200 protein-coding genes, 4 tRNA genes and 1 pseudogene (1 of these 205 cut by a window edge) are annotated in these 227,755 nt (G+C 69.6%); 113 read left to right on the top strand and 92 right to left on the bottom strand.

What is annotated here, in order from left to right; all coding sequences use genetic code 11:
• The 10 genes in view from ACBY01_RS01025 to mazG are tightly spaced (at most 50 nt apart) and all read left to right on the top strand, a layout consistent with a single transcriptional unit that may run on beyond the window.
• Positions 1 to 618, top strand: partial view of a lytic murein transglycosylase gene (locus tag ACBY01_RS01025; protein ID WP_416458889.1) — the 3' portion only. 411 nt of this gene lie to the left of the window's left edge; only the last 618 of its 1,029 coding nucleotides appear in the window; its start codon lies beyond the left edge, outside the window; the stop codon is at positions 616 to 618.
• Entirely contained in the window at positions 602 to 1,477 is an 876-nt protein-coding gene (locus ACBY01_RS01020) for an SPOR domain-containing protein (RefSeq protein WP_416458888.1), read from the top strand. The genes ACBY01_RS01025 and ACBY01_RS01020 overlap by 17 nt, the downstream gene beginning before the upstream one ends.
• A gap of 18 nt (positions 1,478 to 1,495) precedes the next feature.
• A complete protein-coding gene (locus tag ACBY01_RS01015; protein WP_416458886.1) occupies positions 1,496 to 2,665 on the top strand; it encodes a D-alanyl-D-alanine carboxypeptidase family protein in 1,170 nt (389 codons plus the stop codon).
• Entirely contained in the window at positions 2,662 to 3,285 is a 624-nt protein-coding gene (tmk, locus tag ACBY01_RS01010; RefSeq protein ID WP_416458885.1) for a dTMP kinase, read from the top strand. The genes ACBY01_RS01015 and tmk overlap by 4 nt, the downstream gene beginning before the upstream one ends.
• Positions 3,282 to 4,292, top strand: coding sequence for an AAA family ATPase (locus ACBY01_RS01005; protein WP_416458883.1), 1,011 nt, complete (start codon positions 3,282 to 3,284; stop codon positions 4,290 to 4,292). The genes tmk and ACBY01_RS01005 overlap by 4 nt, the downstream gene beginning before the upstream one ends.
• A 9-nt stretch (positions 4,293 to 4,301) precedes the next feature.
• The gene (gene metG, locus ACBY01_RS01000; protein WP_416458881.1) at positions 4,302 to 5,858 is read left to right on the top strand and encodes a methionine--tRNA ligase; all 1,557 of its coding nucleotides are present in this window, start codon (positions 4,302 to 4,304) and stop codon (positions 5,856 to 5,858) included.
• Positions 5,855 to 6,634, top strand: coding sequence for a TatD family hydrolase (locus tag ACBY01_RS00995; protein WP_416458880.1), 780 nt, complete (start codon positions 5,855 to 5,857; stop codon positions 6,632 to 6,634). The genes metG and ACBY01_RS00995 overlap by 4 nt, the downstream gene beginning before the upstream one ends.
• Entirely contained in the window at positions 6,631 to 7,395 is a 765-nt protein-coding gene (locus ACBY01_RS00990) for an MBL fold metallo-hydrolase (RefSeq protein WP_416458878.1), read from the top strand. The genes ACBY01_RS00995 and ACBY01_RS00990 overlap by 4 nt, the downstream gene beginning before the upstream one ends.
• Complete coding sequence (locus tag ACBY01_RS00985; RefSeq protein ID WP_416458877.1) at positions 7,392 to 8,003, top strand: retropepsin-like aspartic protease family protein; 612 nt, start codon at positions 7,392 to 7,394, stop codon at positions 8,001 to 8,003. Before ACBY01_RS00990 ends, ACBY01_RS00985 begins: the two co-directional genes overlap by 4 nt.
• A 50-nt stretch (positions 8,004 to 8,053) precedes the next feature.
• Positions 8,054 to 8,800 (top strand): nucleoside triphosphate pyrophosphohydrolase, encoded by a 747-nt coding sequence (mazG, locus tag ACBY01_RS00980; protein ID WP_416458876.1) that lies wholly within the window; start codon positions 8,054 to 8,056, stop codon positions 8,798 to 8,800.
• 153 nt (positions 8,801 to 8,953) lie between these two features.
• On the opposite strand, the gene hflX is transcribed toward mazG, so the two are convergent.
• From hflX to dusB, 7 genes are all read right to left on the bottom strand, one after another.
• Positions 8,954 to 10,240, bottom strand: coding sequence for a GTPase HflX (gene hflX, locus ACBY01_RS00975; RefSeq protein WP_416458875.1), 1,287 nt, complete (start codon positions 10,238 to 10,240; stop codon positions 8,954 to 8,956).
• A complete protein-coding gene (gene hfq, locus ACBY01_RS00970) occupies positions 10,237 to 10,773 on the bottom strand; it encodes an RNA chaperone Hfq (protein WP_416458874.1) in 537 nt (178 codons plus the stop codon). Before hfq ends, hflX begins: the two co-directional genes overlap by 4 nt.
• A gap of 64 nt (positions 10,774 to 10,837) precedes the next feature.
• The gene (ntrX, locus tag ACBY01_RS00965; RefSeq protein ID WP_416458873.1) at positions 10,838 to 12,220 is read right to left on the bottom strand and encodes a nitrogen assimilation response regulator NtrX; all 1,383 of its coding nucleotides are present in this window, start codon (positions 12,218 to 12,220) and stop codon (positions 10,838 to 10,840) included.
• Positions 12,217 to 14,472, bottom strand: coding sequence for a sensor histidine kinase (locus tag ACBY01_RS00960; protein ID WP_416458871.1), 2,256 nt, complete (start codon positions 14,470 to 14,472; stop codon positions 12,217 to 12,219). The genes ntrX and ACBY01_RS00960 overlap by 4 nt, the downstream gene beginning before the upstream one ends.
• Positions 14,473 to 14,542: 70 nt before the next feature.
• Positions 14,543 to 15,985: a nitrogen regulation protein NR(I) gene (gene ntrC, locus ACBY01_RS00955; protein ID WP_416458870.1), complete on the bottom strand. Its 1,443-nt coding sequence runs from the start codon at positions 15,983 to 15,985 to the stop codon at positions 14,543 to 14,545.
• Positions 15,982 to 17,091 carry a two-component system sensor histidine kinase NtrB gene (locus ACBY01_RS00950; protein ID WP_416458869.1) on the bottom strand — a complete coding sequence of 370 codons (1,110 nt, stop codon included), beginning with the start codon at positions 17,089 to 17,091 and terminating at the stop codon, positions 15,982 to 15,984. The genes ntrC and ACBY01_RS00950 overlap by 4 nt, the downstream gene beginning before the upstream one ends.
• On the bottom strand, positions 17,067 to 18,065 hold the full coding sequence (dusB, locus tag ACBY01_RS00945) for a tRNA dihydrouridine synthase DusB (protein ID WP_416458868.1): 999 nt from the start codon (positions 18,063 to 18,065) through the stop codon (positions 17,067 to 17,069). The genes ACBY01_RS00950 and dusB overlap by 25 nt, the downstream gene beginning before the upstream one ends.
• 92 nt (positions 18,066 to 18,157) lie before the next feature.
• On the opposite strand from dusB, the gene ACBY01_RS00940 reads away from it, so the two are divergent.
• The 3 genes from ACBY01_RS00940 to ACBY01_RS00930 are packed head-to-tail and all read left to right on the top strand — an operon-like array spanning position 18,158 to position 20,366.
• Positions 18,158 to 19,312, top strand: coding sequence for a bifunctional 2-C-methyl-D-erythritol 4-phosphate cytidylyltransferase/2-C-methyl-D-erythritol 2,4-cyclodiphosphate synthase (locus tag ACBY01_RS00940; protein ID WP_416458867.1), 1,155 nt, complete (start codon positions 18,158 to 18,160; stop codon positions 19,310 to 19,312).
• Positions 19,309 to 19,830 (top strand): hypothetical protein, encoded by a 522-nt coding sequence (locus ACBY01_RS00935; RefSeq protein WP_416458866.1) that lies wholly within the window; start codon positions 19,309 to 19,311, stop codon positions 19,828 to 19,830. The genes ACBY01_RS00940 and ACBY01_RS00935 overlap by 4 nt, the downstream gene beginning before the upstream one ends.
• Positions 19,830 to 20,366, top strand: a complete 537-nt coding sequence (locus ACBY01_RS00930; RefSeq protein WP_416458864.1) for a CinA family protein — start codon at positions 19,830 to 19,832, stop codon at positions 20,364 to 20,366. Before ACBY01_RS00935 ends, ACBY01_RS00930 begins: the two co-directional genes overlap by 1 nt.
• Here ACBY01_RS00930 and ACBY01_RS00925 read toward each other — a convergent pair.
• Together ACBY01_RS00925 and lipA are read right to left on the bottom strand one after the other, a co-directional pair.
• Positions 20,291 to 20,788 (bottom strand): type II toxin-antitoxin system RatA family toxin, encoded by a 498-nt coding sequence (locus ACBY01_RS00925; protein WP_416458862.1) that lies wholly within the window; start codon positions 20,786 to 20,788, stop codon positions 20,291 to 20,293. The two genes, ACBY01_RS00930 and ACBY01_RS00925, sit on opposite strands and share 76 nt — an antisense overlap.
• A gap of 4 nt (positions 20,789 to 20,792) precedes the next feature.
• A complete protein-coding gene (gene lipA, locus ACBY01_RS00920) occupies positions 20,793 to 21,719 on the bottom strand; it encodes a lipoyl synthase (RefSeq protein ID WP_416458861.1) in 927 nt (308 codons plus the stop codon).
• A gap of 125 nt (positions 21,720 to 21,844) precedes the next feature.
• Here lipA and ACBY01_RS00915 point away from each other — a divergent pair, with 125 nt between their 5' ends.
• Entirely contained in the window at positions 21,845 to 22,474 is a 630-nt protein-coding gene (locus ACBY01_RS00915; protein WP_416458860.1) for a carbonic anhydrase, read from the top strand.
• Between the two features lie 110 nt (positions 22,475 to 22,584).
• On the opposite strand, the gene ACBY01_RS00910 is transcribed toward ACBY01_RS00915, so the two are convergent.
• Positions 22,585 to 23,355, bottom strand: a complete 771-nt coding sequence (locus ACBY01_RS00910; protein ID WP_416458859.1) for a polyphosphate kinase 2 family protein — start codon at positions 23,353 to 23,355, stop codon at positions 22,585 to 22,587.
• 67 nt (positions 23,356 to 23,422) lie between these two features.
• Positions 23,423 to 25,252 (bottom strand): aspartate--tRNA ligase, encoded by a 1,830-nt coding sequence (gene aspS, locus ACBY01_RS00905; RefSeq protein WP_416458858.1) that lies wholly within the window; start codon positions 25,250 to 25,252, stop codon positions 23,423 to 23,425.
• Between the two features lie 128 nt (positions 25,253 to 25,380).
• Here aspS and rnd point away from each other — a divergent pair, with 128 nt between their 5' ends.
• Positions 25,381 to 26,556, top strand: coding sequence for a ribonuclease D (rnd, locus tag ACBY01_RS00900; protein WP_416458857.1), 1,176 nt, complete (start codon positions 25,381 to 25,383; stop codon positions 26,554 to 26,556).
• Positions 26,553 to 26,858, top strand: a complete 306-nt coding sequence (locus ACBY01_RS00895) for an I78 family peptidase inhibitor (protein ID WP_416458856.1) — start codon at positions 26,553 to 26,555, stop codon at positions 26,856 to 26,858. Before rnd ends, ACBY01_RS00895 begins: the two co-directional genes overlap by 4 nt.
• Positions 26,859 to 26,861: 3 nt before the next feature.
• On the opposite strand, the gene ACBY01_RS00890 is transcribed toward ACBY01_RS00895, so the two are convergent.
• Genes ACBY01_RS00890 through ACBY01_RS00875 form a run of 4 tightly spaced genes read right to left on the bottom strand, consistent with a single transcriptional unit; the run spans position 26,862 to position 32,399 of the window.
• Positions 26,862 to 28,364, bottom strand: coding sequence for a Ppx/GppA phosphatase family protein (locus ACBY01_RS00890; protein WP_416458855.1), 1,503 nt, complete (start codon positions 28,362 to 28,364; stop codon positions 26,862 to 26,864).
• Between the two features lie 2 nt (positions 28,365 to 28,366).
• Positions 28,367 to 30,502 (bottom strand): RNA degradosome polyphosphate kinase, encoded by a 2,136-nt coding sequence (locus ACBY01_RS00885; RefSeq protein ID WP_416458854.1) that lies wholly within the window; start codon positions 30,500 to 30,502, stop codon positions 28,367 to 28,369.
• 2 nt (positions 30,503 to 30,504) lie between these two features.
• Positions 30,505 to 31,146 (bottom strand): P-loop NTPase family protein, encoded by a 642-nt coding sequence (locus ACBY01_RS00880; protein ID WP_416458853.1) that lies wholly within the window; start codon positions 31,144 to 31,146, stop codon positions 30,505 to 30,507.
• Entirely contained in the window at positions 31,143 to 32,399 is a 1,257-nt protein-coding gene (locus tag ACBY01_RS00875) for a heavy-metal-associated domain-containing protein (RefSeq protein ID WP_416458852.1), read from the bottom strand. The genes ACBY01_RS00880 and ACBY01_RS00875 overlap by 4 nt, the downstream gene beginning before the upstream one ends.
• Positions 32,400 to 32,460: 61 nt before the next feature.
• On the opposite strand from ACBY01_RS00875, the gene purM reads away from it, so the two are divergent.
• Genes purM through ACBY01_RS00860 form a run of 3 tightly spaced genes read left to right on the top strand, consistent with a single transcriptional unit; the run spans position 32,461 to position 35,034 of the window.
• Positions 32,461 to 33,567, top strand: a complete 1,107-nt coding sequence (gene purM, locus ACBY01_RS00870; RefSeq protein ID WP_416458851.1) for a phosphoribosylformylglycinamidine cyclo-ligase — start codon at positions 32,461 to 32,463, stop codon at positions 33,565 to 33,567.
• Entirely contained in the window at positions 33,560 to 34,408 is an 849-nt protein-coding gene (purN, locus tag ACBY01_RS00865) for a phosphoribosylglycinamide formyltransferase (RefSeq protein WP_416458850.1), read from the top strand. Before purM ends, purN begins: the two co-directional genes overlap by 8 nt.
• The gene (locus ACBY01_RS00860) at positions 34,405 to 35,034 is read left to right on the top strand and encodes a hypothetical protein (protein ID WP_416458849.1); all 630 of its coding nucleotides are present in this window, start codon (positions 34,405 to 34,407) and stop codon (positions 35,032 to 35,034) included. Before purN ends, ACBY01_RS00860 begins: the two co-directional genes overlap by 4 nt.
• Positions 35,035 to 35,116: 82 nt before the next feature.
• Here ACBY01_RS00860 and ndk read toward each other — a convergent pair whose 3' ends face one another.
• The 3 genes from ndk to ACBY01_RS00845 form a co-directional block, all read right to left on the bottom strand.
• On the bottom strand, positions 35,117 to 35,539 hold the full coding sequence (gene ndk / locus ACBY01_RS00855; protein WP_416458848.1) for a nucleoside-diphosphate kinase: 423 nt from the start codon (positions 35,537 to 35,539) through the stop codon (positions 35,117 to 35,119).
• Positions 35,540 to 35,629: 90 nt separating this feature from the next.
• A complete protein-coding gene (locus ACBY01_RS00850) occupies positions 35,630 to 36,070 on the bottom strand; it encodes a DNA polymerase III subunit chi (RefSeq protein WP_416458847.1) in 441 nt (146 codons plus the stop codon).
• Positions 36,071 to 36,082: 12 nt separating this feature from the next.
• Entirely contained in the window at positions 36,083 to 37,558 is a 1,476-nt protein-coding gene (locus ACBY01_RS00845) for a leucyl aminopeptidase (RefSeq protein ID WP_416458846.1), read from the bottom strand.
• Positions 37,559 to 37,735: 177 nt separating this feature from the next.
• Between ACBY01_RS00845 and ACBY01_RS00840 the strand changes: the two genes are divergently transcribed.
• The 4 genes from ACBY01_RS00840 (at position 37,736) to rsmA (ending at position 43,290) form a co-directional block, all read left to right on the top strand.
• Entirely contained in the window at positions 37,736 to 39,976 is a 2,241-nt protein-coding gene (locus ACBY01_RS00840; RefSeq protein WP_416458845.1) for an LPS-assembly protein LptD, read from the top strand.
• 84 nt (positions 39,977 to 40,060) lie between these two features.
• Positions 40,061 to 41,422: a peptidylprolyl isomerase gene (locus ACBY01_RS00835; protein ID WP_416458844.1), complete on the top strand. Its 1,362-nt coding sequence runs from the start codon at positions 40,061 to 40,063 to the stop codon at positions 41,420 to 41,422.
• A gap of 38 nt (positions 41,423 to 41,460) precedes the next feature.
• A complete protein-coding gene (gene pdxA / locus ACBY01_RS00830) occupies positions 41,461 to 42,456 on the top strand; it encodes a 4-hydroxythreonine-4-phosphate dehydrogenase PdxA (protein WP_416458949.1) in 996 nt (331 codons plus the stop codon).
• Between the two features lie 6 nt (positions 42,457 to 42,462).
• Entirely contained in the window at positions 42,463 to 43,290 is an 828-nt protein-coding gene (gene rsmA, locus ACBY01_RS00825; RefSeq protein WP_416458843.1) for a 16S rRNA (adenine(1518)-N(6)/adenine(1519)-N(6))-dimethyltransferase RsmA, read from the top strand.
• Here rsmA and ACBY01_RS00820 read toward each other — a convergent pair.
• The 4 genes from ACBY01_RS00820 to ACBY01_RS00805 all read right to left on the bottom strand — a co-directional run bounded on the left by ACBY01_RS00820 (position 43,287) and on the right by ACBY01_RS00805 (position 47,348).
• Positions 43,287 to 43,808, bottom strand: coding sequence for a tetratricopeptide repeat protein (locus ACBY01_RS00820; RefSeq protein ID WP_416458842.1), 522 nt, complete (start codon positions 43,806 to 43,808; stop codon positions 43,287 to 43,289). The genes rsmA and ACBY01_RS00820 overlap by 4 nt on opposite strands.
• A gap of 34 nt (positions 43,809 to 43,842) precedes the next feature.
• Positions 43,843 to 45,024: an RsmB/NOP family class I SAM-dependent RNA methyltransferase gene (locus ACBY01_RS00815; RefSeq protein ID WP_416458841.1), complete on the bottom strand. Its 1,182-nt coding sequence runs from the start codon at positions 45,022 to 45,024 to the stop codon at positions 43,843 to 43,845.
• Between the two features lie 21 nt (positions 45,025 to 45,045).
• Complete coding sequence (gene guaB, locus ACBY01_RS00810) at positions 45,046 to 46,503, bottom strand: IMP dehydrogenase (protein ID WP_416458840.1); 1,458 nt, start codon at positions 46,501 to 46,503, stop codon at positions 45,046 to 45,048.
• Positions 46,504 to 46,568: 65 nt separating this feature from the next.
• The gene (locus ACBY01_RS00805) at positions 46,569 to 47,348 is read right to left on the bottom strand and encodes a hypothetical protein (protein WP_416458839.1); all 780 of its coding nucleotides are present in this window, start codon (positions 47,346 to 47,348) and stop codon (positions 46,569 to 46,571) included.
• A gap of 79 nt (positions 47,349 to 47,427) precedes the next feature.
• Here ACBY01_RS00805 and ACBY01_RS00800 point away from each other — a divergent pair, with 79 nt between their 5' ends.
• The gene (locus ACBY01_RS00800) at positions 47,428 to 49,245 is read left to right on the top strand and encodes a DUF885 domain-containing protein (protein ID WP_416458838.1); all 1,818 of its coding nucleotides are present in this window, start codon (positions 47,428 to 47,430) and stop codon (positions 49,243 to 49,245) included.
• Here ACBY01_RS00800 and ACBY01_RS00795 read toward each other — a convergent pair.
• The gene (locus tag ACBY01_RS00795) at positions 49,223 to 50,350 is read right to left on the bottom strand and encodes a mechanosensitive ion channel family protein (RefSeq protein WP_416458837.1); all 1,128 of its coding nucleotides are present in this window, start codon (positions 50,348 to 50,350) and stop codon (positions 49,223 to 49,225) included. The genes ACBY01_RS00800 and ACBY01_RS00795 overlap by 23 nt on opposite strands.
• Before the next feature lie 145 nt (positions 50,351 to 50,495).
• On the opposite strand from ACBY01_RS00795, the gene ACBY01_RS00790 reads away from it, so the two are divergent.
• From ACBY01_RS00790 to ACBY01_RS00760, 7 genes are read left to right on the top strand one after another with little or no spacing between them, the layout of a single operon-like run.
• On the top strand, positions 50,496 to 51,203 hold the full coding sequence (locus ACBY01_RS00790; RefSeq protein WP_416458836.1) for a response regulator: 708 nt from the start codon (positions 50,496 to 50,498) through the stop codon (positions 51,201 to 51,203).
• Positions 51,172 to 52,743, top strand: a complete 1,572-nt coding sequence (locus ACBY01_RS00785; protein WP_416458835.1) for a sensor histidine kinase — start codon at positions 51,172 to 51,174, stop codon at positions 52,741 to 52,743. Before ACBY01_RS00790 ends, ACBY01_RS00785 begins: the two co-directional genes overlap by 32 nt.
• Positions 52,740 to 53,168, top strand: coding sequence for an HPr kinase/phosphorylase (locus ACBY01_RS00780; protein ID WP_416458834.1), 429 nt, complete (start codon positions 52,740 to 52,742; stop codon positions 53,166 to 53,168). Before ACBY01_RS00785 ends, ACBY01_RS00780 begins: the two co-directional genes overlap by 4 nt.
• Positions 53,165 to 54,088 carry an RNase adapter RapZ gene (rapZ, locus tag ACBY01_RS00775; protein WP_416458833.1) on the top strand — a complete coding sequence of 308 codons (924 nt, stop codon included), beginning with the start codon at positions 53,165 to 53,167 and terminating at the stop codon, positions 54,086 to 54,088. The genes ACBY01_RS00780 and rapZ overlap by 4 nt, the downstream gene beginning before the upstream one ends.
• Positions 54,089 to 54,110: 22 nt before the next feature.
• A complete protein-coding gene (locus tag ACBY01_RS00770; protein ID WP_416458832.1) occupies positions 54,111 to 54,518 on the top strand; it encodes a PTS sugar transporter subunit IIA in 408 nt (135 codons plus the stop codon).
• Positions 54,515 to 54,787, top strand: a complete 273-nt coding sequence (locus ACBY01_RS00765) for an HPr family phosphocarrier protein (protein WP_416458831.1) — start codon at positions 54,515 to 54,517, stop codon at positions 54,785 to 54,787. Before ACBY01_RS00770 ends, ACBY01_RS00765 begins: the two co-directional genes overlap by 4 nt.
• Positions 54,788 to 54,806: 19 nt before the next feature.
• Positions 54,807 to 55,613 (top strand): TrmH family RNA methyltransferase, encoded by an 807-nt coding sequence (locus ACBY01_RS00760; protein ID WP_416458830.1) that lies wholly within the window; start codon positions 54,807 to 54,809, stop codon positions 55,611 to 55,613.
• Between the two features lie 112 nt (positions 55,614 to 55,725).
• Here the strand turns inward: ACBY01_RS00760 and ACBY01_RS00755 are convergent, their stop codons facing one another.
• Complete coding sequence (locus ACBY01_RS00755; RefSeq protein WP_416458829.1) at positions 55,726 to 57,123, bottom strand: DNA recombination protein RmuC; 1,398 nt, start codon at positions 57,121 to 57,123, stop codon at positions 55,726 to 55,728.
• A gap of 124 nt (positions 57,124 to 57,247) precedes the next feature.
• Here ACBY01_RS00755 and ACBY01_RS00750 point away from each other — a divergent pair, with 124 nt between their 5' ends.
• Positions 57,248 to 57,640 carry a four-helix bundle copper-binding protein gene (locus ACBY01_RS00750; protein ID WP_416458828.1) on the top strand — a complete coding sequence of 131 codons (393 nt, stop codon included), beginning with the start codon at positions 57,248 to 57,250 and terminating at the stop codon, positions 57,638 to 57,640.
• 41 nt (positions 57,641 to 57,681) lie between these two features.
• Positions 57,682 to 59,346: a formate--tetrahydrofolate ligase gene (locus ACBY01_RS00745; protein ID WP_416458827.1), complete on the top strand. Its 1,665-nt coding sequence runs from the start codon at positions 57,682 to 57,684 to the stop codon at positions 59,344 to 59,346.
• A gap of 30 nt (positions 59,347 to 59,376) precedes the next feature.
• Here the strand turns inward: ACBY01_RS00745 and def are convergent, their stop codons facing one another.
• Together def and recR are read right to left on the bottom strand one after the other, a co-directional pair.
• Positions 59,377 to 59,901 carry a peptide deformylase gene (def, locus tag ACBY01_RS00740; RefSeq protein ID WP_416458826.1) on the bottom strand — a complete coding sequence of 175 codons (525 nt, stop codon included), beginning with the start codon at positions 59,899 to 59,901 and terminating at the stop codon, positions 59,377 to 59,379.
• Positions 59,902 to 59,955: 54 nt separating this feature from the next.
• Entirely contained in the window at positions 59,956 to 60,552 is a 597-nt protein-coding gene (recR, locus tag ACBY01_RS00735) for a recombination mediator RecR (RefSeq protein WP_416458825.1), read from the bottom strand.
• 55 nt (positions 60,553 to 60,607) lie between these two features.
• Here recR and fmt point away from each other — a divergent pair, with 55 nt between their 5' ends.
• Together fmt and truA are read left to right on the top strand one after the other, a co-directional pair.
• The gene (gene fmt / locus ACBY01_RS00730; RefSeq protein ID WP_416458824.1) at positions 60,608 to 61,507 is read left to right on the top strand and encodes a methionyl-tRNA formyltransferase; all 900 of its coding nucleotides are present in this window, start codon (positions 60,608 to 60,610) and stop codon (positions 61,505 to 61,507) included.
• The gene (gene truA, locus ACBY01_RS00725) at positions 61,504 to 62,253 is read left to right on the top strand and encodes a tRNA pseudouridine(38-40) synthase TruA (protein ID WP_416458823.1); all 750 of its coding nucleotides are present in this window, start codon (positions 61,504 to 61,506) and stop codon (positions 62,251 to 62,253) included. Before fmt ends, truA begins: the two co-directional genes overlap by 4 nt.
• Here the strand turns inward: truA and ACBY01_RS00720 are convergent.
• The 7 genes from ACBY01_RS00720 to ACBY01_RS00690 form a co-directional block, all read right to left on the bottom strand.
• Entirely contained in the window at positions 62,243 to 63,439 is a 1,197-nt protein-coding gene (locus tag ACBY01_RS00720) for a class I SAM-dependent RNA methyltransferase (protein WP_416458822.1), read from the bottom strand. The two genes, truA and ACBY01_RS00720, sit on opposite strands and share 11 nt — an antisense overlap.
• The gene (locus tag ACBY01_RS00715) at positions 63,430 to 64,827 is read right to left on the bottom strand and encodes an NAD(P)H-hydrate dehydratase (protein WP_416458821.1); all 1,398 of its coding nucleotides are present in this window, start codon (positions 64,825 to 64,827) and stop codon (positions 63,430 to 63,432) included. The genes ACBY01_RS00720 and ACBY01_RS00715 overlap by 10 nt, the downstream gene beginning before the upstream one ends.
• Complete coding sequence (locus tag ACBY01_RS00710) at positions 64,824 to 65,186, bottom strand: hypothetical protein (RefSeq protein WP_416458820.1); 363 nt, start codon at positions 65,184 to 65,186, stop codon at positions 64,824 to 64,826. The genes ACBY01_RS00715 and ACBY01_RS00710 overlap by 4 nt, the downstream gene beginning before the upstream one ends.
• 34 nt (positions 65,187 to 65,220) lie before the next feature.
• Positions 65,221 to 65,967, bottom strand: a complete 747-nt coding sequence (locus ACBY01_RS00705; protein WP_416458819.1) for an N-formylglutamate amidohydrolase — start codon at positions 65,965 to 65,967, stop codon at positions 65,221 to 65,223.
• Positions 65,968 to 66,153: 186 nt separating this feature from the next.
• On the bottom strand, positions 66,154 to 66,984 hold the full coding sequence (locus ACBY01_RS00700; RefSeq protein ID WP_416458818.1) for a 4-(cytidine 5'-diphospho)-2-C-methyl-D-erythritol kinase: 831 nt from the start codon (positions 66,982 to 66,984) through the stop codon (positions 66,154 to 66,156).
• Complete coding sequence (locus ACBY01_RS00695; protein ID WP_416458817.1) at positions 66,984 to 68,585, bottom strand: tetratricopeptide repeat protein; 1,602 nt, start codon at positions 68,583 to 68,585, stop codon at positions 66,984 to 66,986. Before ACBY01_RS00695 ends, ACBY01_RS00700 begins: the two co-directional genes overlap by 1 nt.
• A gap of 4 nt (positions 68,586 to 68,589) precedes the next feature.
• Positions 68,590 to 70,251 (bottom strand): electron transfer flavoprotein-ubiquinone oxidoreductase, encoded by a 1,662-nt coding sequence (locus tag ACBY01_RS00690; RefSeq protein ID WP_416458816.1) that lies wholly within the window; start codon positions 70,249 to 70,251, stop codon positions 68,590 to 68,592.
• A gap of 115 nt (positions 70,252 to 70,366) precedes the next feature.
• Here ACBY01_RS00690 and ACBY01_RS00685 point away from each other — a divergent pair, with 115 nt between their 5' ends.
• Genes ACBY01_RS00685 through ACBY01_RS00665 form a run of 5 tightly spaced genes read left to right on the top strand, consistent with a single transcriptional unit; the run spans position 70,367 to position 76,017 of the window.
• Positions 70,367 to 71,122, top strand: coding sequence for a uracil-DNA glycosylase family protein (locus tag ACBY01_RS00685; protein WP_416458815.1), 756 nt, complete (start codon positions 70,367 to 70,369; stop codon positions 71,120 to 71,122).
• A 29-nt stretch (positions 71,123 to 71,151) separates the two neighbouring features.
• Positions 71,152 to 72,894, top strand: coding sequence for a lytic transglycosylase domain-containing protein (locus ACBY01_RS00680; RefSeq protein WP_416458948.1), 1,743 nt, complete (start codon positions 71,152 to 71,154; stop codon positions 72,892 to 72,894).
• Positions 72,884 to 73,411, top strand: coding sequence for a molybdenum cofactor biosynthesis protein B (moaB, locus tag ACBY01_RS00675; RefSeq protein WP_416458814.1), 528 nt, complete (start codon positions 72,884 to 72,886; stop codon positions 73,409 to 73,411). Before ACBY01_RS00680 ends, moaB begins: the two co-directional genes overlap by 11 nt.
• Positions 73,412 to 73,468: 57 nt before the next feature.
• Entirely contained in the window at positions 73,469 to 74,536 is a 1,068-nt protein-coding gene (locus tag ACBY01_RS00670; RefSeq protein ID WP_416458813.1) for a PA0069 family radical SAM protein, read from the top strand.
• Positions 74,537 to 74,580: 44 nt separating this feature from the next.
• A complete protein-coding gene (locus tag ACBY01_RS00665; protein ID WP_416458812.1) occupies positions 74,581 to 76,017 on the top strand; it encodes a M48 family metalloprotease in 1,437 nt (478 codons plus the stop codon).
• A 3-nt stretch (positions 76,018 to 76,020) separates the two neighbouring features.
• Here ACBY01_RS00665 and dnaE read toward each other — a convergent pair whose 3' ends face one another.
• The 3 genes from dnaE to ACBY01_RS00650 all read right to left on the bottom strand — a co-directional run bounded on the left by dnaE (position 76,021) and on the right by ACBY01_RS00650 (position 83,344).
• Entirely contained in the window at positions 76,021 to 79,548 is a 3,528-nt protein-coding gene (gene dnaE, locus ACBY01_RS00660; protein WP_416458811.1) for a DNA polymerase III subunit alpha, read from the bottom strand.
• A gap of 102 nt (positions 79,549 to 79,650) precedes the next feature.
• Positions 79,651 to 82,548, bottom strand: coding sequence for a beta-galactosidase GalA (galA, locus tag ACBY01_RS00655; protein WP_416458810.1), 2,898 nt, complete (start codon positions 82,546 to 82,548; stop codon positions 79,651 to 79,653).
• 58 nt (positions 82,549 to 82,606) lie between these two features.
• Positions 82,607 to 83,344, bottom strand: a complete 738-nt coding sequence (locus ACBY01_RS00650; RefSeq protein ID WP_416458809.1) for a GntR family transcriptional regulator — start codon at positions 83,342 to 83,344, stop codon at positions 82,607 to 82,609.
• 234 nt (positions 83,345 to 83,578) lie between these two features.
• Between ACBY01_RS00650 and ACBY01_RS00645 the strand changes: the two genes are divergently transcribed.
• The 12 genes and pseudogenes from ACBY01_RS00645 (at position 83,579) to ACBY01_RS00590 (ending at position 105,451) form a co-directional block, all read left to right on the top strand.
• Positions 83,579 to 85,903 (top strand): beta-N-acetylhexosaminidase, encoded by a 2,325-nt coding sequence (locus tag ACBY01_RS00645; RefSeq protein WP_416458808.1) that lies wholly within the window; start codon positions 83,579 to 83,581, stop codon positions 85,901 to 85,903.
• Positions 85,900 to 88,488, top strand: coding sequence for a beta-mannosidase (locus ACBY01_RS00640; protein WP_416458807.1), 2,589 nt, complete (start codon positions 85,900 to 85,902; stop codon positions 88,486 to 88,488). The genes ACBY01_RS00645 and ACBY01_RS00640 overlap by 4 nt, the downstream gene beginning before the upstream one ends.
• Positions 88,485 to 91,052: a glycoside hydrolase family 3 C-terminal domain-containing protein gene (locus ACBY01_RS00635; RefSeq protein ID WP_416458806.1), complete on the top strand. Its 2,568-nt coding sequence runs from the start codon at positions 88,485 to 88,487 to the stop codon at positions 91,050 to 91,052. The genes ACBY01_RS00640 and ACBY01_RS00635 overlap by 4 nt, the downstream gene beginning before the upstream one ends.
• Positions 91,049 to 92,473, top strand: a complete 1,425-nt coding sequence (locus ACBY01_RS00630) for a glycoside hydrolase family 125 protein (RefSeq protein WP_416458805.1) — start codon at positions 91,049 to 91,051, stop codon at positions 92,471 to 92,473. The genes ACBY01_RS00635 and ACBY01_RS00630 overlap by 4 nt, the downstream gene beginning before the upstream one ends.
• Positions 92,473 to 94,794 carry a GH92 family glycosyl hydrolase gene (locus tag ACBY01_RS00625; RefSeq protein WP_416458804.1) on the top strand — a complete coding sequence of 774 codons (2,322 nt, stop codon included), beginning with the start codon at positions 92,473 to 92,475 and terminating at the stop codon, positions 94,792 to 94,794. The genes ACBY01_RS00630 and ACBY01_RS00625 overlap by 1 nt, the downstream gene beginning before the upstream one ends.
• A 17-nt stretch (positions 94,795 to 94,811) precedes the next feature.
• Positions 94,812 to 96,734 carry an alpha-L-fucosidase gene (locus tag ACBY01_RS00620; protein WP_416458803.1) on the top strand — a complete coding sequence of 641 codons (1,923 nt, stop codon included), beginning with the start codon at positions 94,812 to 94,814 and terminating at the stop codon, positions 96,732 to 96,734.
• A 257-nt stretch (positions 96,735 to 96,991) separates the two neighbouring features.
• Positions 96,992 to 97,996 (top strand): glycosylasparaginase, encoded by a 1,005-nt coding sequence (locus ACBY01_RS00615; RefSeq protein ID WP_416458802.1) that lies wholly within the window; start codon positions 96,992 to 96,994, stop codon positions 97,994 to 97,996.
• 21 nt (positions 97,997 to 98,017) lie between these two features.
• Positions 98,018 to 101,068: a TonB-dependent receptor domain-containing protein gene (locus tag ACBY01_RS00610; RefSeq protein WP_416458801.1), complete on the top strand. Its 3,051-nt coding sequence runs from the start codon at positions 98,018 to 98,020 to the stop codon at positions 101,066 to 101,068.
• A gap of 150 nt (positions 101,069 to 101,218) precedes the next feature.
• A pseudogene (locus ACBY01_RS00605) lies at positions 101,219 to 102,060 on the top strand (oxidoreductase).
• A 13-nt stretch (positions 102,061 to 102,073) separates the two neighbouring features.
• Positions 102,074 to 103,189: an NADH:flavin oxidoreductase/NADH oxidase gene (locus ACBY01_RS00600; protein WP_416458800.1), complete on the top strand. Its 1,116-nt coding sequence runs from the start codon at positions 102,074 to 102,076 to the stop codon at positions 103,187 to 103,189.
• Positions 103,186 to 103,410, top strand: coding sequence for a hypothetical protein (locus ACBY01_RS00595; protein ID WP_416458799.1), 225 nt, complete (start codon positions 103,186 to 103,188; stop codon positions 103,408 to 103,410). The genes ACBY01_RS00600 and ACBY01_RS00595 overlap by 4 nt, the downstream gene beginning before the upstream one ends.
• Before the next feature lie 85 nt (positions 103,411 to 103,495).
• Complete coding sequence (locus tag ACBY01_RS00590; protein WP_416458798.1) at positions 103,496 to 105,451, top strand: glycoside hydrolase family 84 protein; 1,956 nt, start codon at positions 103,496 to 103,498, stop codon at positions 105,449 to 105,451.
• Here the strand turns inward: ACBY01_RS00590 and ACBY01_RS00585 are convergent.
• Positions 105,448 to 106,668 carry an ROK family transcriptional regulator gene (locus tag ACBY01_RS00585; protein WP_416458797.1) on the bottom strand — a complete coding sequence of 407 codons (1,221 nt, stop codon included), beginning with the start codon at positions 106,666 to 106,668 and terminating at the stop codon, positions 105,448 to 105,450. The two genes, ACBY01_RS00590 and ACBY01_RS00585, sit on opposite strands and share 4 nt — an antisense overlap.
• Before the next feature lie 381 nt (positions 106,669 to 107,049).
• Here ACBY01_RS00585 and ACBY01_RS00580 point away from each other — a divergent pair, with 381 nt between their 5' ends.
• Together ACBY01_RS00580 and ACBY01_RS00575 are read left to right on the top strand one after the other, a co-directional pair.
• Complete coding sequence (locus ACBY01_RS00580) at positions 107,050 to 107,964, top strand: ROK family protein (RefSeq protein ID WP_416458796.1); 915 nt, start codon at positions 107,050 to 107,052, stop codon at positions 107,962 to 107,964.
• A 66-nt stretch (positions 107,965 to 108,030) separates the two neighbouring features.
• Positions 108,031 to 109,275 (top strand): NAD(P)/FAD-dependent oxidoreductase, encoded by a 1,245-nt coding sequence (locus ACBY01_RS00575; RefSeq protein WP_416458795.1) that lies wholly within the window; start codon positions 108,031 to 108,033, stop codon positions 109,273 to 109,275.
• A 21-nt stretch (positions 109,276 to 109,296) separates the two neighbouring features.
• Here ACBY01_RS00575 and ACBY01_RS00570 read toward each other — a convergent pair whose 3' ends face one another.
• Both ACBY01_RS00570 and ACBY01_RS00565 read right to left on the bottom strand, forming a co-directional pair.
• On the bottom strand, positions 109,297 to 109,914 hold the full coding sequence (locus ACBY01_RS00570) for a trimeric intracellular cation channel family protein (RefSeq protein ID WP_416458794.1): 618 nt from the start codon (positions 109,912 to 109,914) through the stop codon (positions 109,297 to 109,299).
• Positions 109,915 to 109,978: 64 nt separating this feature from the next.
• Positions 109,979 to 110,392: a winged helix-turn-helix transcriptional regulator gene (locus ACBY01_RS00565; protein ID WP_416458793.1), complete on the bottom strand. Its 414-nt coding sequence runs from the start codon at positions 110,390 to 110,392 to the stop codon at positions 109,979 to 109,981.
• 55 nt (positions 110,393 to 110,447) lie between these two features.
• On the opposite strand from ACBY01_RS00565, the gene ACBY01_RS00560 reads away from it, so the two are divergent.
• Positions 110,448 to 111,056: an NAD(P)-dependent oxidoreductase gene (locus ACBY01_RS00560; RefSeq protein ID WP_416458792.1), complete on the top strand. Its 609-nt coding sequence runs from the start codon at positions 110,448 to 110,450 to the stop codon at positions 111,054 to 111,056.
• Positions 111,057 to 111,136: 80 nt separating this feature from the next.
• Here the strand turns inward: ACBY01_RS00560 and ACBY01_RS00555 are convergent, their stop codons facing one another.
• On the bottom strand, positions 111,137 to 112,003 hold the full coding sequence (locus ACBY01_RS00555; protein WP_416458791.1) for an alpha/beta fold hydrolase: 867 nt from the start codon (positions 112,001 to 112,003) through the stop codon (positions 111,137 to 111,139).
• A 200-nt stretch (positions 112,004 to 112,203) separates the two neighbouring features.
• On the opposite strand from ACBY01_RS00555, the gene ACBY01_RS00550 reads away from it, so the two are divergent.
• Positions 112,204 to 113,115: a LysR family transcriptional regulator gene (locus ACBY01_RS00550; protein ID WP_416458790.1), complete on the top strand. Its 912-nt coding sequence runs from the start codon at positions 112,204 to 112,206 to the stop codon at positions 113,113 to 113,115.
• A 289-nt stretch (positions 113,116 to 113,404) separates the two neighbouring features.
• Here the strand turns inward: ACBY01_RS00550 and ACBY01_RS00545 are convergent.
• Positions 113,405 to 113,481 (bottom strand) — tRNA-Arg (locus ACBY01_RS00545).
• Positions 113,482 to 113,563: 82 nt separating this feature from the next.
• Here ACBY01_RS00545 and ACBY01_RS00540 point away from each other — a divergent pair.
• A complete protein-coding gene (locus ACBY01_RS00540; RefSeq protein ID WP_416458789.1) occupies positions 113,564 to 114,055 on the top strand; it encodes a hypothetical protein in 492 nt (163 codons plus the stop codon).
• A gap of 7 nt (positions 114,056 to 114,062) precedes the next feature.
• Here the strand turns inward: ACBY01_RS00540 and ACBY01_RS00535 are convergent, their stop codons facing one another.
• Together ACBY01_RS00535 and hemB are read right to left on the bottom strand one after the other, a co-directional pair.
• On the bottom strand, positions 114,063 to 116,288 hold the full coding sequence (locus ACBY01_RS00535; protein WP_416458947.1) for a spermidine synthase: 2,226 nt from the start codon (positions 116,286 to 116,288) through the stop codon (positions 114,063 to 114,065).
• A gap of 34 nt (positions 116,289 to 116,322) precedes the next feature.
• Complete coding sequence (hemB, locus tag ACBY01_RS00530; RefSeq protein WP_416458788.1) at positions 116,323 to 117,315, bottom strand: porphobilinogen synthase; 993 nt, start codon at positions 117,313 to 117,315, stop codon at positions 116,323 to 116,325.
• Between the two features lie 93 nt (positions 117,316 to 117,408).
• Between hemB and ACBY01_RS00525 the strand changes: the two genes are divergently transcribed.
• A complete protein-coding gene (locus ACBY01_RS00525) occupies positions 117,409 to 118,320 on the top strand; it encodes a diacylglycerol/lipid kinase family protein (protein WP_416458787.1) in 912 nt (303 codons plus the stop codon).
• Here ACBY01_RS00525 and ACBY01_RS00520 read toward each other — a convergent pair.
• Positions 118,284 to 119,852 carry a carboxylesterase/lipase family protein gene (locus ACBY01_RS00520; RefSeq protein WP_416458786.1) on the bottom strand — a complete coding sequence of 523 codons (1,569 nt, stop codon included), beginning with the start codon at positions 119,850 to 119,852 and terminating at the stop codon, positions 118,284 to 118,286. The two genes, ACBY01_RS00525 and ACBY01_RS00520, sit on opposite strands and share 37 nt — an antisense overlap.
• Positions 119,853 to 119,950: 98 nt before the next feature.
• On the opposite strand from ACBY01_RS00520, the gene ACBY01_RS00515 reads away from it, so the two are divergent.
• From ACBY01_RS00515 to ACBY01_RS00505, 3 genes are read left to right on the top strand one after another with little or no spacing between them, the layout of a single operon-like run.
• The gene (locus ACBY01_RS00515; protein ID WP_416458785.1) at positions 119,951 to 121,102 is read left to right on the top strand and encodes a fumarylacetoacetate hydrolase family protein; all 1,152 of its coding nucleotides are present in this window, start codon (positions 119,951 to 119,953) and stop codon (positions 121,100 to 121,102) included.
• 28 nt (positions 121,103 to 121,130) lie between these two features.
• Positions 121,131 to 121,916: a D-xylose 1-dehydrogenase gene (gene xylB, locus ACBY01_RS00510; protein WP_416458784.1), complete on the top strand. Its 786-nt coding sequence runs from the start codon at positions 121,131 to 121,133 to the stop codon at positions 121,914 to 121,916.
• A gap of 49 nt (positions 121,917 to 121,965) precedes the next feature.
• A complete protein-coding gene (locus tag ACBY01_RS00505) occupies positions 121,966 to 123,369 on the top strand; it encodes a sugar porter family MFS transporter (protein ID WP_416458783.1) in 1,404 nt (467 codons plus the stop codon).
• A gap of 13 nt (positions 123,370 to 123,382) precedes the next feature.
• Here ACBY01_RS00505 and ACBY01_RS00500 read toward each other — a convergent pair whose 3' ends face one another.
• Entirely contained in the window at positions 123,383 to 124,480 is a 1,098-nt protein-coding gene (locus ACBY01_RS00500; protein WP_416458782.1) for a LacI family DNA-binding transcriptional regulator, read from the bottom strand.
• Between the two features lie 111 nt (positions 124,481 to 124,591).
• On the opposite strand from ACBY01_RS00500, the gene ACBY01_RS00495 reads away from it, so the two are divergent.
• Positions 124,592 to 125,386 carry an SGNH/GDSL hydrolase family protein gene (locus ACBY01_RS00495; protein WP_416458781.1) on the top strand — a complete coding sequence of 265 codons (795 nt, stop codon included), beginning with the start codon at positions 124,592 to 124,594 and terminating at the stop codon, positions 125,384 to 125,386.
• Here ACBY01_RS00495 and ACBY01_RS00490 read toward each other — a convergent pair.
• Positions 125,383 to 126,498, bottom strand: coding sequence for a PLP-dependent cysteine synthase family protein (locus tag ACBY01_RS00490; RefSeq protein ID WP_416458780.1), 1,116 nt, complete (start codon positions 126,496 to 126,498; stop codon positions 125,383 to 125,385). The genes ACBY01_RS00495 and ACBY01_RS00490 overlap by 4 nt on opposite strands.
• A gap of 131 nt (positions 126,499 to 126,629) precedes the next feature.
• Between ACBY01_RS00490 and ACBY01_RS00485 the strand changes: the two genes are divergently transcribed.
• The 9 genes from ACBY01_RS00485 to ACBY01_RS00445 all read left to right on the top strand — a co-directional run bounded on the left by ACBY01_RS00485 (position 126,630) and on the right by ACBY01_RS00445 (position 135,952).
• Positions 126,630 to 127,046, top strand: coding sequence for a DUF2946 family protein (locus ACBY01_RS00485; RefSeq protein ID WP_416458779.1), 417 nt, complete (start codon positions 126,630 to 126,632; stop codon positions 127,044 to 127,046).
• Between the two features lie 54 nt (positions 127,047 to 127,100).
• Complete coding sequence (locus ACBY01_RS00480; protein ID WP_416458778.1) at positions 127,101 to 129,143, top strand: TonB-dependent receptor; 2,043 nt, start codon at positions 127,101 to 127,103, stop codon at positions 129,141 to 129,143.
• A gap of 2 nt (positions 129,144 to 129,145) precedes the next feature.
• On the top strand, positions 129,146 to 130,477 hold the full coding sequence (locus ACBY01_RS00475; protein ID WP_416458777.1) for a PepSY-associated TM helix domain-containing protein: 1,332 nt from the start codon (positions 129,146 to 129,148) through the stop codon (positions 130,475 to 130,477).
• Positions 130,478 to 130,718: 241 nt separating this feature from the next.
• The gene (locus tag ACBY01_RS00470; protein WP_416458776.1) at positions 130,719 to 131,036 is read left to right on the top strand and encodes a hypothetical protein; all 318 of its coding nucleotides are present in this window, start codon (positions 130,719 to 130,721) and stop codon (positions 131,034 to 131,036) included.
• Entirely contained in the window at positions 131,033 to 132,622 is a 1,590-nt protein-coding gene (locus ACBY01_RS00465; RefSeq protein ID WP_416458775.1) for a PepSY-associated TM helix domain-containing protein, read from the top strand. The genes ACBY01_RS00470 and ACBY01_RS00465 overlap by 4 nt, the downstream gene beginning before the upstream one ends.
• Complete coding sequence (locus tag ACBY01_RS00460) at positions 132,619 to 132,906, top strand: DUF3325 domain-containing protein (RefSeq protein WP_416458774.1); 288 nt, start codon at positions 132,619 to 132,621, stop codon at positions 132,904 to 132,906. Before ACBY01_RS00465 ends, ACBY01_RS00460 begins: the two co-directional genes overlap by 4 nt.
• A gap of 133 nt (positions 132,907 to 133,039) precedes the next feature.
• Positions 133,040 to 133,903 (top strand): UDP-2,3-diacylglucosamine diphosphatase, encoded by an 864-nt coding sequence (locus ACBY01_RS00455; RefSeq protein ID WP_416458773.1) that lies wholly within the window; start codon positions 133,040 to 133,042, stop codon positions 133,901 to 133,903.
• Positions 133,900 to 134,937 (top strand): glycosyltransferase family 4 protein, encoded by a 1,038-nt coding sequence (locus ACBY01_RS00450; RefSeq protein WP_416458772.1) that lies wholly within the window; start codon positions 133,900 to 133,902, stop codon positions 134,935 to 134,937. Before ACBY01_RS00455 ends, ACBY01_RS00450 begins: the two co-directional genes overlap by 4 nt.
• An 85-nt stretch (positions 134,938 to 135,022) precedes the next feature.
• Positions 135,023 to 135,952, top strand: a complete 930-nt coding sequence (locus tag ACBY01_RS00445) for a family 43 glycosylhydrolase (protein ID WP_416458771.1) — start codon at positions 135,023 to 135,025, stop codon at positions 135,950 to 135,952.
• A gap of 611 nt (positions 135,953 to 136,563) precedes the next feature.
• Here ACBY01_RS00445 and recA read toward each other — a convergent pair.
• From recA to smpB, 6 genes are all read right to left on the bottom strand, one after another.
• A complete protein-coding gene (recA, locus tag ACBY01_RS00440; protein ID WP_416458770.1) occupies positions 136,564 to 137,658 on the bottom strand; it encodes a recombinase RecA in 1,095 nt (364 codons plus the stop codon).
• Between the two features lie 164 nt (positions 137,659 to 137,822).
• Complete coding sequence (locus ACBY01_RS00435) at positions 137,823 to 138,176, bottom strand: response regulator (protein WP_416458769.1); 354 nt, start codon at positions 138,174 to 138,176, stop codon at positions 137,823 to 137,825.
• A 40-nt stretch (positions 138,177 to 138,216) separates the two neighbouring features.
• On the bottom strand, positions 138,217 to 140,610 hold the full coding sequence (locus ACBY01_RS00430) for a hybrid sensor histidine kinase/response regulator (RefSeq protein ID WP_416458768.1): 2,394 nt from the start codon (positions 140,608 to 140,610) through the stop codon (positions 138,217 to 138,219).
• A 106-nt stretch (positions 140,611 to 140,716) separates the two neighbouring features.
• On the bottom strand, positions 140,717 to 142,810 hold the full coding sequence (locus tag ACBY01_RS00425; RefSeq protein ID WP_416458767.1) for a M13 family metallopeptidase: 2,094 nt from the start codon (positions 142,808 to 142,810) through the stop codon (positions 140,717 to 140,719).
• 57 nt (positions 142,811 to 142,867) lie between these two features.
• Positions 142,868 to 143,398 (bottom strand): DUF2062 domain-containing protein, encoded by a 531-nt coding sequence (locus ACBY01_RS00420; protein ID WP_416458946.1) that lies wholly within the window; start codon positions 143,396 to 143,398, stop codon positions 142,868 to 142,870.
• 55 nt (positions 143,399 to 143,453) lie between these two features.
• Positions 143,454 to 143,936 carry an SsrA-binding protein SmpB gene (gene smpB, locus ACBY01_RS00415; RefSeq protein WP_416458766.1) on the bottom strand — a complete coding sequence of 161 codons (483 nt, stop codon included), beginning with the start codon at positions 143,934 to 143,936 and terminating at the stop codon, positions 143,454 to 143,456.
• A 105-nt stretch (positions 143,937 to 144,041) separates the two neighbouring features.
• On the opposite strand from smpB, the gene pip reads away from it, so the two are divergent.
• Together pip and ACBY01_RS00405 are read left to right on the top strand one after the other, a co-directional pair.
• Positions 144,042 to 144,998, top strand: coding sequence for a prolyl aminopeptidase (gene pip, locus ACBY01_RS00410; RefSeq protein ID WP_416458765.1), 957 nt, complete (start codon positions 144,042 to 144,044; stop codon positions 144,996 to 144,998).
• Between the two features lie 69 nt (positions 144,999 to 145,067).
• On the top strand, positions 145,068 to 147,083 hold the full coding sequence (locus ACBY01_RS00405; protein WP_416458764.1) for a beta-L-arabinofuranosidase domain-containing protein: 2,016 nt from the start codon (positions 145,068 to 145,070) through the stop codon (positions 147,081 to 147,083).
• A gap of 1 nt (position 147,084) precedes the next feature.
• Here ACBY01_RS00405 and ACBY01_RS00400 read toward each other — a convergent pair whose 3' ends face one another.
• The 8 genes from ACBY01_RS00400 to ACBY01_RS00365 form a co-directional block, all read right to left on the bottom strand.
• Complete coding sequence (locus ACBY01_RS00400; protein ID WP_416458763.1) at positions 147,085 to 147,285, bottom strand: hypothetical protein; 201 nt, start codon at positions 147,283 to 147,285, stop codon at positions 147,085 to 147,087.
• Positions 147,286 to 147,333: 48 nt separating this feature from the next.
• Positions 147,334 to 148,155, bottom strand: coding sequence for a glycoside hydrolase family 16 protein (locus ACBY01_RS00395; protein ID WP_416458762.1), 822 nt, complete (start codon positions 148,153 to 148,155; stop codon positions 147,334 to 147,336).
• A complete protein-coding gene (locus tag ACBY01_RS00390) occupies positions 148,152 to 149,918 on the bottom strand; it encodes an adenylyl cyclase (RefSeq protein WP_416458761.1) in 1,767 nt (588 codons plus the stop codon). Before ACBY01_RS00390 ends, ACBY01_RS00395 begins: the two co-directional genes overlap by 4 nt.
• 80 nt (positions 149,919 to 149,998) lie before the next feature.
• Positions 149,999 to 152,209 carry an aldehyde oxidoreductase molybdenum-binding subunit PaoC gene (gene paoC / locus ACBY01_RS00385; protein WP_416458760.1) on the bottom strand — a complete coding sequence of 737 codons (2,211 nt, stop codon included), beginning with the start codon at positions 152,207 to 152,209 and terminating at the stop codon, positions 149,999 to 150,001.
• Between the two features lie 4 nt (positions 152,210 to 152,213).
• Positions 152,214 to 153,164, bottom strand: a complete 951-nt coding sequence (locus ACBY01_RS00380) for an FAD binding domain-containing protein (protein ID WP_416458759.1) — start codon at positions 153,162 to 153,164, stop codon at positions 152,214 to 152,216.
• Positions 153,161 to 153,802, bottom strand: coding sequence for an aldehyde dehydrogenase iron-sulfur subunit PaoA (gene paoA, locus ACBY01_RS00375; protein ID WP_416458758.1), 642 nt, complete (start codon positions 153,800 to 153,802; stop codon positions 153,161 to 153,163). The genes ACBY01_RS00380 and paoA overlap by 4 nt, the downstream gene beginning before the upstream one ends.
• 120 nt (positions 153,803 to 153,922) lie before the next feature.
• A complete protein-coding gene (locus ACBY01_RS00370) occupies positions 153,923 to 154,366 on the bottom strand; it encodes a MarR family transcriptional regulator (RefSeq protein WP_416458757.1) in 444 nt (147 codons plus the stop codon).
• Between the two features lie 60 nt (positions 154,367 to 154,426).
• Positions 154,427 to 154,585 carry a hypothetical protein gene (locus ACBY01_RS00365; protein WP_416458756.1) on the bottom strand — a complete coding sequence of 53 codons (159 nt, stop codon included), beginning with the start codon at positions 154,583 to 154,585 and terminating at the stop codon, positions 154,427 to 154,429.
• A 258-nt stretch (positions 154,586 to 154,843) separates the two neighbouring features.
• On the opposite strand from ACBY01_RS00365, the gene ACBY01_RS00360 reads away from it, so the two are divergent.
• From ACBY01_RS00360 to ACBY01_RS00340, 5 genes are all read left to right on the top strand, one after another.
• Entirely contained in the window at positions 154,844 to 155,296 is a 453-nt protein-coding gene (locus tag ACBY01_RS00360) for a winged helix DNA-binding protein (RefSeq protein ID WP_416458755.1), read from the top strand.
• A 263-nt stretch (positions 155,297 to 155,559) separates the two neighbouring features.
• Positions 155,560 to 156,486 (top strand): hypothetical protein, encoded by a 927-nt coding sequence (locus ACBY01_RS00355; RefSeq protein ID WP_416458754.1) that lies wholly within the window; start codon positions 155,560 to 155,562, stop codon positions 156,484 to 156,486.
• An 11-nt stretch (positions 156,487 to 156,497) separates the two neighbouring features.
• Positions 156,498 to 156,968: a hypothetical protein gene (locus ACBY01_RS00350; RefSeq protein WP_416458753.1), complete on the top strand. Its 471-nt coding sequence runs from the start codon at positions 156,498 to 156,500 to the stop codon at positions 156,966 to 156,968.
• 23 nt (positions 156,969 to 156,991) lie between these two features.
• Positions 156,992 to 158,125, top strand: a complete 1,134-nt coding sequence (locus ACBY01_RS00345; protein ID WP_416458752.1) for a DUF11 domain-containing protein — start codon at positions 156,992 to 156,994, stop codon at positions 158,123 to 158,125.
• Positions 158,126 to 158,189: 64 nt separating this feature from the next.
• On the top strand, positions 158,190 to 163,190 hold the full coding sequence (locus ACBY01_RS00340) for a DUF11 domain-containing protein (protein ID WP_416458751.1): 5,001 nt from the start codon (positions 158,190 to 158,192) through the stop codon (positions 163,188 to 163,190).
• 14 nt (positions 163,191 to 163,204) lie between these two features.
• Here ACBY01_RS00340 and ACBY01_RS00335 read toward each other — a convergent pair whose 3' ends face one another.
• The 5 genes from ACBY01_RS00335 to ACBY01_RS00315 all read right to left on the bottom strand — a co-directional run bounded on the left by ACBY01_RS00335 (position 163,205) and on the right by ACBY01_RS00315 (position 167,776).
• Positions 163,205 to 163,792 (bottom strand): alpha/beta hydrolase, encoded by a 588-nt coding sequence (locus tag ACBY01_RS00335; RefSeq protein WP_416458750.1) that lies wholly within the window; start codon positions 163,790 to 163,792, stop codon positions 163,205 to 163,207.
• Positions 163,789 to 164,571 carry an alpha/beta hydrolase family protein gene (locus ACBY01_RS00330; RefSeq protein WP_416458749.1) on the bottom strand — a complete coding sequence of 261 codons (783 nt, stop codon included), beginning with the start codon at positions 164,569 to 164,571 and terminating at the stop codon, positions 163,789 to 163,791. Before ACBY01_RS00330 ends, ACBY01_RS00335 begins: the two co-directional genes overlap by 4 nt.
• Positions 164,568 to 165,641, bottom strand: coding sequence for a DUF3182 family protein (locus tag ACBY01_RS00325; RefSeq protein ID WP_416458748.1), 1,074 nt, complete (start codon positions 165,639 to 165,641; stop codon positions 164,568 to 164,570). Before ACBY01_RS00325 ends, ACBY01_RS00330 begins: the two co-directional genes overlap by 4 nt.
• Positions 165,638 to 166,303 carry an RBBP9/YdeN family alpha/beta hydrolase gene (locus ACBY01_RS00320; protein ID WP_416458747.1) on the bottom strand — a complete coding sequence of 222 codons (666 nt, stop codon included), beginning with the start codon at positions 166,301 to 166,303 and terminating at the stop codon, positions 165,638 to 165,640. Before ACBY01_RS00320 ends, ACBY01_RS00325 begins: the two co-directional genes overlap by 4 nt.
• 132 nt (positions 166,304 to 166,435) lie before the next feature.
• The gene (locus ACBY01_RS00315) at positions 166,436 to 167,776 is read right to left on the bottom strand and encodes a dicarboxylate/amino acid:cation symporter (RefSeq protein ID WP_416458746.1); all 1,341 of its coding nucleotides are present in this window, start codon (positions 167,774 to 167,776) and stop codon (positions 166,436 to 166,438) included.
• Between the two features lie 193 nt (positions 167,777 to 167,969).
• Here ACBY01_RS00315 and ACBY01_RS00310 point away from each other — a divergent pair, with 193 nt between their 5' ends.
• The 4 genes from ACBY01_RS00310 to epsC all read left to right on the top strand — a co-directional run bounded on the left by ACBY01_RS00310 (position 167,970) and on the right by epsC (position 175,586).
• Positions 167,970 to 170,372 carry a GH92 family glycosyl hydrolase gene (locus tag ACBY01_RS00310; RefSeq protein WP_416458745.1) on the top strand — a complete coding sequence of 801 codons (2,403 nt, stop codon included), beginning with the start codon at positions 167,970 to 167,972 and terminating at the stop codon, positions 170,370 to 170,372.
• Positions 170,373 to 170,451: 79 nt separating this feature from the next.
• Complete coding sequence (locus ACBY01_RS00305; RefSeq protein ID WP_416458744.1) at positions 170,452 to 172,644, top strand: putative bifunctional diguanylate cyclase/phosphodiesterase; 2,193 nt, start codon at positions 170,452 to 170,454, stop codon at positions 172,642 to 172,644.
• Positions 172,641 to 174,488 carry a sensor domain-containing diguanylate cyclase gene (locus ACBY01_RS00300; RefSeq protein ID WP_416458743.1) on the top strand — a complete coding sequence of 616 codons (1,848 nt, stop codon included), beginning with the start codon at positions 172,641 to 172,643 and terminating at the stop codon, positions 174,486 to 174,488. The genes ACBY01_RS00305 and ACBY01_RS00300 overlap by 4 nt, the downstream gene beginning before the upstream one ends.
• A gap of 120 nt (positions 174,489 to 174,608) precedes the next feature.
• Positions 174,609 to 175,586 carry a serine O-acetyltransferase EpsC gene (epsC, locus tag ACBY01_RS00295; RefSeq protein WP_416458742.1) on the top strand — a complete coding sequence of 326 codons (978 nt, stop codon included), beginning with the start codon at positions 174,609 to 174,611 and terminating at the stop codon, positions 175,584 to 175,586.
• A 111-nt stretch (positions 175,587 to 175,697) separates the two neighbouring features.
• Here the strand turns inward: epsC and ACBY01_RS00290 are convergent, their stop codons facing one another.
• Both ACBY01_RS00290 and dapA read right to left on the bottom strand, forming a co-directional pair.
• On the bottom strand, positions 175,698 to 176,150 hold the full coding sequence (locus ACBY01_RS00290; protein ID WP_416458741.1) for a PAS domain-containing protein: 453 nt from the start codon (positions 176,148 to 176,150) through the stop codon (positions 175,698 to 175,700).
• A 93-nt stretch (positions 176,151 to 176,243) separates the two neighbouring features.
• Positions 176,244 to 177,128, bottom strand: a complete 885-nt coding sequence (gene dapA, locus ACBY01_RS00285; protein ID WP_416458740.1) for a 4-hydroxy-tetrahydrodipicolinate synthase — start codon at positions 177,126 to 177,128, stop codon at positions 176,244 to 176,246.
• A gap of 66 nt (positions 177,129 to 177,194) precedes the next feature.
• On the opposite strand from dapA, the gene ACBY01_RS00280 reads away from it, so the two are divergent.
• The 5 genes from ACBY01_RS00280 (at position 177,195) to ACBY01_RS00260 (ending at position 182,235) form a co-directional block, all read left to right on the top strand.
• Positions 177,195 to 179,264 carry a lytic transglycosylase domain-containing protein gene (locus ACBY01_RS00280; protein WP_416458739.1) on the top strand — a complete coding sequence of 690 codons (2,070 nt, stop codon included), beginning with the start codon at positions 177,195 to 177,197 and terminating at the stop codon, positions 179,262 to 179,264.
• Between the two features lie 4 nt (positions 179,265 to 179,268).
• Positions 179,269 to 179,751 carry a GreA/GreB family elongation factor gene (locus ACBY01_RS00275; RefSeq protein ID WP_416458738.1) on the top strand — a complete coding sequence of 161 codons (483 nt, stop codon included), beginning with the start codon at positions 179,269 to 179,271 and terminating at the stop codon, positions 179,749 to 179,751.
• A gap of 51 nt (positions 179,752 to 179,802) precedes the next feature.
• The gene (locus ACBY01_RS00270; RefSeq protein WP_416458737.1) at positions 179,803 to 180,036 is read left to right on the top strand and encodes a hypothetical protein; all 234 of its coding nucleotides are present in this window, start codon (positions 179,803 to 179,805) and stop codon (positions 180,034 to 180,036) included.
• A gap of 116 nt (positions 180,037 to 180,152) precedes the next feature.
• Positions 180,153 to 180,989: an NYN domain-containing protein gene (locus tag ACBY01_RS00265; RefSeq protein WP_416458736.1), complete on the top strand. Its 837-nt coding sequence runs from the start codon at positions 180,153 to 180,155 to the stop codon at positions 180,987 to 180,989.
• A gap of 37 nt (positions 180,990 to 181,026) precedes the next feature.
• Entirely contained in the window at positions 181,027 to 182,235 is a 1,209-nt protein-coding gene (locus tag ACBY01_RS00260; protein WP_416458735.1) for a cytochrome P450, read from the top strand.
• 17 nt (positions 182,236 to 182,252) lie between these two features.
• On the opposite strand, the gene ACBY01_RS00255 is transcribed toward ACBY01_RS00260, so the two are convergent.
• Complete coding sequence (locus tag ACBY01_RS00255; protein ID WP_416458734.1) at positions 182,253 to 182,906, bottom strand: peptidylprolyl isomerase; 654 nt, start codon at positions 182,904 to 182,906, stop codon at positions 182,253 to 182,255.
• A gap of 178 nt (positions 182,907 to 183,084) precedes the next feature.
• A complete protein-coding gene (gene ettA, locus ACBY01_RS00250; RefSeq protein ID WP_416458733.1) occupies positions 183,085 to 184,764 on the bottom strand; it encodes an energy-dependent translational throttle protein EttA in 1,680 nt (559 codons plus the stop codon).
• A gap of 166 nt (positions 184,765 to 184,930) precedes the next feature.
• Between ettA and ACBY01_RS00245 the strand changes: the two genes are divergently transcribed.
• From ACBY01_RS00245 to ACBY01_RS00230, 4 genes are all read left to right on the top strand, one after another.
• The gene (locus ACBY01_RS00245) at positions 184,931 to 186,316 is read left to right on the top strand and encodes a M20/M25/M40 family metallo-hydrolase (protein WP_416458732.1); all 1,386 of its coding nucleotides are present in this window, start codon (positions 184,931 to 184,933) and stop codon (positions 186,314 to 186,316) included.
• A 133-nt stretch (positions 186,317 to 186,449) separates the two neighbouring features.
• On the top strand, positions 186,450 to 186,698 hold the full coding sequence (locus ACBY01_RS00240; RefSeq protein ID WP_416458731.1) for a hypothetical protein: 249 nt from the start codon (positions 186,450 to 186,452) through the stop codon (positions 186,696 to 186,698).
• A gap of 144 nt (positions 186,699 to 186,842) precedes the next feature.
• Positions 186,843 to 186,919 (top strand) — tRNA-Pro (locus ACBY01_RS00235).
• 117 nt (positions 186,920 to 187,036) lie between these two features.
• Entirely contained in the window at positions 187,037 to 187,627 is a 591-nt protein-coding gene (locus ACBY01_RS00230) for a hypothetical protein (protein WP_416458730.1), read from the top strand.
• A 45-nt stretch (positions 187,628 to 187,672) separates the two neighbouring features.
• On the opposite strand, the gene ACBY01_RS00225 is transcribed toward ACBY01_RS00230, so the two are convergent.
• Positions 187,673 to 189,628 carry an energy transducer TonB gene (locus ACBY01_RS00225; RefSeq protein ID WP_416458729.1) on the bottom strand — a complete coding sequence of 652 codons (1,956 nt, stop codon included), beginning with the start codon at positions 189,626 to 189,628 and terminating at the stop codon, positions 187,673 to 187,675.
• Here ACBY01_RS00225 and ACBY01_RS00220 point away from each other — a divergent pair.
• A complete protein-coding gene (locus tag ACBY01_RS00220; protein WP_416458728.1) occupies positions 189,615 to 190,124 on the top strand; it encodes a TlpA family protein disulfide reductase in 510 nt (169 codons plus the stop codon). The two genes, ACBY01_RS00225 and ACBY01_RS00220, sit on opposite strands and share 14 nt — an antisense overlap.
• Before the next feature lie 15 nt (positions 190,125 to 190,139).
• Here ACBY01_RS00220 and ACBY01_RS00215 read toward each other — a convergent pair.
• The 3 genes from ACBY01_RS00215 to ACBY01_RS00205 all read right to left on the bottom strand — a co-directional run bounded on the left by ACBY01_RS00215 (position 190,140) and on the right by ACBY01_RS00205 (position 193,037).
• Positions 190,140 to 190,215: transfer RNA gene (locus ACBY01_RS00215), tRNA-Ile, on the bottom strand.
• A gap of 48 nt (positions 190,216 to 190,263) precedes the next feature.
• A complete protein-coding gene (locus tag ACBY01_RS00210) occupies positions 190,264 to 191,259 on the bottom strand; it encodes a polysaccharide deacetylase family protein (RefSeq protein WP_416458727.1) in 996 nt (331 codons plus the stop codon).
• A 2-nt stretch (positions 191,260 to 191,261) separates the two neighbouring features.
• Positions 191,262 to 193,037 (bottom strand): histidine kinase dimerization/phospho-acceptor domain-containing protein, encoded by a 1,776-nt coding sequence (locus tag ACBY01_RS00205; RefSeq protein ID WP_416458726.1) that lies wholly within the window; start codon positions 193,035 to 193,037, stop codon positions 191,262 to 191,264.
• Positions 193,038 to 193,184: 147 nt separating this feature from the next.
• Between ACBY01_RS00205 and ACBY01_RS00200 the strand changes: the two genes are divergently transcribed.
• On the top strand, positions 193,185 to 193,652 hold the full coding sequence (locus ACBY01_RS00200) for an Lrp/AsnC family transcriptional regulator (protein WP_416458725.1): 468 nt from the start codon (positions 193,185 to 193,187) through the stop codon (positions 193,650 to 193,652).
• An 80-nt stretch (positions 193,653 to 193,732) separates the two neighbouring features.
• Here ACBY01_RS00200 and ACBY01_RS00195 read toward each other — a convergent pair whose 3' ends face one another.
• Positions 193,733 to 194,992, bottom strand: a complete 1,260-nt coding sequence (locus ACBY01_RS00195) for a tetratricopeptide repeat protein (RefSeq protein ID WP_416458724.1) — start codon at positions 194,990 to 194,992, stop codon at positions 193,733 to 193,735.
• Between the two features lie 198 nt (positions 194,993 to 195,190).
• Between ACBY01_RS00195 and yaaA the strand changes: the two genes are divergently transcribed.
• From yaaA to ACBY01_RS00175, 4 genes are all read left to right on the top strand, one after another.
• Positions 195,191 to 195,952, top strand: a complete 762-nt coding sequence (gene yaaA / locus ACBY01_RS00190; RefSeq protein ID WP_416458723.1) for a peroxide stress protein YaaA — start codon at positions 195,191 to 195,193, stop codon at positions 195,950 to 195,952.
• The gene (locus ACBY01_RS00185; protein WP_416458722.1) at positions 195,949 to 196,647 is read left to right on the top strand and encodes an SDR family NAD(P)-dependent oxidoreductase; all 699 of its coding nucleotides are present in this window, start codon (positions 195,949 to 195,951) and stop codon (positions 196,645 to 196,647) included. Before yaaA ends, ACBY01_RS00185 begins: the two co-directional genes overlap by 4 nt.
• 102 nt (positions 196,648 to 196,749) lie before the next feature.
• Complete coding sequence (gene gyrA, locus ACBY01_RS00180) at positions 196,750 to 199,566, top strand: DNA gyrase subunit A (protein WP_416458721.1); 2,817 nt, start codon at positions 196,750 to 196,752, stop codon at positions 199,564 to 199,566.
• Positions 199,563 to 199,910 (top strand): DUF952 domain-containing protein, encoded by a 348-nt coding sequence (locus tag ACBY01_RS00175; RefSeq protein ID WP_416458720.1) that lies wholly within the window; start codon positions 199,563 to 199,565, stop codon positions 199,908 to 199,910. Before gyrA ends, ACBY01_RS00175 begins: the two co-directional genes overlap by 4 nt.
• Before the next feature lie 180 nt (positions 199,911 to 200,090).
• Here ACBY01_RS00175 and ACBY01_RS00170 read toward each other — a convergent pair whose 3' ends face one another.
• Positions 200,091 to 200,306: a hypothetical protein gene (locus tag ACBY01_RS00170; RefSeq protein WP_416458719.1), complete on the bottom strand. Its 216-nt coding sequence runs from the start codon at positions 200,304 to 200,306 to the stop codon at positions 200,091 to 200,093.
• Between the two features lie 240 nt (positions 200,307 to 200,546).
• On the bottom strand, positions 200,547 to 200,993 hold the full coding sequence (locus ACBY01_RS00165) for a DUF488 domain-containing protein (protein ID WP_416458718.1): 447 nt from the start codon (positions 200,991 to 200,993) through the stop codon (positions 200,547 to 200,549).
• A gap of 106 nt (positions 200,994 to 201,099) precedes the next feature.
• On the opposite strand from ACBY01_RS00165, the gene trmFO reads away from it, so the two are divergent.
• Entirely contained in the window at positions 201,100 to 202,416 is a 1,317-nt protein-coding gene (trmFO, locus tag ACBY01_RS00160; RefSeq protein WP_416458717.1) for a methylenetetrahydrofolate--tRNA-(uracil(54)-C(5))-methyltransferase (FADH(2)-oxidizing) TrmFO, read from the top strand.
• Here the strand turns inward: trmFO and ACBY01_RS00155 are convergent.
• On the bottom strand, positions 202,413 to 202,874 hold the full coding sequence (locus ACBY01_RS00155; RefSeq protein WP_416458716.1) for an EF-hand domain-containing protein: 462 nt from the start codon (positions 202,872 to 202,874) through the stop codon (positions 202,413 to 202,415). The two genes, trmFO and ACBY01_RS00155, sit on opposite strands and share 4 nt — an antisense overlap.
• Positions 202,875 to 202,934: 60 nt before the next feature.
• The gene (locus ACBY01_RS00150; protein WP_416458715.1) at positions 202,935 to 203,609 is read right to left on the bottom strand and encodes a squalene/phytoene synthase family protein; all 675 of its coding nucleotides are present in this window, start codon (positions 203,607 to 203,609) and stop codon (positions 202,935 to 202,937) included.
• A 107-nt stretch (positions 203,610 to 203,716) separates the two neighbouring features.
• Between ACBY01_RS00150 and ACBY01_RS00145 the strand changes: the two genes are divergently transcribed.
• Genes ACBY01_RS00145 through ACBY01_RS00135 form a run of 3 tightly spaced genes read left to right on the top strand, consistent with a single transcriptional unit; the run spans position 203,717 to position 206,699 of the window.
• The gene (locus tag ACBY01_RS00145) at positions 203,717 to 205,453 is read left to right on the top strand and encodes a TadE/TadG family type IV pilus assembly protein (RefSeq protein ID WP_416458714.1); all 1,737 of its coding nucleotides are present in this window, start codon (positions 203,717 to 203,719) and stop codon (positions 205,451 to 205,453) included.
• A gap of 53 nt (positions 205,454 to 205,506) precedes the next feature.
• A complete protein-coding gene (locus ACBY01_RS00140; RefSeq protein WP_416458713.1) occupies positions 205,507 to 206,037 on the top strand; it encodes a TadE family protein in 531 nt (176 codons plus the stop codon).
• A gap of 26 nt (positions 206,038 to 206,063) precedes the next feature.
• Positions 206,064 to 206,699, top strand: a complete 636-nt coding sequence (locus ACBY01_RS00135; protein ID WP_416458712.1) for a TadE/TadG family type IV pilus assembly protein — start codon at positions 206,064 to 206,066, stop codon at positions 206,697 to 206,699.
• 39 nt (positions 206,700 to 206,738) lie between these two features.
• Here the strand turns inward: ACBY01_RS00135 and ACBY01_RS00130 are convergent, their stop codons facing one another.
• From ACBY01_RS00130 to ACBY01_RS00120, 3 genes are all read right to left on the bottom strand, one after another.
• Positions 206,739 to 208,172, bottom strand: a complete 1,434-nt coding sequence (locus ACBY01_RS00130) for a pyruvate dehydrogenase complex E1 component subunit beta (RefSeq protein WP_416458711.1) — start codon at positions 208,170 to 208,172, stop codon at positions 206,739 to 206,741.
• 1 nt (position 208,173) lies between these two features.
• The gene (pdhA, locus tag ACBY01_RS00125; RefSeq protein WP_416458710.1) at positions 208,174 to 209,223 is read right to left on the bottom strand and encodes a pyruvate dehydrogenase (acetyl-transferring) E1 component subunit alpha; all 1,050 of its coding nucleotides are present in this window, start codon (positions 209,221 to 209,223) and stop codon (positions 208,174 to 208,176) included.
• A gap of 128 nt (positions 209,224 to 209,351) precedes the next feature.
• Positions 209,352 to 209,708, bottom strand: coding sequence for an FtsB family cell division protein (locus ACBY01_RS00120; protein WP_416458709.1), 357 nt, complete (start codon positions 209,706 to 209,708; stop codon positions 209,352 to 209,354).
• A 72-nt stretch (positions 209,709 to 209,780) separates the two neighbouring features.
• Between ACBY01_RS00120 and ACBY01_RS00115 the strand changes: the two genes are divergently transcribed.
• Positions 209,781 to 210,152: a tRNA-binding protein gene (locus ACBY01_RS00115; RefSeq protein WP_416458708.1), complete on the top strand. Its 372-nt coding sequence runs from the start codon at positions 209,781 to 209,783 to the stop codon at positions 210,150 to 210,152.
• 200 nt (positions 210,153 to 210,352) lie between these two features.
• Here the strand turns inward: ACBY01_RS00115 and eno are convergent, their stop codons facing one another.
• Positions 210,353 to 211,630: a phosphopyruvate hydratase gene (eno, locus tag ACBY01_RS00110; RefSeq protein WP_416458707.1), complete on the bottom strand. Its 1,278-nt coding sequence runs from the start codon at positions 211,628 to 211,630 to the stop codon at positions 210,353 to 210,355.
• 148 nt (positions 211,631 to 211,778) lie between these two features.
• On the opposite strand from eno, the gene ACBY01_RS00105 reads away from it, so the two are divergent.
• From ACBY01_RS00105 to ACBY01_RS00085, 5 genes are all read left to right on the top strand, one after another.
• The gene (locus ACBY01_RS00105; RefSeq protein ID WP_416458706.1) at positions 211,779 to 212,336 is read left to right on the top strand and encodes a hypothetical protein; all 558 of its coding nucleotides are present in this window, start codon (positions 211,779 to 211,781) and stop codon (positions 212,334 to 212,336) included.
• 19 nt (positions 212,337 to 212,355) lie between these two features.
• The gene (locus ACBY01_RS00100; protein WP_416458705.1) at positions 212,356 to 212,697 is read left to right on the top strand and encodes a phage holin family protein; all 342 of its coding nucleotides are present in this window, start codon (positions 212,356 to 212,358) and stop codon (positions 212,695 to 212,697) included.
• Complete coding sequence (locus tag ACBY01_RS00095) at positions 212,694 to 213,047, top strand: DUF3618 domain-containing protein (protein WP_416458704.1); 354 nt, start codon at positions 212,694 to 212,696, stop codon at positions 213,045 to 213,047. Before ACBY01_RS00100 ends, ACBY01_RS00095 begins: the two co-directional genes overlap by 4 nt.
• A gap of 43 nt (positions 213,048 to 213,090) precedes the next feature.
• Complete coding sequence (locus ACBY01_RS00090; RefSeq protein WP_416458703.1) at positions 213,091 to 213,543, top strand: hypothetical protein; 453 nt, start codon at positions 213,091 to 213,093, stop codon at positions 213,541 to 213,543.
• Positions 213,544 to 213,613: 70 nt separating this feature from the next.
• A complete protein-coding gene (locus ACBY01_RS00085) occupies positions 213,614 to 213,829 on the top strand; it encodes a DUF4170 domain-containing protein (RefSeq protein ID WP_416458702.1) in 216 nt (71 codons plus the stop codon).
• A gap of 274 nt (positions 213,830 to 214,103) precedes the next feature.
• Here ACBY01_RS00085 and ACBY01_RS00080 read toward each other — a convergent pair whose 3' ends face one another.
• The 5 genes from ACBY01_RS00080 to ACBY01_RS00060 all read right to left on the bottom strand — a co-directional run bounded on the left by ACBY01_RS00080 (position 214,104) and on the right by ACBY01_RS00060 (position 220,121).
• Complete coding sequence (locus ACBY01_RS00080; protein ID WP_416458701.1) at positions 214,104 to 216,230, bottom strand: TonB-dependent receptor domain-containing protein; 2,127 nt, start codon at positions 216,228 to 216,230, stop codon at positions 214,104 to 214,106.
• 103 nt (positions 216,231 to 216,333) lie between these two features.
• The gene (locus tag ACBY01_RS00075; RefSeq protein ID WP_416458700.1) at positions 216,334 to 217,341 is read right to left on the bottom strand and encodes a glycosyltransferase family 4 protein; all 1,008 of its coding nucleotides are present in this window, start codon (positions 217,339 to 217,341) and stop codon (positions 216,334 to 216,336) included.
• On the bottom strand, positions 217,341 to 218,942 hold the full coding sequence (locus ACBY01_RS00070) for an alpha-amylase family glycosyl hydrolase (protein WP_416458699.1): 1,602 nt from the start codon (positions 218,940 to 218,942) through the stop codon (positions 217,341 to 217,343). The genes ACBY01_RS00075 and ACBY01_RS00070 overlap by 1 nt, the downstream gene beginning before the upstream one ends.
• Before the next feature lie 72 nt (positions 218,943 to 219,014).
• On the bottom strand, positions 219,015 to 219,245 hold the full coding sequence (locus ACBY01_RS00065; protein WP_416458698.1) for a hypothetical protein: 231 nt from the start codon (positions 219,243 to 219,245) through the stop codon (positions 219,015 to 219,017).
• Between the two features lie 78 nt (positions 219,246 to 219,323).
• Positions 219,324 to 220,121 (bottom strand): DODA-type extradiol aromatic ring-opening family dioxygenase, encoded by a 798-nt coding sequence (locus ACBY01_RS00060; protein ID WP_416458697.1) that lies wholly within the window; start codon positions 220,119 to 220,121, stop codon positions 219,324 to 219,326.
• 96 nt (positions 220,122 to 220,217) lie between these two features.
• Between ACBY01_RS00060 and ACBY01_RS00055 the strand changes: the two genes are divergently transcribed.
• The 5 genes from ACBY01_RS00055 to ACBY01_RS00035 all read left to right on the top strand — a co-directional run bounded on the left by ACBY01_RS00055 (position 220,218) and on the right by ACBY01_RS00035 (position 224,498).
• Positions 220,218 to 220,754, top strand: coding sequence for a (2Fe-2S)-binding protein (locus ACBY01_RS00055; RefSeq protein WP_416458696.1), 537 nt, complete (start codon positions 220,218 to 220,220; stop codon positions 220,752 to 220,754).
• Positions 220,755 to 220,857: 103 nt separating this feature from the next.
• Positions 220,858 to 221,769 carry an RcnB family protein gene (locus ACBY01_RS00050; protein ID WP_416458695.1) on the top strand — a complete coding sequence of 304 codons (912 nt, stop codon included), beginning with the start codon at positions 220,858 to 220,860 and terminating at the stop codon, positions 221,767 to 221,769.
• Positions 221,770 to 221,853: 84 nt separating this feature from the next.
• Positions 221,854 to 222,540 carry a prolyl hydroxylase family protein gene (locus tag ACBY01_RS00045; protein WP_416458694.1) on the top strand — a complete coding sequence of 229 codons (687 nt, stop codon included), beginning with the start codon at positions 221,854 to 221,856 and terminating at the stop codon, positions 222,538 to 222,540.
• A gap of 44 nt (positions 222,541 to 222,584) precedes the next feature.
• Positions 222,585 to 224,348, top strand: coding sequence for a single-stranded-DNA-specific exonuclease RecJ (recJ, locus tag ACBY01_RS00040; RefSeq protein ID WP_416458693.1), 1,764 nt, complete (start codon positions 222,585 to 222,587; stop codon positions 224,346 to 224,348).
• Between the two features lie 75 nt (positions 224,349 to 224,423).
• Positions 224,424 to 224,498 (top strand) — tRNA-Glu (locus ACBY01_RS00035).
• Between the two features lie 49 nt (positions 224,499 to 224,547).
• Here ACBY01_RS00035 and ACBY01_RS00030 read toward each other — a convergent pair.
• Positions 224,548 to 225,504: a tyrosine-type recombinase/integrase gene (locus ACBY01_RS00030; protein ID WP_416458692.1), complete on the bottom strand. Its 957-nt coding sequence runs from the start codon at positions 225,502 to 225,504 to the stop codon at positions 224,548 to 224,550.
• Positions 225,505 to 225,632: 128 nt separating this feature from the next.
• Here ACBY01_RS00030 and ACBY01_RS00025 point away from each other — a divergent pair, with 128 nt between their 5' ends.
• The gene (locus ACBY01_RS00025) at positions 225,633 to 226,094 is read left to right on the top strand and encodes a DNA cytosine methyltransferase (RefSeq protein WP_416458691.1); all 462 of its coding nucleotides are present in this window, start codon (positions 225,633 to 225,635) and stop codon (positions 226,092 to 226,094) included.
• Here the strand turns inward: ACBY01_RS00025 and ACBY01_RS00020 are convergent.
• The 4 genes from ACBY01_RS00020 to ACBY01_RS00005 form a co-directional block, all read right to left on the bottom strand.
• Positions 226,029 to 226,397 (bottom strand): low molecular weight protein tyrosine phosphatase family protein, encoded by a 369-nt coding sequence (locus tag ACBY01_RS00020; RefSeq protein WP_416458690.1) that lies wholly within the window; start codon positions 226,395 to 226,397, stop codon positions 226,029 to 226,031. The two genes, ACBY01_RS00025 and ACBY01_RS00020, sit on opposite strands and share 66 nt — an antisense overlap.
• Before the next feature lie 9 nt (positions 226,398 to 226,406).
• Entirely contained in the window at positions 226,407 to 226,634 is a 228-nt protein-coding gene (locus tag ACBY01_RS00015) for a phytanoyl-CoA dioxygenase family protein (RefSeq protein ID WP_416458689.1), read from the bottom strand.
• Between the two features lie 25 nt (positions 226,635 to 226,659).
• Positions 226,660 to 227,100 (bottom strand): phytanoyl-CoA dioxygenase family protein, encoded by a 441-nt coding sequence (locus tag ACBY01_RS00010; protein ID WP_416458688.1) that lies wholly within the window; start codon positions 227,098 to 227,100, stop codon positions 226,660 to 226,662.
• Between the two features lie 168 nt (positions 227,101 to 227,268).
• Positions 227,269 to 227,604 (bottom strand): hypothetical protein, encoded by a 336-nt coding sequence (locus ACBY01_RS00005; RefSeq protein WP_416458687.1) that lies wholly within the window; start codon positions 227,602 to 227,604, stop codon positions 227,269 to 227,271.
• Positions 227,605 to 227,755 lie beyond the last annotated feature (151 nt).

The raw sequence follows: 227,755 nt of genomic DNA, 5'->3' as shown, positions 1-227,755 counted from the left end.
ACCGGCAACTTCGACCTGCCGCGCTCGCTGGCGACGCTCGCCTACGAGGGGCGGCGGCGCGCGCTGTTCGAGCCGGAGCTGATCGCGACGATGAAGATGGTCGATCGCGGCGTGCCGCGCGACAGCCTCAAGGGCAGCTGGGCGGGCGCCACCGGCTATCCGCAGTTCCTGCCATCGATCTACCTGCGCCTCGCCCGCGACGGCGACGGCGACGGCCGCGCCGATATCTGGAACAATGCGGCGGATGCGCTCGCGTCGATCGGCAACTATTTCGTCAACGCCGGCTGGCGGCCGGGCCAGCCCTGGGGCGTCGCGGTGACCGTCCCCGCCGGCCTCGATCGCGGAGCGCTGACCGCGCCGACGCGGTCGCCGCGCTGCCCGCGGGTGCACGAGCGGCATAGCCGCTGGCGCTCGATGGCCGAGTGGCGCCAGCTGGGCGTGGTGCCACAGTCGGGTCGCTGGCCCGACGACAGCATCCAGGCGACGCTGCTCGAGCCCGATGGTCCGGGCAAGACCGCCTATCTGTTGACCGGCAATTACCGCGTGATCCTCGATTACAACTGCTCGAACTTCTACGCGCTGTCGGTGGGGCTGCTGGCCGATGAAGTGGCACGCTAGCGGCTTGCCGATGCTGCTGCTGGCGGTCTGCGCCAACAGCGCGCCGGCGCCGCAGGACGCCTCGCTGCAAGCTCCGCCACCGGCCGACGCCGGGGAAGCGCGGTACGATGCAGTCGGCTGGGCGGGCGCGGCGCCGTCCGAGGCGACGGGCGTGTTCGTCGTCCATCCGACGCTGCCGGTCGGCAGCTTCGTCGAACTGACCCGGCTCGACGTCGGTCGCGTCCTGATCCTCAAGGTCGGGGCGCAAGGGCCGGTCGCCCCCGGCTATCTCGTCGCGCTGTCGCCAGTTGCCGCGCAGGCGTTCGGCGTCGGCAGCGAGCCGGCCGCCGTCCGCATCCGCCAGGTCATGCCCGCGCCCGGCGAGCGCGCCGCAGCAGAGGGTGGCAGCCTCAACCGGCTGGACGCGCCGCAGGTGCTGCTCGCCGCGCTGCGCAAGCGCTTGCCCGTCGCGCCGACGGGAGCACCGCAGCCGGTCACACCGTCCTCCAATGCTGCCGCCCCGCCGCCGGTCCCCGGCCCGCAGGCGATAGAGACGGTCGAGCTGCCGCCGAGCAAGCCAACAGCGCTGCCGGGAACCCAGCCCGCTCCCGCATCGCCGCCGCCACCCCCCACAGCACTTGCCGCGCCGCCTGCTGCCACGCCGCCTGCGACGGGCGGCTGGGTGGTGCAGGTGGCGGCCCTGTCCGACGCCGACCGCGCGGAGGCGCTCGCGCGCCGGCTCGGCGGCTTCACCGTCCGCGCCGGCAGACTGGTGCGCGTGCGGATGGGCCCCTATCCGAACACCGCCGCCGCCGAACGCGGGCGTGCCCAAGCCGCCGCGAGCGGCTATGGCGACGCAACGATCCTTCGCAACGACTGACCTCAAGGCCTCCACACGATGAAGAAGCTGCTTACCGCCGTCCTGCTCTCCGCCGTTGCGATCACCCCGTCGGTCGCGGCAGCGCCGCCGTTCGACACGCCGGCGCCCGTCGCCTACCTCCAGGACCTGTCCTCGGGCGCGATCCTCTATTCGAAGGATGCCGACCGGCGGATGCCGCCGGCGTCGATGGCGAAGATGATGACCGCCTATGTGGCGTTCGACCTGATCAAGAAGGGCGATCTGAAGCTCGACCAGAAGTTCCAGGTCCGCCCGGAGACGTGGGAGCGCTGGCACGGGCCGAAGGCGGGATCGACGATGTTCCTGTCGGTCAACGAGCAGGTCAGCGTCGACGATCTGCTCAAGGGGATCATCACCCTGTCGGGCAACGACGCCTGCGTCGTGCTGGCCGAGGGCGTGGCGGGCACCGAGGAATCCTTCACCAGCCTGATGAACCAGCGCGCGAAGGAACTGGGGCTGACCAACAGCCACTTCGGTACGTCCAACGGCTGGCCGGACGAAGGCCGCACCTACGTCAGCGCGCGCGATCTGGCGAAGCTGGCCTCGGCGACGATCCAGAACTTCCCCGATCTCTACAAGCGCTTCTACTCGCTGGAGAGCTTCACCTGGGGCAAGACGCTGGGTGCCGGCAACGACATCACCCAGGCCAATCGCGATCCGCTGCTGGGCCGCGTCGCCGGCGCCGATGGTCTGAAGACCGGCCATACCGAGGAGGCCGGCTACGGCTTCACCGGATCGGCGGAGCAGAGCGGCCGCCGCCTGGTGATGGTGCTGGCGGGGCTCACCAGCTTCAACCAGCGGATCAGCGAATCGGTGCGCTTCATGGAGTGGGGCTTCCGCGCATGGCGCGCACGTCCGATCGCCAAGAAGGGCAAGCGGATCGAGACCGCCGACGTCCAGCTGGGCGACAGCAGCACCGTCGGGCTGGTCGCGCCGCGCGACCTGACCGTCACCGTGCCGGCGGGCGCCGCCACCGAGCTTGCCGGCACCGTCGTCTATCAGGGACCCATCAAGGCGCCGATCCAGGCCGGCCAGCACATCGCCGACCTGGTGATCACCTCGCCCGGCATGGAGCCGCAGCGGCTGCCGCTGGTCGCCGAGAAGGCCGTCGACGAGGCAGGGTTCTTCGGCCGCGCCTGGGCGGGGCTGATGGCGCTGTTCGGCGCTTGAGCGGCCGGTTCGTCTCGCTGGAGGGCGGGGAGGGCGTCGGCAAGTCGACCCAGACCGCCCGCCTCGCCGAAGCGCTGGAGGCGCGCGGGTTGCACGTCGTGGTGACGCGCGAGCCCGGCGGCAGCGAGGGCGCGGAGGCGATCCGCGGGCTGCTGATGCAGGGCGAGGTGACGCGCTGGAGCCCGCATGCCGAGGCGCTGCTGTTCGCAGCGGCGCGCGCGGACCATGTCGAGAAGCGCATCCGCCCGGCGATCGAGGCGGGGCACTGGGTGCTGTGCGATCGCTACATCGACAGCACCCGCGCCTATCAGGGCGGGCAGGGGATCGATGACGCCGCGATCCTGGCGCTGCACGGCTTCGGATCGAAGGGGCTGCTGCCCGACCGCACGCTGTTGCTGACGCTGCCGGAGGGGGCGGGGGCGGACCGGGCACTGGAACGCGATGGCGGCGTCGCCGATCGCTTCGGCGCGCGCGGGCCCGAGTTCCACGCCGAGGTCGCCGCCGCCTTCGCGCGCATCGCCGATGCGGAGGGCGACCGGGTCCGCCGCGTCGATGCGCGCGGCACGCCCGAGGACGTGACCCAGCGGCTGATCGACGCGCTGGCCGACCTGCTGCCGTGAGCGAGCCGGTCGGCAACGCCGCCGCGCACGACGCCTTCTTCGCCGCCGCCGAGCGCGGCGGGCTGCACCACGCCTGGCTGCTCGCGGGACCCGAGGGCGTCGGCAAGGCCAGCTTCGCGCGGATCGCGGCGATGCGGCTGCTCGCCCACGCCGCCGACCCGCGCGTGCCGGTGCGCGGCGGCAGCTTGCCGGCAGAAGACCGCACACACGCGCTGATCGCGGCGGGATCGCATCCCGACTATCGCGAGATGGCACGTCAGCCCAAGGATCCGGCCAAGCCCGATGAGAACCTCGCGCGTAGCATCCCGATCGCACAGGTCCGCGGCCTGCAGCCGCTGTTCGCGACCAAGCCGTCGCTGTCCGAGCGGCGGGTGGTGCTGATCGATGCGATCGACGATCTGGAGACCGCGGCGGCCAACGCGCTGCTCAAGAACCTCGAAGAACCGCCCGCCGGCACGATCTTCCTGCTCGTGAGCCACGCGCCCGGCCGGCTGTTGCCGACGATCCGCTCGCGCTGCCGGCTGCTGCGCTTCGAGCGGCTGCCGGATGCCGAGGTCGCCGCGGTGATCCGCCAGACGACGCCGGAGGTCAGCGACACCGAATGCGATGCGCTGGTGCGCGGCGGCGAAGGCTCGCCCGGGCGGGCGCTCGCCTTCGCCGGGCTCGACATCGCCGCGCTGGAGCGCGCGATGGCGGCGATCGCGCGCGAGGGCGATCCCGGCAACGCGCAGCGCAGCCGGCTCGCCAAGGCGCTCGGCAGCAAGGCTGCGCAACCGCGCTACGAGGCGTTCCTGCAACGCGCCCCAAGCTTCATCGCTGCCACCGCGCGCGATCGCCGCGGTGCCGAGCTGCGCACCGCACTCGACGCCTATCAGGCCGCGCGCGCGCTCGCCTCGGCCGCCCCGGCACTGTCGCTCGACGCGCAGGCGACGGTGTTCGAGATGGCCGGCATTCTCGCACGGCTCGCACTGCAGGACGGGCTTCAATCGCGCGGGGCGATGCACTAGGGACACGGCATGGCCGAGCCCTATTACATCACCACCGCGATCCATTATCCCAACGGCAAGCCGCACATCGGCCACGCCTATGAGATGATCGCCGCCGACGCGATCGCGCGTTTCCACCGTCAGGCGGGCCGCGACGTCCGCTTCCAGACCGGCACCGACGAGCATGGGCTCAAGATGGTGCAGACTGCGCGCACGCGGGGCATGGAAGTGCGCGCGCTCTCCGATGAAATGTCGGGCCATTTCCACGAGATGGCCGACAAGCTTGATATTGCGTATGATCGCTTCATCCGCACGGTCGAGCCGACGCACTATGCCGCCAGCCAGGCGATCTGGCAGGCGATGGCCGATGCCGGCGACCTGTATCTCTCGCGCTACGAGGGCTGGTACTCCGTCCGGGACGAGGCCTTCTACGAAGAGAAGGAACTGACCGACGGGGAAGGGGGCGTCCGCCTCTCGCCGCAGGGTACGCCGGTGGAATGGACCGCGGAGGAGACCTGGTTCTTCCGCCTGTCGAAGTACCAGCAGCCGCTGCTCGATTTCTATGCGGCCAACCCCGAGTTCATCCAGCCCGAAAGCCGCCGCAACGAGGTGCTGCGCTTCGTCGAGGGCGGGCTTGCCGACCTCTCGGTGTCGCGCACCAGCTTCGACTGGGGCGTGCCGGTGCCGGGCAGCCCCGGCCATGTGATGTACGTGTGGGTCGATGCGCTCACCAACTATCTGACCGGTGCGGGCTATCCGGACGGCGGCGATACCGCGCGCTTCTGGCCGGCCGATCTGCACCTGATCGGCAAGGACATCGTCCGCTTCCACGCGGTCTACTGGCCGGCGTTCCTGATGTCGGCGAAGCTCGCGCTCCCGAAGCGCGTGTTCGGCCACGGCTTCCTGCTCAACCGCGGCGAGAAGATGTCGAAATCGACCGGCAACGTCGTCGATCCGATGGCGCTCGCCGGTCTCTACGGCGTCGACGCACTGCGCTATTTCCTGCTGCGCGACATCAGCTTCGGCCAGGACGGCACCTTTTCCGACGAGGCGATCGTCACCCGCGCCAACGCCGATCTCGCCAACAGCTTCGGCAATCTGGCGCAGCGTACGCTGTCGTTCATCGCCAAGAACCTGGACGGCGCGCTGCCATCGCCGGGCCGCAGCGATCCCGCCGACGCCGCGCTGCTGACGCAGGTTGCCGAGGCGAGCGCTGCCTTCCGCGCCGAGTTCGCCGAGCTGTCGCTCAGCCAGGCGCTGGAAAGCTGGATGCGCGGCGTCTTTGCCTGCAACCAGTACATCGACGTGCAGGCTCCCTGGGCGCTGCGCAAGACCGATCCGGAGCGGATGCACGCCGTGCTCGGCACGCTGGTGCGCGCGATCCGCGACCTGGCGATCACGATCTGGCCGGTGATCCCGACCTCCGCGGGGCGCGTGCTCGACCAGCTGGGGCAGGAGGCGCGCGACCATGCCGCGCTTGCCGACGCCGGGTGGTACGATCGCGCGGCCGCGGCGGACTTCCGGATCGCGCCGCCGACCCCCATCTTTCCCAGACTGATGCTCGAACCGGTCGCGGAACCCGCATGAAGCTCGCCGACAGCCACTGCCACCTCAACTACAAGGGGCTGATCGAGCAGCAGCAGGAGGTGCTGGCGCGCGCGCGCAGCACCGGCGTCGTGGCGATGCTCAACATCGCGACGCGCGAGAACGAGTGGGATGCGGTGATCGCCACCGCCGAGCGCGAGCCCGACGTGTGGGCGACCGTCGGCATCCACCCGAACGAGGCGGACCGCTATCCGGACGTCGACACCCGGCGGCTGGTCGAGCGGGCGGCGCATCCGCGGGTGGCCGGGATTGGCGAGACAGGTCTCGACTATTATTACGAGCACTCCGACCGTGAACGCCAGCAGACGAGCTTTCGCGCGCATCTCGCCGCCTGTCGCGAGACCGGACTGCCGGTGGTGGTGCATACCCGCGATGCGGAAGACGACACGCTGGCGATCCTGCGAGACGAGCTGGGGAAGGGGGCCTTTCCCGGCGTGATCCACTGCTTCACCGGCACCGCCGACTTCGCGCGCCAGGCGCTCGCCCTCGGCTTCTACATCTCCATCTCGGGCATCGTGACCTTCAAGAACGCGCGCGATCTGCAGGATACCGCGCGCTGGCTGCCGCGCGAGCGGCTGCTAGTCGAGACGGACGCGCCGTTCCTGGCGCCCGTGCCGCATCGCGGAAAGCTGGGCGAGCCGGCCTATGTCGCCGACACCTGCCGGTTCCTGGCCGAACTGCGTGGCGAGGATGGCGACGCGCTCGCCGAAGCTACCCGCGCCAATTTCCACGCGCTGTTCGCGAAAACCGCCGCGTGAAGATCCGCATTCTCGGCTCGGGCACGTCCTCGGGCGTGCCGCGGATCGGCGGCGACTGGGGTGCCTGCGATCCGGGCGATCCGCGCAACCGCCGCACGCGGGTGTCGGCGCTGGTCGAGACGGCCACCACGCGTATCCTGATCGATACCGGCCCGGACATGCGCCAGCAGCTGCTCGACGCCGACGTCCGCGACGTCGATGCGGTGCTGTGGACGCATGACCATGCCGACCATTGCCACGGCATCGACGATCTCCGTCAGCTGTTCCACCTGCGCGGGCAGCCGGTACGGGGCTATGCCCGGCCGGAAACACTGGCGGTGCTGCGCGAGCGCTTTGGGTACGCCTTTTTCGGCCGCAACGGCTATCGTGCTACGGTGCAGGCGGAGGAATTGCCCGATCGCCTGCGCATCGGCGACATCGACGTATCCGCGACCGATCAGCCGCATGGTCATATCCATTCGGCCGGGCTGCGCTTCGACAGCGGCGGCCGTTCGATCGTCTATGCCACCGACTTCAACGTCGTTACCGACGCAATGGTCGCGCTCTACCGCGGCTGCGACCTGATGGTCGTCGATGCGCTGCGCGAGGCGCCGCACCCGACGCATCCGACCGTCTCGGAAGCGCTGGCGCTGGTGTCGGCATGCGGGGATCCGCGTTCGGTGCTGATCCATATGGACCACAGCATGGACTATGCGACGGTGAAGGCGCGGCTGCCCGAGCATGTCGAGCCCGGCTACGACGGATTGGAACTGGTCGCGTGAACTTCGACGACTCCGCGCAGCTGCTCTGGGGCGTCGGCGCGTTGGTGCTCGCGCTGTCGGCGCTCACCGCGCGACGGCCGAGCTTCGGCGCGATCCTGCGGTCGCTGCTCAGTTGGATTATGATCGGCGCGCTGGCTTATCTGGTGGTGACCCATCGCCACGAACTCGGCGCGCTCTTCGACGGAATCAAGAACGATCTGGGTCTTCAGGAACAGACTGTGGAGGGCGACACCGTGCGTATCCGCCAGTCGCCGGACGGGCATTTCTGGGCGCGCGTCGATCTCAACGGCTATCAACGGCGGATGCTGATCGACAGCGGCGCGACGATGACCGCCTTGTCGAAGCAGACTGCCGCACGCGCCGGGGTCGAGACCGGCGGGCTGCCGGTGCTGCTGACCACCGCCAACGGAACGATCCCGGCAGCGCGCGGTCGCGTGCAGCGGCTGACGGTCGACGGCCTGGATGCGCACGATCTGCCGGTGGTCGTATCGTCGAGCTTCGGCGACTTCGACGTGCTGGGGATGAACTTCCTGTCGCGGCTCGGATCGTGGCGGGTCGAGGGGAATACGCTGATCCTCGAACCTCCCCGCAATGATACCCGCGATTAACATAATGCATATTACCGGACTAACACAGTGTATTCGAAGGGGGCCCTGCCATGATCGGACGGCTGGTTGCGATCATGGCGCGGCTGCGCGACCCCGAACACGGTTGCGAATGGGATCGTGCGCAGAGCTTCGCGACCATCGCGCCGTACACGATCGAGGAAGCCTATGAGGTTGCCGACGCGATCGAACGCGACGACATCGCCGATCTTAAGGACGAACTCGGCGACCTGCTGCTCCAGGTCGTCTTCCATAGCCGCATCGCCGAGGAAGCCGGAAAGTTTGCGCTTCCCGACGTAGTCGCGTCGATCAGCGACAAGATGGAGCGTCGCCACCCGCACATCTTCGGCGGCGCGGACGCGAGCCCCGGCTGGGAGACGATCAAGGCGGCCGAGCGCAGCGCGAAGACGTCGGACGCGCCGACCGGCGCACTCGCCGGCGTCGCGCTTGGGCTGCCAGCCCTCGCGCGCGCCGAAAAGCTGCAGAAACGCGCCGCACGCGTCGGCTTCGACTGGCCCGATGCGAGCGGACCGCGTGCGAAGATCGATGAGGAACTCGTTGAAATCGCGGAGGCAAGCGATGCCGAGCGTGCTGGCGAGATCGGCGACCTGCTGTTCGCAGTCGTCAACTGGGCGCGCCACCTGGGCGTCGATCCCGAAGCGGCGCTGCGCACCACCAACGCCAAGTTCGAGCGTCGGTTCGCGGCGATGGAAGCGGAGGCCGGCGACACCTTCGTGGGGCTGTCGCTGGAGCAGAAGGAAGGCTTGTGGAGCGACGCAAAGGCGGCGGAGCGAGGGTGAGGAACGCCCGCGCGGACCGATCCACATCTCTCTTCGCAACCGTTCCGCCACCCCAGCGAAGGCTGGGGTCTCCCGCGGCTCCTGCCCGGGCCGATCGCCTGAGATCCCAGCTTTCGCTGGGATGACGGGATCGGCCGGTGCAGCACCCGCCCCTCAGCGTGTCAGGAAGCGATCGTAATCCGCCGGTGCCATGCGCACGTCGTACAGCGCGCGGTCGTCCTGCATCCAGTGATCGACCACTTCGCCGTGCGCGTGCAGCCAAGCCGCGCTGGCGCCGTCTTCGGGTCCGAGCGCGATCCGATAGCGGCGATGGCCCATCGTCAGACGGTCGGCGATCGTCCGCAACAGCGTGTCGACCCCTTCCCCGCTCAGCGCTGAGAGCGCGACCACATCCTCGCGGTGCGCGGCCTCGCCTTCCAATTCGGTGCGATCGTCGCCGTCGAGCAGGTCGAGCTTGTTCCAAGCCTCGATCCGCACCGTCGTCTCGTCGACGCCGATCTCCGCCAGCACCGCCTCGACGTCGTCGGCCTGTGCCTCGGTATCGGGATGCGCGATGTCGCGCACGTGGACGAGCAGGTCGGCCGAGACCACCTCCTCCAGCGTCGCCTTGAACGCCGCCACCAACTGCGTCGGCAGATCCGAGACGAAGCCTACCGTGTCGGAGAGGATCGCCTTGTCGATCCCGGGCAGCGAAATCTGGCGCAGCGTCGGGTCGAGCGTCGCGAAAAGCAGGTTCTCGGCCATGACGTCGGCGCCGGTCAGCCGGTTGAACAGCGTCGACTTGCCCGCGTTGGTGTAGCCGACGAGCGCCACCACCGGCCACGGCGCCCGCTGGCGCCGATCGCGATGCAGGCCGCGCGTCCGCGACACGCTTTCGAGTTCGCGCCGCAGCCGGGCCATCCGGTCGCGGATCAGCCGGCGGTCGGCCTCGATCTGGGTTTCGCCCGGGCCGCCGAGGAAGCCGAAGCCACCGCGCTGTCGCTCCAGGTGAGTCCAGCTGCGCACCAGGCGGCCCGCCTGATAGTCGAGGTGGGCGAGTTCGACCTGCAGCCGTCCCTCGGCGGTACGCGCACGCTCGCCGAAGATCTCCAGGATCAGACCGGTGCGGTCGATGACCTTGCAGCCGAGCGCCTTTTCCAGGTTCCGCTGCTGGATGGGCGTCAGCGCGGCGTCGAACACCGCAAGCTGGAGTTCGGCGTCTCTTACGGTCTCCGCAAGCGTCTCGACCTGGCCGCTGCCGAGCAGCGTCGCGGGCTTGGGCTGGCGGACGCGGAACGCGATGCGCTCGTGCACCTCCACCCCGATCGCGAGGGCAAGCCCGGCTGTCTCGGCAAGCCGCGCGTCGGCATCGCGGGCGGAGCCGCCCATGTCGGGCAGCACCACCACCGCGCGGGCACCGCGGGCAAACTCTTCGGCGTCGCGTTCGAACCCGGTGCTCAATCCGCGTCCGTCCCGGCCTGTTCCTCAGCCAGGTTCAGCGGATGCGCCGGCTGGATCGTCGACACCGCGTGCTTGTAGACCAGCTGCGACACGCCGTCGCGCTGGAGCAGCATGCAGAACAGGTCGAACGCGGCGATCTGCCCCTGCAGCATCACGCCGTTGACCAGGAACATGGTGACGCTTTCCTGGTTCTTGCGCACCGCGTTGAGGAAGATCTCCTGCAGCAGCGCGTTGCGCGAACTCTGTTCGGCGGCGGCCGCGACGATCGGGTCGAGATCGACCTGTCCGGCGGGCATGATCGTCGAGATCGCGTGCTTGTAGATCAGCTGCGACTGTCCGTCGCGCCGCAGCAGCACCGAGAAATTGTCAAACCAGGTCACGATCCCCTGCAGCTTGACGCCCTTCACCAGGAACATCGTCACCGGGGTCTTCGATCGGCGGAGCGCGTTGAGGAAGAGGTCCTGCAGCGAGCTGTTCTTTTCGGCCATTGTCCTGCCCTTGTTTTTGGCGGCATTTCCGCTTGGCCCCGTCACCACGACGGTGCGGGGGTGATTTAAGGCGCGGATCGTGCCGCGTCCACCATGCTACTCGTCGCCGCTACTCGTCGCCACGCGTTTCGGTGATTCCGAGCAGCTTGAGCTTGCGATGGAGTGCCGAGCGCTCCATCCCAATGAAGCTCGCGGTGCGCGAGATGTTGCCCGAAAAACGCCGGATCTGCACCCGCAGATACTCGCGTTCGAACGACTCACGCGCTTCGCGCAGCGGTGCGCCCATGATCGCATTGGCGCCGATCCCCGCGCCCCCTTCCCCCGGCGTGCCGAGCACTTCGGGCGGGAGCAGGTCGACGTCGATGCGGCCGATGCGGTTGCCCGGTGCCAAGATAACGGTTCGCTCGACGACGTTGCGCAACTGGCGGACGTTGCCGGGCCATTCGTAGGATTGCAGCGCCACCATCGCGTCGGGCGCGATCTCGGGCGTCGGCACCCGGCGTTCCGAGGCGTAGTGCGCGACGAAATGCTCGACCAGCGCAGGAATGTCCTCGCGCCGGTCGGTGAGCGCGGGGATCGCGACCGGAACGACGTTGAGCCGGTAGTAGAGATCCTCGCGGAAGCGGCCCTCGGCGATTTCGTCCTGCAGATCGCGCGAGGTGGCGGAGACGACGCGCACGTCGACCTTGACCACGCGCTGCCCGCCGACGCGGGTGAAGCTCTGGTCGGTCAGCACCCGCAGGATCCGCGCCTGGGTTGCGACCGGCATGTCGGCGATCTCGTCCAGGAACAGCGTGCCGCCATGCGCCTGTTCGAGCAGGCCAGGGCGGACCAGCTCGGCCCCCTCCTCCACGCCGAACAGTTCCTCCTCGACGCGCTCCGGAGTCATGCGCGCCGCGCTGACGATCACGAACGGCGCGTTCGCGCGCTGGCTCCAGCCGTGGAGCAGCCGCGCGGCCACTTCCTTGCCCACCCCCGGTCCGCCGGTGATCAGCACCCGGCTGCCGGTCGAGGCGACGCGCTTGAGCGTCGCGCGGACGCCGTTGATCGCGGCCGAACTGCCGGTCAGATCTTCCTCGCGGCCCGCCGACACGCGCAGCGTCGCCACCTCGCGGCGCAGCCGTTCGGTTTCGGTCGCGCGCTGAACCAGGAACAGCAGCCGCTCGGCCTCGAACGGCTTCTCGATGAAGTCCACCGCCCCGCGCCGGATCGCCGCGACCGCGGTGTCGATGTTGCCGTGACCGGAGATCACGAGCACCGGCAGCGTCGGGTCGCGCTCCTTGATGACGTCGAGCAGTTCGAGCCCGTCCAGCCGCGAGCCCTGCAGCCAGACGTCGAGCAGCACCAGTGACGGCCGGCGTGCGGCGATCGCCTCCAGCGCGGCGTCGCTGTCGGCCGCGCCGCGGGTCTCGTAACCTTCGTCCTCCAGCACGCCGGAGACGAGATCGCGGATGTCGGTTTCGTCGTCGACGACGAGGATATCGAGCTTCATGGGCGAGCCGTTCCGTTCCGGGTAAGCATGGCTTGGCGCTGAGTACCTTCCGGGCCAGTGAAATCATTGTCTGCGCCCGCGCCCTCCAGGGCGGCGAGTACGTTCAGATCGAGGGTGATGGTGACGACGGTGCCTCCTCCTTCACGGTCTCCAAAGTCGATGGTGCCGAAATGTTCCTCGACGATCTTCTTGACGATCGCCAGACCCAGACCGGTACCCCGCGCGCGAGTGGTCATGTAGGGCTCGACGATGCGGTCGCGCTCGACCGGCAGGCCGATGCCGTTGTCGGCGACATGGAGCTGCAACTGATCGCCCGCGAGCCTGCGGAGCGCCACCGCGACGCGACCCTTGGGCGCATCTTCGGGCCGCGCACCGACGGCCTCGACGGCGTTCTTGACGATGTTGGTGAGTGCCTGGCCGAACTGGCGGCGATCGCACACCACCGGCGGGATGCACTCGTCCGCGTCCATCACGAAGTCGATCTCTGGATGCGCGACTTCGTGCAGGAACACGGCCTGGCGCGCGATGTCGACCATCGACTCCTCATGGAACACCGGCTTGGGCATCCGCGCGAAGGAGGAGAACTCGTCGACCATCCGCCGAAGGTCGCCGACCTGCCGCACGATCGTGTCGGTCAGCTTGGCGAAGGTGCCGTCGTCGTTCTCGATCTGCCGTCCGTAGCGGCGCTTGAGCCGTTCCGCCGCGAGTTGGATCGGCGTCAGCGGGTTCTTGATCTCATGCGCGATCCGGCGCGCCACGTCCGACCACGCGGCGCGGCGTTGATCGTGCAGCTGCTGGGTGATGTCGTCGAAGGTGAGGATCAGGCTGCCGTCGTTCCGTGTGACCTTGACCGCCAGCGTCTTGGCCTCGCCTCGCACCTGCAACTGAACGATGGCCTCCCGCGTGCCCCCGGCGACCGCCGCGTCGAGTTCGGCCGCGACGTGCGACAGCGGCTGGCCGACCGCTTCGGTCGCCTCGGTACCTAGAAGCTCGGCGGCGGAGGCGTTGACCACGCGGATCGTGCGGTCTGGTCCTATAGAGATGACGCCGGCACTCACGCCCGACATCACCGCCTCGATCAGCGCGCGGCGGCTGTCGATCTGCTCGTTCGCGGCGACCAGTTCGCTGGTCTGGGCGCTGAGCTGCTCGGTCATCATGTTGAACGCCGATGCCAGCACGCCGACCTCGTCCCGGCTGCGCGGTGCATCCACGCGCGCGGTGAGATCGCCGCTGGCCACCTTGCGGGCGGCGTCGACCAGTTGGACGATCGGTCGAACCAGCCGGTCGGCAACCGCAAGTGCCGCGAGGACTGCCAGGCCGACGATGAGCAGGGAGATGATCAACAGTGCGGCATTGAACTGGATCTGCAACGAGCGCGAGCGGCTGAGCAGCGTCTGATAGTCGCGGAGCACTGCTGCCGAACGCGTGCGCGCGAGCGTCATTTGCGGGTCGAAGACCCGCGCGGTGTAGAGATAGGCGTTGCGCTCGCCCGGAAACGGCACCAGCGCCTTGAAGCGGCCGTCGACCTCGTCGATGACCTGCGGTTCCCCGGCACGCAGCTTGCGGACCGCCGCCAGGCTGATCTGCTGCTCGATGTCCCGATCATAGGGATTCACGAGCGCGAACGTCTGTACCTGATTTCCCGTCACGCGCACTATCGCCGCTTCCGACAGCGATCGGGCGTAGGTCTGCCACGCGAAGTAGTTCTGAAAGTCGATGCTGTCGAGGGACGACGCCTTCAGGGTCGCCGCGAGATCGGTGGACATGGCAACGGTGTTGCTCGACACGCCGTCGCGCATCTGGACGTAGCTGTCCTGGGCGATCGCATTGGCGTTTTCGAGCATGCTGCGGGCGCGGTCGGAGAACCAGAACTCGACGCCGTATTGAAACAGCAGCGATGCGAAGATCGTCACCACCAGCATCGGCACGCTGGCGAGAAGCGAGAAGCTCGCCACCAGCCGGACGTGCAGCTGCCCGGTCGCGCCCAGCGACGAGCGTGCCGCGCGCCGCATCGCCGCCCGGCGCCCGAGCAGGACCAGTAGCGCCATGTTGGGGATGAGATTGGCGACGAGCAGCAGCGCCACGAGCGGCGGCGTCAGCAGTCGCTGCCGCTCGCCGTCTCCGGAAAGGATGAAGTAGCTGCCGATCCCGATCGCAACCGCTAGCGCGAGGACGGCAACCTCGATGGCAGGCACGAAGCGGGTCGGAAGCGTGAAGCTCCGTCTCTCGCCGATCCTCGTTCCACCGATCATTCCCCGATGCGTACAACGTTACTGTTGCCAAGAAAACACATAATTGGAGGAAACGGCGTGTCGAAGTGGCCTACCGACCCGGTGCGCGCACTGCTCCCGGCTCGATCGCGAGCAGATCCAAGCGCTTACGCAACGTGTTGCGGTTGATTCCCAGCGCACGCGCCGCGCGCAGCTGGTTGTTGCCGTGGCGTTCGAGCATCGCCTCGATCAGCGGCCGTTCCACCTCGGCGATCACGCGATCGTACAGCGTGCCGTCGTCGAGTGCCTGCGGCGTGTCGTTGGCAAGGCGGCGGAGGAATGCACGCACCGCGGCATCGATCGCATCCGGCGCTTCGGCGACGGCAATGGCCCGCCCCCCCTCGCCGATTGCCGCGCGCAATTCCTCGGCCCCGATCCGGTCGTCACGCCCCAGCACGGCGCACCGGCGCATCAGATTCTCCAGTTCGCGGACATTGCCGGGCCAGTCGTGCGCTTCGAGGCTGGCGATAGCCTCAGGACCTAGCGACCGGCGCGGCAGCCCTTCTTCCGCGGCGCGGTTGAGGAAATGGCGTGCGAGCAGCGCAACGTCCTGGCGTCGCTCGCGCAGCGCGGGAAGTGCCACCGGTACGACATTGAGACGATAAAATAAATCCTCGCGGAAGCCGCCTGCCTGGACGAGCGCGGCGAGATCGCGATTGGTCGCAGCCACGATGCGCACGTCGGAGCGGATGGTGCGCGCGCCGCCCACGGTGGTGAACTCGCCGGATTGCAACACGCGCAACAGCCGGGTCTGCGCCTCCATCGGCATGTCGCCGATCTCGTCGAGGAACAGCGTACCGCCGGCTGCCTGCTCGAACTTGCCTGCCACCCGTTGCGCCGCGCCGGTGAAGGCGCCGCGCTCGTGACCGAACAACTCGGCCTCGATCAGTTCGCGCGGGATCGCCGCCATGTTGAGCGCGATGAACGGCGCGGCGCGGCGCGGGCCGAGATCGTGCAGCGCACGCGCGACGAGCTCCTTGCCCGTCCCGGATTCGCCCGAGATCAGCACGGTGAGATCGCTCGACACCACCCGCGCAATAATGCGGTAGACGTCCTGCATCGCCGGCGAGCGGCCGATCAACGGCAGCGTCGCGTCGATCGCCTCGCCGGTTTCGACCGGCGCACTGCTGCGGCGAGCGAGCGCGCCGCGTACCGCCAGCGCGAGCGCGTCGAGGTCGAACGGCTTGGGCAGATATTCGAAGGCGCCCGCTTCGTTGGCGCGAACCGCGGTGGTCAGCGTGTTCTGCGCCGACAACACGATGATCGGAAGATCGGGATGCTCGGCCTGCAACGCCGCCGCGGATTCGAGGCCGTCGCCGTCCGGCAGCACCACATCCGTGACCAGCACGTCCGGCACCGCTACCGCAAGCTCCGCGCGAAGCTGCGCCAGGGTGGCCGCAGTCGAGACGCGGTGCCCCTCGCGCCGCAGCGCCTGCGACACCACCGTGCGGATGCCGGCGTCGTCGTCGACGACCAGGATGGAGGCATCGGTCATGCGTCGGGCGCTCGCGGCAGGAGGATACGGAACACGGTCGAGGGCGGGTCGCCCTCGCGGGAATAGCGGATCACGCCACCCAACTCGCCGACGAGCTTCTCCACCAGCGGTAGTCCGAGGCCCCTTCCCTCGCGCTTGCCGGAGACGAAGGGCTCGAACAGATGCTCGGCGAGCTCGGGCGGCGCGCCTGGACCGTTGTCTATGACGCACAGCTCGATCGGCAGCGGGCGGCGCGGCTGCCCGCGCCCGCCGCTCACCGAAACGCCGTGGCGATAGGCGGTTGCCAAGGTGATCCGCGGCGCCTCGACCCCGTCGAGCGCTTCGGCGGCGTTCTTGAGCAGGTTGAGCAGCATTTGGAGGAAGGCGTCGCGGTCAAGCAGCACCTCGGGAAGCGAGGGATCGAACCGCTCCTCGATCGCGATTTCCCGTGCGAAGCCGGCGCTGGCGAGCTGCCGGGCGTGGGCGAGCAGCGGGTAGATGTTGCCCGGCGACAGATCCCGCGGCCGCTGGTCGGTGAAATCCTCCATGCGGTCAATCAGCGCGGCGATGCGATCGACCTCACTGGTGATCAGCGCGGTGAGTTCCCGGCGCTCTTCCGGCTCGGCGAGGTGCGCGAGCAGTTGCGCCGCACCGCGGATCCCGGACAGCGGGTTCTTGATCTCGTGCGCCAGCATCGCCGCGGCGCCGACTGCGGCTCTCGCGCCGCCGCTGCGCTCGGCCGCGCTGGCGAGGCGCCGCGACGCGCCTTCGGGATGGATTGTGACCAGCCGCCAGCCCGGCGGCTCGGGAAGCGCACTCTCGACGTAATCGGCGCGCACCGGTCCCGTCCGGTCGAGTAGCAGGTCGACATCGTAGGCGGCGAAGCCGTGCCCGTCGCGCCGGGCGGCAGGGCCCGGCGGCAGCTGCACCAGCGAATCGAGCGGCTGCCCCTGCATGCTGCGCTCCGAATGGTTGAGCAGCGCTTCGCAGGCGCTGTTGGCGTGCGCCACCCGGCCGTCGGGCCGTACCACCAGCGCGGCGACCGGAAGCGCCGCGAACCACTCGGCGGGCCCGGGCGCCGGCGCGTCCTCCGTCGCAGGCGTCAAGCGGCCGCGCGGGTGCGCCACGGCGCGTAGAACTCGGCGAGCATCCGCCGCACCACCGCCGGGTCGGCTTCCTGGTTGACCTTGTTGCGGAACTCGGCCGATCCGTGCAACCCGCGCGTGTACCAGCCGATATGCTTGCGCATCATGTTCACGCCGACTTCGATGCCGTAATGTTCGAGCATCATCTCGTAATGCTCGGCGATCAGGGCATATTGTTCGTCGAGCGTCGGGTCGTCGCGCTCGCTGGCGCCGCACAGCGCGTCCATCACCTGGCGCAGCAGCCACGGCCGGCCATAGGCGCCGCGTCCGATCATCACCCCGTCCGCGCCCGACTGCGCCAGCGCGGTGCAGGCATCCTCGACCGAGCAGATGTCGCCATTCGCGATCACCGGGATCGATACCGCGTCCTTGACGCTGCGGATGAAGCCCCAGTCGGCTTCGCCCTTGTACATCTGGTTACGGGTGCGACCGTGGACCGTCACCATCTTCGCCCCGAGATCCTCGGCGATGCGGGCAAGTTCGGGGGCGTTGAGGCTCGCATGGTCCCAGCCCATCCGCATCTTCACCGTCACCGGCAGCGCCACCGCCTTCACCGTCGCGTCGATCAGCGCTGCGGCGAGCTTCAGGTCGCGCATCAGCGCCGAACCCGCGTCGCCGTTGGTCACCTTGCGGACGGGGCAGCCCATGTTGATGTCGATGATCGCCGCCCCGCGCTCCTCGCTGAGCTTGGCGGCTTCCGCCATCTCGACCGGGGTGCAGCCGACCAGCTGCATCGACACCGGCTCCTCCGCCGGGTCCCACGCCGCCTTCTGGATCGACTGGCGGGTCTCACGGATCGCCGCCTGGCTGGCGATCATCTCGGTGACGTTGAGGCCGGAGCCGTAGCGGCGGACGATCCGCCGAAACGGCAGATCGGTGACGCCGGTCATCGGCGCCAGGATCACCGGCGCAGATACGGTCACCGGACCGACCTGAATGGGAGCGAGCGTCTGCATGGGATGTGCCTGAAAAACGGGCAGCGTGTACCCGAGGCCGCGCTCCGAGGCAAGGCTGGCGGCGCGGACCGGGTTGCGCTAACCGGCGCGCCATGAACGGCCATCGCACGGTCGCGCTGATCGTTGCCGCCGGACGCGGCGAACGATCGGGCAGCGCGCTCCCCAAGCAATTCGCATCGGTCGCCGGTCGGCCGATGGTGGCGCACAGCCATGCCGCCTTCGTCGCGCATCCCGCGATCGATGCCGTCGTCGTCGTCACCGGCGGCGATCAGTTCGCATCGCTGGAGGCGGCGCTCGGCCCGGTGACGGCGGTCGCCGGCGGCGAGACCCGCCGCGAATCGGTGTTGGCGGGGCTGGAGGCGTTCGCCGCCGACGGCGGCGCCGCGCGCGTGCTGATCCACGACGCCGCCCGCCCCTTCCTTTCCACAGCGGTGATCGACCGGCTGCTGTCGGCACTCGACACGGCGCCCGGTGCGGTGCCGGTACTGCCGGTCGCCGACACGCTGGCAACCGCCGGCGAGACGCTCGGTGCCGTCGTCCCGCGCGATGCGTTGGTGCGGGTGCAGACTCCGCAGGCGTTCGCCTTCGTCGACATCCTCGCCGCGCACCGCAGCTGGACGGGGGCCGAGCCGACCGACGACGCCCAGATGCTGCGCGCGGCCGGCGGCGCGGTGCTGCCGGTGATGGGAGACACGATGCTCGAGAAGGTCACCTACCCCGCCGATTTCGCCACCGCCGAGGCACGGGCGGGCGGGCGCTTCCGCGTGCGCAGCGCCACCGGCTACGACGTCCACCGGCTAGAGGCCGGCGAGGAGCTGTGGCTCGGCGGCATCCATATTCCCCACGACCGCGGCCTTTCCGGCCACAGCGATGCCGACGTGGGCCTCCATGCGCTCACCGACGCGCTGCTGGGGACGATCGGCGCGGGCGACATCGGCACCCATTTCCCGCCGAGCGACGCGCAGTGGAAGGGCGCCGCCTCGGACCGGTTCCTGGTCCACGCCGCCGAGCTGATCCGCGCGCGCGGCGGCATCGTCGACTTCGTCGACCTGACGCTGATCTGTGAGGCTCCCAAGGTCGGGCCGCACCGCGCCGCAATCCGCACGCGCATCGCCGAGCTGCTGGCGATCGGCGAGGACCAGGTCAGCATCAAGGCGACCACCACCGAGCGATTGGGCTTCACCGGCCGCGGTGAAGGAATCGCGGCCCAGGCCATCGCGACCGTCCGAATTCCGGAGGCATCATGACCCGTTCCTTCTTCGCCACCGCGCTCGCCGCGTTGCTCGCCACCGGCGGTACCGCACAGGCGCAGACCGCCGCCTGCGTGACCCGAACCGAGGCCGAGGCGCTGGTGCTGTTCGTCGCCCCCGACCTCATCCGCCAGACGGGCCAGCGCTGCGCCGCCGCGCTTCCGGCGACTGCGATGCTCCGACAGCCTTCGGGTGCATTGCTCGCCAAATACGAAGCCGAATCGGAGCGGGCCTGGCCGCAGGCACGCAAGGCGCTGCTCAAGATCGCCGGCCCGGACGCCGCGCAGATGCTCGATTCGGCGTTCGCCAAGCCGATGATCGGCACGCTGGTGGCGCCGCTCGTCACCGGCAACCTGCAGGCCAAGGACTGCCCCACCGTCGAGCGCGCGCTGACGCTGGTGCAGCCGCTGCCGGCGCGCAACACCGCCGCGCTGCTGGTCCTGATCGCCCAGGCAGATGCGGCGAGCCCGCAGCCGATGATGCGGCTGCCGATCTGCCCGGCGGGGAAGGACTGATGGACACGATACTCCCGCCCGAGCTGGTCGAGCGCGCGCGCCGCGTCGTCGAGGAAAACCGCGCCGCCGGCCGGCGCATCGCGGTGGCGGAAAGCTGCACCGGCGGGCTGGTGTCCGCCGCCATCACCGCGATCCCCGGATCGTCGGAAGTGTTCGAAGGCGGCCTGGTCACCTATTCGAACGGGCTGAAGGCGCGGATCCTCAACGTCAGCACGGACGTGCTCGAAACGTTCGGCGCGGTGTCGATCGCGACGGCGTGGAGCATGGCGCAGGGCGCGATCGAGGCGACCGACGCCGACGTGGCGGTGGCGATCACCGGCGTCGCGGGTCCGGGCGGCGGGACCGACAAGAAACCGGTGGGAACCGTGGTTTTCGCGCGGGCAGAGCGCGGCGCCGATCCGCAGCACGTCGTGGCCGACTCTCGGCACTTCGCCGTGGAAGGCCGCGGCGGCGTCCGGCTTCAGGCGGCGTTGTGTGCGCTCGAACTGCTGCTACCGGGGGCGTCCGGGCTGGAGGAGGCGCCGGTCGCGCCGTAGAGCGCGGCCGCACGTGCCTCGAACGCGCCGATCATCTTGCGCAGCGCACGGTCGAACACCTGGCCGGCGAGCATCTCGAACACGCGGTTTTTGAACGCGAAATCGACGCAGAACTCAACCAGCGTGCCGCCCTGCCCGTCCGACCGGAAGGTCCAGTCGTTGTTGAGGTACTTGAGCGGCCCGTCAAGATAGTCGACGCGAATATGCTCGGGGCGCCGCTTGGCGACCTTCGAGGTGAAGGTCTCGCGCAGCCCCTTGAAGCCGACGATCATGTCGGCGACCATCTCGCTGTCGCTGTCCGACCGGATGCGGGTGGCGGTCACCCAGGGCAGGAACTCGCCGTAGCGGCCGACGTCGGCCACCAGCGCGAACATCTGTTCGGGCGTGTAGGGAAGGTGGCGGGTCTCGGAGTGACGCGGCACGCGGTCAGCCTCGCGCCGCGCCCAGCTTCGCCTCGCGCGCCGCCCGCATCTTCTCGAAGTCGTCGCCGGCGTGATAGCTCGACCGGGTGAGCGGCGACGAAGCGACCAGCAGGAAGCCCTTGGCGCGCGCGATCGCGGCATAGGCGTCGAACGCCTTGGGCGTCACGAACTCGGCCACCTTGGCATGGCGCGGGGTGGGCTGGAGATACTGGCCCATCGTCAGGAAATCGATGTCGGCCGAGCGCATGTCGTCCATCACCTGATGGACCTCCAGCCGCTCTTCGCCCAGGCCCAGCATCACGCCCGACTTGGTGAAGATCGACGGATCGAGCTTCTTCACGCTCTCCAGCAGCCGCAGCGACGCATAATAGCGCGCGCCAGGGCGGATCGTCGGGTAGAGCCGGGGCACCGTCTCGAGGTTGTGGTTGTAGACGTCGGGGCGCGCCGCCACGATCGCCTCGACCGCCGCCTCGTGCTTGTTGCGGAAATCGGGCGTCAGAATCTCGATCGTGGTGGTCGGGCTGGCACGGCGCACCGCCTCGATCACCTTGACGAACTGCTTGGCGCCGCCGTCCGGCAGATCGTCGCGATCGACCGAGGTGATGACGATGTGCTGCAGGCCCATCTGCACCGCGGCGTCGGCGACATTCTCCGGCTCCATCGGATCGACGGCGCGCGGCATGCCGGTCTTGACGTTGCAGAAGGCGCAGGCCCGCGTGCAGGTGTCGCCCAGGATCATCACGGTCGCGTGCTTCTTGGACCAGCACTCGCCGATGTTCGGGCAGGCCGCTTCCTCGCACACGGTCGTCAGGCTCTTCGACCGCATCAGCGCGCGCGTCGCCGCGAAGCCCGTCGAGGTCGGCGCTTTCACGCGAATCCAGTCGGGCTTGCGTTCGCGGGGCGGACGGGCGAGCGGCGTCATCTCGTTCATGCGCGCCAGATAGCGCTCGCCGGGCGCTCCCACAACCACCGAGCACCTACGGGACAACCCGGATAGGCGCCGAGGGACACGCTTTGTTACTCGCCTCCGACGGCCGCCTTTGATACCTCGACATCATGACACGCATGACCGATCTCATCGAAGGCTATTACCGCTTCCGCGGCGGCGAATGGCAGGAAGAACGCGAGCGCTGGGCGGAGCTCAAGACCGGGCAGTCCCCGCGGGTGATGATCATCGCCTGCTCCGACAGCCGCGTCGATCCCGCGACCATCTTCGGCACCCGCCCGGGCGAGGTGTTCGTGGTGCGCAACGTCGCCAACCTCGTCCCCCCGTTCGAGACCGGCGGCGGCCGCCACGGCGTCTCGGCGGCGCTGGAGTTCGCGGTGACCAAGCTGGAGGTCGAGGAAGTCCTCGTGCTCGGCCACGGTGCCTGCGGCGGCGTCCATGCCTCGCTGACCCGCAGCCTCGAGAACGCGGCCCCAGGCGAAGGCGGTTTCGTCGCCCACTGGATCGACCTGCTCGACGAAGCGCGCGATCGCGTGGTCGCCGAACATGGCGACGGCCCCGAGGGTCAGGCCGCGCTGGAGCAGGAAGGCGTCCGCGTCTCGATGGCGAACCTGCTCAGCTTCCCGTTCGTCAAGGAGCGGGTCGAAGACGGTCGCCTCTCCATCCACGGTGCGGTGTTCGCGATCGCGGACGGCAAGCTGCGCGTCCGCGACGAGAGCGACAGCTTCTCCCTCGCGTGATCGAGGTCAGGCTGGTTCCGCCGCGGCGGAGCCGGCCCGCCTATCCTCCTGGTGCCGCTAACTGGCATCGACTGGTGCCTTGCGGCGGCACCCCCGGCCCGCCAGACTCGTCAGTCTTCCAGCTGCGTCCGCAACTTGGCGAGGTCGTCGGTCATTGGCGGCGGCTGCATCGAGACGGCCGCTTCCAGCCGCTCGGCAATGGCGGTGAGCGCGGCGATGCGCGCCGCCTTCTTGTTGTTGCCGTCGATCGCGATCCACGACGCTTCGGCGGTGTCGGTCCGCGCGAACATCTCCGCCATCGCGTGGAGATAGTCGGCACGACGGCTGCGGTTGTGGAAATCGTCTGCCCCGGTCTTCCATCGCTTCCACGGATGGTCGATCCGCGCGCGCAGCCGCTGGTCCTGTTCCTCCTGCGTCACATGGACGAACAGCTTCACCAGCGTCGTCCCCGCCGCGACCTGCTGCGCCTCGAACGCGTTGATCTCGTCGTAGCCGCGCCGCCATTCGCATTCGCTGGCGAAGCCCTCGACCCGTTCGACCAGCACCCGTCCGTACCAGCTGCGATCGAACAGCGCGATCGAACCGGTCGGCGGAAGATCCCGCCAGAACCGCCAGAGGAAATGCCGCGCGCGCTCCTCGTCGCTGGGCGCGGCCACCGCGTGGAGACGGAAGTGACGCGGGTCCCAGCGCGCGGTCAGCCGCTGGAGGATACCGCCCTTGCCGGCAGCATCCCAGCCTTCGAGCATCACGATCGCACGGGCACCGTGGACGATGTGCGCGACCTGGATGCGCTGCAGCCGCTTCTGAAGAGCGGCGAGGTCGGCCTTGTAGTCGCCGTCGTACTTGGCGCCGGCTTCGTAGTCGCTGAGGCGGATCGTCATGCCGGGATAGCGCGCGAGCCCGCCGGCCGTTCCGCCGCCCGCGGGACCGCGGGCGGCGGAATGCGGATCAGGCCGCCGCGTCGGGCGCGACCACCTCGGCCACGTCCTTCTTGGCCGTGTCCGCGGTCACGCGAATGTTGAGCTCGCGCAGCTGCTTGGTCGACACGAAGCTGGGCGCGCCCATCATCAGGTCCTCGGCCTTCTGCGTCATCGGGAAGGTGATGACCTCGCGGATGTTCGGCTCGTCGGCCAGCAGCATGACGATGCGGTCGACGCCCGGTGCCGAGCCGCCGTGCGGCGGCGCGCCGTACTTGAACGCGTTGATCATGCCCGCGAAGTTCGCGTCGACATCGGCCTGCGAATAGCCGGCGATCTCGAACGCCTTGTACATGATCTCCGGACGATGGTTCCGGATCGCACCCGACGACAGCTCGATGCCGTTGCAGACGATGTCGTACTGATAGGCGAGGATGTCGAGCGGGTCCTTGGTCTCCAGCGCCTCCAGCTCGCCCTGCGGCATCGAGAAAGGATTGTGGCTGAAGTCGACCTTCTTCGCGTCCTCGTCATACTCGAACATCGGGAAATCGACGATCCAGCAGAACTCGAAGCGGCTGTCGTCGATCAGGCCGAGCTGTTCGGCGACGCGGGTGCGGGCGAGGCCGGCGAGCTTGGCGGCCTGCGCGGCCTTGCCGGCGGCGAAGAACACGCCGTCGTCCGGGCCGAGCCCAAGCGCCTCGGCGATCTTTGCCATGCCTTCCTCGCCGTGGTTCTTGGCGATCGGGCCACCCCACTCGCCGCCCTTGCGCGTGGCATAGCCCAGACCCGCGAAGCCTTCCGACTGCGCCCAGGCGTTCATGTCGTCGAAGAACTTGCGGCTCTTCTCGGCCGTGGCCGGTGCCGGAACCGCGCGCACCACGTCGCCGGCCTCGACGATCGAGGCGAAGCGGCCGAAGCCCGAACCCTGGAACAACTCCGACACGTCGGTGATGATCAGCGGATTGCGCAGGTCCGGCTTGTCGTTGCCGTACTTCAGCATCGACTCGCGATACGGGATGCGCTGGAACGGCAGCGCGCTGACGGTGCGGCCCTTGCCCTGCCAGTCGGCGAACTCCTCGAACACGCCGTGCAGCACCGGCTCGATCGCGGCGAACACGTCGTCCTGCGTGACGTAGCTCATCTCGAAGTCGAGCTGGTAGAACTCACCCGGCGAACGGTCGGCGCGCGCGTCCTCGTCGCGGAAGCAGGGTGCGATCTGGAAATAGCGGTCGAAGCCGGCGACCATCAGCAGCTGCTTGAACATCTGCGGCGCCTGCGGGAGCGCGTAGAACTTTCCCGGATGGACGCGGCTCGGCACCAGATAGTCGCGCGCACCCTCCGGCGACGAGGCGGTGAGGATCGGCGTCTGGAACTCGGTGAAGCCCTGCTCGATCATCCGCTGGCGCAGAGACGCGATCACCTTCGCGCGCAGCACGATGTTGGCGTGAACCTTTTCGCGGCGCAGGTCGAGGAAGCGATAGCGCAGGCGGATGTCCTCGGGGTACTCGGCGTCGCCGGCCACCGGCATCGGCAGCTCCTGCGCCATCGACTGGACCGTCACCGCGCGGGCGAACACCTCGATCTCACCGGTGGCGAGGTTCGGGTTCACCGTCGCCTCGCTGCGGCGCTTCACCACGCCGTCGATGGTCACGACCGACTCCGTGCGCAGCGATTCGAGCACCGGCAGCGCCGGCGAATCGCTGTCGGCGACGATCTGGGTGATGCCGTAATGGTCGCGCAGATCGATGAAGAGCACGCCGCCGTGATCGCGCTTGCGATGCACCCAGCCCGACAGGCGAACGTCCTGACCGTCGCTCTCGGCGTTCAGCTGGCTGCAGTTGTGCGTACGATAGGCGTGCATGATGCAATCTCTGATTGCGCCACCGCAGCGGAAGCTGGGAAGTCCCGCGGGGTGACGGTGAAAGGCAGGCCGCCGCTTCCCTTCCCATCCCTCTTTTGTCAACCCGCAGCACCGCCTATGGGCGTGCGATGCACATCCATCCGTTGATCACCGATAGCGCCGCCCTCGCCGATCTGTGCGCGCGCCTCGCCACCGCCGACTATGTCTGCGTCGACACCGAGTTCATGCGCGAGAACAGCTACTGGCCCGAGCTGTGCCTGATCCAGATCGCCGACGACCGAGAAGCCGCCGCGATCGACCCGATGGCACCGGGCATCGACCTCAAGCCGCTGCTCGACCTGCTGGTCGACAACGAGGACGTGCTCAAGGTCTTCCACGCCGGCGGCCAGGATCTGGAGATCGTCTATAACCTGACCGGCAAGACCCCCCACCCCCTGTTCGACACGCAGATCGCGGCGATGGCGCTCGGCCAGGGCGAGCAGGTCGGCTATTCCAACCTCGTCGACGCGTATCTCGGCATCACCGTCGACAAGGGCGCGCGCTTCACCGACTGGAGCCGTCGTCCGCTCGATTCGCGCCAGCTCGACTATGCCATCGCCGACGTGACGCACCTGTCCAAGATCTTCCCGAAGATGGTCGCGCGGCTGCGCAAGACCGGCCGCGGCGACTGGCTCGACGAGGAGATGGAGCGGATCGCCGATCCGGAGAACTACTTCAACGACCCCGATGCCGTGTGGCAGCGGGTGCGGATCAACAGCCGCAAGCCCGAGGTGCTCGGCCGCCTGAAGGCGCTCGCCCGGTGGCGCGAGCTGGAGGCGCAAGGCAAGGACCTGCCGCGCGGTCGCATCGTCAAGGACGAGACCATCGCCGATCTCGCCGGCAATCCGCCGAAGAAGCAGGCCGATCTCGCCAAGGTCCGCGGCCTCTCGGGCGCCTGGGCGGGCAACGACATCGGCGGACGGCTGATGGCAGCGCTGGCCGAGGCGGCGCCGCTGCCGGCCGCCGAGATGCCGAGCCGGGACGAACGCGGGCCTGCGCTCGGCAAGGAGGGCGCGCTGGTCGCCGACCTCCTGAAGCTGCTGCTCAAGATCCGCGCGCGCGACATCAACGTCGCCGCACGGCTCCTCGCGCGGTCCGACGAGCTGGAGGCGCTCGCCGCCGGCCAGCGCGACAAGCTGCCGATCCTGCGCGGCTGGCGCTACGAGCAGTTCGGCCGCGATGCGCTGGCGCTGGTCGAGGGGCGGATGGCCTTCTCGGTCGGTGGCGGCAAGCTCAAGATGACCCTGACGGAGACCGCCGAATGATCAAGAAACTGCTCCCGCTGCTGGCACTCGCCGGCTGCACCCCCGCAATGACGGCCGAAGCGCCCCAGACCGGCAGCGATGTCGACGCCGGCATGAAAGGAACGTGCCGGATCGAGCCGATCGCCGATCTGGTCGGCAAGCCCGGCAGCAGCGAACTCGCCGCCGACGCGCTCAAGCGCTCGGGCGCGAAATCGATCCGCTGGATCAATCCCGACTCGATGGTCACGATGGACTATCGCGTCGACCGGCTGAACATCGAGCTCGACGCCTCGGGCACCGTGACCCGCTTCCGCTGCGGCTGAGCCTCAGCCGCCCGCGACCGCCTTCCAGCCGAAGGCGGTCGCCAGCGCCTTGTGGCGCTTCTCGACAGCCTCGCCATAGAGCGCCGCATCTACCGGGGCGTAGCGCAGGCGAACCGCTTCGCCGTCCGCCTCCAGTCGCGTCCGCTCCAGCGGCCCTGCGACGCCGCCGCTCAGCCGCTGGCCGAGCCGCATCGCGAGCCCCCAGCGCCGCCCGACCTCCAGCATCGCACCGTCCGACAGCGTGCCCAGCGGCTCCGGCGTGCCGCTGCCGCCGAGGCAGGTGTGGAGCGCCTGCGCCACCATCGCCCGGCCCGCGGCGTCGATCCCGACCCAAGCACCGTGCAGCGCCACCTCGACGCCTCGTTCGGCCCGGAAATCGGGGTTGGCGTGCCAGCCCACATCGGCGAGCAGGCAGGCGGCGTGGCGCAGCCGGGTGCGCGCCGGCGGTTCGTCCCCGAACAGCGGCGCGATCCAGTCGTGGAGCAGGTCGCCATGCGCCTCGAACCGCGACAGCCGCCGCGCCTCCTCGCGCACCGCGGCGAGCAGCGGGTCCTGTTCGCGGGTCTTGGTATCGAGCGCCTGGTAGAGCAGCCCCTCGCGCAGGCCGAACGACGAGGTGATCGTGCGATCGCAGCCGAGCGCCCCGAGCACGCTCGTCAGCAGCGCGGTGGCGTCGGCCAAGGTCGGAATACGCCCCGACGACAGGTTGGGCACCGCTCGCAGCTCCTGCTTGCCCGCGCTCGCCAGCATCGTGGCGAGGCTGCGGATCCGCGACGCGCGCATGCAATAGCCGTTGACGATCGGCAGCGGGTATTCGGTGAGGTGCATGTCGAGCTGGGTCAGCGCGCGCCACGATCCGCCGACGAGATAGAAGGGCAGCCGTTTGCCCTCCCCCGTCCAGCCGCTCTCCTTGAGCACCTGCGCAACGTGGCGGCCGAGCGCGTCCTTGCCTTGCTCGCGGATCGCCGCGAGGCGCAGGACGCCGAGCGGGAACGAGGTCCGCTCGCGCACCAGGCCGTCGGCGATGCGGACCAGTTCCAGGCTGCCGCCGCCCAGGTCGCCGACGATGCCGTCGGCATCGGGAAACGCCGAAAGCACGCCATAGCCGGCGCCGATCGCCTCGGCCTCCCCCGGCAGGATCTCGACCTCCAGCCCCTCGGCGGCGGCGAGCGCGATCAGGTCGGCGCCGTTGCTCGCATCGCGCACCGCGGCGGTGGCGACGGTGCGCACCTCGGGCACCGCCATCTCGCGGGTGAGCCAGGCGAAGCGCGCGAGCGCGGTCGCCGCCATCGCCATCGCCTTGTGGTCGATGCTGCCCGTGCGGCTGAGCGATCCGCCGAGCCCCGCCAGCACCTTCTCGTTGAACAGCACCGACGGCAGCCGCGGCGGGCCGTTGTAGACGACCAGCCGCACGGAATTGGAGCCGATGTCGATGATCGCGGTACGGGGTGCCACGGCGGGCAGGGTCGCTGCCGCGGGGGCACGAAGACGCGAAAGCAGCGCCATGATCAGACGTCCTGTTCGGTGAGGTGCTGCCGGAGCGAAAGCTCCTGGGGCATGGTATCGTCGACGGCGGCGCCGCGCCCGGACAGCGAGGGGTTGGTCATGAAGTAGCGGTGGAGGTTGAACCCCGCACCGTCGGCCTCGACGCGACGATAGCTGCCGTCGGGTCGCAGTTCCCAGCTCTGCTCGTCGTCGATCAGGTTGGCGAGCATCACCTGGTCGAGCACCTGCTCGTGCACCGTCGGATTGGTGATCGGCAGCAGATACTCGACCCGGCGATCGAAGTTGCGGGGCATCCAGTCGGCCGAGGAGATGAACAGCAGCGCCTCCTCGTTCGGGAGCACGCCGCCGTTGCCGAACGCCCAGATGCGGCTGTGTTCCAAAAAACGACCGACGATCGACTTGACGCGGATCGTCTCCGACATGCCGGGAACGCCCGGCCGCAGGCAGCAGATGCCGCGGATGATGAGTTCGATTGGAACCCCGGCCGCGCTCGCCTCATACAGCTTCTCGATCACGGCCGAATCGACCAGCGAGTTCATCTTCGCCCAAATCGCCGCGCCACGCCCGGCCTTGGCGTGGGCGATCTCCGCATCGATCAGCTCGATCAGCCGGTTGCGCAGGTTGCGCGGCGAGAGCGACAGCCGCTCCAGATGTGCCGGCTCGACGTAGCCGGTAATGTAGTTGAACACCTGTACCGCATCGCGCCCGATCACCGGGTCCGCGGTGAAGAAGCTCAGGTCGGTGTAGATCCGTGCCGTGACGGGATGATAGTTGCCTGTGCCGAAGTGGCAGTAGGTGCGCACGCCGCCGTCCTCGCGCCGCACCACCATCGAGATCTTGGCGTGGGTCTTCCAGTCGATGAAGCCGTAGACCACCTGCACGCCGGCACGTTCGAGCGCGGACGCCCAGTAGAGGTTCTGCTCCTCGTCGAACCGCGCCTTCAGCTCGACCACGGCTGTGACCGACTTGCCCGCCTCGGCCGCGGCGACCAGCGCATTGACCACCGCCGACTGCTTGCCGGCGCGGTAGAGCGTCTGCTTGATCGCCAGCACGTCCGGGTCCGCGGCCGCCTGCTTGAGGAAGGCGAGCACGACGTCGAAGGTCTCGTACGGGTGATGGACGACGATGTCCTTGGCTCGGATCGCGGCGAAGCAATCGCCGCCAAACTCCCGGATTCGCTCGGGAAAGCGCGGGCTGAACGGCGGGAACTTCAGCTCGGGGCGGTTCTCGTCGACCAGCAGCGAGAGGTCGCCGAGACCCAGGAAACCGCTCTTCTCGATCAGCAGCGCGTCGCTGCCGCCGAGTTCCTCCTTCAGCACGCTCAGCAGATCGTCGCTGATGGCGCTCTCGGTCTCCAGCCGGATGACCCGTCCGCGGCGGCGCCGCTTGATCGCCGAGCGGAAGTAGAGGACCAAGTCCTCGGCTTCCTCCTCCAGCTCGATGTCGCTGTCGCGCAGCACGCGGAAGTCGGCGGAGGCGCGGACCTCGTAGCCGGGAAAAAGCAGCGAGGAGAAGCGCTTGATGAGCGTTTCTATCGCCACATATCGCGCCGGCAGCCCCGGCAGGCGGACGAAGCGCGGCGCGGCGGCGGGGAGCAGCACCAGCTCGCGCAGCGCGACGCCGTCGGCGATGCGGACCAGGTCGAAGATCACGCTCGATCCCTGATTGGGAATGAACGGGAACGGGTGCGCCGGATCGAGCGCCTGCGGCGTGATCATCGGGAACAGCTGTTCCTGGAAGTGGCGCTGGAGCCATTCCTCCGCCTCGCCGACGATCGCGTCGCTTTCGAGCACGAAGATGCCCGCTTCGCCGAGCGCCTCGGCAAGATCGTCCCAAATGCGCTGCTGGCTGGCGACCAGCGCCGCGGCATCCTCGACGATCGCCGCGAGCTGCTGCGCCGGGGTCAAGCCGTCGATCGACTTGAGCTCCACCCCCTGGAGCATCTGCCCCTTGAGCCCGGCCACGCGGACCATGAAGAACTCGTCGAGGTTGCTCGCGGAGATCGACAGGAAGCGCAGCCGCTCGAGCAGCGGATGCGCGGTGTTGCAGGCTTCTTCGAGGACCCGGCGGTTGAAGGCCAACCAGGAAAGCTCACGATTGAAATAGCGTCGGCTGGTCTCGTCGATCGCTTCGGCCACGTTCAGGCTCCCTTGGGGTCGAGTTCCGTCGGCGGAGCGGCAACCACGAGCCCCGCCTTGCCGAGCGCAGGGCGGGCGGTCGAGAGCGAAAGACGTCGGTTCGACCGAAGCATGGCGTCCTCCTCCAGTGCTTCGACAACGCCGAGCACGGCGATGTAGCTCCGCTCGACCCGCCGCGTCAGCCAGTCGATCAGTCCCGGACCCGCCACCAGCTCGCGGCGGTCGAACAGATAGTCGAGCAGCGAGGCGACCAGCCGGTCGTCGGGCGGACCGAGCGTGAGCACGGGCGTCGCGCCGATCCGCGAGCGCAGGTCGGGAAGCGCGATGTCCCACCCGGGCGGTGGCGCATCGGCGACGATCAGCAGCGGGCGATGCTCGGCCTGCGCGCGGTTCCAAGCGTGGAAGATGTCGACTTCGGGCTGACGCTCGGCATCGTCGATCACGGTGCCGCCGGTGCGCAGCGCGAACATCCGCGACAGCAGCGACCGCCCCGACTTGCGCGGCCCCACCAGCAGCGCCGCCATGACCGGCCAGGTGCCCCAATGCTCCAGATGCTGGACGGCGCGCGCGTTGGTGTCGCTCACCAGAAACTCGTCCGCGCGCGCGCCTACCGGCTGACCGAGCGCCAGGTCGAGCTGGATCATCCGGCAGTCGGAGCGGCCGGTGCCGCCGCACTCGGGCTGGAGGTCGGTGCGGGTGCCGCGGCCGCCCGGCGGATGCGCAGCACGCCCCCGCCCTGCGTCACCTGCCAGCCGCGTGCCTCCAGCGATGCGGCGAGCACGGCGGGGTCGCCGTCGAACACGACGCGCATGATCGACACCCCGCCGAGTGCCAGGCTGGTGGTCACCGCGCTGCGCACGCCGGCGACCGAGCGCACCGCCGCTTCGGACGACGCCACCGAACCGACGCCGGGCGTGTCGAACTGGATCGAAAGCGTGACGCGAGTCTCGGGCGTGCCCGTCTCCGTCGTCGCCGTCTCGCCCTCGGGCGTCGGCACCGTCGGCGCCGGCTGGCCCGGCGGCGGTGCGGCGAGTGCGGCGTCGGTGCGCAGCTGCCCTTGGCGCAGCGCCTGCTGATAGGCTGCGTCGATCCGCCGCACGCCTTCGTCGAGCAACGCCGGCAGCGCCTCGGTGCGGTCGACCTGGAGGATAAAGCGGGTCAGCACGTGATGGTCGGGGCCGTAGCCTGCGGAAAAGTCGCCGATCACCGGCCCGCCGGGCCACTGGCGCCGCAGCGTGACCTGCGGGATCAGCACGTCGGCCGCGCCGTATTGGTCGAGGATCGTGCGCCACCAGCCGCGGCCACGGCGGCTGACCTGGCCGGCGTTGACCAGCAGCGCGTCGGGCCCGGTTCCGGTAAGCCGGACATAGTCGACGACGCTGTTGCCGGTGCGGAAGCGGGCCCATGCCTCCTGCCACGGCGTCGCCCGCTCGAACACGCTGCTCGCGCCGCCCGATATCTGCAACGGCACGACCAGCAGCGCCGGCGAGCGCAGCGTCTCGCCCGCGACGCCCAGGATCGAGCCGGCGCGGCCGCGGTTGAACAGCACGCCCAGCCGGGCGACGTAGCGGTTGGGGCCGATCTGCTCGTTCTCGACGACGATCCCGCTCACCAGCGAATCGAGCGCCGAGTCGGACAAGGATCCCGGCCGGCCGGTCAGCCGACGCGACAGCATGTCCCAGCCCTTGCGCTGCGCCAGGCGCCAGCCGCCGGTGCGCGCGGCCTCGGCATTGGGGCCGGATACGTCGACGCGCACGCCGGAAACCTCGAAGCTGCCGGAACTTGCGATCGGGGCGACACCGCGGTCGCCGCCTTCGATCTGCGCGATCACGGTGCCGCCGGTGGCAAGGAGCGCCACCAACAGGCCGGCACGCAGGGATCGGGGAAAGCGAGACATCGGCCGCCTTTTGACGAAGCGGGCGTGGAAATCCAAGCAGGATATGGCTAGTCGCTCGCGCATGAGCACCGAAGACGCGGGCGCGACGCCCTATACCTACGCCGGAGCCGGCGTTTCGATCGCCGCAGGCAACGCGCTGGTCCGCGCCATCGCGCCGCTGGCCCGCTCCACCCGCAGGAGCGGCGCGGACGCCGATCTGGGCGGCTTCGGCGGCATCTTCGATCCCAAGGCGGCGGGGTTCAAGGACCCGCTGCTCGTCGCCGCGAACGACGGCGTCGGCACCAAGCTCAAGCTCGCGATCGAGCAGAACGCCCACGACGGGGTCGGCATCGACCTGGTGGCGATGTGCGCCAACGACCTGATCGTCCAGGGCGCCGAGCCGCTGTTCTTTCTCGACTATTACGCCAGCGGCAAGCTGGAGGCCGAGGTCGCCGAGCGCGTGATCGCCTCGATCGCCGAGGGCTGCCGCCAGGCCGGCTGCGCGCTGATCGGCGGCGAGACCGCCGAGATGCCAGGCATGTACGCGGACAGCGACTACGACCTCGCCGGCTTCTGCGTCGGTGCGGTCGAGCGCGAGCAGCTGCTGACCAAGGGCCGCGTGCAGGTCGGCGACGTGATCCTCGGCCTCGCCTCCTCGGGCGTGCACTCCAACGGCTTCTCGCTCGTCCGCCGGCTCGCCGCCGACAAGGGTTGGAAGCTCGACCGCCCGGCACTGTTCGATCAGGAGCGGCTGCTGATCGACGCGCTGATGGCGCCGACCCGGATCTACGTGAAGAGCCTGCTGCCGCTGCTGCGTGCCGAGCGCATCCACGGCCTCGCTCACATCACCGGCGGCGGGCTGCTCGAGAACATCCCACGCGTCCTGCCCGACGGCTGTCACGCCCGCGTCGACGCCGACGCTTGGGAGCAGCCGCGCCTCATGGCGTTCCTGCAGGCGCAGGGCGCGATCGAGCCCGAGGAAATGGCGCGTACCTTCAACTGCGGCATCGGCATGGCGGTGCTGGTTGCGCCCGAAGAGGCCGAGGGTGTCGCCGCCGCCCTCACCGAAGCCGGCGAGACGGTGTTGCGCATCGGCACAGTCGAGGCGGGCGACTGCGGCTGCACGGTGACCGGCAGCGCCGGCACCTGGAGCGCGCGCGCGGACTGGTCGGCGACTCACCTTGGCTGACACCGGCCGCCGCAAGCTCGGCATCCTCATTTCCGGGCGGGGCTCGAACATGGCCGCGCTGGTGGAAGCCGCCCGGGCGCCCGACTGCCCCTATGCGGTGGCGCTCGTCGCGAGCGACAAGCCGGACGCAGCAGGGCTCGCCTGGGCGGCCGAGCGGGGCGTCGCCACCTTCGCGCAGAGCCCGAAGGGCATGCCGAAAGCCGACTACGAGGCGCGCATCGATGCGGCGCTGCACGACGCCGGTGTCGAGCTGATCGCGCTCGCGGGGTACATGCGACTGCTGTCGCCGGCGTTCGTCGAACGCTGGGCGGGCCGGATCGTCAACATCCACCCCTCGCTCCTCCCCAACTACAAGGGGCTCGACACCCATGCGCGGGCGATCGCGGCCGGTGACGCCGTTGCCGGCTGCTCGGTGCACCTGGTCACCGAGGAGCTCGACGCCGGCACCGTGCTCGGCCGGGCCGAGGTGCCGGTCCACGCGGACGACACCGCCGAGACGCTTGCGGCGCGCGTGCTGGTGGAAGAACATCGCCTCTACCCTGCCATGCTTGCGGAGTTCGTACGCACCATGACCGATAGCCCCCTCTCCCGTATCCGCAGCCTCGCGCTCGCGCTTCCCGAAGCCGCAGAGAGCGAGGAGGCGGGAGCGCCGAGCTTCACCGTCGGCGATGCGACGTTCGCGCGCCTGAGCGGCGACGACGCGCTGGAGGTCCGCGCCGAAAGCGGTTGGCAGACGCTGGCGCTGACCGGCGACGTCGACTGGACGCTGGTCGGCGACGCGATCGCGCGCGGCTGGGAACTGGCGGCACCGGCGGCGCTGCTGGAGGCGGGCGGCCGGTGAGCGAGGCCCCGCGCAAGCGCTGGCGCTGGCTGACGCTGGCGGAAGTGGTCGGCGTCGCCGCGCTGGTGATCTCGGCGCTGACGCTGTGGAACAACGTCTCGCTGCGCAAGGACGGTCAGGTCCAGCGCGCCGAAGAGGACGCGCGCAAGCAGGCGGCCGCCGATGCGGAGGCGCATGCCTCCCGCCTGGTGACGCTGGTCGGCACGCCCCGCAACGGCGGACGCCGCCTGGAGCTCAGCGACGCGAACCACCGGATCGAGCGCATCGAGATCGCCTTCCCGCCGTCGCTGAAGGTGCCGGGCCGCAGCGGCGTGCTCGACACGACGATCGACGGCGACTGGATCGCCGACCCGCTGCTCAAGCTCACCGACGGCGGCCCGGACAAGATCGAGGGGCGGCTCCCGATCCGCATCGTCAGCCGCTATTGGGACGGCGACGACCAGCGCGAGGACAGCGCGATCTACGAACTCGTGTTCGCGACCGAGGGGCATATGCTGAGCGGCCGCACGCTGCGGCTGGCCGGCGTGGCGCTCAAGCAGCGCCGTGCCGGCGCCAAGAGCGATGCCACGCTCGACAGCTTGTGGGCGGCCGAGCGCCGTCGGCTCGGCGTTCCGTTCAAGAAGTAAACGATTGCAAAAAGGGCACCGCTCCGGGTGGAGCGGCGCCCTTTTTCGCACCAGGATCGCCGCCCGAAGGCGGCGGTCCGGATCAGCCGACGATCTCTTCCGGCTTGAAGAAATAGTCGATCTCGATCTTGGCGTTCTCTTCCGAGTCCGAACCGTGGACCGAGTTCGCCTCGATCGACTCGGCGAGTTCCTTGCGGATCGTGCCGGCGTCGGCGTTCGCCGGGTTGGTCGCGCCCATGATCTCGCGGTTGCGCTTCACGGCGTCCTCACCCTCGAGCACCTGCACGACCACCGGGCCGGAGATCATGAAGGAGACGAGGTCGTTGAAGAACGGACGCTCCTTGTGGACGGCGTAGAAGCCCTCGGCCTGCTCCTGGGTCATCTGGATGCGCTTGGACGCGACGACGCGCAGGCCGGCTTCCTCCAGCATCTTGGTGACGGCGCCCGTCAGGTTGCGACGGGTGGCGTCGGGCTTGATGATCGAAAACGTGCGGGTCGCGGCCATGCCGTGCGGCTCCTTGGATGATGGCGGATTGGAAAGTCGCGGCTCCCTAGGCGCCCCGCCGGTTCGATGCAAGCCGCCGGCACGGCGGGTTCAGGCCGCCTGTTCCCAGCGCCCGCCCTCGTTCTGCTTCCAGTACCGACGCGACACCTCGGGCCGGTCGCCGAGCGCGCGCCACGCTTGGCGCGCCTCGACGATCCGCTCGTCGTCGAAGAAGTGGAATGCGCGATCGAAGTCGAGCGCCTCGTCGCGCCACACGCCGTCCGCCAGCGCCACGTTGCGCGCGCCGTTCGCCGGATCGACCGCGCCCGCGATCAGAACCGGCTGGCGCGCGTCGTGCTCGCCGCCGGCCTGGGCGTGCGGCAGGAAGCTCTCGGGCGCATAGGACCACAGGCAGCGGTCGAGCGCCTGGCGGGCCTCATCCGGCTCGGCGACCACCAGCAGGCGACCGCCACCGGCCACCACCCGCTCGGCGATGCGCGGCAGCGCACGCTCGAGCGGAAGCTGGGTCAGGTGATAGAAGTCGACCTGCATGGCGGTGCGCGATCAGCCCTCGAACTGGTCGCGCACGAAGCGGTCGAGCACGCGGACGCCGAAGCCGGTCGCGCCCTTGTCCCAGGCGGTGCCGGGCTTGTCGGCCCACACCATCCCGGCGATGTCGAGGTGCGCCCAGCGAACCTCCGGCTCGATGAAGCGGCCGATGAACTGCGCAGCGGTAATCGAGCCTGCGCCGCGGCCGCCGATGTTCTTCATGTCGGCGATCGGGGAGTCGATCAGCTTGTCGTAGGCCGGCGACAGCGGGAAGCGCCACAGCTTGTCGCCCGAGGCCTTGCCCGCGGCGAGCAGCTGGTCGGCGAGCGTGTCGTCGTTGGCGAACAGGCCGCCGTGCTCGTTGCCGAGCGCGATGATCATCGCGCCGGTCAGCGTGGCGAGGTCGACGATCGTCTTGGGCTTGTGCGTGCGCTGAACCCAGGTCACCGCGTCACACAGCACCAGACGCCCTTCCGCGTCGGTGTTGAGCACCTCGATCGTCTGGCCCGACATGGAAGTGACGATGTCGCCCGGACGCTGGGCGTTGCCGTCGGGCATGTTCTCGACCAGGCCGCACACGCCGAGGACGTTCGCCTTGGCCTTGCGGCTCGCGAGCGCCTTCATCGCGCCGGCAACGGCACCGGCGCCACCCATGTCCCACTTCATGTCTTCCATGCCGGGCCCGGGCTTCAAGGAAATGCCGCCCGTGTCGAAGGTCACACCCTTGCCGACGAACGCCACATCGAGATCGTCGCCGCCCTTGCCGTTCCAGCGCATCGCCAGCAGCTGCGCCTCGCGCACCGAGCCCTGGCTGACGCCGAGCAGCGCGCCCATGCCGAGCTCGCGCATCGCGGCCTCGTCTAGCACGGTGATCTCGACGCCCAGCTCCTCGAGGTGCCGGCAACGCTCGACGAAGCTCTCGGGATAGAGGATGTTCGCCGGCTCGCTCACCAGCGTGCGGGTGAGTGCAAGGCCGCCGGTCAGGGCCTTGGCATCGGTCCAGGCGGCGTCGATGCCCTCGGGGGCGCCAACCACCTCGATCTTCTCCAGCGTCGGCTTCGATGCCTCGGGCAGGCGCGTGCGATAGATGTCGTGGCGCCAGCCGCGCTGTTCGGCGGCGGCGAGCAGCCGGGCGACACCGGCGGCGGTCGCGGTCTTGCCGAGCGTGGAGACGTCGATCACCAGCGTGGCGATCCCGGCGGTCAGAAAGCGCGCGGTCAACGCGCCGCCGGCGCGCTCGAAGTCCGCCTCCTCGCCGCTGCCGGTGCCGAGCAGGATCACCCGTCCGGCGCCGTCGCCCTGCGGCACGAAGATCTCGGCAATGGTGCCCGGCTCCCCGTCGAAGCGCGCGCTCTCGGCCGCGCCGCGGACCAGCGCCGCGGTGCCGCTTTCGAGGCCGGCGTCGCCTAGCGCGGCCACGCCACCCTTGCCCACCGGCAGCACCAGCGCGGCAGCGTCGGCCGGACGCGAGGAGAGGAAACTGATTTGCATCGATACTATCCCTGTGGTGAATCGGCGCGCCGGACGGCGGGGCCGCTTCCTTAAGCCAGGCGTGGCATGCAAGCAAAGCGGCCGGAGGGCGATTGCGGTTCCCCCGGTCCGATGCGATAGGGCGCTTTTTGGGGGCAGTCGCGCGGGCCCGGGCCGCGGCAGGGAGTATCGGTCTAGGTGAAGCGTAGCGTCCTCCTCCTGTCGGGTGCGGTGCAGTTCTGGCTCGCGTCCGGCGGCACCGCCCTGGCGCAGGATCTGCAGGATCGCGCCGTCCCTCCCCCGCCCGCCGAAGCGGCAGCCGCGCCTGCGGCGGAAGACGAGATCCGCTTCACCGCCGACCAGCTCGGCTACGATAGCAATGCCGACGTGGTGACCGCCACCGGCGACGTGCGGATGTTCCGCGAGGGAGACCGGCTGCGGGCGGACCGCGTGACCTGGAACCGCACCAGCGGCCAGGTGGTGGCGGAGGGCAACATCGCCGTCACCAACCCGGAAGGCGACGTCGCCTACGGCGACCGCATCGAGTTGACCGACTCGCTGAAGGACGGCGTGATCGAGAACATGCTCGTCGTCCTCGACGAGGGCAGCCGCATCGCCGCCAAGCGTGGGAGCCGGACCGAGACCGGCGTGATCAACGTCGAGCAGGCGGCGTACAGCCCCTGTTCGGTCACCACCTCCGACGGCTGTCCCAAGCAGCCGTCGTGGCAGATCACCGCCGTACGCGTCAGCTACGATCCGGCCGACCAGCGCATCCGCTATTCGGGGGCGCAGCTCAAGCTGTTCAACCTGCCGGGCATCCCGCTGCCGGCGTTCAGCCATTCGGTGGGCGGCGGCAGCGCCGGGGGCGTGCTGACGCCGTCGCTGCGGCTCGATCGGGTGAACGGCGTCGAGGTGGTGGCCCCCTATCACTTCGCGCTGGCGCCCAACCGCGACTTGACGATCAGCCCGCACGTCTTCACGTCGGTGCTGCCGATGCTGGAGGCCGAGTACCGCCAGCTGACCGACACCGGCGCCTTCCGGGTGATCGGTTACGGCACCTACGGCCGGCGCCGCGACGCGGTGTTCGACGGCGAAGGCGTCCCCGACAGCGAGCGCTCGTTCCGCGGCTATATCGACGCGGTCGGCCGCTTCCAGCTCGATCCGAACTGGAGCGCCAGCGGCTCGCTGCGCCTCCAGACCGACGACACCTTCCTGCGCCGCTACGACATCTCGCGCGAGGATCGGCTGCGCAACAACATCAAGGTCGAGCGCATCGACGCCAACAGCTATCTGTCGATCGACGGCTGGGCGGTGCAGACGATGCGCGTCGGCGACAGCCAGAAGATGCAGCCGATCGCGCTGCCGGCGATCGATTACCGCCGCCGGTTCGAGAACCTCGCCGGCGGCGTGCTCCAGCTGCAGGCCAATTCGCTCGCGCTGTTCCGCCAGGAGGGGCAGGATACCCAGCGCGCCTTCGCCGCCGCGCAGTGGGATCTGCGGCGCGTGACCGACTGGGGCCAGCAGGTCACGCTCACCGCCTATGCGCGCGGAGACGTCTACAACGCCAACGATACGCTGGAGACCGCCATCGCCAGCTATCGCGGCAACGAGGGGGTGAGCACGCGTGCGATCGGCGCCCTCGCGCTGGACGTGCAATGGCCGTTCATCGGCGAGGCGTTCGGCGGCACCCAGCGGATCACCCCGCGCTTCCAGACGGTGGTGTCGCCGCACATCGCCAATCTCTCCCTGCCGAACGAGGACGCTCGCGCCGTCGACCTGGAGGATTCGAACCTCTTCGCCCTCAACCGCTTCGCCGGCTACGACCGGTTCGAGGATTCGACGCGCTTCACCTACGGCCTGGATTATGCGCTGAGCGTGCCGGGGATCGAGGTGAACGCGACGATCGGGCAGAGCTATCGCCTCGACAAGCGCGAGACGATCCTGCCGAGCGGCACCGGTCTGGACGATCGACTGTCGGATATCGTCGGTCGTACCGAGGTGCGCTTCCGCGACTTCGTCCAGTTCACCCACCGCTACCGGCTCGACAAGGACGGGCTGGCGGTCCGCCGCAACGAGGTCGACGCCACGATCGGCTCGCGCAAGACGTACCTGCTGCTCGGCTATCTGCGGCTGAACCGCGACATCGACGCGGTCGAAGATTTGCAGGACCGCGAGGAGGCACGGGTCGGCGGACGGGTGCAGTTCGCGCGCTTCTGGTCGCTGTTCGGCTCCGCCACCATCGACCTCACCGATCGCCGCGAGGACGTGCTCTCGTCGTCGGACGGCTTCGATCCGATCCGCCACCGCGTCGGTGTCGCCTACGAGGACGACTGCCTGCGGCTGGGGGCGACGTGGAAGCGCGACTATCAGGACAATGGCGACGCCCGCAGCGGCAGCAGCTATCTGCTGACGCTGGCGTTCAAGAACCTGGGTCGCTAAGCCGCTGTTCAGGGACGCGTGGGTAGAGCGGGGCGCCAAGGCGTGTTGCCACCGCGCCGGATGGTTGATGAGGTTGAACACTTGGTGATCAAGAATTTCGTGAACGGGCGCCGGGTCCGCAACGCCGCCGCGCTGCTGCTGCTCGCCGGTGTGGCCACCGCCTCGCTGTCGGCGCAGACCGTGCCGGACGAGCAGGCGAGCCCCGCGGCCAACCTCAACCTGCCGCAGAACCCGACGATCTTCGGAAAGCAGGATCCCAACATCCGCAAGGCGACGGCGATCGTCAACAACACGGTGCTCACCGGAACCGACGTCGACCAGCGTATGGCGCTGGTGGTCGCACTCAACGGCATCAAGCTGAACGACGAGGACCGCGACCAGCTGCGCCTCCAGATCGTGCGCCAGCTGATCGACGAGACGCTGCAGATCCAGGAAGCCAAGGCGAAGGACATCACCGTCACGCCGAGCGAGATCGACCAGGGCTTCGCGCGCGTGTCGCGCAACTTCAAGCGCACGCCGGAACAGATGCGCGACTATCTGCGCCAGGTCGGCGCGTCCGAGAAGTCGATGAAGCGCCAGATCGAGGGCGAGCTCGCCTGGAGCCGCCTGCTGCGCAACAGTGTCGAGCCGTTCATCAACGTCGGCGAGGAAGAGGTGCAGGCGATCCTCGACCGGCTTGAAGCCGCGAAGGGCACCGAGGAATACCACCTCAAGGAGATCTATCTCTCCGCAACTCCCGACCGGGACGCCGAGGTCGTCGACGCGAGCCGCAAGATCATCGAGCAGATCCGCAAGGGCGCTCCGTTCGAGTACTTCGCCAGCAACTTCTCCGAAGCGTCGACCCGCGCGGTGCAGGGCGATCTCGGCTGGATCCGCCTGCCCACCCTGCCCGCGCCGCTCGCGCAGGCCGCGCAGGAGATGCAGGTCGGCCAGATCGCCGGACCGATCCAGACGCCCGGCGGCTATTCGATCCTGTTCCTGGCCGACAAGCGCCAGGTGCTGATGGCCGACCCGCGCGACGCGCGGCTCAGCCTGCGCCAGCTCACCAAGACCTTCCCGGCCGGCACGAGCCAGGCGCAGGCGACCAAGCTCGCCGCGCAGTTCGCCGAGGCGACGGGCAAGATCCGCGGTTGCGGCGAGGTGTCCAAGGTGGCGAGTGACCTGGGCGTCGAGGTGGTCGACAATGATTCGGTGCGCATCCGCGACCTGCCGCCCGCGCTGCAGGAGCTGATGCTCAAGCTTCAGGTCGGCGAGGCGACGCAGCCGTTCGGCAGCCCCTCCGAGGGCGTGCGCGTGCTGGTGCTGTGCGGCCGCGACGACAGCCGCGTCGCCAGCCTGCCCTCCGCCGAGGCGGTGCAGCAGCAGGTCGAGCAGGAGCGCGTCAACCTGCGCGCCCAGCGCATGCTGCGCGACCTGCGCCGCGATGCGATCGTGGAGTATCGCTGATCGCCAGCGCCACGCCTCCGGGCCAGCGGACGCCCGACATCCCGCCGCTGGCCGTCTCGATGGGCGACCCGGCGGGGATCGGACCGGAAATCATCGCCAAGGCATGGGCCGCGCGCGCGCCGCACATGCTGTCACCCTTCTTCGCGGTCGGCGATCCGCAGGCCGTGTCGCGCGTCTGGGACGGGCCGATCCGGACGATCGGCGATCCCCATGAAGCGCCCGCCGCGTTCGAACACGGGCTGCCGGTGATTTCCGCCGGCGCTGCCGGCACGATCACTCCGGGCGAGCCCGACGTCGATGGCGCGCATTGCGCGCTCCAGTCGCTCGAACTGGCCGCCGGGCTCGCGCGGTCCGGGGCGGCCGGTGCTGTGGTGACGGGGCCGGTTTCCAAGAAGCAGCTCTACGACATCGGCTTCACCTATCCGGGCCAGACCGAGTTCGTCGCCGAGCGCTGCGGCGTCGCGCGCGAGAATGCGGTGATGATGCTCGCAGGGCCGACGCTGCGTGTGGTGCCGATCACCACCCACATCCCTCTGCGCAACGTCGCCGAGACGATGAGCGTCGAGCTGATCGTCGCAAAGGCGCGCGCCACCGCGCGCGGGCTGCAGCGCAACTTCGGCATCGCCGCGCCGCGACTGGCATTCGCCGGGTTCAACCCCCACGCCGGCGAGGCGGGGGCGATCGGCAGCGAGGAAATCGACTGCCTGATCCCCGCGATCGAACTGCTGAAGGAAGAGGGCATCGACGCGGTCGGGCCGTTCGCGGCGGACACGATGTTCCATCCACGCGCGCGCGCGCTCTACGACGTCGCGCTCTGCCTCTACCACGATCAGGCGCTCATCCCGATCAAGACGCTGCACTTTGACGAGGGCGTCAACATGACGCTGGGCCTGCCGATCGTGCGCACCTCGCCCGATCACGGTACCGCCTTCGGCATCGCCGGACGGAACGAGGCCGAACCCGGCGCGATGATCGCCGCGATCCGCATGGCGGCGAACGCCGCGGCCACGCGTCGCACCAGCGCTTTCCACTAAGCCGCGATGGATCCGCTGCCCCCGCTCCGGGAGGTCATCCGCCGCCACGGACTGAGCGCGAGCAAGGCACTCGGCCAGAACTTCCTGTTCGACGGCCAGCTGCTCGCGCGGATCGCGCGGGTGCCGGGTGACCTTGCCGGCCAGGAGGTGCTCGAGGTTGGACCCGGGCCGGGCGGGCTCACCCGTGCATTGCTCGCAGCCGGCGCGCGCGTCACCGCGATCGAGCGCGACCATCGCTGCATCCCCGCACTTGAAGAACTGTCCGCCGCCTATCCCGGTCAGCTGCGGCTGATCGAGGGCGATGCGCTGGAGATCGACGCGCCCGCGCTGTTCGAGGGGCGGCCGCACATCGCCTCCAACCTGCCCTACAACGTCGGCACCGCGCTGCTGATCGGCTGGCTTTCGGCCGGCTGGGAGCCGTGGTGGCAGAGCCTGACGCTGATGTTCCAGAAGGAAGTCGCCGACCGGATCGTCGCCGAAGCCAAGGACGACGCCTATGGTCGGCTCGCGGTGCTGGCGCAGTGGCGTTCGGCGGCGCGGATCGCGATGCCGGTCCACCGCTCCGCCTTCACGCCGCCACCCAAGGTGATGTCGGCCGTCGTGCATATCATCCCGGCGGCGATGCCCGAGGGAGTGAAGCTCGCAACGCTCGAACGTCTCACCGCTGCCGCCTTCGGCCAACGTCGCAAGATGCTGCGCCAGAGCCTGAAGCCGGTCGCCGGCGCGTTGGACGCTGCGGAAGCGGTCGGCATCGACCCGACCCGGCGGGCCGAGACGGTCCGCGTCGCCGAGTTCGTCGCGATGGCGCGCGCGTTGGACGCGGCGCGCGCTTAGGGCTTGGCGGGGGTCGGCGTCGTCGGCTGCGCCGGGGTGACCGACTGCTGCGCGGTAGCGGTGACCGGCGGGCCCTTGGCGATCGCGGCGGCGAGTGCGGTGGCGTCGGTGCACTGGGTGCGGCACAGCTTGCGGATCTTGGCGAGGTTCTCCTGCGCCCGGGTCACCGCTCCCTTCGACACCAGCGCCTCGCCCTGCCCGCGCAGCGCGCGCAGGTCGGTCGGCTCCAGCGCCAGCGCCTCGCGATAGAGGCGGATCGACTGGCCCGGCAGGCCCCGCGCGCGGGCGATCTCGGCCAGCGCGATGAAGCCCTGACGGTTGCGCGGATCGACGGTGAGCGCGGTTTCGATCAGGCCAATCGCGCGATCGAGCTGCCCGGCGGCGCGTGCCGCCTCCCCCTGCTGGACGAGGTCGACCGAGCGCGGGTTGATCTGGTCGTCGGGACGCTGACCGCTCAGCGACGTGGAGATGCTGACAAGCGCCAGTGCGGCCGCCGCCGTCAGGGTGGTGAGGCGCATGATCTTCTCCGTAAGCGTCACAGCCGCACGGCTATCACGGCCGCACGAGGCGTGCGACAAAAAAGCCGTCGGTGCCGTCGTGCGCCGGCGTCAGCCGCAGCCCGCCGCCGTGGGCACGTCCCGCCGCCGCCACGATCGGCAGCACCGCCCAGTCGGAATGCCGCGCGCGGAAGCCCGCGATCTGATCGGCGCCCTCGGCGTCCAGCAGCGAGCAGACGACGTAGGTGAGGCTGCCGCCAGGCCGTACCAGCGCCGCCGCGACGTCGAGCAGCCGCGCCTGTACCGCCGCGAACCGGTCGAGCCGCTCGGGGCTCAGCCGCCAGCGCGCCTCGGGGTTGCGGCGCCACGTGCCGGTCGCCGAGCAGGGCGCATCAACCAGCACGAGGTCCGCCTGCCCCGCCAGACCGGAGAGACCTTCGGGCTCGCGATTGGGGTCGAGCAGCCGGGTCTCGGCGATCGTCACCCCGGCGCGGTGGGCGCGCTCGGGCAGCCGCGACAGCCGTCCGCGATCGGTGTCGCTCGCGACGATGCGGCCACGATTGTCCATCGCCGCGGCGAGCGACAGCGTCTTGCCGCCGCCGCCCGCGCACAGGTCGACTACGAGCATGTCCGCTTCGGCGCCGGCAATGCTGCTGACCAGCTGGCTGCCGGCGTCCTGAACCTCGATCCGACCCTCTCGCCAGGCGGCAAGCGGCTCGACCGGCGCATCGGTACCGAGCCGCAACGCGTCCAACGCGAAGCCGAGCGACTCGCCGCCGATCTCCGCCTGCACGCTCGCGCGATCGGCCTTGAGCCGGTTGACGCGCACGTCGACGGGCGCGCGGTCGAGCAGCGCTGCGACTTCGTCCCCACCGAGCCCGGAGGCAGCGAGCGCGTCCATCAGCCAGCGCGGCGCGAGGCCCGCTTCGGCGGCCGGTTCGGCCGGGTCCACCGGGGCAGGTCCGTAGGGCGATCCGTCGAACGTCTCCGCCAGTTCGGGCCGGCTCCGCGCGAGCCCGACCAGCGCCGCGCGGCCGTTCGCCGGCCGCTCGCCGAAGCTGCGGATCGCATCGTACGCCAGCGCGCGGATCGCCCGCCGGTCCTTCGACCCGGCATAGCGCCGCGCCGCGAAGAAGCGCTGGGCGATCGTGTCCGCCGCCGCGCCGCCGCTGCGTGCGGCCTCGATCACTTGGTCGAGCAGTTCGATCGCCGCCTGCGCGCGTGCCGCCGGGGTCATGGCCGTGGTCCGCCCGTGCGGTCAGCGCGTCGGATAATTGGGCGCCTCGCGCGTGATCGTCACGTCGTGGACGTGGCTTTCGCGCAGGCCCGCGCCGGTGATGCGGACGAAGCGGGCGCGCTCGCGCAGCTCGGGCAGCGTGCGCGATCCGGTATAGCCCATCGCCGCCTTCACGCCGCCGACCAGCTGGTGGATCACATCGCGCGCCGGACCCTTGTACGGCACCTGCCCCTCGATCCCCTCGGGAACGAGCTTGAGCTGATCCTTGATGTCCTGCTGGAAATAGCGGTCGGCCGACCCCTTCGCCATCGCGCCGACCGATCCCATGCCGCGATACGATTTGTAGGCGCGGCCCTGGTAGAGAAAGGTCTCGCCCGGCGCTTCCTCGGTGCCCGCGAGCAGCGAGCCGATCATCACTGCCGACGCGCCGGCGGCGAGCGCCTTGGCGACGTCGCCCGAGGTGCGGATGCCGCCGTCGGCGATCACCGGCACGCCCGACTTCTTGGCCTCGGCGGCCGACTCCATCACCGCGGTGAGCTGCGGCACGCCGATGCCGGCGACGACGCGGGTGGTGCAGATCGAGCCCGGGCCGATGCCGACCTTGATGCCGTCGGCGCCCGCGTCGATCAGCGCGCGGGTCGCCTCGGCGGTGGCGACGTTGCCGGCGATCACCTGGACCGAGTTGGAGAGCTTCTTCACCCGCTCGACGGCGCGTGCGACTTCACGATTGTGGCCGTGCGCGGTGTCGATGACGATCAGGTCGCACTCGGCGTCGACCAGCGCGGCGGTACGCTCGTACCCCTTGTCGCCGACGGTGGTCGCGGCGGCGACGCACAGCCGGCCGGCGGCGTCTTTGGTCGCCGACGGGTAGGTCACCGCCTTCTCGATGTCCTTGACGGTGATGAGGCCGACGCAGCGATAGGCGTCGTCGACCACCAGCAGCTTCTCGATGCGGCGCTGGTGGAGCAGCCGGCGCGCGTCCTCCTGGCTGACGCCGGCGGGCACCGTCGCCAGGTTCTCGCGCGTCATCAGCTCGGCGACCGGCTGCGCCGGGTTCTCGGCGAAGCGGACGTCGCGATGCGTGAGGATGCCGACAAGCTTGCCCGCGGCGTCGGTGACGGGAATGCCGCTGATGCGATGGCGCTCCATCAGCGCCTGCGCCTCCGACAGCGGTGCGTTCGCCACGATCGTGATCGGGTTGACCACCATGCCCGACTCGAACCGCTTGACCGCGCGCACGGCGGCGACCTGCTGCTCGATGTCGAGGTTGCGGTGGAGCACGCCGATGCCGCCGAGCTGCGCCATGACGATCGCCATGTCGGCCTCGGTCACCGTGTCCATCGCCGAGGAAAGCACGGGGATGTTGAGGGCGAGGCCGCGGGTCACCTGCGTTCGCGTGTCCGCCTGGCTGGGCAGAACGTCGGATTCCGCCGGGTACAGGAGAACGTCGTCGAAGGTGAGACCGAGAGGGATGTCCATGAGGGCGCCAGATCCTGCGGGAGTCGAAGGTTGGCGGCCCATGTAACCAAGGTGCCGCCGACGCGCTAGGGGGCGATTGGTTCCATCGCGTCGAGATGCGCCTGCACATAGGCGCTGACCTCCCCGACCAGCGATCCGCCGAAGCGCGGGTTGATCTCGAGCAGCTGGGGCTGCCCGTCCTCCAGCTTGTAGTTGAAGCAGCAGGTACCCTCGTAGCCCATTGCCTCCAGGATCGCGGTGCACAGCGGCAGCGCAACGCCCGGTTCGGCCGGGGTGGTGCTGCGCGCCGGCTCGCCGCTGCCGCGCACCGCCAGCGACGTGCCCATGTCGTAGCGGTAGCAGAGCGTGAACCGGATCGCGCCGTCGATACGCAGCAGGTGGAGGACATATTCGTCCGCCCCCGGCACCGCGCGCTGGTGGAAGGAGCCGGCATCGATCGGCCCCAGCGCGGCGGCGGCCGCGGCATCGCGCACCATCGCGCACCCCGCTCCGAAGTCTCCGTGCCGCGCCTTGCGGATATAGGGAAAGCGATCGGGCTCGGGCCCGAGCAGCGCGGGGACGTGATCGGCAAAGCCGTTGGCGATCAGCCACTGGTTGCACGCGAGCTTGTCATCGCACAGCGCCACCAGCTCCGGCCGCGGCAGCACCGCGCGGCGGCGGCCGGCGGCGTTGGCGCCCCGCGCCGCCTCGATCTGCGGCACGCTGAGCGGTACCACCAGGTCGAAGCGCATCATGTCCGGTCCGCTGAGCTCGGCGAAGCTCGGGTCAAAGCGATCGCGGTCGATGTAGCGGGCGATCGCCGGCGCCTGGGTCGAATGCTCGCCGAACAGAATGGCTTTCCTCATGCGCCTGCCATGCTAGCAAAGCGCCACGATTCCAAGCCGGACGGCCCCGCCGCCCGCGCTTCTTCCCCGAGGAGCCCCGATGACCGTCACCCGCCGCGAACTCCTGGCTGCCGGCGCCGCCGCCGCCGCGATCCAGGCGCTTCCCGCCGCCGCCCGCGCCGCGCAGGGCAAGGACGCCGCCGCCGAAGCGCTGCTGAACCAGATCGCGGAGTCGCTGCTCGCCGACATGCCCGAAAGCGCCTCGTCGCTCGGCATCGACACGGGGAAGCGCGCGGCGCTGAAGGCGCGGCTGACCGATCGCTCGCCCGCCGGCCAGGCACGGATCCGCCGCCACCTCACCGAGCATGTCGCCAAGCTGCGGGCTCTCGACACTGCGTCGCTGTCGCCGGCGACGCGGACTGACGTCGACGTGGTGCGCACCGCCTTTGAAACCGCGCTCGACGGCTTGGCGCTGCCCTACGGCGACGTCGCGGTCGGCGGGTGGCGCAACACGCCGTATGTCGTGGTGCAGAACGTCGGCGCCTATCTCGATACGCCCCGCTTCCTCGACAGCGACCACAAGATCGAGACCCGCGCCGACGCCGACGCGTTCGTCGCCCGGCTCGAAGCCTATCCCGCGCAGCTGGACGGCGAGACCGAGCGGCTGCGCGCCGCGACAGCGATGGGCGTGATCCCGCCCGACTTCCTGCTCGACAAGACGCTCACCCAGATCGGCCAGAGCCACAGCGGCGAGGTCACCGACTGGGACGTGTACAAGAGCTACGCCACCCGCACCGCAAAGATCCCCGGCAGCGATGCCCGGCAGGTCGCCCGCATCCTCGACCAGAAGGTCCGCCCCGCCCTGCTGCGGCAGGAAGCGGCGCTCAAGGAACAGCGTGCGAAGGCAACCGGCGAGGCCGGCGTCTGGAAGCTGCCGCAGGGCGATGCCTATTACGCCTGGGCGCTGCGCGCCTCCACCACCACCCGGATGAGCCCCGACGAGGTCCATGCGATGGGCCGCGACGAGCTCGCGCGGCTCCAAGCGGAGATGGACACGATCCTGAAGCCGCTGGGCTATACCAATGGCACCGTCGGCGAGCGGATGACGGCGCTGGGCAAGGACCCGCGCTTCCTCTTCCCGGACGACGACACGGGTCGCGAGCAGATCGTCGCGCTGCTCACCGATCGGATCAACGACATGCGGTCGCGCATGCCGCGCGCGTTCCACACGCTCGTTCCGGGCCGCGCCGAGGTGCGCCGCATTCCGCTGGTCGAGGAAGCCGGTGCCCCGGGCGCCTATGGCGGTCCCGGCTCCATCGACGGCAGCGTCCCGGGCAAGCTGTGGATCAACCTGCGCACCACCGAAATCTGGCCGCGCTACGCGCTGCCGACGCTCGCCTATCACGAGGCGATCCCCGGCCACATCTGGCAGGGCGAATATACCTTTCGCCTGCCGCTCATCCGCTCGATGCTCGGCTTCAACGCCTTCTCGGAAGGCTGGGCGCTGTATGGCGAGCAGCTCGGCGACGAGCTCGGCGTGTACGAGAACGATCCCGTCGGGCGGCTCGGCTATCTCCAGTCGATCGCGTTCCGCGCGTGCCGCCTGGTGGTCGACAGCGGCCTCCACGCCAAGCGCTGGACGCGCGAGCAGGCGATCCAGTGGTTCGCGACCACCAACGGCTCGACGGTGGAGGAAGTCAGCGGCGAGGTCGACCGCTACTGTTCGTGGCCGGGCCAGGCGTGCGGCTACAAGGTCGGCCATTCGGAGATCAACCGGCTGCGCACCAAGGCGCAGACCGCGCTTGGCGACGGCTACGACTTCCGCGGGTTCAACGACGCGGTGGTGACCGGTGGCGGCGTCCCGATGACGGTGCTGGAGCGCAACGTCGACGCCTTCATCGCGAAGGCGAAGGGCTGAGTTCGGGCGCCTCGTCCCCGCCCGCGGCGTCGCGCCATTCCAGCCGGCGCCGCGGCAGGGCGTCGGGCATCGCCTCGCGGATGTAGGCGAGCATCGCCTCGCGGATGTCGCAGCGCAGGTCGAAGGTCAGGCCGGCGTTGGCCGCGGTGGCGAGCACGCGCACCTCGATCGCGTCCGGCTTGGTATCCGTCACCTGCAGCGCCCAGGCACGCCCGTCCCACTTCGGATTGGCGCGCACGATCTCCTCGAACTTCGTGCGGAGCCGCAGGATGTCGGCGGTGGGATCGAGCCAGAAGAAGGCGGAGCCGAGCAGTTGGCTGGAGTTGCGCGTCCAGTTCTGGAAGCTGTCCTCCAGGAACTTCGACACCGGTACCACCAGCCGCCGTTCGTCCCAGATCGCGACCACCACATAGGTCAGGCGGATCTCCTCGATCCGGCCCCATTCGCCCTCGACGATCACCACGTCGTCGATGCGGATCGGCTCGGTGAACGCCATCTGCACGCCGGCGATGATGTTCTTGAGCGCCGGTTGCGCCGCAGCGCCGACCGCCAGGCCGGCAAGCCCCGCCGACGCCATCAGCGTTACGCCGATCGACCGCACGCTGGGGATGCTCAGCAGCATCAGGCAGATGGTGAGGAAGCCGACGCCGAGGATGGAGATGCGCCCCAGAATGGCGCTGCGCGTCCGCCGCCTGCGGGCACGGAGATTGTCGGCGACGCTGATGTCGGCGCCGATCTCCACCGCCCGGCCGCTCGCGCGGATCATCGCGATCGCGAACCAGCCGAGCAGCGCGGGGATGAGGAAGCCGGCGAACTGGGTCCACAGTCCGTCGGCACGCTCGGAGAGGTCGATCCCGCGGCGAACGAACGCCAGCGCCACCGCGACGGTGATCCAGCGTGCCGGTCGGCGGCCATGCTCGACGAACACGTCGTCGGCGGTACCCGGCGTCCGTGCGGCGAACCGGCGCAGCAGCCGGAACGCCACCAAGTGGAGCACCAGCGCGGCCAGCACCGCCGTTGCGACGACGGCGAGGTCGAGGAAAGGATCGGGGACGTCGCGCACCATCGCGGCGACCCTACGTTCGAAATCGGACATGCTGTCCATAACAGAGGTTTCGACGGAGTCGTTCCGTCCATGCAACGACACAGATGCACGATCCGCCGAACGCAAGCCTCTCACTGCGCACGGTTGAGCCGCCCCGCTCTTTGCGATACCGCCAGGGGATGGCAGCGGAACGAAGGGTCCGGCGATGACGGCGACCATCGCGCTCGTCGACGACGACCGCAACATCCTGACCTCGGTATCGATCGCGCTTCAGGCCGACGGTTTCGCGACGCGCGTCTATTCGGACGGTGAGGCGGCGTTGAAGGCGCTGGTCGACAACCCACCCGACCTGGCGGTGCTCGACATCAAGATGCCGAAGATGGACGGCCTAGAGCTGCTGCGCCGGCTGCGCGAGAAGAGCCAGGTGCCGGTGATCTTCCTCACCTCGAAGGACGACGAACTCGACGAGGCGCTCGGCCTGGCGATGGGCGCCGACGACTATATCGCCAAGCCGTTCTCCCAGCGGCTCCTGATCGCCCGCATCCGCGCCATCCTGCGCCGCGCCGAAGCGGTGTCGCCGACTGCGGAAAACGAGGCGGAAGCGCCGCAGCCGGTGCTGGAACGCGGCCGGCTGGCGATGGACCCGGCCCGGCATCGGGTCACCTGGGCCGGCGGTCTGGTGACGCTCACCGTCACCGAGTTCCTGATCCTCGAGACGCTGGCGCAGCGGCCCGGCATCGTGAAGACGCGCAACCAGCTGATGGACGCGGCCTATCAGGACGACATCTACGTCGACGACCGCACGATCGACAGCCACATCAAACGCATCCGCCGCAAGTTCCGGCAGGTCGACAAGGAGTTCGATGCGATCGAGACGCTCTATGGCGCCGGCTACCGCTTCTCGGAGGAGTGACGAGGCGGCGCTGAGCCCGCGCTGGTCGGGCCGCGTCTCGCTCACCCCGCGCATCCTGTTCGTCAACATCTTCGCCGTGGCGCTGGTCGCGGGCGGCTTCTTCTATCTCGACACGTTCCGCGCGCGCATCCTCGACGAGCGCGTGACGCAGGCGGAGCGCGAGATCGCGCTGACGGGCGAGGCGCTGCGCGCGGTGGTGCCGGCGGCACGCACGCCGCTGCTGTTGCGCATGGCGCGGGCGCAGGGTGCGCGGCTGCGCGTCTACGACCGTGCAGGGGTGGAACGCTTCGACAGCCGCGCCGCGGGCGTCGAGAACTTCCGCCTGCGCGATCCCGACAAGGACCCGTGGCAGCAGGACGCCGCACGGTGGCTCGACGCGCTGATCGATACGGTGGTGGGGACACCGCGCGCGCCGCTCTACCGCGAGCGCGGCAATGCCGAGGGACTGAAATGGCCCGAGACGCGCAGCGCGATCACCAGCGGCCTCGCCGTCTCCAGCGTGTGGCGTGCGCCGGACCGGACCCCGATCATCACCGCCGCGGCGCCGCTCACCGCCGACACCACGCTCCATTCGACCATCGACGCGCGCGGAATCGTCCAGACCGTGCGCGCCGAGCGCTTCCGGCTGAGCGTCGTGCTGCTGGTGGTCGCACTCGTCTCGATCCTCCTCTCGCTGTTCCTCGCCCGCACCATCGTCCAGCCGCTGCGCCTGCTCGCGCGCGCTGCGGTTCGCGTCCGGCTCGGTCGCGCGCGCGAGGTGGTGGTGCCGCGGCTTCCGGATCGCCGCGACGAGATCGGCATGCTCGCGCGCTCGCTCTCCGACATGAGCGGCGCCCTGCGCGCGCGGATCGACGCGACCGAGGCGTTCGCCGCCGACGTCACCCACGAGCTCAAGAACCCGCTCGCCTCGCTGCGGTCGGCGATGGAGAGCCTGGATCACGTCAAGGACCCGGAACTGCAGGCCCAGCTGTTCGCGATCATGCGCGACGACGTCCATCGGCTCGACCGTCTGATCGGCGACATTTCCGACGCCTCGCGGCTCGACGCCCAGCTCAGTCGCGCCAAGTTCGAACCGATCGACGTGGCGGCGCTGCTCGACGCTTTGGTCGGACTGCGCGACGCGCGCACGCCGACGCGCAACATCCGCATCCGCTTCGACCGGCTGAGCGACGGCCCGCTGCTCGTCTCCGGCGAGGGCGCGCGGCTGGAACGCGTGTTCGAGAACCTGATCGACAACGCCGTGTCCTTCTCGCCCGACGACGCGCTGGTCGGCGTCTCCGCGGTCGCCGAGGACGGCTGGATCGTCGTCCGCGTCGAGGACGAGGGGCCGGGCGTGCCGGAGGAGGCGCGCGACGCGATCTTCCGCCGCTTCCATTCGGTGCGGCCCGCGGGCGAGGCGTTCGGCACCCATTCGGGGCTGGGCCTTGCCATCGCGCGGACCATTGTCGAAGGACATGCGGGCATGATTGACGTCGAATCACGGGAAGATCGCCTGAGCGGCGCACGCTTCGTCGTCCGCCTGCCGCAGGTGGCGGCGTGAGCGAGCCTTCTTCCGAAACGCTCCATGCCTGCTGCGTCGCGATCGGCGGGCGAGGCGTGCTGATCGAGGGCGACTCGGGTGCCGGAAAATCCGACCTGACGTTGCGGCTGGTCGATCGTGGCGCCGAGCTCGTCGCGGACGACTATACCGTGCTGACCGCGCAGGGCGGCCGGCTAGTCGGCCGCGCGCCCGATCGCATCGCGGGTCGGATCGAGGTCCGCGGCATCGGCATCGTCTCCCTTCCCTACCGAAACGAGGTTCCCGTCGCGATGCTGGTCCGGATCGAGCCCACGCCCGAACGCCTGCCCGAGCGGCCGGAGCGACGCCGCATCGCCGGTCTGGAACTGCCGGTGGTCGCGCTGCCCGCGCTGGAGCCGTCGGCGCCGATCAAGGTCGAGCTTGCGCTGCGGGCGCTGGCGGCATGATCCATGCCGCCGACCCGCAGCGAATCCTGCTCGTCACCGGCATGTCCGGCGCCGGCAAGTCGACCGTGCTCAAGACGCTCGAGGATCTCGGCTGGGAGGTGGTCGACAACCTGCCGCTGCTCCTGCTCAACCGCCTGCTCGCCACCGAACAGCCGCTCACCCATCGCGACGGCAGCCGCCCGCTCGCGCTCGGCATCGGCCCGGGTACGCGCGGCTTCGACGCCGAGCAGATCGTGGGGCGCATCAAGCTGCTCAGTGAAGAGCGCGACCGCGACGTGGGCACCTTGTTCCTCGATTGTGCCGGCGTCGAACTCGAACGCCGCTATGCCGAGACGCGGCGGCGACACCCGCTCGCCGCGGACCGGCCGGCGAGCGACGGCATCGCGCGCGAACGCGAGCTGCTCGCGCCGCTGCGGCGCTGGGCCAGCCAGCTGATCGACACCACGCGGCTTTCGGCGAACGACCTCGCCCAGCAGATCCGCGCGACCTACGACGTTCCCGGACAGAGCGGCCCGACGCTGTCGGTGCTGTCCTTCGGCTTTGCGCGCGGGGTACCGCGCAACGCCGACCTCGTCCTCGACATGCGCTTCCTGCGCAACCCCCACTGGGTGCCCGAACTGCGCCCCGGCACCGGCCGCGACGCGGACGTTTCCGCCTATGTCGCCGCCGATCCCGCCTATCCCGAAGCGATGGCGGCGATCGAGACGCTGCTGGGCACGCTGGTGCCCCGCTACGGCGCGGTTGGAAAAGCCTATGTTACTGTCGCGTTCGGGTGTACCGGGGGGCGACACCGTTCGGTCCATGTCGCGGAGCGGATGGCGGCATGGTTACGCGACGCAGGATTTTCGCCTACGGTGACCCATCGCGATCTGGGGAGCTTCCCGCAGAACGCGCTGGAGGATGCACCGCAGGCACCATGATTCGCTCGGGGGCGAGAGAGAAATGATCGGCTTGGTACTCGTGACGCACGGGCGGCTCGCACAAGAGTTCGTCGTCGCGATGGAGCATGTCGTCGGCCGGCAGGAACGGATCGCCACCGTCTGCATCGGCCCCGAGGACGACATGGAAGAACGCCGCGCGGAAATCGCGCAAGGCATCGACGCCGTCGACGACGGAGCCGGCGTGATCGTCCTCACCGACCTGTTCGGCGGCACGCCCTCCAACCTCGCCATTTCGCTGATGGAGACCGGGCGGATCGAAGTCATCGCCGGAATCAACCTGCCGATGCTGATCCGGCTGGGCGGCGCGCGCAAGACGATGAAGGTCGTCGAGGCGGTCGCCGCCGCGCGCGACGCCGGGCGCAAATATATCTCGGTCGCATCCGAAGTGCTCGGGGAAGCCGCCGCATGAGCGAAGTGCGCCGCGAGGTCCGCATCACCAACCGCCGCGGCCTCCACGCGCGCGCCAGCGCCAAGTTCGTGACGCTCGCCGCCACCCAGCCGACCGCACTGACGGTGGAGAAGGACGGGTCGCAGGTCACCGCCACCTCGATCATGGGGCTGATGATGCTCGGCGCGGCGATGGGCGACACCATCGTCATCCGTGCCGAAGGGCCCGATGCCAATCGCGCCGTGGGCGAACTGGTCGCGCTGGTCGAGGACCGCTTCGGCGAGGATTGATCCTCCGCCTGCCATCGTCATGCCCAGGGAAATCACCGCCTTTTCGAACCCGCTGGTCAAGCGGGTCCGCACGCTTCGCGACAAGAAGCACCGCCGCGACGAGGGCCTGTTCCTCGCCGAAGGGCTCCGCATCCTCACCGAGGCGCGCGAGGCCGGCCACCTGCCCCGCTACCTGTTCTACACGCGGGCGAGCGCCGACCATGCGCTGGTGCGGCCGCTGGTCGCGGCATGCGAGGCGGCGGGCGGCGAGGCGATCGAGACCAACGCCGACATCCTGTCGAAGCTGTCGGGCAAGGACAATCCCGGCGCGGTGCTCGGCGTCTACGACGAACTGCCGACCGCGCTCGACCGGCTCGACCGCGCCACCGCGCCGCTGTGGCTCGTCGCCGAGCGGTTGCGCGATCCGGGCAATCTCGGCACCATCCTGCGCACCGCGGACGCGACCGGCGCCGGCGGGGTGATCCTGCTCGACGACTGCGTCGATCCGTTCTCGGTCGAGGCGGTGCGGGCGAGCATGGGCGCGATCTTCACCGTTCCGTTCGCCCGCGCGCGCTGGGACGAGTTCCGCAGCTGGTTGCGCTCCGGGCCGGGACAACTCGTCGGGCTGAGCCTCGACACCGAGCATCACTATCGCGCCCCGGCCTACGCGGCGCCGACCTTTCTGCTGACCGGCAACGAGGCGCAGGGCATGCCCGACTTGATGGCCGCCGAATGCGACCTGCTGGTCAAGATCCCGATGCTCGGCAAGGCCGACAGCCTCAACGCCGCGGTCGCCACCGCGGTGATGGCGTACACGGTGCTCGATCGGCAGGAACCGGCGGGCTGAAGCCATTCGTGTCCCCGCGCAGGCGGGGACACAGGGCCACGCAGAACGACGGAAGCGTCCGGTACCCTGGGCTCCCGCCTGCGCGGGAGCACGGCAGAGGGTTGTCGGAGGCTTACTCCGCCGCTTCGTGCTCCGGTTGCTCCAGCGCCGGCGTCGCCAGTTTGGTCAGCGGCCGCGTCGTCTGTTCCACCACCGGCAGTGGATCGAGCGTCTTGCCGCCGGTATCCACGTTAAGCGTCTCAAACCGCTTGGCCGAGGTCAGCACCTGCGATTCCAGGCTGCCAACGAAGGCGTTGTAGGCGCCGGTGGCGGTCTCCAGGTTCTTGCCGAGCCTGGCGACGTGCGAGCCCATCGTGCACAACCGGCTGTGGAGCTCCTTTCCGAGCTCGGCGATCTGGCGCGCTTCGCCCGCCAGCTTCTCCTGCCGCCACACCGCCGCCACCGTACGGGCGATCGCGATCAGGTTGGTCGGCGTCGCGATCAGCACGCGGCGGTCGAAGGCGAAGTCCCACAGGTCGGGGGCATGCTCCAGCGCGGCGGAGAGGAAATGCTCGCCCGGCACGAACATGATGACGTAATCGGGCGTGTCGTCGAACTGCGCCTGATAGGATTTAGCGCCGAGCTGGTTGATGTGCGTCTTCATCGACGTCACGTGCGCCTGCATGTGGGCCGCCCGCTCGCGCTCGTCGATCGCGCCGTGCGCGTCCTGATAGGCATTGAGTGAGACCTTCGCGTCGATCACCAGGCTCTTGCCGCCGGGGACCTTGACGATCGCGTCGGGCCGCAGCCGCCCGCCCTCGCTCTCGACGCTGACCTCCATCGCGAAGTCGGTGTGCTCAGCCAGGCCGCAGGTCTCGAGCACGTTGCGCAGCTGCTGCTCGCCCCAGCGGCCCCGCGCCTTGGGCGCCGAGCGCAGCGCGTTGACCAGCTTGGCCGCCTCGCTCTTCACCGACTCCTGGCCGAGACGCATCGCCTCCATCAGCCCGGCGAGGTTGCCATAGGCTTCCTTGCGCTCGCCCTCGACCTTGCTGACGTTCTGCTCGTAGCGCTGGAGCGTCTGCTCGACGGGCGCGAGCAGCGCCTTGAGCTTCATCTCGTTCGTCTCGCCCGCCTGGTGGAAGCGCGCGTCGGCGCGTTCGAGGAAGGTCCGTTGCGCGCCGTCGAGCATCACCTGCGCGGTCTCGCGGAACTGCGCGGTCATCGCCTCGCGCGCATCCTTGAACTCGGCGAGCCGCTCCTCGAACGCCGCCGCGGTCGCCTTCAGCCGCGCATGCTCCAACCGCTCGCCTTCCAGTTCGCGCCGGAGCGTGTCGACCTCTTCGCGCAACGGGCCCACGTCCTTGGCGCGCTCGCTGGCGAGCGCCAGGTCGGAAATCGCCGCCTTGAAGTCGCTCTCGCGCCGGTCGCGCTCGGTACGCGCCTCGGCGATCCCGCGTTGCCCGAGGAACCAGCCGAGCGCGAGCCCGGCGACCAGCGCCAGCACGACCACCAGCAGAACCACAGCATCCATTGCAACCACCTCGAAACGCGAACGAACCCGGAACTTACCCGCCGCCGGGAAGCCGGACAAGCGGAACATCGGCCGTCGGCGATCCGTTGGTCGTCCAATCCTGCAACAACCCGAAGGAACGCCCATGTCGATCGCCGAGATGATCAAGTCGCACCCGGACGTCGCCGGCAGCCTCAACGAGCCGCTGGCACTCGCCGTCCGGCACGCCATGTTCTGCTCGGCGATCTGCACCAGCTGCGCCGACGCATGTCTGGCGGAAGAGAGCGTCGCCGACCGGCGCGAGTGCATCCGCCGCTGCCTCGACTGCGCCGACATCTGCGACGCGACGTTCAAGGTCGCGACCCGCCGCACCGGCAGCAACGAGGCGATCCTGCAGGCGATGCTGCGCACCTGCATCGAGGCATGCGAGGAATGCGCCAAGCATTGCGAAATGCACGACGACGACCATTGCCGCCGCTGCGCCACGATGTGCCGCGAGTGTGCGGACGATTGCCGCAAGGCGCTCGCGACCTTCTGATCGCCCTTCCAGCCTCGCCGCCGCTCGCCTAAGCGGCGGCGATGCTGACCGATATCGAAATCTCCCGCGCCGCGCCGCTGCTGCCGATCGGCGAGGTCGCTGCCAAGCTCGACATTCCGGCGCAGGCGATCGAACCCTATGGCCACTACAAGGCCAAGCTGACCCTTGACGCGCTGCCGAAGCGCAGCACCACCGGCAAGCTGATCCTGGTCACCGCGATCAACCCGACGCCCGCGGGCGAAGGCAAGACCACCACCTCGGTCGGGCTCGCCGACGCGCTGTCGCGCAGCGGCCGCCGCACCGCGCTGGCGCTGCGCGAGCCGTCGCTCGGGCCCTGTTTCGGGACCAAGGGCGGCGCGGCGGGCGGCGGCCATGCGCAGATCGTGCCGATGGAGGAGATCAACCTCCATTTCACCGGCGACTTCTACGCGATCACCAGCGCGCACAATCTGCTCGCCGCGATGGTCGACAACCATGTCTACTGGGGCAATGCGCTCGGTCTCGACGTGCGGCGGATCAGCTGGCGGCGGGTGATGGACATGAACGATCGCGCGCTGCGCGGTTTGGTCCAGTCGCTCGGCGGCGCGAGCAACGGCTATCCGCGCGAGTCCGGCTTCGACATCACCGTCGCCTCGGAAGTGATGGCGATCCTGTGTCTCGCGAGCGACCTCGCCGATCTGGAGGCGCGGCTTGGCCGGATCATCGTCGGCTACACCGCCGACCGCCGCGCCGTCACTGCGCGCGACCTCAACGCTGCCGGCGCGATGGCAGCGCTGCTCGCGCACGCGATCAAGCCCAATCTGGTACAGACGCTGGAGGGCACCCCCGCCCTGCTCCACGGCGGCCCCTTCGCCAACATCGCCCACGGCTGCAACTCGGTGATCGCAACGCGGGCCGCGCTGGGCCTCGCCGACTATGTCGTCACCGAAGCCGGCTTCGGCGCAGATCTGGGCGCGGAGAAGTTCTTCGACATCAAGTGCCGCAAGGCGGGGCTCGCGCCCGACGCCGCGGTGGTGGTGGCGACGGTGCGCGCGCTCAAGATGAACGGCGGCGTCGCCAAGGCGGATCTCGCCCAACCCGACGTCGCGGCGGTCGAGCGCGGCGGCGTCAACCTCGCGCGGCATCTGGAGAACGTCCGCCAGTTCGGCGTTCCGGCGGTGGTGGCGATCAACCGCTTCGCCTCCGACACCGAGCAGGAAATCGCGGCGGTCCAGGCGATCGCCGCCGCGCAGGGTTGCGAGGCGATCGTCTGCACGCACTTCGCCGACGGCAGCGCCGGCGCGGCCGACCTCGCCGAAGCGGTGGCGGCCTTGGCGGATTCGGGCACCGCGCGCTTCGTGCCGCTCTACGACGATCGGCTGAGCCTGTTCGAAAAGATCAACTCGGTCGCCACCCGCATCTACCGCGCCGAGGAGGCGGTGGCGGACGCCAGCGTGCTCGCGCAGTTGCGCCGTTGGGAAGCCGACGGCTTCGGCGACCTGCCGGTGTGCATGGCCAAGACGCAGTACAGCTTCTCGACCGATCCGACGCTGCTCGGCGCGCCGACCGGCCATGTCGTCCACGTTCGCGAGGTGCGACTGGCGGCGGGCGCGGGCTTCGTGGTGGCGATCTGCGGCGAGATCATGACCATGCCCGGGCTGCCGCGCGTACCGGCAGCCGAGGGCATCCGCGTCAATGCTGCGGGGCAGATCGACGGGCTGTCGTAAGGAGGCGGCGCCTGAGCGCCGCCGCCGGGGTCAGGCGGCCTTGCGCAGCTTGTTGAGCCGCTTGATCACCATGTCGCGCTTGAGCCGCGAGAGATGGTCGATGAACAGCACGCCGTTGAGATGGTCCATCTCGTGCTGCAGGCAGGTCGCGAGCAGCCCGTCAAGCCACTCGTCATGCTCCTTGCCCTGTTCGTCCAGCCAGCGGACGCGGCAGCGCGCGGGGCGCTCGACGTCGGCGAACTGCTCGGGGATCGACAGGCAGCCCTCCTTGTAGAGCGAGCACTCGTCGGAGGTCTCGACGATCTCCGGATTGACGAAGGCGCGCGGCTCCTTGACCGGCTTTCCCTCCTCGTCCTCCTGCTCCTGCAGGTCGATCACCAGCACCCGCTTGGGCACCGCGACCTGGATCGCGGCGAGGCCGATGCCGGGGGCGTCGTACATCGTCTCGAACATGTCGGCGACGAGCGTGCGGACGTCGTCGTCCACCGCGTCGACGGGCGTGGAAATCAGCCGCAGGCGCGGATCGGGGATCTCGATGATGGGCAGGATGGCCATGCCCGCTAGCTAGGTAAGCGCCCCCCGCCCGTCAAGCGAGCGCGACGCGCGCCGCTACGCCACCGGACGCCGTGCCCGCAGCGCCTGGGCGAGCGTGCCCTCATCAAGGTAATCGAGCTCGCCGCCGACCGGCAGCCCGTGCGCAAGCTGGGTGACGCGCACCGGATAGCCCTCGATCCGCTCGGCAAGATAGTGGGCGGTGGTCTGCCCCTCCAGCGTCGCGTTCATCGCCAGCACGACCTCGTCGACGCCGCCCTCGGCGATGCGGGCGAGCAGGCGGTCGATCGCGAGATCCTCAGGCCGAACACCTTCGAGTGCCGACAACCGGCCGCCGAGCACGTGGAAGCGGCCGGGGAACAGCCGCGAGCGCTCCAGCGCCCACAGGTCCGCGACCTCCTCGACCACGCACAGCGCGCGCCCGTCGCGGCGCGGATCGGCGCACACCGAGCAGGGGTCGCTCGTGTCGACGTTGCCGCAGGTCGAGCAGGTCGACAGCCGTTCGCTCACCCGTTCCAGCGCACCGAGCAGCGGCACCAGCGCGGTCTCGCGCTTCTTGATGAGGTGGAGCACCGCCCGGCGCGCGGACCGCGGGCCCAGGCCCGGCAGGCGGGAAAGCGCCTGCGTCAGCGCGTCGATCTCGGGGGAAGCCATCGCCGGAACAGATAGGGGGTTGCGCGCCGCGCCGCCAGCGTGTCGAGAGCCTTGCATGCGGATCATCTTCATGGGCACCCCCGACTTCGCGGTCGCGATCCTCGACGCGCTGGTCGCCGCCGGACACACCATCGTCGCCGCCTACACCCAGCCGCCGCGTGCCGGCGGCCGGCGCGGCAAGGCCGCCACGCCGACCCCCATCCACGCGCGCGCGGAAGCGCTCGGCATTCCGGTGCGGCACCCGACGAGCCTGCGCACCGCAGACGCGCAGCAGGATTTCGCCGCGCTCGACGCCGATGTGGCGGTGGTCGCCGCCTACGGCCTGATCCTGCCGCAGCCGGTGCTCGATGCGCCGCGGCTCGGCTGCCTCAACGTCCATGCCTCGCTGCTGCCGCGCTGGCGCGGCGCCGCGCCGGTGCAGCGCGCAATCCTGGCCGGCGATGCGGAGACCGGCGTCGGCATCATGCAGATGGAGGCGGGGCTCGACACGGGGCCGGTGCGCCTCGAACGCCGCATCGCGATCGGCAGCGCCACCGCCGGCGCGCTGACCGGGCAGCTGGCGGCGCTGGGCGGCGAAGCGATGGTCGAAGTGCTTGGCAACTTCGACCGCTATCCCCCTGTTCCGCAACCGGAAGAAGGCGTCACCTATGCCGCCAAGCTCGGCAAGGCGGAGGCGCGCCTGCGCTTCGATCAGCCTGCCGAAGCGGTCGAGCGGCAGGTCCGCGCCTTCCACCCGACCGGCTTCTTCGAACTCGGTGGCGAGCGCTTCCGCGTGTTCGCCGCAGAGGTCGTGAGCGATACGGGCGCTGCCGGAACCGTGCTCGACGATTGGCTCACCATCGCCTGTGCGAGCGGCGCGATCCGCCCGACGCTGGTGCAGCGCGCCGGGCGCGGGGCGATGCCCGCGGCGGACCTGCTTCGCGGCTATCCAATTGCGGCAGGCACGCAGCTGTGACGCGCTTCGCGCTGACGGTGGAATATGACGGCCGGCCGTTCATGGGCTGGCAGCGGCAGGCGCACGGGCCGAGCGTCCAGCAGGCGATCGAGGATGCTGCTTATCGCATCACCGGCGAGGACGCCGCGGTTCATGCCGCCGGGCGTACCGACGCGGGCGTGCACGGGCTGGCGATGCGCGCACACGTGGACCTCGCCAAGGACATCGCCCCCTTCCGGCTGATGGAAGCGCTCAACGCGCACCTCCGCCCCGACCCGGTCGCGATCCTCGCCTGCGCGGTCGTGCCCGACGACTGGCACGCGCGCTTTTCCTGCGTCGGTCGCGCCTATGAATATCGGATCGTCAACCGGCGCGCGCCGCTGACCTGGGAGAGCGGGCTCGCTTGGCAGGTGCCGCAGCCGCTCGATAGCGCGGCGATGCATGCCGCGGCGCAGGCGCTGGTCGGGCGGCACGACTTCACCACCTTCCGCTCGGCGCATTGCCAGGCCGACAGCCCGGTGCGCACGCTCGACCGGCTCGACGTCGAGCGCGACGACGACCGGGTGCTGGTCCACGCCGCCGCGCGATCCTTCCTCCACCATCAGGTGCGCTCGATGGTCGGCTGCCTGGCGCTGGTCGGGCAAGGCCGCTGGCCGGTGGCGCGGGTCGCCGAGGTGCTGGCGGCGCGCGACCGCGCACAACTCGGCCTCAACGCACCGCCAGACGGGCTCTACTTCACCGACGCAGTGTACCCGGTCAGCGGCTGAGGCGCGCGACCAGCTCGACGTGGGTGGACCAGCGGAACTGACCCACCGGCTGCACCCAGTCGAGGCAATAGCCGCCCTCGCACATCGTCTTCACGTCGCGCGCGAAGCTGCTGGGATTGCAAGAAACATAGGCAACGACCGGCGCCTTGCTCGCCGCCAAGGCGGCCGCCTGCTCGCGTGCACCAGCGCGGGGCGGGTCGAGCACCACCGCAGCGAAGCGGTCGAGCTCTGCGGTGCTCAGCGGGCGCCGGTAGAGATCGCGGTGGTCGGCGAACACCGGCCGGCCGGCACGTGCCGCGGCGGCCTTGAGCGCGAGGATCGGCTCGCGCGCCGCTTCCCCCGCATAGACCTTTGCGCGCTCGGCGAGGGCGAGCGAGAAGGTGCCGAGCCCGGCGAACAGGTCGGCGACGGTCGGCGCCGCGCCTACCGCCTCGCCGACGCCGGCGACCAGCGCCGCCTCGCCCTCACGCGTTGCCTGAAGGAAGGCGCCGGGCTGCAACGCGACGGGCACGCCGGCGAAGGTGACGGTGGCGGGCTCGGGCTCCCAGCGCGTTTCCGGGCCGTAGCCGTCGTCGACCGATAGTCGCGCCAAACCGTGGCGCTCGGCGAAGGCGGTCAGCGCCTCCACCTCGGCGAGTTTGTCGCCGAGCGCGCCGGCGATGAGCACGTCGACGCCCCGGTCGGTCGCGGCGAGATGCACGTCGGCGCGGCGCTCGCCGAGCATCGCCGCGAGCAGGCCCCGCAGCGGCGCCACCAGCGCGAACAACTCAGGCAGCAGCACATGGCACTCGGCCATGTCGACGATACGGTGGCTGCCGGTTTCGGTGAAGCCGAGCAGCACCTGCTTCCCGCGCCGCTCGGCGTGAAGCGTCGCGCGGCGGCGGGTGCGTGGTGGCGAGACGAGCGCCGGGCGCACCTCCGCACGCAACCCTTGCCCCGCCAGCGCGCCGGTCACGCGATCACGGACGAACTCGGCATAGCTGGCATCGTCGAGGTGCTGGAGCTGACAGCCGCCGCATGCTGGGAAGTGGCGACACGGCGGCTGCTGGTGGTGCGGACCGGGCAGGATGCGGTAGTCGTCGAGCAGCCGGTCGCCGGGTGCGGCGAGCGGCACGTGGCGGCCGTCGCCGGACACCCCCTCGCCACGCGCGGCGACGCGGACGATGACGTCGCCGCTCACAGGCATTCTCCGATCGCGATCGGAAGCCGCGCGATCAGATCGTCGGCGGCGAAAGCGGGACCGGCGAGCCGGGCGGCACGGGCGTGGAGCCATACCGCTTCGTCGGCGCTCCCCCCGGCGGCATGGCGCGCCGCGACCAGGCCGGCGAGCACGTCGCCGGTGCCCGCGGTCGACAGCCAGGAGGCGGCGGCCGACGCGACGACGACCTTCCCCTCGGGCGCGGCGATGACCGTGTCGGCGCCCTTGTGCACCACCGTCGCCTGCGCCGCCTCCGCGGCGGCAAGCGTGTCGGCGATCTTGTCGGTCCCGCCGTCGAACATGCGTGCGAACTCGCCGGCGTGGGGGGTGAGCAACGTCGTCGCCTTACGCGCGGCGATCCGCCCAACGCCATCCTTGCCGAGCAGGCTCAGCGCATCGCCGTCGATCACCAGGTCGCGATCGGAGGCGAGTGCCACATCGAGCAGGTCGCGGGCCGCGTCGTCGCGGCCGAGACCCGGGCCGATCACTACCGCGCCGATCCGCGCGTCGATGAGCAATTCGGCCAGTGCCGCGCCGCCGTGCACCGGGCGGTGGACGATCGCATCCGGTCCACCCGGCGCTGTTTCACTAGCTGCAAGAATGACATAGCCGGCACCGCCGTGAAGCGCCGCGCGCGCCGCCAGTCGCGACGCGCCGGCCATGCTGCCGGCGACCACCACAACGAGCCCACGGTCGTACTTGTGCGAATCGATGGCGGGGGCGCGGAGCCGCGGCCGCGCGATGCTGTTCCAGTCGGTTGCCGCGCCCACGCCGATGTCGGCGAGCAGGACATGGCCGCACTTGGCCACGCCCGTGCCGAGCAGATGCGCCGACTTGAGCGCGCCCAGCGCTACCGTCGCGGTGATCCCATCGGGCGCGCCGAGATCGGCGCCGCTGTCGGTGGCAAGGCCGGACGGCAGGTCAATCGCGACCGCCACGCTTGCCCCGGCCACGAGCCGCGCAAGCTGCGCCGCTACTCCCGCGTCGAGCGGACGCGTCATGCCGGTGCCGAACAGTCCATCGACCAGCACCGGCCGCGGCACCGCCGCCTCCAGCGTCTGCACCTCTCCCGGCCACGCCGCCGCGTTGTCGGCCGCGGCACCGCCGCTCGGCTGCCCGAGCGCCGCCACCGCGACGTCATGCCCCCAATCGGCGAGCAGCCGCGCCACGCCATAGGCATCGCCGCCGTTGTTGCCCGGCCCGGCGAGCACGAGCACCGGCTGCCCGGCACCCAGCCGCGCGACTTCGCGCGCCACCGCGAGTGAGGCCCGCGCCATCAATTCCGCCTGGCTGGTGCCCGCGTCGAAGCAGCGCTGCTCGGCGTCCCGCATCGCCTGGCCGCGCAGGATCGGCGCGCCGGCGGGAACGATCCTCAAGCCCCCTTCCCCAACTCCGCCGGCAGGCGATAGCGCACGCCAGCGATCGCCACCTCGATCTCCTGCGGCGAACGCGAGGTGACGGTGACCGGTTCGGCGCCGTCGGCCGCGACCGGGCCTTCCGGGGTGAGCCGCAGCCGGCGGAAGCCGCCGTCGGGCTGCCGCACGGTAAGCACGGTTCCCTCCGCCGTGTCGCTCCGCTCGACGAAACAGCGTTCGGCGAAGCGGTCGCTGCCGATCGCGCAGGCGATGCGCGTGCTGCCTGGGGTGGGCTCCAGCGGCCCGGTGTCGGCGTCGCCGCAGCCGGCGAGGAGGAGCAGCGTGGCGAGGGCGCCGGCGGTCGCTAGGTTCGGTGTCATCGCGTGCCTTGTACGCCGGCAGCGCGGGCTTCGGCTAGCGCTGGCGTGACAGCGCCGTCCGCACCGTCGCGATCGTCTCGGCGAGGATTTCCGTCCAGCGCACTACGCCGGCATCGTCTGCGATCAGGTCGTTGCGGACCTCGACCGACATGCTCGGGATGCCGTGCGCCTCGGCGTGGCGGTTGAGCGTCGCGTTGAGCTCGCGCCCCGAATAGGGCTCGTTGTCGCCGGTCACCAGGCCGCGCGCCCGCAGCGCCGCGATCGCCGGTTCGGCGGCGCGCGCATCCTGGTTGTAGAGGATACCGACCTGCCACGGCCGTTCGTCCCCGCCGCTCGCCAGCCGCTGGGTGAAGCTGTGGATCGCCACCACCAGGTCCGGACGATCGTGCCGCACCGCCTGCTCGATCGCGGCATGATAGGGGATGTGGAAGCGTGTGACGCGGGCGTCGCGGTCGGCGGCGGCGTTGCCGGGAATGGCGTGGCCGTCGCTCAGCGCGGGGACGAGCCCCACATGATGCGGCTCGCGATGCAGGTCGATCACCAGCCGCGAGATCGTGCCGAGCACCGCCGGCGCACCGAGGCGCGCGGCCAGGCCGCGGGTCAGCGCCGCCGCGCCGATGTCGTAGCCGATGTGGAGGTCGAGCAGCGCCGGCAGCACGCCGAGGGCGATGTCGGCGGGAACATGATTGGAGGCGTGGTCGCACAGCAGCAGCACGCCGCCGGCGGGTCCTTCGATGCGTTCTGCCGGCGCGTGGTCTGTCGGGATCGTGGGATCGGCCATGACATGGACCTGCCCCAGCGCGACCGTGCTGTCACCCCCGGCGGGAGAGGATGGCGCCTGCACGAGACAGGGGCCATCCACGGACGTCCCGCAACGGCGTCTGATCCGCACGTCGGTTAGGCGCCATGCCACGCGCGGCCGCAACCGCGGAGTCACGTGCACTTCGTCTCGCCCCGGGACGAACTGTCACACGAGTGCCGTTTCGAGACACCACCAGTCCGCATGCGCCTGCCGGATCGCCGCGGCCGCCGTTGTGCAGGCAGCGGCATCCTCGAACAGCGCGAAGCAGGTCGCGCCCGATCCCGACATCCGCACCAGCCGCGTTCCCGCCTGCTCCGCCAGCACGGCGAGCACCCGGTCGATTGCCGGCGCTAGGCTCCGCGCCGGCGCCTCGAGGTCGTTGCGTCCGGCAAGCGCGATCCCGAGCGGATCGCCGGTCCCGATCGGCCCCCGATCCTCGCCGTCCCAGCGGCCGAACACCGTCGCTGTCGACACCTCGACACCCGGGTTGACCAGCAGCGCCGGAACCCCCGCAAGCCCCTCGATCGGTGCCAGCGTCTCGCCACGCCCGCTTCCGATCGCGGAGCGGCTGAGCAGGCAGGCGGGAACGTCGGAACCCAGCGCCTGGGCGGAGGCCTTCAACTGCGGGTGGTCGAGCGATACGTTGTCGCGGCGGGCGAGCGCACGGAGCGTCGCCGCCGCGTCGGCCGAACCGCCACCGATGCCGGAGGCGACCGGCAGGCGCTTGTCGAGCAGGATGGCGCAGGGACCGAAGGTGCCGAACGCCGCCCGATACACATCCCGCGCGCGGGTGACGAGATTGTCGCCTTCGGCCTGCAGGGTGGCGGCGAACGGGCCTGTGATGCCGATGCGGTCGGCCTCGGCCGATTCGACAGTCAGTCCGTCGCCATCGCGAACGAAGGCAAAAAGCGTTTCCAGCTCGTGGTATCCGTCCGAGCGACGATGGCGGACATGAAGCGCGAGGTTGAGCTTCGCGCGCGCGACTTCGTGGATCATCACTGGGCCGTTCCCGTGAGCCCGCGGGCAAGCTTGTCGGAAAGCCGCACCTGCATCGCGTCGTCGGCATCGAGCGTCGCCGCCGACCAGGCATAGCGTGCCTCGTACCGGCGCCCGATCCGCCACAGCAGATCGCCGAGATGCTCCTGCACCGTCCCGCTCGCCTCCTCCGCCTGGGCAGCCTCTTCGAGCAACGGCAGCGCCCGCGCGAACGCGCCCTGCCGGAAATACCCCCAGCCGAGCGAGTCCGCGATGTTGGGATCCTGCGGCGCGAGGCGGTGCGCCTGCTCGAGCATCGCGACCGCGGGGCCCAGGTTCTCGCCGCGCTCGACCTGCGCATAGCCGAGATAGTTGAGCGCCAGCGGCTGCTCGGGGGCGAGCCGGACTGCCTCGCGCAGGATCGGCAATGCCGCATCCCACCGTCCCGCCTGTTCGAGCGCGGCACCGTGCTGGAGCACCAGCGTCCAGTCGGCGGCCTCGCCTTCCCGCTGGCGCGCGAGGGCATAGGCCGCGGCGGCATCGTCGAACCGCGAACTTTCGGTGAGCAGATCGCCGAGCTGCCGCGCGTCGGCGGCACTGCCACCGGGGGCAGCCGAAAGCGCCTGGGCGGCCGTCACCGCCGCCTCGTCCTGATCGGCGCGCGCGAGCACGGCCACCTCGGCGCTGCGCGCCTCGCGCGCGAACGGGCTGTCGGCAGGGACGGCGGCGAGGGCCCGGCGCGCTTCGCCGTCGGCGCCTTCGCGGGACAGCGCGTCCGCGAGCGGGAGATAGGCGCGCGCGTAGTCGGGATCGAGGATCAGCGCCGCGCGGGTGAGCGTGATCGCGAGCGGTTCGGTATCGTCGGCGATCAGATCGCTCGCCACGCGCACGAAGAAGCGCGCGACGCCGAAGCGCGCGCCGCCCTTCGCCCCGCGGCCCAGCCGCTCCCGGTACGGCGCCAGCACCGGATCGTCGCCCGCGAGCAGCGCCTGCGCCGCATCGCGCCGGCCACGCCCCGCGAGCAGCGATGCCGCCGACCAGCGCAGCTGCGGATCCTCGCGGACGCTCCCCAGCTGTGCCTGCACCGCGGCAAGCCCCTCTGCGGTGCGCCCGCTGGCGAGCAGGATCAGTGCATGGTTTTCGGCGGCGTAGCGCCGGTCGAGCGCGTCGCCCCCCAGCGTACCCAGTTGCAGCGCGGCATCCCGGTCCCGCGCGTCGAACGCCAGCCATGCCTCCAGCACCGGGCGCAGAAAGTCGAGAGGCCCGTCCGCAAGTTCCTGCAGCGCCGCCTGGGCGCGGTCGCGCCGCTTGCCGGCCACCGCATCGGCGAAGGCGAACAGCGCGGCGTCGGGCGGGGCCACGCCGGCACGGTCCAGCACCGCCGCCGACTGGCGCGCGAGCGTCAGGTCGCCGCTCGCCAGCCCCTCGCGATAGGCGCGGATCGCGACCACTTCGCTTCCGGGCTGCGCGGCGAGCGCCAGCGCGTAGTTGCGCGCAGCGACATCGACCGCGCCGTCGGCATCGGCGGCACGCGCGCGAACATAGGCGGGCAGGTTCTCCCCGGCCGCCGCCGCCGGCAGCGTGGCGAGCACGCCTGCCGCCGCGGCCGCGCCGAGCAGCACGCGCTTACATGTTCGGATAGTTCGGTCCTCCCCCGCCCTCGGGCACCACCCAGTTGATGTTCTGGGTCGGGTCCTTGATGTCGCAGGTCTTGCAGTGGACGCAGTTCTGCGCGTTGATCACGAAGCGCGGCAGCGCACCCTCGGTCTCGACCACCTCGTACACGCCGGCCGGGCAATAGCGCTGCGCCGGCTCGTCGAACATCGGCAGATCGTAGTCGATCGGCACGTCCGGATCGCGCAGCGTGAGGTGGACCGGCTGATCCTCCTCGTGGTTGGTGTTCGACAGGAACACCGAGGACAGGCGATCGAAGGTCAGCGTGCCGTCGGGCTTGGGATAGGCGATCGGCGATACCTGATCCTTGCGCCACAGGCTCTCGTGGTCGGGATGGTGGCGCATCGTGAAGGGCATGCGCAGGCCCCAATGCTCCGCCCACATCGTCACGCCGGCCAGCCCCGAGCCGACGAAGTCGCCGAACTTCTTGACCAGCGGCACGGCGTTGCGGACCTTGCGCAGCTCTTCGTACACCCAGCTCGCCTCATAGGCGCGAGTGTAGGCGTCGAGCGTGTCGCCGGCGCGACCGGCGGCGATCGCCTCGAACGCCGCCTCGGCCGCCATCATCGCGCTCTTCATCGCGGTGTGGGTGCCCTTGATCCGCGGCACGTTCACGAAGCCGGCCGAGCAGCCGATCAGGGCGCCGCCCGGGAACACCAGCTTAGGTACCGACTGGAAGCCGCCATCGTTGATCGCGCGCGCGCCATAGGAGACGCGCTTGCCGCCCTCCAGGATCGCCGCGATCTCCGGGTGGGTCTTCCACCGCTGCATTTCGTGGAACGGCGAGAGATACGGGTTGGAATAGTTCAGCCAGGTGACGAAGCCGAGCGCCACCTGCCCGTTCGCCTGGTGATAGAGGAAGCCGCCCCCGTTCGACCCGCGCGTTTCCGACAGCGGCCAGCCCTGGGTGTGGATCACCCGTCCCGGCACGTGCTTGTCGGGGGCGATGTCCCACAGTTCCTTGATGCCCAGCCCGTAGACCTGCGGCTGCGCGTCCTTCGCGAGGTCGAAGCTGCGGATGAGCTGCTTGGTGAGGTGCCCGCGCACCCCTTCGGCGAGGAAGGTGTATTTCGCGTGGAGTTCGAGCCCCGGCTGCCAGTCGGGCTTGCGGGTGCCGTCGCGCGCCACGCCCATGTCGCCGGTCGCGACGCCCTTCACCGATCCGTCCTCGTGGAACAGCACCTCGGCGGCGGCGAAGCCGGGGAAGATCTCGACGCCCAGACCCTCGGCCTGCTCCGCCAGCCAGCGGCACAGGCTGCCGAGCGATCCGGTGTAGGTGCCCTCGTTGGACATGAACGGCGGCAGCGCGAAATGCGGCATCTCCGTCTTGCCCTTGGTGTTGAGGATCCAGTGGTGGTTCTCGGTCACCGGCACCTCGGCGAGCGGGCACCCCTGCTCGCGCCATTCGGGCAGCAGCTCGTCGAGCGCGCGCGGGTCGATCACCGCGCCCGACAGGATATGAGCGCCGACTTCCGAGCCCTTTTCGAGCACGCAGACCGCAAGCTCCTGCTCCGCCTCGCTCGCCAGCTGCTTCAACCGGATCGCCGCGGACAGGCCTGCGGGGCCCGCGCCGACGATCACGACGTCATAGGGCATCGATTCCCGCTCGCTCATCCACTCCACTCCTGTCTCGCTGCGGTACCGCGTCGTCGCGAACTCGCAACGTCTTGTCGGCCGCGGGATTCCTGCAGATTGACGGCGGCGTCAACCCGGTGGCCTATATAGCGCGATGGGGGCGGATCAGCATCTGGATTGGCAGGGCACTGCGGCAAGCGTGCTCGATTGGTGGATCGAGGCGGGGGTCGACACGCTCGTCGACGACCTGCCGCGTGACTGGCTGGTCGCCGAGGAGCGGCCGGCGATCGCGCTCGCGAGCGCAGCCGCGGCCGCCGCGGGGCCTGCTCCCGCAGCGCCGGAGCCCGCAGCCGGCTACCCCGACAGCTACGACGCCTTCGTCGCCTATCGGCTGGGCGACGGCGTGCCCGACGCCAGCTGGGCGCCGGTGCGGGTCGGACCGACGGGCGCCCCCGCCACCGCGACGCTGATGGTGCTCACCGACGTGCCCGAGGATGGCGACGCCGCCGCCGGCACGCTGCTGTCGGGGCCGGAAGGCCGGCTGCTCGACCGGATGCTCGCGGCGATCGGCACCGGCCGCGACCAGGTGCTGCTCGCCTCCCTTTGCGCCGCACGGCCGCTGGCGGGCCGGATCCCCCACGCCAGCGTCGTCGAACTGGAGTCGCTGGCGCGGCATCTGGTTGGAATCGTTCGGCCTTCGCGCCTGCTGCTGCTCGGGCAAGCGGCGAGCCGTGCGGTGCTCGGGGCGAACGGAGCACTGCATGGGGATTGTTCACCCGCGCTTAGCCATGGCACCCTAGCGTCGCGGACGATCGCCACCTACCACCCGCGGGTGTTGCTGGAGCGGCCGATGTGCAAGGCGGAAGCCTGGCGCGACCTGCAGTTGCTGATCGAGGAAAACGACGCGTGAAGATCGCCCTTGCGGTTGGTACCTTGCTGATGGCGATGCCGGTCGCCGCCCATGCCGAGGAGCTCGACGAGGGGCGGATCCCCGGTCGCTCGATCGCCGCGGCCAAGTCCGTCGGCATCCCCAGCCAGCTCACGCCCGACGAACGCGCCGGCTATCGCGCGGTGTTCGACGCGATCCGCAGCGAGCGCTGGGCCGATGCCCAGCTTCAGCTCGACTCGCTTCGGCCGGGCCCGCTGCACGCGATCGCCCGCGCCGAGATCTACACCGCCCATACCTCTCCCAAGACCGCGCTGGAGCCGCTGCTCGCGCTGCTGGGCGAGGCGCCCGAGCTTCCCCAGGCGCCGCAGCTCGCCCGCCTCGCGCAGCTGCGCGGCGCGTCGTCGCTGCCGCCGCTCCCGGTCGAGCAGCGGATGACGTGGTTCGACGGCGCGCCGACCCGGGTGCGCACGCGGGCGGTCCGCAGCGATCAGGTCTCGGCCGAACTGGCGGTGGCGATGAAGCCCTTCGTCAAGGCGGACGACGGCCGCTCCGCCGAGGCGCTGCTCGACCAGCGGGGCGGCGCGCTGACGCCGGAAGCGCGCACCGAATGGCAGCAGCGCGTCGCCTGGATCTATTTCGTCGCCGGCGACGACGCCGACGCCCGCCGCGTCGCCCGCCTCGCCCAGACCGGCCAGGGCGAATGGGCCGCGCAGGCCGACTGGACGCAGGGCATCGCCGCCTGGCGGCAGAAGGACTGCGCCGCCGCGCAGGTCGCGTTCGGCAGCGTCGCCCAGCGGGCGACCGATACCGAGCTGCGCTCCGCCGGCCTCTACTGGGCGACCCGTGCCGACATCGCCTGCGGCCGGCCGGACCTGGTGCAGGCGCGGCTGCAGAGCGCGTCGCAATATGGCGAGACCTATTACGGGCTCCTCGCGCGACAGGCGCTGGGGATGGTCGACACCAAGTCGGCACCCCAGCGGGTCACCGCCGACTGGCAGATGCTTGAGCGGCGCCCGAACGTCCGCGTCGCCGCCGCGCTCGCCGAGATCGGCGAGACCGCGCTGGCCGATCAGGTGCTGCGATATCAGGCGAAGATCGGCGGGATGGCCGATTACGCGGCGCTCACGCGCCTCTCCGGCAGCATGAACCTGCCGGGCACCCAGCTGTGGCTGTCGCACAACGGCCCCGCCGGCGCCAAGCCGGTGCTAGAGGCGCGCTATCCTGCGCCGGACTGGACGCCCGACGGCGGCTGGCGCGTCGACAAGGCGCTGGTCTACGCCCATGCACTGCAGGAATCGAAGTTCAATACCCGGGTGGTGAGCCCGGCAGGCGCTTACGGCCTGATGCAGATCATGCCCGCCGCCGCCAGCGACATCGGCCGCGCCCGCGGCATGACGATCGACCGCTCGGCGCTGTCGCGTCCGTCGACCAATATCGAGGTCGGGCAGAGCTACCTCGAAAAGCTGCGCGACATGCAGGCGACCGGCGGGCTGCTGCCCAAAGTGATCGCCGCCTACAACGCCGGCCCCAGCCCGGTGCAGGCGTGGGACCTGCAGGCGCACGATGGCGGCGACCCGCTGCTCTACATCGAGTCGATCCCCTATTGGGAGACGCGCGGCTACGTCATGTCGGTGCTGCGCAACTACTGGATGTACGAGAAGCAGGAGGGCAAGGCGTCGGCGAGCCGGGCCGCGCTCGCCCAGGGCATGTGGCCGAAGTTCCCCGGCAAGCAGGGCGGCGGCGCCGTGCGGATCAGCAGCGCAGGACGCTCGCCGGTCGCCCGTGCCAATTGATCCGGCGAGGACGTTCGTCCCCGTCCGGATCGCCGTCCTCACCGTTTCCGACACCCGCGGTCTCGCCGAGGACCGATCCGGCGACACGCTGGTCGCGCTGCTGACCGAGGCAGGTCACATCCTAGCAGACCGCGCTTTGCTGCGCGACGATGCCGACGCGATCGTCGCCCGGCTGCACGGCTGGATCGACGACCCGGCGATCGACTGCATCGTCACCACCGGAGGGACCGGCGTTACCGGCCGAGACGTCACCCCCGAAGCGGTCGAGCGCGTCGCCGACAAGATGATCCCCGGATTCGGCGAGCTGTTCCGCTGGCTGAGCTACGCCAAGATCGGCACCTCGACCGTCCAGTCGCGTGCCTGCGCCTGCGTCGCACGCGGTACCTACGTCTTCGCGCTGCCCGGCTCGACGGGGGCGGTGCGGGATGGCTGGGAAGGCATTCTCTCCACCCAGCTCGACAGCCGGCATCGCCCCTGCAACTTCGTCGAGCTGATGCCGCGGCTGAAAGAGCGCTGATCGCAGCGCCGCATCGGCACGCTTGATTTTGCGTTCCGTGTATGTTCTTCTCGACACATGGCTCGGAACGGCCGTGGCGCCACGCTCAACACTGCCAGCACCCGCTTCAACTTGCCCCAGCGCGAGGCGGACGGCGACTGGCTCGATGAACGCGAGGCGATCGACGGCGCGCCGCCGCCGGTGCGGACCAGCGTCGGAGTTCTGACCCCCCGCACGATCCTCAGCTACAATCGTTCGCCCGACATCGGCTTCGATCGCTCGATCAATCCGTACAACGGCTGCGAACACGGCTGCATCTACTGCTTCGCGCGGCCGAGCCATGCCTATCACGACCTGTCGCCCGGCCTCGACTTCGAGACCAGGCTGTTCGCCAAGCCCGATGCGCCCGCGGTGCTGCGCGCCGAGCTCGCCAAGCCGGGCTATCGGCCGCGGCCGATCGCGTTCGGGACCAACACCGATCCGTATCAGCCGATCGAGGCGGAGTGGCGGATCGCGCGGGCGTGCATCGAGGTGCTTGCCGAATGCCGCCACCCCCTGACGATCACCACCAAGTCCGATCGCGTGACCCGCGACCTCGATCTGCTCGCGCCGATGGCGGCCGAGGGACTGGCGTCGGTCGCGATCTCGGTGACCTCGCTCGACCCGGCGGTCGCGCGCACGCTGGAGCCACGCGCACCACATCCGCGCAAGCGGCTCGCCGCGATCTCCGCGTTGACGGCGGCGGGGGTGCCCTGCTTCGTCTCGATCGCACCGGTGATCCCGGCGATCACCGACGGCGAGATCGAATACATCCTGGAGCAGGCCGCCGCGGCCGGCGCGTGCGGTGCCTTCTTCCTGCCGGTGCGGCTGCCGTGGGAGGTGGCGCCGCTGTTCCGCGCCTGGCTCGACACGCACTTCCCGGATCGCGCCGAAAAGGTAATGGCGATCATCCGGTCGCTGCGCGGCGGCCGCGTCAACGACCACGACTTCTTCACCCGCATGCAGGGCTCGGGACCCTGGGCCGAGCTCCTGCGCACCCGCTTCCGCATCGCCGTGCGTCGGTTTGGCCTCGATCAGCGACGGCCGCCGCTCCGCTGCGACCGCTTCCGGCCACCGCGTGGACCGCAGGGCGAGCTGTTCGACTAGGGAACCGGATGGCGACACAAGCGCTCAGACGGGCGGGAGGAACCATGAACCGCACCTGCATCACTGCCGCCGCCGCGGCTGCCCTACTCGTTGCGCCGACGCTGCCGGCATCTGCCCAGTCCGCGCGGACCATTTCGCGCTCCGACAAGGCGCAGGGTGCGCAAGCGCATCCGCAGTTGCTCAACGAGTTCGGCGGCGCCTATGCCGGGCCGCAGGCGGCGTTCGTGGAGCGGGTCGGCAAGCGCGTGGCGGTGCAGTCCGGGCTGTCGAACGCGCAGGGCGACTTCACCGTGACGCTGCTCGACTCCTCGGTCGAGAACGCCTTCGCCATCCCCGGCGGCTATGTCTATGTGACGCGGCAGCTGCTCGCGCTGATGAACAGCGAGGCGGAACTCGCCGCGGTGCTGGGGCATGAGGTCGGCCACGTCGCCGCGCGCCATTCCAACAAGCGCAACACGCGCGCGACGCTCGGCGGTCTGCTGTCGGCAGGGCTCGGCTGGGTGACGGGGAGCGATCTCGTCGGCCGGCTCGCCAACACCGGCAGCCAGCTCTACACCCTCGGGTTCAGCCGTTCGCAGGAATATGAGGCCGACGGACTGGGCGTGCGCTACGCCAGCGCGGCGGGCTACGACCCGTACGGCATGTCGGCGATGCTGAGCCAGCTCAACAACGACCAGAACCTGACGGCGCGGATCGAGGGGCGGCAGGCCGATGCGGTGCCGACCTGGGCGAGCACCCACCCCAACGGCGCCGACCGCGTCGCGCGGGCGCGGCAGCTGGCGCAGGGCGCGCGCGGAACCGCGGCGAGCGGCGTGCAGGACGTCGCCTTCCTGCGCATGCTCGACGGTCTGACCTATGACGACAATCCCGCCCAGGGCGTGATCGACGGCCAGACCTTCCGCCACCCGCAGCTGCGGCTCCAGTTCACGGCCCCGGCGGGGTACAAGATCGCCAACAGCGCCGATGCGGTGACGGTGGCGGGCGACGGCGGCCAGGCGCAGTTCCGCGCCGCCGCCGCCACCAGCGACCTCCCCGGCTTCGTCCGCGCGCGGCTGGCCGAGCTCGGCGCGCGCAGCACCAACGCCGTCGAGCTCCGCGCGGCACAGGTCAACGGGCTGGAGATGGTGCAGGGCACCGTGTCGGCGACCAGCAACGGCCGTGCCGTCGACGCGACGGTCGCCGCCTATCGCTTCCCGTCGGCGACCTATTACTTCCTGATCGTGACGCCGCAGGGAAGCCGCCTCGGCGCCTTCGCCAGCCTGACATCGAGCGTCGCGCAGCTGAGCCCGCAGGCGGCTGCGGCGATCAAGGGCAAGCGCATCCGCATCGTCACGGTCAAGGCCGGCGACACGATCGACAGCCTGTCGCGGCAGATGGCCTATCCCGATTATCAGCGCGAACGGTTCGTCACGCTCAACGCGCTGGAGAACACGTCGACGCTGACGCCCGGCCGGCTCGTCAAGCTGGTCGTCGCCGGCTGAGGCTCAGGCGACGGCGGACAGGCGCTTGGGATCGGCGGCGCGCAGGCTCGCCGATCCCACCCCCGGCAGGCGTTCCACCCGGCTGGTGAGTTCGCCGTCGAGCAGATAGTCGCGGCCGAGCAGCACGTGCGCGGTGACGCCGTCCGCTGCCTCGACCTCGGCCCACACCTCGCCGCGCGCACCGCGATGATCGGCGAGCAGCGTCGCCAGCGCGGGGAGCGCCACCGCGTCCTCCAGCACCAGCTCCAGCATCAGCCGGACGCTGTTCGCCAGCGCCTGGAACGGCTTGACCGCCTTCACCGTCACCCGCGCGCTCTCGTCGCCGGGACGCCGATCCAACTCCAGCGTCATCAGCCCGCAGCCGCCGATCTTGCCCGCTTCCTCCAGCGCGGCCGCCGCGTCGTCCTCGAAGCAGGTGGCGATGCACTGGCCGCTCGCGTCGGACAGCGTCGCCATCATGTAGCGCTTGCCGCGCGCGGAGGTGCGCCAGCGCGCGTCCTCGACCAGCGCGGCGACGGTCGCGCCCGACCGGCCGCCCTCGGGCACTGGCGTGTCGGCGAGCGCCGCGATGCTGCGCGCGCCGTGCACCTTGGCGAGGTGCGCGTAGCGGTCGAGCGGGTGTGCCGAGAAGTAGAAGCCGAATGCTTCGCGCTCGGCGGCGATCGCCTCGGTCATCGACCAATGCGCCTGCGGCAGGCGGATCGCCGGCTCGGCCGCACCGCCGCCGATGCCGAACAGCCCGCCCTGCCCGCTCAGCTTGTTCTCCTGCGTGCGCGCCGCGACGCCGAGCACGGTTTCCGCCGCGGCCGCGACCGCAGGACGATCGGCGACGATGCTGTCGAAGGCGCCGGCTGAGGCGAGCGTCTCCAGCTGACGCTTGTTGAGCAGCCGCGGGTCGGCGCGGTGGGCGAAATCGTCGAGCGTCTCGAACGGCCCGTTGGTGCGGCGTTCCTCGACCAGCAGCTCCATCGCGCGTTCGCCCACGCCCTTGAGCGCCGCGAGCGCATAACGCACCGCCAGCCCGCCCCCCTCGCCTTCGCCCTCCGGCTGCACGTCGAACTCGGCTTCGCTCGCGTTGAGGTCGGGGCCGCGGCACGGGATGCCCAGCCGCTTCATGTCGTCGACGAAGATCGCCAGCTTGTCGGTCTGCGCCATGTCGAAGCACATCGACGCGGCGAAGAACTCGTGCGGGTGGTGCGCCTTCAGCCACGCGGTCTGATAGGCGAGCAGCGCATAAGCGGCGGCGTGCGACTTGTTGAAGCCGTAGCCGGCGAATTTGTCGATCAAGTCGAACAGCTCGTTGGCCTTGGCCTCGGGGATGGCGTTCACCTTGGCACAGCCCTCGACGAAGATCGAGCGCTGGGCGTCCATCTCCGCCTGCACCTTCTTGCCCATCGCACGGCGCAGCATGTCCGCGCCGCCTAGCGAATAGCCGGCCAGGATCTGCGCGGCCTGCATCACCTGTTCCTGATAGACGAAGATCCCGTAGGTCTCCTTCAGGATCGGCTCGAGCAGGTCGTGCGGGTAGACGATCTCCTCACGCCCGGCCTTGCGCGCGCCGAAGGTCGGGATGTTGTCCATCGGGCCCGGGCGATAGAGCGACACGAGCGCGATGATGTCGCCGAAGTTGGTCGGCCGCACCGCGGTCAGCGTGCGGCGCATGCCTTCCGATTCCAGCTGGAACACGCCGACGGTGTCGCCGCGCTGGAGGAGTGCGTACACGCCCTCGTCGTCCCAGCCCAGGCTGTCGAGGTCGACCGTCACGCCACGCTTGGCGAGCAGCTGCACCGCCTTCTTGAGCACCGACAAGGTCTTGAGGCCCAGGAAGTCGAACTTCACCAGTCCCGCGCCCTCGACGTACTTCATGTCGAACTGGGTGACCGGCATGTCGGAGCGCGGATCGCGATAGAGCGGCACCAGCTCGGCGAGGGGGCGGTCGCCGATCACCACGCCGGCGGCGTGGGTCGAGCTGTGGCGCGGCAGGCCTTCCAACTTCATCGCCAGGTCGAGCAGGCGGCGGACGTCGTCCTCGCGCTCATACTGGTGCGCCAGTTCGCTGACGCCGTTGATCGCGCGGTCGAGCGTCCACGGGTCGGTCGGGTGGTTCGGCACCAGCTTGGCGAGCCGGTCGACCTGGCCGTAGCTCATCTGCAGCACGCGCCCGGTGTCCTTGAGCACCGCGCGCGCCTTGAGCTTTCCGAAGGTGATGATCTGCGCCACCTGGTCGCGGCCGTACTTGCCCTGGACGTAGCGGATGACCTCGCCACGCCGGGTTTCGCAAAAGTCGATGTCGAAATCGGGCATCGACACGCGTTCCGGGTTGAGGAAGCGTTCGAACAGCAGCCCCAATTTGATCGGATCGAGATCGGTAATGGTGAGCGCCCAGGCGACCGCCGACCCCGCGCCCGAACCACGCCCCGGACCCACGGGGATGTCGTGGTCCTTGGCCCATTTGATGAAGTCGGCGACGATCAGGAAGTAGCCGGGGAAGCCCATCTGGATGATGATGCCGACCTCGAACGCCAGCCGCTCGAAATACTCCGGGAAGCGCGCCTGCAGCGCCGCTTCGTCAAGCTCCGACCCTTCGCCGTCCTCCAGCGCGACGATCTTTCGCAGCCGGTCGATCATGCCGGCAAAGGCGTCCTCGCGCAGCCGCGTCGCCTCGCCCTCGCGATCGCCGGCGAGGCTGGGGAGGATCGGCTTGCGCTTGGGTGCCGCGACCGCACAGCGCTGCGCCACCACCAGCGTGTTCGCGATCGCCTCCGGCAGGTCGTCGAACATTGCCCGCATCGTGTCGGCGGGTTTCATCCACAGATCGGGCGAGCTGCGCTGGCGATCCTCGCTCGCGACATAGCTGGAGCTGGCGATGCAGAGCATCGCATCGTGCGCCTGGTGGAAATCGGCGTCGGCGAAGCAGCAGGGGTTGGTGGCGACCAGCGGCAGGTTGCGATCGTAGGCGAGGTCGAGCAGCGCCGCCTCGGCCCGTTGCTCGACGTCCTCGTTGCGGCGGCACAGCTCGACGTAGAGCCGGCCGGGGAACAGCGCCTCCAGCCGATCGGCATAGGCCAGCGCGGCGGCGTCCTGCCCCTCGGCGAACAGCCGGGCAAGCGCGCCCTCGCCGCCCGCGGTCAGCGCGAGCAGTCCCTCGTTATGCGCCTCCAGCGCGGCGAGCGGCACGTGCGCGGGGATCTCCACCGGCCGGTCGAGGTGTGCCTTGGACACCAGCGCGCATAGGTTCTCGTAGCCGCGCATGTCCTGCGCATAGAGCGCGATCCAGTCGAGCGGCGCCTCGACGCCTTCGGGCACCGGGCGGGCGACGCTCAGCAGCGTGCCGATGATCGGCTGCACGCCCTCGTTCCGGCACGCGTCCGAAAACGCCATCGCCGCATAGAGGCCGTTGCGGTCGGTCAGCGCAATCGCGGGGAAGCCGAGCTTCGCCGCCTTCTTGGCGAGCGCCTTGGGATCGATCGCGCCCTCGAGCATGGTGAAGGAGGAGAAGGTGCGAAGCGGTACGAACCCGGAATGCGGCATCGGGGGAGCCTAGCGGATCGAGCATGATTCGACCAGCACGGCCGCCGACACAATGCGGCCGGCGGAGCACCGATCGCGTGCTCCGCCGTTCTGTGCCCTCGCTCAGCGCGTGGCCACGACGACCCTGCCGAGGATACCCGACGGTGCGTTTGCCGGCGCCTGGACGAGCAGCGCGACGCGGCGCGGATCGGCACCCGCGGGGATCGCCGCTTCGAGCGGACCCGCTGCCGCACCGCCTTTGGTCGCCAGCTTCTCGCCGTCGACCCACAGCTCGGCGCTGCCGGCGATCCGGTCGAAGCGGAGCGTGCCGCCTTCCGCCGCCACGCGCTTCCACGGGCGGAAACTCGCGCGATAGACGCGCCAGCCGGCGGTCGCTTCGGCCGCGGTCGGCGTGCCGCTGCGCACGAACGCCCAGCTGTTGTTGTCGCCATCCGCGGGGGCGAGCGACGGGTCGGGACGCTCGGCCAGCGACGGCGAGCGCCGCCAGTCGGCGACCGTCATCGTCGGTGGCGTCACCGCGACCTGTGCGGGCGGAGTGGCGGCCGCGCGGTCGATCGTCAGCCGCGCCGGCTTCATGCCCTCGGCCTCGGCGCGCAGCACGATGCGTCCCTTGCCGGGATCGGCGCGCAGGATCACCTGCGCCAGCCCGTTGAACAGCGAGCGGCGATCGCCCTGCTCGGGCTCGTGGCTATTCGGATCGCCGTTGCCGACACCGATGATCGACGCGCCTTCCACCGCGAACCGGCCTGGCAGATTGACCGTCGGCACGTGCCGGCCGCGCGCGTCGATCGCGTCGAGCGTCACCGGCTGCACGTCCTCGCCATCGCCCGCCATCACGGTGCGCGCGGGCGTCAGGCGCAGCGCGACCGGTGGCCCGGCGGTTTCGTGCACCGAGGTCGCCACTACCTTGCCGCCGCGCATCGCCAGCGCCTCGATCCGGCCGGGGGCATAGGGCACCTGCCACTCGTTGCCCATCACCCGATCGACCTTCTGCACGCCCAGATCGCGCCCGTTGACGCGAAGCTGCACCGTTTCGGCATTGCTGCTGACGAACACGGGGATCGTCCGCCCTTCCTTGCCCGGCCAGGTCCAATGCGGCGCGATGCCGACCACCGCCGCATCGTCGATCCAGTGCGCACGGTGGATGTCGAACGCTGTCTTGGGAAAGCCGCACAGGTCGAGGATGCCGAAGAAGCTCGCGATCGTCGGCCAGTCGTAGGGCGTCGGCTCGCCGTGATAGTCGAAGCCGGTCCACACGAACGTTCCCGCGACATACGGCCGGGCCACGATCTCCTTCCACGTCGCGCGATGGGTCGCGCCCCAGCTCGTCGCCTCGGTGTCGTAGGAGGTGAGGACGTGCTCCGACGGCACGCTCTCGAACGCGCCGCGCGTCTCGTAGGCGCTGGTGTCTTCCGAGCTGGTGATCGGCTTGGTGGGGTTGAGTTGGTGGAAGCGGTCGTAGTCGGCCTGATAATAGTTGAACCCGACGACATCGACCACGCTCGACACGTTGATCGGATCGTAGAAGGCGCCGTTCATCGCGGCGGTGACCGGGCGAGAGTCGTCCAGGCGGTGCACCACCGCCGTCATCCGCCGCAGCATCTCGACGCCCGCCTCGGTGCCCTGCATCGGCTCTTCGTTGAAGATCGACCAAAGGATCACGCTGGGATGATTGCGGTCGCGCCGCACCATCCAGTCGAGCTGCGCCATATAGTCGGGCGCCGGATTGAAGTGGCGGTTCTCGCCCATGATGACGAAGCCCATGCGGTCGCACAGGTCGAGCAGTTCGGCATTGGGCGCATTGTGGGTCGGGCGGATCGCGTTGCAGCCCATCGCCTTCAGCCGCTCGAGCCGCCACGCGATGAGCGCGTCCGGCACGCCGACGCCGACGCCGGCGTGATCCTGGTGGATGCACACGCCCTTGAGCTTCACCGGCCGGTCGTTGAGGAAGAAGCCGCGGTCGGCATCGAAGCGGATCGTGCGGAAGCCGATCGGCGTGCGGCGCTCGTCCACCGCCGCCCCGCCCTGCACCACCCGCGTCACCAGCGTGTAGAGCGTCGGCGTCTCGATCGACCACAGCCGCGGCGTTCCGGCGTCGAGCGACAGCGTCGCCTCCGCCCGATCGAGCACCGGCACCGCGGCGTCGACGCGACCGCTCGCCACCGTCTTACCGTCGGGGTCGAGCAGCTCCGCCTCAAGCGTCACGGCGGCCGCCTCTCGGCCAGTGTTGCCGAGGGTGGCGACGACCGGCACCCGCCAGCGGCCGTCTTCGCCGCGTCGCGGATCGCAGTGGACGCCGTCGGTGACGATCGCCACCGGCGCACGGCGCACCAGCCAGGCGTGGCGGTAGAGCCCGGCGCCCTCGTACCACCATCCCTCCATCGCATTGGCGTCGACGCGGATTGCGATAACGTTGGTCTCGTCGCCGAAACGGGCGAACGGCGTCAGGTCGACATGGACGCTGTTGTACCCGGACCAGTTGTGCGCGACCGTGCTGCCGTTGATCCAGATGGTCGCGTTGGTGGCGATGCCGTCGAAGTGGAGCTCGATCGTCTTGCCGCGGTCGGCGGGATCGAGCCGGAGCGTCCGGCGGTACCAGCCGATGCCGCGCGGGCGGTAGCCCTGCGAGACGTTGGCGCTCTCGACGAACGGCTGTTCCGCCGCCCAGTCATGCGGCAGCCGGACCTCCCGCCAGTCGGAATCGTCATAGGCCATCGCCGCCGCGCCGAGCGCGTTGCCGGCCTTGACGCTCAGATAGGTGGCGTTGTGCGTGTCCGGCATCGGCGCGACGATGTCGCCTTCGTGGAAGCGCCAGCCGCGCTCCATCAGCGTGCGGGACGGGTCCTTGACCGGGAGCGGCTGCGGCAGCGTGCGCGTGGGCTGCGGCATCGGGAAGCCGTCGTGCGCGGCACCGCGACGTGCCGCCAGGGCGAGCTGCGGGTTGGCGGCGAGCAGGGCGCCGAGCCCTGCGCCCCCCGCCAGTATCTGGCGTCGGTCCATCGACGATCCTCCGGATGGCGACGCGCCCGCGCCGCATGGGGTGAAAGGCGGGCGACCGTCAGAGGTCGGTCAGCTCCGCCACGAAATCATAGGCATCGCCACGGTAGTAGGAGCGCGTGAACTCGACCGCGCGACCGTCGCGCAAAAAGCCGTGGCGCTCGATCAGCAGCCCCGGCGCGCCCGCGTCGACGCCCAGCATCTTCGCCTGCTCAGGCCCGAACGGCACCGCGCGCAGCCGCTGAAGCGCACGCGCGGGCCGGTTGCCGGCGGCGTCGAGCGCTTCGTAGAGCGAGTCTCCGACCGCCTCCACCGACGCCAGGCAGTATCCGGCGACCGTCGAATATTCCAACGCCATCGGCACGTCGTCGGCGGAGCGGATGCGGTGGAAACGCAGCACCGGCGCGCCCGGGGACAGGCCCAGCGCCATCGACTCTTCGGGATCCACGGTGCCCGCAGCGCGCGAGATCCAGCGGCTGCTGGCGACGCGGCCCCGCGCGGCCATGTCCTCGGTGAAGGACGAGAGTTTGGAAAAGCTCTTCTCGACGCGGCCGGCGACGAAGGTCCCGGCGCCGCGGCGGCGGGTGAGCAGGCCGTCCTCGACCAGCCCGCCGATCGCCTTGCGTACGGTGATGCGCGACACGTCATATTCGATCGCCAGGTCGCGCTCGGGCGGGATCGCCTCGCCCTGAGCCAGCAGCTGGTTGGTGATGGCGTCGCGGATCAATTGCTGGAGCTGGAGGTAGAGCGGCGCGGGATTGTCGGTGCGAAACCGCCCAACCTGGTCAGAAAAGGACATCCATGCTCCCCCTTGGCCGCGCGATCCGCGCCGATCCGCGAATGAGAGCTATCGCAAGCATCCGCGGGGAGCAACCGGGAGGAGGCAATGGATTGGTATCGGTTTGCCCGCCGGCGCCAGATTGCAAACCGTTGCTGGCGTGGTCGACGATCAACAGGCGGTTGCGCCAGCGGACTTATATTGGTTACACCGTAACAAGATCGGGGCGAATACGCCCGGCAGCGGGGGAGTACCATGACAGCAGCCGTTTCCGCCCGCGCAGGGCGATCGCTTCTTCCGCTCCTGCTGCTCGGCACCGCCGCTCCGGCGCTGGCCGGTCCGCTGCCGCTGGTGCCGCTGCCGGCCTCGGTCGTTCCCGACAACGCCAGCTTCACCGTCCGCGACGGCATGGCGATCGCAGCCCCGGCCGGCGACGCCGCAGCGGACGCCGCGGCGCGCGTGCTCGTCGCCCACGTCCGCACCGAACGCGGGCTGACGCTGACGCAGGGCAGCGGCACGGCACCGATCACGCTGGTGCGCGACGCGGCGGTCGCGGGCGACGAAGGCTATCGCCTGACCGTCGCCGCCGGCGGCATCCGCATCGCCGCGTCCGGCGATCGCGGGCTGCTCTATGGCGCGATGACGCTCGCCCAGCTGCTCAGCCCCGATCGGGCGTTCGGCAAGCCGGTGAAGGTTGCTGCCGTCACGATCGAGGACGCGCCGCGCTTCGCCTGGCGCGGGCTGATGCTCGACACCGCGCGCCACTTCCTGCCGCTCGAGAACATCCGCGGCATCATCGACCAGATGGCGTCGGTGAAGCTCAACACGCTGCATCTCCACCTGACGGACGATCAGGGCTGGCGCTTCGAGGTGAAGCGCTACCCCCGCCTCACCGAAGTCGGCGCCTGGCGCACGCCGCCGTCATCGGGCGGCGAACCGGGGCCGCGGGTCGGCGGCTTCTACACGCAGGACGAGCTTCGCGCGCTCGTCGCCTATGCCGCCGAGCGCGGCGTGACGATCGTGCCGGAGATCGACCTGCCCGGCCACGCGCAGGCGCTGGTCGCCGCCTACCCCGAGCTGGGCGTGCTCGGCGACACGCCGGCGGTGGGCCACGACTGGGGCGTGAACCCCTATCTGCTCAACCCCGGCCCCAAGGGCGTCGAGTTCGTCAAGAACGTACTCGACGAGCTGATCGCGGTCTTCCCCGGCACCTATATCCACCTCGGCGGCGACGAGGCGGTCAAGGACCAGTGGGAGCGCTCGCCCGAGGTGCAGGCGCAGATCCAGGCGCTCGGCCTCAAGAGCGAGAACCAGCTGCAGAGCTGGCTGATTGACGAGTTCGGCAATTATCTCGCCACCAAGAACCGCCGCCTCATCGGCTGGGACGAGATTCTGGAGGGCGGGCTGCCCGCCTCCGCTTCCGTCATGTCGTGGCGTGGCGAGCAGGGCGCGATCGACGCCGCCAACCAGGGACACGACGTGGTGCTGTCGCCCGGGCCGACGCTCTATTTCGACAATCTCCAGAGCGACCGCGGCGACGAGCCGCCGGGTCGCGGCTCGGTCCAGTCGCTCGAGACCGTCTACGCCTACGAGCCGATGCCGGCGGAGATCGCACCGGACAAGGCGAAGCACGTCCTCGGCGCGCAGGCGAACGCCTGGAGCGAGTACATCGTCACTCCCTATCAGCTGCAGCACAAGCTGTTCCCCCGCGCCGCGGCGCTGGCGGAGATCAGCTGGTCGCCGAAGGACAAGCGCAACTTCGGCGGCTTCCTCACCCGCCTCGACCCGCAGATCCAGCGCTGGCGCCGCTCCGGACTGGAGGTGGCGGACAGCGCCTTCGCCGTCGGGTTCGACGTCCAGAACGGCCGCGGCGAGGCGCTGCGACGGAACAAGGCGGTGGTCGCGCTCAAGACGCAGGCGCCCTACGGCACGATCCGCTACACGCTCGACGGCAAGGCGCCGACCGCGCGCTCCAAAGCCTATAGCGGCCCGCTTAGCCTGACGCCGGGCGTGACGATCCGTGCCGCCGCGTTCGACCCTGCCGGCAACGCCACCGCCACCGCGCGCAGCTTCGATACCGGGCGGGCCGCGCTTCTCACCCGCACCACCTCCGAGATGGTCGGCTGCCCCGGCGGCTCGCTTTGGCTGCGCGTGCCGCTCACCGCCGACGCGACCACCAACGGCCCGGCGTACAACCTCAACATCTACGATCCGTGCAGCGTCTATCCGGCCGCGCCGATGGACGTCGCGACCGGATTCACCCTCGACGTGGCGCGCATCCCGCGGCCCTATGGCCTCGCGCACGACATCGTGAAGCTGCGCCACCACTATAACGTCACCCCCTTTGGCGAGCTGATGGTGACCGCCGGCTGCCCGGTGAAGGACGACAAGGCGTCCAAGTCGGTGACGGTCGCCACCTTCCCCCTGCCCGATCCCGCAACGGCGCCCGCGCGCTTCCGCTTCACGGGGACGCTGCCCAAGCTCGCCGGGGATCACGACCTCTGCTTCCAATTCACCTCCCCCGCCTCCGACCCGCTGTATGCGGTCGAACGGGCGACGCTGACGGAGACCGCACGATGAAACGCTGGATCGCCCTTCCCCTGCTGTTCGCGGCGCTTCCGGCGTGGAGCGCCCCGCGCACCAGCGTGTCGCTCGACGGCGACTGGCAGGTTCGCATCGATCCCGCCGACACGCCCGCCGCCGGCCAGCACCCGCGCGAGGCCAAGTGGTTTCGCGCCACCGTGCCGGGCAGCGTCCAGCAGGACCTGATCGCCGCCAAGCGCGTGCCCGACCCGTTCAAGGGCGTGAACGAAGCGCCGATCCAATGGGCGGGCCTCACCAACTGGCAGTTCCGCCGCACGATCACCGTCACGCCCGAGATGCTGGCGCGCGATCATCTGGAGCTGGTGTTCGACGGGCTCGACACGTTCGCGACCGTGTCGGTCAATGGCAAGGAGCTGCTCGTCACCGCCAACGCGCACCGGCAGTGGCGCGTCGATGCGAAGTCCGCGCTGAAGGCCGGTCGCAACGAGCTGCTGGTGTCGATCGCCTCGCCGATCCGCACGCTCCAGCCGATGGTGCTCAAGGAAGCGAACCCGCTGCCCGGCGAATATGATTCCGCGTTCGGCGACGAGCCCAAGGGCAAGCAGACCTCCCCCTACATCCGCAAGCCCAAGTACCATTACAGCTGGGACTGGGGCCCGCGGCTGGTGAACATCGGCGTGTGGCGCCCGGTGCGGCTGGAGGCGTGGGACGACGCGCGCATCGAGACGCTGCAGGTCGACCAGGAAGCGCTCAACGATGCCGAGGCGCGGCTGACCGCGCGCTACACGCTGGTCGCGGACGCCGCCGGCAGCGTGACGCTGCGCACCGGCATCACCGGTCCGGACGGGCAGCGCCAGAGCGTCGAGCGCACCGTGCAGGTCGCGGCCGGCGAGAACCAGGTGACGGTGCCGCTGACGGTCACCAACCCGCAGCGCTGGCAGCCGGTCGGCTATGGCGCGCAGCCGCTCTACCGCGTGCAGGCCGCGTTGGTGGAGGCGAACGGCGTCACCGACCAGACGGAGCGCCGCATCGGCCTGCGCACCGTCGAGCTGATCCGCAAGGACGGCAGCTTCGGCTTCAAGGTCAACGGCATCCCGATCTTCGCCAAGGGCGCGAACGTGATCCCGTTCGACAGCTTCCCGACCCGCGTGACGACCGCGCAGATGCGCCAGCTGCTCGAAAGCTCGCGCGTGGCCAACATGAACATGCTGCGCATTTGGGGCGGCGGCTATTATCTCGACGACGCCTTCTACGCGATGGCGGACGAGATGGGTCTGATGATCTGGCAGGACTTCATGTTCGGCGGATCGGTGACGCCGCCGGATGCCGCGTTCCGCGAGAACGTCCGCATCGAGGCCGAGCAGCAGGTCGCGCGACTCCAGTCGCACCCCTCGATCGTCGGCTGGACGGGTGGCAACGAGGTGCTGTCGGGCTGGGAAAACTGGTCCGATCGCAAGGCGTTCAAGAAGCGCGTCGGCGCCGACGAGCAGGAGCGCATCGGCACCGGCATGGCGGTGCTGTTCGACCGCGTGCTGCGGGACGTGGTGCGCACCCGGTCGCCGGGGACGCCCTATTGGCCGGGCTCGCCCTCGACCGACTATGAAGGCCCCGTCGACACCGACGCCGATGGCGACCGGCACTTCTGGGACGTGTGGTCGGGCTCCAAGCCGGTGGAGAACTATCTCGACAGCTGCACCCGCTTCATGTCCGAATATGGCTTCCAGGGGATGCCGGACCTGTCGACGATCCGCGAGTTCGCCGGCAACGGCCCGCTCGCGCTCGACAGTCCGGTGCTCAAGGCGCACCAGAAGTTTCTGGCCGGCGAAGGCAACGAGCGGCTTAAACTGTACCTGGACCAGCGGCTGCGTCCGGCAAAGGACTTCGCCGACACGGTGTACCTGACGCAGGTCAACCAGGCGCAGGCGATCGACATGGCCGCGCGCCACCATCGCGCGTGCCGGCCGACCAACATGGGCTCGCTCTACTGGCAGCTCAACGACACCTGGCCGGCGATCTCCTGGGCGAGCATCGACTATCACGGCCGCTGGAAGCTGCTGCACTACGCCGCGCGCCGCTTTTTCGCGCCGCAGGCGATCGTGGCGGAGAACCGCGGCGGCAAGACGCGCATCGCGCTGGTTTCTGACGCCACGCAACCGATCGCGGCCGAGTGGCGCGTCCGCAGCTTCGACATGGCCGGGCAGCCGCTGGGCGATAAGGGTGGCACGACCACCCTCGCGCCGCTCTCCGCCACCGACATCGCCAGCTTCGCCGACGCCGAGCTGTTCGGCAGCGCCGCGCCCAACGCCAGCTATGCGGTCGCCGAACTGGTGATCGACGGCAAGACGGCGTCGCGTCAGGTCTTCGAGCGGATGCTGCCCAAGGACATGGCCTATCCCGCGCCCGGCCTTAGCGCCCGCTGGGACGGCAAGCGCGTGACGATCACCGCCAAGGCACTCGCCCGCGCGGTGATGCTCGACTTCGGCGCGGTCGCCGCCCAGCCGAGCGACGACGGCTTCGATCTGCTGCCGGGCGAAAGCGTCACCATCGCGGTCGAATCCGACGCCTCCGCGCGCACCCTCGCTCGTGCCCTCACCCTCCGTACGCTGAGTTCGCAGCCATGATCTTCCTTCCCCTGCTCCTGGCCGGCGCCGAGGCGCCCACCGATCCGGTCGTGGCGACCGTGTCCCGCATGTCGATCGAGGAGAAGGCGGCGCAGCTCCAGAGCAGCGCGCCGGCCGATCCCAAGGCCGAGCTGCCGGCGTACGACTGGTGGAACGAGGGGCTGCACGGCCTCGCGCGCAACGGAGTGGCAACCGTATTCCCGCAGGCGATCGGCATGGCCGCAACCTGGGACGTGCAGCTGCTGCACGACGTCGGCGATGTGGTCGCGACCGAGGCGCGGGCGATGTACAATCGCAAGCCGGCAAGCGCGGACCGGCTGATCTACGAGGGGCTGACGATCTGGTCGCCCAACATCAACATCTTCCGCGACCCGCGCTGGGGCCGGGGCCAAGAGACCTATGGCGAGGACCCGCATCTGACGGGTAAGCTCGGTGTTGCCTTCATCCAGGGGTTGCAGGGCCCCGATGCCGCGCATCCCAAGGTGATCGGCACGCCCAAGCACTTCGCGGTGCACAGCGGGCCGGAGGCCGGGCGCGACAGCTTCGACGTGGACGTGAGCCCGCAGGACCTGGAGTCCACCTATCTGCCTGCGTTTCGCATGGCGGTGACGGAGGGCAAAGCGCAGTCGCTGATGTGCGCCTACAACTCGATCCACGGCACGCCGGCGTGCGCGATGCCGTCGCTGATGATCGACCGCCTGCGCACCGACTGGGGCTTCACCGGCTTCACCGTCACCGATTGCGACGCGGTCGCGAACATCCACCTGTTCCACCACTATCGCCTCGACTCGGCGGCCGCGTCGGCGGCGGCGATCAAGGGCGGCACCGACCTCAACTGCGGCACGACCTTCGCAGCCCTGCCAGAGGCGGTCGAGCGCGGGCTGGTGACCGAGGCGGAGGTCGACACCGCGCTCGTGCGGTCGCTCAACGCTCGCCGCGCCCTCGGCATCGCGTTCGGGGCGAGCAGCCCGTGGAGCCGGATCAAGCCGAACCAGCTCGGCGCGCCCGCGCATGGCAAGCTCGCGCTGGAGGCGGCGCGCAAGGCGATCGTGCTGCTGAAGAACGACGCCGATCGCCTGCCGCTGAAGGCCGGAAGCCGCATCGCGGTGGTGGGGACCAACGCCGACGACTTGGGTGTGCTCCAAGCGAACTATCACGGCACGGCGGGTGAACCGGTGACGCCGCTCGACGGCATCCGTGCGCAGTTCGGCGCGGCCAACGTCCGCTATTCGCAGGGTTCGGTCCTCGCCGACGGCGCGCCGGTGGTGGTGCCGGAGACGGCGCTGCGTGCCGACGGCAAGCCGGGGCTGCGAGCTGAGTATTTCGCCAGCACGACCGTGACCGGCACGCCGGTAGCGGTACGGCAGGACCGCCGGGTCGATTTCGACTACAACCGTGCCGCCCCCCTGCCCCAGCTTTCGCCGCAGGGCTTCGCGGTGCGCTGGACGGGGCAGCTCGTGCCGCCGGGTGCGGGCAAGTACCGGCTGGCGATCGATACGCCGGTCTGCTGGAAATACTGCAAGTCGCATGACTCGGTGCGGCTGTGGGTCGACGGCAAGCCGTTGATGGCGGGCGAGATCACCAAGGGCCGCGTCGAGGTGCCGTTCGCCAGCGATGGCCGCCCCGTCGACATCCGCCTGGAGCTCGACCATAAGGGCGAGGACGAGGGCATCCGCCTGCTGTGGCTGCCGCCAGCCGAGCCGCTGCTCGCGCAAGCCGTCGAGGCGGCCAAGGACGCGGACGTCGTCGTCGCCGTGCTCGGCCTCTCCGCCGATCTGGAGGGCGAGGCGCTGCAGGTGAGCGTTCCCGGCTTCGTCGGCGGCGACCGTACCGACATCGCGTTGCCGCTCGCGCAGCAAAAGCTCCTCGAAGCGCTGCGCGAGACCGGCAAGCCCGTCGTGGTGGTGCTGACCAGCGGCAGCGCGGTGGCGGTCGATCCCGACATGGCCGACGCGATCCTGGCGGCCTGGTACCCCGGCCAGTCCGGCGGCACCGCGATCGCCGAGACGCTGGCGGGGCTCAACAACCCGTCGGGCCGCCTGCCGGTGACCTTCTATCGCCAGACCAGCGACCTGCCGGCGTTCACCGACTATGGCATGAAGGAGCGGACCTACCGCTACTTCACCGGCGAGCCGCTGTGGGGCTTCGGCCACGGCCTCAGCTACACCCGCTTCGGCTATGGGGCACCGGTGGCGAAGGCGGGCGACACCGCCGGCACCGTCTCCGTCAGCGTACAGGTGCGCAACGAGGGCAAGCGTGCGGGCGACGAGGTGGTGCAAGCCTATCTGGTGCCGCCCGCCGCCGGCAAGGGCAGCGGCCTCACCACGCCGGTGCTCCAGCGCCAGCTGGTTGCGTTCCGCCGCGTGTCGCTGAAGCCGGGCCGGACCGAGACGGTGCGCTTCGACATCGATCCGCGCAGCCTCAGCACCGTCGCGCGCGACGGGACGCGCACCGTCCAGCCGGGCGCCTATCGCCTCTATGTCGGCGGCGGCCAGCCGGACGACGGCGCGGGCGCCTGGACCGACTTCACCGTGACAGGCGACGCCCGGGAGCTTGCCAAGTGATCGATCGTCGTACCGTCCTCGGCGCAAGCCTCGCGCTCGCCGCCACGCCCGCTTTCGCGCGAGCCGCTCCGAAGCTCGCCAGCAACCGGCCGGCGCTGGCCGAGCGCCGCTTCACCAGCAAGGCGGTCGAGCGTGAGATCGCACGCGTCTCCGCCAGGATTGGCGATCCGAAGCTGCGATGGATGTTCGGCAACTGCTATCCCAACACGCTCGACACCACCGTGAAGATGGGCACCGTCGACGGCAAGCCGGACAGCTTCGTCATCACCGGCGACATCGACGCGCTGTGGCTGCGCGACTCCGCCGCGCAGGTGAAGCCGTACCTGCATCTCGCCAAGCAGGATGCGAAGCTGCGCACGCTCTTCCAGGGGCTGATCCACCGCCAGTCGCGCTGCATCCTGATCGACCCGTACGCCAACGCGTTCCTGGAAGATCCGAACGGCAAGACCGAGCTCAGCTGGGCGCTGTCCGACCAGACCGAGATGAAGCCGGGCGTCGCCGAGCGGAAGTGGGAGATCGACTCGCTGTGCTACGCGATGCGGCTCGCGCACGGCTATTGGCAGGCGGTGCGCGATCCGGCGCCGTTCGACGCGCAATGGGCCGAGGCGGCACGCGCGAGCATCCGCACCTTCCGCGAGCAGCAGCGTAAGGACGATCGCGGCCCCTATCGCTTCCAGCGGGTGAGCAACCGCACCACCGAGACGATGATGCTCGACGGATGGGGGCCGCCGTCGAAGTCGGTCGGGCTGATCCATTGCGGCTTCCGCCCCTCCGACGACGCGTGCGTCTACCCGTTCCTGATACCGGCCAACTGGTTCGCGGTCACCGCGCTGCGCGAGCTGGCGGTCGTCGCGAGCGAAGCGCGCCGCGACACCGCGCTTGCCCAGGATGCGACCGCGCTTGCCGCCGAGGTCGAGGCGGCGCTCCACGAATACGGCAAGATGCGGCTGCGCGACGGCCGCGAGGTGTGGGCCTTCGAGGTCGACGGCTATGGCAACGCGATCTTCATGGACGATGCCAACGTACCGTCGCTCTCCAGCCTCGCCTATCTCGGCTGCTTCCCCAAGACCGATCCGCTGTGGCGCCGCACCGCCGACGCCGCGTGGAGCGACGCCAACCCCTATTGGTCGCGCGGCCGCGCTGCCGAGGGGATCGGCGGGCCGCACGTGGGCCTCGGCCAGATCTGGCCGATGTCGCTGATCCAGCGTGCGTTCGTGGCCGAGGACGACGCGACGATCCGCCAGTGCCTCAGGACGCTGCGCGACACCGATGCCGGCACCGGCTTCATTCATGAGGCGTTCGACCAGGACGATCCAAAGAAGTTCACCCGCGACTGGTTCGCCTGGGCCAACGGCCTGTTCGGCGAGCTGCTCGTGACGGTCGCCGACACGCGGCCGCGGCTGCTGGCGGAGACGCTCTGATGACCCACCTCACCCGCCGCGCGCTGCTCGGCACCTCCGGCATGGCCGTCGCGGCGCTTGGGCTTCCCGCGCCGGCGCTCGCCCGCGGCGTCGAGCGGACGCCGCCCGACCTGTTCATCGGCACCGGCGGCGACGGCCACACCTATCCCGGCCCGACTATGCCGTTCGGCATGGTCCAGGTCGGCCCGGACACCGACAACGTCCGCTGGGAGGCGTGCTCGGGCTATCACCGCACCGACACGTCGATCATGGGGTTCAGCCACACCCATCTGTCGGGCGCCGGCATCGGCGACCTGATGGACGTGCTGGTGGTGCCGACCCGCGGGCCCGTCCAGCTCGTCCCCGGTCCCCGCGACGATCCCGACAAGGGCTATCGCCAGCGCTTCTCCGACGAACATGCTCAGCCCGGCTATTACCGCGTCCGGCTCGAAAGCGGCGTGCTGTCGGAACTCACCGCCGCCGAGCGCACCGGCTGGCAGCGGCATCGCTTTCCGCAGGGCCCCGGCCATGTCCTGATCGACTTCTGGCACATGCCGCCGGTGCAGCCGCCGAGCTACCGACTGGTGCGCGACGCCAGTCTCGCGATCGCCGCCGACGGCACGATCACCGGCAGCCGCCACGTGTATCGCTGGGCGAAGGGGCGGCAGATCCACTTCGCGCTGCGGCTGTCGCGTACGCCCGATCGCGTCACCTTCTACGTCGACGACAAGCCGCAGCCCGAGGGTACGCGCAGCGTTTCCGGCGACAAGCTCAAGCTCGCGCTCCACTATGACGATGCCGGCGCGGCGCCGATCCTCACCCGCTGCGGCCTATCCGGAGTCGACGTGGCCGGCGCGCTCGCCAATCTGGACGCGGAGGGCCGCGACTGGAACTTCGACGCGCGGCGGCGGACGGCATCGAAGGCGTGGGACAAGGCGCTCGGCAGCATCCGCGTCGCCGGCGGCACGCCCGAGCAGCGCACCATCCTGTCGAGCGCGGTCTATCACGCGCAGCTGGCGCCGACGCTGTTCTCCGACGTCGATGGGCGCTATCGCGGCCTCGACCAGCAGATCCACCAGCTAGCCGGCAAGGATCGCGCCTACAGCACCTATTCGCTGTGGGACACCTATCGCACGCTGCACCCGCTGCTCACGCTGATCGCACCGGACCGTGCCGCCGAGTTCGCCCGCGACCTGCTGCGCCAAAGCGTCGAGAGCCGCTTCGGCCCGCCGGTGTGGCCGCTTCAGGGGATCGAGACCGGCACGATGATCGGCTGGCATGCGGTGGCGGTGCTTGCGGAGGCGCGCGCCAAGGGGATCGAGGCGGACTATGCCGCCGCGTGGCCGGCGATCCGCAAGCGCGCGTTCGATCCGTCGACGCCCGACGTCGCGAGCACGCGCGGACGCGGCGACTATGGCAAGCTGGGCTATCTGCCCGCCGACCGTGTCGACGAGTCCGTCAGCCGCACCCAGGAATATGCCTATGACGACTGGGCGATGGCGCATCTGGCCGAGGCGGCTGGCGCGAAAGACGATGCGGCGCGCCTACGCCGTCGCAGCCTCAACTACCGCAACGTGCTCGACCCGAAGATTCGCTTCGCCCGTCCGCGTCACGCCGACGGATCGTGGATCGAGCCGTACGACCCAATCCAGATCGGCCACAAGGTCTCGGAATATCGCGACTATACCGAGGCCAACGGCTGGCAGACGACCTTCCTCAACCAGCACGACATGTACGGCCAGATCGCGCATTTCGGCGGCGATGCGGCGTTCGAGGCGAAGCTCGACGCGCTGTTCTCCGCACCCTCGACGCTGCCGGACAATGCGCCGCCCGACATTTCGGGGCTCGTCGGCCAGTATGCGCACGGCAACGAGCCCGACCAGCATGTCGCCTATCTCTATGCCTATGTCGGCGCGCCGTGGAAGACGCAGGCGATGGTGCGCCGCCTGCTGACCGAGATGTACAAGGCCGACCCGGACGGCGTGATCGGCAACGACGACTGCGGGCAGATGAGCGCGTGGTTCGTGATGAGCGCGCTGGGCTTCTATCCGGTCGATCCGATCGAGGCGGCCTATGTGTTCGGATCGCCGCTGTTCGAGCGGGCCGAGGTCAAGCTGGGCGGCGGCCGCAAGCTGGTGGTCGAGGCGCCGGGCAACCGCGCCGACACGCCCTATGTCGCGGCGGTGACCTGGAACGGTCGGCCGTGGACGCGCAGCTGGATATCGCACCGCGAGTTCGCCAAGGGCGGCACGCTGCGCTTCACGATGAGCGCCACGCCCAACCGCAGATTCGGCCAGGCGCTCGCCGACCGTCCGCCCTCCTTCGGCAGCACGCCTGCCTGACCTGCTTCGGAGTTCCCATGACCGATCTCACCCGGCGCACGCTGATCGCCACCGGCCTGGTGGCAGGCGCCCTCCCCGCCGGCACCGCCAACGCCGCCACGCCCTCGCGCGCGCCCAAGCCCTGGGGCGCCACGCCCTCGCCGCGCCAGTGGCGCTGGCACGGCCGCGAGGCGTACGCCTTCGTCCACTTCTCGATCAACACCTATACCGACAAGGAATGGGGGTTTGGCGACGAGAGCCCCAAGCTGTTCGACCCGACCGACTTCGACCCCGACCAGATCGTTGCGGCGGCCAAGGCCGGGGGTCTGCGCGGGTTGATCCTGACGGCCAAGCACCACGACGGCTTCTGCCTGTGGCCGACGATGCTCACCGAGCATTGCATCCGCAACAGCCCCTACAAGAACGGCAAGGGCGACATCGTCCGCGAGATGGCCGATGCCTGCCGCCGCGCGAACCTGCCGTTCGGCCTGTACCTGTCGCCGTGGGATCGCAACCACGCCGAATACGGCCGCCCGGCGTACATCACCTATTATCGCGCGCAGCTGACCGAGCTGTGCACCCGCTACGGCGACCTGTTCGAGGTGTGGTTCGACGGCGCGAACGGCGGCGACGGCTATTACGGCGGCGCGCGCGAGGCGCGGAAGATCGATGCGCCGCGCTACTACAACTGGCCCTCGATTATCGCGCTGGTGCACAAGCTGCAGCCCAACGCCTGCACCTTCGATCCGCTCGGCGCCGACATCCGCTGGGTCGGCAACGAGGACGGCGTCGCTGGCGATCCGTGCTGGCCGACCATGCCCAACGAGCCCTACGACCAGGAGAACGGCAACAGCGGCGTCCGCGGGGCCGAGCTGTGGTGGCCGGCGGAGACCGACGTGTCGATCCGCCCGGGCTGGTTCTACCACGCCGACGAGGATTCCAAGGTCAAGAGCCCCGCGCGGCTGATCCGCCTCTACGACGAGTCCGTCGGGCGTGGCACCAACCTCAACCTTAACATCCCGCCCGATCGCCGCGGTCGCATTGCCGACCAAGACGTGAAGATCCTGAAATCGTTCGGCGATGCGATCCGCGCGACCTTCGCGACCGACCTGGCGCAGGGGGCGGTGGCGACCGCCAGCCACAGCCGCGGCCGCGGGTTCGAGCCGGCACGCGTGCTCGACGGCGACCGGGAAAGCTACTGGTCGGCGCCCGATGGCGTCACCACCCCGAGCCTGACGCTCGACCTGCCGCCGGGTCGCAGCTTCGACGTGATCCGGATGCGCGAATATCTGCCGCTCGGCGTACGCGTCACCCGTTTCGCGATCGACGCGGAGGTCGATGGCCGCTGGCAGCAGCTGGCGGAGCACGAATGCATCTCGGCGCAGCGCATCGTCCGCCTTCCCAAGCTGATCACCGCCCGTCGCGTGCGGCTGCGCATCCTCGAGGCGCCCGCCTGCCCCGCGATCAGCGAACTGGCGCTGTTCCGCTCGGTGGCTGCGGTCGACGTGCCGGCGATCGTCTCGTCCGATCCGACCGTGCTCGGCACCTCCGGCTGGAATATCGTCGAGGCGAGCGCGCCGGGCGCCGAGAAGCTGCTCGACAACGACGCTGCGACGATCTGGGCGCAGCCGGCACCGACCGCTGCTAAGCCGGCGAGCGTCACCGTTGCCCTGCCCGAGCCGGTGCTGCTCGCCGGCTTCAGCCTGACGCCCTCGCGGCAAGTTATGACCAATGCCGTACCGCCGAAGGGCTATGTCGCCGAGACGAGCGTCGACGGGAAGACGTGGCAGCCAGGCGCAAGCGGCGAGTTCAGCAACATCGCCTATGCGCTCTCCACCCAGCGCATCGCCTTCGATCGCCCGCGCACCGCGCGCTATCTCCGCCTGCGCTTCGCCGAACCGGCACTCCCGCGCGAGCGGCTGGCGATCGCCGGGATCGGCGGCTTCACCGCCCGCCGCTGAGCCGAGTCCGCGTTCCTGAAGCGGCCGCGCGCACCTCGCCCGCGGCCGCTTCTTGTCGTGTCCTCGACGACACACCCGATCAAGAAGAGCAAAGGTCTTCCCTTGCACTGAGGCTCGACATCACCATTAAGCGTTTTTGGTATTGAATTGATCGCGTCCGCGTGACAGGTTTGTTGCAAGGTCGCGGATCCAAAAATGTTAGCGCGACCATCCAGCCGGGGACCAACCGTTCCCGGGCGCATCGGGGAGGCCGTGCCGTGGGAATTTCGCGCAGAGACACGCTCGCAATCGGCATCGGCGGCCTGGCGTCCGCGTCGATCGGACGCGCGGCAGCCGCCGCACCCGCCGGTCGCGCCCTCATCGTTTCCACTTGGGATTTCGGCGCCGCGGCCAACGCCGCCGCCTATGCGCGCTTCAAGGCCACCGGCAGCCTGATCGACGCGGTCGAAGCCGGCGCACAGGTGCCCGAAGCCGACGCCAGCAACCACTCCGTCGGCTACGGCGGCTACCCGGACCGCGACGGCCACGTCACGCTCGACGCGATCATCATGGACGACCGCGGCCATGTCGGCGCGGTCGCCGCACTGGAAGACGTACTCCACCCGATCTCGGTCGCGCGCCGCGTCATGGAGAAGACCCCGCACACGATGCTGGTCGGCGAAGGTGCCCGCCAGTTCGCGATCGCCGAGGGGTTCGACCGCACCAAGCTGCTGACGCCCGAAGCGGAAGCGGGGTGGCGCGAGTGGCTCAAGACCGCCAAGTATCAGCCGGTCGCCAACAGCGAAAACCAGCGCGGCTCCGCGCTCGACCACGACACCATCGGCATCGTCGCCTGCGGCCCCGACGGCCGGCTGGCAGGGGCGTGCACCACCTCCGGCATGGCGTTCAAGCTGCGCGGCCGCGTCGGCGACTCGCCGCAGGCCGGTTGCGGGCTGATGGTCGAGCCCGGCGTCGGCGCGGCGACGGCGACGGGCGTGGGCGAAGAGGTCACCCGCATCGTCGGCACCGCCCGCATCACCAATTCGATGCGCATGGGGCTGACGCCCGGCGCCGCCTGCCGCGAGGCGGTCGAGCATATCGCCAAGCTTCGCGGCAATGCGGTCAAGGACGCGCAGGTCGGCTTCCTCGCGATCGACCGCAACGGCCGGGTCGGTGCCTTCGCGCACCTGCCGGGCTTCACCTACGCCGTTACCGACACCGAAGGACGGACCACCATCCACGCCGCCCAGAGCCTCAAAGGGCCGAGCGGCGCGAAGAACTAAAGGGGACGATTAGTGAAGACGATGACGCGTTTGTTGCTTGCCTCCACCTGCATCGTCGGCGTCGCCGCGATGCCGGCGATGGCTCAGGAAGCCAATGTGACCGGCGGCCCGGTCGAGACCGACTCCGCGCTGGAGCCCGTTCAGGACGCGCCAGCGGACGACGCCGGTTCGATCGTCGTTACCGGATCGCGCATCAACCGCCCGAACGTGACCGCGGCGGCACCGATCACCTCGGTCACCTCGGAATCGATCCGCGCCCAGGCGGCGGTGAACGTCGAGGAAGTGCTCAACCGAATCCCGCAGGTCGCACCCGACAGCCAGCAGAACTACGCCGATTCCGACGGCCGCCAGCGCATCAAGCTGCGCAACCTGGGCTTCGAGCGCACGCTCGTCCTGGTTGACGGCAAGCGCCTGGGCACCGTCAACGGCCTCGACGCGAACATGATCCCGACGTCGCTGATCAAGCGCGTCGACGTGCTGACCGGCGGCGCCTCGGCCGTCTATGGTTCGGACGCGATCGCCGGCGTCGTCAACTTCATCCTCGATAACGATTTCGAGGGCGTGCAGATCAACGGCAACTACAACTTCTACGCGCACGACAACAAGCCGGGCCTCGCGACCGACGTCGCCAATGGCTACAACTTCGGGCAGCCGGCACGCGGCAACGCGTTCGACGGCGGCCGTACCGACATCTCGCTGACCGCCGGCAAGAAGCTGTTCGACGACCGCTTCCACATCTCCGGCTACGTCAACTACCGCGAGGCGGCACTCGTGCCGTTCAGCGCGCGCGAGATCGCTGCTTGCGAACTCACCCAGCCGGTGAAGGACGGCCCGCTCGGCTGCACCACCTCCACCTACTCGCCGTTTGGCTATATCTCCCCGCGCGCCGGCGCGAACAGCGGCAACGAATATGTGAACAATCCGGACGGGTCGGGCACGCTGCTGCCCTATTCGGACGCCTATGCTGCCAACCCTTATGACGGCACCGCATTCCAGCGCGCGAACAAGCGCTGGAACGCCGGCGGCTTCGCCTCCTTCGAGATTGCGCCCGAGGCGGAAGTCTACGCCAACGGAATGTGGTTCCGCGACAAGTCGACCAACCCGTTCCCGGCCCGTGTACTCAGCTCGACGGCCTATGGTGACGGCACCACGGCCTATACCGTACGCTGCAACAACCCCTACCTGTCGGCGCAGCAGGCCCAGGTTCTGTGCGGCACGGACGCAGGCACCGATACTACCACGCCGGTGGAACTGCGCTACCGCGCGAACGGCGTGAACCCGATCGAGGACACCTACCTCAACAAGGGGCTTCGCCTAACCGGCGGCGTGCGCGGCGAGTTCGCACAGGGCTGGAGCTATGACGTCGGAGGCGTCTATTCCCGCAACCAGATGAACATCACCTGGGGCATGCCCGACTTCGACCGCGTCAACAACGCGCTCGACGTGGTGAGCAGCAACGGCACCATCACCTGCCAGGACGCCAGCGACGGCTGCGTGCCGTTCAATCCGTTCAGCCCGAACTCGTCGGTCAACGATCAGGCGTTGTTCGATTATCTGATGGAAGGCGGCTACGGCACCCAGAAGACGGTCAACACGCTCTACAACGCAATCGCGACCGTTCAGGGCGACCTGGGCCAGCATGGCATCACCAGCCCCTGGGCCGAGCAGGGCGTCGCGATCGCGATCGGTGCGGAATATCGCGAAGACCAGCTCGACTCGACCGCGAACGCCGTTTGGCGCGAGCAGAACGGCGGCACCGACCAGCATCTTGCGCAGCATGTCTGGGAGGGCAACGTCGAGGTCCAGGTTCCGATCGCCGAGCACAAGCCGTTTGCGGACCTGCTGCAGTTCAACGGTGCGTTCCGCGTGTCGAAGTACAGCACCAACCCCAAGGCGTTCACCACTTGGAAGGCGGAAGCGATCTGGGCGCCGATCCCCGACATCACTTTCCGCGGCTCGATCAATCGGGCCCAGCGTGCGCCCACAGTGGTCGAGGCGTTCCAGGCGAGCAACAGCGACTACGACCGCATCGATCCCCAGGCGTTCAACGACTTCTGCGCACCGACGATCACCGGCTACACGACCGATCCCGATACTGGGCAGCGGCAGCCGATCTTCGGCGCCCCGCAGGCGTCGCGTGAAGTCTGCGCTGCAACCGGTCTGGCGGACAACCTCTATGGTAGCGCGACCCTGCTCTGCCCGACCGACGTTGGCTGCACGACGCGCAGCGGCGGCTTCACGGTCGCCCCGGAAACGGCGTACACCAAGACGTTCGGTGTTGTGCTGAAGCCGCGGTTCCTGCCGGGCCTGACGATCTCGGTCGATCGCTACCTGATCGATCTCGACGATTCGATCGGCTACAACAACTACGACTTCTTCCGGGATGGCTGTCTGTCGAGCGGCAACGACTTCTTCTGCTCGATGTTCGTCCGCAACGCCGACGGCACGCTGTACAGCCCCACGACGACGAACGCTCAGAGCGGCTATGTTCGCCGCGGCACGACCAACTACTACCAGAGCAAGTCGTACGGCTGGGACTTCCAGGGTCAGTACGCCCTGCGCATGGGGTCGGCCGGCAAGCTCGACTTCGACTTCTCCGGGTCGCTGACCACGTTGCTGGGCGCTCAGGACGCGCCGACGCTCAACAAGCGCAATTGCGTGGGCTATTACGGCGGCGCCGGCTGCGGCCAGTTCATCCCGAAGTGGACGCACAACCTGCGCGGCACCTACACCACGGACGACGGCTTCTTCAGCGCGTCGGTGAACTGGCGCTACCTGGGCCCGCTGACGAACGTGTCGAACTCGGGCGACACCAACCTCGGCTGGACGCCGGACTCGACCCGCACGACCTTCTACAAGGTCGACGCGATCAGCTACTTCGACTTGGCGCTGGGCTTCCGCGTCAACGAGGCGTTCTCGTTCCGCATCGCGGCGAACAACATCCTCGACAAGTCGCCGCCGGTCTTCCCGAACTCGCGCGACGTGACGGGCCTGTTCCGCAACAACACGATCTCTTCGCGCTACGACATTCTGGGTCGCCAGATCGCGATCGGCACCACGATCAACTTCTGATCGACGTCCTGAACACCTTCCCATGAACTGGGCCCGCACTCCTTCGGGAGTGCGGGCCCTTTTTTTTGGCCATGGAGCCGGCGGGGTGCAGGGTTGCGGGCACGCGGCGGCAGCCTACCTAACGGGCCCCTTCCCTTCCCGGAGCCCGCCATGTCCGATACCCCCGTCTGGTTCATCACTGGCTGCTCCAGCGGCTTCGGCCGCGAACTCGCCACGCGCGTGCTCGAACGCGGCTGGCGGGCAGTGGTGACCGCGCGCGAGCCGGAGCGGGTCGCCGATCTGGTCGCGGCCCATCCCGACCGCGCGCTCGCGGTGGCGCTCGACGTCACCGACCAGGCGCAGATCGCCGCCGCCGTCGCGGATACCCGGGATCGGTTCGGCCGCATCGACGTGCTCGTGAACAACGCCGGCTACGGCTATCAGAGCAGCGTCGAGGAAGGCGAGGACGCCGAAATCCGCGCCAGTTCGACGCCAACGTCTTCGGCCTGTTCGCGGTCACCCGCGCGGTGCTGCCGGCGATGCGCGCGCAAGGCCGCGGCCACATCCTCAACATCACCTCGGTTGCCGGGCTCGTCGGCTTCGCGAGTTCGGGCTATTACGCCGCCTCCAAGCATGCGGTCGAAGGCTGGTCCGACGCCCTCGCCGCCGAGGTCGCGCCGCTCGGCATCCGCGTCACCTGCGTCGAACCCGGGCCGTTCCGCACCGACTGGGCAGGCCGGTCGCTCCGGCAGACGCCCAACCGCATCGCCGACTATGCCGATACCGCGGGCAAGCGCCTGGAGAGCACCCGCCGGAGCAGCGGCACGCAGGCCGGCGACCCGGTGCGGGCGGCCGGCGCCATGATCGCCCTAACCCACCAAAGCGATCCGCCGCGCCACCTGGTGCTCGGCAAATGGGGGCATGACGCCGTCGTCGAGCGGCTGAAGGCACGGCTGGCCGAGATCGAGAGCACGCGCGACGCCAGCTACGCCACCGATTACCCCGACGCCTGAACGGAGTGCACCCATGACCACCCCCGCGCTGTTCGCCCCCGCCCGCCTGGGCTCGCTGACGATGGACAACCGCATCGTCATCGCGCCGATGTGCCAATATTCGGCCGTCGACGGCTGCATGACCGACTGGCACCAGATCCACCTCGGCCAGCTGGCGCTGTCAGGCGCCGGTCTGCTGACGATCGAGGCGACCGCGGTCGTGCCGGAGGGGCGGATCAGCTACGGCGACGTCGGCCTGTGGGACGATGCGACCGAGGCGGCGATGGCGAAGGTGCTCGAAAGCGTCCGCCGCCATTCGCCGATACCGATCGCGATCCAGCTGGCGCACGCCGGCCGCAAGGCGTCGACCGACCTACCGTGGAAGGGTGGCGCGCAGCTGCCGCCCGACGACGCCGATGGCTGGCAGACGGTCGCCCCCTCCCCGATGCCGTTCGAGGCGGGCGAGAACGCGCCGCAGGCGCTCGACCGCGCGGAAATGGTCCGGATACGCGACGCCTTCGCCGATGCGGCGCGCCGCGCGCATCGGCTGGGGATCGACGCGGTTCAGATCCATGCCGCGCACGGGTATCTGCTCCACCAGTTCCTCTCGCCGCTCTCCAACCGCCGCGACGATGATTACGGCGGCAGCCTGGAGAACCGCATGCGCTTCCCGCTCGAGGTGTTCGACGCGGTGCAGACGGCATTCCCCGGCAAGCCGGTGACGGTGCGCGTCTCGGGCACCGACTGGGTCGAGGGCGGCTGGGACGTCGAGCAGACCATCGCCTTCGCCCAGGCGCTGGAGGCCCGCGGCTGCGGGTTGATCCACGTGTCGAGCGGCGGGCTCGATCCGCGCCAGCAGATCCCGGTCGGCCCCAGCTATCAGGTGCCGCTCGCGCGCGCGGTGAAACAGGCGACGGGCATGCAGGTCGTCGCGGTGGGGCTGATCACCGACTATGACCAGGCCGAGGCGATCGTCGGCACCGGCGACGCCGACTATGTCGCACTCGCCCGCACCATCCTCTACGATCCGCGCTGGCCGTGGCACGCCGCCGCGCACCTCAGCGCCCGCGTCCGCGCCGCCAACCAATATCTCCGCTCGCAGCCGCGCCAGCACCGCACGCTGTTCGATTTCGAGGAGGGCGCGGCATGAGCCGGGAGGTGCCGAGCGCGCCGCAAGCGCTGCTGCCGGCGGATGGGCGGCAACGCGCCGCGGTGAGCGTACGCCTGGGCAAGCGGCAACGCCTGCAGGCGTCGGTCGAGGTGACGCCGGCCGGATTGCTGGCGATCGGCGGCCTCGTCTCGGCGATCCTGTTGTCGACGGCGGTACTGGTACGCAGCGCCACGCCACGCGATCGCAAGTCGCGGTCGTAAGCTCTCACCGCTGGAGGACATTGTCGGTTCCGCTGGACACGGCGGCAATGATCTGAGACCTTTTGGTTACCTATCGGAGACCAAAGTGCCGCAGACCTTCGCTCGCCCGACCTTCCTGCTCGCTACCGCAGCGGCTGCACTGCTTGTCGGGAGCGCGCATGCGACGCCGCTCGCGACCTTGCCGGCGGTGTTCCCCCAGCCGGTGTCGATGGCGCTCACCGGCCCGGTGCTGGACCTCGGCCGTGAGGCGACGTTGGTCGACGCGGGCGCGGACGCAGCGACGGTCGCGCTGGTGCGCGACGCGCTCGCCGCCGCCGGGGTCGAGACGATCCGCACCGCACGCAGCCTGCCCGGCAAGCCGCGGGGCACGGTGGTGGTGCTCGGCACCGCGGACGCCGGCTCGGTGCGCGCCGCCGTCACCCAGCTCGGCGGCACGCTTCCCGACCAGCGCGAAGGCTATGCGCTGCTGAGCGGAACGCGCGGGAACGCCCCGCTCGTCGTGCTCGCCGGTCACGACGGCGACGGGCTCTACTATGCCGCACACACGCTGCGCCAGCTGACCGCGCGGGGAACCATGCCCTCCGTGCGCATCGCCGACGCGCCCAGCATGGCGATCCGCGGTACGATCGAGGGGTTCTACGGCGCCCCCTGGTCGATGCAGGACCGCGCGGCGCACCTCGACTTCCTCGGCAGCGTCAAGGCGAACACCTACATCTACAGCCCCAAGGACGATCCCTTCGCGCGCGACAAGTGGCGCGAGGCCTATCCGCAGGCGACGCTCGACGCGCTCAAGCAGCTGGTCGACCAGGCGCGGCGGCACCACGTCCGCTTCACCTATGCGATCTCCCCCGGCCCCTCGATCTGCTATTCGGATCCGGCCGACGTGCAGGCGCTCCAGCGCAAGTTCGACGCGTTCCGCGCCATGGGCGTCCGCTCCTTCTACATCGCGTTCGACGACATCGAGTATAAGAAGTGGAACTGCGACGCCGATCGTGCGGCGCTGGGCGAGCCGGGCGAGCGCGCCGCCGGTCTGGCACAGGCGCAGCTGTCGAACAGCATCTACCACTGGCTGAAGGGCAAGGACGGCGCCGACGCCGAACTGATGATCGTGCCGACCGAGTATTACAACACCACCGAATCGCCGTACAAGGCGGCGCTGCGGCAGGTCGACCCGGCCGTCTACGTGCAGTGGACCGGCACCGATGTCGTGCCGCCCGCGATCTCTATCGGTGATGCCAAGGCCGCGACCAAGGCGTTCGGCCGCAAGACGCTGCTGTGGGACAATTATCCGGTCAACGACTACGGCGAGTCCTCCGGACGGCTGCTGATGGCGCCCTACGCCAAGCGTCAGGCCGGGCTTTCGGACGAGCTCAGCGGCATCCTCGCCAATCCGATGAACCAGGAGGCGCCGAGCCGCGTCGCGGTGTTCGGCAGCGCCGCCTTCGCGTGGAACGATCGCGGCTACGACGCCGATCGCGCGTGGAAGGCGGCGGCGCGGATGCTGGCGTCCGACGACGCGGCGACCACCGCCGCGCTGATGACCTTCTTCGACGTCGAGCATCTCGCCCCGACCTTCGGCAGCCAGCCGTGGCAGCCGGCGGCCCCGCGGCTGAAGGCGACGCTCGACGGCGTCGCGGAGGCGCTGGCGAACGGCACCGCCGAAGAGCGGGAGCAGGCGCTCGCACGGCTGAAGACCACCGCCGACGATCTCGCCACCGCGCCCGATACGATCCGCGCCGGCGTCGCCGATGCCGGCTTCGTCGCGCAAAGTAAACCGTGGCTCGACGCGCTCCAGCTGTGGGGCCGGTCGCTCCAAGCGACGGCGAACGGGCTCTCGGCAGCGGAACGCGGCAACTCCCGGGCGCGCGGCTTCTTCGCGCAGGCGCAAGCGCTCGCCGCCCAGGCGGAGGCCATTCAGACCATCCCCAACACGACGCGACCCCAGGGGTCGATCAAGATCGCCGACGGCGTGCTCGACCGCTTCGTCCGCGAGGCGCCGTCGCTGATCTACGTGCCGACCGCGGCGGCCGGCGGCGACTAAGCCGCCGCCGCTTCGGCGACCACCGCCGCCGGCGTCTTCCACAAGGCGCCGGGTTTCGGCAGGAGGAAGTGGCTGAACGGCAGCACGGCCGCGCCGACGGCGGGCGCATCCTCCGACAACGCCGCGCGCGCGACGGGGGCGATCGACGGGATGATGCCCGCCTGATCCTGCATCAGCGCGTTGACGCGATCCGCCAGCGTCTCGACCAACGCACGCGGCAGCCGCCCGCCGATCAGCACCGTCGCCGGGTTGATCAGGCAGCAGATCGCCGCAACCGGCGTGCACAGCCGCTGTGCCGCCGTCTCGATCCACGCGTCGACGCACTCGGCGACTTCCGCCGAGAGCACGTCGCGATGGACGACGTCGCCGAGGCCAAAGCCGCTCGCCTCGAGATGGCGCGCAAGCCCGGAGAGCGAGACCAGCGTCTGCACCGGTTCGCGTCCGCCGTTGCCGTCCGGCGCGAGCATGAAGCCGAGTTCGCCGCTGCGCCCGTCGGCGCCGCGCACATAGGCACCCTCGACCACGAATCCGCCGCCGAGCCCCGACGACAGCAGAACGTAGAAGAAGCTGCCGTGCTTCTGCCCGAGCCCGAACTGCATTTCGCCGGTGGCGGCCGCGGCGGCGTCGTTCTCGACGAACACCGGCAGATCGAACGGCTCGGTGAACAGCGTCGCCATGTCGATGCCGTTCCACGCGGCATAGGCCGCCGGCCGTCCAGGCAGATCGACGCTCCCCAGGTCGTCTGGCGCCGCGACGCCGATCCCCACCAGCTTGGCGGGGTCCACCTCGGCCTCGGCGAGCATGCGCTCGATCGAGCGTTCGTACAGCGAGCGGACGTGATCCGGCAGCGCGAAGGCGACCTCCTCCGATACGCGCGCGAGAGTGCGGCCGGAGAAATCGACCACCACGATCGTGATGTGATCGCGGTCGATGTTGACCCCGATCGCGTAGCAGGCGTTGCGCCGCACGACGAGCTTGGTCGGGGGCTGCCCGCGCCCACCACGGCGCTGGCCCGCTTCCTCGATCAGCCCGTCCTGCAGCAGACGCCGGGTGATGTTCGCAATCGCCGGCGGCGTCAGGCCGGTGATGCCGGCCAGTTCGACGCGGGTCAGCGAGCCGCACACGCGGATCGCGTGCAGCGTCACGCGCTGGTTATGATCGGCGGCACGTTCGAGATTGGTGCCGGACAGCCGGGCACCGGAAGACGCGGCGATCATGCAGGGCGCGATCCACGATCCGACTCGTGCCTGCCCGGCTGTCGATCTCGCGTGCTTGCTCGCCGCATATGCCTCTCCTGCGCGCCGGTGCTCCGGCGGTGAACGGTGTCAGCGCTCACTAATGCAGCACCCGCCCGCGGATACAAGCGCCTGTGTCATCTCGGGATGGGCAACGACCCTTCTTCGAAGAAGCCGCGCTTGGCCGTTGAGTTAGAAAAGTTGGTGTATTAATTCGGTCGTTCGCCGTGTCTACGCTGCTCCGCAGCGGCGACCGGCGCGAAGGAAAGGGAGAGATCACCTGATGTTTCGGCTGAACCCGATGGCTGCGTCGTGCCGCCAGCCATCCCGCCGTACGGCGACGCTTGGTCGGAACGTCCCGGCATGAACGCGGCAGCTACCCAGGCAGCAGGTTCCCGCTCGCTTCCGTTCGCCGGGATCGAACTCGGCGGCACGAAATGCGTGTGCACGCTGGCGTACGGCCCCGGCGAGATCCTCGACCAGCGTACCGTTCCCACGACGCAGCCGTCCGAGACCCTGCCGGCGATCGTCGCGATCCTTACCGAATGGCATGCGGCGCACGGCTTTCGCGCGATCGGCATCGCCTCCTTCGGGCCGATCGACATCGACCCGCGCTCGCCGCGCTACGGTCAGGTGCTCGAAACCAACAAGTCCGGCTGGCCGGGTGCCGACATCCGCGGCACGCTGTCCGCGCCGTTCGACGTTCCCGTCGGCTTCGACACCGACGTCAACGGCGCCGCCCTCGCCGAGATCCGCTGGGGATGCGCGCAGGGCCTCGACGACTTCGCCTATGTCACCGTCGGGACCGGCGTCGGCGTCGGGCTGGTCGTGCACGGCAAGCCGACGCGCGGGATCAGCCACAGCGAGATCGGCCATCTGCGCGTGCCGCGGCTCGCCTCCGACACGCTGACCAGCGTCTGCCGCTACCATCCCGACTGCATCGAGGGGCTCGCCTCGGGCACGGCGCTCGTCGCGCGGCTCGGCGGACGCTCGGTCGACGCGGTCTCCGAGGACGATCCGGTGTGGGAGCCGGTCGTCTCCGCGCTCGCGATCATGTGCCACGACCTGGTGTGCACTACCGGACCGCGGCGCATCGCGATCGGCGGCGGCGTTCCCTCCGGCCAGCCACACCTGCTGCCGCGGATCGAGGCGGCGCTGCGCGACAGCCTCGGCGGCTACATGCCGCTGCCGGCGGACGGACCCTACATCGTCGCCCCCGCACTGGGTGCACTGGCGGGTCCGCTCGGGGCGATCGCGGTGGCGGCGAGCGCCGTCTGACGCACGCCCCCTCGCCACGCGCCACGGCTCCGCTATAGCGCGGGCGCAGCCAGCCGGAGGAACCGCGTGACCGACCGCTTCGACATCCTGATCGTGGGCGCCGGCCACGGCGGCGCGCAGGCGGCCATCGCGCTGCGCCAGCGCAAGTTCGCCGGCAGCATCGCGATCGTCGGCGAGGAACCCGAACTCCCCTACGAGCGCCCGCCGCTGTCGAAGGAGTATCTCGCCGGCGACAAGCCGTTCGAGCGGCTCCTCGTCCGCCCGCCCGCCTTCTGGGAAGAGCGCGACGTGACGATGCTCGCCGGGCGGCGGGTGGTTGCGGTCGATCCCGACGCGCGCACGGTTGCCTGCGCGGACGGGAGTACCCTTGGCTACGGCACGCTGATCTGGGCGGCCGGCGCCCATGCCCGCGGGCTGCCCTGCGCCGGCAACGACGCGACGGGCATCCATTCGATCCGGACCCGTGCCGACGTCGACCGGCTCGTCACCGAGCTTTCCACGACCGACCGGGTCGTGGTGGTTGGCGGCGGCTATATCGGGCTGGAGGCGGCGGCGGTGCTGACCAAGCTCGGCAAGCAGGTGACGGTAGTCGAGGCGCTCGACCGGGTGCTCGCACGCGTCGCCGGCGAACCGCTGTCACGCTTCTACGAAGCGGAGCACCGCGCCCGCGGCGTCGCGCTGCGGCTCGCCTCTAGCGTCGAGGGCATCGACCAGGCCGACGGCCGCGTCACCGGGGTGCGCCTTGCCGACGGCGAACGCCTGCCCGCCCAAATGGTGATCGTGGGCATCGGCATCGTCCCCGCGGTCGAGCCGCTGCTCGCCGCCGGCGCGCGCGGCGGCAACGGCGTGGCGGTCGACGCGCATTGCCGCACCTCGCTGCCCCATGTCTTCGCGATCGGTGACTGCGCCCTCCACGCCAACCCGTTCGCCGACGGGCTGCCGATCCGTCTCGAATCGGTCCAGAACGCGCACGACATGGCCGCGACCGCCGTCCGGACGATCCTGGGCGACCCCGCTCCCTACCACGCGGTGCCGTGGTTCTGGTCGAACCAGTACGATCTGAAGCTCCAGACCGTCGGGCTCTCCGCCGGACACGATCAGGTCGTGACCCGCGGCGATCCCGCCACCCGCAGCTTTTCGCTGATCTATCTGCGCGAAGGCCGGGTGGTGGCGCTCGACTGCGTCAACGCGACCCGCGACTATGTCAAGGGACGCGCGCTGGTGACAGCCGGCGCGACGATCGACCCGGCACGGCTTGCTGATACGACGACGCCGCTCAAGGCGCTGCTGACGACTGCCGGCAGCGAGTGACGTCCGAGACGGCGCTCCCTGTTACTCGCCCTTGTGAGAAGGTAGCGTGAGCCGCCAGCGGATCGCGCCACCGCGCAGGACGAAGCCGAGGCTGGCGGAGACAAAGGCGGGCCACGGCGCCGCCAGCCCGAGGTTCGAAAGCAGCACGAAGGCTGCCGCCGCCGCCAAGGCCGCGGTGACGTAGAGCTCGTGCCGCAGGAGCACGGAGGGCACGCCCGCGGTCATGTCCCGGATCACGCCCCCTACACAGGCGGTGACCGCCCCCGCCGCGACCGCAGGCACTGGCGCGATGCCGAACGACAGCGCCTTCGCGGCGCCGTATACCGCGTAAGCGGCGAGGCCCGCGGCATCGAGCCACTCCAGCGCCCGTTCGGGCCACCATCGCAGGGGGACGACCCAAGCAGCCGCCGCGATCGCGACGCACAGCAGGACCGGCGCGGCGGTATGCATCCAGAAGATCGGCGCACCGATCAGCAGATCGCGCAGCGTCCCGCCTCCGGTCGCGGTGATCAGGGCGAAGAAGCAGGCGCCGACGAAATCGAGCCGCTGCCGTGCCGCCGCCAGTGCGCCCGATGCGGCGAACACGGACAGCCCCAGCAGGTCGAGCCATGGCAGGATCGTCTGGAGAGGCCAGATCATACGCGTTGCTCAATCCGTCCCATGAACCGGAGGCTGCTCCGTAGCGACGATGCAAGCGGCCGCGTCAATGGGCGAGCGCCGCACGCCCGTCGAAGCTGCGTTGCGCCTCGACGACATCCGGCATGCGGGTCTCGGCCCAGTCGATCATCAGTCGCAGGGCCGCGAGAAGCTCCCGGCCAAGCGCCGTGATACCATAACTGACGGTCACCGGCACGGTCGCGAAAGCATGGCGCGTCACCAGCCCGTCGCGTTCGAGCGAGCGGAGCGTCTGGCTCAGCATCTTCTGCGATATGCCGTCGATCCGCTTCTTCAGCCGGCTGAACCGCATCTCCTCCTCGCCCAGCAGCAGCAGGATCAGGACGCTCCACTTGTCGCCGATGCGGTCGAGCAGCTGCCGGGTCGGACAGTCACGGGCGTAAGCGTCGCCACGAGGGGTTTCCTGCGGGTGACCAACGGAGATGAAGGTGCCGTCTTGCATGGGATCGCCTCCTAACCGACGTGGTATCCGTTAGAAACCAAAAAGGAGATCGTCGATGGATGTTGCGGTTCTAGGCGCGAGCGGTCGTGCGGGTTCGGAAATCGCGAAGGAACTCGCCGCGCGCGGGCATCACGTCCGTGCCATTGCACGCCGGCCCGGGGCGATCCCGACGGCGGCAACGATCGAACCGATCGCCGGCGACGCGTCCGATCGCACGGCCTTGGCGGACCTGATCCGAGGGGGCGACGCGGTGATCAGCGCGCTGCATTTCGACGTGCCGGTCGAGCTTCTGGTCGGTGCGCTCAAGGAAGCAGGTGTCGGACGCTTGCTGGTGACCGGCGGCGCGGCCAGTCTGGAGGTCGCGCCGGGCAAGCGGCTGTTCGACACGCCCCACTTCCCTGCCGAATGGAAGGAAGCTGCGGGTCAGGGGATCGCCTTTCTCGAGGCGCTGCGTCGGGAGACCGACGTCGATTGGACCTTCTTCTCGCCAGCAGCCTTCATCTTCGAAGGTCCGCGGACGCAGTCGTTCCGCACCGGCGGCGATCAGCTGATCGTCGATGACGCCGGCGACAGCAAGATCAGCTTCGCCGACTACGCCATCGCAATGGTCGATGAACTCGAGCATCCCCGCCACAGCCGCGGGCGGTTCACCGCGGCCTACTGAGGAGGGGATCGGCAGCGCCCGTGTGACGGGTGCTGCCGCCCGGGGTGAGAGCGCCGGCATCCTGGGGCAGAGGTCAGGGTTCAGCCTTCCAGCATGCGAGCGAGGAAATCGCGGACGTACTCGGCGATTTTGCGGTGATGCGTCTCCAGCGCGAAATGCCCGGCATCGATGAGGTGGACCTCGGCGTCCGGAAGATCCCGGCGGTAGGCGATTGCTCCTGCCGGAACGAACGCGGGATCGTGCCGGCCCCACACCGCCAGAAGCGGCGGACGATGCTCGCGGAAATAGGCCTGGAATGCGGGATAGAGCGCGACGTTGCTCCTGTAGTCCAGGATCAGGTCGAGCTGGATCTCCTCCGCACCCGGCCGTGCCATATAGGCGATGTCGAGCTCGTAGCCGTCGGGCGACAGCCGGGCCGGATCGGCGCCGGTGCCATATTGCCAGTCGCGGATCGTCTCCGCCGACAGCGAGGCACGGCACGCCTCGCGATTGGCGTCGTTCGGCTCGCGCCAGTAGCGCTGCCACGCCTCCCATTCGTCACTGAAGCCTTCGAGATAGGCGTTGCCGTTCTGCGAGACGATCGCCGTCACCCGCTCGGGATGCCGCATCGCCAGGCGGAACCCGGTGGGGGCACCATAGTCGAAGACGTACAGCGCGTAGCGGCGGAGGCCGATCGCGTCGACGAACCCGCCGAGCACCTCGGCCAGCGATTCGAAGCTGTAGGTGAACGCACCCCGAGGCGGCGCCTCGGTCTGTCCGAACCCCGGCAGATCGGGGGCGATCACGCGGTACCGGTCGGCCAATTCCGGGATCAGATCGCGGAACATGTGGCTGGCGGAGGGGAAGCCGTGCAGCAGGAGGAGAACGGGCGCGTCGACCGGCCCGGCTTCGCGGTAGAAGACCTCCACCTCTCCTACTTTCTGCTTCTTGTAGCGAACGACGGACATGGACTTCTCCTGCATTTTCGAGCGTATCGCGGTAGCGGCACGTCGCCGATGCGCCGGGCACGAACAGCCCGAAGCAGAATCGACGACGGCAAAGGGTTGAGGACGGCGCATGGCTATTCGTTTGCCCCCGAGCAGAATGTAATCGTCCCACGATCGGGAATAAGCCTTGTTCTCCGCTCGACTACATTGCAGATCCTGAAATGATGGACCGGCTCGATGCGATGGAACTCTTCGTGACGGCAGTGGAGGAGGGTTCGCTTGCCGCAGCCGCCCGGCGCCACGCCCGCTCTCCCGCGTCCGTCACGCGGGCGGTGGCACTGCTGGAACATCACGCCGGCGAGGCCCTGCTGCTGCGGTCCACCCGCACGCTCAGCCTGACCGCAGCCGGCGAACGGCACCTTCAGGCATGGCGGGACGTGATCGCGCGCTTGCGCGAGATCGAACCGGTTCGTGCCGCGACGCTGCTGCAGGGCACGGTCGTGGTTACTGCACCCGAACTCTTCGGCCGCTTCAACGTGATGCCGCTGCTGGAAGACTTCCTCGCCCGCCATCCACGGGTCGGCGTTCGCGTTCTGCTGGTGAACCGGCTCGTGAACCTTACCGGCGAAGGCGTCGACGTGGCGGTCCGCCTGGCACCGCTTCCCGACTCCACGCTGACGGCGGTGAGGATCGGCGAAGTCGGCACGCGTCTCTGCGCTTCGCCCGAATATCTGGCACGCGCCGGAACGCCGGCCGAGGTGGGCGATCTCCAGCGCCACGCCTGTATCGGACTGAACGCCGAAGGCGACGGCGAACTCTGGTCCTTCCGCACCTCCGGCGGGAGCCGCCGCACACGCGCCGTGCGCATTGCCACGCGACTGAGCGTCAACAACGCGATGGCCGCGATCGATGCTGCGCTACGCGGTTCCGGGATCATCCAGGCGCGATCGTATCAGGTGGCGGAACACCTCCGCACCGGCCGGCTCGTCCGCCTGCTCCCCCATTGCGAGGTTGCCCCAGCCCCCGCCCATGTCGTGTTCCCGCACGACCGCGGAACGAACCGAGCGGTGCGCGCCTTGATCGACCATCTTGTCCCGAACCTGAGACGCGTTTTGGACGACGACGGCGGGTGACGAAGCGTCGTCGTTGGCTACTTCGAAGCGATCTCACCCGAAGTTGCTGCGACCTCCATACGACGAGCGTGTGGGACGAGTCCTGAACAATGGCGCTCCTGCGCGGTTGCCGCAGATCTCGATCAACCATCGTCACAACAATGGAGCGGCTGAAAGGATAGCGGCGCTATCCTCGCAGGGGCCGCGTCCGGAACGATGAGACCGTTGCGCGCAGAGCTGCTCGGATACGCCTCAAACGACTACCCCCTCCGCCTCTTGCGAGACGAAGGGGGTAAGTCGTTGAAACCACTGGCGCGCCCGGAACGATTCGAACGTCCGACCCTCAGATTCGTAGTCTGATGCTCTATCCAGCTGAGCTACGGGCGCGCGGTGGAGGTGGCCTGATAGTCGCGGCTTTCAGGGGACGCAACCCCGTTGCGCGGTTTTTCTGCGCACCCTAGATCGGGGCATGCGCAGCCCGATCTTTCCGCTCGTCGTCGCCCTGCTCGCCTCCGGCTGCGCCCAGCAGCGCGGCGACTTTCCGTCGCTGCTGCCGCGCGCGATCGAACAGCGCAGCGATGCCGAGCCGGAGCGCCCGGTGCCGGTGGCCACGCCCGACCCGGCGCTCGATGCGCAGCTCAAGACGCTCACCGCCGCGGTCGCATCGGCCGATGTCGCGTTCGGTCAGGCAGCGGATCGCGCGGAGCAGCGGGCGCGCGCCGCCAAGGGCGCGAGCGAAGGCAGCGAGCGCTGGCTCGACGCGCAGACCGCGCTCGCCGAAGTCGACGTGGCGCGCGGAGCGATCCAGCAGCCGGTTGCCGAGCTCGAGCGGCTGGCGATCGACCGCGCCGCCGCCGGGGAGCCCGCCTACCCCGCGCTCGATGCCGCGCTGGAGGCGGCGCGTACGCGCGCTGCGGCGCAGGTGGAACGGGTCCGCTCGATCGAGGCGATGCTCGCCTGACGCGGCCTCAGTCTGCGTCGATGGTGATCCCGCGCAGCACCGGTACGATCGAGGCATAGTCGTCGGTCCAGGCCGGCAGTTCCGGGTCGACGTGGAGCGACCGCCAGCCGGCTTCGCTTGCGATCAGGCGGTCGAAGCTCGACCCTCTCCCCAGCACCAGCCATTCGGAGGCGGCCGCGGCTTCCTCCCGATCGCTCGGCACATAGTCGAACGCCGCCGCACGCCAGCCGGTGCCGGTGACGGTCGCGGCCACCACCTGCTCCATCGCCAGATAGCGGTTCGAGGTATGGAGCAGCAGCAGGCCGTCGCCGGCGAGCACCCGTGCATAGGTGACGAACGCCTCGCGCGTCATCAGGTGCAGCGGCACCGCATCGGAGGTGAAGGCGTCGAGCACCAGCAGGTCGAACTCGTCGGCCGGCTCTTCGCTCAACGACAGGCGCGCGTCGCCGACGGTGATCGCTGCGTGCGGCAGGCAGCGCGACAGGAAGCTGAAGCGCTGCGGGTCGCGTGCGATCCGTACCACCGCCGGATCGATCTCGTAGAAGCGCCAGTGCTGCCCCGGGCGCGCGTAGCAGGCGAGCGTGCCGGTGCCGAGCCCGACCACGCCGACGCGTGCGCCCTCCCCGTACAGCGCCGGCAGCGCCCGCATCGCCTGGCCGACGCCGGAGCCCGGCACGTAATAGGTCGTGGGCTGCCGCAGCCGCGCCTCGCTGCCGCGCAGTTGCACGCCATGCAGCGTGGTGCCGTGCGCCAGGTCGCGCGCGCCCGGCCGGTCGGTGATGGTATAGACGCCGAAATAGCTGCGGGTCCGCGCGCCGGGCTTGGCCGACAGCTTGAGCGCATCATAGCCGCCGAACAGGAACAGCGCGCCGGCGACGACGCCGGCGAACACCGGGCGCACCCCGATCGAGAGCACGCCGAGCAATCCCAGCACGACGAGCGCGATCCCCTGCCGTGGCCCGCCGCTGCGCGCCGATCCGTCCGACAGGCCCAGCCACACCGCGGCAGCCGTGCCGGCCAGCACGGCGACGGCCAGGATCCAACGCCGGCGGGCGTCGCCGTGCCACAGCTTCGCGAAGACCGGCAGCAGGAATCCCTGCGGCGCCAGCACGCCCGCGGCAAGGATCAGCAGCGGAAATTCGTAGGTCCAGTCGAACACCACCGGCGCGACCAGACCGGCGAACACCCCGCCCAGCGCCCCGCCGACCGACATGGCGAGATAGAAGCCGGTCAGCCGCTCGGGCGCGGGACGGTTCTCGTACAGGCAGCAGTGGAGCGCAACCGAGGTCACGAACAACAGGATCAGCGCCATCGCGACGTTGAGCGCCGGATAGGCATGATGGGCGGAGATCACCAGGCTGCCGAACATCAGGACGGTGAGCGGCGCGAAGCGGGTGATGAAGTTGGCGAGCCCGCGCCTTGCCGCGAAGGCGACGGTGAAGCTCAGCAGATAGAGGCCGAGCGGCAGCACCCACAGCAGCGGCACCGCGACGATGTCGGTGGTGAGGAAGCTCGACGTCTCGATCATCAGCCCGGAGGGGACGAACGCGAGCGCGATCCACCACCACAGCCGCCGCACGCCGGGCGCGGCGCTGCTGTGGACCACCCGCTGCGCCGCGGGTCCGTGGCGGGGCAGCAGCAGCGCGCAGCCGAAGACCAGCAGCACGAGCAGCCCATAGCCGCCGGTCCACAGCCAGCTCTGTCCGGCGAGCGCGAGCCGCGGCTCGACCAGCAGCGGATAGGCGAGCAGCCCCGCGAAGCTGCCGGCGTTGGATGCGGCGTAGAGCGCGTACGGGTCGCGGCCGCAGGTCGCCACGGAATACCAGCGCTGCATCAGCGGCGCCTGCGCGGACACCGCGAAGAACAAGGGGCCGATCGACGCGCCGAGCAGCCAGGGCACCCACAGCGCCGGTTCGGCCCCGGCGGGCAGGCGCATCGCCGACAGGCCGATCGGCAGCCACAGCGCCGCCACCGCCAGCAGACCGAGATGGGTCAGCGCCTGCGTGCGCGGGCGGCGCCGGGCGAGCCAGTGCGCATAGGCGTAGCCGCCGAGCAGCAGCGCCTGGTAGACCAGCATCGCCGAGTTCCACACGGCCGGCGCGCCGCCCAGCCGCGGCAGCGCCATGCGCGCGACCATCGGCTGGACCAGGAACAGCAGGAACGACCCCGTCAGGATCGTGCCCGCGAACAGCACGCGCGCCGTCCGCAGGGAAACAGGCGTCGACGGCGCCATCATCCGCCCGACAACGCGCCCGACCGCGTGACCGTCACGCGCCGAGCAGGCGAGCGGCGTGCGCCGCATGATAGGTCAGCACGCCCGTGCAGCCCGCGCGCTTGAACGCCGTCAGCGTCTCCAACACCAGCGCGTCGCGGTCGCCCGCGCCGACCGCGGCCGCCGCCTCGATCATGGCGTATTCGCCCGACACTTGGTACGCGAATACAGGCACTTCGAACGCGGTCTTCACCCGCAGGATGATGTCGAGGTAGGGCAGCCCCGGCTTGACCATCACGCTGTCAGCACCCTCGGAAAGGTCGAGCGCGACCTCGCGCAACGCTTCCTCGGCATTGGCCGGGTTCATCTGGTAGGTCTTCTTGTCGCCCTTGAGCAGCCCGCGCGAGCCGACCGCATCGCGGAACGGGCCGTAGAAGCCGCTCGCATATTTGGCGGCGTAGGCCATGATCTGGACGTTGTGGTGGCCGTCCTGCTCCAGCGCCTCGCGGATCTGGCCGATGCGGCCGTCCATCATGTCGGAGGGCGCGATCACGTCGGCCCCAGCCCGCGCCTGCGCCAGCGCCTGACGGACCAGCTGCTCGGACGTGGCGTCGTTCATCACATAGCCGCGCTCGTCGACCAGCCCGTCGTGGCCGTGGGTCGTGTAGGGGTCGAGCGCCACGTCGGTGAGCAGCCCAACCTCCGGCACCGCATCCTTGATCGTCGCGATCGCCCGGCACATCAGGTTGTCCGGATTGTACGATTCCTCGCCCAGGTCGCTGCGCAGGTGCGGCGGAGTGTTCGGGAACAGCGCCAGACACGGGATGCCCAGGTCGCGCGCCTCGCGCGCGCGCTCGACCAGCCCCGCGATCGACCAGCGCGATACGCCCGGAAGCGAGGCGACGGGCTCCTCGCCCTCCCCCTCGGTGATGAACAGCGGCCAGATCAGGTCGGCAGGCGTCAGCACCGTCTCTGCATGGAGCCGGCGGCTCCATTCGGCGGCGCGGGTGCGACGAAGACGAAGCGCGGGATAGGCTGCGATAGACATGCCGCATCCTCTGGGCCAAGCTCCGGCGGTGCGCAAGCGCAGGCCACGCATCCCCGCGTGCATCCCGCGACGCTTCCGCGCGTTGGGGTGCGCATGGACAGGATCCGCTCGGCCGCGCTGGTCGTCAACACGCAGTCCCGCACCGGGCAGGACCAGTTCGAACAGGCATGCGCCGCCATGTCCGGCCTGCCCTTCGACGTGGCGCCCAACCCGGTCGACGATCCGGCCAAGCTCCAGGAGACGATGAAGCGGGTCATGGCAGAAAAGCCCGACCTGCTGATCCTGGGCGGCGGCGACGGCACGATCAGCAGCCTGATCGACCATCTGGTGGGCACCGACACGATCCTGGGCGTGCTGCCGCTCGGCACCGCCAACAGCTTCGCGCGCACGCTCGGCATTCCGCTGGAGATCGAAGGCGCGGTGGACGTGCTGCGCACCGGCACGCCCCGCCGCATCGATCTCGGCATGGTGGACGACGACTATTTCGCCAACTGCGCGGCGATCGGCATTTCGCCGCAGATCGCCAGCACCGTGCCGCACAAGCTCAAGCGCTGGTTCGGCCGTGCCGGCTACCTCGGCTGGGCGACGCTGCAATTCGCGCGCTTCCGCCCGTTCGAGCTGATCGTCGGAGAGGGAGCAGACGCGAAGCGCATGCCGGCGACCGAGGTTCGCATCTCCAACGGCCGCTTCCACGGCGGCGTCGAGCTGGTCGAGGAGGCGCAGCTCGACAGCGGCGAGATCATCGTCCAGGTGGTGTCGCGCAACGGCCGCCGCGGCCTGATCCGCAACTGGGGCGCGAGCGTGCTGGGGCTGGAGTCGCGGCGCGACGACACCGTGACCTTCCACGCCCGCGAGCTGCGGATCGCGACCAACCCGCCGCTGCCGATCTCCATAGACGGGGAGGTGCTCGCCGAAACGCCGATCACCGCACGCATCGCCGCCGGGGTGATCCGGGTGATGGCACCCCCTCAGCCTGAGCGCGCGTCCCAGAAGGCGCAGCCGTAGCGCTCGGCGAAGTCGGCCTCGACGCGATCGCCGTTGGGAGAAAGCACCTTCACCGCAGGTTCGGCCGCAGTGAAGCGCGGCCAGTCGCCAAGTTTCTCCCCGCGCGCGAACGCGCCCCAGGCGTCGCGGATACGCCGCGCCAGCGCGGCCTGAGCGGGCGCGAACCGCGCCGGATTGGCGAGTACCCAGCGGGTGCCGAACACATAGGCGAGTTCGCCCGCATGATAGGCGCGCGTCGCCATCGGTGCCCAGGGATGCGGCAGCGCGAACGGGGCGTTGTCATCGTCGAAGCGATAACCGTAGACCGGCACCTGGCCGGCGAGCAGCCGTCGCATCCGGTCGGCGGGATGGGCGAAGCGCGCGTCGGTGATGACGTCGGCGAACGCCTGTTGCGCCTCGGCCCGCGTCTCCGCCGGATAGCGCGCGAGCACCGCATCGGCGTCGGCGCCCCAGTCGGCGCGAACGCGTGCGACGAAGTCGCCGTGGCTGCGGATGCCCAGGCCGAACAGCCGCCCCTCGTCGCTGTTGGTGCCGACGATCACCGGCATCCGCTGGAACGCACTCTCGGCAAAGGCGCGAGCGGGTTCGGTCGGGATCACCCCCTCGCCCCACACCGGCCCCCAGCTGCCCGGCCCCATGATGCCGCGGCGGATCGCCGGCGCCCGTGCGATCTGCGTAGCGGGCAGCGCGCGCAGTTCTTCGATGCCGCTCGCCCCCAGCCCTTCAGCAAAGGTCGCGCCGGCACGCTCGGCTTCGAATACAGGGACGATCGACAGCGGGTCGACCGCGGTGCCGCTCTGGAGGATCGCGCGGTGGACCAGCCCGGCGGCGCCTGGGGACAGCATCTGGTACGAGGTGCTCCACGCCCCCGCCGATTCGCCGAACAGCGTCACCTGGCTCGGGTCGCCGCCGAACGCGGCGACATTGTCGCGCACCCAGCGCAGTGCCGCCTGTTGATCGAGCAGCCCGAAGTTGCCCGAGCCGCCATCCGGCTGCTCTGCCGCCATGTCGGGATGCGCGAGGAAGCCGAACGCGCCCATGCGGTAGTTGGGCGCGACCACCATCACGCGCTGCTCGGCGGCGAGCAGGCTCGGGTCGTAGTTGTCCGCCGCTCCGAGCGCGAAGGCGCCGCCGTGCAGGAACACCATCACCGGCCAACCACCCGCCGGCGCATCGTTCCGCCCGGGCGGCGTATAGACGTTGAGATAGAGGCAATCCTCGCTGCCGGACACCGGCGCGAACCGCCCCTGCCCGATCGTCTGGACGGCCGGCGATCCGGTGCGCGTCGCCTCGCATTCGCCCTGCCACCCGGCCACCGGCTGCGGGGCGCGCCAGCGCAGCGGTCCGATCGGCGGCGCGGCATAGGGGATGCCCAGGAAGGCGCGGCCGCGCGGCGTCGACACTCCGGCCAGCAGGCCGGCCTCGACCCGCACGACCTCGCGCACTGCGTCCGGCGCGCCGACCAGATGCGATACGCGTCCGGGGTAGACCAGTTCGCCGCGGAGCAGCGGCAGCAGATGTGAAATCCTCATCCCGCCAAAGCTGGAGCGCTTCGGACTCCAGGGCAAGGCCAAGCCGCTTGACGGCGGGCGGGTAGCCGTCCGATACCGCTAACAAAGGGAGAGGCTCCATGAACGATTTCGACGCGTCGATCGCGCACGCGCTGCCGGCCGACTGGCGCAACGCCACCTTGCTAGGCCGCATCGACCGCGGCGAAGGCCCCTCCCCGATACTGGTTCGGCAGGGCACCGCCTACGACATGGCACGCGTCGCGCCGACGGTGTCGGAACTCGTCGCGCACGGCATCCCCGATGCGGCGAGCGGCGAGGTGCTGGGCGATCTGGAGACGCTCGGCCTGTCGGCCGCGGCCGACGCCAAGGTCCGCCTGCTCAGCCCGATCGACCTGCAATGCGTCAAGGCCGCGGGCGTGACCTTCGCGGTCTCGGCGCTCGAGCGCGTGATCGAGGAAGGCGCGCGCGGCGACCACGAACGCGCCGCCGAAGTCCGCGCGCGGCTCGAGGGCGCGCTCGGCGGCAATATCCGGTCGGTGGTGCCGGGCACGCCCGAGGCCGCCGCGCTCAAGGACGCGCTGATCGCCGACGGGCTCTGGTCGCAATATCTGGAGGTCGCGATCGGCCCGGATGCGGAGATCTTCACCAAGGCGCCGGTGCTCGCCACCGTCGGCTGGGGCGCGGAGGTCGGCGTCCGCTCCGATTCGACCTGGAACAATCCCGAGCCCGAAGTGGTGCTGCTCGCCGACGCGAACGGTCGCGCGGTCGGCGCGACGCTCGGCAACGACGTCAACCTGCGCGATTTCGAGGGTCGCTCGGCGCTGCTGCTCGGCAAGGCCAAGGACAACAACGCGTCCTGCTCGATCGGGCCGTTCGTGCGGCTGTTCGACGAGAACTTCGGCATGGACGACGTGCGCGCCGCCGAAGTGACGCTGCGCATCGAGGGGACCGACGGCTATGCGCTCGACGGCTACAGCACGATGCGCGAGATCAGCCGCGATCCCGAGACGCTGCTCGCCCAGGCGATGAGCGAGCACCAGTATCCGGACGGCTTCGTGCTGTTCCTGGGGACGCTGTTCGCACCGACGCAGGACCGCGATGCGCCGGGCCGCGGCTTCACCCACAAGGTCGGCGATCGCGTGACGATCGCGAGCGCGCGGCTGGGAACGCTGGTCAACACCGTCGTCACCTGCAAGGACGCCGCACCCTGGGAAACCGGGGTGGGCGCGCTGATGCGCAATCTTGCCGCGCGCGGCCTGCTCGCGGGCTGAGACGAGAAGAACTGGGAGAAGGAGGGGCATGTTGCAGCAGACGAGGACGGACGAACGACGGGCGGTCTACCCTAGCCTGAAGGACAAGAGGGTGATCGTCACCGGCGGCGGCTCGGGGATCGGCGAGGCGTTGACCGAAGCGTTCGTGGCGCAGGGTGCGCGCGTCGCCTTCGTCGATATCGTGCAGGAGGCGAGCGAGCAGCTGGTCGCCCGGCTGTCGGCCGGGGCGGCCCACGCGCCGCGCTTCTTCGCCTGCGATCTCACCGACCTCGACGCGCTGCGCGACTGCTTCGCCGACATCGAGGCGACGCTGGGCGGCGTCGACATCCTCGTCAACAACGCCGGCAACGACGATCGCCACACGATCGAGCAGGTCACGCCCGAATACTGGGACCAGCGGCTGGCGGTGAACCTGCGCCACCAGTTTTTCGCCGCGCAGGCGGTGGTGCCGGCGATGAAGCGCGCCGGCGGCGGCGCGGTCCTCAACTTCGGGTCGATCAGCTGGCACCTTGGGCTGCCCGAGCTGGTGCTCTACCAGACGTGCAAGGCCGCGATCGAAGGGCTGACCCGCAGCCTGGCGCGCGACCTGGGTCGCGACGGCATCCGCGTCAACACGATCGTGCCCGGCAACGTCCAGACGCCGCGCCAGGAGCGCTGGTACACGCCCGAGGGCGAGGCCGAGATCGTCGCCGGCCAATGCCTGGACGGGCGCATCCAGCCGTTCGATGTGGCGGCACTGGTGCTGTTCCTCGCATCGGACGACGCGCGGATGTGCACGGGCCACGACTATTTCATCGACGCCGGTTGGCGCTAGAAGCACACGACCAACGCGCCGGGAAGAGCGCGGACACGGGGAGACGGCAATGGAACGCACATCGGTAAACGGCGCCTTGATCGCGCTGGTCGTCGCGGTCGCGACGATCGGCGGGTTCATGTTCGGCTATGACTCGGGCGTCATCAACGGCACGCAGAAGGGACTTGAGGCGGCATTCGACCTCGGCCGGCTCGGCATCGGCATCAACGTCGGCGCCATCCTGGTCGGCTCGTCGATCGGCGCGTTCGGCGCGGGGCGGCTGTCGGACCTGATCGGCCGCCGCAGCACGATGATGGTCTCGGCGGTGCTGTTCCTGGTGAGCGCGCTGCTCGCCGGCGCGGCCGACAGCTCGGCGGTGTTCATCTTCGCCCGCATCCTGGGCGGCTTGGGCGTCGGCGCGGCGAGCGTCACCTCGCCGGTCTATATCTCCGAAGTGACGCCGGCGAACATCCGCGGGCGGCTGTCGAGCGTGCAGCAGGTGATGATCATCGCCGGCCTGACCGGCGCGTTCGTCGCCAACTTCCTGCTCGCGCGCTTCGCCGGCGGCTCCACGGCGGAGCTGTGGGGCGGCTATGCGGCATGGCGCTGGATGTTCTGGCTGCAGGTGGTGCCCGCCACGATCTATCTGCTCGCGCTGTTCTTCATCCCGGAAAGCCCGCGCTATCTGGTCGCCAAGGGGCGCGTCGACGAGGCGAGCAAGGTGCTCTCCCGCCTGCTCGGCCCGGCCGAGGCGAACCGCAAGGTCGCCGAGATCACGGCCTCGCTTTCGGCGGACCATCATCGCCCACGGCTGTCGGACCTGATCGACCGCGGCACCGGCCGCATCCGTCCGATCCTGTGGGTGGGAATCGGCCTGGCGGTGTTCCAGCAGCTCGTCGGCATCAACGTCGTCTTCTACTATGGCGCGACGCTGTGGGAGGCGGTGGGTTTCACCGAGGATTACGCGCTTCAGATCAACATCTTGTCGGGCGTGCTGTCGATCGGCGCATGCCTGCTCACCATCGCGGTGATCGATCGGATCGGGCGCAAGCCGCTGCTGCTGATCGGATCGGCCGGCATGACGGTGACGCTGGCCACGGTCGCCTGGGCGTTCTCCAGCGCCGTGCCGAACGCCGGCGGTGGCGTCACCCTCCCCGGCAACACCGGGCTGATCGCGCTGGTCGCCGCCAACCTCTACGTCGTGTTCTTCAACGTCAGCTGGGGCCCGGTGATGTGGGTGATGCTGGGCGAGATGTTCCCCAACCAGATTCGCGGCTCCGCGCTGGCGGTGTCGGGTTTCGCGCAGTGGATCGCCAATGCCGCGATCAGCGTCAGCTTCCCGACGCTGGCGGTGAAGCCCGGACTGGCGGTCACCTACGGTTTCTACACCGCGGCGGCACTCATCTCGTTCTTCTTCGTGCGCGCGATGGTGCACGAGACCCGCGGCCGCGAGCTGGAGGACATGCAGGGCTGAGGCAGCCCCGGCTTTAGCGCTCGACCCGCAGCGCGGCACGCGGCCGCCTGCGGGGCGAGGCGTCCGACTGGCGCCGGATGAGCGTATAGTCGAGCACCACGCGCTGGATCGGTTCGCGCGCGTCCGAGCGGCGCGCGCGGATCCGCTCGGCGAGCAGATCCACGGCGCGACGCGACATGTCGGCGATCGGCTGGTGGATGGTGGTGAGCTCGGGCCACACCGTCGTGGCGAGCGCGCTGTCGTCGAACCCGCACACGGTCAGGTCGCCGGGCACGTCGAACCCACGGCGATGCGCGACCGCCACGCTGGCGGCGGCCATGTCGTCGTTGCTGGCGAAGATCGCGGTCGGCGGCGGATCGAGGTCGAGCAACGCCTCGGCCGCATCGAGGCCGGAGCGATAGGTGAACAGCCCGTCCACCACCAGCGCCGGATCGTCGGCGATGCCGGCGTCGGCAAGCGCGGCGCGGAAGCCGGCGAGCCGCTGCTCGCTGGCGGTCTGGTTCGGGTTGCCGACGATGAAGCCGATGCGCGTGTGGCCGAGCGCGATCAGGTGGCGGGTCATTGCCTGCGCCGCGGCGCGGTCGTCGATGCTCACCGCGGTCGCGCCGTCGGCGGGTTTTCCGGTCGCGACCACCACCATCGGCACGCCGACCTGGGTGAGATAGTCGAGGATCGCACGGGAATCGCACAGCGGCGGCGGCAGGATGATGCCGTCGATTCCGCTGTCGATCAGCCGCTGCGCGACGCGACGCTCGTCGCCGTCGCCCTCGCACTTCTCCACCACCAACTGGATGTCGCCGCGCCCGGCCTGGTCGAGGCTGCCGACGAGGAACTCGCTCAGATAGGCGGCGCTCGGGTTGCTGTAGAGGAGCGCCATGCGCAGCTGCGCGGCGCCGGCCAGGCTGCGCGCGGCGCGGTTGGGCGCATAGTTCAGCCGCTCGATCGCCGCGAGCACCGTGTCGCGCGTCGTCTCGCGCACGCTGCCTTCCTTGTTGATGACCCGCGAGACGGTCATCGTCGAGACGCCGGCGAGCGCGGCCACGTCCGAGATCGTCGGCGCACCGCTCTGGCGGCCGCGGCGTACCCGCGGCTTCGTGATTGCTTCTCCCATCGTTCGATTGTGGCGCATTTGGGGGGGCGACGCCAACCCGGCGTTTGGTCGTGGCGCGATGCGACCTCGCGGCTATGATGCGGACGCCGTCCCGAGCCACGGAGACCTACGATGCGTGCATCCCGCCTGTTGCTGCCGACCCTGCTGGTGGCGGCCCTCCCGGCCTCGGCACAGGTCATGCTGCCGGGCGATCCGCACGCCGACGATCCGGGCGGGATCGTCGCCGACCCCTGCCCCACCCACCCGAAGGCCGCCGACGGATCGTCCCGTGACCTGACGAAGCTGCGGATGTTCACCCGCGATTTCGGCCAGCTCTGCCGCTACCGCGCAGAGAACGAGGCGGCGCGGGCGCAGCCGGTGCGGGTCGTGTTCCTGGGCGACTCGATCACCGACGGCTGGATCGGCGCCGATCCCGACCTCTTCACCGGCGGCGTGGTCGACCGCGGCATCGGCGGCCAGACGACGCCGCAGATGCTCGTCCGCTTCCGCCAAGACGTGGTCGCGCTGAACCCGAAGGCGGTGCACATCATGGCCGGGACCAACGACATCGCCGGCAATACCGGCGCATCGACGATGGCGACCGTGCAGGGCAACATCCAGAGCATGGCCGAACTGGCCCGCGCGCACGGTATCAAGGTGATCCTCGCGTCGATCCCGCCCGCCGCCGCCTTCCCCTGGAGCCCCGGCAAGGACCCGGCCCCGCAGATCGCCGAGATGAACGCCTGGCTCGCGCGCTATGCCGCCGCGGAGGGCTTCACCTATGTCGACTATCACCGCGTGCTCGCCACGCCGGACGGCGCGATGAAGCCGGGGCTCGCGCGCGACGGCGTGCATCCGACGCCCGCGGGCTATGCGGCGATGCGCCCGCTCGCGCTCGCGGCGATCCGCCGGACGCTCGGCCGCTAGCGCGAGCGGGCGCCGAGCAGCCGTTCGACCCGCGCGCCCTGTTCGGGGCAGACCAGTCCGCGGCTCGCCATCCAGTCGTCGGAAAAGCAGGTCGAGGCATAGCGCTCGCCCGGATCGCACAACAGCGTCACGATCGAACCGCGCTCGCCGCGCGCCGCCATCTCCTCGATCAGCGTCAGGCAGCCGAACAGGTTGGTGCCGGTCGACGGACCGCAGCGACGGCCGAGCACCGCCGACAGCAGCCGCGCGCCGCTGAAGCTCGCCGTGTCGGGCACCGCGATCATGCGGTCGATGACGTTGGGAACGAACGACGGCTCGACGCGCGGGCGGCCGATCCCTTCGACCAGCGTCATCGGCCCGTCCCACGCGGTGATCCCGCGATCGGCGAAATAGCGGTGGAACACCGATCCTTCCGGGTCGGCGACGCACAGCCGGGTGGCGTGGCCGCGGTAGCGCAGATAGCGGCCGATGGTGGCGGAGGTGCCGCCGGTGCCCGCGCCGCAGACGATCCAGCGCGGGATCGGATGATCCTCCATCGCCATCTGCGCGAAGATCGATTCGGCGATGTTGTTGTTGCCGCGCCAGTCGGTGGCACGCTCGGCATAGGTGAACTGGTCGAGATAATGCCCGCCAGTCTCTGCCGCGATGCGCTCGGCTTCGGCGTAGACGGTGCGCGGATCGTCCACCTTGTGGCAGCGCCCGCCGAGGTGTTCGATCGCGGCGATCTTCTCGGGCGAGGTCGAGCGCGGCAGCACCGCGACGAACGGCAGCCCCAGCAGCCGGGCGAAATAGGCTTCCGACACCGCGGTCGATCCCGAGGACGCCTCGACCACCGTGGTCCCGGCATCGATCCAGCCGTTGCACAGCGCGTGGAGGAACAGCGAGCGCGCCAGCCGGTGCTTGAGGCTGCCGGTCGGGTGGCTCGACTCGTCCTTGAGGTAGAGCCGCACGCCGCCGGCCGCAGCCGACAGCGGCACCTCGATCAGGTGGGTGTCGGCCGATCGCCGCTGCTCCGCCGTCAGCCGCGCGATCGCCTCGGTCACCCAGCCGCGGTCGGTGGGCCTCGGGGCGGGCGAGCGGGGTCCGCCTGCGTCGGCGGCGTTGCGAAGCACGGGAGCGTTCCTTTCGTGGCTGCGGCGGCCGGTTGGTCGCGCAACAAGTGCGGCAGGTCAATGCCGGGGCTCGGGCGAGCGGCTAGCTGCATCCGCGTGACTTGGCCCCCTCCCCTCTCTAGAGCGACCGCGTGACCGCGCTGCGCCGCCATCTCCTGGCCCATCGCCGACTGGCCGCCTGGCTGGTCGCGGCGGCGCTGTTGATGCGGATGCTGATCCCGACCGGCTACATGCTCGCCGCCACGCCCGGCGGCGGCGTCACCATCCAGCTCTGCTCGGGCTACGTCCCCGCGGCACCGATGGCGATGCATGCCGGCGACCACGGCGCGAGCCACGACGGCAACGACAAGCAGGGTCACGACTCCAAGGAAATCCCCTGCGCCTTCGCCGGCGTGGCGACGGCGGCCCTCGCGGCGACCGACGCGCTGCTGCTGGCGGCGGCGCTGTTCTTCATCCTGGCGGCGGCGTTCCGGCTGCCGATCCGCCTTCCCGCCGCCACGCCATCCTTCCTGCGCCCGCCGCTCAGGGGACCGCCCGCCACCGCCTGATCCCCCATCGAAAACTACGGCGCGCACCCGCCGCGCCAGGATCAGGATATCGACATGACCGTTTTCCATACCACCGCAGTCGCGGCGCTGGTCGCTGCCGGCTGTCCGGCCGCCGCGCAATCGATCGACCCCGCTCCGGCCGAGCCCGTGGCCGAACGTACCAACGACACCAGCCTCACTGTCGGCGAGATCGTCGTCACCGGCACCCGCATCCCGCGTTCCGCAGGAAGCGTGCTCAGCTCGATCGACGTGCTGGGCGGCGACCTCGCCCAGCGCCAGAGCGTCGACAACACCTGGGAGCTGTTCGCACGCCTGCCCGGGGTGACGCTCACCGACTTCAACCAGGGCAACACCTCCGGCCGCTTCTCGATCCGCGGCTTCAACGGCGAGGGCGAGATCAACGCCGTCAAGCTGCTGATCGACGGCATTCCCAGCAACGCCAACGACGGCGGCATGGTGTTCATCGATTCGGTGATGCCGCTCGACATCGCCGCGGTCGAACTGGTGCGCGGCACCACCGATCCGCGCTACGGCCTCAACAACATCGCCGGCAACGCCAACATCCTGACGCGGATCGGCGGCAGCTACCTCGACGCGCGGGCGCTCGGAGGCGCGTTCGGCACCTATGAGGGGCAGGTCTCGGCCGGGCTCGAGCGCGGCGGCTTCACCCAGAATTATTTCGTCGGCGTCCGCCATACCGATGGCTTCCGCGACCATGCCGACCTCACCCGCCGCAACCTCGCCGGCAAATGGTTCTACGACTTCGGCTCGACCCGCATCGGTGCGATCGCCCGCTATTCCAGCGCCCATGCGCAGGAGCCGGGCTATCTGACCGCCGCCGACATCGACGACCATCGATCGGCCTCCTACGCGATCTCCGAGACCGACGGCGGCAAGCGGCGGCTCGGCCAGTACAGCCTGCACCTCGACAGCGACCTCGCCGAGGGGCTGTCGCTGGGCGCGAGGGGCTATGTCACCACCCAGTTCGACGACCGCTACGTCCGCTATTCGGCGAAGGTGGCGCAGCAGCGCCGGCTCACCGAGGAGACCCAGTACGGCGCGCTGTTGGCGCTCCACTATCGTCCGGAGGTCGCCTTCCTCCACCAGCTGCGGATCGAGGCCGGCGGCGACGTCCAGATCCAGGACAACAAGAGCCGCCGCTGGCTGACCGATCGCCGCGTGCTGACCAGCCAGACGCGCGATCACGCCTTCGACCTCACCGTCTACGGCGGCTATGTCCAGGCGGTGATCGAGCCCACGCCGTGGCTCAAGATCACCCCGGCATGGCGGGTCGATCGGGTGTCGGGCGACTTCACCGACCGGCTGTCGGGCGCGTCCTATGAGGTCAACGACTATGGCACGATCAGCCAGCCCAAGCTCAGCGTGGCGGTGACGCCGACCGGCGGCCTGACCGCCTATGCCAACTATGGGCGCACCTTCCAGATCGGCGCCGGCGCGGGCGCGTACAAGGTGCCGCCGCGCACCAGCGACCTCGACCCGTCGATCAACACCGGCTGGGAAGCCGGCGTCAAATATGTCGAGGGCAACTGGTTCGAGGGTCGCGTCGCGCTGTGGCGGCAGACCGCGACGGGCGAGATCAAGCGCCGGCTCAACGATCCGAACGGCGATTTCGACAACCTCGGCCGCACCCGCCGCCAGGGGATCGACGTGGAGCTCAACCTGCGGCCGCTGCCCGGCGTCAACCTGTGGGGCGCCTATTCCTACCAGCACGCGCGGATCGCCACGCCCGATCCCGCGACGCCGGCGCAGGCGGGCAACCGGATCGACCATGTCCCGCAGACGCTGTTCTCGGGCGGGCTCGACGTCACGCCCGCCGAGCGCTGGCGGGTCTCGCTGTGGGGCAACGGCCAGTCTTCTTACGAACTCACCGCCAACAACGACCGCGGCCGCTTCGGCGACTATGTCGTGCTGACCGGCGAAGTGGCGTTCGCGCTTACCCCGCAGGTCGAGCTGTCGGCACAGGTCAAGAACCTGGCGAACGAGCGCTACGCCTATGTCTGGTGGGACGGCACCGAGACGCTCCACGCCCCGGCGGACCCGCGCGCGCTGTACGGCGCGGTGCGGCTGCGGTTCTGACGATGCCTCGGCTCATCCCCGTCCCGCCGCGTGGCGGGCTGTATCGCGCGGTGTGGCGCTGGCACTTCTATGCCGGGCTGCTGGTGCTTCCGTTCCTCGCCTGGCTGGCGATCACCGGCGGGCTGTACCTCTACAAGCCCGAACTGGAGCGGCTGATCTACCCCAGCCTCGTCGCCGTGGAGCCGACCGGCACGCCGCTCGCGCTGGAGGCGATCGTCGATCGTGTGCGGCAACAGACCGGCGACACCGTTGTCGAGGTCGACCGCCCCGCCCGCGCCGACCGAAGCTGGCGGCTGCTCGTCGCGCGGGCCGACCGCACGATGCGCACCGCCTGGGTCGATCCCTATCGCGGCACGCTGCTGGGCGTCACCCGCAAGGGCGGCGTCCTGCAGACGGTCCGCGACCTCCACAGCCTGATCCTCACCGGTCCGATCGGCAACGCGCTGATCGAGGCGGTGGCTGGCTGGGCCATCCTGCTGGTGGCGACCGGAGTCTATCTGTGGTGGCCGCGCGGCGGCAGCCCGGCGATCGGCGTGCGCGGCAAGCCTCGCGCGCGCCTGTTCTGGCGAGATCTTCACGCGTCAGTCGGGATCGTCGCCGGCGCGGTGGTGCTGTTCCTCGCGCTCACCGGCTTGCCGTGGACCGGCGTTTGGGGCAGCACCGTGCGCGGCGCGATCGCCAGCCACGGCCTCGGGCGTCCGGAACCGCCACAGGCGGCGGCGGTCGCCATGCCCGGACACGGCGACCACAGCGGCCACGACGTGGCCGAGACGCTGCCCTGGTCGCTGCAGGAGATGCCGATGCCGCACGGCAGCCGCGGCGACATCGGCCTCGACCGTGCCGCCGCACTCGCCGAGCGCCACGGCATGACCGCTCCGTGGGTGCTCAGCCTGCCCGCAGCCCCCGGCGAGCCGTATCTCTTCTCCAAGACGATCCGCAGTGCCGGGGACGGTCGCGCGCTGTATCTCGACGCGGGCAGCGGCGCAGTGCTGCAGGACGCCCGCTTTCCGCAGTTCGGCCCCGGCGCGCAGTGGGTCGAGTGGGGCATCGCCACGCACAAGGGCGAGCAATATGGCGAGCCGAACCGGCTGTTGATGTTGTTCGGCTGCATCGCGATCCTGCTGCTGTCGGGCAGTGCCGCGGTGATGTGGTGGAAACGCCGCCCGCCCGGCACCCTTGCCGCACCGCCCCGCCACTCGGACCGGCGCTCGGCACGGGTGCTGCTGGCGATGATGCTTGCCGGCGGGGTGCTCTTCCCCCTGACCGGACTCACCATGCTCGTCGCGCTGGCAGCAGAGCGGCTGGCGATCCTGGCGAGAAAGCAGCGTGCGTAACGCACGCGTCGCGACTCGCTCGCAGGAGTTTACAACCTCGCCCACCCCGCTATTGAGAACCACATTCAATAGCGGGGTGGGTTTTCATGGTGACGTGCAGCCGTCGGGAGCGGCTATCGATCGATCAGTGCCGGACCGGCGAGCATCACGTCCTCGGTCCGCGTCCATCCGCGGTTCGGCCGACCCACTCGTCCTGCGCCGCGCCAGACGATGGCCGCTCTGCGCATCGGGTTCTGATCGGATGACTGCCTCCCTCGCCAAGCCCCTCGCCGGCCGCACCCGGGTCCGGATCGACCTCACTGCCCGCGTCCTGACAGCGAGCCTCGGCAACTATGCCGTGACCTCCCTCTTCACCGCGCTGGTGGCGCGGCTGTGGCCGACGGGTCCGGCGGAGGCGAGCATGGCGGCGACCCTGCTGTCGTTCGTGCTGTTTCCCGTTCTGGCAATGACGGCGTTCGCGGTGCGGTCGCCGTGGCGGCTGTGGCTGTGGCTCGCGGGATGCGGGGCGGTGCTGGGCGGCGGATTGTGGCTGTCGCTGGCTTCGGGAGGGCGGCTGTGAAGGACGGATTCCGCCAGTGCATGGCGTGGCTGCACACCTGGACCGGGCTGCTGCTCGGATGGCTGCTGTTCGCGGTGTTCGCGACCGGGACCATCGCCTATTTCCAGGACGAGGTCACCCGCTGGATGCGCCCGGAGGTGACCGGCCATCCCACCACGCTTCAATCGGCCGAGGGCGCCACCCGCTGGCTGACCGAGCATGCCGGGGACGCGACGAGCTGGTACATCACCCTTCCCAGCACCCGCGGTGCCGAGACCAGCGTCTACTGGGTTCCAGGCGAGAAGGCGGAGGGTCCGCGCAAACGCGGCGGGCGCGGACGGCGCGGGCGTGGCGACACCTCGGCGGTGCTCGACGGCAACGGCCACAAGGTGGAGGCGCGCGACACCCGCGGCGGCTTCTTCCTCTACCGCTTCCATTTCGACCTGCACTACATGCCGGTCTACTGGGCACGCTATCTCGTCGGCCTCGCCGCGATGTTCATGCTCATCGCGATCCTGTCGGGCGTCGTCACCCACAAGAAGATCTTCGTCGACTTCTTCCTGCTTCGCTTCGGCAAGGGACAGCGCAGCTGGCTCGACGCGCATAACGTGACCGCGGTGACGGCGCTGCCGTTCCATCTGATGATCACCTACACCGGGCTGATCACCCTCGCGACGATGTACATGCCCTGGGGTATCGCCGCCAACTACGCGCAGCCGACCACCTATTTCCAGCAGCTGCGCGGCGAGGCACCGCCGGTCGAACGCTCCGGCGTCGCCGCACCGCTGGCGCCGATCGCGCCGATGATGGCGGAGGCGGAGCGCCGCTGGAACGGCGCGCACGTCGGCGTGGTGACCGTCGCCAACCCCGGCGACCGCACCGCCACGGTCACGCTGATCCGGGCGATGGGAAGCGGCATCGGCACGCGCGGCCCGTCGGTCACCTTCTCCGGCGCGACCGGCAGGCTCGTTTCCGCCAGTCCGCCCCAGGGCGGCGCGGCCGCGACCGAGAGCGTGATGGTCGGGCTCCACGCCGGCCGCTTCGCCGAGATCGGGTTGCGCTGGTTCTACTTCCTGTCGGGTGCCGGCGGCACGATCATGGTCGCGAGCGGGTTGGTGCTGTGGACCGTCAAACGCCGCGCCAAGCTGCCCGATCCGGCGCGCCCGCATCTCGGCTTCCGGCTGGTCGAGCGGCTCAACATCGCTACGATCGCCGGGCTGATGGCCGGGATCGCCGCCTATTTCCTAGCCAACCGGCTGCTGCCGCTGCAGATGGCCGAGCGCGCGGAGTGGGAAATCCACGCCATGTTCCTGGTGTGGGGCGGATCGCTGCTGTGGGCGGTCGCCCGCCCGGTGCGGCGCGCCTGGGTCGAGATGCTGTCGCTGGGCGCGGCGCTGTATGCGGCGATCCCGCTGGTCAATGCGCTCACCACCCCGCGCAATCCGATCGCCAGCATCGCTGCGGGCGACTGGCTGTTCGTCGCCTTCGATCTGGTCATGCTGGCGACCGCGGCGGCGCTGGGTTGGAGCGCCCGCAAGGTCCACCGGTACGCGCCCAAGGTGCGGGTGCAGCGTGCCCCCCGTGCAAAGGAGCTCGCGCTCGCATGATCCACCTTTTGCTGCTCCTCGCCGCGCTGCTGGGCTTCGGCGCGCTGCTCTACGGGCTGCCGCGCCACCAGGGGCCGCTGCTCCACCGCACGCTGCCCATGGCGACCAACCGGCGGCTCCGCGTCGCGGGATGGATCGCGCTCGCCGTCGGCTACGGCGTCGCCATCCTCGCCTTCGGCTGGGGCTATGGCAGCGTCGTATGGCTCGGCGCCTGCACGCTGGCCGCCATAGCGGTCGTGCTGCACCTCGCCTTCCGATCGCAGGCGCGCCGCCACGTCCGCTGATGGCGGTGCGTGCGGCGAGCACGCGAGCGGATCGACGGCCGGCGGACACCGTCACCGCACCGTCACCGGAGTGCAAAGCGGCTGTAGCCTGTCGCGCCTAAAGCTCGCTGCGGCCCCGATGGGAGTTCGCAGCATGAAGCGCACCGCACTCGTCCCCGTCCTCAAACGCCTGCCCGACTGGATCGCCGATCCGGAGTCCTACGCGCCGGACACGCCGCGCCGCGCCTTTCGCACCGTCTTCGTGTCCGACGTCCACCTCGGCACGCCGGGGAGCAGCGCGCGGGCCCTGGTCGACTTCCTGCACGGCATCGAATGCGAGACGCTCTATCTGGTCGGCGACATCGTCGACGGCTGGCAGATCCGCAAGGGCTGGTACTGGCCCGCCAGCCACAACGACGTGGTGCGCACTATCCTGAAGTTCGCCCGCCGTAGCACGCGCGTGGTCTACCTTCCCGGCAACCACGACGAGGCGTTCCGCGAGTACATCGGGCTGGAGTTCGGCGGGGTCGAGCTGCTCGACGAGGATATTCACACCACCGCGGACGGCCGCCGGCTGCTGGTGCTGCACGGCGACCAGTTCGACGGCGTGGTGCTCTACGCGCGCTGGCTCGCCTTCCTGGGCGACCATGCCTACACACTGCTGCTCAAGGCGAACCGGCTGTGGAACGCAGGCCGGCGGCGGATGGGGCTGCCCTATTGGTCGCTGTCCGCCTACGCCAAGCACCGCGTCAAGAATGCGGTGAGCTTCATCTCGCGCTTCGAGGAGACGGTCGCGCACGCCGCGGCCGAGCGCGGGGTCGACGGCGTCGTCTGCGGCCATATCCACACCGCCGAGATCCGCCGCATCGGCGACGTCACCTACTACAACGACGGCGACTGGGTGGAGAGCTGCACCGCGCTGGTCGAGCATGCTGACGGGCGGATGGCGCTGATCGACTGGCATCGCGACGGTGCCGACATGGGCGCACGTTCTGCCGCGGCGGTGACGGCGGCATGAGGATCGCGATCGTCTCCGACGCCTGGGCGCCGCAGGTCAACGGCGTCGTCCGCACGCTTGCCGCGACCGTCGACGAATTGCGAAGCCGGGGGCACTTGGTCGAGATGGTCACGCCCGACGGGTTCGTCACCTGGGCGTGCCCCGGCTATCGCGAAATCCGCCTCGCCTTCGGTCAGTCGCTGGCGGTCGGGCACCGGCTCGACCGTCTCCGGCCGCAGGCGGTGCACATCGCAACCGAGGGGCCGCTCGGCTGGGCGGCGCGACGCTGGTGCCTCGACCGGGCGCAGCGCTTCACCACGTCGTTCCACACCAACTTTCCCGACTACCTCGCGCTGCGCACCGGCCTGCCCGCGCGCTGCTTCTGGCCGGCGATCCGGCGCTTCCACCGGCCGGCAAGCGCGGTGCTGGCGGCGACCGCCTCGGTCGCGGACAAGCTCGCCCGGCACGGCATCCTCCACAGCCGCCCCTGGTCGCGCGGGGTGGACGGCGCGGTGTTCCGGCCGGACGGGCCGCGGCTGGCGATCGACGGCGAAGGCCCGGTGCTGCTCCACGTCGGCCGCATCGCGGTGGAGAAGAACCTGGAGGCGTTCCTCGCACTCGACGTTCCGGGCACGAAGCTCGTGGTCGGCGACGGCCCGGCGCGGGCGATGCTGGCGCAGCGCTACCCGCAGGCGCGCTTCCTCGGCACGCTGCATGGCGCGGCGCTTGCCGCAGCCTATCGCGCCGCCGACGTGCTGGTCTTCCCCAGCCGCACCGATACCTTCGGGCTGGTGATGATCGAGGCGCTCGCCTGCGGGACGCCGGTGGCCGGCTACCCGGTCGAGGGACCGGCCGACGTGCTCGGCCGGGCGGGTACCGGCATGGGCGGCATACGGATCGGCGCCGTCGACGTCGACCTCGCGCGCGCCGTCACCGCGGCACGCACCGCCGATCGCGCGGCGTGCGCGGCCGAAGGGGCGCGCTACGACTGGTCGGCATGTACCGATCAGTTCCTCGCGCATCTGGCGGCGGAGGGGCCGGCGCTCGCCAGTTGACGCCATTGATCCGATAAATGACTTGTCGTCGGCGGCGCCTTCGACCAGTTCTGGTTGAGAGAACCAACCGGATCGAGGAATGAGGATGCACCTTGGAGGAAAGGCCGCGCTTGCGGCGGCGCTGCTGCTCGCGAGCGGCGCGGGCGCGGGCGCGGCGCAGGAAGTGCGTTCGGTGTTCGCGGGGGCGGACCCCTCGGCGCTGTTCGCGGACGGAAAGATGTGGATCTACCCGACCGGCGGCGACGGGCTGCAGGCTTGGTCGTCCGCCGACCGGCGCCGCTGGACCAAGCACCCGCTGCTGCGACTGAGCGACATCCGCTGGGCGAAGGACGATGGTGCGCCGGTGCACTTCCTCTGGGCGCCCGACATGGTGGTCGATCAGGGCCGCTATTATTTCTACTATTCGATCGGTCCGCAGAACCCCACGCCGAGCCGATTGGGCGTGGCCGTGTGCAGCGGCCCGGCCGGCCCCTGCACCGACAGCGGCAAGCCGCTGCTCACCGGCGGCGATGGCTTCGAGGCGATCGACCCGGCGGTGTTCGTCGATCCTGCGTCCGGCCGCCGGCTGCTCTACGCGGGCGGCAGCGCCGGCGCCAAGCTGCGCGTGTTCGAACTCGCCCCCGACATGGTGACGATCGCGCGGGAGATCCCCGTCGATCAGCCGCCGCAGTTCACCGAAGGCGCGTTCCTGCACGAGCGCGACGGCACCTATTACCTGTCGTACAGTCACGGCCGCTGGAACCGCGCCGACTATTCGGTGCACTATGCGACCGCGCCGTCACCCACCGGCCCGTGGACCTATCGTGGAGTGATCCTGCAGGCCGACGCCAAGTACAAGGGGCCCGGGCACCACAGCTTCGTGCGCGACCCCGAGTCCGGCGAATGGCTGATCGTCTACCATCGCTGGGAAGGGCAGACCGGCGACGGCCCCTATCGCGGCGAACGCCAGGTCGCGATCCAGCCGATCCGCTACGACGCGGCCGGGCTGATCGAGCCGGTGCGGATGACGGAGTGAGGCGGGTGCCGAACCGCAGGAGTGAAGGCATGGGGCGTGGCTGGACGCACGTCCCTCAGCCCGACCACTCAGCAGAGTCCAGCCACGTGGGAAGGCAGACGTGGTGGCGCGACATGCTTTGGCATGATTGTGCGTTGCGGCCGCCGGCGAGTGGAGCGACAAGAAGGGCCTGAGTGCCTGAGTCTGGCGTAGGTGCTCGGCATTGGCTTGAGCGACGCCGCCTAGCGTAGTCTCGGCGTGACACGTCACCGGAAGCGTCACCACCGCCGCCTGCCTCACTCCGTCATGCCAGCGGAGGCTGGCATCTCGCTCCGGTTCGCGCCCCGCCCGCGTAACCCGAATGGATCCTGACTTCCGTCAGGATGACGGTGAGAAAGGAGGGTCGGCAGCATCCTGGAGGATGCTGCGCAAACCGGGCGAGAATCGGCAGCCGTGTCACCGAAGCGATGAACCCCTGCTACCGGCGGCAGCGGCTCCCGGCGGCAGCCATCCTGATCCCCGACGGGCGCCGCTCACCATCGGCTACGCTCGGCGCGCACCTCTCTCCGCCGGATCGGAAAAGGGCCCGCCGACACCAGCCGGCGAGCCCCTTTTTCTACATGATCGCGCGATCAGAGATCGTCGTCGCCGTCCTCCGCGTCCGGACCGGTCATCATCTCCTCGGCGACTTTTTCGGTGCGCGCGCGGATCGCCCGTTCGAGCCGCTCGCGCAGTTCGTCGTTTTCCTTGAGGAAGGTCTTGGCGTTCTCACGGCCCTGGCCGATGCGGACCGAGTCGTAGCTGAACCAGGCGCCGGCCTTCTCCACCAGCCCCGCCTTCACGCCCAGGTCGAGGATCTCGCCGATCTTGGAGATGCCCTCGCCGTACATGATGTCGAACTCGACCTGCTTGAACGGCGGCGCGACCTTGTTCTTGACCACCTTCACGCGGGTCGCGTTGCCGATGATGTCGTCGCGGTCCTTGATCTGGCCGGTGCGGCGGATGTCGAGGCGGACCGACGCGTAGAACTTGAGCGCATTGCCGCCCGTCGTCGTCTCCGGGTTGCCGTACATCACGCCGATCTTCATGCGCAGCTGGTTGATGAAGATCACCATGCAGCGCGAGCGGCTGATCGAGCCGGTGAGCTTGCGCAAGCTCTGCGACATCAGGCGGGCCTGAAGGCCGACGTGGCTGTCGCCCATCTCGCCCTCGATCTCGGCCCGCGGAACCAGCGCCGCGACCGAGTCGACGACCAGCACGTCGATCGCGTTGGATCGCACCAGCGTGTCGGTGATCTCCAGCGCCTGCTCGCCGGTGTCCGGCTGCGACACGATCAGCTCGTCGATGTTGACGCCCAGCTTCTTGGCGTAGACCGGGTCGAGCGCATGCTCCGCATCGACGAACGCGGCGGTGCCGCCGTTCTTCTGCGCCTCGGCAATGACGTGGAGCGCGAGCGTGGTCTTGCCCGAGCTCTCCGGACCATAAACCTCGATCACGCGACCGCGCGGCAGGCCGCCGACGCCCAGCGCGATGTCGAGGCCGAGCGATCCGGTCGAGATCGCCTCGACCTGCATCGCTTCCTTCTGGCCCAGCTTCATCGCCGAGCCCTTGCCGAACGCGCGGTCGATCTGGGCGAGCGCTGCGTCGAGCGCCTTCTGCCGATCGCCTGCCGCCTTGTCGTTGGTCGCTGCCATCTTGCTGTCGATCACCTTGAGGTTTGCCGCCATTCGTGGCCTCCATCGCTAGAGCAACCGCGCGAGCCGTTCAACGCGTTCCTCGCCATGTATCCCATCTGTTCCTGGAGAACAAGTGGCGAACGTAGAGGCGCGAGACGTGCGTCTTCCTGCCCACAAACGGGCCGCAGCCGAGGCGATCGACGGTGTCGTCCGGCTCAGCCGAGCTCGGCGAGCGCCTTTTCCACGCCGTCCATCGTAAACGGCTTGGGCAGCACGGGGCGGTCGCGATGCTCTGGCGCCACGGCGTCGCCCGAGCCGCCGGTCGCGAGCACGAACGGAATCCCGGCCGCGCTCAGCGCGTCGGCGACGGGCCAGCTCTTCTCGCCCCCGCGTAGGTTGACGTCGAGGATCGCGGCGTCGATGCCGCCCTGCTCGATCCGCGCCAGCGCGTCCGCGACGCTGTCGGCGGTGCCGGCAACGGTCTTGCCGAGGATGTCGAGAAAATCCTCGAGCATCATCGCGATCAGGGGTTCGTCCTCGACCAGGAGGATATGCTGAGGCGCTGTCATGTGCGCGCGTCTAAGCAGAAGCGCGCGGCGAGGCCAAGCATCATTTCGTTGCCAAAACGTCGCGAGCGGCCTCGCCAAGCTGCTGGACCGAAAAGGGTTTGGGCAGAAAGGCAACGTTCCCCAGGTCGATCGAGCGGCGCAGCTGCTCCTCGGCATAGCCCGACATGAAGAGGATCGGCAGGTCCGGATAGATCTGCCGCACTTGGCGGGCCATTGTCGGTCCATCCATCGCCGGCATCACCACGTCCGACACCAGCAGGTCGATCTGGGGGCGATCGGCGATGAGCTCCAACGCCGCCTCGCCATGCTCGGCGGTCAGCACCTTGTACCCCTGTCGCGTCAAGGCGCGCTCGGCGACCGACCGCACCATGTCCTCGTCCTCGACCAGCAGGATCGTGCCGGTACCCCAGATGTCGCTCGGCCGCTCGCGGCGTGGTGGAGCCGGGGGCATCGGTGCGGCGAGCACGGGCGCGGCATGCACCGGCAGATAGAGGGTAAAGGCCGTCCCCTGCCCCACTACCGAGTCGGCGAAGATGTAGCCGCCCGACTGCTTGATGATGCCGTAGACGGTCGACAGCCCCAGCCCGGTGCCCTTGCCCACCTCCTTGGTGGTGAAGAAGGGCTCGAAGATCTTGGGCAGGATCTCGGGCGTGATGCCGGTGCCGTTGTCGGTCATCCGCACCGCGGTATAGTCGCCGACGGGCAGCACCTCGTTGTCCATCGCCCGCACCTCGGCGGCGCCGATCGCCAGCGTCTCGATCACCAGCCGTCCACGCCCGTTCGGATGCTTCTCAACCATCGCATCGCGCGCGTTGACCGCCAGGTTGACGACGACCTGCTCCAGCTGCCCCGGGTCGGCGCGCACGGGACCCAGATTGCGGCCGTGCTGCACCACCAGTTCGACGGTTTCGCCGAGCAACCGCTTCAAGAGGTTCGACACTTCGGAGATGACGTCGGGCAACTGCAGCACCTGCGGGCGCAGCGTCTGCTGGCGCGAGAAGGCGAGCAGCTGGCGTGTCAGGCTGGCGGCGCGATTGGAGTTCGCGCGGATCTGCTGGATGTCGTCATAGTCGCTGTCGCCGGGCGTGTGGCGCATCAGCATCAGGTCGCAATGGCCGATGATCGCGGTCAGGATGTTGTTGAAATCGTGCGCGACGCCGCCGGCGAGCTGGCCGACCGCCTGCATCTTCGTCGCCTGCGCCACCTGCCGCTTGAGGCGCGACTCCTCGCCGGTGTCCTTCAGCGTCAGCAGCACCGCGGCATCACCCAGCCCGCGCCCGCCGCCGATCGTCAGCGCGATCGGCTCGTCCGGATGGCTGAGCAACCGCACCGCCATGTCGGAGGCGTGCTGCGCGCCGCCGGCGAAGCGGCGGATCGCGTCGGCGAGCGCGCCCTTGTCCTCGCGCACCACCAGGTCGCCCGGGTAGAGCGGCGGCGTCGCGGTGTTGACGCCGGTCGCGCGGGCGAAGGCGTGGTTCATGTGGAGAAAGCGGCCGTCGCGGTCGACCAGCGCCATGCCGACCGGCAGCAGCGACACGAGCGAGCGGACATGGCCCGCGGCACCGCCGGCGATCGGCGGCGCGGTCTCGGCGGTTTCCTCGTCGAGCAGCACGACCAGCATCGGCGCGCCCTCGTCGGGCAGGAACGGCACCTGGAGCAGCCGCAGCGGGGTCCCCGCGGCACCTTCGCGCTCGAAGCGGATGCGCCCCTCGCCATCGGTCGTGAGGAAGCGCGCGAAGTCGCGACCGGCGATCGGTCCCTCGTCCTGCCCCATCGCACGGGTGCGCAGCACGCGATTGGCCGCGCGGATGCGGCCGTCGGAGCCGAGTAGCGCGGCCATGATCCCGGCGCTTCCCAGCCGGTCGCCCTGCGGACCGGCCAGCCATTGCTCGGCTTCGATCGAGGCGGCGGTGCGGCCGCCGCCGAAGAAGCGCCACACCAGCGTGCCGTCGCCGATCCGCTCGATCGCGACCTGCACGGCGGTTCCGTCGCGGCGAACCCAGGTGCTGGCCCGGCCGTCGCGCCACGCCGTCCGCCCCGCGGCGGCGAGCTGGCTCGCGCCCTCGTCCTCGATCGGCAGCGCAGGCGGCGTCGGGAAGCCGCCGAAGCGTTCGGCATAGCGGCTGTTGGCGCAGACCAGCTGCCCCCCGCGATCGGTGACCGCCAGCGCCTCCTCGCTCGCCTCGGCCAGCGCGTGGGCGAGCGCCCAGTCGGCGGGCGGCGCCTCGGCGGGCGGCGGCGCGGTGAAGCGCGACCAGGCGAACAGCACCGCCGGCGCCAGCAGCGCCGCCGCCAGGAAGCCGGCCGCGACCACGGGCTCGCCGACCATGCGCAGGACGAGCAGCGCCGCCACGAGGCCGACGCCGAGCGAGACGAGGAACGGGAGACGGTCGACCGGGGGGCGGCCGTCGGTGGCGGAGGAAACGCGTGCCATCGCCGCGTGTTGGGCGCGCCGCCCGGCACCGTCAAGCGGCCGGACGGCAACCCGCCGCGCCGCGCGTGTCACGCGGCGCGGCGCAGTCGGTTACCCGGCGCGGCGCTTACCAGATGCGGACGCGCGCGTCCGGTGCCAGGTACAGCTTGCTGCCAGGCGCCGGCTTGAAGCCCTCGTACCAGGGGTCGAGGTTGCGCACGACCCAGGCGCGCTGCTGCGACGGCGAGTGCGGATCGGTCAGCAGCCGCTGGCGCAGGTTCGCCTCGCGGTAGCTGCGGCGCCAGACCTGAGCCCAGCCCAGGTAGAAGCGCTGCTCGGGCGAGTAGCCGTCGATCGTTCCCGCCGACTTGCCGCCCAGCGAGTGCTGGTACGCGTCCCACGCGACGGTCAGGCCGGCGAGATCGGCGATGTTCTCGCCCAGCGTCAGCGCGCCCTTCACGTGCAGCCCCGGCAGCGGCTCATAGGCGTCGTACTGGCGAACCAGCGCGTTCGTCCGCTCGTCGAAGCGCTTGACGTCCTCCGCCGTCCACCAGTCGGTGAGGCTGCCGTTGACGTCGTACTTACGCCCCTGATCGTCGAAGTGGTGGCTGATCTCGTGGCCGATCACCGCGCCGATGCCGCCGTAGTTCACTGCCGGATCGGCGTTGGGATCGAAGAACGGCGGCTGCAGAATCGCGGCCGGGAACACGACCTCGTTCATGACGGGGTTCGCATAGGCGTTCACCGTCATCGGGGTCATGAACCATTCCCACTTCTGGATCGGGCGACCCAGCTTGGAGAAGTTGTCGGCATGCGCCCAGTTGGCGGCGCGGATCGCGTTGCCGAGCGCGTCGCCGGCGCGGATCTCCAGGTTGGAATAGTCCTTCCACTTGTCCGGATAGCCGATCTTCGGCGTGAAGGCGGCGAGCTTGGCGCGCGCCTTGACCTTCGTCTCCGGCGCCATCCACTCGAGCTGGTCGAGCCGGCGGCCCATCGCGTCGATGACGTTGCGGACGAGCGCGTCCGCCGCCGCCTTGGTTTCGGGCGGGAAGTATTTGGCGACGTAGACCTGGCTCACCGAGTCGGCGAGCGCATCGCTGGTGAAGTCGACCGCGCGCTCCCAGCGCTCCTGCTGCTGCGGCGTGCCCGACAGGGTGGTGCCGTAGAAGGCGAAGCTCTCCTGGTCGAACGGCGTCGGCAGCACCCCGGCATACTGATCGAGCGACCGGATCAGCAACTGGTCCTTGAGCACCGACACCGGCGCCGCGGCGATCGCCTTGGCGATGCCCGACACGGCGCTCGGCTGCGCGACGATCACGGTGTCGACGTTCGCGCCGAGCCCCTTGAAGAAGGTCGCGAAGTCGAAGCCCGGCGCGCGCTTCTGCAGCTCGGCCAACGTCATCTTGTTGTAGGTCTTGTCCGCGTTGCGGCTCTCGATCCGGGTCCAGTGCGCCTTGGCGATACCGGTCTCGTGCGCCAGGATCGCCTGGGCGCGCTTCTGCGCTTCCGGCTCGCCCGCCAGCGTGATCATGCGCGCGAGGTGCGCGACATAGGCGTTGCGGACCTCGACCATCTTGGCTTCGGTCGAGAGGTAATAGTCGCGGTCGGGCATGCCGAGCCCGGCCTGGCTGAGGTTCAGCGCATAGACGTCGGGATGCTTGTCATCGGGACCGACATAGGCGCCGAACGGCGCATCAACGCCGTTGCGCGACGCCTCCGCCACCAGCGCGGCATAGCCCTGCTTGCCCGACAGCGCCTTGATCTTGCCGAGCCACGGCTGGATCGGTGCGACGCCCTTCGCGTCGATCGCCGCCCGGTCGAGGTAGGTGGCATAGGCGACGCCGATCTTGGAATTCGCGTCGCCGCGCACGCCGTCGAGGATCTCGCGGGTGCGGGTGCGCGACAGGTCCTCCAGCACGGTGAACATGCCGTAGTTCGACTTGTCGGCCGGGATCTCGGTCGTCTTCTCCCAGGTGCCGTTGGCGAAGCCGTAGAAGTCGTCCCCCGGCGCGACGGCGCGGTCCATGCCCGCCTCGTCGAAGCCGAAGCTGCCGATCTGCGGACGATCGCTGTCGGCGGAGCGGACCGGGCCCGCCGCGGCCTCGCCGATCGTCTGGGTCTGCTCGGAAACCGCCGCCGGATCGGCAGCGCCGGTCGTGGCGCACGCGCCGAGCAGCGCGGAGCCGGCAAGCAGGGTGGATACGAGAAGCGAACGCCGCATGGGTGAGTCCTTCACACTGGGTGGAATGCGGCTGTCTTAGTGGGCGTAGAACGCCCGTCAATTCAAAGGCGTATGCGATTGCTCCACCTTGCGCTTGTGACGTCGCCGCCACTTGTGCCCGATCCACCAGCGCCAGCCGAACGCGCTGACGAAATAGCCGAGCACCGCGCCGATCAGCGAGAAGACCAACAGCCCGACCAGCGTCGCCGGACCCGCGTCCACCAGGAGCCAGTCGAGCCAGCCAACGTCGACCTGCGCGTGGGTGGTGAGCGGATGGCCGGGCACGTGCGCGTCGAGCCGCAACAGCCGCGATCCCACCCAATAGGCCGCCAGCCAGAGCGGCGGGGTCGTCAGCGGATTGGTGAAGAAGGTGGTGAGCGCCGCCGCCGGGATGTTGGCGCGCAAGGGGAGCGCCAGCACCGCCGACGCCGGGATCTGCCCCATCGGGATCAGGATGCCGGTGACCATGCCGAGCGCGACGCCGCGCGGTACCGACCGGCGCGTGAAGCGCCACAGCTCGGGCGCGAGCACGCGATGCGCGACCGGCCGCAGCCAGCGATTGTCGCCCATGCTCTCGCGGGTCGGCATGTTGGCCGCCGCCCACCGCAGGATGCGGACACCGAGCTGCTTGTCGCGCAACGGCTTAGCCGCGGTCGCGCAGCAGCCGCTGCTGCTCGCGCTTCCAGTCGCGCTCCTTGATCGTGTCGCGCTTGTCGTGCGCCTTCTTGCCCTTGGCGAGCGCGAGCTCGACCTTGGCGCGCCCCTGGCCGTTGAAGTAGATCGACAGCGGGACCAGCGTCATGCCCTCGCGCGCGACGGCGCCGTGCATCTTGTTGATCTCGCGCATGTTGAGCAGCAGCTTGCGCGGCCGCTTGGGCTCGTGATTGTAGCGGTTGCCGTGGCTGAACTCGGGAATGTTTGAGTTGACCAGCCACACCTCCTCGTCCGTCACCTCAGCATAGCTCTCGGCGATCGAGCCCTCGCCGAAGCGCAGCGACTTCACCTCGGTGCCGGTGAGCGCGATGCCCGCCTCGTAGGTGGTCTCGATGAAATAGTCGAAACGGGCACGCCGGTTTTCGGCGACGGTCTTGCGCTTGTCGAACGCTGCGGGTTTGGGGCGGGCCATGGGAGGCGGGACATAGGCGCTCTGACGCCGCTGGGAAAGGTGGGTCGCGCAACACGCGTGCGCGACGTGCTGGACGCATCGCCGCACCGCCGGCAAGGATGGGGCATGACCGAAGCGCTGCGCACCCTCTACGATCCGATCGAACCCTATGCGACCGGCATGCTCGACGTCGGCGATGGGCACGTCCTCTTCTACGAACGCTGCGGCACGCCGGGCGCCAAGCCCGCGGTGTTCCTCCACGGCGGCCCGGGCGGCGGCGTGACGCCGGACGTGCGCCGGCTATTCGATCCGGCGCGCTACGACCTGCTGCTGTTCGACCAGCGCGGCTGCGGGCGCTCCACCCCGCACGCCAGCCTGGAGGCGAACACGACCTGGCATCTCGTCGCCGACATCGAACGGCTGCGCTGCCACATCGGCGTCGAGCGCTGGCTGGTGTTCGGCGGATCCTGGGGCTCGACGCTCGCGCTCGCCTATGCCGAGACCCATCCGGAGCGGGTGAGCGAGCTCGTGCTGCGCGGCATCTTCACCGTCACCGAGCCGGAGCTGCACTGGTATTATCAGTTCGGCGCCTCCGAGGTGTTCCCCGATCGCTGGGCCGCGTTCCAGGCGCCGATCCCCGAGGCCGAGCGCGGCGACATGCGCGCCGCCTATCGCCGGCGGCTGACCGGCGACGATGCCGCCGCGCAGCTCGAGGCGGCGCAGGCGTGGAGCCTGTGGGAGGGACGGACGATCACGCTGCTGCCCGATCCGTCGCTCAGCGCCGGCTTCGCCGATCCGCACTTCGCGCTCGCCTTCGCGCGGATCGAGAACCATTATTTCGTCCATCACGGCTGGCTGGAACCGAACCAGCTGATCCGCGACGCGCATCGGCTGCGCGGCATTCCCGGCACGATCGTCCACGGCCGCTACGACCTGGTCTGCCCGGCGCGCACCGCCTGGGCGCTGCATCAGGCGTGGCCGAAGGCGGAGTTCCACCTGGTCGAGGGCGCCGGCCACGCTTGGTCCGACCCGCCGATCCGCGATCAATTGATCCGCGCGACCGACCGCTACGCGGCAAGCTGAACGCGCGGTGGTCCTCCCGGCGATCGCGACCTATGCTCGCGGTGACCCGTCGAAGCGTCAGGAGGTACCATGATCCGTCCTACCCGCCGTGCGTTCCTGTGCGCCTCCACCGCGATCGGTGCCTGCGCCCTGATCGAGCGGCCCGCCGTCGCGGCCGTGTCGACCGTCTCCGCCGCCGCACCGCCGGCGAACCGCGCACCGCTGGCGCAACAGCCGTTCCGCCTGCTGCCGACCGGCGCGATCAAGCCCGCCGGCTGGCTGCGCCGCCAGCTGCAGATCCAGGCGGACGGCATGGGCGGGCACCTCGACGAGACCTGGCCCGACGTCGGGCCGAACAGCGGCTGGCTGGGCGGCAGCGGCGAGTCCTGGGAGCGCGGACCCTATTTCGTCGACGGGCTGCTGCCGCTCGCCTGGCAGCTCGACTCCGCGCCATTGAAAGCCAAGGCGCAGCGCTTCATCGACTGGACGCTCGACCACCCCTGGCCCGACGGCATGATCGGCCCGCGCAGCAACGACGACTGGTGGCCGCGGATGGTGATGCTGAAGGTGCTCACCCAGTATCACGAGCTTACCGACGATCCCCGCGTGATCCCGGTAATGACCCGCTATTTTCACCATCAGCTCGGCGCGCTGCCGAAACGCCCCTTGCGCGACTGGGGCAAGTTCCGCTGGCAGGACGAGGTCGCCTCGATCGTCTGGCTTTACAACCGCACCGGCGACGCCAAGCTGCTGGAACTCGCGGCGCTGCTCAAGCGGCAGGGCTTCGACTGGCAGGGTCTGTTCGCCAACTATCCTTATCGGACCAAGACCACGCTCGCCGCGATCGACATGGACCGGCCCGACGTCCCTGGCGAGCCCCCGCAGGGGCTGCGCGACCCGGCGTTGTCGGTGCACGGCGTCAACAATGCGCAGGCGCTCAAGGTGTCACCGGTATGGTCGCTGGTGTCGGGATCGGCCGAGGACCGTGCCGCCTTCCACCGTCAGATCGACGCGCTCGACCGCTATCACGGGCTGCCGATCGGGCTCTATTCCGCCGACGAGCATCTCGCCGGCCGTAGCCCGAGCCAGGGACTGGAGCTCTGCGCGATCGTGGAGGCGCTCTATTCGCTCGAACATGCGCTGGCGATCACCGGCAATCCGGCGATCGGCGACCGCATCGAGCGCGTCGCCTACAATGCCCTCCCCGCCACCTTCACCGACGACATGTGGGCGCACCAGTACGACCAGCAGCCCAACCAGATCCGCTGCAGCCGCGCCAAGGGACCGTGGACCAGCAACGGTCCGGAATCGAACCTGTTCGGGCTGGAGCCGCACTTCGGCTGCTGCACCGCCAACTTCCACCAGGGCTGGCCGCGGCTGACCGCCAGCCTATGGATGGCGTCCGACGACGGAGGTCTCGCCGCCGCCGTCCATGCGCCGTGCGAGGTGACGACCACCGTCGCCGGCGTGCCCGTGCGCATCCGCGAGGAAACAGACTATCCGTTCCGCGAGAGCATCGCGATCCGCGTCGATCCGGCACGCGCGGCGCGCTTTCCCATCCATCTGCGCATTCCCGGCTGGGCGACCACCGTCGCGATCCGGGTCAACGGCGTCGCGCAGCCGGCGGCAACGCCGGGCGGCTTCGCGCGGATCGAGCGCAGCTGGAAGCCCGGCGATCGGATCGAGGTCGCGCTGACCAGCACCGCGAAGACGGTGGCAGGCTTCAACGGCGCGCAGAGCATCGAACAGGGCCCGCTGGTGTTCGCTCTCCCCGTCGCGGAGCGCTGGGAAAAATGGCGGCCGCGCGGGCTCACCGCCGACTGGGAAGTCCATCCCGCCGGCCCCTGGGCGTACGGGCTGCCGGAAGATGTGCGCTTCAGACGCGTCGAGCGACCGGTCGGGCCGGTGCCCTTCTCGCGTCGCGACCCGCCGGTGGCGCTGGTCACCGAGGGGCGCGCCGTGGCCGACTGGGCGGAGGTCGACGGTTCGGCCGCGCCGCCGCCCGCAGATGCGACCGCCAAGGGTGCCGCGGAGCGGCTGGTGCTGATCCCCTATGCCGCGCCCAAGCTGCGCGTCTCCGCTTTTCCGACGCTGCGCGAAACCTGAGCTACTGCTTCGGCGTGACCCAGACGAACACCGGCACGACTACCTTGCCCGGGGCGGGCTTGCCGACTTCGACGCGGTCGGCGGTGACGAGCTCGCCGCTCTCCAGGTTGAACGAGGCCCAGGGCTTGGGCATGCGGCCGAAGGTCATCCGCTGGATGGGCTGACCGGTGGTGGTGTTCATGATCGTCGCGATGATTGCCATCGCGGGCGGATAGCGGCGCGATCGCGGCGCTGTCCAGCCGCGATGCGGTCAGTCGCCGTGCTTCCAGTAGCGGACGTAATCGACCGACAGGCGCTGCGGGAAGCTCCGGTCGTCCACACCCTTGGCGCCGCCCCAGTCGCCGCCGACCGCCAGGTTCAGGATCAGCGGGTACGGCCGGGTGAACGGCCACGCTGCCTTGCCCCCCGGCTGGTCGTTCTCAACGCGCATGTACGCACGGCCGTCGACGCCGATGGTGATCGACTCCGGCTTCCAGTCGAGCTGGTAGGTGTGAAAGGCGGTGCAGGCGGTCGCCACCGTCTTCTGCGCGCCGCGCTGGGTGCCGAGCCGGTGGTTGAACGCGCCGCTGTGCAGGGTCGCATGGATGACGTTCGGGTCCCAGCCGACCATCTCCATGATGTCGATCTCGCCCACCTCGGGCCAGGAGGCATCCTCGCCGACCATCCAGATCGCCGGCCAGGCGCCGCGGCCGCACGGCAGCTTCGCGCGCACCTCGTAGAAGCCGTAGCCGAGCTGCTCGCGGGTCACGAGCTTGGCGGAGGTGTACCCCTGCCCGCCCCAGTCCGGGAACTTTGCCTTCGACAGCGTCTCGCGCCGCGCCTCGATCACCAGCACGCCGTCCTCGACCCGTGTGTTCTGGCGCCGATCGGCGGCGTAATACTGCTTCTCGTTGTTGTACCAGCCTTCCGCATTGCGGGAGGTGTCGAAGCGCCAGATCGTCTGGTCCACCCGCTTGCCGTCGAACTCGTCCGCCAGTGTGGCGGGTTGCGAAGGCGCGGTCATCGGCGCGTCGACGCCATAGTTGGTGGCGCTCAACGTGGCGGTCTGCAGCGCCAGCAGCATCCAGTTCATCGGCTCGCCCCTGCGACCGGATACTGCCGCAGCGTCTGGCGGATCGCGCCCGGCCGCGCCGCGGCGCCCGCGTCGTTCACCAGATGCGCGATCGTGCCCTTGCCGCCGCCCAGCGAAATGGTGGTGACGCTTTCGAAGCGCACGCCGGGCACCCGCGGCGCCTCGATGGCGCTTTCCAGCACGATCGACGGATCGGCGGTGAAGTTGGCGTAGACGCCCATGCCGATGGCTTCGTGCCGGGTGACGTGGTCGGCGACCTTGTACGCCGCCCAGCCGCGGATCTCGCCCGCCCTGTAGGCCGCTTGGCTCGGCGGATCGTAGGGCAGTTCGCACTGGTAGAAATAGGTGCGCCCGCGCTCGCCGTTCCACAGCGTCTGATATTTGCGGAAATGCTCGACGAACAGGCCGTAGATCGTCACGTCGTCGCCGTTGACGATCAGCCCCTGCTCGCCTGCGCTTTCGTCCCAGTCGACATGCTCGCGCCCGCCTTCGCGATCGCCGTGGTCGGCGCGCCAGATCCAGAGATGGTCGCCGATCACATGATGGCTGTTGATCTCCAGGCAGGTGTCGGCATTGCCGACGGTGGCGCCGCCGACGCGGAAGAACAGGTCGGCGAGCAAGGTCGGATCGCCGGAGTGATCGCCCTTGGCGCCGCGCGGGCCTACCTCGACCAGCACGGGCGAGCGTTGCTCGCCGGCGTCGACCAGCAACCCGGCGATGCTCACGCCCGGCACGTCGTCGATCACCATCGCCTTGCTGCCGCGCTCCGCCAGCAGCGTGGCGAGCCCCAGCCCGAGCACGACCGTGCCCGCGCGGGTGACGCGCAGCGGCTCGGCGAGACGATAGATGCCGGGGGTGAGCAGCAGGTGCTTGCCCGCAGCCAGCGCCGCGTTGATCCGCTGCGGCGTGTCGCCGGGTTTGGCGATGAAGAAGCGGTCTAGCGGGATCGCCTTGCCCGCCGGCTGTCCGCTTTCCCAGCTGGTACCGCGCACGTCGCGGCGTAGCGCGGGCACGAACACCGACCAGTCGCCCGCAGCGGAGACGGTCAGGAACGGCTTTTCGCGCACCAGCGGCACCGACTTGACGGTGGTGTACGGCGGCTCCGGAAAGCTGGTGACGGGGGCGCCCTCGACGCCTGCGAACACCATGTTCCAGTTCGAGCCCTCCCAGCCGCCGATGCGGCTGCCGCGGGTGAACCACTGCTGCTGGCTGCCCGATCGGACGGTGCCGTCGATATGGCAATCGGCCATGAACCCGCCGCTCGACCAGCCCCCGTCGTCGAGCGCCAGGTCGCCGGCCAGGTGCATGCGGCGATAGGGCGCCGCCTGCGACACCGCCCAGCGGTCCTGGCGATCGGCAGGCCGGACGGCGAGGTTCTCGACCCCGCGCCAAAAGTTCACCAGCGCCATGCCGTCGCGCCAGTCCGCCTCGGCATGGACGTGGCCGTCGATGACGACCTCGCCCGGCAGCCGCCCCAGCCCTGCCGCCTGGGTGAAGAAGCCGACGTTGACGTCGACGGTGTGGCGCCCAGGCTTGAACAGGATGGCGTAGCGCCGATCGGTGAAGTGGCTGCGCTCCTGCTCGCGAAAGATCGCGTCGAGCCGCGCCTGTACCGACTTTGCCGGCATCGTCGGATCGACGATCACGACGTTCGGACCCAGGTCCGGATCGCGGCGCGCCGCCGCCTTTGCGATCGCCGGCATCAGCCCGGTCGCCGCCAGTCCCGCCAGCGCACCGCGCCGGCTCGTTCCCTGCCTCTCCATCCGCCTCGCTCTTTCGGCTGCGTTTCCGACGCGATCGATAGGGGGCCGGCCGGCGGTGCGCCAGCCCCTGCTCGGCCGGATCACGCCACCGCGGGCAGCTTCTCCAGATGCTTGTCGAGGGTGATCGGGTAATCGCGCACGCGCACGCCGGTGGCGTTGTAGATCGCGTTGGCGATCGCCGCACCGACACCGCACAGCCCGAGTTCGCCGACACCCTTCGCCTTCATCGGCGACGTCTTGTCGTCGGGATAGTCGAGGAACACGACTTCCTGGTGCGGGATGTCGGCGTGAACCGGCACCTCATAGGCGGCGAGGTCGTGGTTGACGAAGAAGCCGAAGCGCTTGTCGACCGCCAGCTCCTCCATCAGCGCCGCGCCCGCGCCCATCGTCATCGCGCCGATCACCTGACTCCGCGCCGAGATCGGGTTGAGGATGCGCCCGGCGTCGCACACTGCAAGCATGCGGCGGATGCGGATCTCGCCGGTATAGGCCTCGACCGCGACCTCGACGAAGTGGCCGGCGAAGGTCGACTGCTGGTACTTCTCGGCCAGGTCGCCATAGTCCATCGCCTCTTCCGCCGACAGGCCGGCGGCTTCCTTGAGCGAGGCGCTGCGGTTGCCCGCGCGGACCTTCCCGTCCTCGAACACGGCGTCGGCCGAGTTGAAGCCGAGCTTCGTCGCCACCGCCTCGCGCAGCTTCATGCACGCGGCATAGACGCCGGCGGTCGAGCTGTTGCCGCCCCACTGGCCGCCCGAGCCGGCCGAGACCGGGAAGTTCGAATCGCCGAGCAGCACGATCACCTTGTCGAGCGGCACGCCCATCGTCTCCGCCGCGGTCTGGGCGATGATGGTGTAGCTGCCCGTACCGATGTCGGTCATGTCGGTGGCGACCGTCACCACGCCCTTGGCGTCGATGCCGACGCGCGCCGCCGACTTCTGGTTGATGTTGTTGCGGAAGCCCGCGGCCATGCCCATGCCGACCAGCCAGCGGCCCTCGCGGACCTGCCCCGGCTTGGCGTTGCGGCGCGACCAGCCGAACCGGTCCGCGCCGGTCCGCAGGCATTCCACCAGGTGCCGCTGCGAGAACGGCCGCTTCGGGTCTTCCGGGTCGACCTGGGTATCGTTGACGATGCGGAACTCGACCGGGTCCATCCCCAGCTTCTCCGCCATCTCGTCCATCGCCATCTCGAGCACCATCAGCCCCGGCGCTTCGCCCGGCGCGCGCATCGCGTTGCCTTCGGGCAGGTCGAGCACCGCCAGCCGCATCGACGTCATCCGGTTGGGCGCGGCGTAGAGCAGCTTGGTCTGCGCCACCGCCGTCTCCGGGCCGCCACCGGGCAAGTCGCCCGAGGTGCTTTCGTGCGCGATCGCGGTGAGCTTGCCGTCGCGGCCCGCGCCCAGCCGGACGCGCTGGATCGTCGCCGGGCGGTGGGTGGTGTTGTTGACGCTCATCGGCCGGGTCAGCGCGACCTTCACCGGGCGTCCGGCCGCCCGCGCGCCGAGCGCCGCCATCAGCGCATCCGCGCGCAGGAACAGCTTCCCGCCGAAGCCGCCGCCGACATAGGGCGAGTCGAAGCGCACGTTCTCCTTGGGGATGCCCAGCGTCTTGGCCATGTCCTCCTTGCCCCAGGCGATCATCTGGTTGGAGGTCCACACCGTAACCTTGTCGCCGTCCCACGCCGCGATGCTGGCGTGCGGCTCCATCATCACGTGGCTCTCGTCCGGCGTGGTGTAGGTCTGGTCGAGCGTCACCGGCGCCTTGGCGAAGGCGCTTTCGAATTTGCCGACGCGGTCGACGGGCGGCGCGCTCGACCCTTCGCCGCTGCCGTCGCCTTCGAGCGGCGCATGCTTGGCTTCCTCCGCCAGGTCGAAGCGCCCCTTCACCCGGGCATAGTCGACGCGGATCAGGTTGGCGGCGGTGCGCGCCTGCTCGAACGTCTCGGCGACGACGATCGCCACCGCCTGGTGATAGTGATCCACCGTCGGGCCGGCGAGCAGCTTGGCGGTGTTCTTGCTGCCCTTGCCGAGCTTGCCGGCATTCTCATGGGTGACGATCGCCAGCACGCCGGGCGCGGCCTGTGCCTCGCTCAGGTCAATGTGGTTGATCCGGCCCTTGGCGATCGCCGAGCCGAGGATGAAGCCATACGCCTGGTTCTCCGCCACGTCGTGCCGCTCATAGGCGTAGGGCGCAGTGCCGGTGGTCTTGCGGGGGCCGTCGATGCGGGGCGTCGGCCGCCCCACCACCTTGAGCTGGTCGATCGGATTGGTGCCCGCGGGCGTGTCGAATTTCATCGCGTCAGGCCTTCGCTTGCGCCAGCACCGAGGCGAGGGTGCGCTCGGTCAGCGGGATCTTGAATGCGTTGTCTTGGGTCGGCTTGGCATCGGCGAGCAGCCGCGTCGCGACCGCACGCGCGCCCTGCGGCATCGCCGCCTCGGCCGCTTCTACCCGCCACGGCTTGGGCGCGATCCCGCCGATCGCCACCCGGCCGGTCCCGTCGGGCTGGACCACCGCCGCCACCGACACGAGCGCGAAGGCGTAGGACGCGCGGTCGCGCACCTTGTGGTAGAAATGCTGCCCGCCGATCGGCTTGGGCAGGGTCACGCCGGTGATCAGTTCGCCCCTCGCGAGATTGGTTTCGATGTGCGGCGTCGTGCCCCACAGCCGGTGGAACTCGGCGATCGGAATGCTCCGGGTGAGTCCCGCCGCGTCGACCGTCTCGACCGTCGCGTCGAGCACGCGCAGCGCCACCGCCATGTCGCCCGGATAGGTAGCGATGCACGACGCGGAAGTGCCGATCACCCCCAGCTGGCGCGAATAGCCGCCGATCGCCGCGCAACCGGAGCCCGGCCGGCGTTTGTTGCACGGCTGGTTGGTGTCGTAGAAATAGGGGCAGCGGGTGCGCTGGAGCAGGTTGCCGGCGGTCGTCGCCTTGTTGCGCAGCTGTCCCGAGGCGCCGGCGACGATCGCGCGGCTGAGCACGCCATAGTCGCGGCGCACGCGCGGGTGCGCCGACAGCGCCGTGTTGCTGACCAGCGCGCCGATCCGCAAGCCGCCGTCGTCGGTCTCCTCGACCTGGTCGAGCTTCAGGTCCTGGACGTCGATCAGATGGTCCGGCGCCTCGATCTCGAGCTTCATCAGGTCGAGCAGGTTGGTGCCGCCGGCGATGAACTTGGCGCCGGGGCGCTGCGCCACCGCAGCCGCCGCGGCGGCGGGGCTGGTCGCGCGTTCGTAGGTGAAGGGCTTCATGCGCGGCTCCCCTTGGCGCCGGCGAACTCGGCGATCGCCTCGGCAATGTTGGAATAGGCGCCGCAGCGGCAGATGTTGCCGCTCATCCGCTCGCGGACTTCCAGGTTGCTCGTCTGCGGTGCGGCTTCGAGATTGTCGGTGACGTGGCTGGGGATGCCCTTGCCGATCTCGTCGAGCACCCCGACCGCAGAGCAGATCTGCCCCGGCGTGCAATAGCCGCACTGATAGCCGTCGTGCTTGACGAACGCGGCCTGCAGCGGGTGGAGATCGTCCGGCGTGCCGAGGCCCTCAATGGTGGTGACGGCATCGCCCTCGTGCATCACCGCGAGGCTCAGGCAGCTGTTGATCCGCTCGCCGTTGACCAGCACCGTGCAGGCGCCGCACTGGCCGTGGTCGCAGCCCTTCTTGGTGCCGGTGAGCTGGAGATGGTCGCGCAGCGCGTCTAGCAGCGTGGTGCGGGTATCGAGCCGCATCTTGCGCGTTCGGCCGTTGACCTTGAACGACACCTCCGAGGTTGCCGGCTTGGCGGCTGCGGCGGCCTGCGCGCCCGCATCGGGGACCGCGGTGGCCGCGACGGTGGCGGCGCTTCCCGCCAGCACCCCGCGCCGGGACAGCTGGAGGGCGGATGATTTCGGCATGAGCTTCCCCGTTTCCGCGCACGCAACCTCGTGCGCCGCTACGGCGGAACTACGAAAGAGCGCGTAAAAGGTTCAGCCGGCGACGAAAAACCGGCCGGACGCGCCGGCGATCCGTTTCCCCTACAGCGCGTCGCAGGCGGCGAGATAGCGGGCGACCTGTTCGAAGCCCGGGCGCGAGAGCGCGAGATCCTGCTGCCGGGCGTCGACCGCGGCGCCCGTGCGGACGACCAGGCGCTGGTCGATCAGCGTCGACACGTATCGCATCCCGTCCGTGCTCGGCACGCCTGCTGCCTTGCAGACCTCCGCATGGGTCATGCGGTCGCCGCTTGCGCCCGCGACGAACAGAAGAAGCAGGATCTCGAAAACGGGCTCTCCGAAGAGATCGGAATCGAAGAAGCGCTCTCGCGATCGCCTGCGCTGCAGCATCTGCTGCGCAATCCCGACCAGAAGAGGAAGATCAGCCGCAGCCGGCGAAATCCCGGACTGCGGCAGTGTTTCGGACTGCGGTGCTTGCGGCCCGTGCCGAGGCGAAGATTCGGATTCTTCCTCGGCATCTTCTTGCATTCGCGCGTCCTCACATCGCAGCGGCAGTTTCGCCGCTTAGACGCGTCGAACGCCAAAAGGTCAACGTACGGAAGCGTTCCGCTGATTTTCCAGATGATGAATGGCATCGTTCAGGCAAGCGGCCGCCATCCACAACTCCATTTCGTCGAGCGCCTCACGACACTCCTTCAGCTTCGCGACCAACGGCGGGACGGCATTGGCTTCGATGGAGTGTGGCACGGATACTTCCTTCCTTGACGGGCAGTGACGCGGCGCATGGTGGTCCGATACTGCCACGGCAGTCCGGCGTTGCTTTCCCTCTTGTCGCCAGGCGACGCAAGTAGCCCCGCGGCGGCGCGGTCGTTTCGCGAGGCGACCGGATGGGCGACACTGCCTAAAAAAATCAGTTGTCTCACTCACTTATAGCAACGAGGCGATTGCTCCTTGGCGATGTGTGCGGCAGACTGTGGGAAACGAAGCGTTGCTAGCGGAGTAGGAATGGAAACGTTCGAGGCACTTGCCCGGGACTTTGCACGTCAGGTGCGCGAGGTCACGTCCCGGTTCGAGGGGCATGCTTCCCGGTTGGCGGATGCAGCGACGAACCAGGCGACTCATCCCGACAAATTGGCAGAGCTCGCGGCCCGGCTGGCGGAGCAGCGCCGAATCCGCCGGAAGTACCTGCCGTCGGACCTGTTCCACGAGCCCGGCTGGGACATGCTGGTCGCCCTGTACGTCGCGCGGCACCAGTCGCGGACGATGAACGTCAAGGCACTGGTGGGCACGTCGGCCGCACCGACCACGACGTCGCAACGCTGGATCGAACATCTCGACCGGCTGGGCCTGATCGTCCGCGTCACCGATCCGCTTGACCGACGTCGCATCGAGGTGTCGCTCAGCGAAGCCGGGGCGACGGCAATGACGCAGTATCTGCAGACGATCGCGAAGGCATAGACGCGACCGCCTGCCGGCGGCGGCCAGTCGGGGTGCAACCCATCGTTTCCAAAATGGCTATATCGCTGCGACCCGCTGAGGCGCGACCGCGTATACTCGGACAACTCCTACACCTACTGAGCGCCATTCCGGTTTCGTAAGAAACGATTAGCAGTTCGGGCCAATATGCCTGGCCCGTGAACGAAACGGGGCGGCGCGCGACTTGGCGCGCGAACACCATCTTCTACCCGAATGCGAGGACAGTCGCGACACGCGGCTGGCTTTTGGTTACGGGTCTTGCGCTGGCGCTGCTGCCGGCGCCGTCGGCGCGCGCGCAGACTGCGGCGGGCACGTCGATCCGCAACACCGCCTCGGCGAGCTTCCGGGTCGGCGACGGCGAGACGACCGCCCGATCGAACGAGAATGTGCTGGTGGTCGCCGAGCGGCTCGACGTCGCGCTGGCGTTCGAAGGCGCACCGCCCCCTGCCCCGGCGGCCAACCAGACGGCCGCCGTGCCGGTACTCCTCACCAACGGCGGCAACGGCGGGGAATCCTTCCTCCTCGACGCCTCCGTCCCGACCGCGAATGCCGCCACGGTGCAGGCGATCGCGGTCGATCGCGACGCGGACGGACGCTACGACCCGCTGGTCGATAGCCCGCTCGACGGCGCGCGAACCCCGGCGCTTCCCCCCGGCGCCGGGGTTCGCCTCTTCGTGCTGCTGACCGGCACCGATGCCGCACCGGCCGAGCTGGCGCTGACCGTCACCGCGCGCGCCGCGACCGGCTCCGGCGCTGCCGGGACGGTTTTCGCAGGCGGCGGCGACGGCGGCGGCGACGCGGTCACCGGCACCACCGGCGCGGCCGCCACCATCCAGGCCGCGCTCGTCGCAGAGCCCGCCGACCTGCCGACTCTGGTGAAGACCCAGACGGTCGCCGGACCGGACGGCGGCACCACACCCCAGCCCGATGCGGTCGTCACCTACACCCTCGCTGCCCGCTTCCCCGCGGCGACGACGGCCGCCCGCATCGACGATCCGCTGCCCGAGGGCACCCGCTACGTCGCCGGCAGCCTTCGCCTCGACGGCGCAGCACTGTCGGACGCCGCGGACGGCGACGCCGGCAGCGCCGACGGGACCGCCATCCGCGTGCTGCTGGGCGACGTGCCCGCGAGCGCTCTGCGCACCGTCCAGTTCCAAGTCACCCTGCAATGAGGCTCGCTTCGATGATCACCCGCTTCCTGATCGCCGCCGCCGCGGCTGCCCTTGCGATGCCCGCCGTCGCGGCCGGCCCGCTGGCGCTCGATACCCAGGTGTTGAGCGCGCAGCGCGCCGCCGCGGCCGACGGGACGACGCGCATCACGCTCGTCAAGCCGAGCCGGATCGTCCCCGGCGACGCGGTGGTTTTCGTGCTGCGCTATCGCAACACCGGCAGCCAGCCGCTTGCCGACGTGGTGCTCGCGAACCCGCTGCCCGCGTCGCTGGCCTATCGCGGGCCGCAGCAGAACTCTCCCGCCCCCGAACTGTCGGTCGACGGGAAGACCTATGGGGCGCTCGCCGCGCTGCGCGTGAAGACCGCCGAGGGCGGCACGCGTCCGGCGACCGCCGACGATGTCACCAGCGTCCGCTGGCGCCTGCCGAGCCCGATCACGGCCGGTTCGACGGGTGAGTTCGCGTTCCAGGCCGTCGTTCGCTGATCCCTTCCGTTGGAGTTCCTGAAATGATTGCCTCTCGTTTGCGACCGATCCTGCTCGGTGGCGCGGCGCTGGTCGCCTTTGCCGGCACCGCCCACGCGCAGGACCTGAACGCGCGCGGAACCGCCGCGGGCACCACCATCACCAACACCGCGCAGGCCAGCTACACCGTCAACGGCACCGCGCAGACCGTCAGCTCGAACGCGGTGACGTTCAAGATCGACCGCAAGGTCGACTTCACCATCGAGCGGGTTGAGGACGCCACCATCCAGGTCAACCTGGAGCAGAAGAACGTGGCCGCCGCTTTCCGTGTCACGAACCTGACCAACGGCATCCAGGACTTCAACCTCGATCCGGACCAGCAGAACCTGTCGCTCGGCGTCCTGCCGGGCACTGACGATTTCGACGTCGATCAACTGCGCGTCTTCGTCGATGGCAACGGCAACGGTACCTACGAGGCGGACGAGGATACGGAGACCTACATCGATCAGCTCGCCCCCAACGGGCAGGCGATCGTCTTCGTCGTCGGCGACGTACCGAACGAACCCAACGCCAATCTCGCCTTCGTCTCGCTGCACGCGATCGTCGCCGACGGGACCACCGCGGGTTCGGAGGGTACCCGGCTGCTTCCGACCGATCTCAACATCATCAACCAGGACGACGAGGTCGACGTGGTCTTCGCCGACAACGACTCCGACGGCGTCGCGCTGGGCGACATCGCCCGCAACGGCGAGGGTCGCGCCTATGCCGCGTTCGAGATCGGCGTCCGTGCGGTGAACCTCAGCGTGGTCAAGTCGTCGCGGGTCGTCTCCGACGGGGTGAACGTGCTCAATCCGAAGGCGCTGCCCGGTGCGGTGGTGGAATATTGCCTGACGGTCGCCAACGCCACGCTGTTGACCCCGGCGACCAACGTCACCTTGACCGACGTCATCCCCGACAACACCACCTATGTCCCCGGATCGATCCGGGTCGGTGGCATCGGCGCGGCCGGCGCGTGCCTGGTCGACGGCATCGCCGAGGACGACGACGCGAACGATACCGGCGAACTCGATCCGTATCGCGGCTCGTTCGATGCCGACAACAACCGCGTGACGGCGGTGATCCCGACGCTGTTGGGCGGCACGTCGCTGGCGGCGTCGTTCCAAGTCACCGTCAAGTAACCTTCCCTCACAGCATCAGGAACCCGTGCTTCCGGCGCCCCACCGCGTCGGAGAGCGACCCGTCATGCCCAGCCTCCGGCCCCTTGCGCGGCTTTGCGCCCTTCTGTTCGTCCTGTGCTGCGGCTTCGCCGTCGCGGCACAGGCGCAGACGACACGCGTCTCGAACACCGCGACGCTGACGTTCGGGACCGGAAGCGGGGAACGCACGATCCAGTCGAACACGGTTGCGCTCGACGTGAGCCGGGTGAAGGTGCCGACGCGCTTGAGCTTCCGGATTCCACCGGTCGGCTACGACGTGTCGGGAGTCTCCTGTCAGACATCGCCGACGCTCGTCGGAATGTCGGTTCCGATCAGTGCGGACACCCTGGCGCGATCGCCGCCGATGGCGGTGCTCGACATCCGCCAGCCGGTGATCATGGTGCTGGAGGATACCAGCAGCAACAAGGACCACGGCGCGCGCGACGCGGTGCTGATCGACGTCGATACGCCGAGCGTGCACGAGCAGGTCCGGCTGATGGAGACCGGCCCCGACACCAACGTCTTCGCGGGTGGCTTTCCCCCGCAGCTCGAAGGGCCGCGGGTGGACCCGTGCGAGATCCGGCTGCTGCGCAACGAGCATCTGCATCTCAGCATTGCCGAGGACGCCGACAGCTACGCCTCGTCCGCCGACATGCTGGTCGACCCGTCCGGCTATATCTTCGACTCCACGACTGGCGCGCTGCTCGACGGTGCCGAGATCACCCTGCTCGACGCGAGCGGACAGCCGGCGGCGGTGTACGGCGACGACGGGATCAGCCGCTATCCCTCCACCATCATCTCGGGCCAGGACGTCACCGACTCGAGCGGGCGCGTCTACGACGCCCAGCCCGGTCGCTACCGCTTCCCGCTGACCGCCCCAGGACAATATTCGTTCCGCATCACCCCGCCCGCGGGCTACACCGCGCCCAGCACCGTCGATCGCGACAGCCTGATGAAGCTGCGCGACCTGCGCGGCCGCGCCTTCGTCATCAACGAGGCGAGCTATCTCCAGACCTTCACCGTCACGGCCGACGCGGACTTCCTTGCCGACGTGCCACTCGACCGACCGAGCGACGTGTCGCTGCTGCTCACCAAGGTCGCCTCGGTCCGCGACGCGTCCCCGGGCGACTTCATCCAGTATCGCCTGCGGCTGACCAACCGCGGGACCCAGCCGGCGATCGGCGTCGAGGTGCACGATATCCTGCCCGTCGGCCTCCGCTACGAACGCGGCTCGACCCGCGGCGGCGACGAGCCCGCGATCGACGGCAGCAGCCGCTCGCTCACCTTCGCGCTTCCCGCGATCGCCGGGGGGGCGTCGGCCGATCTCACCTATGTCGTCTCCGTCACGCCGGGTGCGCCGACCGGAGAGGCGTTGAACCGGGCGACCGCATCCGGTCGCGGCGCCCCGGTCAGCAACGAGGCCGCCGCCTCCGTGCGGATCAAGTCGCTGCTGTTCACCGACGCGATGACGATCGTCGGCCGGGTGACCGAGGGCGCGTGCGGCGATCCGCTGTCGAAGCGCAAGGGCATTCCCGGCATCCGCCTGCTGCTGGAGGACGGGACCTTCGTCGTCACCGACCGCGACGGCCTCTACCACATCGAGGGTGTGCGCCCCGGCCGGCATGTCCTCCAGCTGGATCGCGCGAGCGTTCCGGCCACTCACGCGCCGGTCGCCTGCGACACCGACACCCGCCAGGCCGGCAGCGCGATCTCGCGCTTCGTCGAGGGGAGCGGCGGTCTGCTCAAGCGCGTCGATTTCCAGCTGCGCCCGACCGGCGCCGCCAAGCAGGCGCAGGCGCCGCTGCCGATCGCCGTCGTCGACGATGCCACCGCCTCGGGAGACCGCGACTGGCTGGCCGGGCAGACGCCGGGGATCGACTGGCTGTTCCCGCAGGTCGACCACAACCCGCGCGCGCCGGCCGTCCGCGTGGTGGTCAAGCATCTGCCCGGCCAGAAGGTCGCGCTGACGATCAACGGCCAGCGCAGCGAGCCGCTGGCGTTCGACGGCAGCGATGCCGACCGCCGCCACGGCGTCGCGATCTCGCGCTGGAGCGGCATCCCGTTGGTGCCCGGCGACAACCAGCTGGTCGCGCGCGTGCTCGATGCCGACGGCAAGGAAGCCAGGCGGCTCGAGCGCGTCGTCCACCTCGCCGGCGCCGCCCGCCGTGCCGAGTTCGATGCCGCCAAGAGCCGGCTGGTCGCCGACGGGCTGACCCAGCCGCTGATCGCGGTCCGCGTCACCGACAAGGACGGCAGGCCCGCGCGTGCCGGCACGCTGGTGCCATTCGCAGTCGAGCAGCCCTATGTCGCGGCTGTCGAGGCGGACCTTCAGCAGGCGCGCCAGCTCGCCGGACGCGAGCGCGCCAAGGTGGTGGGTCGCGTCGTCGGCGACGAGGGGATCGCGTTCCTGGCGCTCCAGCCGACCACCCAGGCCGGTGCCGTCAAGCTGACGGTGACGCTCACCGAGGACAAGACCATCCAGACGTCGCAGATCCGCGCCTGGCTCGCCGCCTCGCAAAAGGACTGGACGGTGGTCGGCTTCGGCGCGGGGACGCTCGGCTACGACACGCTGCGCCGTCACGGCACCGCCCTGCCCCGCGGCGAGCGCAACCAGCTCGTCACCGACGGGCAGCTCGCGGTCTATGCCAAGGGCCGGATCAAGGGTTCGTGGCTGCTGACCCTCGCCTATGACAGCGACCGCCGGTACGATCCGGACCGCGGGCTGCTCAGCGTGATCGACCCGAACCGCTATTACACGGTCTACGGCGACGGCAGCGCGCAGGCGTATGACGCGCCGACCAGCCGCAAGCTGTACCTCCGGCTCGAACGCCGCGAGTTCTACGCCCTGTTCGGCGATTTCGAGAGCGGGTTCACCGAGACGCAGCTGACCCGCTACAACCGGACGCTCAACGGCGTGAAGGCGGCGTACGAGGGCGAGCGGCTGCGCGCGACCGGCTTCGCGGCCTACAGCGACACGCTCTATGCCCGCGACGAGATCCAGGGGAACGGCCTGTCCGGCCCCTACCGCCTGTCGGGACGCAACATCGTCCCCAACAGCGACAAGCTGACGATCGAGGTGCGCGACCGCTTCCGATCCGAGAAGATCGTCTCGTCGCAAGCGATGACGCGGCACATCGACTATGACATCGACGTCGACAGCGGCACGCTACGCTTCCGCTCGCCGGTGCTCAGCCGCGACGCCGCGCTCAATCCGATCTTCATCGTCGTCGACTATGAGGTCGAGGGCGGCCACAACGACAAGCTGTCGGCGGCGGCGCGTGTCGCGACCCACTTCGCCGATAAGCGCGTCGAGGTCGGCGCCAGCGCGATCCATGACGAGACCGTCGGCGCCGCGACCATCCTGGGCGTCGACATCAAGGCGCACGCCGGCCGCCGTACCGAGATCCGCGCCGAGGCGGCGACCGGCGGCCGCGGTGGGCTGGGCGACGGGCAGGCGTTCCTGGCCGAGGTGGAGCACCACGGCGGCGGGCTGGACCTGCTCGGCTACGCACGCCAGCAGGACCAGAGCTTCGGGGTGGGCCAGCAGAACCTGGTCGAGGCGGGCACGCGCAAGCTTGGCCTCGACGGACGGCTCCGGCTCAGCGAGCGGCTGTCGCTCACCGCGACCGGCTGGCACCAGACTCAGCTGGAGACCCCCGGCAGCCGCATCGCCGGAGAGGCGCGGCTGGAATATCGCCGCGACACCGGCACGGTGTTCGTCGGCGGGCAGTTCGCCGCCGACCGCGGCATCGACGGTCGCGACCGGGATTCGCGCCTGCTCACCGTCGGCGGCAGCCAGGCGTTGTTCGACGACAAGCTGGTGCTGACCGGCCAGACCCAGTTCGCGCCCGGCGGCGACAAGGGCAGCACCGACTTCCCCGTCCGCCACCAGCTCACCGCCGCCTATCGCCTGACCAAGGACGTCCGGCTGCTCGGCGGCTACGAGATCGCCGACGGCGACACCTATACCGCGCAGACCGCGCGGCTGGGCTTCGATCTCGCCCCCTGGACGGGCGCCAAGCTGATGAGCACCCTCAACCAGCAGGCGGTGGGCGAGAACGGCCAGCGCACCTTCGCGCAATACGGCCTCAGCCAGTCGCTGCCGGTCGGCAAGCGCTGGACGCTCGACGGCACGCTCGACGCGAGCAGCACGCTGCGCGGGAAGATCGACCCGGGGGCGCGGATCACGCCGTTCCAGACGACCGCGGGCGGAAGCGCCGTAGGGTCGGCGGGGCGGGACGATCCCAACGGCAGCTATGTCGCCGCGACGCTTGCGGCGACCTATCGGGCCGAGCGCTGGTCGTGGAACGGGCGGCTGGAATATCGCGACGGCGAGGCGAACGACCGCTGGGGCGTGACCAGCAACCTGCTGCGCACGCTGGGCGAAGGACGCACGCTGGCGTCGAGCGTGAAGGCCTATCTGCTGCGCGATCGCAGCGGCGCGGTCGCCGCTTCGGCCTCCGCCGATCTCGCACTGGCGCTGCGGCCGCTCGACAGCCCCTGGTCGCTGCTGGAGCGGCTGGTGCTGCGCCACGACCGCGCCGACGCCGGGTTCGACGACACCAACGTAATCGGCGTGCCGGCCTATGGCGGCGGCGATCAGACCACCAGCCGGATCCTCAACAACCTCGCGCTCAACTATCGCAGCGGTGCCGAGGGCGGCGGCCATGGTTTCGAAGGCACGCTCTACTATGGCGCCAAATACGTCCGCGGCCGTTTCGCCGACGACGTGTACGACGGCTTCATCGACGTCGTCGGGTTCGAACTGCGCCAGGACCTGAGCGCGCGTGTCGACCTGGGGCTGCAGGGATCGGTGCAGCACGCGTGGGAGCGCAAGGTGGTGGCGTTCAGCGCCGGTCCCACGGTCGGCGTGTCGCCGGCGGACAATCTGTGGCTGACCGTCGGTTACAACGTCACCGGCTATCGCGACCCGGATTTCGAGGCGGACCGCTACACCCGCTCCGGCCCGTTCGTGACGCTGCGGATGAAGTTCGACCGCGACACGATCGCCGGCGCCGGCCGCGCCCTGCTCGGCCGACGCGGCTGAGCGTCGCCCCCTGTCTAGCGGGCGGGCGGAAGCCCGCGCAGGGCACGTGCCCGCGCGACGTCATGGTCGACCACCGCAGCGGCGAAGCGCCGGAACAGGCGTTGCGCCTGCCGCCACGAGCCGCCGGACACGTCGCTGCGGTCGCGTGCCCGCATCAGGCCGCTGCCCCAGTCGGCGGCGATGCGCTGCAACTCCTCGTCGCGATCGTGCGGCGCGGCGTCGATCACCAACGACGAGAACGGCATCGCGATCCGCGGCGCGGCGAAGCGCGCGCGCAGGTCGGCGCGCGCGTCGGCGGGTGCGATCAGCAGCGCGCCGGCGACGCGCCTGGCATAGTCGCTGGGCGACAGCTTCGCCCACCATCCGACCGCGAAGCAGCTCAGCCCGCTCGCGATCAGCAGCACCGACCGGTCGGAGCCGGTCACCGCCGCATCGAGCTTCGCCGCCAGCCGCGCCCGGTCGGAACGCGTGGCCGAGCCGCCGGTCAGGTGCCGCGCCCCTTCCGCAGGCCAGCCGAGCTTGCGCCATGCGGGGGCTTCGTCCTGCGGATCGGACAGCGTAATGACGGACAGATCGTCGCGCCATGCCGCCAGGCTGGTCATAGGCCCTCTCCCTTGCTTGCCACGAAGCTGCGTGGCGGCGCCGCGTCGGATCGACGCGCGCCGCGGATCATCTCCTCGATCCAGCGGATCAGGATGCGGTTGTAGCGCTGCCGGCACTCGGGCGCGCGCATCGCGTGATCGGCACCGTGCACCACGCGGTAGCTCAGCGAATTGGCATGGCGGAACGCGCCCACGAACGAGGCGATCGCGGGGTGCGGGACATGCTCGTCGAACTCGGACTCGACGAGCAGCACGTCGCCCCGGAACTGTTCGCAGGCGGTGAGCGCGCGATCACCCGTGGGCCCTCGGAAATGGCTGCGGTAGGCGAACACCTCCGCCTTATCGAGCTTGGCCTTGGGGACGTCCCAATGCGCGTCCGGATAGAGCGCCGGCACGCGCAGCGCGAGCCAACTGACCGGCCTGAGCGTCGTCAGCAGCGTCGAGAGATAGCCGCCGTAGCTGGTCCCCACCACCATGATCGCCGACGGATCGACCGACTCCTGTCCGGCGAGGAAGTCATAGGCGGCGAGCACGTCCTCCAGCCCGTCCTCGCGGGTGACCTGGTCGCGCTGCGGCTCCGTCTTCGCATGCCCGCGCAGGTTGAAGGTGAAGCACAGACAGCCGAGCTGCGCGATCTCCTCGGCGCGGGCGAGGTCCTGCTCCTGCGAGCCGCCCCAGCCGTGGACGAACAGCACGCCCGGGACGAGCTTGTCGGGCCGCAGCAGCGTGCCGTCGAGGGGGCGGCCTTCGGCCGGCAGGGTCACACTTCCGTCGCTCATCGCACCAGCATCGCATATTTCGTCATCGCGCCAACCACCGGATCGACGCCGTGGAAGATCGCCTCCGCATCGGCGGGCACGTCGACGAGCGCATGGCGCTCTACCGTGGCACAGCGCACCGAACGCAGCTTCGGCTCCGAACGAAACGCGCGGAAGGCCAGCAGTTCCGCCGGGCTGGCGCCGCCGGCCCGCCACGACTGTTCCAGAACGCCCATCCGCCGGCTGCCACCGGCACCTTGCCCGACGAGAACGTCGTAGTTGCGCCGCGACGCGAGGATGCCTGGATAGGCAGCCGACACCGCATCGTCGAAGCCGATCGCCAGCCGTACTGCCTCGACCACATCGGTGGGCAGGTCCTCGGCAAGCAGCGCGTCGGGGTCGCCCCGCACCGCATGAAGCTCCGACCCGCCGTAGACCGCGTCGCCCTGCGGCCGCCGCGTCTCCTGCTGCGTGCCCCAATAGGCGATCGTCTCGCCGCCGATCCGGCTCCAGCCGACCGAATAGGTCACGGGATCGAGCAGATTCTCCTCGATCACCAGTCCTTCTCGTACGACCGTCGCGGGGTCCTGCTCGGCGAGCAACTGCGCGAGCGTCGCACGATCGGAGGCGGCAACTTGGCCGACGCCGGCGCTCGCCCCGACCTGCTTCAGCCGCACCGGCCCGTTGGCGAGCAGCGCCTCGCCGGCGGCGCGCGCATCGTCGAGCGAGAAGGCGGTGAAGCCATCCAGCACCCAGCGGCCGATCTCCGTCTCGCGCGACCATCCCTCTGGCGCGCAGGCAGTCGAAGAGACGAGCGGGTGCGACACGGCCTTGGTCGCGACGAAATCGTACGGGACGGCGCCGCCGAAGAAATCCCGCTCGGAGACGATGCCGAAGGCGTCGGCTTCGGCCGCCGAGAGCGTCCCGACCGGCAGCCAATAGGCGCCCGCCGGCGCCGATGCGGGCAGATCTTCGATCAGCCGTCCGCCGAGCAGCGCCGCGATCTGACGTCCGACGAAGCGCAACGAGGCACGATCATGGACGTTTCCCGCCGTGTCGGCGCGAAGCAGAACGTCGCGCGCCGCCGTCATGCAGTACGCCCGGCCGCGGCTTCGCCCGACCAGCGCCGTGCCTCGCGCGCCACCAGGCTGCGAGTATCGCCACGCGGCGCCGCGTCGAACCCCGCCAGCAGCACCCGGTCGAGGAGTTCCTGCCCCTCACGCCACGCGCCGAGCCCGCTGTCGGCGTTGAGATGCCCGCGGGCACCCGCATCGACGAAATGGCTACCCCAATCGGCCGCGAGGCTGCGTGCCCGGTCGTGGCGCATCCACGGGTCGTCGGTCGAGGCGACCACCAGCGAGGGAAACGGCAGCCGCAGCCGCGGCATGGGCGCGAAGCCCTTGATCTCGGCAGGCGCGTCGCTGCGGTCGACATCGGCAGGCGCGACGAGCAATGCCCCGATCACCGGCCCGTCCGGCAGCTGCGGCGACAGCGCCGCCCACCAGGCGACGGCGACGCAGCCCAGGCTGTGGGCGACGAGCACCACCGGCGCCTGCGCCCGGCGGATCGCCTGGTCGAGTTTCGTGACCCAGCTGTTGCGGTGCGGAGTGTGCCACATGCAGAGATCGACGCGGGTCGTGTCCGGGCGGGTCTGCTCCCACAGCGTCTGCCAGTGCGCCGGCCCGGAGCCGTTGAGGCCGGGCACGGTAAGCACCGTCGGGACCATCGCGTCGTTCGAAGAGGAACTTGCCATCACGCTTCTCCTTCCCCCGAGAAACCTTCGACTATCACGCCTCCCCAGCGGACTTGAACATAATCCTACTATCTCGCTCGGCAATTACGCTGCGTCCGGACGGGGCAGCGGTGCGGCCAGTGAAACGGCGCCTCAGGCGGCGACTGCGCCGGCAGGCACCTCGCCGTCTGCGCCGCCGCTGCGGTAGCGGGCGAGATCGAGCAGCCCGGCCCGCTTGGCGACGATCGTCGGCACCAGCGCCTGTCCCGCGACGTTGACGGCGGTACGACCCATGTCGAGGATCGGGTCGATCGCGAGCAGTAGCCCGACGCCGTCGAGCGGCAGGCCCAGCGTCGACAGCGTCAGCGTCAGCATGACGGTCGCGCCGGTCATCCCCGCCGTCGCCGCCGATCCCAGCACCGATACGAACACGATCAGCACATAGTCGGAGAAGTGCAGCGGCACGCCGAAGAACTGCGCCACGAAGATCGCCGAGATCGCCGGATAGATCGCCGCGCAGCCGTCCATCTTGGTGGTGGCGGCGAGCGGCACCGCGAACGAGGTGTAGGCGCGCGGCACCCCCAGCGCCTGCTCGGTGACTTCCTCGGTCAGCGGCAGCGTCCCCACAGACGAGCGCGACACGAAGCCGAGCTGGATCGCCGGCCACGCCGAGGCGAAGAAGCGCAACGGGCTCAGCCCGTGCGCCGCCAGCAGCAGCGGGTAGACCACCAGCAGCACCAGCGCGAGCCCGAGGTAAATCGCCCCAGCAAAGGCGCCGAGGCTCGACAGCGTGGTCCAGCCGTAGCGGACCGCCGCATCGCCGATCAGCGCGGCGGTGCCGATCGGCGTCAGCGCGATCACCCAACGCAGCAGCCGGCGGAAGATCTGCAGCGCGGAGGCGTTGAACGCCAGGAACGGCTCGCCCGCAGCGCCGATCCGGACCGCAGCGGCACCGACGGCGATGGCCGCGACAATGATCTGCAGCACGTTGAACGACAATGTCGTCGACAGCCGCGCGTCGGCCTGGCTGGTGCTGGCGGTGAGGCCGAGGAAGTTGGCCGGGATCAGCCCTTTGAGGAAATCCGCCCAGCTTCCGGTCGTGGTCGGCAGCGCCGCGGCGGCGCGATCGACGCCGGCGTGCAGCCCCGGCTGGATCACGACACCGAGCACGATGCCGATCGAGACCGCGATGAGGGCGGTGATCGCGAACCAGGCGAGCGTGTCCGCCACCAGCCGCGCGGCGTTGCGCAGCTCGCGCAAAGCCGCGATCGACCCGACGATCGCGGTGAACACCAGCGGCGGCACCAGCGCCTTGAGCAGCTGGACGAAGCTCTGTCCGATCGTGTGGAGCGCCTGCGCCAGCCAGTTGGCCTCGCCGCCCGGAAGCGTGCGTGCGACCAGCCCGAGCAGCACCCCGACGATCATGCCGACCAGAACCTGCACGCCGAACGAAGGCCAGCGGCGAACCCCGCCGCGTGTCGATGTCTCTACCATCGCGCCGATCTGGGGCGCGGCACGGCCGTCCCCAACATAGCTTTTCTCTAGGCCTGCCAAGTTGAAGCCGGGTCGGGATTGCGCCCTCCGGCACGCGGCCGCCCCCGTGGGGTGGACATTCGCCGCCGGAGCCGTTCCAATGCCGCCGCCTCCGGTCGCCCCCGCGGCGGCCCCCTCCCCGGGAGAAATGCTCGTGCGCCGGTCCCTGCTTCTTGCCGCCTCCGCCCTGATGCTGATGGGGCAGACCGCACCCGCACCTACCGAGCAGCCGGCCCCCTCCCCCTCGGATCCGGCGGCCGAGGTCAACCCGTTCATCGGCACCACCAACGGCGGCAACGTCTATCCGGGCGCCACCATGCCGTTCGGGATGGTCGCGTTCAGCCCCGAGCAGACGGCACTCCCGGGCAAGCGCTTCCCGATCGCCGCGCCGGGCGGCTACGAATGGCGCGCCAATGGCGTCCGCGGGTTCAGCCTCACCCACATCTCCGGCACCGGCTGCACCGGCGCGAGCGGCGACATCCCGATTATGCCGGTGACGGTGCCCGTCGAGACCTCCCCCGCCTCGGTCGACGCCGGCATGCTCTATTCGAGCATCCTCTCGCACGATCGCGAGCGGGCGAGCCCCGGCGCCTATTCGGTCACGCTCGACAACGGCGTCGCCGTCGACCTGGGCGCAAGCGACCGCACCGCGGTCGGGCGCTTCGCGTTCCCCGCAGGCAAGCCCGCCAACCTGCTGTTCCGCACGTCGGATAGCGAGGTCGGCAGCACCGCGTCCGATATCCGCATCGACCCGGCGAGCCGCACCGTCAGCGGATCGGTGACCAGCGGCAATTTCTGCGGATACCTCGCCGAGGATCGGCGCGAGAGCTATTACACGCTCCACTTCGTCGCCGTGTTCGACCAGCCCTTTGAGACCGGCGGGACCTGGCGCGACGAGGCGGTGCAGAAGGGCGCCGCCACCGGCTCCGGCGGCACCGGCTACGGCACCCGCGGCCACCCCGCCGCCGGCAAGGGCGCGGGCGGCTGGATCGCCTTCGATCCCGAACGCAGCCCCACCGTGAACGTTCGCGTCGGCATCTCCTACGTCGACGAGGCCGGCGCGCGCGCCAATCTGCAGCGCGAGAGCCCGGCAGGGACCACGCTGGAGGCGACGCAGGCGGCGACCCGCGCGGCGTGGAACCGCACGCTCGGCCAGGTGCGCATCACCGGCGGCAGCCCCGACGACCGCACCGTCTTCTACACCGCGCTCTATCACTCGCTGCTCGAACCCAACCTCTACAGCGACGCCGACGGGCGCTACCGCGGCTTCGACGGCGACGTGCATGCGCTGTCAAAGGGCCAGCAGGCGCAATATGCCAACTACTCCGGCTGGGACGTCTATCGCTCGCAGCTCCAGCTGGTCACGCTGCTCGATCCGCAGCGCGGGTCGGACATCGCCCAGTCGCTGCTCAACCAGGCCGACCAGAACGGCGGGGTCTGGGATCGCTGGACCCACCTGACCGGCGCGACCGGGGTGATGAACGGCGATCCCTCGCCGCCGTCGCTTGCCGCGATCCATGCGTTCGGCGGGCGATCGTTCGATCTCCAGCGCGCCTATGCGTCGCTCAAGCGCGCTGCGACCGTGCCGACAGCCAAGGATCTCAGTCGCACCGGCTGTCCGGTGCTGTGCGTCGGCCAGCGCCCCGGCCTCGATGCCTGGATGAAGCACCAGTATATGCCGGTCGGCGCGCCCGGCTGGGGCACGGCGGCGGACACGCTGGAGCTGGTCGCGGCCGACTTCGGACTTTCGGAGCTCGCCACCGCCGCGGGCGATCGCGCTGGTGCAAGGCTCTTCCGCCAGCGCTCGGGCTGGTGGCGCAACCTGTTCAATCCCAAGGCGACGCCGGAGGGGGGCTATATCCAGCCGCGCAACGCCGACGGCAGCTGGCCGACGTTCGATCCCGCCTCGTTCGACGAGTTCGTCGAGGGCAGCGGCGCGCAATATCTGTGGATGGTGCCGTTCGACCCGGCGGGGCTGATCCGGGCCCTCGGCGGACGCGATGCGGCGACCCGCCGCCTCGACGCCTTCTTCCAGACGCCGGACGGCGCATGGGCGGTGACCAAATCGGGACCGCTCCACGCCGAACTCGACAACGAGCCGTCGATCGCTACGCCCTGGCTCTACAATTTCGTGGGTCAGCCGTGGAAGACGCAGGCAGCGGTGCGCGCGGCGATGCGACAGATCTGGACCAACCGCCCCGACGGCATCTCGGGCAACGACGATCTGGGGCAGATGTCGTCCTGGTACGTATGGTCGGCACTCGGCGTATATCCGGTCTATCCAGGCCGCGCCGAGCTGGTGGTCGGCAGCCCGCTGTTCCCCGCCGCGACCATCACGCGGCCGGACGGCACCCGCATCGAAATCCGCGGGCAAAGCGCCGCGCCCGACGCACCCTATGTGCAGTCGCTGCGGGTCGACGGGCGTGCCAGCGACCGCAGTTGGCTGCCGGCCGACTTCGTCGCGAAGGGCGGTTCACTCGACTTCACGCTCGGCACGACACCCGATCGCGACTGGGGCAGCCGCACCGTCCCGCCGTCGTTCGGACCCAAGCGGTGAGCCGGGAAGGAAAAGCACCAGCTATTTCCAGTTCTTAATCTTTTCGCCCTAGCCTCGGTCCTCTGGCCGAGGTGAACGCGTGAGAAAAGCGAAGATCATTGCCGACGAAGCCGCGCGGTTGGCGGCGGTTGCCGAATACCGCCTGCGCGACAGCGAGGCCGATGCCGAACTGCAGGACCTCGCCCAGCTCGCGGCGCGGCGGTTCGACGTGCCGATTGCGCTGATCACGCTCGTCCGCGAGGGGGATCAGCTGTTCCTCGCGAAAACGGGCGTAGAGCAGCAGGGCACCAGCCGGGACATTTCCTTCTGCTCGCACGCGCTGGCGAGCGACGACCTGCTGATCGTTCCCGATGCGGCGCTCGACCCGCGCTTCGTCGACAATCCGCTCGTGACCGGCGAACTCGGCCTGCGCTTCTATGCCGGCGTTCCGCTGCGCTCCGTAGGGGGGCATGTGCTGGGAACGCTGTGCATCCTCGATCGGCAGCCGCACTCCGGCGTGTCGGCGCGCGACCGCCAGACGTTGCGCGCGCTCGGCGCCCAGGCGGTCCGCCGGCTGGAATACCTCCGCCTGGCGCGCGCGCGTGACGAAGGGGCCGACCAGTTCCGCAAGATCGCGGAGGATGCGCCGGATGCGGCGGTCTGTGCCGATGCGGCGGGTCGGATCACCTTCTGGAACGCAGCCGCAGCGCAGCTGCTCGGCGTCGATGGCGAGGAAGCACTCGGCAGCCGGCTCGCCGACTTCATCCCGCTGCTCGCGCAGTCGTCCGAAGGACCGGCCGGCGGCATGGGCGTTCCCGCGCTGGTGTCGCTCGACGCGCCGGTCGAGGTCGACGCGCGGCGCGCCGACGGCAGCGCCCTGCCCGTCGAACTGACGCTGTCGGCGGCGTCGGGCCCCCGCGGCTCCGGCTGGATCGCGATCCTGCGCGATCTCTCCGCACGCCTGCGGGTCGACCAGCTTGCCTTCGACGCCGCCAACCGCGACGGCCTCACCGGCCTGCCCAACCGTACCGTGCTCCTGGAGCGCATCGCCGAGCACATCGCCCGCCGCGAGCAGATCCACCTGCTGCGTGTCGGGCTGAGCGGCTTCGACCCGATCGCCGACGCCTCCGCCGGCCAGACCCGCGACGCCATGCTCAACGAGGTGGCACAGCGGCTGGTCGAGAGCGTGAGCAGCGGCGACACCGTGACCCGGCTCGGCAACGACGAATTCGCAATCCTGCGACCGGCCGAAGCCGGCGAGTCCCGCTCCGCCGCATTGATCGTGGCGGACCGCGTGATCGCCTCGCTGGTCGTGCCGGTCGAGGTCGACAAGCAGCGCTTCCCGCTGGGCGCGCAGGTCGGCATCGCCTGCTACCCCAAGCATGCCTCCAGCCCGGACGAGTTGATGGCCGCGGCCGGGGTCGCGCTTCGCCAGGCCCAGCGCGACGGCCGCCGCACCCGTCGCCTCTATGGCGAACAGCTGCAGCATGAGGCGATCAACGATCGCGACGGGGAGGAAGAGCTCGCCCAGGCGCTGGCGCGCGGCGAGTTCGAGCTGTTCTACCAGCCGCAGGTGGATCTCGCCGACGGCCGGATGATCGGTGCCGAAGCGCTGATCCGCTGGAACCATCCCCATCGCGGCCTGCTCGCGCCGGCGGAGTTCCTCGACCGGATCGAGCACGGCCCGTTCGCAGCCGAGGTCGGAACCTGGGTGCTGGAGACCGCCTGTTCGCAGGCGGTGGCATGGCGCGAGCGCGCGCCCGAGTTCCGGATGAGCGTCAATCTGTTCGAGGCGCAGTTTCGTCGGCAGGATCTGGCCACCCAGGTCCGCGCCATCCTCGATCGTACCGGCCTTGCCCCCGCCGGTCTGGAACTGGAGGTGACCGAGAAGGTGATGCTTCGCCACGATTCCGCGACGCTCGAATCGCTGCTCTCGCTGCACGCGCAGGGCATCGGCGTCGCCTTCGACGATTTCGGCACCGGCTATGCGTCGCTGAGCATGCTCAAGAGCTATCCGCTTACCCGGCTCAAGGTCGATCGCAGCTTCGTCCAGGACATCGCCGCCGACGACACCGACGCGCTGATCGTCACGGCCGTGGCGACGCTCGGCGGCGGCCTCGGCCTCGACGTGCTCGCGGAAGGCATCGAGGAACCGGCGCAGGCCGACCTGCTGCGCGCCAGCGGCTGCCGAAGCGGTCAGGGCTATCTGTTCGGCCGTCCGATGCCGGCGCGCGATTTCGAAGCCTGGATGATCGCAGCCTCCATGCCACTGGTGGAGGGGCTGCGCGCATGAAGCTCTTCGCCTTTCTGAGCGCGCGGATCTACGCGCTGATGGCGCTGCTGGGGCTCGCAGCGCTGCTGCTCGGCGGCCTGCTGCTGCAGAGCAGCTACCGATACCGCGAGGCGTTCACCTGGGTCGGCCATTCGCAGGAAGTCATCATCAGCCTGGACATGCTCCAGGCGAACCTGGGCGAGGCGGAGTCGGGTCTGCGCGGCTATCTGATGACCGACGACCCGAGCTATCTGACGCGCTTCGACGGCAACATCGGGCGCGCGGAGGCGCTGCGCGATCAGATCGTCGTGCTGGTCTCCGACAACCCGCTCCAGCTCCAGCGCGCGAAGGTCCTGCGGGAGAAGGCGGCGATCAAGGCGTCCGTGATGAGCACCGCCGTGCAGCGCGGTCGCCAGGTCGGCGCGACGCGAGCGATCGATCCCGAGGCCCGGACAAAGGCGCGGCGCTTGATGGAGGAGATCGCCGAGCTCAGCACCGACATGCGCGAGGAGGAGCGCCGGCTGTTCCACGGGCGTACCGAGGCGGCCAATGCCAGCTACACCCTGTTGCGCGGGCTGCTGCTGATCGGCTGCCCGCTGATCGCGCTGCTCATTCTGCTGCTCGCCTTACAGATCCGCAGCGGCATGACCCGGCCGCTTCAGGATCTGCTCGACGCGGTGACCCGCTTCGGCAGCGGCGAGCGGACGGCACGCGCGCCGGTGCGGGGCGGGTTCGAGTTCCGCAACCTCGCCCAGGCCTACAACGTCATGGCGGACCAGCTCGGTTCGGCGATCGACCAGTCGAACCGCGCCGAGGGCAAGCTCGCGCGCGTCAACGCGCAACTGCTCGATCGCGGCCGTGCGCTCGAGGCCAGGCAGCAGTCGATCGAGCTGCTCAGCGGCATGGCCCGCCGGCTGCAGGCGATCCGCGGCGAGGGCGAGCTGACGACCGTGCTCGACTGCTTCCTTCCCAAGGTCCTGCCGGACCTCGCCGGGTCGCTCTACGTGCTCAACCACTCGCGCAACCTGCTCGTCCGGCTGTCGAGCTGGGGCGAGCCCTATGCCGATCCCGAGACCTTCCTGCCCGACCAGTGCTGGGCGCTGCGACGCGGCCAGCCGCACACGGTGGAGCGGCCGGGCGCCGACATCGTCTGCGTCCACGCCGGCGGCGACGTGCCCGTCGAGCGGCGATGCGAGCCGGTGATCGCCGGCGGCGAGGTGCTGGGCCTGATCTACGTCGAGGGTCTCGCCGATCCGGAGAGCAAGTTCCGTCTCGAACTGCTGATGGAGAACGTCGCGCTGGCGCTGGTAAACGAGAATTTGCGCTCGCGGCTTCGCGAGCAGTCGATCCGCGATCCGCTCACCAAGCTGTTCAACCGCCGCTATCTCGAGGAGGCGATGCAGCTGGAGGCCGCCCGCGCACAGCGCAGCGGTGCACCGCTGGCGGTGATCATGGCCGACGTCGATCACTTCAAGCGCTTCAACGACGCGAACGGGCACGAGGCCGGCGATGCGCTGCTGCGTGCCGTGGCCGGGCAGATCCAGACGCACTTCCGCCACGGCGACATCGTCTGCCGCTACGGCGGCGAGGAGTTCACCGTGATCGCACCCGGCGCGTCGCGCGAGCTGATCTCCCGCCGGGTCGACGATCTCAGGCGGACGGTGCGCGAGATGACGATCGACTTCGGCGGGCAACGGCTGGGGCCGGTGACCATGTCGTTCGGCATCGACGTGTGGACGGCGACCGACGGCGACACGCCCGACAATCTGATCGCGGAGGCCGACCGCGCGCTGTTCCGCGCCAAGCGGCTGGGCCGCGACCGCATCGAGCTGGTGCCGCCGTCCCGCAGCGAGGCTGCCGAATAGCGCCAACGCTCCTGCCGCCCGTCGCAAAGCACGGCGCAGCGACATAGGATTGCAGATTCGAAAGCAAAACTACCAATCCCCCGGCGGCGACTAGGATATAGTGACCGCAGGAGGTTGGAGATGCCGCCAGACACCATCAAGAACCGGGACGCTGCACGCGGCCCTGCCCCCCGAGCGGCGCTCAGCGAGGCCGTTCAGCTCCTGAGAACGGAGCGCGAGGCGTGGCGCAGCCGACAGCCCGCGAACGCCACCGCCTCCAGCTTTCCCTCTCGATCCGCGCTGGAGCAGGTGTTCGGACTGCTGTCGGCCGCGCTTTATCCGCGGCGCCTCGGACAGTTCCGCGGGTCGGCGGCCGAGGAGGACGGCTTCGTCGCCGCCAAGCTGATCGCGGCGTTCGGCGCCCTCGAACGCGAGATCGAACACGAGCTGCGCTATTGGGAGGCGGAGGCCGAAACGGGCTTCGACGCCGACCAGGCGCCGACCATCGTCCAGCTGTTCGCGACCACGCTGGGCAAGATCCGTCGACTGGTCGACAGCGATGTCGACGCCGCCTTCCTGGGCGACCCCGCGGCGCGCAGCCCCGACGAGATCCTGATCTGCTATCCCGGTGCGATCGCCAGCCTTCACCACCGCATCGCCCACGAACTCTACCAGCTCGGCGCCCCGATCGTCGCGCGCATCCTCTCGGAGCTCGCCAACGAGCGGACCGGCATCGACATCCATCCGGGCGCGACGATCGGCGAGGGCTTCTTCGTCGATCACGGCACCGGCGTGGTCATCGGCGAGACCGCGATCATCGGCGACCGCGTCCGCCTCTACCAGCACGTCACCCTGGGCGCGCGCAGCCCGCTCGGCGCGACGCCGCAGGGGCCGCGGCACCGCTACGACCGCCATCCGATCGTCGAGGACGACGTCGTGATTTATGCCGGAGCGACCATCCTGGGCCGCGTGACGATCGGCGCGCGCTCGACCATCGGCGGCAACGTTTGGCTGCTGTCCGACGTGCCGCCCGACAGCGTCGTCGTCCAGCCAGAGGCGCGCCGGCTCGATCATGCCGGCGGCGAAGCGCTGCTCGAGCGATTGGAGTATCCCGCATAATCAAAGCGGAGAAAGGTGATCGGCCTCTGGACGCAATGACGTCGCCGAACGTCAGGCGCAAACGGCTGCGTGCAGCTTCGTCGCGCCGCTTACGCGTCGTCGGAGGCTGCGTCAGACCGCCGCAGCCGTCGCTACCGCAACCGTCTTCGCCCGCTCGATGCCGCCCTCGCGCAACACGTCCGTCTGCAGCGACAGCCAGTTGCACACCGCGCCGGCGGCATCGTGGATCGGCACCACGACCCAGCCCAGCACATACTCCTGCCGCCGCTTGTCGTAGTTCATGATCTCGCCTTCGAAACAGCCGCTCGCGTCGAGGTCGCGGCGAAGCCGGTCCAGCTCGTCGCGGTCGGTGTCGAAGCCTTGCAGCAGCCTGGGGCTCTGCCCGAGCAGTTCGGCCCGCGAATAGCCGCACAACCGCTCGAGCGCGGCGTTGACGTAGACGATCCCGGGTCCGGGCGCCGCGAGCGCCGCCTCCGTGATCAGCAGCGCATCGTCGCAGTCGTCGAACGTCTCCAGCCCCTCGCCTGCCTCAATCCGGCGAGCGTAGGCCAAAGCGCGCTGCATTCTAGGCATAAACCTCCGGCTCCCTCGGGCAGCCGGAGTATACGCTTCCGTAACGAAGAAGTTAGCAACCTAGGTTAATAGATCCGCAGTGGATCAATCGACCAACCCGGCATGGATGAGGGCAGCGTTCACCGCCTTGCGGCTCGCCTCCGACGGCGGGGTCATCGGCAGCCGCAACTCGGCCGAGAAGCCGGGCCGCAGCCGGTTGAGCGCATATTTCACAGGGCCGGGCGACGCGTCGCTAAACAGGGCTGCGTGCAGCGGATAGAGCCGGTCCTGCAACGTCAGGGCGCGGCCATAGTCCCCGGCAAGGCAGGCATCCTGGAACTCGGCGCACAGCGCCGGCGCGACGTTCGCGGTGACGGAGATGCAGCCGCGCCCACCCATCGCCAGGAACGCCAGCGCCATGTCGTCGTTGCCCGACAGCTGGCAGAAGTCCGGCCCGCACGCTGCCCGCTGGGCCGAGACCCGCTGGATCGCACCGGTCGCATCCTTCAGCCCGACGATCACGCCGGGGAACGCCTCGACGATTCGCGCCATCGTCTCCACTGCGATGTCGGTGACGGTACGGCCGGGCACGTTGTAGAGCACGATCGGGAGCCCGCCGTCGCGCGCCAGCATTTCGAAGTGACGGAACACGCCTTCCTGGTTGGGGCGGTTGTAGTAGGGCGGCACCAGCAGCGCCGCGGCCGCACCCGCGCCCTTGGCGGCGCGGACATGCTCCAGCGCCACCGACGTGTCGTTGGAGCCGCAGCCGGCGATCACCGGCACCCGGCCGGCGGCCTGGTCGATGCAGACGCGGACGACATGGTTGTGCTCGGCGATGGTCATCGTCGCCGCCTCGCCGGTGGTGCCGCAGGGCACCAGCGCGGTCGAGCCGCTTTCGATCTGCCAGTCGATGTGCGCGCGGAAGGCCGCCTCGTCGAACGCGCCGTCGGTGAACGGGGTGACGAGGGCCGGGATCGAGCCGGAGAACATGGGCGACGGAGCTCCAAGCAACAAATGGGAAGAATTGGCTGGCGACATAGGGCCGGCTTCCATAGGATGTCCAGCATGCTTACCCCCCTGCTTTCCAACCTGCTCAAGGGCGGGTTGCTCGCAGCCGGTGTGACCGGCGCTTCCGTTTCCTCCGGCCCGCTCCAGCATCGCGCCGCGGCGTACCTCTACGGACAGGCTCTGCCCGTGCCGCAGCAGGTGCCGGGCCAGTATCCCGCCGCCCAACCGATGGTGCAGCCGATCGCCCAGCCGGCGATGCCGGCCGATCCGATCGCGGCGCCGCTCGCCGAGTGGAAGCGGCTGCAGCAGTCCGACAACTGGCCCTTCGCCGACTATGCCCGCTTCCTGCTCGCACACCCCGGCTGGCCGGGCGAAACGAGCCGCCGCGCCGCCGCCGAAACCGCGCCTGGCGCCGGCGATCCGTCGCTGACGATCCGCTTCTTCGATCGCTTTCCGCCGCTCACCGGCGCCGGACGGCTCCGTCACGCCGAAGCGCTGATGGCGAGCGGTCGGGTCGACGCCGCGCGCGAAGCGGCCCGCGCCGCCTGGCGGACGGGCGTGCTGCGGCCCGCCGACGAGGCGCGGCTCACCAGCGGCTTTTCCGCCGCGCTGACGCCGGCCGACCACGAAGCGCGGATGGACCGGCTGCTCTGGGCCAATTCGACGACGGCGGCGATGCGCGAGCTGCCCTATGTCTCGCCCGCCAAGCAGGCGCTGTTCCGCGCCCGGCTGGCGTTCCGCACCAACGCTCCCGATGCGGCGATGCTCGGCGGCGCCGTCGCCGATGCCGATCGCAACGATCCCGGCTTCATCGCCGATCGCGCGAGCTGGCTGCGCAACGCGGGGCAGAGCCCGGCGGCGCGCGCCTATCTGGCGCAGCCGCGCACGCTGTCGTCGCTGCCCGGCAATCCCGAGAAGTGGTACGAGGTGCTGCTGGCCAACGCCAACGGCGCGGCCAACGACGGGCAATATGCGCTGGCGTTCGACATCGCCCGCCAGATCGACGACGCCTATCCTCCGGGCACCGACGTCTCGGACAAGTCGTACGGCGAGCGGGACGACTATACGAGCCTCGCCTGGCTGGCGGGCCGCACGGCGCTGCGCAACCTCAACCGCCCGGCCGACGCGGTGGGCATGTTCAGCCGCTACGGCAACGGATCGCGTACGCCGACGACCCGCGCCAAGGGCTTCTACTGGGCGGCGCGCGCGGCCGAGGAGGCCGGCGACAGCGCCACCGCCAACCGCTGGTACGAGAGCGCCGCCGCGCTGTCCGACGTCTACTACGGCCAACTCGCGCTGGAGCGGCTCGGACGGCCGCTGCGTGCGCCCTCCGCCACCGCCGCCGTCGCGCCCGACGCGGCCACCCGCCAGGCGTTCTACGCACGCGAGCCGGTGCAGGCGGTCCAGTACCTCGGCCGCACGGGCGCGTATGCGGACCAGACGCTGTTCGTGCGCCAACTGGCGTCGGCCGCGACGACCGACAGCGACCATGCGTTGACCGCCGAGCTGTCGAAGAAGATCGGCCGCCCCGACCTGGGCGTGATGGTCGGGCGCAGCGCGCTGATGAACGGGCGCAGCGACTATACCGTCGCCGGCTATCCCTCGGTGCCGGTGCCGTCGAGCCAGCAGGCCAACTTCACGATGATCCATGCGATCGCGCGGCAGGAGAGCCAGTTCGATCGCGCCGCCGTCAGCCACGCCGGCGCGCGCGGGCTGATGCAGCTGATGCCGGGCACCGCGCGTGAGGCGGCGACGAAGCTGGGGCTGAGCTACAGCAGCGATTCGCTGACCACGGACACCGGCTACAACATCCAGCTGGGATCGAGCTATTTCCAGCGGATGCTCAGCTACTACGGCGGCAGCTATCCGCTGGCGGTCGCCGCTTACAACGCGGGCCCGGGCAACGTGAACAAGTGGCTGCGCGCCTATGGCGATCCGCGCACCGGCGCGATCGACACGCTCGATTGGGTCGAATCGATCCCGTATATGGAGACGCGCAACTATGTGCAGCGCGTGCTGGAGAATGCGGTCGTCTACGACCTGCTGAATCCGCAGCACGCCCGCTCGCGCGGGCCCGCGAACCTGTCCTGGTACCTGGGCAAGAACCGGCCGGGCTGAGCCTGTGGATCGTCCCAACTACATCACGCCGGCCGGCTATGCCGCGCTGAAGGCGGAGTATGACGCGCTGTTCGCCACCGAGCGGCCCAAGCTGGTCGACACCATCGCCTGGGCTGCCGGGAACGGCGACCGCTCGGAGAACGGCGACTATATCTACGGGCGCAAGCGGCTGCGCGAGATCGACCGGCGGCTCGGCTGGCTCGCCAAGCGGATGAAGGCGGCCAAGGTCGTCGATCCCGCGCAGCAGCCCGACCGCAGCCGCGCCTGGTTCGGCGCGACGCTGACGATCGCGGACGAGGATGACAATCAGCGCGTCCTCACCCTGATCGGCGACGACGAGGCGGAGGCCGGCAGCGGCCGGATCGGCTGGAACGCGCCGCTCGCCCGCGCGCTGCGCGGCGCTGCCGTCGGCGACCTGCGCCGCGTGATGCTGCCGGCTGGCGAGCGCGAATATGAGGTGATCGCCATCACCTATCCGGCGGGATGACGGAACGCCCCTGCCCCTTCGACGATTGATGACGTCGTAAGGAGAGCAACCATGGAAAACCCGCGCACCGACAGCGCCCGCACCCACGACGATCACGCCATGATCGATGCGGCCCAGGAAGCACCCGACAAGGTCGGCCGCGAGGGCGGCAACCTCGCCCGCGACATCGGCACGCAGGACGAGCTCGCCCGCGTCGACGATCCGGAAACGAGCACCCGCGTCACCAAGCAGGACGACATCGACAACGGCGTGGCGCGCCCCAGCGATCGCGCCCGCGGCGCCTGACGCCGCACGCCAGCCTTAGCGCCTTCGTCGCGCGGACGGGCTCCCGCTTCCAGGCGGGAGCCCGTTTTCGTTGCGGTCGCATCGCCAACCGCCGCGACCTGCCCTAGAGGAAGATCATGGACCGCCCGCTGCCCCATCCCGCCGCCCCCACGGGCAATGTCGCGCTGCTGATCGACGCCGACAACGCCTCGCACGCGTCGCTCGACTATGTGCTGACGGTGCTGGCCGAGTTGGGAACGGTGAACGTCCGCCGAATCTACGGCAACTGGCGCAAGCCGGCGCTGAAGGGCTGGGCCGACCTGACGCTGCGATACGGCATCGAGCCGTTCCAGCAGTTCGACGTCACCAAGGGCAAGAACGCCACCGACATGAAGATGACGATCGACGCGATGGACCTGCTGTTCCGCGGGCGCGTGACCGGCTTCGGCATCATGTCGTCGGACAGCGACTTCATGCCGCTTGCCCAGCGCATCCGGCAGGAAGGCGTGCCGGTCTACGGCTTCGGCACCGATCGCACGCCGGAGGGCTTCCGCGAATCCTGCACCCGCTTCATCGACGTGTCGCGCGCGCGCGAGCTCCAGGGCGAGACCGAACCCGAACTGGTGCTGCCGCCCGCGATCGGCCGGTCCAAGGAACCGGCCAAGCCCGCTGCCGCCACCGCCGCGGCGGCCGCCGCCGCGCCGTCCAAGACGGCAGCGCCCGAACCGGCCGCCAACCAGAAGCGCAAGGTCGACACCGCGCTCGTGAAGCTGCTGGTCGACGCCTATGCCCAGTCGCGGCAGGACGGACAGAAGTTCGCGAGCCTTTCGGAGGTCGGCCAGCGGGCCGGAAACCGTTCGAGCTTCGACACGCGCAACTACGGCTTCGCCCGGCTGTCCGACCTGATCGAACAGGTACCGAACTTCCAAGTCGAGCGGCGCGACAACGGCGTCTTCGTCAAGCGGGTGCGCTGAGCGGGAACGCTCCGGCGGCTCCGGCGCTTCTGTCGGGATGCCACTTCCCCAAGACCCCGCGCTCGACAGCACCCGCGCCTTTTTCGCCGAAGGCTATGACTGGGTCGGCAACCGCTGCCGCGAACTCGGCAGCGACGCGTTCCGCGCCCGCATCATGCTGCAATCGGTGGTGTGCATGGCGGGCGAGGAAGCCGCGCGACGCTTCTACGACGGCCGCAGTTTCACGCGCACCGGCGCCATGCCCCAGATCACGCTGCGCCAGCTGCAGGACAAGGGCAGCGTTCAGGCGCTCGACGGGGCCGCGCACCGCCACCGCAAGCAGCTGTTCCTGACCCTCCTGGCCCGCGATCCGGCGGAGGCGGTGGCGGACGCGTTCGAACGACGCTGGCAGGCTGCCCTTCCCGATTGGCGGACGGGCGATCCGATCGTGATGCACGACGCGTTCGGCCAGCTGCTATTCGGCGCCGCCTGCGACTGGCTGGGGGTCGACCTCGACACGGCTTCGCTCGACCGCCGCACGCACGAGATGCTGGCGATGGTCGACGGGGCCGGCACTGTCGGTCCGCGCGCGTGGAAGGGGCTGGCGCTGCGCCGCCGTGCCGAGCACTGGGCGCGCGATGTGGTGCAGGCCGCGCGCGAGGGGACGCTGCAACTCGCCCCCGACGCACCACTCGCGCGCCTTGCGGCGTTCCGGGACCTCGACGGCGAGTTGCTCGACCTGCGCACGGCCGGCGTCGAACTGCTCAACATCGTTCGGCCGACGGTGGCGGTCGCGCGCTTCCTCAGCTTCGCGGTGCTCGCGTTGCATGCCAGGCCGGGCGCCGCCGCATTCGTCGCCGACCGGGATCCTGCCCGACTGCAGGCGTTCGCGCAGGAGGTGCGGCGCTTCTATCCCTTCTTCCCGGTGATCGGCGGGCGCGTGCGGGCGCCGTTCGCGTTCCGCGACCACGCGTTCGCGATCGGCGACTGGGTGCTGCTGGGACTACACGCGACCAATCACGACCCGCGCCTGTGGGAGGAGCCCGAGACGTTCCGCCCCGAGCGTTTCCTCAATCGCGAGCCCGGCGCCTTCGTGCTCGTGCCGCAGGGTGGCGGCGATCATGCCAGCGACCATCGCTGCCCCGGCGAGTGGATCACGCTCGCGCTGCTGCGCCGGATCGTGCGGCGGACTACCGCCTGCCGCCGCAGGACCTGTCGATCCCGCACGACCGCTTCCCCACGCTGCCGCGCAGCGAACTGCGCCTGACCTTCGCCTGAGCCGCGTCAGCGGCGAATGTTGATCAGCCACGGCTTGCTCAAGCCCGTCGGCCTGGCGACGCCGTCGAGCCGCTGGGCGCGCAAGATTCGCACCGGCTGCTTGATCATCTGCCCCTTCATCGCCTCGCGTCCGCAGCAGGTCGGCATCGCCAGGATCTTGCGGACCACGTCCATCCCGCTCGCCACCTTCCCGAACGCCGCATAGCCGCGATTCTTGCCGCGCGCGTCGAGCGAGGCGTTGGGGCCGACCATGATCGAGAAGTTGCCGGTCGCGGAATCCGGGTTGGCCGCGTGCGCCATCGACACGACGCCGTCGAGGTGGCGGATGCCGGTCTTGTCGGTCGGCTCCAGCACCACCGGGCTCAGCGTCCGCCGAGCGTCGGTGCCGACACCGCCCTGGATGAAGCCGTGGGAGGGGTCCCCCTTGCGGGGCGCCGCACGGTAGAACTTCGTCCCGTCGAGCCGCCCGTCGTCGACATACTTCAGGAAGTTGGCGGTGGTCTTGGGCGCGCGCTTGCCGTCGAGCGCCAGTACGATCGGGCCGGCCGAGGTGACCAGCCGTACGCGGATGGTGCCGGGCGCAGGCTTGGTCTGCGGCAGCACGGCGGTGGAGGAAACGAGCAGCGGGAAGGCGAAAGCAACAGCAGGAAGGAAACGCATCCGGCCATTCTAGCGTCGTTCTGACTAAAGTCAGGACCCAATAGCGCTACGGCAGGCGGCGGAAGCGCGGCGCGAAGGATGCCGACTTCCTTCAGCATGAGGAGAAAGGATGCCGTGACCCAAACAAAAAGGCGGGCGGCACCAGCCACCCGCCCCTTTCTGCACCGGCGCGATCCCGTCAGCGCGTCAGCTTCTTGTACGCCAGCGCGGTCGGACGATCGGCGGCGTCGCCAAGGCGGCGGCGCTTGTCCTCCTCATAGGCTTCGAAGTTGCCTTCGAACCATTCGACGTGGCTGTTGCCCTCGAAGGCCAGGATGTGCGTGGCCAGACGATCGAGGAAGAAGCGGTCGTGGCTGATGACCACGGCGCAGCCCGCGAAGTTCTCGATCGCCTCTTCCAGCGCGCCCAACGTCTCGACGTCGAGGTCGTTGGTCGGCTCGTCGAGCAGCAGGACGTTGCCGCCCTTCTTGAGCATCTTGGCGATGTGGACGCGGTTGCGCTCACCGCCCGACAGCTTGCCGACGTTCTTCTGCTGGTCCTGGCCCTTGAAGTTGAACGCACCGACATAGGCGCGGGTCGACATGTCGTGGCCGTTGACCTTCACATAGTCGAGCCCGTCGGAGATCTCCTCCCAGACGTTCTTCTTCTCGTCGAGGTGATCGCGGCTCTGATCGACATAGCCCAGCCGGACGGTCGTGCCGACGTCGACCTCGCCCTCGTCGGGCTGTTCCTGGCCGGTGAGCAGCTTGAACAGCGTCGACTTGCCGGCGCCGTTGGGGCCGATCACGCCGACGATGCCGCCGGGCGGGAGCGTGAAGTCGAGGTTCTCGAACAGCAGCTTGTCGCCGAACGCCTTCGTCAGCCCCTTAGCCTCGATCACCTTGCCGCCCAGACGCTCGGGCACCTGGATGACGATCTGCGCCTTGCCGGGCGAGCGGTTCTCCTGCGCCTGCACCAGCTGGTCGAACTTGGCGATACGCGCCTTCGACTTGGTCTGGCGGCCCTTGGGGCCCTGGCGGATCCACTCGAGCTCGTCCTTGATCGCCTTCTGCCGGCCGGAGGCCTCGCGGTCCTCCTGCTCCAGGCGCTTGGCCTTCTTTTCCAGGTAGGTCGAGTAGTTGCCCTCGTAAGGGAAGTACTTGCCGCGATCGATTTCAAGGATCCAGCCGACCACGTTGTCGAGGAAGTAGCGGTCGTGGGTGATCATCAGCACCGCGCCCGCATAGTCCTTCAGGTGGTTCTCCAGCCAGTTGACGCTTTCGGCGTCGAGGTGGTTGGTCGGCTCGTCGAGCAGCAGGATCGACGGCTTCTGGATCAGCAGGCGGGTGAGCGCGATGCGGCGCTTCTCACCGCCCGACAGGTTCTCCACCGGCCAGTCGGACGGCGGGCAGCGCAGCGCCTCCATCGCGACCTCGAGCTGGTTGTCGAGCGTCCAGCCGTCGACCGCGTCGATCTTGCCCTGCAGGTCGCCCATCTCTTCGAGCAGCGCATCGAAGTCGGTGTCGTCCTTGGGATCGCCCATCTCGGCCGAGATCGCGTTGAAGCGATCGACCATGTCGGCGACCTCGCGCGCGCCGTCCTTGACGTTCTCCAGCACGGTCTTCGACGGGTCGAGCTGCGGCTCCTGCGGCAGATAGCCGACGGTGATGTTCTCGCCCGGCCAGGCTTCGCCGGTGAAATCCTTGTCGATGCCGGCCATGATCTTCATCAGCGTCGACTTGCCGGCGCCGTTCGGGCCGACGATGCCGATCTTGGCACCCTGGTAGAACTGCAGGTTGATGTTCGATAGCACCGGCTTCGGCGCACCGGGGAAGGTTTTCGTCATGTCCTTCATGACGAATGCGTATTGGGCGGCCACTTGGGGTCTCCGAGAAGGCTGGTCAGCGGATGGGAAAAGTCGGGGCGGATATAGCGATCCGCCCCCGCATTGGCAACGCGAGGCCCGGCAGCCGGCTTGCGCGATGCCACGCCTCGCCGCATCATGGCCGCGGGGCATTCCGCCCCTTCTCCAACACGGGACGCCCATGCCGCTCAAGCCAGCCCTTCTGCTCGCCGCCCTCGCCCTGCCGCTCCCCGCGATCGCCCAGCCCGCGCCCGCCGAGGTCGCCAAGCTGCGCGACGCCGCGCTCAAGGACGAGATCGCCTGGGACATCACCGAGGGGCTGACGACCGAGATCGGTCCGCGCCTCGCCGGCACCGCCGACGAGGCGCGTGCGCGCCGCTGGGCGGTCGCCAAGCTCAAGGCGCTCGGCTTCAGCAACGTGCGTGTCGAACCCTATCAGATGCCGGTGTGGGTACGTGGCGAGGAGAAGGGCGCGATCGTCGGCAGCTTCGCCCAGCCGCTCGACCTGACCGCGCTCGGCAACTCGGGCGCGACGCCGGCCGCGGGGATCGAGGCCGAGGTGGTCTATTTCCCGACGCTCGCCGATCTGGAGGCCGCTCCCGCCGCCAGCCTCGCCGGCAAGATCGCCTTCGTCAGCCACGCGATGCACGCCGCGCAGGACGGGTCGAGCTACGGCCCGTTCGGCCAGGTGCGCCGCATCGGCCCGGCGATCGCCGCCCGCAAGGGCGCCGCGGCGATCCTGATCCGCTCGATCGGCACCGACTATCACCGCAACCCGCACACCGGCGTCACCACCTTTCCGCAGGGCACCGCGCCGATCCCGGCCGCGGCGCTGTCGGTTCCGGACGCCGAGCAACTCGAGCGCGTGCTCGATCGCGGCAAGCCGGTGCGGGTGAAGCTGCTGCTGACGCCGCGCCAGATCGGCATGCGCGAATCCGGCAACGTCATCGCCGAAGTGCCCGGCCGCGATGCCAAGGCGGGCGTCGTGCTGGTCGGCGGCCATCTCGACAGCTGGGACCTGGGCACCGGCGCGATCGACGACGCGAGCGGCGTCGCGATCACGGCGGCGGCGGCGAAGCGGATCATGGCCGCGGGCCGGCCGCGCCGCACCATCCGGGTGGTCTGGTTCGGCGCCGAGGAAGTCGGCGGCTTCGGCGGCGAAGCCTATGCCAAGGCACACGCCGGCGAGCGGCACGCGCTGGCCGCCGAATCCGATTTCGGCGCCGATCGCATCTGGAAGTTCGACACCGCCCTGCCCGCCACCGCGGCCCCGGTCGCCGACCGGCTGGCGACCGCGCTCGCGCCGCTCGGCATCACCCGCGGCAATGCGCTGGCGGGCGACGGCACCGACATCGGCCCGGTCCTGGCGACCGGCGTGGCCGCGGTCGACCTGTCGCAGGACGGCACCCGCTATTTCGACTATCACCACACGCCCGACGACACGCTCGACAAGATCGATCGTGCGCAGTTGCAGCAGAATGTGGCGGCATGGACCGCGATGCTCGCCATCGTCGCCAACGCGCCCGAGGAGATCGGGTCCGTCGAGCGCCCTCAACGCGACCACTGAGTGCCACAAGAATGCCATGAACCTTGCGGTCGCATGAATTATCGGATTGACGCCGCAGGAGCGAACGCTATTGCGGCAACCTCGCGACGGCGACGGGCCGGGCGCGAACTTTGGATTGCTTGGGAGCACCCGAATGAAGAAGATCGTTCTTGTCGCTGCTGCCGCCGGCCTGCTGTCGCTCACGGCCTGCGGTTCGAACACGCCGGCTGAAAACGCAGCCGACGCGCAGGCGGACAACCTCGAAGCCACTGCCGACAACCTCGAGGACATGGCCGACAACGCCACCACCGAGGCTTCGGAAGACGCGCTCGAGAACCAGGCCGACAACCTGCACGAGGCAGCCGACAACGTCGAGGACGCAGGCGAAGTCAACGCCATGTGATCCCGCGGCATCCGGTTCCATCCGGATGCAACGGCCAGAAGGGGCGTCCCGGCAACGGGGCGCCCTTTTCTTTTTGCGCAGCCGCCGCGGCAACGCAGCGAACGCTTGCTTGTCCACGAACCTCTCGGCTAAGCGGACGGCAGTCGGGGAGTGGCGCAGCCTGGTAGCGCATCTGGTTTGGGACCAGAGGGTCGCAGGTTCGAATCCTGTCTCCCCGACCATCCGCCTGTCGCGGCCCGCGCTGTCGTTTGGCCCTGCGATCTTCCGCCTCTCGCGTGCTACCCGGTTGATCGGCGTTCAGCGGTGATCCATTCGGGGCGTACTACCTAGGAGGCGACATGATCCATTTCCGTTCGCGAACGCTCCCCTCCGTCGTCACCGGCCTGCTCGGCGGCCTCTTCTTGATGGCGCCGGTCGCCAGTATCGCGCAGATTCGCACGGTCGATCTGCCGCCGTCGACGCCGGCACGTCCGCCTAGCCTCGAACCGCTCCCGCCCGCTCCGCAGGATGCGCAGCCGGAGCCGTCGCAGGGTCTCCAGCTCGACCTTCCCTCCCTGGAAGAAGCGCGGCGCGCCGACGCCGGCACTGCCGCCGCCGCTCCCGCACGTTCCCTCGACGCCGCGGCGGAGGCCGCAGCGGCCGAAGCGCGTGCGGCGGCAGAAGCCGAGGCGGCGGCGCTTCGCGCCGCGAACGCTCGCGAACTCGCGGCAGCGGAAGCCCAGTCGCGGCAGATCGCCGCCGACAAGCAGGCGCAGGAAGCGCGGCTTACCCACTACCGACAGCAGCAGCAGGAACACGAGGCTGCGCTCGCCGCCTACCAGGCCGAACTAAAGGCGGCGGAAGCGGCGCGGCAACGCTGGGAAGCCGATGTCGCCGCCTGCCGCGCCGGCGACCGCAGCCGCTGCTCCCTTCCGGCCGCGCCGCGCTGAGGCGTTAGCGCACCGGCGCCGGGCCCCGAATGGCGGTCGCCGCGGCTAGGACGCCAGCTTGAAGCTGATCGAGGTCTGCTGCGCGCTGCACGCCAGCCCGCCGTTCGGGCGATAGCTGCTTTCGAACCGCGCGCCGCGGGAGACCCCTGTGGCGGCCTCGTCGAAGACGAACGGCGGATAGGCGGCGATTACGCGCGGTTCGATCGTGCGGCCGTCGGCGGCCACGTCGAACTCGGTTCTCGTCCACCCCTCGAATCCCATCTGCACTGCCGCCTGCGGATAGGTCGAGATGGAGACGCCGCTCCGCTGCATTGCGGGCGTGAGGCCAATCAGGGCGCACTGCTCCTCCGTCAGCCCCGTCCGCTCGAACACTGCGCGCGCGGCGACCAGATCGTTCTTCTCAGCCAGCAGATTTGCCTGCTGGAGCATCGCGTTGACCTTCAGAGGATGCTGGGCTGGCAAGCCGGGCATCTCGATGACCTGGTTCAGCAGCGTGGAGGCATCTTCGGGCGGTTTGCGGCCGTATCGGGGTGCCGCGATCAGCATCCGCAGCGTCGCGGCGCTCAACGGATCGCCCGCGACGGCAGGGCTGGCGAGCAGGCTGCGGAACCGCGCCTGGGTCTTCTTCGCATCGTCCTCGTCGACCCACGTCCGCTGGATCGCGAGGAAGGTTTGCGCCGCTGCCGGTGCTTGGAGCTGAGAAGCCAGACCTTCGGCCTCCTGCAGCGCCACGGCCCGCTCGGTTGCGGGCACGATCTCGTTGGTGCCGAGCCCGGCGAGCGCCTGCACCAGCCCGGCTCGATCGCCCGCGCTTCGCGCCTGCGCCACCGCAGGGCGAAGGAGCCCGATCGCACGGGCGTCGGGCATGTCCCACCACGCCGCCTTCTGCTGCCCGGTCTCCCCCAGCCAGGCAGAGAAGCGCTCCGCCACGGGGGCGACGAGGTCCGGCCGCTCGCCCACGCGGGTGCAGCGCAACTCCACGCGCGTCGTGTAGCGGAACAGCGGCGGGATCTTCTGCACATCCTCGGGTCGCCAGGACCATTCCGACACCGCTTGCGCGAACGCGAGCGCCACCTCACGGCCTCCTGTGGTGTAGACCGGAACGACGCCGCCGACCGACCCGTCCTCCAGAACCGAGAACTCGACGATCGCGAAATCCTCCGGCTTGAGCCCCGTGGCGCTGCCGCACAGCGGCGGCTGCATGCTGGCCGCACGCGCGAACGGCGTGTCCTTCATTCGTCCCGCACCGGTGTAGGCGAGGTAGCGGCGCGCGCCCTCCTTGTCGCCATCGAGCATGGCGGCGATCGCCAGGTCGGAACGGGTTACGACGTCGCCGATGCCGACGCGCGTGGTCAGCCCGCCCTGCTTCTGAAGCCCCTGCTTCAGTTCGGCATAGGCTTCCTTGTGCCGCCCCTGGTTCAGCAGCACGCGCGCATATTGGGTCTGCACCGCCGCCTTGGCGTCTTTGTCCAGTGCGGTCTCGGCCAGCGCGATGCTGCGTGCCTCGGCAGCGTAGCGCAGCGCTTCGCCGTCGCCGTCGAACGTCAGCACCTGCGCCAGGCCCATCAGCGGCCGAACCCGCGCCAGGCCCTGCGCCTTCTCGAGTGCGTGCCGGTACTCGACCGCCGCCCCCGCATAGTCGAACCGTCGTCCGCGGATGCCACCGAGCGCGAGATAGCCGTCGCGCATGTCGACCGCGAACTCGTCTCCCGCCGCCAGGAGGGCCGGCAAGCCGCGCCGGATCGCCGTCTCGCCCTCGTCGTCGTGGCCCTGGGCGATCAGGCAACCGCCCTTGCGGACGTCGATCGCCGCGCTCAGCAGCGGGTTCGGTTTCGAGCGGGGGCGCGCTTCCAGCGTGCCGAAGTCGCGGATCGCGTCGGCGCACTTGCCCTCGGCCGCCGCGCGGCTTGCCTGGTCGAACAGCTGTTGCGACGACTGGGCGGGCGCCGGTGCGGCCGCCGCTTGACCTGCCGCGAGCAAATGCAGAATGGTTGCGAACATCGAATTTCCCCCTCGGGCATACAAGAGCATGGGACAAACCGCCGTGTCGATAGCCTTTTTCCGACGGCTTCTCCGGCGCGCGCGGACGCTGCTCTGGCCGATAGTGTTGCTCGCCGGCCCGGCCGCGGCGCAAACCCCCGCCTATCCTTCCGAGACCGTGCTGCTGTTCGTCGCCGGATGGTGCGCACCTTGCATGGCCGAGCTTCAGCGACTTCCCGAGATCACGAGCGCCGCGCGCCCGTATCGCGTGCTGGTGGTCCCGATCGACGAAGGGCGCCGCGTCGAACGCATGCTGCAATTGGTGCCCAAGGACCAACGCTGGCGCCCCAGCGGCACCGCCTGGCAGCAGGTCCAGGCCGGCCTGTTGTCGGGTTCCGCCGGGCTCCCCTACAGCGTCGCGATCGACGGGGAACGCCGCCCGTGCGCCGACAGCCGCCGCGGCCTCGACGCGAAGCGCGCCGCAGTTCTGGTCGCAGAGTGCCGGGCGATCCGTTGAGACTGGGAAGAGCGCTGGTGGGCCCGGCAGGACTCGAACCCGCAACCTAGCCGTTATGAGCGGCCAGCTCTAACCATTGAGCTACAGGCCCCGCCAGCGGGCCCGCGATAGCGGAGGGCGAGGCCGTCCCGCAAGCCGGCTATGCGGACGCGAGGATCTCGTCGAGCGTCGCGGGACGGATCGAACGCCGGTCGAGCAGATCGAGCACCGCTTCCCACCATGCCCAGAACTGCCGCAGCTCGGCGGCATCGCGAACATAGGGGGTGTTGCCCGGTACCAGCGAGGGCGAGTGGAAGGAGAAGTTGAGCAGGCGTACGCCCTCTCCGGCGGCGACCCGCACTGCTTCGAGCGCCTCCGCGACCGGCATGTCCTCGGGGCTGAGCGCGACGCGGTTGAGCAGCCCGAGGCGTGCGGCGATCCCCCGCCCCATCGGCAGCCGTCCCAGCCGGTCGTAGAGCGCCGCGGCGCCAGCGCGCAGCCGGCCGGTGAACACCGTCGTGAACGGCAGTTCCAGGATGGTCTCGTGCGGACCGGTGCGGAAGGCGTGATTGCCGATCGCGGCATAGTCGGGACCGCCCTCCCGCGAATAGTCGTAGGCGGCGCGCATCGAGCAATCGATGCGGTATCCACGGGCAGCGAGCAGCCGCAGCGTGTGCGGGCCCAGCCCGTAGCGGCCGGCACGGTAGATGCGCGGCGGGGCACCGAACGCCCGCTCGATCGCATTGCCCAGCCGGTCGAGCTTCGCGGCTTCGATCGGCTCGGCAAGATTGCCGGCGAAGCTGTTCGCAATGCTGATCTTTTCGGCGAACGGCGGCGTGACCCAGGGGTGGAGCTGCGCGCCGATCTCCGAACGTCCGTCGGCCAGAACCTGCTGCAACGCCGCGACCGCAGCCGTATCGGTCGCGATCGGGAAGTCGACCAGATAGACGATCCCGATCCCGCGCTCGGCAAACCGACGATGGCCGTCGGGGATCGCAGCCGCCGACGCGGTGCCGAAGCCGTCACGGCGGAACGGCGCCGACCAGTCGAACTCTTCCTCGGTGTCGACGGAGATGGTGAAGCGGGTGCCGAATTCCTCGGGCCAGCGGATCTGCGCGGCAGGCGCTGGCAGCGGGGCGCGGAAGACCGGGGTCACGCTCAGCCGCGGTGCGCCTGTCCGACCGGAACGTCCTCGCGCGCCGGAAGCCGCAAGACCAACCGGTCGCGCTCGAACAGCAGCGCGCCGCCCAGTTCCTTGGCGAGGTTGCGCACCAGCCGCATCGCAAAGCCGGTTCCGAGCAGCGCCGCGTCGTCGCCCTCGTCATCGATCGTCAGCAGCGCCTCACCGGGATAAGCGGAGAGCGCCGACGGGCGATCGAAGGCGAGAAGCACCTGCCCGCCGGTGCCGTCGAGCGGCCGGACCGCCAGCGCCTCACCGGCCTGCGCGGCCGACATCAGCGTGGCGAGCAGCCGCGCGAGCAGCCGCTCGACCGCGCGACGATCCCCCTGCACCGCCCCGTCGATCGGCTCGACGCGCAACTGCGCGCCGCGCAATTGCGTCAGGGGCGCCAGATCGGCCTCGATCTCCTCGAGCAGCGGCCCGATCGCCACCGCATCCGGGCGCAGGTCGAGGTCCTTGCCCTCGATCCGTGCGGCGAGATCGAGGTCGTCGATGACGCCGAGCAGCTCGCGTGCCTGCTGGCGGATGACGCCGGCCTGGTCGCGATAGACGCCGGGCACCGGGCCGAGCATCTGCGCCTCGATCATCTCGGCGAAGCTGGCGATCGCGCCGGCCGGGGTACGCAGTTCGTGCACCAGTTGGCGCAGCGTGTCGGCGGCAGAAGGCGTGGCCGCTGCGGCGGGCTCGGCGCGTTCCTCGCGCCGCGGACGCCGTGCCGAGCCGCGATAGCCCGTGAACCGCCCCGTGCCGGGATCGAACATCGGCGCACCGGCGATCTGCCAGTCGCCCGCCGCCTCGCTGCTGCCGCCCACGTGCAGCCGGGCGCTCGCGAAGCCAGCGCGACGCCGGAAGGCACCGGCCGCGACGCCATCGAGCTGGAGGAGACCGACGTCGCCGACCTGCGCCAGCGACAGGCCGATCAGCGGCCCGCGCTCGATCCCGTCGACGCGGCACAGGACGCCGCGGCTGTCGGTCTCGAACCGGAAGCCGGCGATCGTCCCCGGCGCGGCCGCCGGGCGGCGCGGCTTGTTCTCGCTCTGACGCTGGAAGGCGGTGATTCGCGCGACCACGTCGGCGATGCGGAACGGACCCTGCACCTCCGGCTGCGGCACCTCGGGCTGCGGCACTTCGAGCTGCTCCGGCGCCGTTTCGGGAGCAGGCTCGGGCGTTGCGTCAGGCGCCGGCTCGGCGGCGGCTTCCACGATCGGAGCGGCGACCTGCTCGACGATCGGCTCGATGGCCGCCGCTTCGCTCGGTGCGGCAGCCACCTCGCTGGCAGCGCGCTCGGGGGACTGGTCGGTCAGCACCATGTCGGCAGGGCCGAAGCTCGCCAGCGCGCGCACCACCTCCTCGGGAAGGTCGCGGCGGTTGCGCAGCACGGCGCGGGTCGAGGGGGTGAGGTCCGGCAGCAGCGCCATCCATTCCTCCGCCTCCAGCCGGGCGCTCGCCAGCACCGGCGTAGCGACGGTCAGCGTGTCGGCGGCGAGCAGCCGGACCAGCGCTGCCGGAGGGTTGGCGAACACCAGCGCGCGAGCGCTGGCGGTCCGCACCGGCAGTGGAATGGCGCTCTGGATGTCGGCGAGAATCGCGATCGCGCGCGGATCGGCCGGAGCGCGGCGGCGGCCGATCAGATCGACGACCTGCCGCCATGCCGATTGACGCGCCTGCGGGTGCGTCAGGTCGGTCGTCAGTACCGTTTCCAAAGTATCGTCGAACCGCACGCGCCACCCGATGCCGGCGCCGAGATGCGCCACTCGCTGTCCCTTAAGCCTCGAAACGCGCTTCGGGTACAGCCATTTTCTGCCCGTAGCATTGTGGGACAATTGCGTTTGCGCGCAACTATCTTATAGGAGGCGCAACGTTTCCTTTATCCTTGTAACGCTCTCGCGGGTGGTCCCTACATGCTTCTCGATCGTATCGACCGTCAGATCCTCTCTCTGCTTCAGGAGGACGGCCGAATGACCAACGTCGAATTGGCGGAACGCGTCGGGCTTACCGCCCCTCCCTGCCTTCGCCGGGTTCGTGCGCTGGAAGAATCGGGAGCGATCGGCGGCTACCATGCCGCGCTCAACCCCGCGCAGCTCGGCTACACCATCACCGTCTTCGCGCTGGTGAGCCTGCGCAGCCAGGCGGAGAGCGACCTGGCGGCGTTCGAGGCGCATGTCGCCGACATTCCCGAAGTGCGCGAATGTCACATGCTCAACGGCGAGATCGACTTCATCCTCAAGATCGTCGCCACCGATCTCAAGAGCTTCCAGGACATTCTTACCACGCGGCTAACGACCGCGCACAACGTCAGCAGCGTCAAGACCTCGCTGACCATCCGTACGTCCAAACAGCTTCCGGGCATCCCCGTCCGAACCGAATAGGGCCGCGCGACACCCATCGTACGGCCCTTCGTTCCTTCGGAAAGGCGCGGGCGGCAGGATCTCCCGCCGCCCGATCCGGATCAGCCCGCGGTCTTGGGCGCGTCCAGCCACAGCGTCCAGAACGCCGCGAGCTCGTTGCGCGGCGCGCCGGTCACCTTGGCGAAGGCCGCCTTCGCCTCGTCGCGGCGACCGCTCTTGGCGAGTGCGATGCCGAGGCGGGTGTTGACCTCGTCCTGGTCGACGCCCCCCTTCTGCAGCGCCAGCTGGAAGAACTCGACCGCCTTGGCGGCGTCGCCGTTCGCCAGATAGGCGTTGCCGGTGCTCGACGCGAGCTTGCCGTTGGCCGCCGAACGCGCCTTGGAGTCGAGCGACGAGAGCGAGCCCTCGGCGCGGATCGCCGACTGCGCCGACGTCTTGAGCTTGGTGTAGTCAGTCGCGGTGGCCGAGATCTTGCCCGAGGCGCGACCCTGGTCGATCACCGCCACCGTTTCGTACGGCAGGCCCAGGTCGTTGGCGAGCTGTGCGTATTCGCCGAACTCCGCCTGGTCGGTCAGCGCGCCGGTCTCGCGCATCAGGCGGAAGGTGTCGAGACGTGCCGAGCCGCCCAGGGCGCGGCCCTGATCGGCACGGTCGCGGAACAGGATCAGCGCCTTGCGCCAGTTCGTCGGCGTCGGATAGTCCTTCAGCTGACGGCGCATCCACGTCGCGGTCTCGGCCGGCTTGTTCGCCTTGTAGAGCTGCGCGATCGCCAGATTGTACCAGTCGTTTGGCACCGGCTGACCGGCGGCGACCTTCGCCTGGATCGCCTTGTCGAGCGCCGCGACGCCGTTGTCGACGTTGCCGCCCTCCAGCTGAAGGCTGGCCATGCGCAGATCATATTCGGGATCGTTGTAGCCGAGTTCCTTGGCGCGCTGGAAATAGCGCAGCGCCACGTCCTTCTGCTTGGCATTGAGCGCCAGGATGCCGCGGTTGTAGTTGAGCGTGCCCTGCTGCTCGGCCGGGGTGGTCGGGTTGGCGATCATCTGATCGAGCGCCGTCGCCAGCATCGCGTTGTCCTTGGCCGCCTGCGCGACCTGGAGGCGCAGGTTGGCGGCGTAGAACTTCTCGGTGTCGTTGGTCGCCGCGGCATCGGCTGCCGCGAGCTTCGCCTTGGCGGTGGCGATGTCGCCCGCCTTCGCGGCGGTCTCGCCCTCGACCGCAGCCGTGCGGAACGCGTCGCTGACCTGGACCTTGGCCGCTTCTTCCTTTTTCTTCTTCTGCGCCTCGGCAGGAGCCGCCGTCAGCGCCGCGGCTCCGAGTGCGAGAACCGCAGCAAGCGCCGACTTCGAAACGAAACCCATTCGGAATTCTCCTGATGCTGTGCGCACGCACGTCCGGATGGACTGTAGGTAGCGCGAGGAACCCAGACAAGCCGCGCCGGCTGTCCGGTCTAATGGCGTCGGTCACGTGAACGCGGTTTGAACACGGCCGATCCCCCGCCAGCTCCACCCATCGCGAATTTTTGACCGGTGGGCGGAGGGCCGCTAGGCAGCCGCGCGATGATCGCCGTCCTCTCCCCCGCCAAGTCGCTCGACTACGACACGCCCGTCCCGTCCACCAGCACGCCCACCCCGCCGCGACTGGCCGAGGAAGCGACGACGCTGGCGAAGGGCGCGGCCAGGCTCGGCGCCGATCGGCTCGTCAGCCTGATGCACATTTCGCCGAAGCTCGCCGAGCTGAACGCCGCCCGCTTCCGCGACTTCGCCGACGCGCCCGAGCGGCCGGCGATTCACGCCTTCGCCGGCGACGTCTACACCGGCTTCGAAGCGGCGACGCTCGACGCGCCGGCGATCGACTTCGCACAGGACCATCTGCGGATCCTGTCCGGTCTCTACGGCCTGCTGCGCCCGCTCGATGCGATGCGGCCCTACCGGCTGGAGATGGGAACGCGCTGGGCGCCCGGAACCAGCAAGACGCTCTACGACTGGTGGAAGGATCGCATCGCCGACCTGCTCGCCCGGGATGTCGCCGCGGAAGGATCAGGCACCGTGCTCAACCTCGCCAGCCAGGAATATTGGAAAGCCGTGGCCGGCAAGCTCCCCGACACGATCCGCGTGATCGAGGTGGACTTCCGCGAGCCCGGGCCGGACGGCCCCCGCTTCGTCAGCTTCCACGCCAAGCGCGCGCGCGGGATGATGGCGCGCTGGATGTGCGAGCACCGCATCACCGAGGTGGAGGCGATGCGCGGCTTCGACAGCGACGGCTATCGTTTCGATGCCGAAGCGAGCGACGACACCCGCTGGCGGTTCACCCGGGCATGAGCAGCGCGGCGGTGATCATCGGCGCGTCGGGCGCCATCGGGGCTGCGCTCGAAGCGGCGCTGGTCGACGAAGGCGCCTATGGCCGCGTCTGGGGCTTCGCCCGCTCGCGAACGGGCGCCGATCACCTCGACGTGCTCGACGAGCCCAGCATCGCCGCCGCCGCCGCACGGGTGGCCGCCGGACCCGCGCCGACGCTGATCGTCATCGCCACCGGGCTGCTGCACGAGGGCGACCAGATGCCGGAGCGCGGCTTCAAGGAGGTCGACGCCGAGTGGATGGCGCGCAGCTATGCGGTCAACGCGATCGGCCCCGCGCTGGTGATGAAGCACTTCCTGCCGCTGCTCCCCAGGATGGGAACGCCGGTGCTGGCGGCGCTCTCCGCCCGCGTCGGCTCGATCGGCGACAACGGGCTTGGCGGCTGGCACGGCTATCGCGCGGCCAAGGCGGCGCTCAACATGCTGCTCGCCAATGCCGCGATCGAGGCGAAGCGGCAGAGCCCGCGCGCGATCGTCGTCGGGCTGCACCCCGGCACGGTCGACAGCGCGCTGTCCAAGCCGTTCCAGACCAACCTCGCCCCCGGCAGCCTGTTCGCGCCCGATCGCGCCGCGATGCAGCTGCTCGACGTGATCGAGGCGCTAAAGCCCAAGGACAGCGGCAAGCTGTTCGCCTGGGACGGGGCCGAAATCCCGTTCTAAAGCCCCTCCCCGCCTACGCGCACGCGTGCGCGCGACTTGGCACAGGAGCCTGCGCCCGCTAATCAGGGTGCCGGTTCCCCAATTTCCCGAAAGCAGGACGCCTTGACCGACGAGACCATCCTCGCGGACCCTTCCGACATTTCCCCGATCTCGATCGTCGACGAGATGCGGTCGAGCTATCTCGACTATGCGATGAGCGTGATCGTCTCGCGCGCGCTGCCCGACGTGCGCGACGGCCTGAAGCCGGTCCACCGGCGCATCCTGTTTTCGGCGAACGAGAGCGGCTTCCACTACAACCGCCCCTATCGCAAGTCGGCGCGCATCGTCGGCGACGTGATCGGTAAATATCATCCGCACGGCGACACCGCGATCTACGACGCCTTGGCGCGCATGACCCAGGACTGGTCGATGCGGCTGCCGCTGATCGACGGTCAGGGCAACTTCGGATCGATGGACCCCGATCCGCCCGCCGCGATGCGCTACACCGAGGCGCGCCTGCATCGTGCGGCGGCCTTCCTGCTCGACGACCTCGACAAGGACACGGTCGACTTCGTCCCCAACTACGACGGGTCGGAGCGCGAGCCGTCGGTGCTGCCGGCGCGCTTCCCCAACCTGCTGGTCAACGGCGCGGGCGGCATCGCCGTCGGCATGGCCACCAACGTGCCGCCGCACAATCTGGGCGAGGTGATCGACGCCTGCCTGCTTACCATCGATCGCGCGGTTGAGGGCGGCGAGCCGGTGACGGTCGAGGACCTCGCCGAGCTGGTGCCGGGCCCCGACTTTCCGACCGGCGCGCTGATGCTCGGCCGCGCCGGTGCTCGCGCCGCCTATACCGGCGGCCGCGGCTCGATCATCCTGCGCTCGCGCCACACCGTCGAGGCGCGCGGCGAGCGCCGCTCGATCGTCCTGACCGAGATTCCGTTCCAGGTCGGCAAGAGCGGGCTGGTCGAGAAGATCGCCGAGGCGGCCAAGGACAAGCGGATCGAGGGCGTCAGCGACATCCGCGACGAATCGAACCGCGAAGGCGTCCGCATCGTCATCGACCTGAAGCGCGATGCCACGCCCGACGTGGTGCTCAACCAGCTGTGGCGGCACACCCCGGCGCAGTCGAGCTTCGCCGCCAATATGCTGGCGATCCGCGGCGGCCGGCCGGAGCTGCTCAACCTCAAAGACATCATCGACGCGTTCGTCGGCTTCCGCGAGGAAGTGATCACCCGCCGGTCGAAGTTCGAACTCGCCAAGGCGCGCGACCGTGCGCACCTGTTGCTGGGTCTGGTAATCGCGGTCACCAACCTGGACGAGGTGGTGCGCATCATCCGCGGCGCCGCCAATCCGGCCGCCGCCCGCGCCGCGCTGCTCGCCCGCGAATGGCCGATCGCCGAGATCGCACCCTACATCCGCCTGGTCGAGGCGGTGGAAGCCGAAGTCACCGGCGACACCTACCGCCTGTCGGACGCACAGGTCCGCGCGATCCTCGATCTGCGCCTCCACCGTCTCACCGCGCTCGGCCGCGACGAGATCGGCGACGAGCTGTCGAAGCTGGCGGACTCGATCGCCGAGCTGCTCGAGATCCTCGGCAACCGCGCCAAGCTCTATGCGGTGATGCGCGGCGAACTGGTGCAGGTCCGTGCGGAGTTCGCCACGCCGCGCCGCACCGAGATCGCCAACGCCGTCGACGGCATCGACGACGAGGACCTGATCGAGCGCGAGGACATGGTCGTCACCGTGACCATGCAGGGCTACATCAAGCGCACCCCGCTCGACGCCTTCCGCGCGCAGAAGCGCGGCGGCAAGGGTCGCGCCGGAATGGCGACCAAGGACGAGGATGCGATCACCTCGCTGTTCGTCACCTCGACCCACACGCCGGTGTTGTTCTTCTCGACCGCGGGCAAGGTGTACCGCATGAAGGTGTGGCGCCTGCCGGAGGGCGGCCCCGCCACCCGCGGTCGGCCGATGATCAACCTGCTGCCGCTCGCCAATGGCGAGACGATCTCCACCGTGCTGCCGCTGCCGGAGGACGAGGACAGCTGGTCCGACCTGCACGTCATGTTCGCGACCGCCAACGGCACCGTGCGCCGCAATTCGATGGACGCGTTCACCAACGTGCCCACCGCCGGCAAGATCGCGATGCGCTTCGACGACGAGAGCGACGATCGCCTGATCGGCGTGGCGCTGCTCACCGAGACGGACGACGTGCTGCTCGCCACCAAGTGCGGCAAGGCGATCCGCTTCGCCGCGACCGACGTGCGCGAATTCCAGAGCCGCACCTCGACCGGCGTGCGCGGCGTCAACCTGTCCAAGGGCGACGAGGTGATCTCGCTATCGATCCTGGGCGGGTTCGCCGCCACTACCGAGGAGCGCGACGCGTACCTCAAGGCCGCGCCGTGGAAGGAAGGCGACCGCGAGGTCACCCTCGACGCCGAGCGCATGGCCGAGTTCGAGGCGGCGGAGCAGTTCATCCTGACCGTCACCGCCAATGGCTATGGCAAGCGCACTTCCGCCTATGAGTATCGCCGCACCAACCGCGGCGGCCAGGGCATCACCAACATCGTCACCTCCGATCGCAACGGCCCTGTCGTCGCGAGCTTCCCGGCCAGCTCGGGCGAGCAGCTGATGCTGGTGACCGACCAGGCCAAGCTGATCCGCATGTCGGTGGGCGATACCCGTGTGACCGGGCGCGCCAGCCAGGGCGTCCGCCTGTTCCACGTCGCCAACCAGGAGCATGTCGTCTCCGCCGCGCGCATCGACGAGGAGGAAGAGCCGGAGAACGACGCCGAGGCGCTGGTCGCCGAGGAGCGTGCAACCCTCCCCGCCGACACGGGTTCGGAAGACGACGCGATCCAGCTCGACGACGGCACCGGCCCGGCGACGCTGGACGAGCGCGTCGAGGAAGACGACAGCGGGAGCGACGAGGAATGAGCAAGCCCAAGGCCGCGTTCAAGGTACTGACCGCCGACGAGATGACGGCGCTGGAAGGCGGCAGCTTCGCCGGCGCCGCGGTCGACCGGCAGGATGGCTACATCCACCTGTCGACCGCCGCGCAGCTGACCGAGACGGTCGACAAGCACTTCGCCGGCCAGGAGGGGCTGTGGGTGGCCGAAGTCGACTTGGAGGCGCTGGGCGACGCGATCCGCTGGGAGCCGTCGCGCGGTGGCCAGGATTTCCCGCACCTCTACGGCACGCTGACGCTCGACACCGTCGTCGCCTATTCGCCGCTGGAGCGCGACGAAGACGGTACGGTGCGGCTTCCGGTTACCGGATAAGCCTGTCGGCAGAACGCCGGCGCCACACCCCACCTGTTCCCCGGCGGAGGCCGGGGCCCAGTTGGGAAAGCGGCTCGACGGCGCGCTCCAGCTGAAGGGCCACCCCGACTGGGCCCCGGCCTTCGCCGGGGAACAAGGGTAAACCTGATACTCGCCGAGCGAGCCCCTCGCGCGTTGCGCCTAGGACGCGTCGGGCTCCGCCAGCGGTTCGCCGGCCGGCGGCAACGGCACCGCGGGCGGCCCTTCGGCCGCCTCGGGACCGTAGACCCGGTCGAGGTAATAGCCTGCCAGCAGATAATGCGCCTTCACCGCTGCGGGATGTTCGGCATTCTGCGCCAGCTTCAGCTCGGCTTCTGCGCGCTCGTAGAAATAGTCGCTGTTCTCGACGTCTGTCATGGTCGCCCTTCGCACGCCCTCGCGGCGCGTAGGATCCTGTCCTTGGTGGAGCCCGGCTCGACCCGGTTCCTGTTCTTTGTGGTTAGAGGGGGCAACGCCATCGCTGCCGGTCCCGCCGGCGCCTGCGAGCGGCACGGCAATAGGGATCGCGGCCGCGATGCGACCGAAGTTGAAGCTGAGGATGGCGAAACTCTTCCCCCACGTGCGCGAAACGCAGGAACCGCGGTTCGGTTCCCGCAATCACGGTATCAAATCGACGACCTTCGCGGCGCCGCCCTCCGCCTGGAGCAGCAAAGTACGATGGCAATGGCAGGGATCGCGTTCGTAGCAGAGCAGCGCCGACGGCTTCTCCGCCGCCAGCGCGAGCAGGATCGCGGCCTGCGCCTGCGCCTCCGGAAGCGCGAGTTGATCGGCATACACCTCGCGCAGTGTCGCCACGTCGCCCTTCTTGGCGGCGTCGCGGCCGCGCTTGGGCGTCCCCAGCGCCTTCAGGTGGCGATAGTCGATGCCGACCTCGGCGAGATGCGCCGCGAGCGAGGATTTGGAGAAGCCCGGCCGGCGCGACAGCGGCAGCGCCCGCACGTCGATCACCCGCTCGACCCCGGCGCGCTGCAGCGCCGCCAGGAAATCGGCCATCGTCGTCGCTTCGTAGCCGATGGTGTAGATGGTGCGCGGCGCGTCTGCCATGTCGGCTCCTCTCGTTGCGGCTGTCCCCCCGCGACCGGATCGGCTAGGCAGCCGGCGACCGCGGCCCGTGCCGCCCGCCCTTCCCCTAGCAGCTTTCGAGACGCTCGTGACGCAATCCCACCACATCCACATCATCGGCGGCGGGCTCGCCGGGTCCGAGGCCGCCTGGCAGCTCGCGGAGGCGGGCTTCTCCGTAAAGCTGTCGGAGATGCGCGGCTCGGGTGACTGCACGCCGGCGCATCAGGGCGACGGTCTCGCCGAACTCGTGTGCTCGAACAGCTTCCGTTCCGACGATGCCGAGAGCAATGCCGTCGGGCTGCTCCATGCCGAGATGCGCGCGCTCGGATCGCTGATCATGGGCAAGGGCGACGAACATCGCGTGCCGGCCGGCTCGGCACTCGCGGTCGACCGCGACGGCTTCTCGGCCGGCGTCACCGCCGCGCTGGAGGCGCATCCCAACATCACCATCGTCCGCGAACGCGTCGACATGCTGCCTACCGACGGCCCGGCGATCGTCGCGACCGGCCCCCTCACTGCGCCGGCTTTGGCCGAGAGCATCGGCGGCGCGACCGGCAGCGACGCGCTCGCCTTCTTCGACGCGATCGCGCCGATCGTGCACTTCGACAGCGTCGACATGGACGTCGCCTGGATGGCCGCGCGCTGGGACAAGGGCGGCAAGGACTACATCAACTGCCCGATGGACAAGGAGCAGTATCTCGCCTTCCACGCCGGGCTGCTCGCGGGCGAGAAGACCGAGTTTCGCGAGTGGGAGAACGTGCCGTATTTCGAAGGCTGCATGCCGATCGAGGTGATGGCCGAGCGCGGCGTCGACACGCTGCGCTACGGTCCGATGAAGCCGATCGGGCTCGACAACCCGCGCACCGGCCGCTGGCCCTACGCGGTGGTGCAGCTGCGCCAGGACAATGCGCAGGGCACGCTGTGGAACATCGTCGGCTTCCAGACCAAGCTCAAGCATGCCGAGCAGGTACGGCTGTTCCGCACCATCCCGGGGCTCGAAAAGGCCGAGTTCGCGCGGCTGGGCGGACTGCATCGCAACACCTTCCTCCGATCGCCCGAGCTGCTCGATCCGACGCTGCGGCTCAAGGCGCGCCCGAACCTGCGCTTCGCCGGGCAGATCACCGGCTGCGAAGGCTATGTCGAAAGCGCGGCGATCGGCCTGATGGCCGGATGCTTCGCCGCCGCCGAGCTGGCGGGCAAGGACCTGCCCCCGCCCCCGCCCGAGACGGCGCTGGGCGCGCTGCTCGGCCACATCACCGGCGGCGCCGAGGCGGAGACCTATCAGCCGATGAACGTCAACTTCGGGCTGTTCCCGCCGATCGAGGGCCGCACCAAGAAGGCCGACCGCAAGAAGATGTACACCGCCCGCGCCCGCGCGGCGCTGGCCGAATGGATGCCGGCTTAGTCGTCGGCATCACCCCGCGGCTGCGGGCACGCGCAGCGCGCGGCGGCCTTGCGCGCCACTGCGGTGGTCGCGAATTCCTTGGCGTCCAGGCTCGCCGAACGGTCGGCATCGGCCTTGGCGAACTTGGTGGTCGTCGCCACCGCCCATTCGTCGAACGACAGCCGGCCGTCGCCGTTCGCGTCGAGCTTCGCATAGGCCTTGCGCCGGCTGGCGAGATATTCGTCGCGGGTGATGCTGCCGTCACGATCCTTGTCGTAGCGGTCGAAGCGCTTCTGCTCGCGGGTGCGCGCGGTAGCGCTCGGCACGGCGAGCGGTTCGGGCGGCAGCGGCGCGATCTCAGTCGGGGCCGGCGACGGTGGCGGCAGCGGCGGCTCAACCTGCGCGCCGCCGCGAAACACGAAAACGCCCGCCGTCACCAGCAGCAGTGCCGACAAAACCCCTGCGCCATATCGCCACATGCCCCACCCCCATGCGCTGTGCGGCGGAAAGCTATCGCACGCGGGGCCGGCCGAATAGCCCTAACGTCCGCTTAACCGATGCCAGAGCAATCGGGCAACGCGGTGGGGGGCGCCGATCGGCGGCGGCACGTCCAGCGGGACCGCAAGGTCGAGCCGCGCGAGATGAGCCGCCGCTCCGAGTGCCCGAACGCGCCCGCTCCACCGCACCGAAAGCGCCTGGTCGAGCAGCACCCGTGCCCGCTCGGCTGCCGATTGCGCCAACGCGGGATCGCGGACATGCCGCGCGAGATCGGCAAGAGCCCATCCGGTGCCAGCGGCGATCAGGGGATCGCTGGCGGTGGCTCCGAACAACTGCCCCGCCACCTCGAACAACGTGCCGCCGCGCAGCCGCCCCTGTTCTTCCAGCTTTGCCGTGTCGAACGCCTCCTCCTCGATCAACAGGCTCCAGCCGTCGACCATCGGCGCGAGCGCGGCGGGACGCACCGCGCTACCCGCGAAGGTGCGTTCGAAATCGGCGAGCAACGGGACCGCCGGCGCCGGTGCATCCTCGAGCGCGAGCAGCGCGTCATACCACCAGCGCAGGCGGATCTGGCCGAGCACCGGCTCACTGGTGCTGCGCAGCACCTCCGCCAGCATCCGGTCCAAGGCGAGCGCCGTCCCGAACGCGTCCCGCTGCTCTGCAGGCGCGTAGGACAGAAGGACGCCGATCTCGGGATTCGTCGAGACGTCGCTCATCGAGACAGGCTCACGCTCAACGTGATCTTAACCATGACGGTTCAAGCAAGCTTATCCCTCTGCAAACCATAGGCGAATATCGAACACGATGGCTCCAAGGCACTGACATGAACATGCGGTCGACCAAGCGCCGGAACGGCGCGCGTCCGTTTCTGAGCACGCTCGCACGCGACGTCCGCGGCAACACCCTGATGCTCGTCGCCGCGGCGCTGATTCCGCTGATGGCGATGATCGGCTCGGGCGTCGACATGGCTCGCGGCTATATGGCGCAGGATCGCCTGCAACAAGCGTGCGACGCCGGCGTGCTCGCCGCGCGGCGGCAACTGTCCGGCGCGGCGCTGACCGACGCGGTCAAGAACGAGGCGACGACCTACTTCAACTTCAATTTCCCGCAGGCGACCTATGGCGTCGCGGCGTTCACGCCCGTGGTGACGGTGCCGAAGGCCGGCACCGTCACGATGACCGCGAAAACCACGCTTCCCACGGCGATCATGGGGATCGTCGGCATCAAGTCGATGAAGCTGGCGGCGGCATGTTCGGCGACACAGGATTTCGTTTCGACGGACATCGTGCTCGTCATGGACATGTCCGGATCGATGAACTGCCCAACGTCTCGACCAGACGAAGCGTGCGGCAACGTAGAACAATCGAACTCCAAAATGTCTGCGCTTCGTTCAGCGGCGCTTTCGCTGTACGACACGTTGGAGAGCGCTCAGAACCAGTTGCACGATAACAGCCTTCGCCTTCGTTACGGGTTTGTCCCATATAACGGCACGGTGAATGTCGGCAGAGCCGTTTATGCGAAGAACCCCGACTACCTCCGCCGCCAGCTTTACCCCTATCAGACCAGGCAGTGGACGCAGGTGACCCGGCAGGCTGCAGACGCCGGCATGTCTCGTTCCGAATGCAACCGGGTAAATGGTGATTACGTCTACTATTACGGCAGATATTATTGCGTTTATAACTACACTTCCTCCGAGTGGGTATACGGCCAGTATAATGTCGACGTGTCCCGATATATTACTGGCGCCGCCACGAGCATTCCCGCCCAGCGGAATGGCTCAACTGCCAAATGGGCGGGTTGCATCGAGGAACGCAAAACAAATAATACTACGATAACGGGCGGCAGTAGCCCGACCACGGCACCGTCCGACGCGTTGGATCTCGACATCAATCGGCTTCCCGACTCAGACGATAGCCGTTGGGGTCCTTGGTGGCCGGAGGTAGAATTCGACCCGAGTGCCGGCGGCGCGAGCGCCCAGCCCGGGAACTGCGCCAGCGAAGCAAGCCGCCTGACGGAGTACTATAAAAATCGATCTGCTTTTGCGCAGTACTTGAACAATCTGACCCCCCAGGGAGCGACATATCACGATGTCGGCATGATCTGGGGCGCCCGCTTCCTTTCCTCAAAAGGGATCTTCAAGTCGAGCACCTCGGAGACCAACGATCAGTTCACACCGGACAATCCCGAGAAGATTCGGGGTTTCTCGGTTCGGAAGTATATGATCTTCATGACCGATGGCGACATGTCGACATACCCAACGATCTACTCGACCTATGGTTTAGAGTCGCTGGACAAGCGCGTTCTCGGCAGCGCGCCGGTGGATGCTAAGGGAACGAACCTGACCAACCGCCATCTCCAGCGGTTCCGGATGGCGTGCAACGCCGCGAAGGGGCAAAATATCGATATCTGGGTGATCGCCTTTTCGACCACTCTCACCCAAGACATGATCGACTGCGCCAGTACGCCCTCGCAGGCTGCGGGCATCAACACGTCGGCCGATCTAATCGCCAAGTTCAAGGAGATCGGTTCCAAAATCGGATCGTTGAGGCTCAGCCGGTGATCGGTCAAAGGCTATCGATCGGCCTCCTTCGGGATCAGCGGGGCGCCACGATCGTGGAGTTCGCCCTCGTCGTGCCGCTGCTGCTGACGATCCTTATGGCGACGCTCGAACTTGGCTATCAGGGCTACGTCAACGCAATGGTGCAAGGCGCGATGACGAAAGCGGCGCGCATGTCGACGATCGGTGACCAGACTCAGGCCGGTGTAACGGAGAAAATTAAGACCGAGGTCGGTCGCGTCGTCGACAGGCGATATGTCTCCGTGGAGACTCGCGGCTATTATAACTTTTCCAACGTCGGCCGTCCCGAGAAGATCACCCAAGACACCGATCCAAAGGGTAAGTACAACAAGGGAGACTGTTACGAGGATGCCAACAACAACGGCAAGTACGATGTCTCAGCGGGCACGTCCGACCTCGGCACCGCGGACGATGTGACCTACTACAAGGTCACCGCGAACTATCCCAACCTGACACCGATCGCCGGTTTTCTAAAGTGGGCCGGCAAGCGCAACGTGACCGCGACGATCGTGCTACGCAACCAGCCCTTCACCTCGCGCGCGTCGACGACGATCCGATGCGACTAATGCGGCCGCTCCTTCAAAACCGCCGGATGACGGCCGCCGCCACAGACACGCGCGGCGTCGCGCTGATGGAGTTCGCGCTGTCGCTGCCGATCCTGCTGACGATCGCGCTCTACGGCGTCGAGACGGCCAATCTCGCGATCGCCTCGACGCGCGTGAACCAGATCGCCAACACCATCGCCGACAATGCCGCGCGCGTGCGCGACAGCATCGACGAACGCGACGTCAATGAGTTGCTGCTTGGCGCGAACCTGATCGGTGGCAGTATCGACTTCGGCACGCGTGGGCGGGTGGTCGTCTCCAGCGTCTCGCCCAACGGCCAGACCGGCAGCAAGGCCGGCCAGTGGATCCGTTGGCAGCGCTGCACCGGCGCGCTGAACACCGCGGCGTCGCAGCCCCGCTACGGCAAGGAGGGCGCGGGTAAGTCGGACGGCAGTCTGAAATACATCGGGACCGCCGCCCGGCCGATCGCTGCAACCGGGACCACGAACCTGATCTATACGGAGGTGACCTACCGCTACAAACCGATCGTGGCGGAGGCGCTGTTCGGGCCGAAGGTGCTGCGGTCAGAGGCCGCTTTCTCGGTGCGCGAGCGCAAGGAAGAAGACCTCAAGAGCGCGAACAGCGCCACCAAGAGCGTCTGCACGGTCTATTCGGCAACGTGATCGGCGGCGGGCCGTCTTCGGCCCGCCGCCGATCCGGGCTCAGCCCTTGTAGGTGACCTTCTTCACCGCCTCGACCACGCGGTCGGCGGTGACCAGCGCCAGCTTCTCGAGGTTGGCGGCATAGGGGAGCGGCACGTCCTCGTTGGTGACGCGCAGTACCGGCGCGTCGAGGTCGTCGAAGCCTTCCTCCATCGCGATCGCGGCGATTTCGCTCGCGATCGAGCAGGTCGGCCAACCTTCCTCGACCACCACCAGGCGGTTGGTCTTCTTGAGGCTCTCGAGCACCGTCTGCTTGTCGAGCGGACGCAGCGTGCGCAGATCGACGACCTCCGCCTCGATGCCCTCGCCCGCCAGCTTTTCGGCGGCTTCGAGCGCGACGCCGACGCCGATCGAATAGCTGACCAGCGTTACGTCCTTGCCTGCGCGCATGATCCGCGCCTTGCCGATCGGCAGGACGAAGTCGTCGAGCTTCGGCACCTCGAACGTGCGACCGTACATCAGCTCGTTCTCGAGGAACACGACCGGGTCTTCCGACCGGATCGCCGCCTTGAGCAGGCCCTTGCCGTCGGCCGCGTCATAGGGCGCGATCACGACAAGGCCGGGGACGCTGGCGTACCACGGGCCGTAGTTCTGCGAGTGCTGCGCGCCGACGCGGCTGGCGGCGCCGTTGGGTCCGCGGAACACGATCGGGCAGCGCATCTGGCCGCCGGACATGTAGTTGGTCTTAGCAGCCGAGTTGATGATGTGGTCGATCGCCTGCATGGCGAAGTTGAACGTCATGAATTCGACGATCGGCTTGAGGCCGCCCATCGCCGCGCCCGTGCCAACGCCGGCAAAGCCGTATTCGGTGATCGGCGTGTCGATGACGCGCTTCGGGCCGAACTCCTCGAGCAGCCCCTGGGTCACCTTGTAGGCGCCCTGATACTCGGCGACTTCCTCGCCCATCACGAACACGCGCGGATCGGCGCGCATTTCCTCGGCCATCGCGTCGCGCAGCGCCTCGCGGACGGTCACCTTGACCATCTCGGTGCCTTCCGGGATTTCCGGCGCGGCGGGTGCGGCGGTTTCGGTCGCGGCGACCAGCTGCTCGGCACCGCTGGCGGCCGGCTGCGGGCTCGAACCCTCGGGCACCGGCGGCGCCTTCTGGTCGGACGGCTGCTCCTTGGGCGCGGCGTTGGCATCTTCGCCGGCACGGGATTCGGTCGGCGCCTGGATGGAGGCGGCGTCCTCGCCTTCCTCCGCCAGCATCGCGATCACGGTGCCGACCTTCACGTTGTCGCTGCCCTCGGCGACCAGGATCTTGGCGATCGTACCTTCGTCGACCGCCTCGAACTCCATCGTCGCCTTGTCGGTCTCGATCTCGGCCATGATGTCGCCGGACTTGACGACGTCACCTTCCTTGACCAGCCACTTCGCCAGCGTGCCCTCTTCCATCGTGGGCGACAGCGCCGGCATCTTCAGTTCGATCGCCATCTCAATACTTCTCCACCAGCACGTCCGTATAGAGCTCTGCCGGCTCGGGCTCCGGCGTGCTCTCGGCGAAGTCGGCGGCTTCGTTCACCACCTTGCGAATATCCTGCTCGATCGTCTTCAGATCGGCCTCGGCGACACCCTGCTTCTCGAGCTCGCGCTTGATGTGCTCGATCGGGTCGGACTTGTCGCGCACCGCCTGCACTTCCTCGCGCGAGCGGTACTTGGCCGGGTCCGACATCGAGTGACCGCGATAGCGATAGGTCTTCATCTCGAGGATGATCGGACCCTTGCCGGCGCGAACCCAGGCCAGCGCTTCCTCGGCGGCTCCGCGGCAGGCGAGCACGTCCATGCCGTCGACCTGGATGCCCGGGATGCGGAAGCTCTCGCCGCGCTTGTAGAGCTGGTCTTCCGCCGACGAGCGGTTGACGCTGGTGCCCATCGCGTACTGGTTGTTCTCGATCACATAGACGATCGGCAGCTTCCACAGCTCGGCCATGTTGAAGCTCTCGTACACCTGGCCCTGGTTGGCCGCGCCGTCGCCGAAATAGGCGAGGCACACGCCGCCGTCCTCGGCGTACTTGTGGCCGAACGCCAGGCCGGTGCCGAGCGAGACCTGTGCGCCGACGATGCCGTGGCCGCCGTAGAACTTCTTCTCGGTCGAGAACATGTGCATCGACCCGCCCTTGCCGCGGCTGATGCCCGCGGCGCGACCGGTCAGCTCGGCCATGATCACCTTGGGATCGATGCCATAGGCCAGCATGTGGCCGTGGTCGCGATAGCCGGTGATCACCGAGTCCTTCTCGCCATCGAGCGCGGACTGCAGGCCGACGGCGACCGCCTCCTGGCCGATGTAGAGATGGCAGAAGCCGCCGATGAAGCCGAGGCCGTACAGCTGGCCCGCCTTCTCCTCGAAACGGCGGATCAGCAGCATCTGCTTGTAGAAGTCGAGCAATTCCTCCTTCGAGGCTTCGTAACGCGTCGGTTCGCTGGGACGCTCACGGTTCGGAACGGCAGGTTCGCTCTTGGCGCGCTGCGCCGGTGCCTTTGCCACGATGTCGGTACCCTCATGCCTGGGAAAGGGGAAAGGAGCCGAGCCTATAGGCCGGTTTCTTCCCCGACTGCAATCACCCGCCATAGCGGCCGGGCGACTGCGCTATCCCGTTGCTAGCGCAACTCGGCTCAGCCGTCGACCACGGGTGCGCAGCGATCGCCGCCGTGCGGCTCGGCCGTCATCGGCAGGACGAATTCGTCCGGATGGGTCACGTTGAGCTGCTTGCGGACGAGTTCGTCGACCATGTCGGGATCGGCATGACGCGGATCGAGCAAGGCTACGCGGTTGCGCAGTTCGGCACGCGTCTTGTCAAGGCAGGCGTAATAGGCCTGCCGCTGCGCCAGCTTCTGCGAATAATCGTGGTACGCCAGGATGCCGTTGGGCCCGAGCACCGCCGAATAGCCGAAAAAGCCCATGAACAGGATCGCGAACGCGGGAAATCCTGCACGGCGGAGCATCTGGCGGAGCGGCGTGGAGCGCGGCATGCCCGATAGTTGCGCAAGCGGCGCGGCTGCGCAAGATCGCGCGAGTCGAAAACGTCAAGAGATTCGAAGCTGATGCATCTGAGCCACGATCCCGCCAGCCCCGCCGCCGCGACGATCGACTTCGACGCCTTTCTGGCGGTCGACATCCGCGTCGGCACCATCGTCGCGGCAGAGCCCTTCCCGCAGGCGCGCAAGCCCGCGTTCAAGCTGCAGATCGACTTCGGTCCGACCCTCGGCGTGCGGCGATCGAGCGCGCAGATCACCGAGCATTACACGCCGGAGACGCTGGTCGGGCGGCAGGTGGCCGCGGTGGTCAACTTCCCGCCGCGCCAGATCGGACCGTTCATGTCGGAAGTGCTGACGCTCGGCTTTCCGGACGAGAACGGCGCGGTAGTGCTGGTCGCGCCCAGCCGGCAGGTGCCGAACGGCGGGCGATTGTTCTGAGGTAGCGTGCGGACGGTAGCCACCCCCGCACCTCTTTCCGTCACCCCGGCGACGGCCGGGGTCCATCTCACCACCTGCGCCTGCGGCCCGATGGATCCCGGCCTTCGCCGGGATGACGACCAGATCGCGATGTGCGTTCCGCCTGTCAGAGAATGGGCGGGTGCCGGGGAGGCGCGGCGCCCGCGCCTCCCCATTCCCGCTCAGACGCGCAGGATCGAGCGGCCCGCGTAGCGCGCCGCGTCGCCCAGCTCTTCCTCAATGCGGATCAGCTGGTTGTACTTGGCGAGCCGGTCCGAGCGCGCGAGACTGCCCGTCTTGATCTGGCCGCAGTTGGTGGCGACCGCCAGGTCGGCGATCGTCGCGTCCTCGGTCTCGCCCGAACGGTGCGACATGACCGCGGTGTAGGACGAACGCTGCGCCAGGCTCACCGCCTCCAGCGTTTCGGTCAGCGTGCCGATCTGGTTGACCTTCACCAGCAGCGAGTTGGCGAGGCCCTTGCCGATTCCCATCGCCAGACGCTCCGGGTTGGTGACGAACAGGTCGTCGCCGACCAGCTGAACCTTGTCGCCGATCTTATCGGTGAGTGCCTTCCAGCCCTCGAAGTCGTCCTCGCCCATGCCGTCCTCGATCGAGAAGATCGGGTAGCGGGCTGCGAGGTCCGCCAGATAGTCGGCCATCTCGACCGGGGTCAGCGACTTGCCCTCACCGACCATCTCGTATTTGCCGTTCTTGAAGAACTCGGTCGCGGCGCAGTCGAGCGCCAGCATCACGTCGTCGCCCGGCTTGTAGCCGGCCTTTTCGATGCTGGTCATGATGAAGTCGAGCGCATCGGTGGTGGACGACAGGTTGGGCGCAAAGCCACCCTCGTCGCCGACCGAGGTCGCCAGACCCTTGTCGTGCAGGCCCTTCTTCAGCGTGTGGAAGATTTCCGAACCGCAGCGCACGGCTTCCGCCAGGCTCGGTGCGCCGACCGGCATGACCATGAATTCCTGGAAATCGATCGGATTGTCGGCATGCTCGCCGCCGTTGATGATGTTCATCATCGGCACCGGCAGCAGGTGCGCCGACACGCCGCCGACGTAGCGATAGAGCGGCAGGCCGCGTGCATCCGCCGCCGCCTTGGCGACCGCGAGGCTCACGCCCAGGATGGCGTTGGCGCCCAGCCGGCCCTTGTTCGGCGTGCCGTCGAGATCGATCATCGCGCGATCGACGTCGGCCTGATCCTCGGCATCGAGGCCCAGCACCGCCTCGGCGATGTCGGCGTTCACCGCGTCGACCGCGGCCTGGACGCCCTTGCCCATCCAGCGGCTCTTGTCGCCGTCGCGCTTTTCCACCGCTTCGTGCGCTCCGGTCGAGGCACCCGAGGGGACTGCGGCGCGACCCGTGCTGCCGTCCTCCAGCATCACGTCGACCTCGACCGTCGGATTGCCGCGGCTGTCGAGAATCTGCCGGGCGTGGATGTCGATGATTGCGGTCACGAAACGATCTCCCTATTTTCGCGGCCGGCCGAAGCCGGCAGTCGCGCGCAGCCCTATCCGCTCGGCCCCCGCGGGGCAATTCGTACGGAAACGGGAACCGCCGCCGCCGGCTTTGGTTCTCCAGACGAACCAAGAAGGGAACGGCACGATGAGCGACACCAACCGCAACGATCCGCTTGCGAGCACGGGTTCCGGCAACTCGACGGTCGAGTTCACCCCCTCTTCCGGCACCGCCAGCGGCGCCGACGTGAACTTCACGCCGAGCGGCTCGACGACGCAGACCGACGACAGCACCGCGGCCAAGGCCAAGGGTGCGGCGCAGACGCTGAAGGACGAGGCCGGCAAGCTCGGCCGTCAGGCAACCGACAAGGCGCGCGGCCTTGCCGACGAGGGCAAGCTGCGGGCGACCGGCGCGCTCGACGAGTTCTCCAAGATGATGGAAGACGCCGCGGGCACCGTCGACGACAAGCTGGGCGAACAGTACGGCCAGTATGCGCGCTCGGCCGCCCAGGCGCTGTCGGGCTTCTCCGACTCGCTGCGCGGCAAGGACGTCGAGGAACTGATCGAGGACGTCCGCGGCTTCGTCCGCAAGAGCCCGGCCGTCGCGATCGGCACCGCCGCCGCGCTCGGCTTCGTGCTGGCGCGCGTCGTCAAGGCGGGCGTGGACGGCGCTGCCGACCCGACCGACAGCAAGCCGGCCGCCTGAGCGAACGGCGGTGGACGCGATGCGCGATAGCAGAGGCGACGAGAGCGTGGGCGAACTCGTCCAACGCCTCGTCGCCGACGGCAAGACCTGGCTCCAAGCCGAACTGTCGGTGTGGAAGGCAGTGGCCGCTTCCCGCAAGAACGACGCGATCTTCGGCCTTGCGTTCGGGATCGGCGCGTTGCTGGTCGCATTCGCCGCGATCGGGGCGCTGCTCGTCGGCCTCATCCTGGTGCTGCGCGGTCCGCTGGGAAGCGGCGGCGCCACCGCGGTGGTGGTGATCGGCGCGCTCGTCGTCGCCGGTATCCTCGGCAAGGTCGCGGCGACGCGGCTCGGCCGCGCCTTTTCGGGAGACGGGCTGTGACCGAACCGCAAGGTGTCGCCGCCGCCCGCGCCAACGCGCAGCAGGCCAAGGCGCGGATGCTCGGTACCGTCGAGGTGCTCAAGAGCCGGCTCAGCCCGAGTTCGGTGGCGGAGAACGTCGTCGGCGAGGTGAAGGCGCGCGCGTCGGCAGCGATGGACCAGGGCGCCCGCGTCGTGAAACGCCAGCCCGGAACCGTCGCCCTCGGTGCCGGCGGGTTCCTCGCGCTGCTGCTGACGCCCAAGCTGATCGGCAGCCTGCGCCGTCGCTGCCGGCACAAGAAGGCAAGCGCCAAGGTGCCGGCGACGGTCGCCGCACCCCAGCCCTCGATGCCTCCATCCGAAAGCCTCTAACCCAACATCGGGCCGCCCGCGGCCCCCAGCAAGGACAAGTGGAATGACCACGAACGGCAACAACACCCCCTCGCCCACCAACGCAACGGAGGCGTTGGCCGACAACGGCACGCTCGCGACGCTGCGCGACAATGCGAGCCATGCCTATGAATCGACCCGCGAGAGCGCCGCTTCGGCCGCCGCCCGCGCCGGTGAGGGCATCGAGGCCAACCCGCTGGCGGTGCTCGCCGGCGGCATCGCGCTCGGCGCGATCATCGGCGCGCTGATCCCGCGCTCCGAGAGCGAGCAGAAGGTCCTCGGGCCGCTCGGCAAGCGTCTCTCGGCTACCGCCGCCGCTGCTGCCGTCGCTGCCCGCGAGGCCGGCAAGGAGCAGCTGAGCAGCGCGATTCCCGACAAGGATGCGGCCAAGGATTCGCTGCGCAAGGCGTTCGGCACCGTCGTCGAAGCGGCCAAGGACGGCGGCAAGTCCGCTGCCACCGGTAGCATCTCGGCCTGATGCGCGTCTGCGCCCTTGAGTGTCTCGCCCCAGCCGCTATGCGGCGGTGCAGCACGTATCAGGAGCCGGCATGAGCAAGATGCATCTCGTTTTCGGTGGCCGCGTCAGCGACCCCCAGACCCTCGACTTCGTCGACCTGACGGAGGTCGATCTCGTCGGGCTGTTCCCCGACTATGAGAGCGCCGAAAAGGCGTGGCGCGCCGCCGCCCAGCGGACGGTGGACGACGCCGAGATGAAGTATGTGGTGGTGCCGCTGCACCGCCTGCTCGAGCCGGAACTGAAGTAAGGGCTCGACAGCGTCGACATCGGAATGCGGCCGCCTCCCCGGGGAAGCGGCCGCATTTCTGTTTGTGGGAAAACGGATCGGGTCGACGAACCCAAAATTCCGGGTCTCTGCTCTCCGCCTACTCGTCATGCTGACGAAGGTGAGGACCCGTTGACGCTCCGCTCTAAGCAGGAACGGAGCGTGTCTGGATGCTGACGTTCGTCAGCATGACGAGGATGGAGAGGTTCGCCGAAACTCCGCGTTCCGGAATACCGTTCCCGTAACCCGAGCCCGCTTACAGCGCGAAGCGCGCCGTCACCCGCAGGTCGCGGCCGGCGAGCGGCGCATAATCCTTCAGATAGCTCGCGTGGCGACGGGCGACGACGTCGAACAGGTTGTTCGCCGACAGCAGCAAGCTCGTCGGATTGTTGCGCCCCCACGGCTTCAACGTCACCGATGCGTTGACCAGCGTATAGGCGCCGGTCTCGCTCTCGTTGATCGCGACGCGGTCCTGCTTGGTGACGTGCTCGACCTCGAGCCGCCCCTGCGCGAGCGTCCCCTGCGCCTCGATGCCGCCGAGCAACCGCAGCGGCGGGATGCGGGGCACGGGACCGCCGTTCTTGATCGTCGCGTGGGTGTAGTCGGCCACGCCGTCGACCACCACGGCGGTGCTGCCGAACTGCGCCACCCGCGCCGAGGCTTCGGCCTCGACACCGTAGAAGCGCGCGTCGACCTGCTCGTATTGGTACACCGGCAGCCCGTCCTCGAGCTCGCCGGTCGGCTGCTCGTAGATGAAGCCGTCGTACCAGTTGTGGTAGGCCGCGAGGCTGAAGTCGAAGCCGTCGCCGCCGCCCTTCAGCGTCGCTTCGACGCCGTTGCTGCGCTCGACCTTCAGGCCGAGGTCACCGATTTCGAACGCCTGCGTGCCGGCGTGCGGGCCGTTGGCGAACAGTTCCTCCGCGGTCGGCGCGCGCTCGCTGTGCGACAGCGACAGCCCCAGACGGGTGCTGCCACCCAGCCCGAGGCTCGCGCCGCCTGCTGCCGAGAAGGCGTTGAAGCTGCGCTCCAGGCGCCCGTTGCCGAGGTCGTCGTCGGGCTGCGCCACCGCGATGCTGCGCTCGTAGCGGCCGGACAGTTCCCCGCGCACCGCGCCGAAGTCGGCGCTCTGCAGCGTGAAGAGGCTGTACTGCTGCGTCTCGTTGCGCGGCAGGAATTTTTCCTCGCCGACCACGTTCAGCGTTCGGATCAGCATCTGCGCGCCGGTGGTGCCGCGCCAGCCGCCGCGAACCGCCTGCTGCGCCTCGACACGCGCTTCCATGCCCTGGCTGTAGAAGGTGGTGCCCACCTCCCCGCTGTCCTCGATCTCCTGGTGGCGATAGTCGGACGCGCCGCCGCGGAACCGCAGCCGATCGATGAAGCCGCCGGTCTCGACCTCGCCGCGCAGGTCGAGGCGCGTCTGGCGCAGGTCGATGCGGACCTCCTCGGCCTCCTCGCCCGGCTCGATCGCGTAGCGCACCGGCACGCCGTAGTTGGTGTCGTAGTGCGACACGGAGAAGCCGAGGTTGCCCCCGTCCGCCACCACCGCGGCGCCGCCGGCGACCTGCCAGGTCTCGGTCGCGCTATTGGGCAGGCGACCGCGCAGGTCCGCCAGCCCGGCGATCTCGGGATCCGGGCTCGCGGCCGCGGCGCGACGCTGCGGGCCGGCGAGGATGTGGCCGCCCGTCTCCAGATCGTCGGACTTGGAATAGCTGCCGTCGGCATGGAAGACGACCTTGCCGGCCACCGGCACGTCGATGCTGCCCGAGGCGGTGCGCTCGTCGGCGGCCGAGCCATAGCCGATGATGCCGTCGACGTGCACCGGCTCCTCGGGAAGGTGGCGGGGAATGCGGCTGTCGATCACGTTGACCACACCGCCGATCGCCGACGGGCCGAACATCAGCGCCGCAGGCCCGCGCAGCACCTCGATGCGGTCGGCGATCAGCGGGTTGATCGCGACCGCATGGTCGACGCTGGTGGTCGACGCGTCGAAGCTGCCGATACCCTCGGTCAGCACGCGCGCGCGGTCGCCCTGCAGGCCGCGCAGGATCGGGCGCGAGGCGCCGGGGCCGAAGCTGCTGGAGGTCACGCCCGGCTGGCGCGCCAGCGTGTCGCCCAGCGTCGGCCGCAGCGAACGCGTCAGCGCCTCGCCCGAGAGCACCGTCGTGCCGCCGAGCAGATCTTCCTTGGGACGATCGAGCGAGCCGGTGACGATGATGTTTGCCCCGATCTCCTGATGGTCGGCGTCGACCGTGGTTTGCCGCCCCTGCGCAGGCACAGCGGCGGGCGGCGCGTCGGCATCTCCCCGGGCATCCACCGGACGCGCAGTGGCCGGCAGCGCGCAGACAAGCGCGGCGCTGCCGAGAAGAAGACGAGCAACGGACATCAACTACCCTCCCAGAACGGAAGGGCCTCCTTACAGCGCAATGATACAACGTCACAAGTAGGGAAATGCTGCCGGTGCGAATTATTGCGCCGGGTGTCAGCGGTCAGCCGAGGATGCGGCGGTACAGCGCCTCGTAGCGTTCCGCCATGCGCTCCACCGAAAAATGCGATGCGACCCGGGCGCGGCACGCGGCGCGGTCGATCTCGCCGATCCGCGCCACCGCCTCGATCGCGCCGTCGAGGTCGTCCACCAGGAAGCCGGTGACGCCATGTTCGATCAGTTCGGGCATCGCCCCGCGCGCGTAGGCGATCACCGGGGTACCGCACGCCATCGCCTCCACCACCGACAGGCCGAAGGGTTCGTCGAAGTCGATCAGGTGAAGCAGCGCACGCGCCTCACCGAGCATCGCCGTGCGCTTGCCGCCGCCGACCGCGCCGTGGTGGAGCACCTGGCGGCCGTCGATGCCGGGCTCGACCTCCTCGCGCCAGTAGCGCTCGTCCTGGACGATCCCGGCCATGTGCAGCCGCCGCCCGGTCGCCCGCGCGACCGCGATCGCCTCGTGCGGCCCCTTGTCGGGGTGCATGCGGCCGAAGAACAGCAGGTCGTCGCTGCCGGCCGGATCGAACGGGAAGTCGTCGAGCGGAATGCCGTGGTGGATCGTCTCCTCATAGCGCAGCCCCGGATGCCGGTCGGCATCGCTGATCGCGACATAGTGCACCCGCTCCTGATAGGGCGTGTACATCGGCAGGATGCGGTCCGACGAGAAGCCGTGGATCGTCGTCACCATCGGCGTGTCGACCAGCCGCGAAAAGGCGTGCGCCGGGAAATCGGCCTGGTTGTGGATCAGGTCGAACTCGGCGGCGCGCTCGAACAGGTGCGACAGGTGGCGGAACTCCCACACCTTGGCATCGATCGCGGGGTCTTCCGAATAGGGTGCGGGCACCACCCCGGCGAGCGTGCCGGCGGTGATCGAGTCCTGCGTCGCGAACAGCGTCACGTCGACGCCACGGGCGACCAGCGCCTCGGTCAGCAGGCTGGTGACCAGTTCCCAGGGACCATAGTGCCGCGGCGGCGTGCGCCATGCGATCGGCGCCAGCATCGCGATTCGCATCAGGCGGCGGCCCCCAGAATCATCGCTTCGTTCCCCCTCACGTCGAACGTTCCATCGATCGGCACAGCCGGCTCGACATGCGTCGAGAGCAGCGGGCCGAACCCCGCCGCCCATTCCGGCACGGTCATGCGCAGCGGCATAGCGCCCAGGTTGAGCACCACCAACAGCCGCGTATCGCCTTCGCGCCGTTCGTAGGCGAGCAGCGTGCCCTCCGCCACGACGGGGTGCCAGCTTCCGACCGACAGCGCGGGCGTGGCTCGGCGCAGCGCCAGCAGCCGTCGATACAGCGTCAGCAGCGAGCCGCCGTCGCCGCGCTGAGCGGCGACGTTGCGGGTCGCGCGATCGGGGTTGAGGGGCAGCCACGGGCGGCCGGTGGTGAAGCCCGCCCCCGCCCCGCCGTCCCACGGCATCGGCGTGCGCACGGGATCGCGGCCGCGGCCGGGCTCGCGCAGTTCCTGGGGATCGACCGCCTTACCCGGCGGGATCGCCACGTCGCTGAGCCCCAGCTCGTCGCCGTAATAGAGCGTCGGCGTGCCACGCAGCGTCAGCAGCAGCACCGCCGCCGCCCGCGCCTGTGCCTCGCCCACCCGCGTCGCGACGCGCGCGCGATCATGGTTGCCGAGCACCCAGTTGGGCCAGCCGCCGGGCGGCAGTGCCGCTTCGTACTCGGCGATCCGATAGGCGAGATCGGCCGCGTCCCAGCCCGCCTCGATCAGCTGGAAATTGAACGGCAGGTGCACCCCCCGCTGCTCGACGCCGTAATAGGTCATCAGCCGCTCGACCGGCAGGTAGATCTCGCCGATCAGCACCCGCTCCCGCCCGTCCGCCGCATATTCCTCGGCGACGGCGCGCATCTCGGCAGCGATCGCGTGCACTTCCGGCTGATCGGTCGAGTGCAGCTGGAGCACGCGGTTCTTCTCGCCCGAGCCGGGGATGTATGCCGGATTGACCGGATTGTCCGGGAAGTCGGCGTGCTTGATCATGTGCCACAGCACGTCGATGCGGAAGCCGTCGACCCCGCGCGCGAACCAGAAGCGCAGCACGTCGAGCATCGCCGCACGCAGCGCCGGGTTGCGCCAGTTGAGGTCGGGTTGCTCCTTCAGGAAGGCGTGCGAGTAGTATTGCCCCGTCGCGGCATCCCACTCCCACGCCGGTCCACCGAAGTCGCTGATCCAGTTGTTGGGCGGGCCGCCATCGGGTGCGGCGTCGCGCCAGAGGTACCAGTCGCGCTTGGGCGAGGCACGGTCGCGGCGGCTCTCGACGAACCAGGGATGCTGGTCCGAACTGTGGTTGGGCACGAAATCGAGCAGCACCCGAAGGCCGCGCGCATGCGCGGCGGCGAGCAGCGCATCGAAGTCGGCCAGCGTGCCGAAGCGCGGATCGATGTCGCAATAGTCGGCGACGTCATAGCCGAAATCGACCATCGGCGAGGGGAAGATCGGCGACAGCCACAGCGCGTCGACGCCGAGCTCGACCAGATAGTCGAGCCGCGCGACGATGCCGCGCAAGTCGCCGATACCGTCGCCGTCGCTGTCCTGAAACGAACGCGGATAGATCTGGTAGATGGTGGCGGCTTCCCACCACGGCCGCGCACCTGCCATCGGCTCCCTCGACGCTGCGTCGTCCATCCTGCGGCCGGGCGGCAGGCGAAGCGTCCGCCTGCCGCCGACCCGTCACTCGCCCGACGATTTCGTCGCGGTATGGCCGCCGAGCGCGCTGTCCTGCTCCCGGTCGGTGGTGCTGCCGGCCGCGTCGGCGTCACGCTGGTCGCCCTCGCGCGGAGTCCCCGGATCGGTGCCGATCGCATCGCCCTTCGCGACGGGATCCTCGTGCCGTTCGTGGCCACGGTCGGGGGTCATGCCCGGCGTGTTGCCGCCGTGCATGCGGGTGTCGTCCTTCGCCATGATCGCTCTCCTGTCTGCTGCCCATCCAACGAGCGGCGGCTGACAGGGTTGCGCGTTCGGCGTGTCCGGCGCCGCGCCTCAGCCGAAGCGGTAGGCGGAGACGGTCCAGCCGAGCACCTCCCCGCGCCAGTCGACCCGCGCCGGGTCCTCGCCGCCGGCGCCCGCCGCCACCATCAAGGGCAGCAGATGCTCCTCGCGCGGGTGAGCATAGCGCGCCTCGGGAAGCGACTCCCAGTCGGCGAGCCGCGCCATTCGCCCCGCCGGATCGGGGTCGGTCGCCGCATCGGCGAGCGCCGCGTCCCAGCGGTCCGTCGCCGGCGTCACTCGGCTGCCGCGCTCGCGCAGGTTGTGGAAGCTCATGCCCGAACCCAGAATCAGCACGCCCTCGTCGCGGAGCGGCGCCAGCGCGCGGCCGATCGCAAGATGTTCGGCGGGATCGAGCGACCGGCGCAGCGACATCTGCGCCACCGGAATGTCGGCACCCGGTACGGCCACCATCATCGGGATGAACACGCCGTGATCCCAGCCGCGCGTCTGTTCCATACCCGTGGCGAAGCCGGCCTGCGCGAGCAGTTCCCCCGCTCGCGTGGCGACATCGGGCGCCCCGCTTGCCGGCCATTGCAGCGCGTAGGTGTGCGCCGGAAAGCCGTGATAGTCGTACAGCAGCGGCTGGCCGTCGCCATGATGCAGCGTCACCGCCGCCTCCTCCCAATGGCCGGAAACCATCAGGATGGCGCGCGGCCGTTCGGGAAGGCTGTCGATCAGCCCCGCCAGATAGTCGTGCATCGGCCGCCACATCGGGTCGGGCTCCGCGCCGGGGTTCATGAAGAAGCAGGGGCCGCCGCCGTGCGGCACGAACAGGGTGGGTAAGGTCATGGCTGGGATGTCGCGGTGCCGTTACGCCTTCGCAACCACACGGGGCGAAACAGGTCGTTTCGCGGCGCGATCGGCTCGGCTAAGGATCGCGGCGGCATGACCCGCTTCACCGTCAACAACCAGCCCGTCGAATATCGGCTCGATCCCGAGACGCCGCTGCTCTGGGCGCTGCGCGACGCATCGAACTTGACCGGCACCAAATACGGCTGCGGCGTCGGCGAATGCGGTGCGTGCACCGTCGACGTGGACGGGGCGGCGGTGCGGTCGTGCCAGGTGACGATCGGCGCGCTGGAAGGCACCTTCGTCACGACGATCGAGGGGCTGTCGCGCGATCGCAGCCATCCGGTGCAGGCGGCCTTCCTCGCCTCCAACCTCGGCCAGTGCGGCTACTGCATCCCCGGGCTGGTCATGGCGACCGCGGCGCTGCTGCGCGAGAACCGCGATCCGTCGGACGCGCAGATCGCCGAGGCGCTCACCAACCTGTGCCGGTGCGGCATCCAGCCACGCCTTGCCGAAGCGGTGCGCCGTGCCGCGCGGCTCGCCCGCGGCGACGAGACGATCGAGGCGGCGCCCAAGCCCGGCACCGACGCCCAGGAGGCGGCGCGGACGGTCCCGGCTCTCACCCCCCGCTAATTCCTTTCTGGCGGCTGACACCCGAATTCAGCCATCGCTCATCCCGTCCAGCGCAAAGACGGAACATCGAAATCACCGGTGCATCCGGTTGGGGAGAGCGGCAGTGACCAAATGGGTGTTGATGGGATTGCTGGCGGCCAGCGCGCTGGTCCCGGCCTCGGCGCTGGCGCAGGAGCGTGGCCCGCGTCCGCAGCGCAACTACCAGAACGAAGGTCCGCAGCGGCAGCCCCGGGCCGAGCCGCGGCAGCGCTGGTCGGAGCAGCGACAGCAGCGCGGCCCGCAGATGCCCCAGCGCGATTATCAGAACGTACAGCAGCAGGCGCAGCCGCAACGGCGCGAGCAGCCGCAGCGCGACTTCCAGCGCGAGCGTCGTCAGACACGGCCGGACGGCGGACGTCCCGACGGATCGCGCAACTGGAACCGGACGGATACGCCGCAGCGCTGGCAGGACGGCACCCGCCGCCCCGATCCGCGGCCGGATCGGGCGGAGACGCGCCCCGGCGGCCGACCGGGCGTCGAGCGGGATCGCCCGCAGCCCACCCGCCCCGGCGGCTGGGAGGGCCGCGATCCCCGGCGCGGCAGCCGCTACGAAGCCGACAGCCGCTGGCTCGACCGCGACGGCCGGCGACCCGATCGCGGCTACGACCGCAACGGCAGCTGGCGCGACGAGGCGCGGCAGCGGCAGGACTGGAACGATCGCCGCGCCTGGAGCCGCAGCTGGCGCAACGACCGCCGCTACGACTGGAACGGCTATCGCCAGGCGAACCGCACCGTCTATCGCCTGCCGCGCTACTATCCGCCGTCGGGCTACCACTACGGCTATCGGCGGTTCTCCGTGGGGCTGACGCTGGGATCGATGCTCTACGGTTCGGGGTACTGGATCAACGATCCGTATTCCTACCGGCTGCCGCCGGCCGACGGCCCCTATCGCTGGATCCGCTATTACAACGACGCGCTGCTAGTGGATCTCGACAGCGGCGAGGTGGTCGACGTGGTGTACGACCTCTTCTGGTAACGGCGTCGGAGCGTGAGTAGGGCTCGGCAGGCGACTGCCGGGCCCCCTTGCGTTCGCCTCTCCCTTGCTCGAAGGATCGGGGCCATGAAGGTGCAATCGAACCGCCCGCATGGCTCCCCTTCCCCCGTCCGCGCCGCGTTCGGCAGCCGGGTCGGAGACCGGCTTTCCGCCAATCCGCAGGTCCGCGCCGCCAAGACCGAGGCGGCGCAGATGTTCGTCCATCCCGAGTTCCTCTCGCCGGACGAATGCACGATGCTGATGCGCACCATCGACGCGGGCAGCCGCCGCTCGACCCTGCTCACCGAGACCAACGACCCCAATTTCCGCACCAGCGACAGCTGCGATCTCGATCGCTGGTCGCCCGACATCCGGCCGCTCGACGAGCGCATCGCCGACCTGCTCGGCATCGAGCACCATTTCGGCGAGACCATGCAGGGCCAGCGCTACGCGCCGGGACAGCAGTTCCGCGCCCACCACGACTATTTCCACGAGGGCGAGAGCTACTGGGCGTACATGGAGGAACAGGGCGGCCAGCGCACCTGGACCGCGATGGTGTTCCTCAACGTCGTCGAGCAGGGCGGCGCGACCTGGTTCCCGCAGGCCGGCGTCCGCTTCAAGCCCGCCGCCGGTCAGTTGGTCGCCTGGAACAACATGAGCCCGGACGGCAGCCCCAACAAGGCGACGCTGCACGAGGGGCTGGCGGTGGTGCGGGGCACCAAATACATCATCACCAAGTGGTTCCGCGAGCGCCCCTGGGTCAAGTGGCAGTAGCGGCGGCGTTTCCCTTCGCCGGGTGGTTGGCGTAAGCGCGCCGCATGCGTCCCGTTCTCAACGTCCACCGCTCGATCCTCGGCCAGCCGTGGCGCTGGCGCGGCCTCGCCGCCGATCCGTGCGACGCCGATTTCGCGCCCGACGACCTCGTCACCCAGCTGCTGCTTGCACGCGGCTGTCCGCGCGAGGGGCTGGAGTCGCACCGCAACCCCAGCATCCGCGGCTTCATGCCCGACCCGTCGATCTTCCGCGACATGGACAAGGCCGCCGCCCGCCTCGCCGATGCGGTCCAGGCAAATGAGCAGGTCGCGATCTTCGGGGACTACGACGTCGACGGTGCCACGTCCGCCGCCCTGCTGATCCTGCTGCTCCGCCAGCTCGGAATCGAGCCGCGGCCTTATATCCCCGATCGCATGACCGAAGGCTATGGACCTTCCGGCGCCGCGCTGCTCCGCCTCCAGCGGGAGGGCGCGAGCCTGATCGTGACGGTCGACTGCGGCGCGCAGGCGTTCGAGGCGCTGGACGCGGCGCGCGAGGCTGCCGTCGACGTGGTGGTGGTCGATCACCACAAATGCGCGGCCGCCCTCCCCTACGCCCACGCGCTGGTGAACCCCAACCGCATGGACGAGCGCGAGGGCGCCGAGCACGGCCACCTCGCAGCGGTCGGCGTCGCCTTCCTGCTCGGAGCCGCGCTGCTGCGGACGCTGCGCACGCGCGGCTGGTTCGCCGACCGGCCCGAGCCCAAGCTGATCGAGCTGCTCGACCTGGTGGCGCTCGGCACCGTCGCCGACGTGGCGCAACTGCGCGGGCTCAACCGCGCGTTCGTGGCGCAGGGACTCAAGGTCATGGCGCAACGCCGCAACCCCGGCCTCGCCGCATTGATCGAGGCGTCGCGCCTGACGCGCGCGCCGACCTGCTCGGATCTCGGCTTCGCACTCGGCCCGCGAATCAACGCCGGCGGGCGCGTCGGCCGATCGGACCTGGGCGTCCGGCTGCTCACCACCCGCGACCGCGACGAGGCGCGCAGCATCGCCGAGGAACTCGACCGGCTGAACGAGGAACGCCGCGCGATCGAGGCGGCGGTCCAGGCCGAAGCCGAGCAGCGCTGCGCCGATCAGGCGGAGCGCGGCGTGGCGGTGGTCGCGGGCCGCGGCTGGCACCCCGGCGTCATCGGCATCGTCGCCGGGCGGCTGAAGGAAAAGCTCGGCCGCCCCGTGCTGGTGATCGCGATCGACGAGAACGGCGTCGGCAAGGGATCGGGCCGCTCGATCGCGGGCGTCGACCTGGGCGCGGCGATCCTCTCGGCGAAAGACAGCGGGCTGCTGCAGGCGGGCGGCGGCCACGCGATGGCAGCCGGCGTGACGGTCGCCGAAGACCAGATCCCGGCCCTTGCGGACTTCCTCCACGCCGGCTTGGCCGACGCGGTCGAGCGCGCGCGCGGCGAGCGAGCGCTGCTGTTCGACGCGGTGCTCGCCCCCGGCGGGGTCAACCCGATGCTGGTCGAGGCGCTGGAGGTCGGCGGCCCCTATGGCGTCGGCTGGCCCGCCCCGCGTGTCGCCGCGGGCCCGGTGCGCGTGATCCGCGCCGACACGGTCGGCAACGGCCACGTCCGCCTGACCGTCGCCGGCGACGACGGTCGCAGCCTGAAGGCGGTGGCCTTCCGCCAGGCCGACACGCCGCTGGGGATGGCGTTGCTCGGCGCCCCGCCCCACCGCCGGCTGTGGCTCGCCGGCCGCGCCAAGATCGACGACTGGGGCAGCCGCCCGGCAGCCGAACTCCACGTCGAGGACGCCGCCTGGGCTGATTGAGCGAAGCCGAAACAAAAAGCGCAAACACCGCTTGACCGCGCGCCGTCCTTTCCCTAGTTCGCCGCGACCGGCAACGGCCCCTTCGTCTAGTGGTTAGGACGCGGCCCTTTCACGGCTGAAACACGGGTTCGAGTCCCGTAGGGGTCACCACGCTGGAATATCAGCACATTCTGGTGGCGATTTCCCGGCGTCCCCCCTTTCAGGGATCGCCGTCCCCCCGGCTGGCGGCGCTGGCGTGGCCGATCAGCAGCACGTCGCCGCTCGTGATCCGATCCGCCGCGGTGCGCGCGACCATCAGCGCGCGGGCGCGCTTGGTGTAGTGGCGGACGGTGTCGGGGGTCATTCCGCAGATCGAGCCGATCTGGTCGTCGTTGAGCCCGAGCTCCTTCAGGTAGCAGGCTGCGTTCTTGCGCAGGCCGTGGAAGCTGTACCCGCGCGGACGGCCGTTGCTGAGGTAGGTCGGCGAGCCGAGGTCCTCCATCAGCCGGCGGACGCGCTCCTGCACGATCTTGGGATCGCTGAACGGCTTGCCCGAGCGGTCGAACAGCAGCGTCACGCCCCTGCGCGGCGTCTTCTCGATCTCCTCCAGCCATAGCGGGTGCATCGGCACCGCGACGATCGCCTTGTTCTTGGCGGCGGTGAACTGCATCGTCCGGCCGTCGTGCCAGTCGTGGCGCATGCGGATGACGTCGCCGATCCGCGCGCCGCTGCACAGGCCGGTGATCAGCGCCAGGCGCAGCATCGGCGAGGCGAGCGACAGCGCGCGGGCGAGGATGTCCGCCGGCCACGGCTCGTGCTCACCGATCGGCAGCAGGCGCACGTCGGTCGACGGGTTGTCGCGGCGCCAGTCGTTGAGCGCGGCAAAGGCCATCAACACCTTGAACGTCGCGAGCCAGTTGTTCGCCTTGCCCGGGGTGTCGGCGTAGACATCGCGCATCTTGCGTACGTCGCTCGGCCGGCACGCCTTCACCGATCGATGGCCGTGCTCGCTCGCGATCAGGTCGAGGTAGCGCAGGCGGTTCGCGCGCGTCTTCGGCGACGGGATCGTGCGGAACTCGCCGCTGGCGCGGTAGGCGGCCACCAGTGCCGCGAAGGTAACCCCGGTTACCTGCCGGCCGACGCGGTCGGCAAGCGCATCCTCCCGCGGCTGGCGCACGGCGGCATCGGCGCCTGCGATGACGGTGCCCAGACCCCTCCCGGCTGGGCTGCGGACGGGCGCGGCGGGTGCCGCTGGACGATCACCGGCAGCCCCTTCGACATCAAAGAATACGAGGTGCTCAACTGATGCTCCCCCTCATCATCGACAACTTCGCCGGCGGCGGCGGCGCCTCGACCGGGCTGGAGGCCGCGTTCGGCCGCCCGGTCGACGTCGCGATCAACCACGACGAAGCGGCGGTCGCGGTGCACGCGGCCAACCACCCCGACACGCGCCACTATTGCCAGTCGATCCTGTCGATCGACCCGCTCGACGCGACCGAGGGGCGGCCGGTGGCGCTCGTCTGGTTCTCGCCGGACTGCAAGCACCACAGCAAGGCGAAGGGCGGCAAGCCGCGCGACAAGAACATCCGCGACCTGGCGCACGTCGTGCCCCACTGGATCGAGCGCCTGAAGAAGGCGACGCCAGGCGGCCGCGGCAAGCCGAACAGCGAGGCAGCTCACTCGCGATGTCGAGCCGATCGATCAAGTCTCTGGCTCTTGCGTCGTTGGCATCGCAGGCAGGTGGCGGCTCACCTTGATCTCCAATAGCCGGATCAGTTCGGGCTGCATGAACTCGTAGTCGTCCGGTATGTCTAGGCAGATCACGCGCCTGCCCCCGAGAGCCGCCCGGAAGCGCCGCTGCAGCTTGCTGCGGTGCGCCTTTTCCATGACGAAGATCACGTCGGCCCACGCGACCAGTTCGGCCGTGAGCGGGTTGTCGGCGTCGTGATTGGTGCCGGCAGAGTCCACCTCCAGGTCCTGCCGGCCCGAGAACACCTGCTCGGCGGTGGGGCTGCGCAGCCTGTTCTGGCTGCACACAAACAGCACCGTCTGGATGCGGGGACGGTTCAATCCTAGCCCCTACACGCCGCGCCAGGCGAGTGGACCTGGCGTCGCGTCGGCCGAGAAGTCGACCTGGAGCACGCGGCGCCGTCGCGGCGGATCGGCGGCTAGCGAGGCGTGGATGATCGACGTGGCGTACAGCCAGACGTCACCGCGCTCGGCGAGACAAAGCCGCTCGCCGAATGCCGCCACTACGCGCTCGATCTCGGCTTCGGGCAGGCGGCCCAGCCTGTGCGAGCCGGGCACGATGCGGAGGGGCGCGTTACGCTCGTCAACCGCATCCAGGTGCACCGCGCAGCGTCACCATGCGTTCGAGGATCTCGAACGGCGGTTCCACCTGGATCAGCCCGGACTTGACCGTCCAAGGCCCGTACCCTTCCGTGTCCACACGCTCCTTCACCACGATCGTACGGTCCTGGTGCCAGCCGAGCGCCCAGTTCCGCTCCGCAGTTTTATCGAACAGGATCGCACGTACGGGGCGAGCCTGTTCTCCGAGTACGGAAGCCGCGATCGCTCCGATCGATCCGGCGTAACTGAGGAAGGGCTGCAACTGCCGCCCTTCCCCTATCCGCACACCCGGTCTGCTCGTCGGCAGCGCGGCCAAGGCAGTATCGAGGCGACCGCACGCAGCTTCGTCCAGAGCTTGCGCGAACAGCTGGGCTCCATCATCGTTGAGGGTGAGGTCAGCGGAGCGGCAGACGGTTGCAAGCATGAGGCTGAGGCTAGCCCGACCTACTCTCGGCGTCGACCCACCCACACCCGGACGTTCAGGATGCCCATTGGCTTCCCCAGCTTTCGCCATTCGGTAATGTCGGTCTGACGGCCGCTTCGGCAGGTTAGGTCAAAGGTCGGGGCGGCTTGAGGTGGTGGATAGCGGACTTTACGGGATGCCCGGCGAGCGATCCGCGTCCGTGCCCCGGCGCACACGAAACAGAGAGAAGCCAGCTTGCTTGACCGCTTTCTCCGCCTTGGCGACGCATCGGCGGGGCGTGTCACTATCCGTCAGTATCTCAATCCCAGCGGATGCGTTGTAGTTTTGCCGCAACGTCTCGGTAAGCTGGTCGGCGTCCTCTCCGGCATCAGTCATGAAAAACGTGCATCGTCCACGATCCGTGGCGATCCACACGACATAGCTACGAGAGAAGTCCATCGTGTCTGTCGAGGAGCCGGTCGCGACTTGAGCGGCAGAGGCGAGCAGAGCGAGTGCGAGGGACATAAGAAGCATTCTGCCACGCGGCCCGGATGTCGGCAAATGGTCGCCAACTGAGGTGGTCCCACCTTCCTGGACAGTTTGGCGGCTGAGCTAAGCTATACCCTGTTGGTTTACGCCGCCATTCTGGTGAACGCCATATCCGGGGCATCCCTCC

It is taken from the genome of Sphingomonas mangrovi (genome assembly GCF_047975845.1).
Classification (GTDB): domain Bacteria; phylum Pseudomonadota; class Alphaproteobacteria; order Sphingomonadales; family Sphingomonadaceae; genus Sphingomonas.
The sequence above is the reverse complement of the archived record's forward strand: the minus strand, read 5'-3'. Positions and strand labels throughout refer to the sequence as shown.

Bases quoted from the DNA above. Each gene is read 5' to 3' on its own strand.
- fmt (WP_416458824.1), top strand. From the start codon at position 60,608: ATGCGGATCATCTTCATGGGCACCCCCGACTTCGCGGTCGCGATCCTC.
- ACBY01_RS00595 (WP_416458799.1), top strand. From the start codon at position 103,186: ATGAGCCGGGAGGTGCCGAGCGCGCCGCAAGCGCTGCTGCCGGCGGAT.
- ACBY01_RS00195 (WP_416458724.1), bottom strand. From the start codon at position 194,992: ATGGGTTTCGTTTCGAAGTCGGCGCTTGCTGCGGTTCTCGCACTCGGA.
- ACBY01_RS00515 (WP_416458785.1), top strand. From the start codon at position 119,951: ATGAACGATTTCGACGCGTCGATCGCGCACGCGCTGCCGGCCGACTGG.
- ACBY01_RS00145 (WP_416458714.1), top strand. From the start codon at position 203,717: ATGAACATGCGGTCGACCAAGCGCCGGAACGGCGCGCGTCCGTTTCTG.
- ACBY01_RS00370 (WP_416458757.1), bottom strand. From the start codon at position 154,366: ATGCAAGAAGATGCCGAGGAAGAATCCGAATCTTCGCCTCGGCACGGG.
- ACBY01_RS00340 (WP_416458751.1), top strand. From the start codon at position 158,190: ATGCCCAGCCTCCGGCCCCTTGCGCGGCTTTGCGCCCTTCTGTTCGTC.
- ACBY01_RS00430 (WP_416458768.1), bottom strand. From the start codon at position 140,610: ATGGCACGCGTTTCCTCCGCCACCGACGGCCGCCCCCCGGTCGACCGT.
- ACBY01_RS00320 (WP_416458747.1), bottom strand. From the start codon at position 166,303: ATGGCAAGTTCCTCTTCGAACGACGCGATGGTCCCGACGGTGCTTACC.
- ACBY01_RS00085 (WP_416458702.1), top strand. From the start codon at position 213,614: ATGAGCAAGATGCATCTCGTTTTCGGTGGCCGCGTCAGCGACCCCCAG.
- ACBY01_RS00560 (WP_416458792.1), top strand. From the start codon at position 110,448: ATGGATGTTGCGGTTCTAGGCGCGAGCGGTCGTGCGGGTTCGGAAATC.
- recA (WP_416458770.1), bottom strand. From the start codon at position 137,658: ATGGCGGCAAACCTCAAGGTGATCGACAGCAAGATGGCAGCGACCAAC.
- ACBY01_RS00200 (WP_416458725.1), top strand. From the start codon at position 193,185: ATGCTTCTCGATCGTATCGACCGTCAGATCCTCTCTCTGCTTCAGGAG.
- ACBY01_RS00795 (WP_416458837.1), bottom strand. From the start codon at position 50,350: ATGGACAGCATGTCCGATTTCGAACGTAGGGTCGCCGCGATGGTGCGC.
- ACBY01_RS00915 (WP_416458860.1), top strand. From the start codon at position 21,845: ATGACACGCATGACCGATCTCATCGAAGGCTATTACCGCTTCCGCGGC.
- ACBY01_RS00895 (WP_416458856.1), top strand. From the start codon at position 26,553: ATGATCAAGAAACTGCTCCCGCTGCTGGCACTCGCCGGCTGCACCCCC.
- ACBY01_RS00120 (WP_416458709.1), bottom strand. From the start codon at position 209,708: ATGCCGCGCTCCACGCCGCTCCGCCAGATGCTCCGCCGTGCAGGATTT.
- ACBY01_RS00105 (WP_416458706.1), top strand. From the start codon at position 211,779: ATGAGCGACACCAACCGCAACGATCCGCTTGCGAGCACGGGTTCCGGC.
- ACBY01_RS00100 (WP_416458705.1), top strand. From the start codon at position 212,356: ATGCGCGATAGCAGAGGCGACGAGAGCGTGGGCGAACTCGTCCAACGC.
- ACBY01_RS00495 (WP_416458781.1), top strand. From the start codon at position 124,592: ATGCGTGCATCCCGCCTGTTGCTGCCGACCCTGCTGGTGGCGGCCCTC.
- rnd (WP_416458857.1), top strand. From the start codon at position 25,381: ATGCACATCCATCCGTTGATCACCGATAGCGCCGCCCTCGCCGATCTG.
- ACBY01_RS00645 (WP_416458808.1), top strand. From the start codon at position 83,579: ATGACAGCAGCCGTTTCCGCCCGCGCAGGGCGATCGCTTCTTCCGCTC.
- ACBY01_RS00750 (WP_416458828.1), top strand. From the start codon at position 57,248: ATGTCGATCGCCGAGATGATCAAGTCGCACCCGGACGTCGCCGGCAGC.
- ACBY01_RS00690 (WP_416458816.1), bottom strand. From the start codon at position 70,251: ATGAGCGAGCGGGAATCGATGCCCTATGACGTCGTGATCGTCGGCGCG.
- rsmA (WP_416458843.1), top strand. From the start codon at position 42,463: ATGGATCCGCTGCCCCCGCTCCGGGAGGTCATCCGCCGCCACGGACTG.
- ACBY01_RS00265 (WP_416458736.1), top strand. From the start codon at position 180,153: ATGGACCGCCCGCTGCCCCATCCCGCCGCCCCCACGGGCAATGTCGCG.
- ACBY01_RS00010 (WP_416458688.1), bottom strand. From the start codon at position 227,100: ATGCTTGCAACCGTCTGCCGCTCCGCTGACCTCACCCTCAACGATGAT.
- xylB (WP_416458784.1), top strand. From the start codon at position 121,131: ATGTTGCAGCAGACGAGGACGGACGAACGACGGGCGGTCTACCCTAGC.
- ACBY01_RS00585 (WP_416458797.1), bottom strand. From the start codon at position 106,668: ATGATCGCCGCGTCTTCCGGTGCCCGGCTGTCCGGCACCAATCTCGAA.
- ACBY01_RS00790 (WP_416458836.1), top strand. From the start codon at position 50,496: ATGACGGCGACCATCGCGCTCGTCGACGACGACCGCAACATCCTGACC.
- ACBY01_RS00460 (WP_416458774.1), top strand. From the start codon at position 132,619: ATGATCCACCTTTTGCTGCTCCTCGCCGCGCTGCTGGGCTTCGGCGCG.
- ACBY01_RS00850 (WP_416458847.1), bottom strand. From the start codon at position 36,070: ATGCAGGTCGACTTCTATCACCTGACCCAGCTTCCGCTCGAGCGTGCG.
- ACBY01_RS00335 (WP_416458750.1), bottom strand. From the start codon at position 163,792: ATGACCAGCCTGGCGGCATGGCGCGACGATCTGTCCGTCATTACGCTG.
- ACBY01_RS00635 (WP_416458806.1), top strand. From the start codon at position 88,485: ATGATCTTCCTTCCCCTGCTCCTGGCCGGCGCCGAGGCGCCCACCGAT.
- recJ (WP_416458693.1), top strand. From the start codon at position 222,585: ATGCGTCCCGTTCTCAACGTCCACCGCTCGATCCTCGGCCAGCCGTGG.
- ACBY01_RS00240 (WP_416458731.1), top strand. From the start codon at position 186,450: ATGAAGAAGATCGTTCTTGTCGCTGCTGCCGCCGGCCTGCTGTCGCTC.
- dapA (WP_416458740.1), bottom strand. From the start codon at position 177,128: ATGTTCTCCGGCTCGATCCCGGCCCTCGTCACCCCGTTCACCGACGGC.
- ACBY01_RS00500 (WP_416458782.1), bottom strand. From the start codon at position 124,480: ATGGGAGAAGCAATCACGAAGCCGCGGGTACGCCGCGGCCGCCAGAGC.
- ACBY01_RS00280 (WP_416458739.1), top strand. From the start codon at position 177,195: ATGTCCAGCATGCTTACCCCCCTGCTTTCCAACCTGCTCAAGGGCGGG.
- ACBY01_RS00785 (WP_416458835.1), top strand. From the start codon at position 51,172: ATGGCGCCGGCTACCGCTTCTCGGAGGAGTGACGAGGCGGCGCTGAGC.
- ACBY01_RS00345 (WP_416458752.1), top strand. From the start codon at position 156,992: ATGATTGCCTCTCGTTTGCGACCGATCCTGCTCGGTGGCGCGGCGCTG.
- ACBY01_RS00070 (WP_416458699.1), bottom strand. From the start codon at position 218,942: ATGGCAGGTGCGCGGCCGTGGTGGGAAGCCGCCACCATCTACCAGATC.
- epsC (WP_416458742.1), top strand. From the start codon at position 174,609: ATGCCGCCAGACACCATCAAGAACCGGGACGCTGCACGCGGCCCTGCC.
- ACBY01_RS00800 (WP_416458838.1), top strand. From the start codon at position 47,428: ATGACCGTCACCCGCCGCGAACTCCTGGCTGCCGGCGCCGCCGCCGCC.
- paoA (WP_416458758.1), bottom strand. From the start codon at position 153,802: ATGCCGAAATCATCCGCCCTCCAGCTGTCCCGGCGCGGGGTGCTGGCG.
- ACBY01_RS00065 (WP_416458698.1), bottom strand. From the start codon at position 219,245: ATGGCGAAGGACGACACCCGCATGCACGGCGGCAACACGCCGGGCATG.
- ACBY01_RS01020 (WP_416458888.1), top strand. From the start codon at position 602: ATGAAGTGGCACGCTAGCGGCTTGCCGATGCTGCTGCTGGCGGTCTGC.
- ACBY01_RS00665 (WP_416458812.1), top strand. From the start codon at position 74,581: ATGAACCGCACCTGCATCACTGCCGCCGCCGCGGCTGCCCTACTCGTT.
- ACBY01_RS00045 (WP_416458694.1), top strand. From the start codon at position 221,854: ATGAAGGTGCAATCGAACCGCCCGCATGGCTCCCCTTCCCCCGTCCGC.
- ACBY01_RS00290 (WP_416458741.1), bottom strand. From the start codon at position 176,150: ATGCAGCGCGCTTTGGCCTACGCTCGCCGGATTGAGGCAGGCGAGGGG.
- ACBY01_RS00390 (WP_416458761.1), bottom strand. From the start codon at position 149,918: ATGGAGAGGCAGGGAACGAGCCGGCGCGGTGCGCTGGCGGGACTGGCG.
- galA (WP_416458810.1), bottom strand. From the start codon at position 82,548: ATGGACCGACGCCAGATACTGGCGGGGGGCGCAGGGCTCGGCGCCCTG.
- ACBY01_RS00115 (WP_416458708.1), top strand. From the start codon at position 209,781: ATGCATCTGAGCCACGATCCCGCCAGCCCCGCCGCCGCGACGATCGAC.
- ACBY01_RS00175 (WP_416458720.1), top strand. From the start codon at position 199,563: ATGAGCAAGCCCAAGGCCGCGTTCAAGGTACTGACCGCCGACGAGATG.
- ACBY01_RS00300 (WP_416458743.1), top strand. From the start codon at position 172,641: ATGAAGCTCTTCGCCTTTCTGAGCGCGCGGATCTACGCGCTGATGGCG.
- ACBY01_RS00720 (WP_416458822.1), bottom strand. From the start codon at position 63,439: ATGCCTGTGAGCGGCGACGTCATCGTCCGCGTCGCCGCGCGTGGCGAG.
- hemB (WP_416458788.1), bottom strand. From the start codon at position 117,315: ATGTCTATCGCAGCCTATCCCGCGCTTCGTCTTCGTCGCACCCGCGCC.
- ACBY01_RS00815 (WP_416458841.1), bottom strand. From the start codon at position 45,024: ATGACCCCGGCGGCACGCGCGCAGGCGGCGATCGAACTGCTCGACCAA.
- ACBY01_RS00685 (WP_416458815.1), top strand. From the start codon at position 70,367: ATGGGGGCGGATCAGCATCTGGATTGGCAGGGCACTGCGGCAAGCGTG.
- ndk (WP_416458848.1), bottom strand. From the start codon at position 35,539: ATGGCCGCGACCCGCACGTTTTCGATCATCAAGCCCGACGCCACCCGT.
- ntrC (WP_416458870.1), bottom strand. From the start codon at position 15,985: ATGACCGATGCCTCCATCCTGGTCGTCGACGACGACGCCGGCATCCGC.
- ACBY01_RS00075 (WP_416458700.1), bottom strand. From the start codon at position 217,341: ATGCGAATCGCGATGCTGGCGCCGATCGCATGGCGCACGCCGCCGCGG.
- ACBY01_RS00505 (WP_416458783.1), top strand. From the start codon at position 121,966: ATGGAACGCACATCGGTAAACGGCGCCTTGATCGCGCTGGTCGTCGCG.
- ACBY01_RS00420 (WP_416458946.1), bottom strand. From the start codon at position 143,398: ATGCCGACCCGCGAGAGCATGGGCGACAATCGCTGGCTGCGGCCGGTC.
- ACBY01_RS00150 (WP_416458715.1), bottom strand. From the start codon at position 203,609: ATGAGCGACGTCTCGACGAATCCCGAGATCGGCGTCCTTCTGTCCTAC.
- ACBY01_RS00220 (WP_416458728.1), top strand. From the start codon at position 189,615: ATGGTTGCGAACATCGAATTTCCCCCTCGGGCATACAAGAGCATGGGA.
- ACBY01_RS00880 (WP_416458853.1), bottom strand. From the start codon at position 31,146: ATGATCCAGCTCGACCTGGCGCTCGGTCAGCCGGTAGGCGCGCGCGCG.
- ACBY01_RS00260 (WP_416458735.1), top strand. From the start codon at position 181,027: ATGCCACTTCCCCAAGACCCCGCGCTCGACAGCACCCGCGCCTTTTTC.
- ACBY01_RS00230 (WP_416458730.1), top strand. From the start codon at position 187,037: ATGATCCATTTCCGTTCGCGAACGCTCCCCTCCGTCGTCACCGGCCTG.
- ACBY01_RS00910 (WP_416458859.1), bottom strand. From the start codon at position 23,355: ATGACGATCCGCCTCAGCGACTACGAAGCCGGCGCCAAGTACGACGGC.
- ACBY01_RS00025 (WP_416458691.1), top strand. From the start codon at position 225,633: ATGCTCCCCCTCATCATCGACAACTTCGCCGGCGGCGGCGGCGCCTCG.
- smpB (WP_416458766.1), bottom strand. From the start codon at position 143,936: ATGGCCCGCCCCAAACCCGCAGCGTTCGACAAGCGCAAGACCGTCGCC.
- ACBY01_RS00380 (WP_416458759.1), bottom strand. From the start codon at position 153,164: ATGAAGCCCTTCACCTACGAACGCGCGACCAGCCCCGCCGCCGCGGCG.
- ACBY01_RS00455 (WP_416458773.1), top strand. From the start codon at position 133,040: ATGAAGCGCACCGCACTCGTCCCCGTCCTCAAACGCCTGCCCGACTGG.
- ACBY01_RS00805 (WP_416458839.1), bottom strand. From the start codon at position 47,348: ATGAGGAAAGCCATTCTGTTCGGCGAGCATTCGACCCAGGCGCCGGCG.
- ACBY01_RS00935 (WP_416458866.1), top strand. From the start codon at position 19,309: ATGACCCGTTCCTTCTTCGCCACCGCGCTCGCCGCGTTGCTCGCCACC.
- paoC (WP_416458760.1), bottom strand. From the start codon at position 152,209: ATGAAATTCGACACGCCCGCGGGCACCAATCCGATCGACCAGCTCAAG.
- ACBY01_RS00155 (WP_416458716.1), bottom strand. From the start codon at position 202,874: ATGTGGCGATATGGCGCAGGGGTTTTGTCGGCACTGCTGCTGGTGACG.
- ACBY01_RS00745 (WP_416458827.1), top strand. From the start codon at position 57,682: ATGCTGACCGATATCGAAATCTCCCGCGCCGCGCCGCTGCTGCCGATC.
- ACBY01_RS00670 (WP_416458813.1), top strand. From the start codon at position 73,469: ATGGCTCGGAACGGCCGTGGCGCCACGCTCAACACTGCCAGCACCCGC.
- pip (WP_416458765.1), top strand. From the start codon at position 144,042: ATGACCGAAGCGCTGCGCACCCTCTACGATCCGATCGAACCCTATGCG.
- ACBY01_RS00450 (WP_416458772.1), top strand. From the start codon at position 133,900: ATGAGGATCGCGATCGTCTCCGACGCCTGGGCGCCGCAGGTCAACGGC.
- ACBY01_RS00770 (WP_416458832.1), top strand. From the start codon at position 54,111: ATGATCGGCTTGGTACTCGTGACGCACGGGCGGCTCGCACAAGAGTTC.
- ACBY01_RS00535 (WP_416458947.1), bottom strand. From the start codon at position 116,288: ATGGCGCCGTCGACGCCTGTTTCCCTGCGGACGGCGCGCGTGCTGTTC.
- ACBY01_RS00820 (WP_416458842.1), bottom strand. From the start codon at position 43,808: ATGCGCCTCACCACCCTGACGGCGGCGGCCGCACTGGCGCTTGTCAGC.
- ACBY01_RS00640 (WP_416458807.1), top strand. From the start codon at position 85,900: ATGAAACGCTGGATCGCCCTTCCCCTGCTGTTCGCGGCGCTTCCGGCG.
- dnaE (WP_416458811.1), bottom strand. From the start codon at position 79,548: ATGCCGCATTCCGGGTTCGTACCGCTTCGCACCTTCTCCTCCTTCACC.
- ACBY01_RS00705 (WP_416458819.1), bottom strand. From the start codon at position 65,967: ATGGCCGATCCCACGATCCCGACAGACCACGCGCCGGCAGAACGCATC.
- guaB (WP_416458840.1), bottom strand. From the start codon at position 46,503: ATGGACATCCCTCTCGGTCTCACCTTCGACGACGTTCTCCTGTACCCG.
- ACBY01_RS00425 (WP_416458767.1), bottom strand. From the start codon at position 142,810: ATGCGGCGTTCGCTTCTCGTATCCACCCTGCTTGCCGGCTCCGCGCTG.
- ACBY01_RS00550 (WP_416458790.1), top strand. From the start codon at position 112,204: ATGATGGACCGGCTCGATGCGATGGAACTCTTCGTGACGGCAGTGGAG.
- ACBY01_RS00875 (WP_416458852.1), bottom strand. From the start codon at position 32,399: ATGTCTCGCTTTCCCCGATCCCTGCGTGCCGGCCTGTTGGTGGCGCTC.
- aspS (WP_416458858.1), bottom strand. From the start codon at position 25,252: ATGCACGCCTATCGTACGCACAACTGCAGCCAGCTGAACGCCGAGAGC.
- yaaA (WP_416458723.1), top strand. From the start codon at position 195,191: ATGATCGCCGTCCTCTCCCCCGCCAAGTCGCTCGACTACGACACGCCC.
- ACBY01_RS00930 (WP_416458864.1), top strand. From the start codon at position 19,830: ATGGACACGATACTCCCGCCCGAGCTGGTCGAGCGCGCGCGCCGCGTC.
- ACBY01_RS00600 (WP_416458800.1), top strand. From the start codon at position 102,074: ATGACCACCCCCGCGCTGTTCGCCCCCGCCCGCCTGGGCTCGCTGACG.
- ACBY01_RS00555 (WP_416458791.1), bottom strand. From the start codon at position 112,003: ATGTCCGTCGTTCGCTACAAGAAGCAGAAAGTAGGAGAGGTGGAGGTC.
- ACBY01_RS00270 (WP_416458737.1), top strand. From the start codon at position 179,803: ATGGAAAACCCGCGCACCGACAGCGCCCGCACCCACGACGATCACGCC.
- def (WP_416458826.1), bottom strand. From the start codon at position 59,901: ATGGCCATCCTGCCCATCATCGAGATCCCCGATCCGCGCCTGCGGCTG.
- ACBY01_RS00405 (WP_416458764.1), top strand. From the start codon at position 145,068: ATGATCCGTCCTACCCGCCGTGCGTTCCTGTGCGCCTCCACCGCGATC.
- dusB (WP_416458868.1), bottom strand. From the start codon at position 18,065: ATGCAGACGCTCGCTCCCATTCAGGTCGGTCCGGTGACCGTATCTGCG.
- ACBY01_RS00005 (WP_416458687.1), bottom strand. From the start codon at position 227,604: ATGTCCCTCGCACTCGCTCTGCTCGCCTCTGCCGCTCAAGTCGCGACC.
- ACBY01_RS00470 (WP_416458776.1), top strand. From the start codon at position 130,719: ATGACTGCCTCCCTCGCCAAGCCCCTCGCCGGCCGCACCCGGGTCCGG.
- ACBY01_RS00170 (WP_416458719.1), bottom strand. From the start codon at position 200,306: ATGACAGACGTCGAGAACAGCGACTATTTCTACGAGCGCGCAGAAGCC.
- ACBY01_RS00055 (WP_416458696.1), top strand. From the start codon at position 220,218: ATGACCCGCTTCACCGTCAACAACCAGCCCGTCGAATATCGGCTCGAT.
- ACBY01_RS00245 (WP_416458732.1), top strand. From the start codon at position 184,931: ATGCCGCTCAAGCCAGCCCTTCTGCTCGCCGCCCTCGCCCTGCCGCTC.
- ACBY01_RS00130 (WP_416458711.1), bottom strand. From the start codon at position 208,172: ATGGCGATCGAACTGAAGATGCCGGCGCTGTCGCCCACGATGGAAGAG.
- ACBY01_RS00255 (WP_416458734.1), bottom strand. From the start codon at position 182,906: ATGCGTTTCCTTCCTGCTGTTGCTTTCGCCTTCCCGCTGCTCGTTTCC.
- recR (WP_416458825.1), bottom strand. From the start codon at position 60,552: ATGGCTTCCCCCGAGATCGACGCGCTGACGCAGGCGCTTTCCCGCCTG.
- ACBY01_RS00580 (WP_416458796.1), top strand. From the start codon at position 107,050: ATGAACGCGGCAGCTACCCAGGCAGCAGGTTCCCGCTCGCTTCCGTTC.
- ACBY01_RS00480 (WP_416458778.1), top strand. From the start codon at position 127,101: ATGACCGTTTTCCATACCACCGCAGTCGCGGCGCTGGTCGCTGCCGGC.
- ACBY01_RS00570 (WP_416458794.1), bottom strand. From the start codon at position 109,914: ATGATCTGGCCTCTCCAGACGATCCTGCCATGGCTCGACCTGCTGGGG.
- ACBY01_RS00350 (WP_416458753.1), top strand. From the start codon at position 156,498: ATGATCACCCGCTTCCTGATCGCCGCCGCCGCGGCTGCCCTTGCGATG.
- ACBY01_RS00710 (WP_416458820.1), bottom strand. From the start codon at position 65,186: ATGACACCGAACCTAGCGACCGCCGGCGCCCTCGCCACGCTGCTCCTC.
- ACBY01_RS00700 (WP_416458818.1), bottom strand. From the start codon at position 66,984: ATGATCCACGAAGTCGCGCGCGCGAAGCTCAACCTCGCGCTTCATGTC.
- ACBY01_RS00565 (WP_416458793.1), bottom strand. From the start codon at position 110,392: ATGCAAGACGGCACCTTCATCTCCGTTGGTCACCCGCAGGAAACCCCT.
- ACBY01_RS00330 (WP_416458749.1), bottom strand. From the start codon at position 164,571: ATGAGCGACGGAAGTGTGACCCTGCCGGCCGAAGGCCGCCCCCTCGAC.
- ACBY01_RS00445 (WP_416458771.1), top strand. From the start codon at position 135,023: ATGCACCTTGGAGGAAAGGCCGCGCTTGCGGCGGCGCTGCTGCTCGCG.
- ACBY01_RS00845 (WP_416458846.1), bottom strand. From the start codon at position 37,558: ATGCAAATCAGTTTCCTCTCCTCGCGTCCGGCCGACGCTGCCGCGCTG.
- ACBY01_RS00650 (WP_416458809.1), bottom strand. From the start codon at position 83,344: ATGTCCTTTTCTGACCAGGTTGGGCGGTTTCGCACCGACAATCCCGCG.
- purM (WP_416458851.1), top strand. From the start codon at position 32,461: ATGAGCACCGAAGACGCGGGCGCGACGCCCTATACCTACGCCGGAGCC.
- lipA (WP_416458861.1), bottom strand. From the start codon at position 21,719: ATGAACGAGATGACGCCGCTCGCCCGTCCGCCCCGCGAACGCAAGCCC.
- ACBY01_RS00400 (WP_416458763.1), bottom strand. From the start codon at position 147,285: ATGGCAATCATCGCGACGATCATGAACACCACCACCGGTCAGCCCATC.
- ACBY01_RS00225 (WP_416458729.1), bottom strand. From the start codon at position 189,628: ATGTTCGCAACCATTCTGCATTTGCTCGCGGCAGGTCAAGCGGCGGCC.
- metG (WP_416458881.1), top strand. From the start codon at position 4,302: ATGGCCGAGCCCTATTACATCACCACCGCGATCCATTATCCCAACGGC.
- ACBY01_RS00475 (WP_416458777.1), top strand. From the start codon at position 129,146: ATGCCTCGGCTCATCCCCGTCCCGCCGCGTGGCGGGCTGTATCGCGCG.
- ACBY01_RS01015 (WP_416458886.1), top strand. From the start codon at position 1,496: ATGAAGAAGCTGCTTACCGCCGTCCTGCTCTCCGCCGTTGCGATCACC.
- ntrX (WP_416458873.1), bottom strand. From the start codon at position 12,220: ATGAAGCTCGATATCCTCGTCGTCGACGACGAAACCGACATCCGCGAT.
- ACBY01_RS00995 (WP_416458880.1), top strand. From the start codon at position 5,855: ATGAAGCTCGCCGACAGCCACTGCCACCTCAACTACAAGGGGCTGATC.
- ACBY01_RS00435 (WP_416458769.1), bottom strand. From the start codon at position 138,176: ATGACAGCGCCTCAGCATATCCTCCTGGTCGAGGACGAACCCCTGATC.
- mazG (WP_416458876.1), top strand. From the start codon at position 8,054: ATGATCGGACGGCTGGTTGCGATCATGGCGCGGCTGCGCGACCCCGAA.
- ACBY01_RS00060 (WP_416458697.1), bottom strand. From the start codon at position 220,121: ATGACCTTACCCACCCTGTTCGTGCCGCACGGCGGCGGCCCCTGCTTC.
- ACBY01_RS00185 (WP_416458722.1), top strand. From the start codon at position 195,949: ATGAGCAGCGCGGCGGTGATCATCGGCGCGTCGGGCGCCATCGGGGCT.
- ACBY01_RS00890 (WP_416458855.1), bottom strand. From the start codon at position 28,364: ATGGCGCTGCTTTCGCGTCTTCGTGCCCCCGCGGCAGCGACCCTGCCC.
- ACBY01_RS00520 (WP_416458786.1), bottom strand. From the start codon at position 119,852: ATGAGGATTTCACATCTGCTGCCGCTGCTCCGCGGCGAACTGGTCTAC.
- ACBY01_RS00940 (WP_416458867.1), top strand. From the start codon at position 18,158: ATGAACGGCCATCGCACGGTCGCGCTGATCGTTGCCGCCGGACGCGGC.
- rapZ (WP_416458833.1), top strand. From the start codon at position 53,165: ATGATCCATGCCGCCGACCCGCAGCGAATCCTGCTCGTCACCGGCATG.
- ACBY01_RS00080 (WP_416458701.1), bottom strand. From the start codon at position 216,230: ATGTCCGTTGCTCGTCTTCTTCTCGGCAGCGCCGCGCTTGTCTGCGCG.
- ACBY01_RS00765 (WP_416458831.1), top strand. From the start codon at position 54,515: ATGAGCGAAGTGCGCCGCGAGGTCCGCATCACCAACCGCCGCGGCCTC.
- ACBY01_RS00755 (WP_416458829.1), bottom strand. From the start codon at position 57,123: ATGGATGCTGTGGTTCTGCTGGTGGTCGTGCTGGCGCTGGTCGCCGGG.
- ACBY01_RS00165 (WP_416458718.1), bottom strand. From the start codon at position 200,993: ATGGCAGACGCGCCGCGCACCATCTACACCATCGGCTACGAAGCGACG.
- ACBY01_RS00315 (WP_416458746.1), bottom strand. From the start codon at position 167,776: ATGGTAGAGACATCGACACGCGGCGGGGTTCGCCGCTGGCCTTCGTTC.
- ACBY01_RS00325 (WP_416458748.1), bottom strand. From the start codon at position 165,641: ATGACGGCGGCGCGCGACGTTCTGCTTCGCGCCGACACGGCGGGAAAC.
- ACBY01_RS00360 (WP_416458755.1), top strand. From the start codon at position 154,844: ATGGAAACGTTCGAGGCACTTGCCCGGGACTTTGCACGTCAGGTGCGC.
- ACBY01_RS00610 (WP_416458801.1), top strand. From the start codon at position 98,018: ATGACGCGTTTGTTGCTTGCCTCCACCTGCATCGTCGGCGTCGCCGCG.
- ACBY01_RS00960 (WP_416458871.1), bottom strand. From the start codon at position 14,472: ATGATCGGTGGAACGAGGATCGGCGAGAGACGGAGCTTCACGCTTCCG.
- ACBY01_RS00680 (WP_416458948.1), top strand. From the start codon at position 71,152: ATGGCGATGCCGGTCGCCGCCCATGCCGAGGAGCTCGACGAGGGGCGG.
- ACBY01_RS00090 (WP_416458703.1), top strand. From the start codon at position 213,091: ATGACCACGAACGGCAACAACACCCCCTCGCCCACCAACGCAACGGAG.
- ACBY01_RS00760 (WP_416458830.1), top strand. From the start codon at position 54,807: ATGCCCAGGGAAATCACCGCCTTTTCGAACCCGCTGGTCAAGCGGGTC.
- ACBY01_RS00620 (WP_416458803.1), top strand. From the start codon at position 94,812: ATGACCGATCTCACCCGGCGCACGCTGATCGCCACCGGCCTGGTGGCA.
- ACBY01_RS00135 (WP_416458712.1), top strand. From the start codon at position 206,064: ATGACGGCCGCCGCCACAGACACGCGCGGCGTCGCGCTGATGGAGTTC.
- ACBY01_RS00395 (WP_416458762.1), bottom strand. From the start codon at position 148,155: ATGAACTGGATGCTGCTGGCGCTGCAGACCGCCACGTTGAGCGCCACC.
- ACBY01_RS00625 (WP_416458804.1), top strand. From the start codon at position 92,473: ATGACCCACCTCACCCGCCGCGCGCTGCTCGGCACCTCCGGCATGGCC.
- ACBY01_RS00540 (WP_416458789.1), top strand. From the start codon at position 113,564: ATGCGCAGCCCGATCTTTCCGCTCGTCGTCGCCCTGCTCGCCTCCGGC.
- ACBY01_RS00525 (WP_416458787.1), top strand. From the start codon at position 117,409: ATGGACAGGATCCGCTCGGCCGCGCTGGTCGTCAACACGCAGTCCCGC.